The organism is Streptomyces sp. NBC_00659, assembly GCF_036226925.1.
GTDB lineage: Bacteria > Actinomycetota > Actinomycetes > Streptomycetales > Streptomycetaceae > Streptomyces.
Genome location: NZ_CP109031.1, coordinates 9,408,532 through 9,639,217 on the forward strand (window position 1 = coordinate 9,408,532; position 230,686 = coordinate 9,639,217).

The 230,686-nt window shown below is 70.6% G+C and carries 188 protein-coding genes and 13 pseudogenes (2 of these 201 running past the window's edge); 96 read left to right on the forward strand and 105 right to left on the reverse strand.

Going from position 1 to position 230,686, the window contains the following annotated elements; all coding sequences use genetic code 11:
• Nucleotides 1–549, forward strand: the 3' portion of a protein-coding gene (locus OG410_RS41400) for a LysR family transcriptional regulator (protein ID WP_329303887.1). Its footprint begins 327 nt before the window's first position; 549 of the gene's 876 nt are visible here — the last part of the coding sequence; its start codon lies off the left edge, out of view; its stop codon occupies nt 547–549.
• 132 nt (nt 550–681) lie between these two features.
• Here the strand turns inward: OG410_RS41400 and OG410_RS41405 are convergent, their stop codons facing one another.
• Together OG410_RS41405 and OG410_RS41410 are read right to left on the reverse strand one after the other, a co-directional pair.
• Nucleotides 682–840: a hypothetical protein gene (locus OG410_RS41405; protein ID WP_329303888.1), complete on the reverse strand. Its 159-nt coding sequence runs from the start codon at nt 838–840 to the stop codon at nt 682–684.
• Nucleotides 837–1,505: a hypothetical protein gene (locus OG410_RS41410; RefSeq protein ID WP_329303889.1), complete on the reverse strand. Its 669-nt coding sequence runs from the start codon at nt 1,503–1,505 to the stop codon at nt 837–839. Before OG410_RS41410 ends, OG410_RS41405 begins: the two co-directional genes overlap by 4 nt.
• Nucleotides 1,506–1,884: 379 nt before the next feature.
• On the opposite strand from OG410_RS41410, the gene OG410_RS41415 reads away from it, so the two are divergent.
• Together OG410_RS41415 and OG410_RS41420 are read left to right on the forward strand one after the other, a co-directional pair.
• A protein-coding gene (locus tag OG410_RS41415; protein ID WP_329303890.1) for an IS3 family transposase occupies nt 1,885–3,056 on the forward strand; the annotation gives its coding sequence in 2 pieces (ribosomal slippage) (nt 1,885–2,149 and nt 2,149–3,056; 1,173 coding nt in all).
• Nucleotides 3,057–3,087: 31 nt separating this feature from the next.
• Nucleotides 3,088–3,600: pseudogene (locus OG410_RS41420) on the forward strand (transposase); the annotation flags it as partial.
• 16 nt (nt 3,601–3,616) lie between these two features.
• On the opposite strand, the gene OG410_RS41425 reads toward OG410_RS41420, so the two are convergent.
• From OG410_RS41425 to OG410_RS41455, 7 genes are all read right to left on the reverse strand, one after another.
• Nucleotides 3,617–3,742, reverse strand: coding sequence for a hypothetical protein (locus tag OG410_RS41425; RefSeq protein WP_329303891.1), 126 nt, complete (start codon nt 3,740–3,742; stop codon nt 3,617–3,619).
• Between the two features lie 6 nt (nt 3,743–3,748).
• Nucleotides 3,749–4,066 (reverse strand): hypothetical protein, encoded by a 318-nt coding sequence (locus OG410_RS41430; RefSeq protein ID WP_329303892.1) that lies wholly within the window; start codon nt 4,064–4,066, stop codon nt 3,749–3,751.
• A gap of 43 nt (nt 4,067–4,109) precedes the next feature.
• The gene (locus OG410_RS41435; protein ID WP_329303893.1) at nt 4,110–5,108 is read right to left on the reverse strand and encodes an NAD(P)/FAD-dependent oxidoreductase; all 999 of its coding nucleotides are present in this window, start codon (nt 5,106–5,108) and stop codon (nt 4,110–4,112) included.
• Nucleotides 5,105–6,991, reverse strand: a complete 1,887-nt coding sequence (locus tag OG410_RS41440) for a ferritin-like domain-containing protein (RefSeq protein ID WP_329303894.1) — start codon at nt 6,989–6,991, stop codon at nt 5,105–5,107. The genes OG410_RS41435 and OG410_RS41440 overlap by 4 nt, the downstream gene beginning before the upstream one ends.
• Before the next feature lie 20 nt (nt 6,992–7,011).
• Nucleotides 7,012–8,427: a radical SAM/SPASM domain-containing protein gene (locus OG410_RS41445; RefSeq protein ID WP_329303895.1), complete on the reverse strand. Its 1,416-nt coding sequence runs from the start codon at nt 8,425–8,427 to the stop codon at nt 7,012–7,014.
• Complete coding sequence (locus OG410_RS41450) at nt 8,424–9,806, reverse strand: hypothetical protein (RefSeq protein ID WP_329303896.1); 1,383 nt, start codon at nt 9,804–9,806, stop codon at nt 8,424–8,426. The genes OG410_RS41445 and OG410_RS41450 overlap by 4 nt, the downstream gene beginning before the upstream one ends.
• A 186-nt stretch (nt 9,807–9,992) precedes the next feature.
• Nucleotides 9,993–10,133, reverse strand: a complete 141-nt coding sequence (locus tag OG410_RS41455; RefSeq protein WP_329303897.1) for a hypothetical protein — start codon at nt 10,131–10,133, stop codon at nt 9,993–9,995.
• Nucleotides 10,134–10,440: 307 nt separating this feature from the next.
• Between OG410_RS41455 and OG410_RS41460 the strand changes: the two genes are divergently transcribed.
• The 3 genes and pseudogenes from OG410_RS41460 to OG410_RS41470 all read left to right on the forward strand — a co-directional run bounded on the left by OG410_RS41460 (nt 10,441) and on the right by OG410_RS41470 (nt 12,187).
• Nucleotides 10,441–10,632 (forward strand): hypothetical protein, encoded by a 192-nt coding sequence (locus tag OG410_RS41460; RefSeq protein WP_329303898.1) that lies wholly within the window; start codon nt 10,441–10,443, stop codon nt 10,630–10,632.
• 172 nt (nt 10,633–10,804) lie between these two features.
• A pseudogene (locus OG410_RS41465) lies at nt 10,805–11,350 on the forward strand (transposase); the annotation flags it as partial.
• Nucleotides 11,351–11,758: 408 nt separating this feature from the next.
• Nucleotides 11,759–12,187 (forward strand): VOC family protein, encoded by a 429-nt coding sequence (locus OG410_RS41470; RefSeq protein WP_329303899.1) that lies wholly within the window; start codon nt 11,759–11,761, stop codon nt 12,185–12,187.
• An 829-nt stretch (nt 12,188–13,016) separates the two neighbouring features.
• On the opposite strand, the gene OG410_RS41475 is transcribed toward OG410_RS41470, so the two are convergent.
• Nucleotides 13,017–13,583 (reverse strand): snapalysin family zinc-dependent metalloprotease, encoded by a 567-nt coding sequence (locus OG410_RS41475; RefSeq protein WP_329303900.1) that lies wholly within the window; start codon nt 13,581–13,583, stop codon nt 13,017–13,019.
• A gap of 485 nt (nt 13,584–14,068) precedes the next feature.
• Between OG410_RS41475 and OG410_RS41480 the strand changes: the two are divergent.
• Nucleotides 14,069–14,859: pseudogene (locus OG410_RS41480) on the forward strand (IS5 family transposase).
• A 77-nt stretch (nt 14,860–14,936) separates the two neighbouring features.
• Here the strand turns inward: OG410_RS41480 and OG410_RS41485 are convergent.
• The gene (locus tag OG410_RS41485) at nt 14,937–15,125 is read right to left on the reverse strand and encodes a hypothetical protein (protein WP_329303901.1); all 189 of its coding nucleotides are present in this window, start codon (nt 15,123–15,125) and stop codon (nt 14,937–14,939) included.
• 1,304 nt (nt 15,126–16,429) lie between these two features.
• Between OG410_RS41485 and OG410_RS42765 the strand changes: the two genes are divergently transcribed.
• The 4 genes from OG410_RS42765 to OG410_RS41500 all read left to right on the forward strand — a co-directional run bounded on the left by OG410_RS42765 (nt 16,430) and on the right by OG410_RS41500 (nt 19,076).
• Nucleotides 16,430–16,735: a peptidoglycan-binding domain-containing protein gene (locus OG410_RS42765; RefSeq protein ID WP_442814238.1), complete on the forward strand. Its 306-nt coding sequence runs from the start codon at nt 16,430–16,432 to the stop codon at nt 16,733–16,735.
• A gap of 126 nt (nt 16,736–16,861) precedes the next feature.
• On the forward strand, nt 16,862–17,653 hold the full coding sequence (locus tag OG410_RS41490; RefSeq protein ID WP_326790531.1) for a cutinase family protein: 792 nt from the start codon (nt 16,862–16,864) through the stop codon (nt 17,651–17,653).
• 53 nt (nt 17,654–17,706) lie between these two features.
• Complete coding sequence (locus tag OG410_RS41495) at nt 17,707–18,240, forward strand: zinc ribbon domain-containing protein (RefSeq protein ID WP_329303902.1); 534 nt, start codon at nt 17,707–17,709, stop codon at nt 18,238–18,240.
• A gap of 362 nt (nt 18,241–18,602) precedes the next feature.
• Nucleotides 18,603–19,076, forward strand: a complete 474-nt coding sequence (locus tag OG410_RS41500; protein ID WP_329303903.1) for a hypothetical protein — start codon at nt 18,603–18,605, stop codon at nt 19,074–19,076.
• Nucleotides 19,077–19,110: 34 nt separating this feature from the next.
• On the opposite strand, the gene OG410_RS41505 is transcribed toward OG410_RS41500, so the two are convergent.
• From OG410_RS41505 to OG410_RS41510, 3 genes and pseudogenes are all read right to left on the reverse strand, one after another.
• Nucleotides 19,111–20,568, reverse strand: a complete 1,458-nt coding sequence (locus OG410_RS41505; RefSeq protein ID WP_329303904.1) for an NF041680 family putative transposase — start codon at nt 20,566–20,568, stop codon at nt 19,111–19,113.
• Between the two features lie 849 nt (nt 20,569–21,417).
• Nucleotides 21,418–21,882: pseudogene (locus OG410_RS42770) on the reverse strand (IS630 family transposase); the annotation flags it as partial.
• 36 nt (nt 21,883–21,918) lie between these two features.
• Nucleotides 21,919–22,470 carry a helix-turn-helix domain-containing protein gene (locus OG410_RS41510; RefSeq protein ID WP_329303905.1) on the reverse strand — a complete coding sequence of 184 codons (552 nt, stop codon included), beginning with the start codon at nt 22,468–22,470 and terminating at the stop codon, nt 21,919–21,921.
• A 78-nt stretch (nt 22,471–22,548) separates the two neighbouring features.
• Between OG410_RS41510 and OG410_RS41515 the strand changes: the two genes are divergently transcribed.
• Entirely contained in the window at nt 22,549–22,878 is a 330-nt protein-coding gene (locus OG410_RS41515; protein ID WP_329303906.1) for a hypothetical protein, read from the forward strand.
• Between the two features lie 376 nt (nt 22,879–23,254).
• Nucleotides 23,255–24,157 carry a poly(ethylene terephthalate) hydrolase family protein gene (locus OG410_RS41520; protein ID WP_329303907.1) on the forward strand — a complete coding sequence of 301 codons (903 nt, stop codon included), beginning with the start codon at nt 23,255–23,257 and terminating at the stop codon, nt 24,155–24,157.
• A gap of 124 nt (nt 24,158–24,281) precedes the next feature.
• Here OG410_RS41520 and OG410_RS41525 read toward each other — a convergent pair whose 3' ends face one another.
• Nucleotides 24,282–24,842, reverse strand: coding sequence for a hypothetical protein (locus OG410_RS41525; protein WP_329303908.1), 561 nt, complete (start codon nt 24,840–24,842; stop codon nt 24,282–24,284).
• A 55-nt stretch (nt 24,843–24,897) separates the two neighbouring features.
• Here OG410_RS41525 and OG410_RS41530 point away from each other — a divergent pair, with 55 nt between their 5' ends.
• Nucleotides 24,898–25,617: an IS6 family transposase gene (locus OG410_RS41530; protein WP_329303909.1), complete on the forward strand. Its 720-nt coding sequence runs from the start codon at nt 24,898–24,900 to the stop codon at nt 25,615–25,617.
• On the opposite strand, the gene OG410_RS41535 is transcribed toward OG410_RS41530, so the two are convergent.
• The 3 genes from OG410_RS41535 to OG410_RS41545 form a co-directional block, all read right to left on the reverse strand.
• Nucleotides 25,512–26,339 carry an ATP-binding protein gene (locus OG410_RS41535; protein WP_329303910.1) on the reverse strand — a complete coding sequence of 276 codons (828 nt, stop codon included), beginning with the start codon at nt 26,337–26,339 and terminating at the stop codon, nt 25,512–25,514. The two genes, OG410_RS41530 and OG410_RS41535, sit on opposite strands and share 106 nt — an antisense overlap.
• On the reverse strand, nt 26,287–27,528 hold the full coding sequence (istA, locus tag OG410_RS41540; protein WP_329303911.1) for an IS21 family transposase: 1,242 nt from the start codon (nt 27,526–27,528) through the stop codon (nt 26,287–26,289). Before istA ends, OG410_RS41535 begins: the two co-directional genes overlap by 53 nt.
• A 143-nt stretch (nt 27,529–27,671) precedes the next feature.
• On the reverse strand, nt 27,672–29,291 hold the full coding sequence (locus OG410_RS41545; RefSeq protein WP_329303912.1) for an ISL3 family transposase: 1,620 nt from the start codon (nt 29,289–29,291) through the stop codon (nt 27,672–27,674).
• A gap of 130 nt (nt 29,292–29,421) precedes the next feature.
• On the opposite strand from OG410_RS41545, the gene OG410_RS41550 reads away from it, so the two are divergent.
• Nucleotides 29,422–29,925: a transposase family protein gene (locus OG410_RS41550; protein ID WP_329303913.1), complete on the forward strand. Its 504-nt coding sequence runs from the start codon at nt 29,422–29,424 to the stop codon at nt 29,923–29,925.
• 406 nt (nt 29,926–30,331) lie between these two features.
• Here OG410_RS41550 and OG410_RS41555 read toward each other — a convergent pair whose 3' ends face one another.
• From OG410_RS41555 to OG410_RS41570, 4 genes are read right to left on the reverse strand one after another with little or no spacing between them, the layout of a single operon-like run.
• Nucleotides 30,332–31,024, reverse strand: a complete 693-nt coding sequence (locus OG410_RS41555; protein WP_329303914.1) for a class I SAM-dependent methyltransferase — start codon at nt 31,022–31,024, stop codon at nt 30,332–30,334.
• A gap of 26 nt (nt 31,025–31,050) precedes the next feature.
• A complete protein-coding gene (locus OG410_RS41560; protein ID WP_329303915.1) occupies nt 31,051–31,344 on the reverse strand; it encodes a hypothetical protein in 294 nt (97 codons plus the stop codon).
• Nucleotides 31,341–31,895, reverse strand: coding sequence for a transposase (locus OG410_RS41565; protein WP_329298339.1), 555 nt, complete (start codon nt 31,893–31,895; stop codon nt 31,341–31,343). Before OG410_RS41565 ends, OG410_RS41560 begins: the two co-directional genes overlap by 4 nt.
• Entirely contained in the window at nt 31,892–32,374 is a 483-nt protein-coding gene (locus OG410_RS41570) for a helix-turn-helix domain-containing protein (RefSeq protein ID WP_329303916.1), read from the reverse strand. Before OG410_RS41570 ends, OG410_RS41565 begins: the two co-directional genes overlap by 4 nt.
• Nucleotides 32,375–32,607: 233 nt before the next feature.
• On the opposite strand from OG410_RS41570, the gene OG410_RS41575 reads away from it, so the two are divergent.
• Nucleotides 32,608–33,540 (forward strand): transposase family protein, encoded by a 933-nt coding sequence (locus tag OG410_RS41575; protein WP_329303917.1) that lies wholly within the window; start codon nt 32,608–32,610, stop codon nt 33,538–33,540.
• Nucleotides 33,541–33,649: 109 nt separating this feature from the next.
• Here OG410_RS41575 and OG410_RS41580 read toward each other — a convergent pair whose 3' ends face one another.
• The 4 genes from OG410_RS41580 to OG410_RS41595 all read right to left on the reverse strand — a co-directional run bounded on the left by OG410_RS41580 (nt 33,650) and on the right by OG410_RS41595 (nt 38,340).
• A complete protein-coding gene (locus OG410_RS41580; protein ID WP_329303918.1) occupies nt 33,650–34,420 on the reverse strand; it encodes a transposase in 771 nt (256 codons plus the stop codon).
• A 43-nt stretch (nt 34,421–34,463) separates the two neighbouring features.
• Nucleotides 34,464–36,047, reverse strand: coding sequence for a tetratricopeptide repeat protein (locus OG410_RS41585; RefSeq protein WP_329303919.1), 1,584 nt, complete (start codon nt 36,045–36,047; stop codon nt 34,464–34,466).
• A gap of 54 nt (nt 36,048–36,101) precedes the next feature.
• Entirely contained in the window at nt 36,102–37,094 is a 993-nt protein-coding gene (locus OG410_RS41590; RefSeq protein WP_329303920.1) for a P-loop NTPase, read from the reverse strand.
• Between the two features lie 428 nt (nt 37,095–37,522).
• Nucleotides 37,523–38,340, reverse strand: a protein-coding gene (locus OG410_RS41595) for an IS5 family transposase (protein ID WP_329303921.1) whose coding sequence is annotated in 2 segments (ribosomal slippage) — nt 37,523–37,992 and nt 37,992–38,340 — 819 coding nt in all. Because the reading frame shifts where the segments join, the coding sequence is not laid out codon by codon here.
• 313 nt (nt 38,341–38,653) lie between these two features.
• Between OG410_RS41595 and OG410_RS41600 the strand changes: the two genes are divergently transcribed.
• The 4 genes from OG410_RS41600 to OG410_RS41615 all read left to right on the forward strand — a co-directional run bounded on the left by OG410_RS41600 (nt 38,654) and on the right by OG410_RS41615 (nt 41,998).
• Nucleotides 38,654–39,295 carry a DUF6461 domain-containing protein gene (locus OG410_RS41600; RefSeq protein WP_329303922.1) on the forward strand — a complete coding sequence of 214 codons (642 nt, stop codon included), beginning with the start codon at nt 38,654–38,656 and terminating at the stop codon, nt 39,293–39,295.
• 828 nt (nt 39,296–40,123) lie between these two features.
• On the forward strand, nt 40,124–40,369 hold the full coding sequence (locus OG410_RS41605; protein WP_329303923.1) for a hypothetical protein: 246 nt from the start codon (nt 40,124–40,126) through the stop codon (nt 40,367–40,369).
• 208 nt (nt 40,370–40,577) lie between these two features.
• On the forward strand, nt 40,578–40,946 hold the full coding sequence (locus OG410_RS41610) for a sigma-70 family RNA polymerase sigma factor (protein ID WP_329303924.1): 369 nt from the start codon (nt 40,578–40,580) through the stop codon (nt 40,944–40,946).
• A complete protein-coding gene (locus OG410_RS41615) occupies nt 40,943–41,998 on the forward strand; it encodes a hypothetical protein (protein ID WP_329303925.1) in 1,056 nt (351 codons plus the stop codon). The genes OG410_RS41610 and OG410_RS41615 overlap by 4 nt, the downstream gene beginning before the upstream one ends.
• A gap of 12 nt (nt 41,999–42,010) precedes the next feature.
• Here OG410_RS41615 and OG410_RS41620 read toward each other — a convergent pair whose 3' ends face one another.
• On the reverse strand, nt 42,011–42,565 hold the full coding sequence (locus OG410_RS41620) for a hypothetical protein (protein ID WP_329303926.1): 555 nt from the start codon (nt 42,563–42,565) through the stop codon (nt 42,011–42,013).
• Nucleotides 42,566–42,682: 117 nt separating this feature from the next.
• On the opposite strand from OG410_RS41620, the pseudogene OG410_RS41625 reads away from it, so the two are divergent.
• The 3 genes and pseudogenes from OG410_RS41625 to OG410_RS41635 all read left to right on the forward strand — a co-directional run.
• A pseudogene (locus OG410_RS41625) lies at nt 42,683–43,123 on the forward strand (IS630 family transposase); the annotation flags it as partial.
• 278 nt (nt 43,124–43,401) lie between these two features.
• Complete coding sequence (locus OG410_RS41630) at nt 43,402–43,671, forward strand: hypothetical protein (RefSeq protein WP_329303927.1); 270 nt, start codon at nt 43,402–43,404, stop codon at nt 43,669–43,671.
• The gene (locus OG410_RS41635) at nt 43,668–43,790 is read left to right on the forward strand and encodes a hypothetical protein (RefSeq protein WP_329303928.1); all 123 of its coding nucleotides are present in this window, start codon (nt 43,668–43,670) and stop codon (nt 43,788–43,790) included. Before OG410_RS41630 ends, OG410_RS41635 begins: the two co-directional genes overlap by 4 nt.
• A 470-nt stretch (nt 43,791–44,260) precedes the next feature.
• Here the strand turns inward: OG410_RS41635 and OG410_RS41640 are convergent, their stop codons facing one another.
• Nucleotides 44,261–45,202, reverse strand: a complete 942-nt coding sequence (locus tag OG410_RS41640; protein ID WP_329303929.1) for an alpha/beta fold hydrolase — start codon at nt 45,200–45,202, stop codon at nt 44,261–44,263.
• 115 nt (nt 45,203–45,317) lie between these two features.
• On the opposite strand from OG410_RS41640, the gene OG410_RS41645 reads away from it, so the two are divergent.
• Nucleotides 45,318–46,298 (forward strand): helix-turn-helix transcriptional regulator, encoded by a 981-nt coding sequence (locus OG410_RS41645; protein ID WP_329304473.1) that lies wholly within the window; start codon nt 45,318–45,320, stop codon nt 46,296–46,298.
• A 349-nt stretch (nt 46,299–46,647) separates the two neighbouring features.
• Here the strand turns inward: OG410_RS41645 and OG410_RS41650 are convergent, their stop codons facing one another.
• The 5 genes from OG410_RS41650 to OG410_RS41670 form a co-directional block, all read right to left on the reverse strand.
• The gene (locus tag OG410_RS41650) at nt 46,648–47,211 is read right to left on the reverse strand and encodes a YdeI/OmpD-associated family protein (protein WP_329303930.1); all 564 of its coding nucleotides are present in this window, start codon (nt 47,209–47,211) and stop codon (nt 46,648–46,650) included.
• 478 nt (nt 47,212–47,689) lie between these two features.
• A complete protein-coding gene (locus OG410_RS41655; RefSeq protein ID WP_329303931.1) occupies nt 47,690–47,884 on the reverse strand; it encodes a hypothetical protein in 195 nt (64 codons plus the stop codon).
• 157 nt (nt 47,885–48,041) lie between these two features.
• The gene (locus tag OG410_RS41660; protein ID WP_329303932.1) at nt 48,042–48,575 is read right to left on the reverse strand and encodes a hypothetical protein; all 534 of its coding nucleotides are present in this window, start codon (nt 48,573–48,575) and stop codon (nt 48,042–48,044) included.
• A 355-nt stretch (nt 48,576–48,930) separates the two neighbouring features.
• Nucleotides 48,931–49,332, reverse strand: coding sequence for a hypothetical protein (locus OG410_RS41665; protein ID WP_329303933.1), 402 nt, complete (start codon nt 49,330–49,332; stop codon nt 48,931–48,933).
• A 253-nt stretch (nt 49,333–49,585) separates the two neighbouring features.
• Nucleotides 49,586–49,720, reverse strand: coding sequence for a hypothetical protein (locus tag OG410_RS41670; RefSeq protein ID WP_329303934.1), 135 nt, complete (start codon nt 49,718–49,720; stop codon nt 49,586–49,588).
• A 435-nt stretch (nt 49,721–50,155) separates the two neighbouring features.
• Here OG410_RS41670 and OG410_RS41675 point away from each other — a divergent pair, with 435 nt between their 5' ends.
• Nucleotides 50,156–50,473, forward strand: coding sequence for a hypothetical protein (locus tag OG410_RS41675; protein ID WP_329303935.1), 318 nt, complete (start codon nt 50,156–50,158; stop codon nt 50,471–50,473).
• Between the two features lie 9 nt (nt 50,474–50,482).
• On the opposite strand, the gene OG410_RS41680 is transcribed toward OG410_RS41675, so the two are convergent.
• Together OG410_RS41680 and OG410_RS41685 are read right to left on the reverse strand one after the other, a co-directional pair.
• Nucleotides 50,483–50,773, reverse strand: a complete 291-nt coding sequence (locus OG410_RS41680; RefSeq protein ID WP_329303937.1) for a hypothetical protein — start codon at nt 50,771–50,773, stop codon at nt 50,483–50,485.
• Nucleotides 50,774–51,501: 728 nt separating this feature from the next.
• Nucleotides 51,502–51,834, reverse strand: coding sequence for a hypothetical protein (locus OG410_RS41685; RefSeq protein WP_329303938.1), 333 nt, complete (start codon nt 51,832–51,834; stop codon nt 51,502–51,504).
• 174 nt (nt 51,835–52,008) lie between these two features.
• Here OG410_RS41685 and OG410_RS41690 point away from each other — a divergent pair, with 174 nt between their 5' ends.
• Both OG410_RS41690 and OG410_RS41695 read left to right on the forward strand, forming a co-directional pair.
• Nucleotides 52,009–52,506 (forward strand): hypothetical protein, encoded by a 498-nt coding sequence (locus OG410_RS41690; RefSeq protein ID WP_329303939.1) that lies wholly within the window; start codon nt 52,009–52,011, stop codon nt 52,504–52,506.
• A gap of 22 nt (nt 52,507–52,528) precedes the next feature.
• Nucleotides 52,529–52,762 carry a hypothetical protein gene (locus OG410_RS41695; RefSeq protein WP_329303940.1) on the forward strand — a complete coding sequence of 78 codons (234 nt, stop codon included), beginning with the start codon at nt 52,529–52,531 and terminating at the stop codon, nt 52,760–52,762.
• 42 nt (nt 52,763–52,804) lie between these two features.
• Here the strand turns inward: OG410_RS41695 and fdx are convergent, their stop codons facing one another.
• The 3 genes from fdx to OG410_RS41710 are packed head-to-tail and all read right to left on the reverse strand — an operon-like array spanning nt 52,805 to nt 53,693.
• Entirely contained in the window at nt 52,805–53,134 is a 330-nt protein-coding gene (gene fdx, locus OG410_RS41700; RefSeq protein ID WP_329303941.1) for an ISC system 2Fe-2S type ferredoxin, read from the reverse strand.
• 31 nt (nt 53,135–53,165) lie between these two features.
• Nucleotides 53,166–53,513 (reverse strand): hypothetical protein, encoded by a 348-nt coding sequence (locus OG410_RS41705; RefSeq protein WP_329303942.1) that lies wholly within the window; start codon nt 53,511–53,513, stop codon nt 53,166–53,168.
• A gap of 48 nt (nt 53,514–53,561) precedes the next feature.
• Nucleotides 53,562–53,693 (reverse strand): hypothetical protein, encoded by a 132-nt coding sequence (locus tag OG410_RS41710; protein WP_329303943.1) that lies wholly within the window; start codon nt 53,691–53,693, stop codon nt 53,562–53,564.
• 544 nt (nt 53,694–54,237) lie between these two features.
• Here OG410_RS41710 and OG410_RS41715 point away from each other — a divergent pair.
• The 4 genes from OG410_RS41715 to OG410_RS41730 all read left to right on the forward strand — a co-directional run bounded on the left by OG410_RS41715 (nt 54,238) and on the right by OG410_RS41730 (nt 58,346).
• Nucleotides 54,238–55,440 (forward strand): transposase, encoded by a 1,203-nt coding sequence (locus tag OG410_RS41715; protein WP_329303944.1) that lies wholly within the window; start codon nt 54,238–54,240, stop codon nt 55,438–55,440.
• Between the two features lie 77 nt (nt 55,441–55,517).
• Entirely contained in the window at nt 55,518–56,090 is a 573-nt protein-coding gene (locus OG410_RS41720) for a transposase (RefSeq protein WP_329303945.1), read from the forward strand.
• A gap of 165 nt (nt 56,091–56,255) precedes the next feature.
• A complete protein-coding gene (locus OG410_RS41725; RefSeq protein WP_329303946.1) occupies nt 56,256–57,854 on the forward strand; it encodes an ISL3 family transposase in 1,599 nt (532 codons plus the stop codon).
• A 54-nt stretch (nt 57,855–57,908) separates the two neighbouring features.
• Nucleotides 57,909–58,346, forward strand: coding sequence for a DUF4259 domain-containing protein (locus tag OG410_RS41730; protein WP_329303947.1), 438 nt, complete (start codon nt 57,909–57,911; stop codon nt 58,344–58,346).
• A gap of 147 nt (nt 58,347–58,493) precedes the next feature.
• On the opposite strand, the gene OG410_RS41735 is transcribed toward OG410_RS41730, so the two are convergent.
• From OG410_RS41735 to OG410_RS41745, 3 genes are all read right to left on the reverse strand, one after another.
• The gene (locus tag OG410_RS41735) at nt 58,494–58,673 is read right to left on the reverse strand and encodes a hypothetical protein (RefSeq protein ID WP_329303948.1); all 180 of its coding nucleotides are present in this window, start codon (nt 58,671–58,673) and stop codon (nt 58,494–58,496) included.
• A gap of 75 nt (nt 58,674–58,748) precedes the next feature.
• A complete protein-coding gene (locus OG410_RS41740; protein WP_329303949.1) occupies nt 58,749–59,144 on the reverse strand; it encodes a hypothetical protein in 396 nt (131 codons plus the stop codon).
• A gap of 509 nt (nt 59,145–59,653) precedes the next feature.
• Nucleotides 59,654–60,106, reverse strand: a complete 453-nt coding sequence (locus OG410_RS41745) for a DUF1062 domain-containing protein (protein ID WP_329303950.1) — start codon at nt 60,104–60,106, stop codon at nt 59,654–59,656.
• 546 nt (nt 60,107–60,652) lie between these two features.
• Between OG410_RS41745 and OG410_RS41750 the strand changes: the two genes are divergently transcribed.
• Nucleotides 60,653–60,949, forward strand: coding sequence for a hypothetical protein (locus tag OG410_RS41750; RefSeq protein WP_328458791.1), 297 nt, complete (start codon nt 60,653–60,655; stop codon nt 60,947–60,949).
• Nucleotides 60,950–61,406: 457 nt separating this feature from the next.
• Here the strand turns inward: OG410_RS41750 and OG410_RS41755 are convergent.
• Nucleotides 61,407–61,859 (reverse strand): annotated as a pseudogene (locus OG410_RS41755) (hypothetical protein); the annotation flags it as partial.
• A gap of 256 nt (nt 61,860–62,115) precedes the next feature.
• On the opposite strand from OG410_RS41755, the gene OG410_RS41760 reads away from it, so the two are divergent.
• Entirely contained in the window at nt 62,116–62,541 is a 426-nt protein-coding gene (locus tag OG410_RS41760; RefSeq protein WP_328457703.1) for a pyridoxamine 5'-phosphate oxidase family protein, read from the forward strand.
• Nucleotides 62,542–63,213: 672 nt separating this feature from the next.
• Here OG410_RS41760 and OG410_RS41765 read toward each other — a convergent pair.
• Nucleotides 63,214–64,518: a M28 family peptidase gene (locus OG410_RS41765; protein ID WP_329303951.1), complete on the reverse strand. Its 1,305-nt coding sequence runs from the start codon at nt 64,516–64,518 to the stop codon at nt 63,214–63,216.
• 297 nt (nt 64,519–64,815) lie between these two features.
• Here OG410_RS41765 and OG410_RS41770 point away from each other — a divergent pair, with 297 nt between their 5' ends.
• On the forward strand, nt 64,816–65,295 hold the full coding sequence (locus tag OG410_RS41770; protein ID WP_329303952.1) for a hypothetical protein: 480 nt from the start codon (nt 64,816–64,818) through the stop codon (nt 65,293–65,295).
• Here OG410_RS41770 and tnpA read toward each other — a convergent pair.
• Entirely contained in the window at nt 65,265–65,693 is a 429-nt protein-coding gene (gene tnpA, locus OG410_RS41775; protein WP_329303953.1) for an IS200/IS605 family transposase, read from the reverse strand. The two genes, OG410_RS41770 and tnpA, sit on opposite strands and share 31 nt — an antisense overlap.
• A 22-nt stretch (nt 65,694–65,715) precedes the next feature.
• On the opposite strand from tnpA, the pseudogene OG410_RS41780 reads away from it, so the two are divergent.
• Nucleotides 65,716–66,940: pseudogene (locus OG410_RS41780) on the forward strand (RNA-guided endonuclease InsQ/TnpB family protein).
• A gap of 17 nt (nt 66,941–66,957) precedes the next feature.
• Nucleotides 66,958–67,068, forward strand: a pseudogene (locus tag OG410_RS41785) (IS5/IS1182 family transposase); the annotation flags it as partial.
• Here OG410_RS41785 and OG410_RS41790 read toward each other — a convergent pair.
• Nucleotides 67,057–67,551: a DUF1877 family protein gene (locus OG410_RS41790; protein WP_329303954.1), complete on the reverse strand. Its 495-nt coding sequence runs from the start codon at nt 67,549–67,551 to the stop codon at nt 67,057–67,059. The pseudogene OG410_RS41785 and the gene OG410_RS41790 overlap by 12 nt on opposite strands.
• Before the next feature lie 605 nt (nt 67,552–68,156).
• On the opposite strand from OG410_RS41790, the gene OG410_RS41795 reads away from it, so the two are divergent.
• Together OG410_RS41795 and OG410_RS41800 are read left to right on the forward strand one after the other, a co-directional pair.
• The gene (locus tag OG410_RS41795; RefSeq protein ID WP_443063865.1) at nt 68,157–68,789 is read left to right on the forward strand and encodes an RNA polymerase sigma factor; all 633 of its coding nucleotides are present in this window, start codon (nt 68,157–68,159) and stop codon (nt 68,787–68,789) included.
• 150 nt (nt 68,790–68,939) lie between these two features.
• The gene (locus OG410_RS41800; protein ID WP_329303956.1) at nt 68,940–69,638 is read left to right on the forward strand and encodes a hypothetical protein; all 699 of its coding nucleotides are present in this window, start codon (nt 68,940–68,942) and stop codon (nt 69,636–69,638) included.
• A gap of 1,117 nt (nt 69,639–70,755) precedes the next feature.
• On the opposite strand, the gene OG410_RS41805 is transcribed toward OG410_RS41800, so the two are convergent.
• Nucleotides 70,756–72,186: an NF041680 family putative transposase gene (locus OG410_RS41805; RefSeq protein WP_329304475.1), complete on the reverse strand. Its 1,431-nt coding sequence runs from the start codon at nt 72,184–72,186 to the stop codon at nt 70,756–70,758.
• Nucleotides 72,187–73,246: 1,060 nt separating this feature from the next.
• Between OG410_RS41805 and OG410_RS41810 the strand changes: the two genes are divergently transcribed.
• Nucleotides 73,247–75,412, forward strand: coding sequence for an ATP-binding SpoIIE family protein phosphatase (locus OG410_RS41810; protein WP_329303957.1), 2,166 nt, complete (start codon nt 73,247–73,249; stop codon nt 75,410–75,412).
• 160 nt (nt 75,413–75,572) lie between these two features.
• Here OG410_RS41810 and OG410_RS41815 read toward each other — a convergent pair whose 3' ends face one another.
• Complete coding sequence (locus OG410_RS41815) at nt 75,573–76,757, reverse strand: type III polyketide synthase (RefSeq protein ID WP_329303958.1); 1,185 nt, start codon at nt 76,755–76,757, stop codon at nt 75,573–75,575.
• 814 nt (nt 76,758–77,571) lie between these two features.
• Between OG410_RS41815 and OG410_RS41820 the strand changes: the two genes are divergently transcribed.
• Nucleotides 77,572–78,189, forward strand: coding sequence for an ISAs1 family transposase (locus tag OG410_RS41820; protein ID WP_329303959.1), 618 nt, complete (start codon nt 77,572–77,574; stop codon nt 78,187–78,189).
• A gap of 250 nt (nt 78,190–78,439) precedes the next feature.
• Here the strand turns inward: OG410_RS41820 and OG410_RS41825 are convergent.
• A pseudogene (locus OG410_RS41825) lies at nt 78,440–78,568 on the reverse strand (thioredoxin-disulfide reductase); the annotation flags it as partial.
• Nucleotides 78,569–79,070: 502 nt separating this feature from the next.
• Between OG410_RS41825 and OG410_RS41830 the strand changes: the two are divergent.
• Nucleotides 79,071–79,922 (forward strand): CAP domain-containing protein, encoded by an 852-nt coding sequence (locus tag OG410_RS41830; protein ID WP_329303960.1) that lies wholly within the window; start codon nt 79,071–79,073, stop codon nt 79,920–79,922.
• A gap of 222 nt (nt 79,923–80,144) precedes the next feature.
• Here OG410_RS41830 and OG410_RS41835 read toward each other — a convergent pair whose 3' ends face one another.
• From OG410_RS41835 to OG410_RS41850, 4 genes are all read right to left on the reverse strand, one after another.
• Complete coding sequence (locus OG410_RS41835; protein WP_329303961.1) at nt 80,145–81,119, reverse strand: hypothetical protein; 975 nt, start codon at nt 81,117–81,119, stop codon at nt 80,145–80,147.
• 692 nt (nt 81,120–81,811) lie between these two features.
• Nucleotides 81,812–82,435, reverse strand: coding sequence for an IS3 family transposase (locus tag OG410_RS41840; RefSeq protein WP_329303962.1), 624 nt, complete (start codon nt 82,433–82,435; stop codon nt 81,812–81,814).
• A 229-nt stretch (nt 82,436–82,664) separates the two neighbouring features.
• Nucleotides 82,665–82,973, reverse strand: a complete 309-nt coding sequence (locus OG410_RS41845) for a transposase (protein ID WP_329303963.1) — start codon at nt 82,971–82,973, stop codon at nt 82,665–82,667.
• Nucleotides 82,974–83,019: 46 nt separating this feature from the next.
• The gene (locus OG410_RS41850; RefSeq protein WP_329303964.1) at nt 83,020–84,156 is read right to left on the reverse strand and encodes an NACHT domain-containing protein; all 1,137 of its coding nucleotides are present in this window, start codon (nt 84,154–84,156) and stop codon (nt 83,020–83,022) included.
• An 828-nt stretch (nt 84,157–84,984) separates the two neighbouring features.
• Here OG410_RS41850 and OG410_RS41855 point away from each other — a divergent pair.
• Nucleotides 84,985–85,422: a nucleotidyltransferase domain-containing protein gene (locus OG410_RS41855; protein WP_329303965.1), complete on the forward strand. Its 438-nt coding sequence runs from the start codon at nt 84,985–84,987 to the stop codon at nt 85,420–85,422.
• Here the strand turns inward: OG410_RS41855 and istB are convergent.
• The 11 genes and pseudogenes from istB to OG410_RS41910 all read right to left on the reverse strand — a co-directional run bounded on the left by istB (nt 85,419) and on the right by OG410_RS41910 (nt 94,152).
• Entirely contained in the window at nt 85,419–86,183 is a 765-nt protein-coding gene (istB, locus tag OG410_RS41860) for an IS21-like element helper ATPase IstB (RefSeq protein WP_329303966.1), read from the reverse strand. The two genes, OG410_RS41855 and istB, sit on opposite strands and share 4 nt — an antisense overlap.
• Nucleotides 86,180–86,935, reverse strand: a complete 756-nt coding sequence (locus OG410_RS41865; protein WP_329303967.1) for a Mu transposase domain-containing protein — start codon at nt 86,933–86,935, stop codon at nt 86,180–86,182. The genes istB and OG410_RS41865 overlap by 4 nt, the downstream gene beginning before the upstream one ends.
• 96 nt (nt 86,936–87,031) lie before the next feature.
• Entirely contained in the window at nt 87,032–87,466 is a 435-nt protein-coding gene (locus tag OG410_RS41870; RefSeq protein WP_329304476.1) for a hypothetical protein, read from the reverse strand.
• A 174-nt stretch (nt 87,467–87,640) separates the two neighbouring features.
• A pseudogene (locus tag OG410_RS41875) lies at nt 87,641–87,811 on the reverse strand (IS5/IS1182 family transposase); the annotation flags it as partial.
• Between the two features lie 117 nt (nt 87,812–87,928).
• Nucleotides 87,929–88,135 (reverse strand): hypothetical protein, encoded by a 207-nt coding sequence (locus tag OG410_RS41880; RefSeq protein WP_329303968.1) that lies wholly within the window; start codon nt 88,133–88,135, stop codon nt 87,929–87,931.
• A 994-nt stretch (nt 88,136–89,129) separates the two neighbouring features.
• Nucleotides 89,130–90,410, reverse strand: a pseudogene (locus tag OG410_RS41885) (IS256 family transposase).
• A gap of 362 nt (nt 90,411–90,772) precedes the next feature.
• Complete coding sequence (locus OG410_RS41890; RefSeq protein WP_329303969.1) at nt 90,773–91,576, reverse strand: aminoglycoside phosphotransferase; 804 nt, start codon at nt 91,574–91,576, stop codon at nt 90,773–90,775.
• A 61-nt stretch (nt 91,577–91,637) separates the two neighbouring features.
• The gene (locus OG410_RS41895; RefSeq protein WP_329303970.1) at nt 91,638–91,778 is read right to left on the reverse strand and encodes a hypothetical protein; all 141 of its coding nucleotides are present in this window, start codon (nt 91,776–91,778) and stop codon (nt 91,638–91,640) included.
• Between the two features lie 8 nt (nt 91,779–91,786).
• Nucleotides 91,787–92,896 carry a radical SAM protein gene (locus OG410_RS41900; RefSeq protein ID WP_329303971.1) on the reverse strand — a complete coding sequence of 370 codons (1,110 nt, stop codon included), beginning with the start codon at nt 92,894–92,896 and terminating at the stop codon, nt 91,787–91,789.
• A 117-nt stretch (nt 92,897–93,013) separates the two neighbouring features.
• Complete coding sequence (locus tag OG410_RS41905; protein ID WP_329303972.1) at nt 93,014–93,598, reverse strand: hypothetical protein; 585 nt, start codon at nt 93,596–93,598, stop codon at nt 93,014–93,016.
• A complete protein-coding gene (locus tag OG410_RS41910; RefSeq protein WP_329303973.1) occupies nt 93,595–94,152 on the reverse strand; it encodes a hypothetical protein in 558 nt (185 codons plus the stop codon). Before OG410_RS41910 ends, OG410_RS41905 begins: the two co-directional genes overlap by 4 nt.
• Before the next feature lie 332 nt (nt 94,153–94,484).
• Here OG410_RS41910 and OG410_RS41915 point away from each other — a divergent pair, with 332 nt between their 5' ends.
• From OG410_RS41915 to OG410_RS41925, 3 genes are read left to right on the forward strand one after another with little or no spacing between them, the layout of a single operon-like run.
• Nucleotides 94,485–95,033 carry a hypothetical protein gene (locus tag OG410_RS41915; RefSeq protein WP_329303974.1) on the forward strand — a complete coding sequence of 183 codons (549 nt, stop codon included), beginning with the start codon at nt 94,485–94,487 and terminating at the stop codon, nt 95,031–95,033.
• Between the two features lie 2 nt (nt 95,034–95,035).
• Complete coding sequence (locus OG410_RS41920; protein WP_329303975.1) at nt 95,036–95,737, forward strand: hypothetical protein; 702 nt, start codon at nt 95,036–95,038, stop codon at nt 95,735–95,737.
• 10 nt (nt 95,738–95,747) lie between these two features.
• On the forward strand, nt 95,748–96,299 hold the full coding sequence (locus OG410_RS41925) for a GNAT family N-acetyltransferase (RefSeq protein ID WP_329303976.1): 552 nt from the start codon (nt 95,748–95,750) through the stop codon (nt 96,297–96,299).
• Nucleotides 96,300–96,371: 72 nt separating this feature from the next.
• Here OG410_RS41925 and OG410_RS41930 read toward each other — a convergent pair.
• Nucleotides 96,372–97,219 (reverse strand): annotated as a pseudogene (locus OG410_RS41930) (IS5 family transposase).
• Between the two features lie 626 nt (nt 97,220–97,845).
• On the opposite strand from OG410_RS41930, the gene OG410_RS41935 reads away from it, so the two are divergent.
• The 4 genes from OG410_RS41935 (at nt 97,846) to OG410_RS41950 (ending at nt 101,175) form a co-directional block, all read left to right on the forward strand.
• Nucleotides 97,846–98,520: a HalD/BesD family halogenase gene (locus OG410_RS41935; protein WP_329297216.1), complete on the forward strand. Its 675-nt coding sequence runs from the start codon at nt 97,846–97,848 to the stop codon at nt 98,518–98,520.
• Between the two features lie 267 nt (nt 98,521–98,787).
• Nucleotides 98,788–99,381, forward strand: a complete 594-nt coding sequence (locus OG410_RS41940; RefSeq protein WP_329297215.1) for a bestrophin-like domain — start codon at nt 98,788–98,790, stop codon at nt 99,379–99,381.
• A 561-nt stretch (nt 99,382–99,942) separates the two neighbouring features.
• Nucleotides 99,943–100,548 carry a dihydrofolate reductase family protein gene (locus tag OG410_RS41945; protein WP_329297214.1) on the forward strand — a complete coding sequence of 202 codons (606 nt, stop codon included), beginning with the start codon at nt 99,943–99,945 and terminating at the stop codon, nt 100,546–100,548.
• 333 nt (nt 100,549–100,881) lie between these two features.
• On the forward strand, nt 100,882–101,175 hold the full coding sequence (locus OG410_RS41950; RefSeq protein ID WP_329297213.1) for a hypothetical protein: 294 nt from the start codon (nt 100,882–100,884) through the stop codon (nt 101,173–101,175).
• An 800-nt stretch (nt 101,176–101,975) separates the two neighbouring features.
• Here OG410_RS41950 and OG410_RS41955 read toward each other — a convergent pair.
• Together OG410_RS41955 and OG410_RS42775 are read right to left on the reverse strand one after the other, a co-directional pair.
• A complete protein-coding gene (locus tag OG410_RS41955) occupies nt 101,976–102,647 on the reverse strand; it encodes a ScbR family autoregulator-binding transcription factor (RefSeq protein WP_329297212.1) in 672 nt (223 codons plus the stop codon).
• An 864-nt stretch (nt 102,648–103,511) separates the two neighbouring features.
• Nucleotides 103,512–104,291, reverse strand: coding sequence for a DUF2252 family protein (locus OG410_RS42775; protein ID WP_443063691.1), 780 nt, complete (start codon nt 104,289–104,291; stop codon nt 103,512–103,514).
• Between the two features lie 870 nt (nt 104,292–105,161).
• On the opposite strand from OG410_RS42775, the gene OG410_RS41960 reads away from it, so the two are divergent.
• Together OG410_RS41960 and OG410_RS41965 are read left to right on the forward strand one after the other, a co-directional pair.
• Nucleotides 105,162–106,697, forward strand: a complete 1,536-nt coding sequence (locus OG410_RS41960) for an FAD-dependent monooxygenase (protein ID WP_329297211.1) — start codon at nt 105,162–105,164, stop codon at nt 106,695–106,697.
• 224 nt (nt 106,698–106,921) lie between these two features.
• Nucleotides 106,922–107,794: an SDR family oxidoreductase gene (locus OG410_RS41965; RefSeq protein ID WP_329297210.1), complete on the forward strand. Its 873-nt coding sequence runs from the start codon at nt 106,922–106,924 to the stop codon at nt 107,792–107,794.
• 1,124 nt (nt 107,795–108,918) lie between these two features.
• Here the strand turns inward: OG410_RS41965 and OG410_RS41970 are convergent.
• The gene (locus tag OG410_RS41970) at nt 108,919–109,905 is read right to left on the reverse strand and encodes a ScbA/BarX family gamma-butyrolactone biosynthesis protein (protein WP_329297209.1); all 987 of its coding nucleotides are present in this window, start codon (nt 109,903–109,905) and stop codon (nt 108,919–108,921) included.
• Between the two features lie 697 nt (nt 109,906–110,602).
• Between OG410_RS41970 and OG410_RS41975 the strand changes: the two are divergent.
• The 8 genes and pseudogenes from OG410_RS41975 to OG410_RS42010 all read left to right on the forward strand — a co-directional run.
• Nucleotides 110,603–110,953, forward strand: a pseudogene (locus OG410_RS41975) (carboxyl transferase domain-containing protein); the annotation flags it as partial.
• A 76-nt stretch (nt 110,954–111,029) separates the two neighbouring features.
• Entirely contained in the window at nt 111,030–111,662 is a 633-nt protein-coding gene (locus OG410_RS41980) for a ScbR family autoregulator-binding transcription factor (RefSeq protein ID WP_329297208.1), read from the forward strand.
• A gap of 275 nt (nt 111,663–111,937) precedes the next feature.
• A complete protein-coding gene (locus tag OG410_RS41985; protein WP_329297207.1) occupies nt 111,938–112,768 on the forward strand; it encodes an AfsR/SARP family transcriptional regulator in 831 nt (276 codons plus the stop codon).
• A gap of 53 nt (nt 112,769–112,821) precedes the next feature.
• Complete coding sequence (locus OG410_RS41990; RefSeq protein WP_329297206.1) at nt 112,822–113,466, forward strand: ScbR family autoregulator-binding transcription factor; 645 nt, start codon at nt 112,822–112,824, stop codon at nt 113,464–113,466.
• Nucleotides 113,467–113,636: 170 nt separating this feature from the next.
• Nucleotides 113,637–114,398: an acyl carrier protein gene (locus OG410_RS41995; RefSeq protein ID WP_329297205.1), complete on the forward strand. Its 762-nt coding sequence runs from the start codon at nt 113,637–113,639 to the stop codon at nt 114,396–114,398.
• A 13-nt stretch (nt 114,399–114,411) separates the two neighbouring features.
• Nucleotides 114,412–116,286: a beta-ketoacyl synthase N-terminal-like domain-containing protein gene (locus OG410_RS42000; protein ID WP_329297204.1), complete on the forward strand. Its 1,875-nt coding sequence runs from the start codon at nt 114,412–114,414 to the stop codon at nt 116,284–116,286.
• The gene (locus OG410_RS42005; RefSeq protein WP_329297203.1) at nt 116,283–117,113 is read left to right on the forward strand and encodes a 4'-phosphopantetheinyl transferase family protein; all 831 of its coding nucleotides are present in this window, start codon (nt 116,283–116,285) and stop codon (nt 117,111–117,113) included. Before OG410_RS42000 ends, OG410_RS42005 begins: the two co-directional genes overlap by 4 nt.
• Before the next feature lie 93 nt (nt 117,114–117,206).
• Nucleotides 117,207–119,552, forward strand: coding sequence for a LuxR family transcriptional regulator (locus OG410_RS42010; protein ID WP_329297202.1), 2,346 nt, complete (start codon nt 117,207–117,209; stop codon nt 119,550–119,552).
• 8 nt (nt 119,553–119,560) lie between these two features.
• On the opposite strand, the gene OG410_RS42015 is transcribed toward OG410_RS42010, so the two are convergent.
• Together OG410_RS42015 and ccrA are read right to left on the reverse strand one after the other, a co-directional pair.
• Nucleotides 119,561–121,336, reverse strand: coding sequence for a 3-hydroxyacyl-CoA dehydrogenase NAD-binding domain-containing protein (locus OG410_RS42015; RefSeq protein ID WP_329297201.1), 1,776 nt, complete (start codon nt 121,334–121,336; stop codon nt 119,561–119,563).
• Nucleotides 121,336–122,682 (reverse strand): crotonyl-CoA carboxylase/reductase, encoded by a 1,347-nt coding sequence (gene ccrA / locus OG410_RS42020; RefSeq protein WP_329297200.1) that lies wholly within the window; start codon nt 122,680–122,682, stop codon nt 121,336–121,338. Before ccrA ends, OG410_RS42015 begins: the two co-directional genes overlap by 1 nt.
• A gap of 265 nt (nt 122,683–122,947) precedes the next feature.
• On the opposite strand from ccrA, the gene OG410_RS42025 reads away from it, so the two are divergent.
• Nucleotides 122,948–123,718 carry a thioesterase II family protein gene (locus tag OG410_RS42025; RefSeq protein ID WP_329297199.1) on the forward strand — a complete coding sequence of 257 codons (771 nt, stop codon included), beginning with the start codon at nt 122,948–122,950 and terminating at the stop codon, nt 123,716–123,718.
• A 4-nt stretch (nt 123,719–123,722) separates the two neighbouring features.
• Here the strand turns inward: OG410_RS42025 and OG410_RS42030 are convergent, their stop codons facing one another.
• The gene (locus OG410_RS42030) at nt 123,723–124,676 is read right to left on the reverse strand and encodes an aromatase/cyclase (RefSeq protein ID WP_329297198.1); all 954 of its coding nucleotides are present in this window, start codon (nt 124,674–124,676) and stop codon (nt 123,723–123,725) included.
• 79 nt (nt 124,677–124,755) lie between these two features.
• Nucleotides 124,756–125,541, reverse strand: coding sequence for a 3-oxoacyl-ACP reductase FabG (fabG, locus tag OG410_RS42035; protein WP_329297197.1), 786 nt, complete (start codon nt 125,539–125,541; stop codon nt 124,756–124,758).
• Between the two features lie 171 nt (nt 125,542–125,712).
• On the opposite strand from fabG, the gene OG410_RS42040 reads away from it, so the two are divergent.
• From OG410_RS42040 to OG410_RS42050, 3 genes are all read left to right on the forward strand, one after another.
• Entirely contained in the window at nt 125,713–126,162 is a 450-nt protein-coding gene (locus tag OG410_RS42040; protein ID WP_329297196.1) for a nuclear transport factor 2 family protein, read from the forward strand.
• A gap of 156 nt (nt 126,163–126,318) precedes the next feature.
• Complete coding sequence (locus tag OG410_RS42045; RefSeq protein ID WP_329297195.1) at nt 126,319–127,395, forward strand: serine hydrolase domain-containing protein; 1,077 nt, start codon at nt 126,319–126,321, stop codon at nt 127,393–127,395.
• Nucleotides 127,392–128,150 (forward strand): SDR family NAD(P)-dependent oxidoreductase, encoded by a 759-nt coding sequence (locus tag OG410_RS42050; protein WP_329297194.1) that lies wholly within the window; start codon nt 127,392–127,394, stop codon nt 128,148–128,150. The genes OG410_RS42045 and OG410_RS42050 overlap by 4 nt, the downstream gene beginning before the upstream one ends.
• A gap of 51 nt (nt 128,151–128,201) precedes the next feature.
• Here the strand turns inward: OG410_RS42050 and OG410_RS42055 are convergent, their stop codons facing one another.
• Nucleotides 128,202–129,074 carry a class I SAM-dependent methyltransferase gene (locus OG410_RS42055; protein WP_329297193.1) on the reverse strand — a complete coding sequence of 291 codons (873 nt, stop codon included), beginning with the start codon at nt 129,072–129,074 and terminating at the stop codon, nt 128,202–128,204.
• A gap of 133 nt (nt 129,075–129,207) precedes the next feature.
• Between OG410_RS42055 and OG410_RS42060 the strand changes: the two genes are divergently transcribed.
• From OG410_RS42060 to OG410_RS42070, 3 genes are read left to right on the forward strand one after another with little or no spacing between them, the layout of a single operon-like run.
• Nucleotides 129,208–129,642 carry an ester cyclase gene (locus tag OG410_RS42060; RefSeq protein WP_329297192.1) on the forward strand — a complete coding sequence of 145 codons (435 nt, stop codon included), beginning with the start codon at nt 129,208–129,210 and terminating at the stop codon, nt 129,640–129,642.
• Nucleotides 129,612–130,484: an SDR family oxidoreductase gene (locus tag OG410_RS42065; protein WP_329297191.1), complete on the forward strand. Its 873-nt coding sequence runs from the start codon at nt 129,612–129,614 to the stop codon at nt 130,482–130,484. Before OG410_RS42060 ends, OG410_RS42065 begins: the two co-directional genes overlap by 31 nt.
• Before the next feature lie 13 nt (nt 130,485–130,497).
• The gene (locus OG410_RS42070; protein WP_329297190.1) at nt 130,498–131,376 is read left to right on the forward strand and encodes an NmrA/HSCARG family protein; all 879 of its coding nucleotides are present in this window, start codon (nt 130,498–130,500) and stop codon (nt 131,374–131,376) included.
• 60 nt (nt 131,377–131,436) lie between these two features.
• Here the strand turns inward: OG410_RS42070 and OG410_RS42075 are convergent, their stop codons facing one another.
• The 4 genes from OG410_RS42075 to OG410_RS42090 form a co-directional block, all read right to left on the reverse strand.
• Complete coding sequence (locus tag OG410_RS42075) at nt 131,437–132,354, reverse strand: MBL fold metallo-hydrolase (protein WP_329297189.1); 918 nt, start codon at nt 132,352–132,354, stop codon at nt 131,437–131,439.
• Nucleotides 132,351–132,794, reverse strand: coding sequence for an ester cyclase (locus OG410_RS42080; RefSeq protein ID WP_329297188.1), 444 nt, complete (start codon nt 132,792–132,794; stop codon nt 132,351–132,353). Before OG410_RS42080 ends, OG410_RS42075 begins: the two co-directional genes overlap by 4 nt.
• Nucleotides 132,795–132,855: 61 nt before the next feature.
• Nucleotides 132,856–133,893: a zinc-binding dehydrogenase gene (locus OG410_RS42085; RefSeq protein ID WP_329297187.1), complete on the reverse strand. Its 1,038-nt coding sequence runs from the start codon at nt 133,891–133,893 to the stop codon at nt 132,856–132,858.
• The gene (locus OG410_RS42090; RefSeq protein WP_329297186.1) at nt 133,890–134,750 is read right to left on the reverse strand and encodes an NAD(P)H-binding protein; all 861 of its coding nucleotides are present in this window, start codon (nt 134,748–134,750) and stop codon (nt 133,890–133,892) included. Before OG410_RS42090 ends, OG410_RS42085 begins: the two co-directional genes overlap by 4 nt.
• 166 nt (nt 134,751–134,916) lie before the next feature.
• On the opposite strand from OG410_RS42090, the gene OG410_RS42095 reads away from it, so the two are divergent.
• Nucleotides 134,917–135,510 carry a hypothetical protein gene (locus OG410_RS42095; RefSeq protein WP_329297185.1) on the forward strand — a complete coding sequence of 198 codons (594 nt, stop codon included), beginning with the start codon at nt 134,917–134,919 and terminating at the stop codon, nt 135,508–135,510.
• Nucleotides 135,511–135,515: 5 nt separating this feature from the next.
• Here the strand turns inward: OG410_RS42095 and OG410_RS42100 are convergent, their stop codons facing one another.
• The 13 genes from OG410_RS42100 to OG410_RS42160 all read right to left on the reverse strand — a co-directional run bounded on the left by OG410_RS42100 (nt 135,516) and on the right by OG410_RS42160 (nt 149,209).
• Entirely contained in the window at nt 135,516–136,223 is a 708-nt protein-coding gene (locus tag OG410_RS42100; RefSeq protein WP_329297184.1) for an indole-3-glycerol-phosphate synthase, read from the reverse strand.
• Nucleotides 136,220–136,888 (reverse strand): phosphoribosylanthranilate isomerase, encoded by a 669-nt coding sequence (locus tag OG410_RS42105; RefSeq protein WP_329297183.1) that lies wholly within the window; start codon nt 136,886–136,888, stop codon nt 136,220–136,222. Before OG410_RS42105 ends, OG410_RS42100 begins: the two co-directional genes overlap by 4 nt.
• Nucleotides 136,888–137,583 carry a transglutaminase-like domain-containing protein gene (locus OG410_RS42110; protein WP_329297182.1) on the reverse strand — a complete coding sequence of 232 codons (696 nt, stop codon included), beginning with the start codon at nt 137,581–137,583 and terminating at the stop codon, nt 136,888–136,890. The genes OG410_RS42105 and OG410_RS42110 overlap by 1 nt, the downstream gene beginning before the upstream one ends.
• Nucleotides 137,584–137,621: 38 nt before the next feature.
• Nucleotides 137,622–138,761: an acyl-CoA dehydrogenase family protein gene (locus tag OG410_RS42115; RefSeq protein WP_329297181.1), complete on the reverse strand. Its 1,140-nt coding sequence runs from the start codon at nt 138,759–138,761 to the stop codon at nt 137,622–137,624.
• Nucleotides 138,761–139,135 (reverse strand): ectoine synthase, encoded by a 375-nt coding sequence (locus OG410_RS42120; RefSeq protein WP_329297180.1) that lies wholly within the window; start codon nt 139,133–139,135, stop codon nt 138,761–138,763. The genes OG410_RS42115 and OG410_RS42120 overlap by 1 nt, the downstream gene beginning before the upstream one ends.
• Nucleotides 139,132–140,217: a tryptophan synthase subunit alpha gene (gene trpA, locus OG410_RS42125; protein WP_329297179.1), complete on the reverse strand. Its 1,086-nt coding sequence runs from the start codon at nt 140,215–140,217 to the stop codon at nt 139,132–139,134. Before trpA ends, OG410_RS42120 begins: the two co-directional genes overlap by 4 nt.
• A complete protein-coding gene (locus tag OG410_RS42130; RefSeq protein ID WP_329297178.1) occupies nt 140,210–141,256 on the reverse strand; it encodes an anthranilate phosphoribosyltransferase in 1,047 nt (348 codons plus the stop codon). Before OG410_RS42130 ends, trpA begins: the two co-directional genes overlap by 8 nt.
• A gap of 2 nt (nt 141,257–141,258) precedes the next feature.
• Entirely contained in the window at nt 141,259–141,522 is a 264-nt protein-coding gene (locus tag OG410_RS42135) for a phosphopantetheine-binding protein (protein WP_329297177.1), read from the reverse strand.
• A 1-nt stretch (nt 141,523) separates the two neighbouring features.
• Nucleotides 141,524–143,041: an AMP-binding protein gene (locus tag OG410_RS42140; protein ID WP_329297176.1), complete on the reverse strand. Its 1,518-nt coding sequence runs from the start codon at nt 143,039–143,041 to the stop codon at nt 141,524–141,526.
• A gap of 152 nt (nt 143,042–143,193) precedes the next feature.
• Nucleotides 143,194–144,492 (reverse strand): SWIM zinc finger family protein, encoded by a 1,299-nt coding sequence (locus OG410_RS42145; protein ID WP_329297175.1) that lies wholly within the window; start codon nt 144,490–144,492, stop codon nt 143,194–143,196.
• Nucleotides 144,492–147,320: a DEAD/DEAH box helicase gene (locus OG410_RS42150; protein WP_329297174.1), complete on the reverse strand. Its 2,829-nt coding sequence runs from the start codon at nt 147,318–147,320 to the stop codon at nt 144,492–144,494. The genes OG410_RS42145 and OG410_RS42150 overlap by 1 nt, the downstream gene beginning before the upstream one ends.
• A gap of 51 nt (nt 147,321–147,371) precedes the next feature.
• Nucleotides 147,372–148,196, reverse strand: coding sequence for an ABC transporter permease (locus OG410_RS42155; protein WP_329297173.1), 825 nt, complete (start codon nt 148,194–148,196; stop codon nt 147,372–147,374).
• Complete coding sequence (locus OG410_RS42160; RefSeq protein WP_329297172.1) at nt 148,193–149,209, reverse strand: ATP-binding cassette domain-containing protein; 1,017 nt, start codon at nt 149,207–149,209, stop codon at nt 148,193–148,195. Before OG410_RS42160 ends, OG410_RS42155 begins: the two co-directional genes overlap by 4 nt.
• Before the next feature lie 131 nt (nt 149,210–149,340).
• Here OG410_RS42160 and OG410_RS42165 point away from each other — a divergent pair, with 131 nt between their 5' ends.
• Nucleotides 149,341–149,643, forward strand: coding sequence for an antibiotic biosynthesis monooxygenase family protein (locus tag OG410_RS42165; protein WP_329297171.1), 303 nt, complete (start codon nt 149,341–149,343; stop codon nt 149,641–149,643).
• A gap of 76 nt (nt 149,644–149,719) precedes the next feature.
• On the opposite strand, the gene OG410_RS42170 is transcribed toward OG410_RS42165, so the two are convergent.
• The 5 genes from OG410_RS42170 to OG410_RS42190 form a co-directional block, all read right to left on the reverse strand.
• On the reverse strand, nt 149,720–151,333 hold the full coding sequence (locus OG410_RS42170) for an FAD-dependent oxidoreductase (RefSeq protein ID WP_329297170.1): 1,614 nt from the start codon (nt 151,331–151,333) through the stop codon (nt 149,720–149,722).
• 11 nt (nt 151,334–151,344) lie between these two features.
• Nucleotides 151,345–151,608, reverse strand: coding sequence for an acyl carrier protein (locus OG410_RS42175; RefSeq protein ID WP_329297169.1), 264 nt, complete (start codon nt 151,606–151,608; stop codon nt 151,345–151,347).
• A gap of 65 nt (nt 151,609–151,673) precedes the next feature.
• The gene (locus OG410_RS42180; RefSeq protein ID WP_329297168.1) at nt 151,674–152,945 is read right to left on the reverse strand and encodes a ketosynthase chain-length factor; all 1,272 of its coding nucleotides are present in this window, start codon (nt 152,943–152,945) and stop codon (nt 151,674–151,676) included.
• Nucleotides 152,942–154,207 (reverse strand): beta-ketoacyl-[acyl-carrier-protein] synthase family protein, encoded by a 1,266-nt coding sequence (locus OG410_RS42185; protein WP_329297167.1) that lies wholly within the window; start codon nt 154,205–154,207, stop codon nt 152,942–152,944. Before OG410_RS42185 ends, OG410_RS42180 begins: the two co-directional genes overlap by 4 nt.
• Before the next feature lie 143 nt (nt 154,208–154,350).
• Nucleotides 154,351–155,358, reverse strand: coding sequence for an AfsR/SARP family transcriptional regulator (locus OG410_RS42190; protein ID WP_329297166.1), 1,008 nt, complete (start codon nt 155,356–155,358; stop codon nt 154,351–154,353).
• A gap of 378 nt (nt 155,359–155,736) precedes the next feature.
• Here OG410_RS42190 and OG410_RS42195 point away from each other — a divergent pair, with 378 nt between their 5' ends.
• The 14 genes from OG410_RS42195 (at nt 155,737) to ahcY (ending at nt 175,832) form a co-directional block, all read left to right on the forward strand.
• Nucleotides 155,737–156,558, forward strand: a complete 822-nt coding sequence (locus OG410_RS42195) for an AfsR/SARP family transcriptional regulator (protein ID WP_329297165.1) — start codon at nt 155,737–155,739, stop codon at nt 156,556–156,558.
• 81 nt (nt 156,559–156,639) lie between these two features.
• Entirely contained in the window at nt 156,640–157,404 is a 765-nt protein-coding gene (locus OG410_RS42200) for a thioesterase II family protein (RefSeq protein WP_329297164.1), read from the forward strand.
• Between the two features lie 248 nt (nt 157,405–157,652).
• Nucleotides 157,653–159,239, forward strand: a complete 1,587-nt coding sequence (locus OG410_RS42205; RefSeq protein WP_329297163.1) for a class I adenylate-forming enzyme family protein — start codon at nt 157,653–157,655, stop codon at nt 159,237–159,239.
• A gap of 58 nt (nt 159,240–159,297) precedes the next feature.
• The gene (locus tag OG410_RS42210; protein WP_329297162.1) at nt 159,298–159,585 is read left to right on the forward strand and encodes a hypothetical protein; all 288 of its coding nucleotides are present in this window, start codon (nt 159,298–159,300) and stop codon (nt 159,583–159,585) included.
• Nucleotides 159,585–161,306 carry an FAD-dependent oxidoreductase gene (locus OG410_RS42215; protein ID WP_329297161.1) on the forward strand — a complete coding sequence of 574 codons (1,722 nt, stop codon included), beginning with the start codon at nt 159,585–159,587 and terminating at the stop codon, nt 161,304–161,306. Before OG410_RS42210 ends, OG410_RS42215 begins: the two co-directional genes overlap by 1 nt.
• A 40-nt stretch (nt 161,307–161,346) precedes the next feature.
• Complete coding sequence (locus OG410_RS42220) at nt 161,347–162,303, forward strand: aromatase/cyclase (protein WP_329297160.1); 957 nt, start codon at nt 161,347–161,349, stop codon at nt 162,301–162,303.
• 331 nt (nt 162,304–162,634) lie between these two features.
• Nucleotides 162,635–164,395, forward strand: coding sequence for an acyl-CoA dehydrogenase (locus OG410_RS42225; protein ID WP_329297159.1), 1,761 nt, complete (start codon nt 162,635–162,637; stop codon nt 164,393–164,395).
• Between the two features lie 35 nt (nt 164,396–164,430).
• Entirely contained in the window at nt 164,431–165,318 is an 888-nt protein-coding gene (locus OG410_RS42230) for a 4'-phosphopantetheinyl transferase family protein (protein WP_329297158.1), read from the forward strand.
• 297 nt (nt 165,319–165,615) lie between these two features.
• Nucleotides 165,616–167,823, forward strand: a complete 2,208-nt coding sequence (locus OG410_RS42235; protein WP_329297157.1) for a condensation domain-containing protein — start codon at nt 165,616–165,618, stop codon at nt 167,821–167,823.
• Between the two features lie 59 nt (nt 167,824–167,882).
• On the forward strand, nt 167,883–169,091 hold the full coding sequence (gene metK, locus OG410_RS42240) for a methionine adenosyltransferase (protein ID WP_329297156.1): 1,209 nt from the start codon (nt 167,883–167,885) through the stop codon (nt 169,089–169,091).
• Between the two features lie 28 nt (nt 169,092–169,119).
• Complete coding sequence (locus OG410_RS42245) at nt 169,120–170,106, forward strand: carbohydrate kinase family protein (RefSeq protein ID WP_329297155.1); 987 nt, start codon at nt 169,120–169,122, stop codon at nt 170,104–170,106.
• Nucleotides 170,103–173,591, forward strand: coding sequence for a methionine synthase (gene metH / locus OG410_RS42250; RefSeq protein WP_329297154.1), 3,489 nt, complete (start codon nt 170,103–170,105; stop codon nt 173,589–173,591). Before OG410_RS42245 ends, metH begins: the two co-directional genes overlap by 4 nt.
• A complete protein-coding gene (gene metF, locus OG410_RS42255) occupies nt 173,588–174,445 on the forward strand; it encodes a methylenetetrahydrofolate reductase [NAD(P)H] (protein WP_329297153.1) in 858 nt (285 codons plus the stop codon). Before metH ends, metF begins: the two co-directional genes overlap by 4 nt.
• Nucleotides 174,435–175,832 (forward strand): adenosylhomocysteinase, encoded by a 1,398-nt coding sequence (gene ahcY, locus OG410_RS42260; protein ID WP_329297152.1) that lies wholly within the window; start codon nt 174,435–174,437, stop codon nt 175,830–175,832. Before metF ends, ahcY begins: the two co-directional genes overlap by 11 nt.
• A gap of 305 nt (nt 175,833–176,137) precedes the next feature.
• Here the strand turns inward: ahcY and OG410_RS42265 are convergent, their stop codons facing one another.
• On the reverse strand, nt 176,138–176,998 hold the full coding sequence (locus OG410_RS42265) for an AfsR/SARP family transcriptional regulator (protein WP_329297151.1): 861 nt from the start codon (nt 176,996–176,998) through the stop codon (nt 176,138–176,140).
• Nucleotides 176,999–177,670: 672 nt separating this feature from the next.
• Here OG410_RS42265 and OG410_RS42270 point away from each other — a divergent pair.
• From OG410_RS42270 to OG410_RS42315, 10 genes are all read left to right on the forward strand, one after another.
• Nucleotides 177,671–178,558, forward strand: coding sequence for a hypothetical protein (locus OG410_RS42270; RefSeq protein WP_329297150.1), 888 nt, complete (start codon nt 177,671–177,673; stop codon nt 178,556–178,558).
• 185 nt (nt 178,559–178,743) lie between these two features.
• Nucleotides 178,744–181,524: a helix-turn-helix transcriptional regulator gene (locus OG410_RS42275; RefSeq protein ID WP_329297149.1), complete on the forward strand. Its 2,781-nt coding sequence runs from the start codon at nt 178,744–178,746 to the stop codon at nt 181,522–181,524.
• Nucleotides 181,525–181,745: 221 nt separating this feature from the next.
• Complete coding sequence (locus OG410_RS42280) at nt 181,746–183,485, forward strand: acyltransferase domain-containing protein (RefSeq protein ID WP_329297148.1); 1,740 nt, start codon at nt 181,746–181,748, stop codon at nt 183,483–183,485.
• 118 nt (nt 183,486–183,603) lie between these two features.
• A complete protein-coding gene (locus tag OG410_RS42285) occupies nt 183,604–183,858 on the forward strand; it encodes a phosphopantetheine-binding protein (protein ID WP_329297147.1) in 255 nt (84 codons plus the stop codon).
• A 19-nt stretch (nt 183,859–183,877) separates the two neighbouring features.
• Nucleotides 183,878–184,114, forward strand: a complete 237-nt coding sequence (locus OG410_RS42290; protein WP_329297146.1) for an acyl-CoA dehydrogenase family protein — start codon at nt 183,878–183,880, stop codon at nt 184,112–184,114.
• Between the two features lie 143 nt (nt 184,115–184,257).
• On the forward strand, nt 184,258–184,881 hold the full coding sequence (locus tag OG410_RS42295) for a hypothetical protein (protein WP_329297145.1): 624 nt from the start codon (nt 184,258–184,260) through the stop codon (nt 184,879–184,881).
• A 152-nt stretch (nt 184,882–185,033) separates the two neighbouring features.
• A complete protein-coding gene (locus OG410_RS42300; protein WP_329297144.1) occupies nt 185,034–185,216 on the forward strand; it encodes a DUF5302 domain-containing protein in 183 nt (60 codons plus the stop codon).
• 13 nt (nt 185,217–185,229) lie between these two features.
• Nucleotides 185,230–185,796, forward strand: coding sequence for a TetR/AcrR family transcriptional regulator (locus tag OG410_RS42305; protein ID WP_329304478.1), 567 nt, complete (start codon nt 185,230–185,232; stop codon nt 185,794–185,796).
• A gap of 153 nt (nt 185,797–185,949) precedes the next feature.
• Nucleotides 185,950–187,488, forward strand: coding sequence for an acyl-CoA carboxylase subunit beta (locus OG410_RS42310; protein ID WP_329297143.1), 1,539 nt, complete (start codon nt 185,950–185,952; stop codon nt 187,486–187,488).
• A gap of 10 nt (nt 187,489–187,498) precedes the next feature.
• On the forward strand, nt 187,499–187,714 hold the full coding sequence (locus tag OG410_RS42315; protein ID WP_329303980.1) for an acyl-CoA carboxylase epsilon subunit: 216 nt from the start codon (nt 187,499–187,501) through the stop codon (nt 187,712–187,714).
• 69 nt (nt 187,715–187,783) lie between these two features.
• On the opposite strand, the gene dpgD is transcribed toward OG410_RS42315, so the two are convergent.
• From dpgD to dpgA, 6 genes are read right to left on the reverse strand one after another with little or no spacing between them, the layout of a single operon-like run.
• Complete coding sequence (dpgD, locus tag OG410_RS42320; protein WP_329297142.1) at nt 187,784–188,596, reverse strand: enoyl-CoA-hydratase DpgD; 813 nt, start codon at nt 188,594–188,596, stop codon at nt 187,784–187,786.
• A gap of 24 nt (nt 188,597–188,620) precedes the next feature.
• On the reverse strand, nt 188,621–190,081 hold the full coding sequence (locus OG410_RS42325; protein ID WP_329297141.1) for a benzaldehyde dehydrogenase: 1,461 nt from the start codon (nt 190,079–190,081) through the stop codon (nt 188,621–188,623).
• A gap of 31 nt (nt 190,082–190,112) precedes the next feature.
• On the reverse strand, nt 190,113–191,750 hold the full coding sequence (locus OG410_RS42330; RefSeq protein WP_329297140.1) for a thiamine pyrophosphate-binding protein: 1,638 nt from the start codon (nt 191,748–191,750) through the stop codon (nt 190,113–190,115).
• The gene (dpgC, locus tag OG410_RS42335; protein ID WP_443063867.1) at nt 191,747–193,060 is read right to left on the reverse strand and encodes a (3,5-dihydroxyphenyl)acetyl-CoA 1,2-dioxygenase DpgC; all 1,314 of its coding nucleotides are present in this window, start codon (nt 193,058–193,060) and stop codon (nt 191,747–191,749) included. The genes OG410_RS42330 and dpgC overlap by 4 nt, the downstream gene beginning before the upstream one ends.
• 8 nt (nt 193,061–193,068) lie before the next feature.
• Entirely contained in the window at nt 193,069–193,794 is a 726-nt protein-coding gene (gene dpgB, locus OG410_RS42340; RefSeq protein ID WP_329297138.1) for an enoyl-CoA-hydratase DpgB, read from the reverse strand.
• A 29-nt stretch (nt 193,795–193,823) separates the two neighbouring features.
• Nucleotides 193,824–194,897, reverse strand: a complete 1,074-nt coding sequence (gene dpgA / locus OG410_RS42345; protein ID WP_329297137.1) for a 3,5-dihydroxyphenylacetyl-CoA synthase DpgA — start codon at nt 194,895–194,897, stop codon at nt 193,824–193,826.
• A 399-nt stretch (nt 194,898–195,296) separates the two neighbouring features.
• On the opposite strand from dpgA, the gene OG410_RS42350 reads away from it, so the two are divergent.
• From OG410_RS42350 to OG410_RS42365, 4 genes are all read left to right on the forward strand, one after another.
• Nucleotides 195,297–195,875 (forward strand): TetR/AcrR family transcriptional regulator, encoded by a 579-nt coding sequence (locus OG410_RS42350; RefSeq protein ID WP_329303977.1) that lies wholly within the window; start codon nt 195,297–195,299, stop codon nt 195,873–195,875.
• 225 nt (nt 195,876–196,100) lie between these two features.
• Nucleotides 196,101–197,051 (forward strand): quinone oxidoreductase family protein, encoded by a 951-nt coding sequence (locus OG410_RS42355; RefSeq protein WP_329297135.1) that lies wholly within the window; start codon nt 196,101–196,103, stop codon nt 197,049–197,051.
• Between the two features lie 156 nt (nt 197,052–197,207).
• Entirely contained in the window at nt 197,208–198,158 is a 951-nt protein-coding gene (locus OG410_RS42360) for an ATP-binding cassette domain-containing protein (protein WP_329297134.1), read from the forward strand.
• A 19-nt stretch (nt 198,159–198,177) separates the two neighbouring features.
• Entirely contained in the window at nt 198,178–199,008 is an 831-nt protein-coding gene (locus OG410_RS42365; RefSeq protein ID WP_329297133.1) for an ABC transporter permease, read from the forward strand.
• A 105-nt stretch (nt 199,009–199,113) separates the two neighbouring features.
• On the opposite strand, the gene OG410_RS42370 is transcribed toward OG410_RS42365, so the two are convergent.
• The 4 genes in view from OG410_RS42370 to OG410_RS42385 are tightly spaced (at most 16 nt apart) and all read right to left on the reverse strand, a layout consistent with a single transcriptional unit that may run on beyond the window.
• Nucleotides 199,114–200,322, reverse strand: a complete 1,209-nt coding sequence (locus OG410_RS42370) for an FAD-dependent monooxygenase (protein WP_329297132.1) — start codon at nt 200,320–200,322, stop codon at nt 199,114–199,116.
• Nucleotides 200,319–207,257, reverse strand: a complete 6,939-nt coding sequence (locus OG410_RS42375; protein ID WP_329297131.1) for a type I polyketide synthase — start codon at nt 207,255–207,257, stop codon at nt 200,319–200,321. The genes OG410_RS42370 and OG410_RS42375 overlap by 4 nt, the downstream gene beginning before the upstream one ends.
• Before the next feature lie 16 nt (nt 207,258–207,273).
• Nucleotides 207,274–219,054 (reverse strand): SDR family NAD(P)-dependent oxidoreductase, encoded by an 11,781-nt coding sequence (locus OG410_RS42380; RefSeq protein WP_443063941.1) that lies wholly within the window; start codon nt 219,052–219,054, stop codon nt 207,274–207,276.
• Nucleotides 219,055–219,064: 10 nt separating this feature from the next.
• Nucleotides 219,065–230,686 carry the 3' portion of a type I polyketide synthase gene (locus tag OG410_RS42385; RefSeq protein WP_329303978.1) on the reverse strand. The gene runs 4,728 nt beyond the window's last position, so 11,622 of the gene's 16,350 nt are visible here — the last part of the coding sequence; its start codon lies off the right edge, out of view; the stop codon is at nt 219,065–219,067.

Genomic DNA, 230,686 nt, shown 5'->3' on the forward strand with positions numbered 1-230,686 from the left:
GCCGCCGTACGGGAACTGCGCAGCCGTTACCCGGACGCCGAGATCGCCACCCGGCATCTGAGCTGCCGCGACGTCGGGGCGCTGTCCGACAAGCGCGTCGACGCTCTGATCGCGCGGGCCCCGCTGCCGCTCGTCGCCGACGACGTGTTCACCACGCCGCTGTATGAGGAGCCCCGGATGCTCGTTGTCCCGCGCGGCCATCCCCTGGCCGACCGCGCGTCGGTGACCGCGGAAGAACTGGTCGGTGAGGAGGCGGCGCCGTGCGCGTTCGCGACCGCGGACTGGACTTCTTACCGGATCCTCGGGGCCGGTGTGCCGCCGATCGAGAGCTACGAGGACAAGCTCGAACTCGTCGCGAGTGGCAGGGCGATCGCCGTGCTACCGGTCGGCGATCGACGTAGCTCACTGCGTCCCAACCTCGTCACCGTCCCGATCGAGGGCGCTCCCCCCAGCCAGGTCGTCCTGGTCAGCCGCAAGGGCGACCCTAATCCGATGATCAGGAATCTCCGGCTAGCGGCCAAGGCCGTCCTGACCGCCCTGGCAGCCTGACCGGGACCAGCCGAACCCTTTGGCGCTGAACTGCACCAAGCGGTGCTCCGCGGGCCGTGTCCGTCGCGCATCTGCCGGTATCGCTCGGGGTCAGGTGGTGCTGGCTCAGCGGCCGACCCCGTGGAACTGCGATCAAGCACGTCGTATCGGCCAGGAACCGTCGCTGTATCGCGTGCGGGTGCGGGGGAGTTCCGCCGCGTCGTCGGCGCTGGGGGTGCAGAGCTGTTCAGCGGGGCGGGGGGTTCCGTCGTCGGCTTCGCTGGTTTCGATCTTGTACAGAGCCGTGGTCACGCCGACACCTCCCGGGCGATAGCGACCACCAGGAGCACGGCGGCGTCGGTGGCGTCCGGGTCGTCGTAGCTCTCGTGGTCGCTGACGTCGAACGGCGCGGCTTTCGCGGTGACCGTGAAGCCGGGGACGACAGTGGCCGCCTTGCCCGCCAGCTCGGTGTTGAGGCGGTCGGCGTCGTGGTCGGCGAGCCAGGTCTGGTTGTAGGGGCCGAGGCGGAGCAGCGTGTATCCGGTGCCATCGCTGCGGCGCGCTTCGACGTGGACGCCGTAGTTCGCCGGGGCCATGCCGACGTCGGCGGGGAGGCCCAGGCCCGCCGCGGCGTGGGTGAGGGGCTCGTAGGCCGGATTCCACGCACCGAGGATGTCGGCCGTCTCGCAGCGCGGCCAGCCCAGCCGCCGATAGTGGGCGCCGTAGGGCGTGTACCAGCCGTCGGGGTGTTGCAGGGCGACGGCGATCACGTCGGGCCCGTGGTCGTCACCTGGGCGCGGGTGGGCGCGCTCAACGAACGGGCCGACCCGGACGGCGATGTCCTGGCAGTGGCCGGGGGTCCAGGGCTCCGGATCGGGCAGGGCGGCGAGCATCGCGCGGAACTGGTCGACGGCGGCCTGGTCCTCGGGGGTGAGGGCGCCGGGCGCGTGGCCACAGCAGCGGAAGAGACGCTTCATCGGGTGGGCTCCTGTTCTCGGGTTGGGCGGTCCCAGGGGAGGGCGAGGGTGCCGTCGGCGGTGGGGGAGCGAGGTGGCCGTGAGGGTGAGTCAGCGGGTGGCGAGGGCCACGCAGCCCTGGTGGTACTTGGCAGCCGCGGGGCTCGGGCGTCAGCGACGGGCCACTGGTGTCGGCAGGCGGGTGAGGGGCAGACGTGTACGCGCTGCCCGGTCTCGGGGTGGTGGTCCAGGCCGTGGCTGGGGCGCGAACAAGCCGGGCAGCGTTGGAGGGGGCCGAGGTCCTGGGTGTGGCCGTCCTGGGCGTACATCCAGGTGGGCCTTCCACCTTGATCGTGGACACCTCGACACTGGATCTTGAATTCAGGGAGAGGAGTCCCGAGTGGGGACCTACAAGTACTCGGCGGAGTTCCGGGCCGACGCGGTGGCGCTGGCTCGTTCGTCGGGCCGGCCCGTCTCACGCATCGCCGCCGAGCTCGGCGTGAATCACGAGACTCTGCGACAGTGGATCAAGGCCGCGGAGAAGGCAGAGAGGCCCGAGGCGGTCGCGGAGTCCGCGAAGAACGCGGAGATCGTGGCCTTGCGCAAGCAGGTCCGCGAGCTGGAGATGGAACGCGACATCCTGCGCCGGGCGGCCAAGTATTTTGCGGGCGAGACGAACTGGTGAGCCGCTTCGAGTTCGTTGCCGACCATCGCGACGCCTTCGGCGTGAAGCGGCTGTGCACCGTGCTGAATCTGTCCCGGTCCGGGTTCTGCCGATGGCTGAAGACCGCGTCGGCGCGGGCAGCGAAGAAGGCCGCCGCCGCAGCGCTCACCCGGCGGATACGCAAGGTCCACGCAGAGTCCGGGAGGACGTACGGAGCCAAGCGGATCACCGCCGAGCTCCGCGCAGGCGGTGTGATGGTGAACCGCAAGCGCGTCGAGCGGCTCATGCGCCAACACGCGATCCAGGGGCGGAGGTTGAAGCGGCGGCACCGCACCACGATCCCGGACCCCGCCACCCAGGCGGTGCCCGATCTGCTGCGGCGCGACTTCACCGCGTCCGCCGCCGACCGGGCATGGGTCGGTGACATCACCTATCTGCCCATCGCCGGCGGGAAATTCCTGTATCTGGCCACCGTCATCGACGTGTTCTCCCGTCGCCTGCTGGGCTGGTCGATGGCCGATCACATGCGGGCCGAGCTCGTCACCGACGCGCTCATCGCGGCCATCCGCACTCGCGGCAGACAGGTGGACGGCGTCATTTTCCACAGCGATCACGGGGCTCAGTACGGTTCGAAGGCATTCGCCGACGCCTGCCACCAGGCCGGGATTCTCCGATCCATGGGAGCGGTCGGTACCTCCGCGGACAACGCCGCCGCAGAGTCGTTCTTCGCCTCGCTCAAGCGGGAGATCCTTCCCAGCCGGCGCGGCTGGCCGACAGAACGAGCCGCCCGGCTCGCGGTCTTCCGCTGGCTCGGCTTCTACAACCACCGGCGCAGGCACTCCACGATCGGCTACCTCGCGCCAGTCGCCTTCGAACAGAGATCAACTACGCTGGCCATCGCTGCATGACAACCGGTGTCCACGATCAAGGTGGAAGCCCCAGAAACTGACCGCCAAGATGGTGCACACGCTCGCGCGGGAAGTGATGGCCCTCAACCAGCAGGTCGCCGAACTCGACAAGGCGATCGAGGCCCGGTTTCGCGACCATCGGGACTTCGACGTGATCACCAGCATGCCGGGCCTGGGCGTGATCCTCGGTGCCGAGTTCCTGGCCGCGACCGGCGGCGACATGAATCTCTTCGGCACTCCTGACCGCCTCGCCGGCTTCGGCGGCGTTGCTCCCGTGCCCCGCGACTCCGGCAAGATCAGCGGCAACCTCCGCCGCCCGCGACGCTACAACCGCCGACTCCAACGCATCTTCTACATCTCCGCGTTGTTCAGCATCCGAAGCTGTGAGGATTCCCGCCGGTTTTACGAACGCAAGCGAGCCGAAGGCAAACGCCACATCCAGGCCGTCCTCGCCCTGGCCCGCCGCCGCGTCAACGTCCTCTGGGCCCTCCTCCGCGACGGACGGACCTACGAACCCGCGCCACCAAGCACACTCGCGGCTTGACAGACCGCATTAGGAATCACTGGTAGTCGAGCGTCGTGTGTGCCCAGTAGGCGCTGCGCTGAGTCCGCAGGAGGAAGCCATTCTGGTCCGCGCCGACGTCGTGTGCGTAGCTGAGGAGGGACTCCCGGACAGTGGCCGGCATGGGGACCTAGCGGAAGTCGCTGGCCCTGCGGTGCTTGAGCGGGGAACGCTGGCGGGTCTTCCCCTCGATCTGCTCGGTGATGCGGTACACGTCGTCCGCGACCATCCCTTCGAGGTTGGCTGCGAACGCCTCTCCGTTTCGGTGCCCACACCCGGACATCAGGTCGATGATGACGACGAGAGCCTTGGACCTGACCTCTTTGAGCGCGTGGATCTCCTCCAGCGTGGGGATGGTGATCCGGTTGGGGATGTACTCCGGTGGGATGACGCCCTGGAAGGAGTCGTCGGCATCCCCGAACAGCAGTGGCGGGACCTCCTGCCACACCTGACCTGGCGCCCCTCGTGCGACCCGTAGGCTGTCGAGGGAGTCAGCCGACCGCGACGGCGTTCCGGGCGCCGTCGAGTTCGTCGGACCAGGCGGGTCCGGCGAAGGCGCTCCCGTACAACCGGGCGCAGCTGCGCTGGTGTTCGACGTAGGCCGCGCGCAGCCGGGCGGCGTAGTGGGCGCACAGCGCACGGGGCGCCGCGGTCCCCCGCACAGCCGCGTCGATGACGGCGGCGGCGAGGATGCCCGTACGCAGGGCCTGCGCGGTTCCGGTGCCGCTGAGGGGGTCGTAGCGGATGGCTCCGGCCCCCACCAGCAGCCGGCCCGGGGCGTCCCCGGCGGGTGCCGTCGCGGGGGCCGGGTGCAGCAGCGGGGCGGCCGGGACGGCGGCGGCGGACCGGGGCGGGTGGCGCAGGAGCGCCCCGAGACCGGTCTCGGCGGCCAGCCGGGCGAGCAGGGCGATGGGGTCCCCGGCCGGACCGGGCACCATGGCCTGTACGAGGGCGGCGCCGCGCCCCAGCGGGGTGAGCTGCGCCCAGCCCGCTTCGGCGGTGCCGAGGACGGCGGTGCGCTCGTCGGCACCGGGGCGCAGCGGGGCCGTCCCGGCCAGCAACCGCCGCCGCCCGGCGGCCCGTTCGGGCACCGCACGGGCGGTCACCACCCAGCCGGGCGGTCCCTCCGGCGGATCCGTGCGCCCCTCGTCCATGCCGTGCTCCGCCAGCCGCTCCCGCATGCGGACGGCCACCTCGGCTCCGTCCACCACCCGGCTGGCCTGCGCGAACCGGGTCGGCGGCCCGTCTCCCCAGCGTACCTGACGGTGCGCCACCTCCCAGGTCCTGTCGAGGAGCCCCGGACCCCACAGGGAGTCCAGCAGCTCCAGGGCCGGCCCGGCGAGCAGCAGCGGCCGAGCCCCCGTGGCGGCCGCCCCCGCCGTGCCCGGCCCGGGCGGCGGCAGCCGGACCCGGTGCCCGCGCCCGGCCAGTAGCCGGGCGCAGGTCAGTTCCGCCAGTCCGGCCCCGCCGATCTCGACGGGGCGGCTCATCCCTGAAGGTCCAGCACGTCCAGCAGAGCCGCGGTTTCGAACTGCTGACTAATCGTCATGTCCCTCAGGTCCCCGTCGAGTTCCCGAATGGCGGCCAGGGTCTCGATCGCCGCGATGGCCGCTTCCCTGGTGGCCTGACCGTCGGCGAGCTCGGGCGGCAGCTCGCCCGCGCCCGGCGCGAAGGCCGAGGGCAGGGTGAAGCGGGGCGCGATGCCGCGGGTGGCGAGGAGGTGGTTGATCTCGTGGAGGTTCTCCATCGTGACCCGGGCCTGGTCGATCAGCAGACCACCGGCCTGGTCGCCGAGTGCGAAGGTGGCTTGCAGGGTGCCGAGCAGTGCCGCGTAGTACCGGTCGCTGAGGTCGAGCAGCGTTTGGCCCAGCTCGTCCTGCGCGCCCGGCTGCCGTAGGGGTCGCAGGTACACGAGGGGATCGAGGCCCACCAAGTGCTCCTTCACCGCGGTGAACCGACGGAAGTGCTCCTCGCCCTCGTCGATGACGAGCTTGATCAGGTGGGCCAGCCTGTCGGCCTCGGGGAACACGTCCGGCTGCTTGATGATGCTCCGGTGCAGCTGGACGTACATGCCGTCGAGGCCGGTGCCCACCTGCTGGCTGGGGGCCTCCACGTCGATGAACCACTGCAGTTGCGCGGGTGTCAGCGGGCGGAGCTCGAAGGGGTGGACCGTGTCGCGCACGATCTCCGCCGCCCGCCCGACGACGGGCTTCTCGCCCAGGGTGCCGAGGGCCTCGTTCACCCAGCGCAGGTGCCGCATCTCGTCGACCGCGACCTCGAACACCTCGAAGGCCGCGGCGTGGATCCGCCGCATCAGCCGACTCGCCGAATCCGGCAGCTCCCTGGGCGCGTTGAGCGAGTAGTGCGCGTACAGGTACTCCACGCTCAGTGCGTGCTCGACGGTGGCCAGTGACTTGAGCCTGCTGATCACGGTCGCCCGGTCGAGGAGCGGGATGTCGGGCGGCACCGGGTTGCCGATGCTGTCGTCCTCGCGGTCGTTGAGCACCACGGGCAGCACCTGCCAGTCGGAGATCAGCCGGGGGTAGCCGAGCTCCAGCCGCCTGCGCGGGCTGCCGAGGTCCAGTGCGTCCGTGTCGAGGTCCGGGACCGGTGTGCGGTCCGCGCGCAGGAAGTTCATCTGCGGGATGCTCTCGTCGGCGTTGCCGGCGACGTCGGGTTTCGAGGCGGCCCAGTAGAAGCAGCCGCAGTCACGGAAGTCGTACTGCCAGGGGGCGCACAGGCTGCGGGTGAGGTCTCCCGGCCGGTACACCTCCGGGTCGATAACCCCGTTCTCGTCCAGGTACCGGGCCCGGTCCGAGACCAGCACGGCCAGCTGGAACCGGCCGTCGGGGGCACGGCGGACGAAGCTCTCACCGCTCATGCGCAGGGCGTTGAGGTTGCCGACCGCGGCGGCTCCGAGCGTGGCGACGGTTGTCTGGCGCCCCAGCAGGAGTACGGCGATCCGGCCCGGCAGCAGATCGTGCACCTGCCGCCAGACATCCAGGCCGTCGCGTTCACGGCAGTCGACCGGCTCGACCTGGGCGTCGGTCTGGTCCACCCGGGTCCGGCCGCACACGGCCCCGATGAAGACCTGGTTGTCGCCCGTCAGGTCCGCCGTGGTCAGCCTGTGGGCGGCGGCCACCCCGCCGGTCACCTCCAGCGCCCGGGAACCGTTGTAGCGGTGGAAGTCGAAGAGCATCCCGGGGAAGAAGGCCTTGTCGAGGTTGCGCTGGTCGAACTCGAGCCCCGGGAAGCAGTTGTCGACCCCGCTCTCCGGGCGGGTGTTGGAGGGGTTGCCGCGTACGACGTGGTCGGCCCGCGCGGTGAGGTTGCGCGGGAGGATCTTCCCAGTGGGAGTCGGCAGGTCGGGCATGGACGGGCTCCTTCGGGCCTTCAGACGGTGCTGGCACTGCTCGTGAGCGGGGCCGCCGCGGACCGCTGCTCGAAGAACTCGGGCGCGGCCTGGCCGAGTTCGACGTAGGCGCGCAGGCAGAAGGACAGCCAGCCGCGGATGTAGTCGCAGCCGGGCCGGCCCCGTCGGCTGACCTCGTGGTAGCAGCCGCCGCCGCACAGGTAGCGGGCCCAGCAGGACCGGCAGGGCTCCTGCCGGTCCACGTGGCGTTCGGCCAGGTGCCGTTGCCGGGCGGCGGTGTCGGGTCCGGCGGCCAGTGAGCCCATGGCGAAGGCGGGGTCGTCGACCAGCCGGTGGCAGGCGTAGAGGCCCCCTTCCGCGGAGGCGCTGAGGTAGCCCGCGCCGGCCCCGCAGGGGTAGGGGCGGTGGGCGCCCCGGTGCAGCTGCTCCATGGCGGTCTGGAAGTTGCCGAACGGGTAGGCGCGGCCGGCCGACAGCTCCGCAAGGGCCCGTTCGCCGCAGGCGGTCATCTGCTCGAGGAAGCCCGCGAAGGCCTCGGTGGTGATCTCGTACGCGGGGTCCGGGGCGCTGACCACCGCACCGAACCCGACCTCGTCGAAGCCGAGCGCGATGCCGTGCTCCAGGATGTCCAGGAGGCGGCCGGTGTACGGGGTGACGCTGACGCGCGCGGAGAGGTGGCGGGGGCGGCCGTGGCGGGCGAGCGTGTCGAGCCCGGCCCGCAGCCGGTCGTATGCGCTGGCTCCGCCGGGCGCCCTGCGCAGGGCGTCGTGGCCGGTCCGGTCGCCGTCCAGGCTGACCGTGACGGTGAACGGGTGCTCCGCGAACAGTGCCGCGTCGTCGTGCCGTACGGTCGTCAGGTTGGTGGTGAGTGCGAAGCGGACCCGGTGCCCGGTGGTGGCCCCCGCCCGGACGGCGTACCGGACCACCTCGTGCACCAGGTCGCGGGCGAGTAGCGGTTCGCCGCCCATGAAGCCCACGACGACGTCCGAGCCGGGCGCCGCCTCGGCCAGCAGCCGGTCCACCGCCGCGTACGCGGTGGCCCGAGGCATCGCCCGGGCGCTTCCCCCGAACCGGCCCTCGTCGGCGTAACAGTGACCGCAGCTCAGATTGCAGGCCTGCATCACGTTGAGGGAGATCGAGGACAGCGGAGGCGGTGCGAGGGGAGTGCCGTCGATCCGCGGTGCCCCCCAGAGCGGGAGGTCCAGCGTGCGCCCCAGCTCGTCGAGGGAGCCCTCCGAGGCGGAGAGCCACTCCTCCAGCCGGACCGCCGTCGCCTCGGGCAGGTCGTACAGACGGCTGCCGTCGGCGACGAAGAGATGGGCCCCGTGCGCACTCCGGAAGGCCCGCACCTGCGCTCCGGGCCCGGCCGGCAGCGGGCTCGTGGCTTGTGCCGGGACGTCCGGGGGCCGCCGCCCGATCTGCAGGAGTACGGTCACGTGCCCGGCTCCGTCCTGTCACGCAGGCCCTGGGCCCAGGCGGTCAGCAGGTCGTACTGCCGTCGGGTCAGGTGCAGCGGTCCAGCGTCGGCACCGCGCATCCCGATAGGCATGCGGCGGTCGGTGTAGCTGGGCGGCAGGTCCTCGGCCGGTGGCCGTACCACGCGGTCGAGCAGATCGGGCTGCTCACGCACCATGTCTTCCAGAGCCTCGAGGGCGACGAAGCGGCGGTGGCGCCGACGACCGCGGTCGGTGAGCGCGAGGAGAACGCCTGTCAGCGGTTCGGGAACCGTCCACGCGACCCCTTCGTAGGTGTCGAGGACGCGCTGGTTCTGCACGTCCACGTTCATGTTGCCCATCGTTTCGAGGACCCGTTCGAAGAGATCACGGATCTCCAGCGCGGTCTGTCCCTCATCGGCGATGTAGGAGGGGTCGCTCACCTCGGCGCGCTTGACCCGGTCGGCGAGTCCGTCCGCGAGGGAGACGAAGGGCCTGCGGTCCGGTGCGAAGTCGGGCGGGCTGACCACGATGCGGGCGGTGGCGGTGAGACCTCCCGGCAGGGTCACGGCGACCGTGCCGTCGCAGACGTCGTCGACCATGCCCAGGCTGGCCTGGATCTGCCGCTCCGCGCCCGCGAACAGGCCGGGGGGCGAGGTCCGTTCATCGTCGCTGATGTCACTGAGCCTCAACCGGCACCACTGCGCGGCCGGATTGAGGATGAGCCGCTCCTGCGGGAGCTGGTACCCGGTGTTCGCGGCGAGCTCGGCCAGGTTCGTCGGCCCGTACACGAACCCTTTCCCCGGGGTGAACCGCAGCCGGAGCTCGGGGAGTTCGGCGTTCGGCGCGGGCACCTGGACCGAGCCGAGCGGGAGGGACTTGCCGGCCGGGACGAGCGGGTTGGCGGTGCCCTGCGGAGAGTGCCCGGCGAGCGGGTGCCGCTGGTGGTCGTCGCCACGGACCTCGGCCCGGGCCTCGACGCGGTCGTCCTGCTGCTGGGTGATGTGGTGGGCCTTGAGGTTGGCGACGGAGACCTGCCAGCGCACGTCGCCGAGGCCCAGCCCGAAGTCGGCGAGCACGTCGGCGGTGAGGACCGCCGTGCGCTGCTCGCCGTCGGCGGTGGTCCAGCTGCCGTGCACCTCGAAGAACGGGCACACCGGCCGCCAGCCGTCCGCGTCCTTGAACCGGACCTTCTGCGGCATCCGCGTGGTCAGGGTGCCGTCGGCGGCGAGGTCGAGGCTCTCCACCGGCTCCACGGTGGTCTTGCCCGTACCGCGCGGGGTCAGGTCGCTGGGTCCGTAGCGGTAGTTGTCGCACGGCATCGGCGAGGAACCCAACCGGGCGATGGCGAGGGGTGGTTGAAGCCAGATACGGTCGATCACCGGCACCTCCTGGCGGGCGTGCCGCCAGCGGGGCGGCGGCGTACGGCCGACCCGGAGCACGGTCCACCCCGTGCGGTAGAGTTACGGGACGTAATCAAATATACGAGTCTCGTCACCCTGTGTCACGCACGACACGGCGGGCCGCGGCCGGTCTCCGTCACCGGCGGGACGCGACCGCGCGTGCCGTCAGTCCGCCTCCGTGACGGTGCCGGACCAGGGGCCGGACGGGTGGCCGTCCGGCCCCATGCCCCAGGGCTCGCACCGCTCCCACGGGTACGCGCCGCTGGCGGCGTACTGCCGCGCCAGTTCGAGGAAAGCAGGCTCCACCCAGCCCCGGGCGGGGCCTGCTGGTTAACGCCTGCAGGGTTCCACCAGCAACCACGAGCGCGAGTTCCCTGCGGCGTTCCTCCCTTGTTGGCCCGCTGGCCCCGCCAGCCTCAGAAGTTCGCGAAAGCGCAGGTCAATTGCTCCTTGACGAGCTAATCCCTGTGCCGAATGAACGTCGCCTCGGTCCGGAAGCCCCGCCAGCATCTGCGGGGCTTTTTCGTTGCCGCGTGCGTCACCCTGTCGAGGGATCACCGGCGCCGGATCTGCACCGTCAACCAAGTGAACGCCCATCTCTTGAGGAGTGATCATGACTGCCCCCATCCCGATCCGGTCCGAGCAGAGCCAGCCGGCCGGGACAGCCCTTCAGGCCCCTGAAGCCGAGCCCTTCTTCGAGCTGCGGTTCGCTGAACTGCGCGTCACGTTGCAGCGGCCGCCGTACCGGCTCTTTGGCGCCCTCGTTACTGGAGCCAGCCTTATCTCAGTCTGGCTCGCCCGCTGAGAGCCCTTCCTGCCGCACGTGTGCGGGCTTCAGCCAGGCCTGCAAGCGGAGCCCGTACGAAGCTCCCGGGAGTAACTGGACACCGTTGGCGAATTCGGGGGCTGGACGTGACGTCGGCCTTCGCGACCCGTTGTGGTCGTGAAGGCCGACGTTGTGTTTGGGGAGGGTGTCGGTGTCGTTGCACGCCAAAAAGGTCGACGGGGTTCCGGAGGAGACGGCCCGGGTGGCACGGGCTGCGTTCCCGAAGGGCAGCTTGGCGATGCGGATCCGTGACGAGTTGGGCGAGTTGTTCTCAGACGCGGACTTCGCCGAGCTGTACCCGCGCAGGGGAAAGCTGGCATGGTCGCCGGGCAGGCTGGCGCTGGTGTCGGTCATGCAGTTCGCCGAGGGCCTGTCGGACCGGCAGGCCGCGGACGCGGTGCGCGGGCGGCTGGACTGGAAGTACTTGTTGGGGCTGGAGCTGGCCGATCCGGGTTTCGACCACTCGGTGCTCACCGAGTTCAGGGACCGGCTGATCGCGGGAGATGCTGGGATGCAGCTTCTGGACCGGGTTCTTGAGGCCGCTGTGCAGCACGACTTGCTCAAGGCCGGTGGCCGTGCGCGCACGGACTCCATGATCGTGCTGGCCGCCACACGGCAGGTCAATGGGCTGGTGCGGCTCGGTGAAACCCTGCGGGCTGCGTTGAACAGCGTGGAAGGAACAGTATGCGCACCGGGCCGGTGTCGAAGGCACGATCTCCCAGGGCGTCCGAGCCTTCGGCCTGCGGGATGCCGGTATTCCGGCCTGGCAAAGGCCAGGCTGCAGCACCAGCTCACCGCCACCGCGATGAACTTTCACCGCCTCAACGCCTGGTGGACCGGCATCCCACGGGCGGGCACTCGGACGTCCCACCTGGCAGCCCTCCGGCCCTGACAGTGGGAGACAAGCGTTGCCGTGGTGCGTGATGGGGCATTAAGGTCGGTCAGGTGACTGCCGGGTCGGCCATAGGCCATACACGAGCGAGGCGCCCGGCCTCGGCGTGAGTGCGAGGCGGGCAAGAGCCCCGCCGATGCCTCCCTGTCTTTCCTCCCAGCGCCCACACGCGGCGCTCAACAGCGGACCCAAGACTCGGAGACACGTCCACACATGCCACATGATGAGCAGCGCCAGCATGAAGCTGAGCTGCCGGCCAACGCCATCCAGCTGAACCACACTGCCATCTACGCCACGGACCGGCACCTGTCAGCCGAGTTCATCGCCGCGATCCTGGGTTTGAGGGTCGGCGCACCCTTCGGGCCGTTCTTGCCAGTCGCCTTGGGCAACGGCGTGACACTCGACTACTACGAGAAGCGTGACGAGCCGATCCAGCCGCAGCACTACGCGTTTCTCGTGCCTGACGAGCACTTCGACGCCATGATCGCCCGCCTGGAGGCGGTTGGGGTCACCTACTACGCCGACCCCAACCACACCGAACCCGGCCAGATCAACCGCCTCTTCGGCGGACGCGGCGCGTATTTCGACGACCCGGGCGGCCACAACATGGAGATCATGACTCGGCCATACGCCCGGACCTAGCAAGCTGCTGAGCGGCGATCCCGTCAGGTCCTCACACCGGGCGGCTCCCCAGCTTCCCGCCCCGAGCCAACACCCGGGGCGACGAGGTGCCGGGGAGCCGCTTGCCAGGCGGATTCGCCAACAGCGTCGCAACTGAACCGGGGGTTTGCGCATGCCTCCAGCACGGCACGCGGCCTCCCCGGCGAGTGCTCGGGAGGGGTGCGTCAGTTGGCGACGGGCCGTGTCACGGGCGCCGTGGGCGTCGGACACTCTCCAGCCACCTGCGCAGCTTGGTCCGCCGGTCGTCGGCGTCCGGGATGGACGGCGGGAAGGGTGGTAGGGGAGGCAATGCGGCTGGGGGAACGGTTGGGGGAGCGTGCGCCGGACCTGGTGGGGCCGGCGAGACGGGCAGGGCCGGTATCTGCGGCACACCCGTGCGATGCTCGGCTGGCGCATCGGGCTCCAGCTCCAGCTCCGCCTCGGCGGATGCAACGTCCGGCTGGGGAAGCGGACCGCTGGCACAAAACGCCTTGTCCAAGGCCGGGAGAGTGCCGGCGGCACAGCCTTTGCCGGGGGAGGGGTGCGGCGTTCGGGCGCGGGCATGGTCCGGGGCTCGGGGAGGTCGATGGTGGTGCCGTCGGTATCCCAACGGGTCACCTGCCAGGGCTGCTTCACCCAGAGCTGGAGCTCGATCCATCCCTCCGATTTCCGGGCTGAGCGCAGTCGGCTGGGGGCGTGCGTGTGGCGCACCCAGGCCTGAGGCTTCGCCCAGGTAGGGTGCCCGCCGGGAGGACCGGCGGGCACCCTACCTGACGCGCGTTCAGGCGTCGTCGTGCCGCCGCGCCGTGTGTCAGTCCACGATCACGACGCCACTGGGCGTGGTCGCGGCCGGTCCCGCGAGGGCGCCGCCGAAGTCCGCCTCGACCTCGGCCTTCTCTGCCGCGTTCGGGTACGGGTTCGTGCAGGCGACGCCCGCGCTGGAACCGGACATCAGACTGGAGCAGGGCCCGGGCTTGCGGTCCGGGAGGCCCAGGATGTGGCCGAGTTCATGGGCGGAGATGCGGACCGTGTTGTAGCCCTGGTCCACCGCCTGCCGGCCGATGTAGACGGTTCCGTTGCCGAGCGACCCGGGCAGGGCCCGGGGCCAGCCGTTGTCGGCCAGGACCCTTATGTTGGCGCGCTGCCCGGCGGTGACCGGCCGTAGTTCGACCGCGTCGACGCTCTCGTTCCAGATCGCCGCGCCGCGGTCGACCGCGGACTTGAACTCCGCGGCACCGCTCGCGTCGTAGGTGACGACGCGTGCGGCCAGGGTGTGGTCCGCGACCGCCGACGGGGCGGCCACGGCCTGGCCGCCCAGCAGGGGGAAGGTCACCGCGAGAACCGTGGCGACGGTGGTGGTCAAGGTACGGACGTGCATGGTCGACCTCCTTGTGGGGGAAGGTAGTCGTGCGCATGACATTCGCAAGCTCCCTTCCCACCGGGGCCGGACCCCAATCCGTCATTCCGGCCGTGCCCGCGCCGGGCGCTCCCCGCCGGTTGGGAGGCGACGATTCAGAAGCGACGCCGCTGAATGCCATGGCGGACATCGGTTGGACTTCGCGATCGGGCGGAGGCAGCGTGGACGGGCGGATCCCCACGATCCCCTTGGGGCACCCCCGTACCGCACGACCGGAGACCACCCGATGAACCGCGTCATGAATCCCGAGCGCTACGACGGCACCATGCGCTACCGGCGCACCGGTCGTTCGGGCCTCGACCTGCCCGTCCTGTCCCTGGGCTAGTGTCCTGCGCCCGAAATCGCGGGCTTACAACGGCTGACACAAAGAGGTGGATCGGTCCTGGCTGCCGTGACTGGCGTGGGAGTTGAGCGTTCGGTCCGGTGTGGGGACGTCGCCGTGGATCGTGTCGGATGAGTTGTGGGACCGCCTGGAGCCGCTGCTGCCGCAGCGTGAGCGCAGATTCCGGTATCCCGGCCGCAGGCCGTTGCCGGACCGGGAAGTGCTGTGCGGGATCTTGTACGTGCTGCATACCGGGATCCAGTGGGAGTACCTGCCACAGGAGATGGGGTTCGGCTCGGGCATGACGTGCTGGCGCCGTCTGCGGGACTGGAACGAGGCCGGCGTGTGGCAGCGGCTGCACGAGGTCCTGCTGGCCGAGTTGAACGCGGCATCGCGGCTGGACTGGTCAAGGTGCGTGGTCGATTCCTCCCACGTCAGGGCGCTAAAAGGGGGATCCATACGGGCCCCTCGCCGGTCGACCGGGGCCGGGCCGGCTCGAAGCACCATCTGATCACCGACGGGCATGGCACCCCGCTCGCGGTGCTGCTGACCGGGGGTAACCGCAACGACGTCACTCAACTGCTGCCGCTGCTCGATGCGATCCCGCCGGTCCGCGGCCGGGTCGGCCGTCCCCGCCGCAAGCCGGACTCGCTGTTCGCCGACAGGGGCTACGCCCATGACATCTACCGCGACCAGGTCCGCGCCCGGGGCATCGTGCCCGCGATTGCCAGACGCGGCACCCGGCACGGCACGGGACTGGGCACCTACCGGTGGGTGGTGGAGAGGAGTTTCGCGTGGCTGCACGGCTTCCGGCGTCTGCGGATCCGGTGGGAACGGCGAGCCGACATGCACGAAGCATTCCTCAAACTCGCCTGCTGCCTCATCACCCACCGACAACTCGGCTCATTGTGTTAGCCGTTGTAAGGCAGGCGGGCTCGTCCACTGACGGGGTGCCCCGAGGCATCCAGCCTCGGGGCCACAGCACGTCAAGATCAGCCAGTAGCTGGGGCGTTGTTAGTGTTGATCTCCGCCTCGACACCCTGGGCAACGAGAAGCTGCTCAGGCCGGCACACCTTCGTGTCGTAGGTGACGCGGGACTTCACGGCCGACGTGAAGGACTTCTCCGGGTTGTACGCAGCCATCTCGGCGAACGGCACGACGACGGAGTTAGCGGAGGTCAAGCCCATGAAAAGGTCGCCGCTCGTGAACTTTTCGTTGCCCTTCTTGATGACGGCGAGTTGGGTCGGGTGTGGTTACTCAGAGCGTTCGCGACCACGATCGGTAGGCCGAGAATTGAGCCGATCTGGTCGGAGGCCACGACCGAACAGCCGCAGTGCTGCGACGCGTCGATGAACTTCTCGTCCCGCAGAAGCAGGGAGCGCATGCGCGGGGAGACGGAACAGGTACCGGTCCTGCGGGGTAGATCGGGTGTCCAGTACCTCAAGCATCTTGACCACATAGTCGTAGACGGACAGCTTGTCTGCCGCAGGGGCGTTGACGTCGGTTTCCTGAACCTTGGAGATGGCTCCCAGCTCCAGCGCGGGGAGGCCGGACACTGTGGCGGTGCGTTCTCCGCGCCGCTCAGGTCCTTGCCCTGGAGAGCTGCGAACATGGTGAGAGTAACCAGCTCGTCAATGGCAAGCGCGGTCTGACGCGCACACTGCGAGACCAGGTTGGACATCAGGTCGATGCCGCCCTTGGTCTGGAGCTGGTGAAGAGCGTCGATCTCTAGGCGGAAGCTGGAGCCCTTCGCGACGGTCATCTTCATGTACTCAAGGACCGAGTGGTCGACAGCGCCGATCTCGCCGTAAGCCTTCACCAGGCCCTTGTCAGTGATTCCTAATGCGGCTTGACAGACCGCATTAGGAATCACTGATCGCCCTCTTCTCCCTCGGCAAGCCGGCAGGCTCGCTAGCCCGAACAAGCACTGGCCCCAAACGGGAACGGCCAAGTGCTGTGACCACAAAGGTGTACGACGGCAATGGCAGCGCCCAACTGGCAGACCAGTCGAGTGGAACGTCGGTCGTCGTATCAGGCCGGTGGACTGCTCTCGTGAACGGGTCTTGCGGCTGAAGGGTGTTGTCCACCCGTCAAGAGAGCGAGCGCTCCAGAGTGTTCAACACGCCGTCATAATTGTGGTGTTCAGGCACGGGCAGCGGGTCTATCGGCGACTTCACGAGCCTGTCGATACGCCGCACCGGCACCAGTAAGATCGAAAATTTTGTAATACACCAGATTGCGACCTGAGCGAGTAGAGCTGCATCCGAGTCTGGTGCATGCACGGCGGCGCCGACGGCCTCCCCGAGATGCAGCCTGGATGGGGGAAGCGCACGATGAGAAAAGGGCACCATCCTTCGAGGTGATCAGGATGCGACGCGTACTTACCGCCCTAGCGGCCCTGGCTCTTCCGATTTCCCTTGTAGCAGCGCCGGCTGTAGCGGCGTCACAGAGCCCTGCAACCACCGCAGTGGCCAGCGCTCAAGGCATGCACAATTTGAAGCGTCCAACAAACTTCGTCGATCAAGGCCCGGTTGACGTCTGTAACTACACCGATAGCCGACCGAGCCTTCGTCTCGGGGCATCCGGGCAAGCAGTCCAACAGGCTCAGTGTTACCTGAATCAGGCTGTAAGCGCAGGCCTGGACGAGGATGGAGACTTTGGCCCGGTCACTCGTTCCGCAACAGAGGACTTCCAACGATGTGCCGATATTGTCGTTGACGGGCGCATCGGAGCTCAGACTTGGTCGTTCCTTTCCTTCTGGGCCAACGCGCCAGATGCTCCCTTCTGCTGATGGACCCCGGGTGACTCTGTACCAGGGCATGGTGCCGCGCCATGAGTGATCGGTGCACCTCGCTGGCCGAGGCAACTCCTGGGTACCAACAGCTAAGTGGGAACTCCTGCCGAAGGGAGATTCTAGATGCTCGGGAAACTAGCTCCGTTCTTCGGGACAGCAGTTCTCTTCTTTGGCATAGGAGTACCTCACGAAACTGTCAGTGCCAGGCAGATGGCCCCCGAATATTGTCGAGATCTCTACTTCTTTGGCGGGCATGGCCTTGCTGAAGGGGGAGAGGACGACTGGGGTCCTACAGTCAAAAATGTGTACGACAATTACGAAAAAGGCATACATGATGCCGACCCTGATGTTTCGGTGGATGGCGAAGCTATTGCATACCCAAGGGTAGAGTTCCCAGATTGGGTACGACTCGTGCGGGCGAGGTTCAGTAGACAGCAAGAGGAAGAGGTGATTGATGGGTCCATAGCGCTGAACAACCAGCTCACGGAGAGATACAAGGCTTGCCCGGGTGAGCGCTTTATTCTCGTCGGATATTCAGAGGGGGCATGGGTGATTCACGACTATCTCAAAAATCTTGGCGCCGGAGCCCTCGATAGAATTGCTGGTGTCGCGCTGCTTGGTGATCCCCAATATGTCAGAACTGGAATTATTCCGAAATTGTATCCCAATCACGCAATCGCCCCCTACTTCCCTCCAGCCCTCCAGGAGAGGGCCGCCAGCTGGTGTGTTTCCTACAATCTTCCAGCCGCAAAGCGCACTGTATTTGATCCCATCTGCCATTTCTCAGGACCCGACGTAACGAACTGCCTAAAAGCTACTCAAGGCGATATTGGTGAAAGCTGGTGTCCACATCTTCGCTACGTCGAGACGGGCGGAACCAAGCGGGCTGCCGACTTTCTCATCGGTGTGAGCTGAAAGCCGAAACTTGCTGTGACGTCGCTCGGGCCCCGGCGCAAGGAGCGTGATGGATGATGACAGAGATGGTTAACTGTCCGCATTGCGGTGCGGTGGCCACCCAAGAAGATTCCTTCTGTGCCATTTGCGGGCGACGGATCAGGCCGGAAGGTGTCATTAACGCGCATGAACCGATACCTGTATCAAGTCCGGAGCCTGCACCCCTTGCTACTCCGGGGCAAGTGCATGCCAACCAAGCAGAGATCGCTCCTCACGCTCTTTACGCGGAATATGATTCCCGAAAGCTCACTGTACTGACAGGGTATGTGGCGGGTGTCATTGGTTTTCCTGTCGGCTTGCATAGACTGTACGCCGGGAAACCGCTATGGTGGATCTATTTGATTCTTTTCATCCTGGGGGCCATCGGAAGCTTCATTCTCGTCGGCTTCGTCTTCTTTGGAGTCATGTTCATCTGGTGGATTGTTGACATGGCGCTGATGAAAGAATGGGTGGAGTCGCACAATCAGACTCTTCGCCACCAGATCTTCAACTGGGCGCGGGAAGTCGAAAGGAATCCCCACTCGGACTGGGGGACGCGAGTTGGCTGACACCCTATTGCGGCGAAACCCGATTCTGGTATCGGATGACGCGGCTTGAAATCAGAAAGACTCAGATCATTCGGGAGTCATCGGTGGCAGGCCAAGCGGGACTCCATTGCGTGAACGGACATACTCCGCCACCAGAAAAGGAGGCATCTAAGTTCTGCACGATTTGCGGCACCCCTATAGTGATCACTTGCCCCAATGGGCACGAGGTCAAGCCAGCTCCCTACTGCAGCGTGTGCGGTGCGTCCTGGCCTTCCAGCGATCTACCTGGCAGTGATGAGCCCCTCGAACCATCACTGCCGCCGACCAGTCCGCAGAACCCTCGACGCGCGCCACCAGTTTTCCTGATCGTCGGAGCAGTGCTAATGGCCGTACTCGTCGGTGCTGGGGTCTATTTCGGCATGTCCCGGCAGGACAACTCAGGCTCTGGACCTGAGCTGAGCACACCCGTACAGACAGCGCAGACACCCTCGGCGCAGGCTGCCAGCGAGGTTCCGCAGGAATACCTCGGCACCTGGGACAGCACCATCGACAATGCCACAGGGCACCACACCCGCCGTCTCGTCATCCAGCAAGGCGGGGTCGGCGATCCGGTGCTCTTGCTTACAGCGGACGGTCCCACCAAAAACGGTGGAACGTACCACTGCGGATTCACGGCCGAGCTGGCCTCAGTACCCACGAGTAACGGGCCCCTCCGCATTGAGTCCTCCGCGGTGACCGTTGCTGAACCGGTGTCAGCCTGCAGGCCGGGCGGCGCCAGCACCATCACTCTGCTGTCCGACGGCAGACTCCGGCGCGCAGACGGCAGTGAGCAGTTGATTTACACAAAGGCAGACTGAACGCTGGGCGACTGCCTCTTTCCTAACTTGATCTTTAACTTGTGCGGCGTGGTCGTGGGGTAGTTGGCTTCGTCTTTTGCCGCTTCGCTGAGTGTCTTCTGGCGGATGTGTGCACGTCGTAGCGTGGTGTGGGCCAGGTGTTCTTCTGGCCTGGTGGCCGCCCGGTGCCAGGGCGGGAGGGTTTCGGTGCCTGGGCTGGGCAGGCGGCTTGTGGGCGGATGTGCCGAAAGTCGCGGCGGACGCGGGCCGGGGTGAGCCTGTCCGGGGAACTCGGTTTCTCCCAGGGGTGGCGGCGGTCGGCGGCCAGGGTGCGGGCCAGTCGCAGTTGGGTGTAGACAGCCAGGACGAGCCAGGTCCAGCGGTCGGCCGCTTCCGGAGTACGGATCTTGGGGCAGGTCCAGCCGAGGGTTTGTTTGAACAGGCGGAAGGTGTGCTCGATGTCGAAGCGTCGCAGGTAGGCCTGCCAGAGTCGGTCGGTGTCCGCAGGAGTGGCGTCGGTGCCCGACCACCACAGCCAGACCGGCTTTGGAGTGGCTCCACTGGGCAGGTGGCTGATGTCCAGACGGATCACTGTGCCTTCGACGATCGGCAGGGTTGCGTCGGCTGCCGCCCAGGACGAGCGATGGGTGAGTTTCGGGTGCAACCGGTCCCAGGAGCGGGCGAGTGCGGTGCTGTAGAGGCGCGTGTGGTTGAGAGTTTCGACGTCCGGTGTGCCCCAGGTGTCGGGCCGGCCGAAGACGAACTCGGCGCCGTGTCGGGGTGGCCGGCCTGTGGTGTGCGGCTGCCGGGTTGGGATGGACCTGCGCATGACCCGGTCGGACCGCACCCGGGCCAGGACCTGGACGGGCAGGTCCTTGAGCAGGAAGGCCAGACGGGGTGCGTCGTAGCCTGCATCGGCGACGATGAGAATGTCCGGGTCGCCCAACTGCCACTGGTCCGCGGCGATGAGCCGTTCGACCAGATCCCGCAGTTGCCCGGCGGTGACGGTGGCGGTGTCGTCGCCGGGCGCCAGACGCCGCGCGTCCAGGGGTGCGGTCCAGGAGCTGCGGCCCGGCTCGAGCGCGCAAACGATGGAGTAGGGCCAACCCGGGACAGGAATGTGCTGGTCCTTGCCCCGCCCGTAGGTGTGACACAGAACCCGCTCCGGTGAGGTGTGAGCAGCGGGCCGCAGCCAGCAGGTGACATCCACGGCCAGGACCAGCCGGCCGTCGACGGCTCGCGGCAGCGGGACCGAAGCCAGTGCTTCCCGCAGGCGACCAGTGTCGATACGGCCTCGGGCAACAGCGGCATAGAGGCCACCGTGCCCGCGGCGATGCTCACCCACCAACGACAACCCGACCAGCGACTTCACCGGTCCGTCACCACACAGCACAGCATCGGCCAGCTCGAACAGCACATCCGAACGGGCTGTGAGACTGGCGTAGAACTCCTCCCGGAAGGATGACAGTTGAACCAACGGATCCCGCCGGGCATCACGATGCAGCAGACTCATCCTCACGGCCTTCGTACTGAAGATGTGTGTTCCTTGGTCGGATCACAGATTCAGACGAAGGCCGCCTTGCTGTCCGTCACTTCCCTGACCGAGCGATCAAGTTCGACGCAGCATTCGAGACACCGAGTTAAAGATCAAGTTAGGCCAGGCCAACGAGGCAGCCACGCACAAACCTCGCCATCCGATGGCCTCTGAAGAGACGCCATGCCATTGGAATACCGCACAGAGCCAGCCAGATACGTGCGCTGGCGAGGACGTACCTCTCCGGTGTCAGGCGGTGCCACGCGGGGATAGCGCCTGCCGGTAATCGCTGTCAGGCGGAGACAGCCGAGCAGAGGTAGGGAATTTCGCTCACATCGACCCTTCAGTCGCTCACTGTTCCTGCGCCTCCTGGGACTTGCTCTTCCCCGGAGAGGTACCAGTGGTCGACAGCGGCAACAGGGCACCCTTGGTCAGTCCGTCGTATGCGAGCGTGCTCGCCCACTGCATCCTCCTCTTCTAGGAGAGCCAAAAACTGATGGACCGCCTGTTGTTCCACCGTCACCGTGTCCAGGTCCGCCGGCTCAAGGGTCACATCGGACACGACCTCAACGAGACCGCCGACGTTCTTGCCGGCCTCGCTCTCCGTCGCGCCAACGGCCGGATCCCTTCCTCCGCCGCGCGGAAGGAGGAGGCACGGATCCTACGCTCGCTCGGCTCCGGAGCCGGCCCCTTCTCGGTCGCTGTCTGAGCCCGTGGTCCGATGCGGACATGGGAAGGGACTCTCGGATGAAGGCAAAGGTCGCCGCGTCGAAAGAGGCGGCGTCGAAGGCGTCGCCTAGTGCTGCTCCGCGCAAGTTCGTGGAGGGGTCAGGTCGCCTCTTTGCGCGGGGTGCCCGCGTAGGTCCAGCAGAACGGGCGGGTGTGTTCGTTCCGCTTGATCACCCAGGCGTCCATCTTGTCGATCAGGTCGTCGCGGCTGGTGAAGTCGCCGTGGCGGAGGACGGCGCGGGTCAGGGCGGAGAAGACGAGTTCGACCTGGTTGAGCCAGGAGGCGTGGGGCGGGGTCCAGTGGACGTGCCAGCGCGGGTGGGCGGCGAGCCAGGCCCGGGTGTGTCTGGCGGTGTGCGAGGAGCCGTTGTCGAGGACCAGGTGGATGTCCTTGTCGTGGGGCAGGAGGCGGTCGAGCCGGTCCAGGAAGGCGGTGAAGGTGGCGGCGTCGTTGCGCTGGATGGTCTCGGTCAGGGTCTGCCCGCTGGTGACGTCGAGGGCGGCGATGATCGAGGCGGTGCTGTGGCGGCGGTACTCGAACTCGTATCGGGCTGCCCGGCCTGGCCGCGGCGGCTGGGAGGGGTGGCGGCGTTCGCGGGCCTAAATCGCGGTCTTCTCGTCGATGGACAGCACGATCGCCCCGGTCGGCGGGTTGCGGTAGAGGCCGCAGATGTCCCTGGCGCGGTCCCAGAAGTCGGGGGTGTCGCGGCGGGTGAGCCAGCTGGTGACTTTGTGCGGCTTGAGGTCCAGGCCGGCCAGGATGCGGCCGGCCTGGGAGGCGGAGATCGGCGCGAGGACGGTGCTCGCGACCCGGGTGGCGATCGCCGCGTGGGTCCAGGTGGCGGCGGGTCCCGGCGGCGTGCTGGTGGCCGCGGCGACCACGGCGACGCGGACGAGGTCGTCGTAGCGGCGCGGTCGGCCCGAGCGGGCGGCGTCCTTGAGCCCCTTCAGTCCGAGCTTGGCGAACCGACCTCGCCACTTGCGGACGGTGTTCACGCTTACCGCCAGTTGGCCGGCGATCGCCGCGTTGCCCGCCCCGTCGGCCGCGGTCAGCGCGATCTTGGCCGGGAGTACCTGCCGGACCTGCGCTTTCGCTGAGGACGCGACCCGCAGCAGCATCTCGCGCGTCTCATCGTCCAGCTCTACGGCCACCGCCGAACCCCGCCCCGATCCCGCCCTCACAGCCATTGATCATGGCGGAGCGGCGGCCGGGTTCGACAGGATGGGTCCGTGCCGAAGAACCCGCCCGAGTCCATGCAGCACCACCTGAGCCAGCGGCTGAACACCCGTGCTGCCGAGCACTGGCCGCAGCTGGCCCGGGTCCACGTGCGCTTCCGGACGGGCTTCGCCTACGTGGACGGCGAGTTGAACGACGGCGAACGGCTGCCTCTGGCCCGGTTGCGCTTCGTCGGCGTCCTGCACACGTGGGGTTTCGCCCTCTACCTCGCCAGCCGAGACGGCTACCAGGACAACTTCCTCCCCAACGGACTCCCATCCGGCAGCCCCGAAGAATGCCTGGACTGCGCCTGCGGCCTCTACCTCGACGGCATAGCAACCTGACCCCTCCACGAACTTGCGCGGAGCAGCACTAGCGTGACCTGATCACCCATGACCATGGAGGGATATGGCGCGTTATCAGGTCGTTCGCGCCTGTCCGGCGCACGCGGCCGTCCACCGGACACCGGTGATTTCGCCGATGCCCGCCGGTCCGCCCAGTCCCACAATGACGTCACGGCGAAGGCAGGTGCCACACCTGCCCCACGCACCTCCCGACATACCGTCATCCCACCCGCCGACCACCCCGTCACCGAACCGCGACGACGACAGTGACGGGACACGGCAGCGCGCGAACAGTCCCAGCAGTCACCGGAAGTACCGGCAAGCACCGTCGCCAGACTCCGGATCCCCCACACCCCCACCAAGGACGTGACGAGCTGTGAATCGGCAGACCTCCCCCACACCCCCCGCCCCGCGCGCGCTCGCCCGGGCCGGGCGTTCACGCCTGATGCGCGCACTGACGACGCTGACGCTGTCGCTCGGCCTCGCGACAGGTCTGATGTTCGGCTCCTCCGGAACGGCGATGGCCGACGAGATCGGCCAGGCTCCCACCAGTTCCAACATCACCGGCAACGGCAGCTTCACCGTGACCAGCGCCGCCGTCACCGGCCAGAGCGGCTTCGGCGGGGGCCAGGTCTACTACCCCTCCACGGCCGGCACCTACCCGGTCGTCGCCGTCTCCCCCGGCTTCACCGCCTCCTGGTCCAGCATCAGCTGGCTCGGCCCCCGACTGGCGTCCTGGGGATTCGTGGTCGTCGGCATCGACACCAACTCCGTCTACGACCAGCCCGCCAGCCGGGGAACCCAGTTACTGGCCGCGCTGAACTGGGCGGTGAACTCCGCGCCGACCGCGGTCCGGTCACGGGCGGACGGTACCCGGCGCGGGGTGATGGGTCACTCGATGGGTGGCGGCGGCAGCCTGGAGGCGCTGGCGGCGGACACCACCGGCCTGGTCAAGGCCGCTGTACCGCTGGCCCCCTGGGACAGTGACAAGACCTGGAACAACGTCAGTGAGCCGGTGGCCATCGTCGGCGGCCAGTCGGACACCGTCGCATCGCCGAGCAGCCACGCGATCCCCTTCTACAACACGCTCGCCGGGCAGAAGGAGTACGTCGAGATGTCCGGGGCCTCGCACGGCGCGCCCGCGGCGTCCAACACCACCACCTCCCGGGTGATGGTGTCCTGGTTCAAGCGCTACCTGAACAACGACACCCGCTTCACCCCGTTCACCTGCGGATATTCCGGCAGCGCCATCTCTTCCTTCCTGACCAACGCCTGCTGAGCAGCCTGCGGGCGTCGCACGGTGCCCCCGTCCTCCGGGCGGGGGCACCGGTCTGCCGCGGGACCGCGCGTACCGCTGCGGCACGGCTCCACCGGCCGGCCGTCACCCCGGGTGGCCCGGCGGCTCAGCGCGCGGCCGGCACGGGCGCGGGAGTCCCGTTCACGTCGAGGCGCCAGTCGCGCAGGGCGGCCAGCAGACCCGCCAGCATGAGCCCTTCACCGAGGTTGCCCAGCGGCGGCACCCTGAACGCGAGCGCGGAAGCGACGAAGACGGCGAGGGCGCCCAGGGCGACCCACGGCACCCCGTGACGTCTCCACACCACCACGCCGATCGCCAGCAGCGCCAGGATGGCGACGACCGCGGCGACGGGAGCCCCCGCGTCGGTGTAACGCAGGGTGTCCGCCCAGGTGCGGGGCTCCAGTTCGAGGCCGGGCAGGGTGGTGAGAACCCCGAGCACCGAGAGCGCTCCGGCGACCGCCCAGGCCCACCGTGCCGTACGCCGGCCCGGGCCGAGCAGCAGCGCCCCGCACACGACGGCCAGCGGGGTCAGGACCGCGTGTGCCGTGAACCGGCCCGTGTTGAGTGCCTCCAGAAGCGCGCCCTCTCCCGCCGCCGCACCCACGGCCACGACCAGTGAGTCGTACGCCAGGGCGAGGCCGAGGACGGCGATCCAGGGCGCTGTCACGTTGGCTGACCGGGTGGGATGATCTTCTGGTTGATCACGCTGGGAGGGGTCGTCCGTGGGGAGTGCGTCGCCGTCGTACAGGGGGCACCGGTACCCGGTCGAGGTGATCTCCCACTGCGTGTGGCTGTACTTCCGCTTCCCGCTCAGCTTCCGCGAGGTCGAGGAGTTGATGCTCCAGCGAGGCGTCATCGTCTCCTGCGAGACAGTGCGCCGCTGGTGCGCCAAGTTCGGCCAGGCCTACGCGAACGGACTGCGCCGCCGCCGGCCCCGGCCTGGGGACAAGTGGCACCTGGACGAGGTGTTCGTCAGGATCAACGGGGAGCTGAAGTACCTGTGGCGGGCCGTCGACCAGGACGGCAACGTCCTCGACATCCTCGTCCAGAACCGCCGCAACAAAGCCGCGGCCCGACGCTTCTTCCGCCGCCTGATGAAGAAGACCCGGGCAGTGCCGAGGGTGATCATCACGGACAAGCTGCGTTCCTACGGCGCCGCTCACCGCGAAGTCATGCCCTCCGTCGAGCACCGCTCCCACAAGGGACTGAATAACCGGGCCGAGAACAGCCACCAGCCCACCAGGCAGCGTAAACGTGCCATGAAAGGCTTCCGCTCCGTCGGCGCGGCCCAGCGGTTCCTGTCCGCATTCAGCGGCATCTCACCCCACTTCCGACCCTACCGCCACCTGATGACCGCATCCCAACACCGAGCCGAGACGACCATCCGCCTCGCCATCTGGGACCACGTCACCGGCGCTGCCAGCCGGCCCACCACGGCCTGACCACAGGCCCGGACCGCGGACCCCACCACGCCCCGACACGCCATCAGACACCCAACAACGTGACAACGCCGGTTCGCGGTCTCGGCTTCGAAGGGGATGTAGCCGACCTCGTCCACCACGATCAGCGGGTAGCGGCTCAGCTTGGTGAGCTCGGCCTGGAGCCGTCCGGAGTGGTGGGCGGCGGCCAGGCGGTCGACCCACTCGGCCGCGGTGGCGAAGGCGACGCGGTGTCCGGTCTGACAGGCGCGGACGGCGAGGCCGATCGCCAGGTGTGTCTTCCCGGTGCCCGGCGGGCCCAGAAAGGCGGCGTTCTCCTTGCCGACGATGAAGTCGAACGTGCCCAGATGTGCGAGCTGTTGTCGCGTCATGCCGCGCAGATGGGTGACGTCGAGCTCCTCGATCGTCTTGACCGCGGGGAAACGGGCGGCACGTACTCTCGCCTCACCGCCGTGTGATTCGCAGGCGGAGACCTCGCGTTGGAGGCAGGCGACTAGGTACTCGGCGTGGGTCCAGGACTCCTTGCGGGCGCGTTCGGCGAGCCGGTCGGCGGCGTCCAGCAGGGCCGGGGCCTTCATCACGCGGGTGAGGAAAGCGAGGTCGGCGGCGGTCTGGGACCCGGTCCTGCGGCCCGCTGCGGTGCTTTCGGCCGGGGCACCGGTGGTGCGGGCATCAGCCGACCTCCCTGTCGCCGCTGCCTTCGATGACGGTGAACAGCCGGTCATAGGAGCCGAGTTCGCGTTGCTCGACCTCGACGAGCGGGCCGGCCCCGGCCTGGGTGGCCTGCTGATGGCGGGCCTGCCCGCGCATCGTCTGGCCCGCAGCGGCGTGATCGGGATCGGTGATGGTCTGGTGGCGGGCCCAGCAGCGGGGGTGGCGGGCGACGATCACGCCGCCGGGCGCCAGCGCGATGACTTCGTCGTTGTCGGTGAGCACGGTGACGTTGCGTCCGATCGCTTCGGGTTGCACGGAGTAGTCGTTGGTATCGACGCGGACGTAGTGGTCACGCCCGATGCGGGTCTGCATCCGCCACCAGGCGGGCGGGTCGACGGGCGGCAGGGTGAGCATCCCGGCCCGGTCGGTCTCCCAGCGGTCGGCGGGACGGGCCTGCAGGGTGCGGTGGATGCGCCGGTTGGCGACCGCCAGCCAGGCGGTCAGCTGGGTGTTGAAGTCGCCGGGGCCGCTGAACGTGCGGCCGGGCAGGAACGAGGTCTCGAGATAACCGTTCGCGCGTTCGACCAGCCCTTTCGCCTCGGGGCCACGGGGTCTGCAGAGGTAGATCCTGGTGGTGAGCAGGCCCGCGAACGCGGCGAACTCTGCGGTGAGTTTGCCGCGGCCGACCCCGGCCTCGTTGTCCCAGACCAGCGTTTTGGGCACGGCGCCCCACCCGTTCAGCAGCCGCCAGTGCCCGTCGATCAGGTCGCCGGTGGTGCGGGAGGGCAGCATCCGCGCGGCGATCACCCGCGAGTAGCCGGACACCATCACCAGGACCGGCGGTCGCCCCGTCTGCCCGTAGCCGAGCGGGATGTCCGCGTCGGGAAACCACAGGTCGCACTGGGCCAGCTCGCCCGGCTGATAGGTCGTGCGGGAGACCGGGTCGACGGGAACATAGACGGGCCGCAGTTCCCGCACCCGCTCCTTGAGGACCGTCATCCCACGCTCCCATCCGATCCGCTCGGCGATCACGGTGGCAGGCATCGTCGGGGTCTCCCTGAGCAGCTCACGGATCTGCACCTCGACCGCGTCGACCACCGAGCCTTTGGCCGGCCGCTCGTACTTCGGCGGCCGATCACTCGCCAGTGCACGCTTCACCGTGTTCTTCGAGATGCCCAGATGCCGGGCGATCGCCCGGATCGGCATCTGCTCGGCCCGGTGCAGCCTGCGGATCTCTGCCCAGTCCTCCACGCGGATCACCCTTCCCTCCTGACCTTCCGATCAAGATCAGGTTCAGGCGAAGACCACCGAGAGGGTCACTTTTGATCCGCCGTCAGAGGGTCAGAATTCAGGTTCTGGATCACTTTCAGTGCCGGGACCACGGAGGGTCACCGAAACCGCGATCATGAACGGCATCGCGCGGTGAGGAGGACCCGTTTGCGGAGCAGGTCGAAGTTGGCTCGGCCGAACATCTGCCGCTTCAACATCTTGATCTTGTTGTTCTGACCCTCGACCGCGCCGGAACTGTAGCAAAGGCTGAGGCCGGCGACGACGGCATCGAGGTCCTGGCCGAGACCGGTGACGAAGGTATGAAGGGCGGGCAGGTCGTCGGCCTGGACACTCGGGATCCACTGGTTCAGGTCCCGGCCCTGACGGTTGTTCATGAGCTCGGCAAATGTGCGGACGTGGTGGGCGGTGCGGTCGAGCGCGGGGCAGCGAGCCAGGATCGCTTTGAGCTGCTGGGTCTGGCCCTCGGTGAGGCGGTCTGGATGGCGGGTGAGCCAGCTGGTCACGTTCCGCACGGACGGCGCCTTGCGGGGCGGGTCATGCGGGAAGTTCTCGCGGAGTTTGGCCACGTAGACCTTCACCACGTTCTCGCCGCCGGGGTAGCCACGTTCGCGTACTTCCTCGAACAGGCGGCGGGCGATGGTGCAGCCCTCCGTCCACCGCTGGTGCAGGTAAGGCTTGTAGGGGTCGAGGATGCTGGCTCGGCCGGTCCACCGGCCGACCAGGAGTTCGTCCGCGCTTGCCGCATTGGCGAAGCGGCGGACGGTATTACGGGCCAGCCCCTGTTGGCGGGCGATCGCGCGCAGTCCGATGCCCTGCTCGAGGAGAGCGTGGACAGCCGCGTGCTGTTGCCGGACACGGTCGGAGAGTCGGCCGGTTGTCCGCGGTCCTCTGGGAGAGGGCAGATCAAGGTTCGTGTTCTCCGTGTCCGCGACGGCCTGGGCCGTGGCGGCGTCGTGCGGCTCACATAGCAGAGCTCGATGTTGGACGACTGTCTTCTCGACGGCCTCGGCGAGGTTCGACCAGATCTGCCACCGGTCCGCGACGTGGATGGCGTTCGGGGCGCCGAGCCGTCCGGCCTCGGCATAGGCGGTGGAGCGGTCCCGACAGATCACCTCGATCCCGGGATGGTCGGCGATCCACCGGGCGACCGTCGACGTCGTCCGGTCCGGAAGCAGGTCGATGGGCTGGCGGGTTTCGATGTCGATCAGGATCGTGCCGTACTTGTGGCCCTTGCGCAGCGCGAAGTCATCCACCCCGAGCACCCGCGGTGTCGAGGTCTCGGGCTCCGGCAGGCGACGGATCAACCGCAGCAGAGTCGACCTGCTCACCCCGACTGCCAGAGTCTGGGACAGGCGGGCACCGGCACGGCCGGCCAGCATCACCGCCACACGCTCCAGCACCGTCTGCAGCCCGGCGCTGCGTCGGCCATGCCGGACGGTCAGTCCGTCGACCTGCTCGGCGAACGTCGCCTGCCTGCATAAACGTTGGCCGCAGCGGAACCGCCGCACCTGTAACTCGATCAGCACAGGGCGGCCGCCGACCGAACTGTCGGCGAGCCGCCGTACGTACCGGCTGTGCACCCGAGACGACAGCGTCCCGCACGCTGGACGTACGGCCCGCTCCGCAACCGCCCGGGCCCGCACGGCCACCAACTCGCCGTCAGGCACAACGTTTTCAATCACGACACTTTGGACTTGGTGGAACCACAAGTTCTGGAGGAGGACATCACCCACGACCGTTCATGATCGCGGTTTCGGTGACCCTCCGTGGTCCCGGCACTGAAAGTGATCCAGAACCAGAATTCAGGCGTCGCCGAGACCGCGTCTGGACCGCGCCCTGAAGAAGATCGCGAAGCGGGGCGGAGTGGTCGTCCTGCTGGACGGCACCCTGATCCGCACCCGACACCGCACCGGAACGGACAACCGTAAGAACTACTCAGGCAAGCACAAGTCCCATGGCCTGCTGTTCCTCGCGCTGACCGACGAGAAGGGCAACCTGATCTGGATCTCCTCGGCCCGGCCCGGCCGGTCCAGCGAGATCACCACCGCCCGCCACGACAAGATCACCGCACACCTCCGCGAGGCCGGCCTTGGCGCCTTGGCCGACCTCGGCTTCGTAGGCCTGGACAACCAGCCCGACGACGACCCGGTGATCATCACCGGCCGCAAGGCCACCAAGAACCGCAGACTCACCGCCGCGGAGAAGGAAGCGAACCGCCTGCTGAACCGCGAACGCGCCGCCGTCGAGCACGGCTTCGCCAACCTCAAGTCCTGGCGCGTCCTCACCAAGGTCCGCATGAGCACCTGCCACGCGACCACCCTCCTGCGGGCCCTCCTCGTCCTTGCGAACGCCGAAGTCCAGAGGTGACAGACGATCTCCCCGGAACGATCAAGTTCCTGACCCGCACGAGTCCGCCACTCCCACCCCACACCAGCCCCGTGACCTGCGAGATCAGGATGAAACGATCTCAATGATGGAGCTGCGTCCCTGCCTGGTCGACCGGAAGGGCCGGGCAACGACCTCGTCAGCTGTCAGATATGGTCCGGCCCCGCTCCTCCTGGGGGAGCGGGGCCGGCGATGTCCATGGTGCTCAGCGGTCTTGGGCGGGGGTATAGAGCTCGCTCAGCAGGCTTCTCTTGGTCGCGACGAGATCAGCGGGAGACTATGCACGCCCACGGGTGGGCCCTCGCCGCGCAGCCCGCCCGGCCACCTGTGCCTCGTGCCGCGTGGGCAAGGCTGAGTCGAGTGGGGACACGGCACGGGACCCGGGAAGTCACCTCGAGCGGACGCACCGACGGACTCGGAAGAGCCGACATGAGACCGGGTTGCTGTCCTCAGGCGCGTCGAGGACGTCGATCTTGTCCACCAGGAATCCGTGTTCGACGAGGAGGTCCTCCCATAGCGTTGGGCCGAGGATCCACATCTGCACGTTCAGGGGCTCCCAGCCGGCGAGTGGAAGGATCTCAGGGTGGGCGGTGACCCTTTGGAAGGGGCCGCGGCCCGCTGCGTTGGTGTGCAGAACGGAGAAGAACAAGCGGCCGTCCGGCTTCAGTGCGGTGGCGATGGCAGGCAGGAGCCGGTGCGGGTCGATGTAGCCGAAGCCGTGGATCGAGTAGATCACGTCGTAAGGCTCGGCCTTCTTCAGGTACTCGACGGCGTCGGCGTGGATCAGGTTGAGTCCAGGCACATTGGCGTAGCGGGTAACAGCGCGTTCGTGCTGGGTGGTGGAGACTTCGACGGCGTGGACCACGGCGCCGTGCTCGCGCACCAGGTGGGCGGCGTACTTGCCGACTCCTGAGCCGATGCCGAGGACCCTCTTGCCGGACAGGTCGCCCATTACCTCGGCACCGGGGCCGCCCGGCCAGAAGCCCCAGTTGATGCGGTCGGCATCGGGGATGTCGGTGCCGCGGTCGATGTGGTGTCTGCCGTACGCGGTCCAGGCAGCCAGGTTCTGCTCGCTGCTCACGATGGTGTTCTCCGATCGAAAGGGGGCTATGGGCGCAGGGCGAAGCAGGCCAACCGGTCGAGATCGAGGGCGGTCACGGTGGACCAGCGGGAGGTGAGGAGTTCGACGTCGGGGGCGGTAATGCCCAGGCTCTTGAGGGGATCGTCCTCGGCCCGCCGGTTGGCGAGCTCGGTGACCACCCAGAAGGTCCCGCCGGGGGCAAGGAGTTGACGGACCCTGTTCATGAAGGCGCCCTTGTCGGTGATGAACCGGAAGACGAGCCGGCAGGTGATGACCGCGTACGCCAGATCGGGAAGCTCGCTTAGTGCTGGATTCCTCAAACGGTGTACACGTATCGGCGTCGTAGGGAGCGGGTTGGCGGTGCTGTTCTGCCCCAGATCCATGGGCCGGCATGGGAGTTGAGCTGGTTGGTTGCGAGGGTTGTGGCTTGGGCGATGTCGTCGGGGTTGGCGAAGGAGCGGCCGGCGAGGGCGGCTTTGCGGAAGATGCGCCACCAGCCTTCTTGGAGGTTGAGCCAGCACGCGCCGACGGGGATGAAGGCGTGGTGGATGCGGGGATGGTCCTCGAGCCAGGTCCGGGTGGACAGGCTGTTGTGGCTGGACAGGTTGTCGGTGACGATCCAGATCTCCCCGTCCGGGTTGGCATTTTCGACCTGTTGCAGGAACTGCTGGTAGAAGACGCTGTTGCGGGAGGACGCTGTCATGGTCAGGGCCTGGCCGTCGGCCGGCCGTAGACCGCCGTAGACCCAGGTTTTCTCCGGTCCGCGGCTGTAGTCGAGCTCCGCCTTGATCCGATGCCCGTTGGGTGACCAGGCGGGTGCGGGCGGGAAGGTCCGGGGGATCACCGGCCCCAGCTCGTCGGCGCAGATCACCGTCGCACCGTCGGGCGGGTGGGTGTAGAGGCCGATGATCCTTGTCCTTTTGGGACGAAGTCCGGGTCCTTCGATCGCATCCAGGACCGGGTACGGCGCCAGCGCACGCCCTCGGCGAGCAGGATGCGTCTGACCTGTGAGCGGCCCACCTCGATTCCTTCGGCCTGTGCTGCTGTGGCCAGGGAATCTAGCGTCCACTCGGGCGGTCCTGACTCATCGAAGGCCCACAGTTCCCCGACGGGCTCCCACCGCAGTCGTCCCGGCGGGATGGTCTTGACCAGGGAGATGATCTGGGATCGTTCCTGTTCGGTGATGCGTCGCTTGCGGCCCTGCCCGCCCAGATCATCCAGTCCCTGCAGGCCCAGGCGGTTGAAGCGGTGCAGCCAGCAGCGGACCGTTTTCTGGCTGCAGTCCAGCTCCACGGCGATCGCAGGGACCCGCAGCCCCGACCAGCTCAGCTCGATCATCCGGGCCCGCATCACCACATCCCGAGGAGCCTTCCGTGCCCGCGACAACCTGCGAACGAGAGCCCGCTCGTCCTCGTCACGCCCCGGTCGCGCCCATAAAACCATCGCCCAGCACCCGCCCCCGAGCACCCGCAACTACCCCGCCACCAGCACATATACCCAGTCAAAGAGGAATCCAGCACTAACGAGCTCGTGCACGGTAGGCGGTGAGACGTCGAGCCTGGATGGTTGATCATGGTCGGGTGGTGGGGAACTCGACGCGCGCGGTGATCATCAGCAATCGGCGGATCACGGGGCTGACTGCCGGAGTGATTGCTGAACTCGTCGAGGAGATCGGACCGTTGTGGCATGAGCGTCATCAGGCGAGGCTTGCCGCTCGCCCGCGGCAGAGAGCTGTGGGCGCCGGCGCGAAGTACCGGCTGGTGTTCGTCGACCGACTGCTGGCCACGCTGGTCCATCTTCGTCACGGGGTCACCCATGATGTGCTGGCCTGCTGGTTTGGAGCGGACCGCTCCACTATCACCCGGGCCATCGGTGAGGTGCGGCCCCTGCTCGCCGAGCGGGGCTGCACCGTCAGCCCCGACGTGCGGCTGCGGTCTCTGGCTGAGGTTGTCGACCATCTCGGCGCGAGCGGGACGACCGGCATCGTCGACGGCACCGAGATCCGGGTCCGTCGGCCCGCCGCCGGACGCAAGGACCGCGACAAGTTCATTTCCGGCAAGAACAAGCAGAACGCCGTCAAGTCCATGGTGGTCACGGACGGCGGAGGCCGCGTGCTGTGGTGCAGCCCGGCCCGTCCCGCAAGCTGCGCGGACATCACCCACGCCCGCCAGTTAGGGCTGGTAAAACTCCTGGCCGACGGGCCTGCAGTCGAGATCCTGGCTGATGCCGGCTACCAGGGACTGGGCGCCCAGCCCGGTGGCCGGGTGGTGACACCACCGCACCGCAAGTTCAAGAAGAACGCCCCGGACTGGTACGAGGAGATGCACGAGCGCCAGCGCAAGGCGCACTCATCACGACGTATCCGTGTCGAGCACGGCATCGCCCATCTGAAGAACTGGCGGGCCCTGGCCCGCCACCTCGGTCGCCGCGAGCACATCAGCGACACCGTCCAAGCCATCGCCAGCCTGCTGTCCCACCAGCAGACCGCGGACCTGAACCCGACACGGCAGATGTGAAGCCGGGCCGCACCGAAGTTCGCGACGTCTCACCGCCTACCGTGCACGAGCTCGTAAGCGTTGTCCCGTAAATGATCTTTGACGTGCTGGGTGACCTGCCGTTTCTCCGTCACCCGGCAAGGGTGAAGTTGTGCAGGCGGGCGATGCCGAGCATGGCGTGGTGGACGCCGTCGCCTTTGAGGCGGCAGTCGCGGAGGATCTTCCAGGTCTTCATGCGGGCGAAGGTGTGCTCGACGCGGGCGCGGACTTTGCGGTGAGAGGCGTTGTGTTCCTCTTTCCAGGCAGGGAGTTCGGCCTGGCCGGGTTCGCGGCGGTGCGGGATGATCAGGCCGGTGCCGCGGTAGCCGCCGTCCGCGATGACGGTGGTGTGGCCGACGGCGTCTTTCGCGCCGGACAGCTCCCATGCCTTGCAGTCGTTGCGGTTGCCGGGCAGTGGCCGGCCGACAGCGACGACGAGCCGGGTGTCGGCGTCGATGACGACCTGGTGGTTGGTGGAGTAGCGGTAGTTCTTCGACTGCTCGGCAACCTGGTGGTCGCGGGTGGGCACCAGAGTGCCGTCCACGATCAGCACGGTGTCCTTGCGGAACCGTCTGCGCTGCTGGAGGGCGAGCGCGGGGCCGAGGTGGTCGATGATGCGGTCGGCCGCGGACTTGGACACCCCGAACAGCGGCGCCAGTTGGCGCAGTGTGAGGTTGGTCCGCCAGTACGCGGCGACCAGCAGCACGCGGTCCTCCAGGGGCAGGCTCCACGGCCTGCCCCTGCGGACCGGATCCGCACCCTCGCGCCGCAACGCTGTGATCAGCTTGCCGAACTGGCGCGGACTCAGCCCGGTGAACGGGGCTATCCAGGACGGCTCCGACGCCGTGATCACACCAGCCACACCAAGATCATCTCACCCGTGACCAGCAGTTACGGGACAAGTCTTAGGCTCCGCTTGCCATATTCAGGCTGTCCCTCAAATGGCGGGAGGCAGCCAGCGCATCGACGTATGCTTCAGGCAAGTCGGCGTAGAGCCGTGTATAGAGCTCCACGGCTTCCTCTGCTACCGGAAATGCCTCCTGATGCCGGCCCACCTCAGATAGGTAGATTCCGAGGTTCTGGAGTGCTCTGGCGAGGTGGGGCGTGTGGACGTCGGGATCGCTCGCCACCAGTTGCCGAAAGAGTTCTATCCCTTCCTTACAGGCTGCGAGTGCTTCTCGTCGCTGCCCCACGCTACTCAGTTGGATCCCGAGGTTCAGGACCGCGCCGGCGAGGTCGGGCGTGTGGACTTCAGGATCGCTCGCCACCAGTTGGCGGAAGAGTCCGACGGCTTCTCGGGAAGCTGCGAGTGCTTCTTGACGCTGCCCCACCTCCCCCGACTGGGTCCCAAGGTCCTGGAGCGCCATGGCGAGGAGTGATGTGTAGACGTCGGAATCGTTCGTCACCAGTTGGCGGAAGAGTTTCACAGCCTCTTGGAACGCTCCTAGTGCGTCTCGTCGAATTCCCGCTATACCCAGTTGGATGCCGAGGTTGTGGACCGCACTGGCGAGGTGGGGTGTGTGGACTTCGGGATCGCTTACCACCAGTTGGCGGAAGAGTCCGACGGCTTCTCGGGAAGCTGCGAGCGACTCTCGTCGCTGCCCCACCTTCCTTAGATGGGTCGCAAGGCTTTGGACCGCACTGGCGAGGAAGGGTGTGTAGGCGTCGGGATCGCTCACCACCAGTTGGCGGACCAGTTCCACGGCTTCCTGGGAAACGGCGAGTGCTTCTTGTCGCTGCCCCAGCCGGAGTCCAAGGTTATAGACCGCGCCGGCGAGGTCGGGCGTGTGGACTTCGGGATCGTTCTCCACCAGTTGGCGGAAGAGTCCGACGGCTTTTTTCAGGGCTATGCATGCTTTTCGTCGCTGCCCCACCTCTCCCAGATGGGTCCCAAAGTTCTGGAGCGCCATGGCGAGGTCGGGCGTGTGGGTGTCTGGATCCTCCGCTACGAGTTGCTGGAAGAGCCCTACGGATTGCTCGGCTGCCGCGAGCGCCTCCCGATGCCGTCCTAGAGGGCCCAGATAAGTGCCCATGTTTTGTAGCGCCCTGGCGAGGTCGGGCGTGTGGGTGTCTGGATCCTCCGCTACGAGTTGCTGGAAGAGCCCTACGGATTGCTCGGCTGCCGCGAGCGCCTCCCGATGCCGTCCCACTTGCCCCAGCCGAGACCCAAGCCTGCGCTGTGCCAGGGCCAGTTGCACGTTGCTCTCAGCCCGCAGGCAGCACTGTTCGGCAGCGGCGAGCGCGGCGCAGGGAAGGATGCCGGTGTTCTTTGGACTCACCTCGTCCAGCTTTCTCAACTCCTCGTAGTTGAGATTTAGGGTGCTAATCACTGCGGCCAGGGCAGTGTCGAGTGGGCCGGCCCCGTAGCGCGCGATGCTGAAGATGAGAGGGAGGAACGTTTTCGGGTCGGCGCGTATGACAGCGACGAGCCCGGTGACTGTCTCTGGGGCAGTGTGGGCGGCACGGGCGAGGTGCTTGATCAGCCGCATAGGGGCATCGGCGTCTGTGGCGGATGGTGTAGCCATTGTGGCTGACCCTTCCTGTCAGATAGTGAGAGCTGCATTGGCTAGGGCGGCAGGTAATCCGGGGTGTGCTGCTACGCATAGTGCGGCGTATCGATCGGCCAGGTAGGAAGGCAGATGCAGATCGAGCCATTGGCCTCCGCGCTGGGCGTAGAGCTGGTGGAGCCAGAGGGCCAGCTCAGTGCGGCGCTTGTCGCTGCTGCTAGTCAAGCCCGGCAGGTGGGCCAGGCGTCGCACGGCCTGTTCCAGGTTGTCAGCGCCTATTAGGGTTGCGGTGGCAATGGCGCTCTGTAGAATCGGCAGGGGCATAGTTATGGCGGAGTGTTCCGCAGCGTTCGTGCGCCACCACGCCTCCTCAGTGGTGAAAAGCTGGCGCAACGCAGTGGTGAGCTCAACCGGGCCGGTGAGTCCGTTGTAGGCGGTAATAGCAGCGGCGGCTTGCAACTCACCAACGGAGATGGCAGTTGTGACGCCGATCAGGGAGGCACTCGGCACTGGGCGGTCGAAGTAACGGGCATACTGCCTGACCGCGCCCTGAAACTGCTGGAACTGGTCAGTTGCGTCCGCGAGAGCGGAAGGAATCTGGGTGCGGCCGGCCGGACTGAGGACAGCCTGGTCAGCGGGGTCCATGGCGGCGCGGATCCGCGCCCACCAGGATGCAAACTCCCGTCCGCACAGTACAACTTTGACCTGGTCCGACGACGCGCGCGCCAGTGTGCTCAGCATGCCGGCCAGGTCGTCCTGCTGCCGCGGCGAGGCATCCACATCGTCCACCAACAGCAGCACCCGGCCCTGGCGCAAGAGTGCGGCCTCGGCCGCGGCAACGGCCTGGCCATGTTGGACCCAGCCGCATTCGACATGCTCTCCAGCGAGCTGTTCGACAGCCTCGATCAGCAGGCGGGTTTTCCCGCCTCCCGCGCCGCCCATAACCTGCCACATTCGCTTCCCGCCCGGCGTCCGGCACCAGTCCACCAGGCTCAGCAGCTCGCGGCGGCGCAGTGGGGAGAATGGCACGACGCGCTCGTCCGGGTTGAGTGCATAAAGGACACTGCCCGCATGTGTGCTAAGCCGAGACTCCGCCAAGGCAGCCGGGCCAGGCAACACCGCACACTCCCAGGCACTATCGGTACCCTCCCGCTCCTGGCGTCGCTGCCACCACGCGTCGCCGTACAACGCGAGAGCGCTCGCACCTCCGCCCAACCCTGCGGCGATGGGCGGCGAAACGAAATTCGCCAACGCCGCTACCGCCCCGGCTGTCGCTCCCAGGCCACCGACAACCGTTGCTGAAATAACGCGTGACCAGCGCACCGCCTACCCCCCCGCTAATTTCCCCGCCCACGGAACCTCGCGCCCTTACTCTGACTCCTGAAGAGTGAAGATGGGACTACTGAACCCACATACTTCACTAACTGCGCTGACTTTGTCGCCCCTTAGATCGTGTCCTATGTGGCGAGGCGGACGAGTCGTTTGCAGCAACAGAGGACTGCGGCGAGGCCGAGAAACGCCAGGTAGTTGCGGGGGTGGCGTTCGTAGCGGTGATTGAGCCGGCGGTATCCGGTCAGCCAGGACATGGTCCGTTCGATGACCCACCTTCGGCGTCCCAGTCGTTCGTCGGACTCGATGCCCTTGCGGGCGATACGAACGCCAATGCGCCTGCCGCGTAACCATTTCCGCAGGTGGGGGATGTCGTAGGCCTTGTCGGCGTGGAGACGCTGAGGCTTGAAGTAGCGGCCCCTGTAGGGGTCGTGTCTCGTTTGGTGCCCGGTGATCATGGGCTTGAGCGCGAGACTGTCGTGGGTGTTGGCGGCCGAGACGCCGACGAGGAGGGGCAGTCCGTTCGCGTCCGACAAGACGTGCATTTTGGAACCCGGCTTGCCTCGGTCCACGGGACTCGGGCCTGTGAGGTCGCCCCTTTTTTCGCCCTCACGTGGGCGGAATCGAGGACTGCTCGGGAGAGGTCGAGCAGGTCGGCGTCGTCCAGGCGGTGCAGGATCTCCTCGTGCAGCCGCCCCCATACTCCCGCCCGGGACCAGATCAGGAACCGGCGATGCGCAGTCGACTTCGATATGCCAAAGCACGGCGGCAAAGCCCGCCAGGCGCACCCGCTGACCAGCACGTAGATGATGGCCGCGAACAGCGTCTCATCAGGTGTGTCCTGTGTTCCGCCACCCTGAGGCCGCACCTTCGACGACGGGATCAGCGGCTCCGCGATCTCCCGCAGCCCGTCCGGAACAATCCAACTCCACGTACCCCGCCCCATAACCAAGTCCAACGACCCAGCCACACATAGGACACGGTCTTACTCCGAGACCTCGACGCCGTGACAGTCGGACTCACCCTGGAATGGAGTTCCGGCAGCGTCGAGGGTGCCGTAAACCGCATCAAGAAGATAAAGAGGCAGCTCTACGGACGGGCCGGATTCGAACTGCTTCGCAAGATGATCCTGCTGCAATAGCCTCCGCGGCCATCAGGCAGCATGAGCCTGGCCCCCCGTCGCGTCACGCGCATGGCCGGGAACACGGCGGCCCGGCAGGGACGGCGAGCGGTACCGAAGTGAACGACGGAGGTAAGACATGAGGACAGACGCGGACATGGATTCGCTCCGCTGGGCGGTGGCCTGGATGTGCGTCACCTTTACCCGCGACCTGAGCCCCGAGGAGGTCTTCACCCGGTACGGGGCCGACCCGGACCAGGCACGCCTGCTCGACTGGGACACGGCCTCGGCCCTGGTCTTGGGCGACTCCGACGACGAGATGGTCTCGCTGCTGCGGTCCGGGGGGATCGGTGAATGGGCCTTTTGCGTCGAGGAGGAAGGTGGCATCGGCTTTGGGGAAAAATCGCTCGCGGAGTTGTCTCGCGGGACTGAGACGTACAGCCTGGCGACGACCGACGGAATCGATGTCTTCCAGTACTGGCGTGACGGCGAGTGCGTCGAGTACTTCGAGCCCGGCATGGAGCACACCCGGTCCGAACCGCTCGGGCTCTGGTGGGATCGGGTGGAAACGGCGCTCGCCGCGCACGAGCGCGAGGATGCCGGCATGGCACCTGCGGTGGCCCTCGTGCTGGACCACCTCGGCATCACCCTGGACGATGCCACCCTCGCCGGGCCCTGGCCCAGCCTGACGCTCGCCGAGGACGATGCGCCATCGGTGCCACTGGGCGACACCTACGCGGGCGAGGGACCGGTTCCGCCCGGGACTGTCGAGATCTGGTAGGATCCCACAACCCTCCGATCACGGCGCTTGAGTTTTAAGATCGACGATCTTAAAACTCAAGCGTCAGTGGTCACCCTCCGCGTTCGCTCCCCAAGATCTGTGCCAGAACCTTGTTTTGACGTCAGCAGGGGTCGCTCCGGGTCGGCGTTCGGGTCCTCGACCACCCGCCGCATCTCCTCCGGGTGCGGTAGCGGGCCCGGGCCCGCTACCGCACCCGGCCTCGGCGTAGAAGCCGTCCTGCGCCTCCTCGCCCCCACCGCCTGCGGCACGGGCGTGGACCACCAGTCGCTGGGCGGGCGAGCGGTCCGTGGCCCACATCAGTGCCTCCCGCACCGCCGACCACGGCGGCTCCGGCACCACCAACTCCCCAGGCCCAGAAGGAAATCCGGCCTCGGCGTACCAGGCGATCACCATCCATCGCAGATCCCGGTCCTGCCGCGCATGCCGCCCCGGCCACCGCCGCGTGCGTCCGGGCAACAACCCCGCCGCCTGCCACCGCTCCAGCTGCGCCCCCGGCACCACCACCCCGAGCGACTTACCACCGCCCTCGCCCTCCGAGCCGGCTACGCCCCGCGCCCCGCACCACCACCTGCCACACCCTCCACCTCCTGCTGTGCCTCGCCCCGTGGTACCCGACCACCCATAACTCGTCGTGAACTCCTTGCCCCGCGGACTTTGAGCCGCGCACAGAGTCCGCCTGCCTCGAACACCCGAAGACCGCAGTAACGGCTATCCGCTGCCGAGTTCACGATCATGAGCTCCTCGCCCCCTTAACTCTTGCCCGGCCTCAAGGACGGGTCCGCCGTATGAGCAAGGGGGGACACCCTGATGGACCCGACCGTCACCGTCATCGTCTCGATCGTCATCGCCAAGGCTTGCGCGCTGCTGACCTTTTGGATCCGCCTGCGCTGGCGATCGCGCCGCGAAGAGCAGCGGCAGCGATACCTTCTTCAAGTCACCAAGACGGTGAGCCCGGGCGACCAGGTGGAACTCGATGACCGGGACGGCGACGGCCACCGCCTGCACGTGAAGATCACCCGCACTCCGGTTCCAGGAGAGGACCAGGCAGCGTGAGCAACCACGACCTGGGAGACAGCACAGACCCCCCTGCGGCCCCCGGTTCGACGGCTCTTTCCGGCCCGCCGGCCAACGCCACGGCGCCCGGCAGCGGACGGATGAGAAGTTTTCCGCCTTCTACCGCGAGAACATCCGCCCCCTGACCGGCTTCCTGATTAACCACGGCGCCAGCGTCCAAGTGGCCGCAGACATCGCCCAGGAGGTCATGACCGATGCCTACCGCAACTGGGAGAACATCGCCCATCCGAAAGCCTGGGTCCACAAAGCCGCCTCCCGCACACTGGCCCGCAAGGTCGCCTCCGTCGAGGAACCCGTCGACGACATCCCCGAACCCTCCGCGCTGGTGCCCCGCCCCGACGCCATCGCGGAATGGGAGGCCCGGCACGACGCGCTCCCCCTGCTGCGCAGTCTGCCGATGAAGCAACGCCAGGTCATGGCCTGGACACTGGCCAGCTTCACCCCTACCGACATCGCCGACCACCTCGGCCTTCCGGCCGAGAACGTGCGCGCCAACCTGAAGAAGGCCCGTCGCACCGCAGCTGCCTACCTCAAGGCACGTGAGGAGGAACAGTGACCCGCCACCTTGAACCCGATGGCCAGGCTGCGCACCACTGGCTCACCCAGCACCAGCACGGCCTGTCCCATGCCCTCGACGAGTTCCTCGACACCGAGGCTGGCCTGCGCGAAATCCTCCTTCACTCCGGCCACGACACCGCGACAGACAATCTCGACACCGTTCTTGACACAGAAGCAGGGCTTGCCGACATCCTCCCGATCCCCACCTCCGCAACGGACGGCACACGCGGCATGCCGCATCATCACACTGAACCGACGGAACTCCTGCGCACGCTCAGCTCCGCAGACCGCATGGCCCTGCGCAACGAACCCGATGTCAAAACAGCCAGTCTCGCACTCGCCCAGGACCTCGACATCGCCCATGCCGGCATTCCCCGGGACCTCGACGTTGCTCGCATCCTCGCCATCGATCTCGCAAATGCCATCGTCCGCGACCTCGACCTCGTTCTCGTCCGCGACCTCGTTCTCGACCCCTCCTTCAAACCTGCCATGACCCGCGCCCGGGCCATTGCGATCGACCGCGCCCGCGTCCTCTCTATCGACCTTGCAAGGGACACAGACCGCGCCCGTGCCCTCGACCTCGCTGGCGCTATCAACCGTGCCCGCGAGCTCGATCGCCACCGCGTCTATCACCTTGATCTTGAACGAGCCTTCGGCCGAGCCTGCGACCTCGACCGCGCCTTCGAGCGTGCCCGCGACCTTGAACTCGACCGCTACCTCGACCTCAATCTCGACCTTGGCATCATCGTCGACATTCGAACCACCGAGGTTGGCCGTGCCATCGGCCTGGTACGCCGCTGCGGGCCCGTCATGCTCGACAAGGATTCGCTGTACGCGCTCTTGGATGACTTCACTACCACTGACCTCAGCACCGTCGACCTAACCGGGGTCGACCTCAGCGGTGTCCACTGGTCCGAACACACCACGCAGTGGCCGCCTGCCATCGACGTAGAAGACCTCAAGGTCAGGTCGGACGAATCCCCACCCGGCAGTGGTACCTGGATCGTCCGGTCCGGCACCGCCACCATCCGAGACCTCGCCGAACGGTGAGGCTGCTTCGTGTTATGCGGTACAGCCCGAGTAGCCTCGGCCCGCACTGGACGGCGTTCGGAGTGCGGCTGCCCCGCGAGGTTTTTCCCGTACGGGCGCGGGCGGTGTGGCGAGATAGAGGGCGCCGGGCGTTCTCAGGACCAGCATGGACGGGCGGCCGGTTCCGCAGTGGTGGAGGAGTATGCGCGTGAGCAGAATGCGTACGTCCGGGCCGCAGAGCGGCCCCCGGGTTCCCGTGCCGCTGCTGGCGGCGATCGCGCGGGGGCTGACCGCAGTGCCGTTGCGGTGCGCCTCGGCCCGGGCCAGCTTCTGCAGCACCGGCAAGAGGATCTGAACGACCTGATCGTCAAAGAGCTCTCGGCCGGGCGTGGCTGCCGCGCCGGTCAGTGCGTAGCGATCGCGGCGTCCCTCGACGGGCAGGGGGAACAAGCGGGTGCGGCTGGCCGGCCGGCGCCGTGCGGGTGGAGGTGCGGTTCGCGCGCCGCGGGCCGCGCTGATGCGGTTGTAGACCTCGGAGTACGGGCGCTGTTCGGCCGGAAGGATGTCGCAGGCGGTCAGGAACGTCACCAGATGGTCGATGCTGGCCGGGAGGCGTTTGCGCTTGACGATCCGCCAGGCAGCGGTTTGCGGCCGGGGGTGAGGCGGCCGTCGCTCAGCGAGGGCGCCCCGGCCCGCTGGTAGGCGGCGGCACTCGAGGTCACCACCGGCACAGTGATCGGCTCACTGCATCGCCGACACTGAACGGAGGAGTTCAAGAAGTTCCTGGTCAAGCTCGAGCGCGAGATCCCGCCGAACCTTGATGCCCATCTGGTGCTCGACAACTACGCCACCCACAAGACCCAGGCCATCAAGACCTGGCTGGTGGCCCACCCCCGCTTCCACCTGTACTTCACACCCACCGGATCGTCCTGGCTCAACCTGGTGGAACGCTGGTTCGCGGAACTGACGAACAAACGGATACGGCGAGGCGTTCACAAGAGCGTCCAGGCCCTGGAGAAGGACATCCGGACCTGGATCGCCGACTGGAACACCAACCCCAGGCCATACGTCTGGACGAAGACCGCAGACGAAATCCTTGAACGCCTCGCCGGTTATCTGAAACGGATTCCTGACTTAGAAGACTAGTTTGTGAGGAGTTGGTGGGTGGTCACCTCGCTGAGCGGCCGGTCCTTCACTTCGGGCGGAAGGTGGTCGTAGGGGGGCGTCCACGCTCAATGCGCGGCCGGTGTCAGCCGCCAGGGTCAGCTTCAGCTGCCCTCACTCGTTGCCGGACTGCCCGAGGAGCGCCTGCGGGACATCCTCCTGGTGTCGCTGAACGCGTTCTTTGAAGGCGAGTCGACCGGGGAGACCCTCAACGGCAAGGGAAGACCGACATCCTCCTGCGTATCGGCGACCGCAACGTGATGGTCGGCGAGTGCAAAATCTGGGGCGGATCCGCAGCGTTCGCTCAGGCCATCGACCAGCTCCTGGACTACCTCGGTGCGTACGACAGCCAGACGGTCATCCCGCTGTTCATCCGCGCGGCGGACCCGAGCAGCGCGACGGACAAGGCTGTCGAAACCGTGAAAAGGCATCCAGCCTACACCTCAGCCGGCTCGGGGGACGCGGTGAATCGGCAGTACGAGTTCGTCCTGGTTCACAGCGGCAGGGAGGTGACGCTCGCTGCCCCATGAGCAGCAGCACGGTGGTGGCCATCGCGACGAGCAGCCCGATCGCGGTCGGTCAGCGCTTCAAGGGCCTCGAACATGTCGTTCATGCTGCCGCTTCGGACCGCTCGATCAAGACGCCGTGACGTGGTACGCGGACAGCCCGCGTCGGGCCTACCGGCGAGGGGCAGGGCATCGTCAGGGCTGCTGAGCGTCGCTCCGTGGCGGCTCTCCCGTACTGGGAAGGGGGCCAAGAGCCTCGGCCATCCAGGATGGCGCAGACGTCAACGGGTCCTGGACCGCAGCTGTCGCATCCAGAGGTCCGGGTCGGATTCAAGTGCGGCCCCAATCGCGTCGGCGTCGATGTTCTCCCTTCACTAGGCAAGTGGGTTGTCGGGATGACACTTGTCAGGGCTTGGGTCAGTCGCTCGGGCTCGACGAGCTGCGGTGGGGAGGTTGGGTTGGTTCCACCCCAGGGTGAGCCTGAAACCCGCTACCAGATGACCTTGAAGCCCTGACGAGGAGGCCGCGCGACCTGGCCCGCCCCCACGTCCGGCTGTCATCGGTGTGATGCGAGAACTCGGCCTTCAGGTGATACGAACCGGATCACGAGACACTAGCCCTGCCGGTCCAGCCATTCTGAAATCACGCGGTTGGTTTCTTCGGGCATTTCCCCCTGGATCCAGTGACCGCAGTCCAGGCCGACCACTTCCACGTTGGGCACAAACTCTGCCAGTTTTTCGAACCTCGGGCCGAAGGGGTCCCGGTCGCCGTAGATCATGAGGGTGGGCTGCTTGATGATCGGGTCCGCGTCCGCCAGCTGGTGCCAGTTGCGGTCGAGGTTTCTGTACCAGTTGATGCCGCCGGTGAATCCCGACGTCTCGAACGCGGAGATGATGACGGCCAGGTCGCCCTCGGTCATGGCGGGCTCACCGAGCGGTGTTTCCGCCTTGGCGAGATTGATGAATGCCATGCCCGGCTCAGGGGGTGCGGGGGGCACGTTCTTCCGGTAGAGGTTGCGGATGAACTGGGAGGTGTTGGCATCGAACACGGCGTCCGCGACGCCCGGCTGCCGGTTGAAGTGGACGAAGTAGAAGTCGCCGCCGAGGAAGGTTTCCATGACCTCGATCCACGGCGTTTCTCCGCGTTCCATGTAAGGCAGGCTCAGGTTGATCAGCTTGTTCACCCGGTCGGGGTGCAACAGGGCCAGGCTCCAGACGGCGAACGCACCCCAGTCGTGGCCGACGAAGGTGGCGTCCTCGTAGCCATAGTGGTCCAGCAACGCGACGAGGTCGCCTGTCAGGTGTTCGATGTCGTAGTCGGTCACCTCGGTCGGGCGGGATGAGTTGCCGTAACCCCGCTGGTTCGGTGCGATGACGTGGTAGCCGGCTGCGGCGAGGACGGGCATCTGGCGACGCCAGGTGATGGCGTGCTCCGGCCAACCGTGGCAGAGCACGATGGGCTTGCCCTTGTTTTCTCGGCCTGCTTCGAAGACTTCCAGCTCCACACCGTTGACCTGGATGAGGGTGAGCTCGGGAAATTCTGCTTGATTGATCACTGCATTTCCTCTCTGGGGCGTTCGCTGGCGGTCGACCTCCTCGATGAGGTCATGTCGCCAGCTTGCTGCCCAAACCGGTCACCTCATGGCCGGTTTTTATGAGAGTTTTGTCTGTATGCGATCCGATCGGCTGGTGGCCATACTCCTCTTGCTCCAACGGCGCGAGCAGGTGACAGCCGCGGAGGTCTCCCGAGAGCTGGACGTCTCCGAGCGCACCGCCCGCCGTGACCTCGACGCCCTGGCCATGGCCGGGGTGCCCGTGTACTCCGTGCAGGGCCGAGGCGGCGGCTGGCGCCTGGTGGGCGGCGCTCGTACCGACCTGTCCGGGTTGACCGCCAGTGAGGCACGCGCCCTGTTCCTGGCTGTCGGTCCGGCCTCTGATGCGACGCCGGCGATGAAAGCAGCTCTGCGCAAGCTCGTCCATGCTCTACCGAAGCCCTTCCAGGTGCAGGCCGAGGCAGCAGCGTCGTCGCTGGTCGTAGACCCGCAGCGATGGGGGGCGAGCCGGATCGAGCACCGGCCGCCTCGCTTCCTCGACGAACTCCAGGACGCGGTGATCCGCGGCGTCCAGGTATCGCTCGGCTACGTCGACAGCAAAGGCGTCGAAACCCGGAGAACCGTCCACCCGCTGGGCATCGTCGCCAAAGGTCCTGTGTGGTACCTCGTCTCCAACACCGAGACCGGCCGACGGGTCTTCCGGATCGACCGCGTGTCGTCCGCCGACCCGACCGGCGACCCTGTGCACCGCCCCGGGGACTTTGACCTTGCCGAGAGCTGGAATGAGATCGCCAAAGAGGTCGATCGCAAACGAACGCCGCTGGAGGTCCAGGCGGTATGCACACCCGACGGGATAGGCATACTCCGGATGGCGCTCGGCGAACGGCTCGACGTGGGAGGTTCCACGAGCGATGGCCGCATCGAGGTCGTGATCCGCGGCCCCAACGAGTACATCCTCGCCGGCGAGCTCTCCGGGCTGGTCGAATGGGTCGAGGTGACCGGCCCTCCGGGTGTCCGAGACCGCCTGGCCTCGATCGGCAACGCCCTCGTCGAGCGATACGGCCGGCCGCGCACCAGCGGAGACCTTCACCCGTCTTGAAGCGGACGAGGCAGGGCTTCGAGGACAGTTCCGCTCAATAGCGTGGGTTTGTTCGTTCCGGCAGTCGCCTGGTCACGAGTCGGCGGGTCTGCCGGCCTGGCTTGCTGTGGGTGGACCGTCTCGTGCCGGGCCAGCATCGCCACGCACTCGGCGAGCTTCCGGGGTCGAGGTCGCGACGGGCGGTGCAGGCTGTGGTGGCGGCTGGCGCCTCGTGGGCGGCGGTGTCGATCACGGGCCGTGGGCCATGGGCGGCTAAGGCCAGCCGAGGGGTTCCCGGAGCGGCAGGTCCCGCGCTGGACGGCCGAGCTGGAGGGCTACGCGATCGCGCTCGGCCTGTTGCAGCGGGCCCTCAGGTTCCAGGTCGCCGGAACGGCTTGAGCCGCACCCCCTCCAGGCTGTCGGCGATCAGCTGGTCCAACCGCCGCTCTCGAGTCTCGTCCCGCTTGGCACTGATCACATGGTGGATGGCCGACTTGCGGTAGGACGGCGCCTGCCCGCTGAACCACTCCCACGCCCGCGGTTCTGCCTGGAAGCGAGCCAGCTGCGCCGCCTCGAACTCCCAGACCGGCTTCTCCTCGCGGTCCCGGTCACGGGCTTCGAACACCGCGATGCCGGCCGGCCGCATGAGCCCCTGCGCGGTCAGCTCCTCGATCTTGCGGAGGTTGACCAGGCTCCAGTTGCTGCGCGGCCTGCGCGGGGTGAACCGGATCGTCCAGGAGAAGTCGTCGATCGGGCTCTGCCGGCCGTCGATCCAGCCGTAGCACAGGGCCTGGTCGACCGCCTCCGACCAGCTCAGCGTGGGCTTGCCCGTTCCCTTCTTCCACATGCCCACCCGGCATTCGGAGGCAGTCGCGTGGTGCTCCTCCAGCCAGTCCCGGAACTCCTCAGGACTTGAGAAGAAGGTTGGCTCCATGCGCGGTGCTCCCGTCGGTCGTCTCGTCGGTTCCATTGAACCTGTCGGGTACGACAATCCGAGAGTTTCACCGCGTCGCCCGGGATCTGCGCCGGGGTGTCATCACCATGACGGGCAGGCAGCCACAGGAGCCGAGCGGGGACGGATCGGCCGCAGGCCCCTCGTTCGAGGGAGCGGAAGAGGCGCGGGCCTCGCCAACGCGAGTGGACAGCTCAGCTCAAAGTGCGCTGACGATATCTTCCTCGTCCTCCGGGATCGGCGCGTTCGGATCGCGAGACGGGCTGTTGATCAACTTCGCCGAATTGTTCTTCGACGCCGCCTCGACACGCATCGTCTCCTAGGCCAGAGCCCGGGCCGCTGGAGCGGACCTGGTACCGCTCACGCACCCACGACCGGTACTGCTCGACCGTCCGACCCGACGCGTACGCCGACATCGCGCCCCCCGGCAGCTCCACCGCCGCCATAGCCCTAGCTCTCGTCAGCTGTCGGATCTGGCCCGGCCAGGCAGCCGTGTAACCTGCTGGGCCGCGGCGAGTTCCTCGCGCGCCTGCTCCAGTTCTAGCGACAGCTCTGCAGCGGCCCGTACCAGGGCACGGACTCGTTCCCGCTCCGTGGCGAGGTCCGTCTTGGTCTTCGCCAGGGCTTCTCGGAGCCCGGCATTGTCCTCGGCCATGTTCTGCACGACCTGCGGAGTGAATTTCCGGGCCCGGGCCCGCGCTCGGAAGTCATCTACGAGGTCCTTGTGATCTCCATAGACGACGTCTCGCCGCAGCCCGCTACCGGCGGGCAGACGACGTAGAGACTGTGGCGCGACCGCAGGGGTGGTGTGATCAGAAGTCCGAGATCCCCGGGTCGTCCGCACTCGGAGCCGGCCACTGTGGACCGGGCCAGGCGGGTGGGGCCGGCCTCGGGCGCTGTGTGCGGATGCGGCGCGCGTGCTCCACCGTCACCGCCACCGGGACACCGGCCAGGAGGAGGGAGAGCCCCACCGGGAGCACCCCCGTCCACAGCGTCGGTGAGACGTACGCGGTGCCGGACGTGCCGTCCACCAACCACGCACGGACCGGTTGCGAGCGGATGTCGCCCTCGACGGTGACGTCAAACGACGAGTTGCCGTCGTCTGAGGTGAAAGTGCCCGAGCAGGACGTCGACGTTCCCGCGTTGGCGACGGTGTTGTCGTACGTCCGGCAGCGGGCTTCGGTCACGGTCCCGGGCTCGCCCCACAGCGCTGCCCGCAGCTCCCCGGTGAAGTTCGTCAGCACGACGTAGGCCAGAAGCAGCCCGACCAGGCAGGCCAGCGCCAGCCACCACACGGGTCCGTCCTGCTCCGGTTGCCCGTCCAGAACGTCCCCACCCTCGCTCATCCCCCACCCCCCGGGTCGCCGACGGACCTCCATGGTGACCGCTCCGGAGCACCCGCGGAAGCCCATGCTGGTGGGGAGGTGAGGAAGTGCGAGGCCGTGGAGCGGTTCTCGTGCGGCCAGTACCAGGCGAAGGCGGCACCGGGAGGGCGGTCCCATCGGCCACAAGGGCCCCGGCCGAAGCACCGGGCCGGATCGGCGTCCGGACGGCTCCCCAGCGGAGGCCATCGTCCTTACCCGGCGGTCATCAGCCGGGAGTGGGCCGGGTATCTGGCCGAGTACCTGCACGCGCCGGTGGGTGACGTCCTTCACCATCTGGGGCGGGGTTTCCAGGGGTGAGGGGCCGGATGCCGGTCAACTATTCGTCTCCGTCCTCGTCTGATGCTCTCTGGCTCGGAGTGACAATGAGAGAGCGCGTGATCGTTCCGTTGCCGTTGTCGCGGTGGGGCTTCTCCTCCTGAACTTTGAAGCTGCCCCGGATCGCGCCCTTTACCTGAAGCGTGTCGGCGCTGGTGCCGCCCAGGAATACCCGCACCGTTCCCGTGCCAGGGGGCCGCAGGTGCACGGATGCGGTGAACACGTGGGGGCTGACTTGGAGGACCCATTTCCAGTCGTCGGGAAGCCCTTGAGCGGCCCGCGCGCCAGGCCACGGCGGCATGTACGCCATGAACGGGTCGAGTGCCTTGATGACCGCGCGGAAAGCCTCCTCGCTGCCGTCGAGAAGCTGCACAGCGACGAGACGGGGGTTGGCTGTTTCCATGAGGCGGCGCTCCGATCGTGAGGTGGCTCCGCTCTCACAGTGGACGCAGCCGGGACGGGGCGCGCGGCGGGTTGATCTCTTCGCGTGCAGTCCGGTTATGCGGTGTACCCGGGGCGGAGGCCGAGGCGAACGCGCCTGCGGCGGTTCGTGGGCGGCCACCAGAAGGGTTCGAGGGTCAGGCGACCAGCATTGTCGCGCCACTCGTACTCGCGGCCGAACAGAACGGTGACGCGGCCGTGGTCACGGCCGGGCGTCACCGCTCGCCCCATGGGCGAACCGAGCGCATGCCCTTGGTGGCCGCGAGGATGCGGCAGTGCGGGTCCTGGTGGCGGGTCGGCAGGACCCGCATCCGGTGCACGCTTGGCGCGAGGCGGGTCGCGATGGCCACCAGGACTTCGAGGTAGGTGGGCCGTGCGTCGCGGCGCAGCGCCCGCCCCAGGTAGAAGCCCTCTTCGTACGCGGCCGTAGTGGGGTAGGCGTAGCGGCGGGGGCTGCCTCACGCTCCGCGAGTTCCTCGGTGGTGTCCGAGCGCCGGCTGTCGGTGTGCACCCGGTCGTAGCCCCACGGGGCGCAGCAGTCCACGCCGTGCAGGCGGCAGCCGTCGAGCGGCGGGACGGCGACGTACAGGGTCACGGACGGCCTCCCAGCTCTGACAGTTACGGGTGGAGGAGCGCGCCCGCCGGGACCCGGTGCCCTGACCTCCGCTAGGCAGATTTCAGCCCGGCGGCGCGCTCCGTCACCACATAGACGAGGTGGGAGGCGCAGGCGTTACAGGTTGCGCGCCCCCTACTCTTCGCAGCACAGCAACGAGCCAGGGGGCGGCGTGAGTAGTACGGGGAAGCAGACGCTCGGCACGATCGCGGTGGCGGTCATCAGCGGTGTTCTGACCAATGCGGTGTGGGAGATGCCGTGGACGGACTGGTCGCGCAGCACGTCCGGCAAGTGGGTCAGCGGTGTTGCCTTCGGTGCTGCCGCGTTCGTGCTGCTCTTCTACCTCAGTGACGTGCTGGGTTCTTGGGCTGACGACCTTCAGGAACGCAACAGGCCGGTCTACAGAATGGTGTGGGGTCTCTACTGTCTGAACGGCCTGGTCTTCGCGATCTGCGGATACACGGTACTGCGGTGGATCTTCCACCGCTGACGAGTGTGGCTACGCCTGCTCGCCGCGGACCTTGCGGCGCACGGGGTCCAGGTCGGCGACGGGGATCTGTCCTTGCAGGGGCAGGCCTGCCTCGCGCCATGCCTGCCGTGCACGGGCCTCGTCGCCCTGGGCGTCGCCGACGAGGAGCTGTCGGGCGACGTTGTTGGGCAGGGTGCCCTCCCCCAGGTCGACGAGACGCACGACCATGCGCACGTTGTCGAACTTGGTGTCCGCCTTGGGCTCGTTGACGCGGTAGACGAGTACCCAGCGGCCTTGAAGGGCCTGTGCGCGCTCGATCATCTGGCGGCCGGGGAATGGTGGTGTCCTGGTCGGTGCGGATCGTCTCGGGGATCCCGGAGGAGGGGAGCAGCGTGAGCAGGCCGCGGCGGCTGGACTCCTCGATCTCGACCTTCTCCAGGAACGCGGGGAAGGGGTGGGAGGCGTCGAGGGTCTGCATCCGCGGCTAACCTCGCGGGCGGTGAAGGCGAGTTCCACGGCGAGGTTCTGCACGTTGGCGAGCCAGCGACTCGGGGCGGCACCGTGGGCGGGGTCGGGCTGGCTGCCTGTGCTGCGGCGGCGACCAGCGCGGTGTAGTCGGTCGCGGGAAACATCATGGCCTGTTCGGGAGCGGTGAGTTCACGGGCGTGGATGTCGAGGATGCCGTCGGCGACTTTGGCGGCCCGGGTGCTCAGGCTGTCGGTCGAGTTCCCGGCGATGAGGCCGATGATCTGCTCGCGGGCGCAGCGGGGGCTGTGGTCGCTCCCGCGGGCACCTTGGGGTCGCGGCGGTAGCGCCACAGGGGGTGCCGTAGAAGTCGACGGGTTCGGGGTCGCGGTAGTAGACGACCACGCGGTAGGCAGTGAGCAGCGCTTTCATGGTCTCTTCCGCTTGATCATGTCGGCGGTGAGCAGCGTGGAGGGGCGGCCGCGGACGGGCAGAGGCTTCGGCGTCTCAGTCATGGCGCGGACCGTAGGAACCCGGCGAGCCTTGCGTCGCGCGCTGCCGCGCCGTTCAGCGGATGCCAGGGGCTACCAAGCGCGTTCGATCGCGTCAGCCAGCGCGCGGACCTGTTCTTCGTCCAGGTCGATGGCCAGGGCGTAGAGCGGGTCATGTAGGCGTTGTGCGGGCGGGAGCAGCCTGTCGACGGCATCGGTTCCGATACCGAGGATGCTGGCCAGCTCGACTTCTCCATCCAGCATCAGCCGCAGGACGGTGCGGCCGGTGTCCAAGTCGGTGTCCGTGCTGCTCGCAATGTCGAAGGTGTGGAGGTTCGCGGCAAGGCGCGCGGGCTCCGAGTCGGGCCTAGAAGAGAGCAGCCGCCGGAACTCATCCGCCGCGGCCCTCCTGTCCTGAGCGCTCATCAGGGCAGCGTACGGAGCACGGTACGGCCGGGTGCCCGTTCCGCCGGAAGTGGCGCGCGGGCGGACCCGAGGCGGCCTGTTCCTGCCGCGTGACGTAAGCACCGGCGGGCCCTCATGGTGCGTGGCAGTCCGGGGCGCAGCGGTGCGCTCCGCAGCCGGCCCGGCGGCCCACCCATGCTCTCTCCGTCCCTCAAGCACGCCGCGACCGCACTGCACATCCCCCTCCTGCTGCTCGTGGGCGGCTTCGCGTGGCTCACGCCGGGGTGGCTGATCACCCTCGGCCGCACCGAGTACGCCCACCCGGCGGCCGTGGTGCTCGTCGCGGCTGGCACCGCGGCGATCTGCGGCCCCCGCGTAGCCGCATACGTCGGGTACGTCTCGGCGTCCTTCCTGGCCGGGCTCGACTGGTGGCCCGCGTTTCTGCCCGCCGAGCTCGTGGTGGCGTACCGGGTCGCGGATACGGTCGTCGTCCTGGTCGCCATGCGCAGGAAGGGGGGAGCGCATACCGCGGCTCGGGTTCTGGCGGACGCTGCAAGCCACGGTGGGGTGGCGCTACTAGTGAAGCGGGCGTGGGCGCACCTGCACCTGCTGCGGCTCCGGTCCGGGGCCGCGGACGTGATCAGCCTGAAAGTGCCGGGCGAGCGGATCCGCTCGCCCGGTACGTCGGCATGACCCGGCGCCGAGTTCAAGGTGCATGAGCCCGGGCCGCCAACGCTGCGTACGGGAAGGCGTGCGCAACGTCCACGCCTGGGTCGTGGGCGTGCCCGCCGTGGTGTGGGAAGGCGGCACCCCGATCGTCACCCCGGACTGGAAGCGGGCGGTGTCCGACCCGTGGAAGGGGCCCGCGTTCGTCGACGCCGCCACTCTGGAGCCACTCCAGCGCGCGGACACGGCCGTACTGATTGGCAAGGCCGTCTACTACCGGTGAGCGCCGCACCTTCAGGTTGCGATCGAACGACTAGTGCGGGGCCTAGCCGGCATGGTTGAGCGAGTACCTGGGGATCTCAACGATCAGATCCTCAGTGCCCACCCGAGCCTGGCACGACAGCCGCGACTGAGGCTCCAGTCCCCACGCCCTATCCAGGTAGTCCTCTTCGAGCTCGTCTGCTTCATTCAGGGAGTCGAAGCCTTCCCGGATGATGACGTGACAGGTGCCGCCGGCAGTCGCCCCGCCACACGCAGTCTCGATCGGAATGCGGACGCCGTGCGCGACGTCGAGGATGCTCTGACCTGCTTCGGCTGTCGTCACGAGTCCGTCCGGGCAGAACTTTTCATGAGGCAAAAAGATGATTTGGGTCATAAGCAGGGGCCATAACACGCCCCGAGGCCGGTCAAGTGGCCTTCCCTGCCGTCTTAGCCTGGCTGGAGCACGTGAACGGGCCGCACCGGTTGATGAGGCCCGGCTGGAGCGCGTCCTGGTCGCACCCGCACGTGAACGGGCCACACCGGTCGGTGAGCCACGTGCGGTCGGCAAGCGGCAGATCTGCCCGCTGGTCGTCCATCACCTGACCGGACGCGTCCACGCGCCTGAACGGCTCCTCGTACGGGGCGTTGCACACCGTGCACCGGGCGTTGAACCAGTAGGAGAGCTCGCCGTGTTCTTCGGCGGGGATCACGGGGTACCTGTCGCCGCCGTCGTGGAGTTGAACGCTCAGAGCAGCATTGCAGTCACAGGCCATGAGCGCATCGTGCCAGGCCCGTGCCCACCTCAATACCGTCGCGAGCTGTCAGGCGGCCGCGGCGCGCTTGAGGGCCTGCCGCGCATCAACCTGAGCAGCGCCCGTGAAACCCTCGTCCCCGGAGCGCTCCCACCACTTGTGACAGTGGACGAACGCGGCCTTCCCTCGCATCTCCCCCATCAACCGGTCGTACTCAACCGTGTCGGTTGCCTTCCAGCCGTCCGTCTTTTCACGCCCGGCCCGCTCCCGGCCGCTCCTCCTCCGCCTCCCACCCGGGGTGCGCCTCCCGGACCCACGGGAGCGTCGCCTGGGTGGGCACGGAGAGCGGCGTACAGGCCGTCGAGCTCGCGCTGGGCGTCGATCAGCTCGGCGGGAAAGGCGTGCGGGTCGAACGGTTTGGCCGGAGTGCCGGCTGTCGGGGCGGGGGAGCAGCGGTGGTCATGGTCCGGAGCCTAGTTCGAGCGACTGACAACGCCCGGTCCCCGCGGTGAGGAGCGGGGCCGGGCGCAGCGAGGCGGGTGAAGTGACGTGACGCGGCCCGTCAGGTGACCGCGTCACGGCACTTCACTTCACCGCCGCCTGCCTGGCAATTCATCCCACAGCGGCAGTAGCTGTGATCGCAACAGGCGCCGCTGTGTTCGTGTGCCATCTCACGTTGGCTCTGTTCGCGAGTTCGGGTTCTGGCTCAGCTTCTGGATGCTGTTGGTGATCTTCACTCGGTGGGGTGACTTCTGCTGACCATGGCTGTGTTCATGTCCTTGAGATGCTGGGCTGGTGGGAGCGGGGCGGTTTCGGCGGTCGGAGGGGTGACCGCAGTGGCAATGGGTTCGGTTTCGGGGCGGGTGATTCGCCGTTGACGGTGCGGATGGCCCGGGCGAGCAGTCCACGGGGCACGGCCGCGATGTGGGTGCGTGATCGGCTGGACGGCATGTTCACGGAGGCCGATTTCGCCGACTGGTATCCGGCTGACGGACGGCCTGGGTTGTCGCCGGCTCAGCTGGCTCTCGTGTCGGTGCTGCAGTACGCGGAGAACCTCACCGACCGGCAGGCGGCGGACGCAGTCCGCTGCCGCCTGGACTGGAAGTACTGTCTGGGCCTTGAGCTGGACGATCCGGGGTTCGACTTCACGGTCCTGAGCGAATTTCGTGGCCGGGTGGCCGAGGGCGACCGCGCGGACCGGCTCCTGGCGCTGGTCGTGGACCGGCTTGCAGAAGCCGGGCTGGTCAAAAGGCGGGGACGGATCCGAACGGATTCCACCCACGTGCTGGCGGCGGTCCGCCGTCTGAACCGGGGTGAACTGGTCGCCGAGACGCTGCGCTGTGCTCTGGAGGAACTCACGCTGCAGGGTGAGGAATGGTTGGCCGCTCTCGTGACTCCTGACTGGGCGGACCGCTATGGCCGCCCGGTCCGCTATGAGCGGCTTCCCCGTGGTGGTGACGCATTGATCGCCTGGGTGCTGCAGGTGGGTGAGGACGGGCTGCACATCCTGCGCGCCGTTTATCGTGACGATGCCCCGCCTGGCTTGCGGGAGTTGAGGCCGGTGCAGGTCCTGCGGCAGGTCTGGGTCCAGCAGTACTGGCACGACGAGACGGGCCAACTCCGGTGGCGGGCAGCGAAGTCGACGCGTGACCGGGCCAGCCGGAGGGCGACGGATCAAAGGAATACGGGCAAGTCTTCAGCGGCCGGGCGGCCAGATCCTGGTTCAGCACGAGTGCCGTGGTCGACGATGGAGATCGTCACCCCGCACGATCCCGAGGCCCGTTACAGCCAGAAGGTCACCGCGGCCGGCCGGAACGACTGGATCGGTTATCGCGATCATCAGACCGAGACCTGCGACGAGATGAGCCCAACGTCATCGTCCAGGTCCTCACCCGCCCGGCGCCGCAACAGGACATCGACGCCCTCGACGACATCCACCGACAGCTGATCCGGCAGGGCTTTCAGCCCATCGAGCACGTCGTCGACGGCGGCTATGTCACCCCGGACAGCGTCCACCAGGCAGCCATGGCCTGGGACATCTCCTTGCTCGGCCCAGTCCGCGAGGACCCACACGCCGCCCAGCGGCCGGGCTTCACGAAGGAGGACTTCCACATCGACTGGGACAACCGCACCCTCACCTGCCCGAACGGCATCACCAGCCCGCCCTGGAAACCCACCCTCGGCGACGGACACCCCCAACTGTCCGTCCTCTTCCCCCGCAAGGCATGCCGGGAATGCGAAGACCGCCTGAAGTGCACCGGCAACGTCGATGGCAAAGGACGCCACATCCTCTTGCTGCCTGAGCCCCAACAGAAGATCCAGTCCAAGGCCAGGAAAGACCAGAAGACCAGCAGCTGGCGGCGGCGCTATGCCATCCGCGCAGGCTGCGAGGCCACCGTCTCGGAAACCGTTCACGCTCACGGCCTGCGCCACTGCCGCTACCGAGGCCTGGCAAAGACGCACGTCCAACACGTGCTCACAGCCGCCGGAACCAACATCGTCCGACTCAGTGAATGCTTCCCACCCGGCACCACCCCGGCTTCTCCACCACGACCACCCAGCCACTTCCGGCAGCTCTGCGGAAGGCTGACGGCCTAGAGATCACCAACAGCATCCGGAAGTTGAGCCAGAACCCGAGAACGGGGCTCTGGTCCACTTGGTGTGGTCGCGTACGCAGCGTGACTGTTGATCTTCTCGTGATGGTGGCTGAGATAGCCCGAAAATCGCCCGGCTGGTGTGCAGCGTGGCTGACAGTGCTGCGCCGTGAACGAAGTACAGCCGCAACTCGAAGAGTTGCTGTTCTCCTCGCTGGAGAACGTGTTGGTGGAGTCGGTCGAGGTGACCGACACGGCTGTCCGGATCGAGGCCCTGAGCACTGCCCGGCAGGCGACTTGCCCGGACTGCGGATGCCCGTCGAGGCGAATACACGGCTCCTATCTGCGGTTTCCCCATGACCTGCCGACGGCGGGCAAGTCCGCCGTGGTGGCGTTGAGGGTGCGCCGGTTTGTCTGCGCGGAGGGCACCTGTCCGCGCAAGACCTTCGCCGAACAGGTGCCGGGGCTCACTCGCCGGTTCAGCCGACGGACGGAACGGCTGCGATCAACACTCATCTCGGTCGGCCTCGCGCTCGCGGGCCGGGCCGGGGCTCGCATGACCGGCGCCTTCGGGGCCCCGGTCAGCCGGAACACCTTGCTCAGGCTGATCGCCTCGATCCCGGATCCACCCGCTGTCACGCCCCGCGTGGTCGGCATGGACGAATACGCCCAGCGCAAGGGACGGATCTACGGAACGGTGCTCGTCGACGTCGAATCACGTCGTCCGATCGACCTCCTGCCCGACCGGGAGGCGGACACGCTCGCAGCCTGGCTCGCCGAGCGGCCGGGCATCGAGATCGTCTGCCGTGACCGTGCATCCTTCTTCGCAGACGGAGCCACCCGCGGTGCCCCGCAGGCCATCCAAGTCGCTGACCGGTGGCACCTTTGGCACAACCTGGGCGAAGCCGCAGAGAAATGTGTCTACCGGCACCGCGGCTGCTTGCGTCCCCCGCCGGAACAGCCGGAGGAACCCCGGGATGAGCCGGAGTCGGCCGCGTCATCGCCCTGGCCGACAGGGCACCGGTTCGCCGAACGCACCCGCGCCAAGCACGCCACCATCCACGCGCTCCTCGCCGCCGGTCACAGCAAGCGGTCCGTCGCCCGACAGCTCGGGATGACGCTCAACACGATCTTGCGCTTCTCCCGCGCCACCACCCCGGAGGAGATGTTCACCGGGCAGTGGCAAGACCGTGCGACCAGGCTCGACGCCTACAAGCCCTACCTCGATCAGTGCTGGCAGGAAGGCTGCACCAACGCCTGGACACTATGGGAGGAGATCAAGGAACAGGGCTATCCCCGTGGCTACGCCAGCGTCCGCGACTACGTCAGCAGGAACCTTCGCGGCAAACCCCAACCAGTCGGCCCTCGCCCGCCCTCGGCCCGCGCCGTCACGCGCTGGATCCTCACCCACCCCGACGCTCTGCCCGAAGGCGACCGGATCCGGCTCAAGGCTGTCCTGGCCAACTGCCCCGAACTGACCGCTCCTGTCGAGTACGTGCGCTCGTTCGCCCACATGGTCACCGAGCTGCAAGGCGACCAACTGCCGGAGTGGATTGCATCCGCCCGAACCACCACCGACCTGCCAAGCCTCAGCCGATTTGCCCAGCACCTCGAACGCGACCTCGACTCGGTCATCGCCGGCCTGACCCTGCCATGGAGCTCAGGCGTCGTTGAAGGACACGTCAACAGGATCAAGATGCTCAAGCGGCAGATGTACGGTCGCGCTGGCTTCAAGCTCCTGCGCAAGCGGGTACTGCTTGCCTCCTGACCTCACTGTCAGTGGCCAATGCGACGATCCCCAGACGGCCAAGCGAGGAGAGAAATGGGCACCTGGGACATCGGCCCCTTCGATAACGACACCGCCGCCGACTTCGGAGGTGACCTGGACGAGGCAGCACTGGAAGAACGCGAAGCCATGATCCGCAGCGCGCTCCAACGCGCCGCTGCCTCTGCGGACTTCCTGGATACCTCCGACGGTGAGCGAGCAGTGGCCGCAGCCGCCCTGATCGTTGCTCAGCACCCTGACGGCGAACGGACATGCTCGAACTACGGTCCGTCAGAACCCCTGCCAGAGTTGCCCGCAGACCTTCGAACGCTCGCCGTCGACGCTCTGGACCAAGTGGTCTCCGAGCGGTCTGAACTCGCCGAACTCTGGGACGACGCTGCCAACGGCTCGAAGTGGCGCCACGACATCACCCGCCTTCGCGACGTCCTTGACCCTCCGGCCCCTCCACAAGAGGACGCCCTCTTCGACATCTAAGCGATCACCCACAGTCACGGGTCACAGGAATTGGACCAGAGCCCGAGAACGGACAGCAGATGTCCACGAGATTGGGAGGCAGTGGGTTGCGTTGCTGTTCGAATCCCACGGATAGGCCAGCCCTTTCGGAGCGCGGTACCGAGGTGCCTAGCTCGGCAACATCTGGCCCAGAGGCCAATGAACGGGGTGCCAGTGCTCCAGCGCATCGTCCAGCAGAGGCGCCTCGGGGTCGTCCCAGAGCAGGCAGCCCCACACCAGGCCGGGCACATCTGGGCCCATGGCATCGGCCGGCCCATCGGTGAGCGTGCGGTGCACGGCATCGGCCACCGGCCTGCCCCACACCATCCGAAACCGAAACGGGTCACCAGCGAGGAGCTGGTGACCCGTCACGAAAGATCGTGGCTAGCAGTGGCTGCTGCTCTGCGAAGTGATCTTCGCCAGCTCGTTGTTGCTGACCTTCTTCCACAGGTCGCCCTTGCCGACCTGGTCGTAGGTACTCCACCAGTAAGGGATGTACTGCAGGTTCTGGTTCAGGGTGTACCAGGTGACTTTGTAGCACCATCCTGCATCGACCCGGAAGGTGTCCCAATCCCCCCTTCCAGCCGTCGACTCGTTCGGCGACAGCCATTCCGTCGCCGAACCGGAGCATGGGCCGTTGTTCCCGTCGCACCAGTCGTGGGCGGCGGTAGCGCCATAGCTTGATGCGTTCCAGGTGGTTGAGCAGATCGGATAGCTGCACGAAGGCCCGGCGCTGGCCGAGCTTGGCGCGATGATCGCCCCCGCTACGAGAGCGGACATCACTAGCGCGAACCGTGCCAGAAACCTTCCACGCTTCCCCACAGTGCCCCCTTGAATGCGGGCCACCCAATGCGGCCGAGCGGAACGTACCAGGGCATGTGGTTCCCGACTAGAACTGGGACGTGACCGGCTCGCCATCGCCCTGCGAATCCCCCAAGGCCCCGGTCCCTATGCGCCCGTCTGCCGCGGTCACCCGAACCCCAGCTCAGCCTGTCCCTCCAACGGAGCCACACCCGTCGTAGGAGGGCTGCTCCCCAACCGTGTGAGCCTGAGCACGATAGGTGTCGTGTTTGCAGGACACCTATCGGTGCCCTGACTCCAGCGTGTCGGTTGGGCCTGTCCGGCGGATCGGATCCTGCCGGACAGGCTCCGGGCCTGAAGGGCTCAGCGCTTGAGCATGAAGGTGAAGTCGCCCGAGAGCTTGCCGCTCAGGCGGGCTGTCGACACGAGGTTTCCCTCGGCAGGCAGCCTCTCGGCCTAGGCTCGCGAGGAGCCGAAACCTTCGGCGCTCAGACGCACCGGTCGCACAGATTTCCGCGCCGGAAAGCGGACCGAGACCAAGCCACCCCCGGCACAGGCGCCCACCGGCCGCGGTGCCCCCGGTGCGGCGGCGGACCGTACGGCGATTGCCAGGCCGGCCGCTCGGTTCGACCCGAGCCGCCCACATCGCGGCGCCGTACGACCGGGTCCTGGAGCAGTTCGGCTGCCAGGCCGGGGTCGTTGCCGTGCAGCATGTGCAGGAGCTCGGGTCGTACGGAACGCACGTTCATCCGCTCCAGGACAGCGAGCTTGGTGGTGTCCCCGCACTCGGTGCACAGTGCGAGGAGCCAGGCGTGGAGGAACTTGTGGTTCGCGTTGACGCGGAATTTGCCGTTCGCCCGGAAGCGCCCGGAGGCGCACCTGTGGCAACGGCGGAGAACGATCGACAGGCAGGTGGGCACGACCACCCAGTTCTTGGACACAGAAATACACCGGTTCCAGTGAGAAGACCGCAGCGAAAAGGAGCGCGGCGCACATGTGCGACGCGCGACGGATCAGCGCTCGGGGGGTCTCACTTGGTGTACAACGGCACGTCCTTGACCGGGTGATTGTGGGCGGGAGAACGGTAACGGCACACGAGGGTGCGGTTCCACGGATTTTCGGGCGGTTGGCGATCCCTCGTGGCGGGGGCCCACATCACCCTCGACCCACCGGACATGCCTTATTGGCTCTGGCCCGCCGTAGGAACCACGAAGGTCGACTCGCCCTCCAGGCCGCGAAGAACTGCGGCAGCGCCGACCCGGTCTCACAGCGGATCAACCTCGATGACGTCCGCAGGGCCCGTCTGGAGGCCGAAGCTGTCGGCACGCACGCGCGGCCACCTCGGAGTACCTATCAAGACCGCAAAACGGCTTCCTGCCCGCACCCAGCCCGCTTCGCGTCGAACTGGCCCGCCACACCTCGGACTTGAAGTGATCAAATAGGAGAAGTCGGCTCTGTGGCAGGAGGCCGGCGGCCATAATCCGGGGGTGGCAGGACTCGGGGGCCGACGCCAGCGGCGCAACTGGCAGATGATCGGCGCCTTGTGCGTCCTGGCGATCGTGGTGAGCATCGTGTACGCGGTGCGGCAGCTCATCCGCGGCGGTCTCGAGCCGGCCGATACCGCGGGCCTGCTCGGTCTTCCCCTGGGCATGACCGGGCTCGTGGCGACGGTCGTGGCGCTGCGCAAGCCCGTCGAGGGCAACGACGCCGAACTCGCCCGTGGCTGGGCCGCAATACTGGCCAGCCAGGTCCAGGCTGGGGAGAGCCGAGTGCGGGTGGGGTAGAGGAGTGGCCTCCGCTTGTGCTCCGCGACGGCGTCTTCGGCCCGCTGAAGCGCTTGGGCTTCGAGCTCCTTCGGGTCGCGGAAAGTGTCACCGCAGGACACCGTCACTGCCGGACCCAGGCGCCAGAGCGTGGCGTTGACCGCGCACAGGCTACGGCCACGGATTGCCCGGCCACGGGCCGCCCGGGCGCCGACCGGCCTGTCGGCCACCGGCCGGCTGCCCGCCGGGGCGCCGCCCGCCGACCGATGGCCGGACGCCGGGCGGCGGCGCTCGGGGCGGGGGCCGCCGCCCGGGCGGGGGTGCGTTCCTCGGCGGGAAGGCTCCCGGTGGTGCCGCATGTGTCGAGGGCCGTCACGGGGAACAGCCCGGAGACGGGCCCGGGAAGGCATGCGGGAACCCTCCCGGAGAGGGGTGCGCGGACCGGTCCGCGGGCCGAGACGACCCGGTCCGCGTCCCGCGTCGCGGTCCCGTCCCGGTCGGCCGCGAAGACGAACAGCCGCAGCACCAGGAAGCGGCCGGTCCCGGCGAGCCCGGCCGCGCCCAGATAGACGGCCTGCTCCGTGACCGCCCCGGGCGACGACCGCACCAGGTGCAGGACGAACATCGCCAACGACGTCACCGCGTAGGCGGCGGTGGCCGATCCTGCGGACTGCCAGTGGCGCCGCCACCCGGCCCGGCGCCCGGTCCCGAAGGTGAAGAGCGCGTGCAGCTCCGTGCACAGGGCGGTCGACGCGACGGTGACCACGGCGTTCGCCGCGGACCACGGCATCAGCGCGGCCAGCAGCGCAACGGCACCGCTGGAGAGGACCCCGACACCTCCGCCGCACACCACGAACCGGACGAACGAGGCGAGCGGCCCGGGAACGGCCGCGCCGACCGTCTCCGGTCCCGGCTCGGGCTGCGGCGTCATGGTGAATTCCCTTCCGGCGGGCGGGTCCTGGACCGCGGTGGTCGACCCGGTTCCACCCTGCCGTCGCCCGCGCGCGGCCACGAGACGGTCCGCACCCGGATCCATGGTGGAGCTGGCCCCACCCCGGGCCGAGGGCTCCGCCCACCAGGGGACCGGCGGAGCCGCGCCGGAGAGCCTGAATAGGAGCGGGGACAGAGCGTGCTGACATCAGGGCAGCGACACCGCCCGCACCCGTCCGCACCCCGGAGGAGTCCGCATGGCCCTGTCCCGTGAAGAGCGTCAGAAGTTCCTGGCAGAACCGCACGTCGCCGCCTTCGCGGTGGACGGCGGGGCGGGACGCGCCCCGCTGACCGTGCCGATCTGGTACCAGTACGAACCCGACGGCACCGTGTGGATCATGACCGGGTCGGAGTCCCGCAAGAACCGGCTGATCGAGGCGGCGGGGCGGTTCTCCCTGATGATCGACCGGCTCGAACCCACCATCCGGTACGTGTCCGTGGAAGGTCCGGTCCTGGACACGACTCCCGCCACCCGCGAGAAGTTGCGGGAGATCTCGGCGCGCTATCTGCCGGCCGAGAAGGTCGACGCGTACGTCGACTTCGCGTGGAAGGAGCACGGCACGCAGGTCGTCGTGCGCATGCGCCCCGAGCACTGGTTCTCGTCCGACCTCGGTTCGGTCTGAGCCGTCGCCCCGGTCCGGTCCGAGGCGGAGTCGGGCCGGGCGCGCGGGGCGTCCGCCGCGACCCCGTGCGACGCCGCGTGAAGCAGGTCGATGTCGGACAGCTCGCCCCCGGCCGGTCCGCGGCTGCTGGCGGCCGCCCTGTGCGTGGGCGCGGCTGGAGCGTTCTGCCGGCTTCGTGCGGCACACGGCCGCCCCTATGCCCGTCGGCTGTCCGAGTCCGAGGAGGCGAGGGGGCGGCCGCTGGAGGTCGAGGACCACGACGAGGCTTTGGCCAGCGCCCGTCATCTGCGCGCGGGGATCATCCTGACCTGCCTGTGCACGGCCCTGCTCGTCACCGCGGTCGGCGTTACGCTGGTACGCCCCGCCGAAGAACCTTCCGCAATTGATGATCCGGCAGGGCACGACCACACTGTGCGGGGAGGTCGTCGCGGTCCGACCTGGCACGGCCGTGCTCAAGACCGACGGCGTCGCTGTGACAGTCCGCCTGTCCCGAGCCGACTCCGTCACCCCGGTCGCGGCGTGTCCCGTCGCCCCTTCCTGCACCGGGTAGGCCGACGGGCCACGATCCTCCGTGGGTCTACGGGGGACTGAGAAGCCGACGAGCAGCCCTCATGCTGAGGGCCGAAGGAGTGCCATGTCGGGTCGGGGCGCGTGGTTGTGCTCGGGTGGCAGTCAGGGGAAGGTCAACTTGAAGCTGTTGATGTACCCGGTGTCGTACGTGGCCCTGTCCTGGACGCGCAGGCTCCAGGACCCGTTGGCGACCTCTGCTGAGGCATTGACCGTGTAGGTGGTCTGGACGTTGTCCGCAGAGTCGGAGGACGAGTAGGGCTTGAGATTGTAGACCGTGCCGTCGGGGGCAATGAGGTCGACGACCAGGTCGCCGCGCCAGGTGTGGATGATGTCCACGCCGACGGCGAGGTCGCTGGGTGCGTTGCCCGTGATTCCGGTGACGTTGACGGACGAGGTCACCACGGCGCCGTTGTCCGGGATGGACACATCGGAGGTGTTCTCGAAGACGGTGCCCGCCGGCGGGGTCGTTGTGCCGGACGAGAGGTTCCAGATCGCGTGGGCGATGGCGTCGCTATTGCGGTCCAGAGCCGTGTCGTTGATGTTGGTGGTCGTGTCGCAGGACGAGTGGTAGCAGCGGTCGAAGGCGGTGGCGGTGCCGCCCCACTTCTGCACCTGCGCGGAGGTCTTGGTGCGGCTGGCGCCGGTGAACAGGCCGCCGACGGGTATGCCGACGTTCTTGAAGGAGGCATGGTCGGAGCGGCCGTCGCCCTCGGTCTCGATCTCGGTGGGGACACCGATTCCGGCGAAGTAGTCCTTGAAGTTCTTCTCGATCGTCGGGTCGTCGTCGTAGACGAAGTAGCCGGGATTGGGGGAGCCGATCATGTCGAAGTTCAGGTAGCCGCTGATCTTCGCGCGTTCAGTGGACGGCAAGTTGTTGACGTAGTACTTGGAGCCGACGAGTCCGAGTTCTTCGGCGCCCCACCAAGCGAACCGGAGGTGTTTGGTGGGCTGGTACCCGGTCCGTGCGACGGCCAGCGCGGTCTCCAGGATGGCCGCCGAGCCGGAGCCGTTGTCGTTGATGCCGGGGCCGGAGGTCACCGAGTCGAGGTGCGAGCCGGCCATGAGGACCTGGTTGGTGTCGCCGCCGGGCCAGTCGGCGATCAGGTTGTAGCCGGTGGAACCGCTGGAGGTGAACTGCTCGATTCTCGTGGTGTATCCGGCGGCGTCCAGTTTCGCCTTGACGAAGTCGATGGACGCCTTGTAGCCGGCTCGGCCGTGGGCGCGGTTGCCGCCGTTGGCGCTGGCGATCGACTGGAGATCGGCGAGGTGCTGCTTGACGTTGGCGACTGGGATGTCGGGTGCGGCGGCGACGCTTTGGGCAGTGGCTGCCGGGACGGCCCCGGCGAGCAGCCCGGCGAGGGTGATACCGGCCACTGCGAGGACACGCTGACGTGCAGAGAGGCTCATGTGGGGGCTCCGTGATTCCGAACTGAAGGTGGGTTGCGGAACGTGTAAAACGTCCCGCTGCGTGGTGACGCGGGACGTTGGAGCTGTGTAAAGCCTGTGCCTGGTGCGGCGATGCGAAGTGAATAGTCGATGAGTGTTGACGTTGCGTCAAGAGTGCCTGTCGTGAGCTGGGTTGATGCACACAGCTGTAGGCGCCGTGCGGACAGTCGCAGCCCGTTTCGGACAGGCCTCTCCGCCATGAGAAGCCGTATTTCAACCGATCTTGGAACGTGCGGATCAAACGGAGTTCCTGGTCGGGTGATCTCCCCGTTGTACGAGCATGAAGACAGGGCCTCCTGGTACTTCGGGGTGCGACCCCATTCCGAGCGGTTCCCGGAGGCCCTGCTGTTGTACGCGCCCGAGCCCGCCCGCTTCAACTCGTTCGCCGTGTCGTGCGATTGCATCGCGCACCTGTACGACAATGCGGCCGACCATCCCGATCGGGTGCGCCGATATCCGTCGGACATGACGGACGCGGAGTGGGCCGAGATCCGGCTTTTGCTGCCGGTGCCGGCCTGGCTTCAAGGGCGGGGCGGACACCCCGAGGGCTACTGCCACCGCCAGCTGCTGGACGCGATCGCCTCTACTCTGATCTTGCGAGAGTGCCCCGGCTTTCAGGCCGGGGGTGAATCGCGTCTCTGGGCTGCTCTGGCCTCGGCCGTGGGCATGGGTCAGCGCTGTCTGCCCGCGCCCACGGCTGCCCGCGCTCAGTCCGGGCGCTTGTGCTGTGCGATGTAGTCCTTGACTGCTTGGAGTGGCGCGCCGCCGCACGAGCCGGCGAAGTAGGAGGGCGACCAGAACCGGCCGGGCGTGATCGCCTGGTTGACCCGGCCGGTGAACTCCGCGTGCAGGCGGCGGGAGGAGACGCCCTTGAGGCTGTTGACCAGGCTGGCGAGTGCGACCTTGGGCGGGTGGTGCACGAGCAGGTGGACATGGTCGGTTTCGCCGTTGAACTCCTTCAGCTTGGCGTCGAAGTCCTCGCACACCTTGCGCATGATCTCTTCGCAGCGCGTCAGCATCTCGTCGTCCAGGGCGCCGTGCCGGTACTTGGTGACGAACACCAAATGCGCGTGCAGGTTGTAGACGACTGTTCGACCCCTGCGGATATCCGGGTTTGGTTCCCATCGTGGCGACATAGGCCAATGCCAAAGTGCTCTGATGCAGCTTCGGTACAGCTTCCGCCTGTATCCGAGCACTGGTCAGCGTGCTGCGTTGGCGAGGGCGTTCGGGTGCGCGCGGGTGGTCTTCAGCGACGCGTTGCGCGTCCGCGAGGAGGCCCGTGCGGCGGGGCTGGGGTTCGTCGCCTCGGCGGAGCTGTCCAAGCGCCTCACCGCTGCGAAGAAGACACCGCAACGGGCCTGGCTCGGCGAGGTCTCGGCGGTGGTCCTCCAGCAGTCCCTCCGCGACCTGGACACCGCCTACCGGAACTTCTTCGACGGCCTCAAGGGCAAACGCCCGAAGACGGGCGCGCCGCGGTTCAAGTCGAAGCGGGACAACCGGCAGTCGGTCCGTTTCACCGCGAACGCCTCGTGGCGGATCACGCCGGGCAAAAAGCTGCGTCTGCCGAAGATCGGCGACGTGAAGGTGAAGTGGTCGCGTGTCCTGCCCTCCACTCCGTCAACGGTGACGGTGGTCAAGGATGCGGCCGGCCGGTACTTCGCGAGCTTCGTCATCGAGACGGACGCCTCGGAGGTACTGCCCCAGGCGACGCCGGAGGTCGGCATCGATCTGACACTTCGCCGTCCTCTCCGACGGCCGCAAGATCGGCTCCCCGCGCTTCCTGCGCCGGGCCGAGAAGAAGCTCAAGCGGGAGCAGCAGCGGCTGTCCCGTAAGACCAAGGGCTCCAGCAACCGGACCAAAGCCAGGCTGAAGGTCGCCCGCGCTCACGCCCGGGTGGCGGACGCGCGCCGCGAGTTCCACCACCAGCTCTCCACCCAGCTGATCCGCGAGAACCAAGCGATCGCCGTGGAAGACCTGGCGGTGAAGGGACTCGCCCGCACACGCCTGGCCAAATCCGTCCACGACGCCGGCTGGTCGGCGTTCGTGACCATGCTGGAGTACAAAGCCGCCCGGTACGGGCGCGCCTTCCACCGGATTGGCCGCTTCGAGCCCACCAGTCAGGTGTGCTCACGCTGCGGCGTCAAGGACGGCCCCAAGCCCCTCGACGTCCGTATGTGGACGTGTGGAGCATGCGGGGCGGTCCTGGACCGGGATGTGAACGCGGCAGTCAACGTCGCCAAGGCCGCCGGACTGGCGGTGCCGGCCTGTGGAGCGCAGGTAAGACAGGCACCCGTGCCCGCACCGCGCAGCGAAACAGGAACCCACCAAGAGCTACCCACCGCGTCGCCGCAGTGGGAGCAGATCGGAATCCCGAGCCTTTAGGCCCGGGAGGATGTCAACAGCAGTACAACCGCGACCATGCCCGCCTGCGCGCACTCGGCGAACGCGCCTTCGCCCAGCTCAAGTCCTGGCGCCTGTCGCGGAAACCTTCGCGCGCCTCAGGTCGGCAGCCACTTCACCACCGCGTCCCCACACTCGGCCGTCTGTGCGTAGAACGCCCTCAGCTCCTGGTGCGCCGCCGCGAACGCCTGCCACGTCTCGGGCTCCGCGGTCACGCCGCCGTAGTGCGGCAGCAGTTCGGCGCGGGCGAAATCCCACAGTGCGTCGAAGTCGGCCATCGCCAGGAACCTGGCCACCCGGCGGGCCTGAGCCGCCGTCAGCACCAGGAGCGGCGGCTTGTGCCGGTCGGCGCGGAACACCGGCCGACCACCGAGCACCACCTGGGCCTGGGGCCGGTCTTCGACACGATGCGGGGGAGCGGCGGCGTAGATGCGTTGCTGGTCCAGATAGCGCTTGTCCAGTGCCTCTTCACGGTGCCGGCCGACCCGGTGCCGGACGGTCTCCGAGTCGTCCTCGAAGAGTCGTTCAAGCCAGGTCGTGCTGTTGCGTAGTGCGGGGGGCGGCACCGCTCGCAGACGGAGGTACGTACTCATGCCAGAGGGAGCGCACGGGGGCGCCGAAGCATTACGCGGCCGACGGACCCCGTTTGAGGGAAGACACTCGACCGTGGTGCGCGCGGGGATGGGGCGGTACCGCTCCGGTTGTCGGAAAGGGCGGACGGCGACCACTGGATCCCTCTCCGTGCCACTCACGGAGAGAGGAAGAGCGGCACGACGAGCGGTCCGGGGGCGTGGCGCTGGCGTCCGGTGGGCGGGCGCCTCGGCCTGCGCGGTACAGGAGCGGTACAGGACCGGGCGCTCACCCAGCGAATGGCCGGCGCGAAACGTGACCTGACCGGGACTGTGCCGGTTGCGCTGCGTCCTATGCACCGGATCCGCAGGGTGCCGAGAAGCCGTCAGGCGGCCCCGGACGCCGCGGCGCGGGCACGTGTCCCCGGCGCGGCGCGGCTATCCGGAGCTCCTCGCGTGGGGCTGCGCGTCCTCGTTGGCTGGGTGGCGGGCACCGGCGACGACGTGGGGGGCGGAGCGTTGTGACACTTCTGCAAGGACGGACGCTGGTAGCCATGGGGCCGTCGATGCGACCGGAGCACGGCGGACGGCATGCACTCGCCATGAACCCGGTACGAACGAGGACAGTCTTGGGCCAGGTACGGCAACCCCGGCGTGTACATGAGTGCAATGGGGAATTGGGCGCGGCGGTCGCGCGGGCGCAGGAGGGCGACGAGGCTGCTTTCGCGGTCGCGTACCGGATCGTGCAGCCGGGCCTGCTCGGCTATCTGCGTGGCCTGGTCGGTGGCGACGCGGAGGACGTGGCCTCCGACGCCTGGCTGGAGATCGCCCGTGACCTCGGCCGTTTCAAGGGGGACGGGTCCGGGTTCCGCGGCTGGACCTCGACCATCGCCCGGCACCGGGCGCTGGACCATCTGCGCCGACAGCGGGTACGGCCCCGGGCAGGAGGAAGCGAACGGGACGTACTGGACCTGCCCAGCCGGAACAGCACCCACGACGAAGCCCTGGAGTCCTTGTCCACCGAGCGGGCGCTGGAACTGGTCCGCCGACTGCCGCGGGACCAGGCCGAGGCCGTACTTCTGCGGGTCGTCGTCGGCCTGGACGGTCCCGCCGCCGCACGCGTCCTCGGCAAGCGTCCGGGAGCGGTGCGAACTGCTGCCCACCGGGGCCTGAAACGCCTCGCCCGTCAGCTGGGCGTCGACGGTGAAGCGGACAAGGGTGTGACGAATGAGGCTTCCTCGGCGCTGGGTGAGTCGAAATGAACAACGTCGGCAACAGTTACCGACGGACAGGCATCAGACCCGGAACGCCGAACGAATTGAACCGGTCGAACAGGAACGGAAGCGGACATGGGTGAACGGTTGGGCGGTGACGGAGTTCCGGGCCGTCGACGTGCGCACCCTGGCGGCGCCGTGTCCGACCCGTGGGAGGTGCGTGACGCTGCCACGCTGGAAATGGAGTTGGGTGCCGTTCTACGCGCAGGCCATCTCGACCCCGAGGCCGAGCAGCGGGCCCTGACCGCCTTCCGGGCTGCCCATGAAGAAGGCGCGCAGCAAGCGCGCCCCCGGCGCAGGGACGACTGGCGGTTGCCCGCGGAGCGGCGTGCCAGGCGTCCCGTGAAGATGACGCTCGGCGTGGTGTTCGCCAGCCTCACGCTGGGTGGAGTCGCGGTCGCGGCCATCGGGTCCGTCGGCTCGTCCACGGACGGTGACGGCGCCGCGCGGGGGACCGCGCACCCGTCGGCCGCCGCCCCGGACGAGCCGGGCGGTGAGGCCCCTTCGGCGTCCTCCGACGTCCCCGGACCGACGGACGGCCCGGCCACCGCCCAGGACACCGAAGCCCATTGCCGCGCCTACGAGCAGGTCAAGGATCGCGGCAAAGCGCTCGAGGGAACGGCTTGGCAGCGACTCGTGACGGCCTCCGGCGGGACGGACAAGGTCGCCGCATACTGTTCCGAGCAGTTGGCGCGGGCGACCGCCGCGCCGAGCAGGCCCGCCGGCAACGGCAAGGCGGGAAGCGCTGGCGACTCCGGCAACGACGTCGGCGGCACGGGCAACGCGGCCGGAAACGGCCAGGCAAGCGTCCCGGCGGGCAGCGGCAAGCAGAAGTAGCCCCCGCCGTGCCTAATCCATGCCCGTGAAGAACGGACAACCACGGTCGACAGCGGTGCGATCAGACCCGTGCAACAGGGGCGGCGCAATGAATCAACACAGGTCAGCGACCATCTGGGCGCCCAGCTCCGTCGCTTCCCAAGCTGAGAGAGCGCGAGTTCGATTCTCGTCACCCGTTCCATGCCCGCCAGGTCGTCGACGGGCGGGTGTTTGTTGTGCGGAGTCAGCATCGAGGTCGTAGCGCAGGAAGCCGGGCCCGTGTTCCTGACCCGAGGCGACCGCGGGTGTCAGGGCAAGCCCCGGCCGCTAGGGTCGCAGCATCCGATCAACCCAAGGCCACGGCGACCAACAGGTCGAACGAGGCCACCACCAGGGGGAGTTCAGTGCGACGAGCCATTGTGCTGGGCGGGAGCTGGGCCGGACTGCTCGCAGCACGCGTCCTGTGCGACCAGGCGGACGAAGTTGTCATCCTCGAGCCCGACAGCGCCAGCAGCCCAGGCAACGGCGCCCCCGCCGCCGCCAACTGCACGCCCTGCTCTCCTTCTTGGGGCACACCAACTGGAACGCTGGTTCCCCGGAATCGTCGACGCCCTCGTCCAAGACGGCGCGCAGCTGGGAACAGGGACAGCGTTGCAGTACTACGTCGATGGGACACGCAAACCAGCCGTTCCCGACAACGTGATGATCGGCGCAACGCGCCCCTTCCTCGAAGAGCACATACGTCGTCGGGTGCATGCCCTCGCCAACGTCACGGTGCGATCTGCACGAGCTCACGGACTCCTCTTCCGCGGCAGCCAGGTGCGCGGAGCACGCTTCTCGGCCCCCGGAACATCTGAGAGGTCGTTTTCATCGGCAGAGTCTGTTTGATCCCAACATGCCGCTGTAACGAAACTCGGCTCTTGAGGCGCTGGTGTTCCTTGCGGTCGGTGCGGCGGAGTGAACGACCGTATCGCCTGTCTCATCCCGGCAAGCCTGTCTCATTCCAAAAAATAGCTATATCAGCGGTTCCCCTCGTCGTGCCGCATGCGGAACCGACACGTAAGAGGCGCGAGTGCAGTTCCGAGGTGCATGTGGTGGCGCAAATTAGATGAAAACGACCTCTGAGCTTGTTCTTTATCTACCAGGACCTGCCAGGCTTGCCGATGGCCTTGAGGGTCTCGGGGCGTTTGACGGTCTTGCCGACGTCGTAGCGGGGTGCCCGGTGTTTGTTCTTCGCGCCGGATGGCCGTCCGGGGCCGGTGCCGGTGGGTTTGGGAACACGGGTCGGACAGGCCAGGTGAGCGCGGATGTTCCTGAACCCCCGGCGGACCCGGGCCGGAGTGAGCCGGTCGGAGTTGGCGGGTTTCTCCCAGGGCCGGCGGAGGTCCGCGGCAAGCGGCCGGGCGAGCCGGAGTTGGGTGTGGGCGACGATCAGGATCCAGGTCCAGCGGTCCGCCGCCTCCGGGGTGCGGAGTTTCGGGGTGGTCCAGCCGAGGGTCTGCTTCGCGAAGCGGAAGGTGTGTTCCAGATCGAAGCGACGGAGAAATGCCTGCCAGCAACGGTCCACATCGTCCGGGGTGGCGCCGGTCTTCGAGGACCACAACCACACCGGCGGAGCGTCCCTTTCCTTCGACAGGTGCTCGACCTTCAGCCGGATCAACGTGCCCTCGACCAGAGGAAGTTCACCCTCGTGATCAAGCCATGAGGAGCGGTGGGTGAGCCGGAGGTGGACCCGGTCCCATGCCTGGGTCTCGGCCTTGCCGTAATTGGTGGTGTCCGTGACCGTGGTGATCGCGGGCTCAGGCCAGGTCTCCGGCTTCTTGAAGCGGAATTCCGGGCCGTGCTTGGGCGGACGGCCATTGACGCCGTGCATCCTGGGCGGTTTCGGCAGACGCATGACGCGGTCGGAGCGGACCCGGCCGACCAACTCGACCGGAAGGTCGCGCAGGACCCAGGCCAGGTGGGTGACGTCGTAGCCGGCATCACTGACGATCACGATATGCGGGTCCCCGGCCTGCCACTGGCCCGCAGTGATGAGCCGTTCAACGACTCCCCGGAGCTGGTCAGCGGTGGCTGCTGTCGCGTCGTCGACCGGACCGAGCCGGACCGCGTCCAGGATCGCGGTCCAGGACGTGGCGCCGGGCTCCAGCACAGCGACGAAGGAGTAGGGCCAGCCCGGGATGAACTGCGAGGCTGTTTTCGCACGGCCGTAGACGTGGCAGAACAGGCGCTCCGCCGAGCACGGTGCGTCCGATCGAAGCCACGGCGACACATCGACCGCCAGGACCAGGCGCCCGCCGTCGAAACGCGGCAGTCGCAGCCCGGCCAGCACCGTCCGTAGCCGTTCGGTGTCGATCCGGCCGTGGTTCAGGCCGCCGTACATCGCTCCGTGCCCACGACGATGCTCGGGCAACAACGTCAAGTCCACCGGCGACTTCACCGCACCGTCCGCACACAGCACCGCGTCCACCAACTCGAACAACTCATCGCGCCGAGCGGTCAGACACTCGTAGAACTCGCCCCGGAAGCGTGACGCTTCCGCGAACGCCTCCCTCTGGACAGCATCCAGCCAGCAGACTCACCCTCACGGCCTTCGTCGTGGTCACGTGCACCTTGGTCGGAGCACATGATCAAACGGAGGCCGCCCCTACGTCCGGTGAATCCCCATGCGAGCGAATCCGTTCGAGACGCCATTCGAGACCGTGGCACCATGTACCGCATGACGACGAACCGAAAGGTCCATGCCGCGTAGACGGCCAGGACAGATCCGCGCCGGTGCCTTCGACAGCCACCGGACAACGGGTACAAGGCCAGTCATCGACGGCCTGTCTTCGCATGCACTGTCCGAGATCATCCGTCTCGAGCACACCCGCAACTATCTGCAGCCAGGCGACGTCAGCGCGGCTGTGAGCCTGTGGAAGGACTACGTCCACCAGCCCGAGCATGATCTGTGGCACGACTACGAGTGGGGCAACGTGCACTGGTACTGCTGCGGCAACCCTCTCGAAGCACGAGCTCTCCTCGACACCGTGATGCAGGCCGTATCACCACGAAGCGCCCGCGAACTACGAAGGATCGTCAGCCGGTCAGACGCCGTCTGGAACCTTCCGACCCCGCCCTACGACGCTGACGGCAGATAAAGAACAAGCTGAGGCGCGCGAGGTGGTCAGCGGGTCGAGATTTGGTAGTCGTCGACGGGTGGTGCTGCCCCGATGCCCCAGCCCTGGACGATTTGCGCTGCGGTGAGATTGGACATTCTGACCTGTGCTGCAACGTTCTCGATCAAGTATGGCGGGGTCGATCGGCGGCGCGAGGCGCGAGTCCGTTGAGCTTGCCTGAATGCACGTTCTCGATTGGGACGGCGGTAGGTCATGACGCCAGGATCGCAGGCGTTTAGACCTCGTCTAAGGCGGTCGTCGCATACTGGTGGCCGACGCCCCCGGCAAGGTGAGCACGGTCCCGCCGGCCGCGGTATTCCCTCATGGTCAGCGTTCACCGCGCGATCCGCTGGTGTGGGCGAAGCGACCCCCGGTGTTATTCAATGAGGTGTGCGGTCAGGGATCTCGGTGCCCCGACGCACGGGTCCGAGTACAGCCCCGGCGCTGCGCCGGGGATTGCGAGAGAGCCGCATGGACTCCACACCCTCCCCCTCGTCCTCTTCGCCGTTTGACCTGGTCAGCAGCGCCCTGGGGCGCTACGTCCCGCGCGGCGGAGCGGCAGCGGCGGCCGGTCCTGCGAACGCGCAGGGCGACCGCACCACCCGCCAACGCGTACCCGACAATCCGGCAGCCGACCGTCAGGATCGGATTCTCGGCGTGGTCAACCTGGACAGGGATCTGAGAATCACCGGCTGCAATCTGGACGCCCCCGTATTCGCGGGTCTGGACGTCGAGGCCGGGAGTCCGTTCGCCGATCTCCTGCCCGCCGGGGACGTACCGACGGTCACACGGCGGTTGCGGCAGGTCCTGGAGATCGGTGAGGCGCACGTCGCCCGGATCCAGCGCCTGCGGCGCGGCGACGGGTCGGAGCTGGTGGTCTCGCTGAGCATTCTGCCCGCCGCGGCGCCTCAGGAGGGCTTGACCGTCTCCGTGATCGCCATGGCCAGGAGGCTGCACCTGTACGCCGCCGAGACCGCGATCGGCACCTCGCTGGACATCGGCGAGACCGCGCAGTCGCTGGCGGAGTCCCTGCTGGCTTGGGGAGACGTGGCCGCCGTCGATCTCGACTTCGCCGTGTGGACGGGCGAGGGAGTCACCGAGCACGCGCAGGGGCGCATCCGGCTACGGCGGGCAGCCCTGGTGCCGGACCGGGCGTGGCCCGAGGGTTACGTGACTCCGGGCGGGGATCTTCCGAGCGACGCGAGTCGCCTGCTGGCACAGGCGGTACGGCGGGACGATGCCCCGCAACCCCTCGTCATACCCGACCGGGAGGCGGTCGAGCGGCTGCTCGGCAGTCAGCGAGTGATCCGTGCCCTGGTGCCCGGTGACCGGTCGGCGAGTGTGGCGTGCGTACCGCTGGTCCTGGACGGCGCGCCACCCGTCGTGCTGGGCCTGGCGGAGGTCTGGCGGCGGGCGGACCGCCCCTTCCGCGACAGCGAGTTGTTCGACCTGCAGGAACTGGTGGCCAGGACCGCACATCACGTCGACCTGGCCCGTCAACACCAGCGCGAGCACACCCAGGTGCTGGCGTTGCAGCGCCGGCTGCTGCCCCGGACCGGCGGCCATACCATTGAGATCGCCAGCGTCTACCAGCCCGCCACCCCCGACAGCGCGGGCGTCGGCGGCGACTGGGTGAACAGCTTTCCTCTCCCGGACGGCCGTACCGCGCTGGTGGTCGGTGACGTCGTCGGGCACGGCCTGGGAGCCGCGGCAACCATGGGCCAGCTGAGCATGGAGGCCCGCGCGCTGTTGTCCGCGGGGTTGGCACCCGACGAGGTGCTGGAGCACCTGGACGAGACCGTGACGCTGCTGGACGACGCGGAGTCCGGGCTGGCGGCCGGCTACAGCGCCCTCGGATCCACCTGCTGCATCGCCCTCTACGACCCGGTCAGCCACCACGTGGTCCTCTCCAGCGCGGGCCACCTCCCTCCGGTCCTGGTGCTTCCGAACGGGCAAGCAGGCCCGCTCGCGGTCCGCCCTCACCCGGGCCTGGGCGCAGAGTTCGCGCTGCGGGAGCCGTTCGACGTGCACACGTTCGGCGCACCGCCGGGTTCCCTGCTCGCCCTCTACACCGACGGTCTGGTGGAGGATCCGGCCCTGTCGATCGACGAGGGCATCAGCAGGCTGGCGGAAACCGTGTCCTCGGTGCACCCCTGGGATGCCCTGCAGCAGGCCGCACGGCACGTCGTCTCCGCGCTGGCGCCCGTGCGCCAGCGCGACGACGTGACCCTGCTGCTCGCGCGCATGATCGGCTACCGCAAGGGGGACACCGCGACCTGGCGGCTGCCCGCTCGCGACGACGCGCCCGCCCGTGCCCGCGCGCACGTCTCCGCACTGCTGCGGCAGTGGCACACCAGGAGCGACACCCAGGACGACGTGGCGCTGCTGGTCAGCGAGCTGGTGACGAACGCGGTGCGCTTTGCCGCCGGTCCCATCACGATACGACTGATCAGGGCCGGTGGTCACGGCCTGCTGTGCGAGGTGGGCGACACCGGCAACGGCAGGCCGCGTCTGAGTCGGGGCGGCCTCATCGACGACGGCGGGCGTGGCCTGCACATCGTGCACCGGCTCACCACCCGCTGGGGGGTGCGGTGGACGGAGACCGGCAAGGTGGTCTGGGCGGAAGTCGCAAGATGACGCGGCTGCGGGGCGGGGCGCGGCCGGGCGTACGCGAGGGCAGGGGCGGCGTGCGCGTCAGCCGGCGCCACCGACGGTACGAACGGCGCCCTCGGTGGTATCGGTGGCGTGACCGGTGATGCGGGCGGCCCGTTCGCTGTTGGGGTGGCGCGGGCTCTCACTACAGCCACTCCCCTTCCAGGGCGGTGGCGGTGAGGCCCGGTGCCGCCGCGTACAGGACGGCGCGACTGCCCGACTTCTGTCCGGCGTCGTGCGCCCGCCTCAGGATGTCGAACACGGCGGCGCCTCCGCGGTTGCCGCTGGTGTAGCTGTCCCGGCTGTAGTCCAGCAACCCGGACGGCCATGCGTCGGGCATCGTCTGCTCCATGTACTCCAGCACCCGGGTCCCGCCGGGGTGCGCGAGCAGCACGTCGGGGTGCCAGGAGTCGGGGTCGTCCTGGTAACGGACGCGCAGCCACTCCCACATCGCGGTGACCGTCTCCTGTACGGCGCGCGGCCCGCGCCGGTCCATCACGAAGTGGGTGCCGTCCGCCCGTGTTTCCAGGCAGTGCAGGTCTTGGGTGTCGGGCACGGTGTGGTGCCAGGCCGCGTCCAGCCGCAGCACCGACTCGCGCCTCGGGCGGCCCGTGACCACCGCGGCGACAGCGGTGTCCGCGAACAGCAACCGGACGATCAGGGACTCGAGGGTGTCGTCCGCGGGCTGGTAGGTCGTGCTCAGCGCTTCCGCGATCACGACCAGGACCACCCGATCGGGGTCCGCGGCCACGAGATCAGCCGCCAGGGCCAGGGAGCGGGTCCCCGCGACACAGGCCCACTGCGTGGCTGGCAGCAGCATCACGTCGTTGCGGAGCGCAAGCTTGTTGGCCAGGGCGATGTCCAGACCGGGCAGCGCCGGGGTGGTGGAGTGACTGGTGATCAGGCAGTCGATGTCTGCGGCGTCCAGCCCGGCGATCTGCAGGGCCCCGCGCGCCGCACGCTCCCCGTAGGACTGCACGGCCTCCCAGGCCGGAGCGGTGCGCTCCTGGACGGTCTGCGGCGCGGGTATCGACTCGAGCGCGGCGATCACGCGGTCCACGTCCTGCTGGGTGAACCCGTCGCGTGCCAGCGCCTCTTGGGCGGTCCCGATGCCGACAGCCTGCAGGCCGCTGCCGTCGCCGGGCGCGACGGCGGTCTCCAACGGCAGCATCCACCCGCGGGTCTCGATGCCCGTACTGGCCGCGATGCCGTCGATCCGCGGCGCCCACGCCGCATGCGGGTGCCGGGCGCGCACCTCCGCCACGATCTGGCGGGTCTCCACGGTGTGCTCGCCGTGTATCACGGCAGGAGGACAGAGGTATGCGGCCATGATGGGCACCTTTCCAAGGGAACAAGGAGGAACGTCACGAGGGCTGCGTCATGGGCCGCTTCGGAACTTCGCGCCCATGCAGACGGGCTCCACTTCGGGAGTCGCTGTCCAGGTCGAGCATGGACACGAAAGGGACATTTGCGCTGTGACTAAGACAACTTAGGTGATCCTCGGGGGCGTGATGCGGCACACACCGCCGAAACAGAGGGGCCCTCGGGGCGGTTCCGTAGGCCTTACCTGACTCACCGTCAGCAAGGGGGCTTGTCAGGTCCGGGCGCGCACCGTCGGCGGGCTGGTGTTGGCGCCCGCCGTGACGGTCCCGCGGAGGCGGCCCTGCCGGAGGCCACCCGGCTGATGACGCGACACGGCATCGAATGACTCCCGCTGGTCGACGAAAAGGACCGGCTCGTCGATATCGTCAGCTGCCGTGACCTGTTCCAGGTCTTCCTGCGCTCTGCTGAATCGAGCCAGGGCGGCAGGGGGCCGGCGTCGCGATTGTCGAGCATGGCGGCGAACCGGCGGCCTGGTGTCACCCACCGAAGTCCCACTCCTCGACCTCAGTACCGTCGTCACCGCAGTTCAGCGGGTAGTAGGGCACTTCCCCAAGGCGCGTACCGCACAGACTTCCGGCAGTTCTCTCCCATCCGTCCTCCGTGAACTCGGGCAACCGCATCGCACCATTGCCGTAACCCTCCATCCACCCGATGCCGAACGGAGCCAGCGCCGTCTCCCCGGTATTGAGCAGCCGATCATCCCTTCAAAGGATCCGCACCCAATTTCGACGGTCGCCGACCTGCGGAGATATCTGGTCGCGGTGCCTGATCCACGGGCTCGTCGCGGCATCCGTCATCCGTGGACAGCCCTGCTGACCGCCGCAGCCGCTGCCGTACTGTCCGGCGCCGCTTCGATCACGGCGATCGGCGAGTGGGTCGCGGACGCGCCGCAGCGCGTCCTGTCCCGGATCGGGTTCCGCCCCGACCCGCTGACCGGTCTCCTCCGCGTACCGCACCCCACGACCCTCCGCCTCGTCCTGGCCGCAGCGGACGGCGACGCCCTGGACCGGGCTGTCGGCCTCTTCCTCGCCGAACGCCAGAAGCCGGGGCCCGGCCGGCGGGTCATCGCCGTCGACGGCAAAACACTTCGGGGCTCCCGCACCGCGAAGCGGCCAGCCGTCGCACTGATCGCGGCGATGCCCCACACCGGCCAGGTCCTCGCCCAACGGCAGATCGACGACAAGAGCAACGAGACCCCGGCCTTCGCCCCGCTCCTGGACGGCATCGACCTGACCGGCGCGGTGATCACCGCCGACGCTCTCCACAGCCAGCACGATCACGCCTCCTACCTGCGCGAACGCGGCGCCCACCACCTGGCCGTCGTCAAAGGGAACCACCCCGCGCTGTACGAGAGGGTCCGCGGGCCCGCAGTTCGGTGACCAGCCCGCCGGCGGGCAGGCCGTGCTGCTGCCCAGCCGCCGGCACACCATCGAGGGCGGGCGGCGTCCGGCCTGTGTGGTCACCCTGCGCGACGGAGACCAGCGTCCGGAACCCGTCCCACTTCGGCTCCGCAGCGCAGCCCGGTCGTCGATCGGGCTCGGGCACGGGGGGCGCTCGGCATCGGTTCTGGCAGCATCCACGTCGCAGTGGATGCCTTCCACCAGATGTCCCGGTGCTGTCCTCTTGCCTTTACGCGGGGACCGAGGCGAGGGCGTGTTCGTCGCCCGGCGCCGCGAGGTGGCGTCCGGCGTCCGGGGCGGCCTGGCAGCCGCTGGCGGCGGCGGTGATGGCCTGGCGGTAGGTGTGGTCGACGACGTCACGGCATATACGCCGGCGGCCTCGACGTGCTCCTGCGCACGGTCACCGCCGCCTGACTGCACCCCCCGCACGCCGGGCACCGAAAGGGTTGTGGGGAAAGTCAGTGACATCCCTCACGTGCCCGGTCCCATCAACGTGCCGCGATAGTACGTGGCGTGTGGCTGATATAAGCGGATCTGGCATACGGAAGCAGGCATACGCGGCATCTCGGCCGAGGTCACCGGCCCGGGTCACCGGCCTCGAGCCGCCGGACCGCCTCTGCCGCCCTTCTGACGGAGTGTGAGGCGCCGTCGGCGTCCGGAGCGGCGGCCCGGCATAATCCCGGGCCGGATTCAAGGGTGCCCTCGCCTACTAGGCGAGGTAGTGGAAGCCCCCGTTGTCGTGCCCTCCTGCGGCTTTTAACAATGGCGGCCCCGCAAGGCGTCCCCGCAGGTCAAGCGCAGTATCTGTGCGAAACCGAGCCCGCCGGAGGCGCAAGGAGAGTCGACCGAACGAGGTCCGCATGAGGAACCACCGGAAGCACGGCAGGAAGACGCGCCGCCGGCCCATAGTCGTCGCCGTCCTGGCGATGGGCGCGGTGGCGGTGCCGTCGGCCGCCATGGCGTGCATGGGCGACGAAGGAGCCGAGGCCGTCACCGCCACGGCCAGCGGTCCCTGGACGGACGGGAGGAAAGCGTCCTGGGACGGACACCGGACGGACGGGAGGAAGGAGTCCTGGGACGGGCACCGGGGGCGGGACGTCCGGACCGCGAAGCCCACGGCGACGGCTTCGCCCCCGGCCTCGCCGACGACCTCTCCCAGGACTGAGGCGCCCGCCCCGGAGAAGTCCAAGGCACCCGTCTCGAAGGCGATTACCCCGCCCGCCCCGACGAGGACCGCCGCCGCGCCGAAGCCGACCGCCGTGCCCCCCTCGACGACCGCCGCACCGAAGCCGCCCACCATCACGGCTCCCGCCGCAGGCACGGCGGCCCCCGCGTCCGCCGCCGTCGCCCGCGTGGTCGCCCTGGTCAACAGCGAGCGCGCCAAGGTCGGTTGCTCCCCGGTCGCCCTGAACGCGAAGCTCTCGCAGGCCGCCCAGGCCCACAGCGCGGACATGGCGAGCCACAACACCATGTCGCACACCGGTTCCGACGGGTCCGACCCGGGACAGCGGATCACGCGCGCGGGCTACCTCTGGAGCACCTACGGCGAGAACGTTGCGTACGGGTACTCCACGCCCGAGCAGGTCATGGCGGGCTGGATGGCCAGCGCCGGCCACAAGCGCAACATCCTGGACTGCGGCTTCAAGGAGATCGGTGTGGGGGTGGCGCAGCCCGGCAACTACTGGACGCAGGACTTCGGCACGGCCCGCTGACGCTCACGGGACCCACGCCCGTCATGGCCCGCCGACCATCACGCCAGCCGCGGCCGCTCCGCTCGCTCCGGAGCGGCCGCGGCCGGCGTGGGTGCCGTTCTGCCCAGGGCGCAGGTACTGCGCGAGTCCGCCTCACCAGCGAGAACACCATCTCCTGGCGCGACCCGACACCAGCACACCAAAGCCGCATTCGAGGATGAAACAACAGGATGAAACGACCTCTTACACAAGATCACTGACACGCCCACTCGAGATAGTGTCGGCGAGGTGCTCTTGCAGTCGGGCGTGGCGGAACTCGTAGGTGGCTCCGGCTTGTCGCAGTACTCCTCGCTTGTGGGCTTGGTCGAGGAAGTCCATCAGGCGCCACGGGAGGCGTCCGGTGGTGCTCAGCCACAGCCGGGTGACAAGGAACCAGTTCCAGGCACTGAGGCAGATGGTTAGCGGGCCGATGAACAGCCATGTCAGAAGCGAGAGCTCGGCGTAGTCCGAGTTGTCTTTCGGGACGGGGAGGAAGGGGAGCAAGGAGAGCCCGGTTGTGATCAGAGAGCCGAGTACGGTGAGCGCGACGCCTCGGGTGATGGCGGTCGCCCTGTCGGTGCGCAGTCCGGCCTGCGGGCTGACGGCGCGCGCGGTATCGGCGGGTGAGACCAGCCAAGCGTGGATGCCGGAGGCCAGGCCACTGACCAGACCCAGTGCCACACTGACAGTCAGCGCAAAGCTCATCATGGTGCGGAAGAGTGTGCTCGGTGCCATTGCGAGCAGCCAGGCACGTGAGCGCGGGGGCGGCAGTGCGTCCACAAGGTCGTAGTCATCAACGTATCGGCCGTTGGGGAGTTTGACCTCGGGCTCCTGGTAGGACTTGGTGAGACGGATTTCGACGTAGCCGTGGAAGGGCACGCAGCGCTTTTCTAAACAGTGCCAGTGTGTGGCTTTGTCGCGAGATGACGCGGCGTGTGCGTCGCGGTAACCGTACTGGTCCTCCTGGACCACTCCGTCAACCGGCCGGGGGGTGCGTAGGTTTCGGTCGCCGTTGGGGTGCAGGCTGTGGCGCCATCCGTCCGAGGTGATGACGTAGAGGGTCCCGTCGGACATCTGGTGCTGTGTGCCGTGGGGGAAGTTCCAGTCCTGGGTGCTGCGGATGCGCAGTGTTGTGGCGGCGGCGATACCGAAGGCGGACCCGAGGCACAGGCTGGCCAACAGGCCAGCTGTGACCCCGCGGACGAGGGCACGCCGGAAGCGCTGGCGCCGTCTGCGCCGGGCGGCTGGTGGCTGGTGGCGTGGCTGTCCTGGCAGCGCCGGTCTGCCGGTTGTAGAGTCCCGCCGCGGCAAGGACTGCTGCGAGTGCCGCGAACACCGCACCCCAGACAGGGGCATGGGGGAGGTAGAGGGCCGATGGGATGAGGTATGCCAGCAGTGCCGTGAACAGGACGATTACTACGGAGCTGGTGAGGTGGTGCCTGGCGAGTTGCGTGTACAGGGGCAGCGGATCACTGACCATGCCCAGCACCGCAAGGGCGATGGCCGTGGCCAGGCCCCAGACGGCGCCCATGGTAAGCGATCCCGTGTCGCTGAATGTGACAGGCAGGAACGACGGCACCGACCAGGGAACGAGGACGGTATGCGCGGCGGCACCCGCCGCCAGGCCCGCCACTACCGCGGCGGCTATGATCCGCAGGACTCCGTGTGCCAGCTGCCTCCCCTCGTGAACGCCGTCTCGGCCCGCTGCGGGCCGCCTGCTCGACAGCGCCAGGTAGCCCAGACACAGTCCACCGAAGAACCCACCCGTCACGAACGGCAAGTTGCGTGTCGGCACCCACAACCCATCCGTGAACAAGCCGCGTGCCAGGGACAGCACCAGGGTCTGCTGCAGCGTTGGGTGACAGGTTCGGTCACGCGGCCTTGAGGGCCGGTGTGGTCATGACGGTTTCGTATTCGACGGGGGTCAGCCGGCCGAGTGAGGCTTGTCTGCGGCGTCGGTGGTAGGTCCGCTCGATCCAGGTCACGATCGCGATCCGGAGTTCCTGGCGGGTGGCCCACTTTCGTCGGTCGAGGACGTTCTTCTGCAGCAGGCTGAAGAAGGACTCCATGGCCGCGTTGTCGCCTGCGGCCCCGACTCTCCCTATCGAGCCAGCGATCTGGTGCCGGCTGAGCGCCCGGACGAACTTCCGTGACCGGAACTGCGACCCGCGATCGCTGTGCAGAACACAACCGGCGACTTGTCCGCGCCGGGCAACGGCGTTGTTCAGGGCTGTGACGGCCAGACGGGACTTCATCCGCGTGTCGATGGAGTAGCCCACGATCCGCTTGCTGAAGACGTCCTTGACCGCGCAGAGATACAACTTCCCTTCTCCCGTGGCGTGTTCGGTGATGTCGGTGAGCCACAGCCGGTTCGGGCCGTCGCGGTGAAGTCCCGGCGGACGAGGTCGTCGTGCACCGGCGGGCCGGCCTTCTTGCCCCTGCCGCGCTTCTTGCCGAACACGCTCCACCAGCGGTTGTCCCGACAGATCCGCCACGCGGTCCGGTCCGCCATGCCGGCTCCCATGCTGCGGGCCTCGTCGGCCAGGAAGCGGTAGCCGAACTCCGGGTCCTCACGGTGGGCGTCGAACAACGCGTTCGCGCGAGCGGCCTGCTCGAACTCGGCATCGGTCACCGGCCGCTCCAGCCAGCGGTAGTAGGGCTGGCGGGCGAGCTTGAGGACCCGGCACGTGACCGTGACGGGAATCCCGCCCGTGGCCAGCTCCTTCACGAGCGGGTAGATCCTTTTCCCGGCAGGTTCGCCTGGGACAGGTAGGCCGCGGCCCGGCGCAGGACCTCGTTCTCCTGCTCCAGCAGCTTGATCCGCCGACGTGCTTCCCGTAGCTCCGCGTTGTCCTGGCTGGTCATTCCGGGCTTTGTCCCGTCGTCGATGTCCGCCCGGCGCATCCACTTCCACAGCGTCATCGCGTGCACTCCGAAGTCGGCGGCCACCTGCTCCACCGTCACGCCCGGGCCGCGGTTCCTCGCGACCCGTACGACATCCTCACGGAACTCTTCCGGATAAGGCTTGGGCACAGCGACATCCTTCCCACCCGCCCCACAAGGCAAGCCAGATCAGATGTCACCCGATCGTGCGGCAGACCCCCAGGCTGAAGGCCACGGCTGTGCAGCCCAGGGCCAGGATCGGTCCCAGCCTGCGCAGAAGCCAGGGCAGTTCCAGGCGCAGCTGCCACCAGGCAAACCGCCGGGTGCCGCGCCGCTGCATAGTGCTGGCCAGGTACCGGAGCCATTCGGGAGCGCGTTCGGCATACGGGCTGTCGGCGAAGGCGGCCGGCACGAACGCCTCCAGCAGGTGCTGCTCGAGCACCGTCGGATCGGCGAAGCGCTCCTCGAGAAGGCCAGCCGGGTCCCTGCCCGAGTTGCTGTAGACGGCACGTGCCATCGCCACCATCAAGGGCGTACCCAGGACCAGGCTCAGGGACCGGCCGAGGGGAGCGTCCGCGTGCGCGCGCAGATACGCAAAGACGGGGTCCCACCGCGTAGTCCGCTGCCCGCCCGCACCGCGCACCGGCCGGGCGGTACGTACCAGGTAGGCGCTGGCGGAGGCGAAGGACAGCGGCTGCAGTTCGACGACGGCAGCCTGCGCGAACACGTTTCCGCTCTCCACGGCCTTCGTGTACGTCTGCGTGCGGCAGGTCAGCAGCACGCTCTGCCCCGGATCAAGTTCGGCGTTCAGCCGCTGCAGCGCCGCACCGCACAACGACTCCGCCATCTCGTCCAGGCCGTCCAGGACCGGCAGGACGAGCCCAGCCTCCAACAGGTCCCGGCTCCAGTGGGCTCCCGGGTAGGTGGCGCGCAGATGGGCGGCCATCCAGTCCCGCAGCTGCTCCCGGTCGGGCTGCCAGCCGGCCAGCGGGAAGACCACCGGAACGGGATCACCGGAAGTACGTTGTGCGAGCTTGTCCAGGGTGAAGCGGACCGCGAGAACCGTCTTGCCGCTGCCCGGACCGCCCAGCACCACCATCCGCCCCGAGGGCACGGTATCGACAACAGCCGCGACACCCTCAAGCTCGCCCTCCGGCCCCGCGTCCCGGCCCGCACCGTCCCACTCATCGGCAAGCCACGCCTCGGCAGGCGCCCACAGCACCTGGAGCGGGGACGGGTCCTGGAGCCTGCGCAGCCGCCACTCCGCCTGCCACTGCTCCTGCACCGCCGAGGCCAGCCGATTGGCCAGATGCTGCAGCCGCTCCTGCGACAAGGTCTCTTCGGCGCGTTCTTTGGCAACGCTTTCCCGCCAGAGGTTGACAGCCAGGCCGACGACGGACACTCCAAAGCCAAGAACGGCTGTGAGCGAAGCGGGTTTATCAAGTTTTCCCCACGTCAGGACCAGTACGATACCTGCGGCCGCCGCTACCCCCAGCCAGATACCATGACGCCGCCATCGCTTCAGTGACGCACTGACCCGCCCATTACTATGCACGCAACGCATAGTAATCGTAACTCTCGGTGACAATCGCGGATGGGCTCCGCGTGTGCGTGTCCATCACCGTGAGGCGCCCGATCAGCAGCTGGGTCCTCCTGCCGCACAGCTCCTTCTACTGTTCCACCTCGCATCGGCCGACCCTGGTGTGAGGTTCCCCCGCTGTGAGGGAATGGCTGACTAGTGCTGGATTCCTCTTTGGCTGGGTATATGTCCTGATAGCGGGGTAGTTGCGGGTGCTCGGGGGCGGGTGCTGGACGATGGTTTTATGGGCGCGACCGGAGTGTGACGAGGGCGAGCGGGCTGTCGTTCGCAGGTTGCCGCGGGCACGGAAGGCTCCTCGGGATGTGGTGATGCGGGCCCGGATGATCGAGCTGAGCTGGGTTGTCGGCGGTCACGTAATTCCCCACAGCTGTGGTCACGTAATTCCCCAGGTAGTGGGCCGTTGCATTGCATGATGTGGAGCGAGTCCGCTTGCTTGTGGCTGTGCCATCGTGGTCCCTGCTGTCGCCGGTGGTGGCTGTCGTGGCACCGGCCTGAGAAGCTGTCCGATGCTGGCATCGGATTGAGCGAGGGGCATTCGAGGTGCATCGCGACGGTCAACCAGTGAATCTTCCAACCGCGCTGTCGCCGGAGCGGGTCGCTGAGATCAACGAGGTCATCAACCAGATCACACGCTGGGCGAGGAGCCGTGAAGACATCGTCGGCCTGCTCTTGGTGGGGTCTTGCGCCCGCAACGCCGCGCGACCGGACTCCGACATCGACGTCGTCCTGCTGACCACGGATGAGTCCCGGTATCTCCTTGATGATGCCTGGGCCGTGGAACTCGGGCTGGGCGAACCGATCCGCACCCAATCGTGGGGACCGATCACAGAACGACGCTATTCCACGGCCTCCGGCCTGGAAGTCGAGCTGGGCATCGGCTCTCCGACCTGGGCAAAGACAGATCCAGTCGATCATGGAACGCATCGTGTCGTCACCGACGGCGCCCGGGTTTTGCACGACCCGGCAGGCATCCTTGCCGACCTTCTCGCCGCCTGCTAGTTGACCGGTGGCTTGTCGGCGGGGCCCTTTGGCCGCTTGTTGGGCCGGTAGCTGGGGCCGTTCATGATGACCTGGTGGCTGGCATTGATCAGCCGGTCCAGCAGCGACTCGGCGACGACCGGGTTGGGGAAGAGGGGATACCAGTCGCTGGGCGCCCTGTTGCTGGTGATGATCAGGGACCGGCCCTGCCGTTCGGAGACGAGTTCGTAGAGGTCGTCGGCCTGGGGTGCGGTCAGCTGGCGCATGGCGAAGTCGTCGAGGATGAGCAGGTCGGGGTGGACGATCTCGCGCATGCGCTTGTCCCAGGTGCGGTCCGCGTGGCCCCCGGCGAGCTCGGCCAGGATGCGGCTGGTCTTGGTGAAGCGGACGTTGGCGCCTTGGCGGACAGCCTGATGGCCGAGGGTCTGGGCAACGTGTGTCTTCCCGACGCCGACGGGTCCGAACAGAATGACGGACTCGCCGGAGTGGAGCCAGCGCAGGGCCGCCAGGTCGCGGATCTGGGCGGCCGGCAGCTTCGGGGAAGCGTTGAAGTCGAAGCCTTCCAAGGTGGCCTGCTGCTCGAACTTCGCCTTGCGCAGGCGGCGTTCGAGAGCAACGGTCTCGCGGCGGCTGATCTCGTCCTGGCAGAGGACCTGGAGGAAGTCGAGGTGTCCGAGCTCGCCGCCCTGAGCCTGGGTGAGGCGGGCGTCGAGCGTTTCGAGCATCCCGGACAGCCGCAGGGTCTTGAGCGAGTCGCGCAGGGCGGTGGTCATCACGCTCATCGGGCGGCCTCCTCGGCGTCACCGCGGTCCTGGTCGTCGTGGACATCGCCCGGGGTCTGGACCGGGATGGCGGCGGCGAACAGGCCCTCGGGCCCGTGCAGGAAGGCCGCGGCCCCGGCGTCGCCGGTCTCGGGTTCCGGGTCGGTCTCGGTGCCGGCGACCAGGATGCCCTTGACCGTGTGGTAGGACGGATCACCGACCGCGACCGCCTTCCTGCAGGCGGCTTCCAGCCGCGTGTCTCCGTACTTCTTCCGCAGTCCGAGGACCCCTTGGGCTGCGCGGAGCCAGTAGAGGGCGTTGACCTCCAACAGTTGGCCGATCACTTCCCGGCAGGCGTCCCCGACCTGGGATGCCTGGCCACGGCACCAGATCGGCGTCCGTATCTGGAAGGCGATCTTCTCGGGCGGGTAGTCGTTCTTGTCAGTGCGCTTGCCCTGCTCAACTGCCGAGTGGGTCTTGACCAATTCACCCGCGTCGAAGATCTGCACCATGGTGGCTGTGGAGCGGACATCGACACGGCGTCCGATCAGCTTCCAGGGCACCGAGTAGAGAGTGCGGCCGACCTTGACGTGGATGTCCGGGCCGACCATTGCCTTCGACCATCTGGCCAGCGCAAACGGCTCGGGCGGCAGGGGCAGGAGGGCCGTGGCCTCCACCGCCTCGAACACGGACAAAGGCTTCGCGCCGTCCAGGGGGCGGAACTGGCGCCGACCTGCGACGTTCCTAGCCCAGAGCAGGGCCTCGGCCTGCATGTGCTCCAGCGAGGTGAACGTCCGCCCGCCAGGACGGATCCAATAACGGTCACGGAGCGCGTACGGCAGCCGTGGGGCTGACGCGCTCGTGGTGCGTCACCGGTGTTCGTACACACCCTCGGCGATGAGGGAGACGCCGATGCCCAGCATCCAGACGTCCTTGGCCAGCGCGGTTCCCTGCTCGGTCGGGCGCAGGCTGCCTTCCTGTCGCATCCCCGGCGTACGCAGGTAGAGCCCGAGGGTGCCAACGGAGAATGCGGTGAGCGCAACCCCGGCGACAGCGGCAGGGACGACTGGCAGGAGCAGTGTCGTGGCAATGGCGAGCTCACCGGCGGCGAGCAGCCGTACGAACTTGTGGGAGTCGTGCCTGCCCAGGAACGGGTAGGTCGTGGCGGCGAACTGCTGCAGCCTCTCGGCGGTGGCCTCGTCCGCACCGAGTTTCGAGAGCCCCGAGTTCAGGAAGAACGCGCCGCTCGTGAGCCTGAGCGGAAGTTGCCGAGCTGCGGAAGATCGTGCCCAACCGAATGCCATGCCGAGCCTCCCAACATTGGCCCCGGATACAACCCTGCCATCCGTTCGAAGCATGTCAAACGGGGGCCGATTTGATTCGGCCCCACCGGCTGGGCCCCGGAGGACCAGGTCAGTGCAGGTGAAGCTGCCAGTCCGCCGGGGCATTGCCCCACGGCCCCGGGATCGGCTGCGAGGTCGGGCGTACGTGTCGCCGCATCGCAGGTGGGCCAGGGCGAGCAGGGCCTGACAGCCGACGGGCAGGCGCCGCCATCGCGTGGCGATCTCCCGCCGGTGATTGGCCGGTTGCCTGGCCAGGTGCCGCAGCGTCCGGCTGGACAGATCGATCGACGACGGGTGGACCAGCACGCCAGCTGACCTCCCACGCAGCTCAAAGCGCAATCGGTCGGTACTTCAGAGCCTCATCGACAATCTGCTCCGCAGATGCGGCCCGAAGGTTGTCCAAACGGTGGAAGACCAGGTCACTCACCCGGGATGCGACACGTTCGCCTCCAGGAGCCGCAGATAGTAGTCACTCTCCGGGTCGGCTTTCAGGAGTCTGCGAACGATCTCCACGAGCTCGTCCCGGGCGATGTCCGCAACCATGGGGCGAGCCGGCCGGGCCGCCTCCCTGCCGAACTCCTCCAGGCTCCTGCTGCCGTAGTACTCGGCGGCGGAGCGGGAGGCGCTCACCGCGCGAAGCACCGAGTTGAGTCGCTCGCGCGTTCAACTACCCTGTGCTGTGGGAACATTGACCGCATGAGTGACCTTGGCGCAAGGTCTTGGCGGTCGGTGGCGTGGCGAGTGGCGCTCCCGGTCCTGGTCTTCGCGGGCAGCACGACGGTTGTGATGACGCTCAGGTTCTCCTGGACCCCGCGAGCCGACAGTGACCGGTGGGCCGTGGCGATGGTCGTTGCCGTGTTCCTCAGCGGCTTGGCAGTCAGCGCCTTCGAGTGGGTCCGCGGCAGCAGCAGCACGCCCGGGACCGACCCGACCTCGGCCGACCGGCAGGAGGTCACCGCGGGCCGAGACAGCGAAAACATCGTGGCCCGCGGGGACATCGGCGCCGCCGGGACCGGCAGTGCGAAACAGGCCGGCGGCGCCGCTCGATCAGCGTGTGAAGTCCGGCCGCCGCAGCCGGAACATCGTGGCCGGCGGAAACGTCGCGCTCCCGCCGGAGGAGAGGGAGTAGCAGCCGGTGGGTGACGGGGACCGCCAAGAGGTGCGGCCTCGGAGGCTATGACCGCTGGGAGGTGAAGATCCAGCGCATCACTCACGGAGTCGTGCCCCGCCTCGGCGAGGTGACCGCCGTGCTGTTTCTCTGCAGCCCGCAGCCGAGCAACTTCGCCGTCCAGGAGTTGCGCGTGTACCGCACGACCGACGGACAAGAAGTCGGCCGCACACCAACGTTCCATGTGGACGGACTTCCCCCGCAGTACCAGCCGGACACCGTGAGGTTCAGCGGCGGACGCCTCCGCGCGGACGTCAAGTTCTACGGTCCCAAGGACAACCACGCCAGCGGTCCGTCGGAACTCCGGCGCGTCACCTGGCACTGGGACGGCAGCAGGTTCGTGAAGGAGTCCGAGACCGATGCCCACAAGCCCCATCGGATCGATCTGAGCACCCAGCGCGTCACCGTCAACGGAGGGTCTGTAAAGTTAACGGTGGTTCTGGAGTTGTTAGTGGGTCAGCGGCGGGCGGCGGAGAGCCGACCGTCGAAGGTGATCTCGAAGGCGTTCAGGGCCGCCTTCCAGCGCTGGGTCCAGCGTTTACGTCCCTGGCCGGTGGGGTCCAGGCTCATGATGGCCATGTAGACGCACTTGATGGCGGCCTGCTAGTTCGGGAAGTGGCCGCGAGCTCGGACGGCTTTGCGGATCCGCGCGTTCACGGACTCAATCGCGTTCGTCGTGCAGACGATCCGCCGAATCTCGGCATCGAACTGCAGGAACGGCACGAACTCCGTCCACGCGTTCTCCCACAACCGGACGATCGCCGGGTACTTCCTGCCCCATTGCTCCTGGAATTCCAGGAACCGTTCCGTGGCGGCGTCCTCGGTCGGTGCGGTGTAGACCGGCTTGAGGGCCTTCGATATCTTGTCCCAGTCCTGCCGGGCCGCGTAACGGAACGAGGCCCGCAGCAGGTGAACGACACAGGTCTGCGTGATCGCCTGCGGCCAGACCGCCCCGATCGCGTCGGGCAGAGCCTTGAGTCCGTCGCAGACGACCATGCAGACGTCCTCCGCGCCGCGGTTTTTGATCTCGGTGAGGACCTGGAGCCAGTACTTGGCACCCTCCCCGCCATCGCCGGCCCACAGCCCCAGGATCTCGCGAGTGCCCTCGACGGTGACCGCCAGGACCACATAGACCGGCCTGTTCGCGACCTTCCCGTCCTGCAGCTTCACGTGGACACAGTCAATGAACAAAACCGGATAGACCGAGTCGAGGGGCCGGTTCTGCCATTCGTTCATGCCCTCGATCACCTTGTCGGTGATCGTGGAAATCGTCTGCCTGGAGACCTCGGCGCCGTAGACCTCCGCGAGGTGGGCGGAGATCTCACCGTGCGTCAGGCCGCGGGCGGACAACGAGAGCACCATCTCATCGACACCGGTCAGCCGACGCTGCCGCTTCTTGACGATCTGCGGCTCGAACGAGCCCTCCCGGTCCCGGGGGACTTCGAGGACGACCGGACCGACCTCGGTCACCACGGTCTTGGACCGGGTGCCGTTGCGGGTGTTGCCCGAGCCGGCCTTCTCATGCTTCTCGTGCCCGAGATGGTCGGTGATCTCACCTTCCAGGGCCGACTCGAGGATCCGCTTCGTCAGCTGCTGCAGCAGACCGTCCTGGCCCGTCAGCTTGATCCCGTCGGCCTTGGCCCGGTCCACCAGCTGACTGATCAGCTGGTCATCCAGAACATCCGGCGCCAACCCGGACGGCTGCACTTCCGCCACGGCCTCCGCCGACACGGTCACATCTGTCATCAGGCGTCACTTCCTCTTCGAAGATCCACCGTTGACCGTACAGACCCACTGGCCAGGACGCTGTGACTGCCGTTGCCCAAGGGGCAGGCAAGGCGGGCCTGCTTGACGCCACACACGTCGGCGTGGCCGATTCCGCCTCCCAGGACATGAAGCAGGACTTTGCCCTGCGGGGTCACGCACCACCGCTGTGGTCACGAACGATCCTCCGGTATCGCCATGGCCCCCCAGCGTCAACGTCGCGATGCCATATGGACGTAGTGACGGGCCTGTGCGTTACACCCGGGCTGTTCAGGTCAGCGGAAAACCCCGCGCGTCCGTCTCGGGGGGAGCGGACGAGCGGGGCCGTATCGGGGTCAGCGCTGGTGTTGCCGGTGCATGTTCCAGACCCGTGCCGCGTCCTGCATCGGCTGCGCCCATTCGTCCGGGCTCTGTTCGGCGATGGAGTCCCACAGGCGCTGTTGGACGAGGGCGAGAGTATCGAGTCCAGCGGGCGGGGCGAGCTTCCACGCCGGATGCGCGGCGGTCACGCTCTCGGCCTGCTCCGCGGTGTGGCCGTGGGCGATCAGCCACAGTAGCCACAGCGCGGGGTCGATCCACGCGGCGCCGGTCGACGCCCACCCCCAGTCGACGAGCAGGGCGCCGGCATCGGTGATGAGGACGTTGTGCGGGTTCCACTCCGTGTGAAGGAGGCTGTCCCCCTCGAACCACGTCAGGTCGGCGGGGTCGTCGACGTAGGTCCTGTAGCGGTGCGTCATGGTCTTCAGGTCGAGGCCGGGGGCCCGGAGCTCGGCGAGTTGTGCCATGGCCGCGGAGACTGCGGGCAGGTCGGAGGAGGCGGGCGTGTAGTCGGCGTGCCCTCCCTCGACGTACTGGAAGCCAAGCAGGCTCCAGCCGTCGGCTTCCACAAGCCAGCGCAGTTCGGGGGCGATGCTGCGCACGTACGGGCTGATCTCCGCTTCGCGCTTCTGCGTCCAGACGCGGGGGTGATCGAGGGGCAGGCCCTTGACGAACAGGGTCCGCGTGCTGGTCCGCACGCACACGGCGATGGAGCTGTTGAGACCTGTGCGCACGGTCCCTACATCGGTGATGCGGCCGCTGGCCTTCTCGATCAGTGACAACGCTGCGTCCGGCAACTCGGTCATACGCGGGGTGGGCATGAAATCTCCAGAGGTACGGGGGTCGGGGCCGCACGTGAGGCGCGGCCCCGACCGAGGTGAGCTACTGGTACGGGTTGTCGTCGTTGCAGCCGGGCGTGGTGCCTGCGGTCAGCATGTCGACGTCGCCGATCAGGACGACCTCGTCCGGATCGGCGACGACGGGCGCGGGCCGGGGCGTGATCTCGATCGCTACAGCAGTCATGACTACCTCTACCTCGTTCCGTGTTGGCAGTAGTTCTTGAGTGGCGCCTTCGCAGCCTGGAAGACCCGTGCCATCGGTCGGCACACGCGGCAGGTGGCTGAGAGCTTGCAGCCGCTGCACCCTCCGGTGCGAAGCATCAGGGACTCGGCGATGCCGCCCAGTCGGGCAAGGCCTGGCACGCCTTCGGCGGTCAGGTCGATGTTCGGCTCCCGGCCCACCTTGCAGATCGAGGCGCGGCCGAACGGGTCGGCGTGGAAGAAGGTCGCGCCCGCCGGGCAGCCGGTGAACGGCTCCCGGTCGGTGAGGTACTCGGGGGACTGGGACGGCAGGGTTTCCGCGCCGCCCTGAACCGTGGGCGAGATGTTGGCGTACTCCCGGTACCGCACCCCGAGGTCCCGGGCCCAGGCGCGCATGGCGTCGGCCTCGTGCGCATTGGTCCGCACGATGATCAGGCTCAGATCGAGGTTCAGCCCGACGGCGAGCGACTTGTCCAGCCCTTCACGGAATCGGTCGAAGCCACCGCGCCGGCGAGTCACTGCGTCGTAGGTGTCCGCGGTCGCGCCGTACACGCTCAGCGTCAGCCTGGTCGGCGGGTAGGCGCGCAGCACGTCCAGTACGCGGTCCCTGCGTAACTGGGAGCCGTTGGAAAGCACTTCGAGCTGCATCCCCAGTTCGTTCGCGAGCCTGTAGGACTCGGGGAAGTCCGGGTCGATCAGCGGCTCACCGCCGGTGATCTGGAGCCAGATCACCCCGGCGTCCCGCATCACCGTCAACAGGGTGCGCTTGCCCGCCATGTCGAGGCCCTCGAACCGTTTCTCGCCGAGGTAGCACATCTCGCAGTCGTAGTCACAGCCGAGATTGATCTCCCACGTCGCCCGGCTGAACTCGTACGGTCCCGGCTCGCGCAGCAGGAGGACGTCGTCAAGGGCGCGGCCGGAGACGTCCATCCGCCACTGGGCGGCCACGGCGGCGGCGAGCCATCCGGGCACGCCGCTGGGGACGGTGCTCAGGGTGCGCAGCTCCTCGAACTTGGCGTGGGGGAGCTGTACGGCTTTCGGGCTGCCCCGCCGCAGGACGAGGCGGCGGTCTCCGAACGGTGTGGCTACGAGCTCGCGCATGTCGTTCCCCCTCGCGGTTGAGCCCTGCCGCCGGGTGCCAGGTCAGTTGTCCGACGGCAGGAGGTTGGCCGCGTGCGGCGGCGGGTTCAGGGCGTACGCCGCCACCGCACGCGGAGATCAGGAGATGGTGCCGAGGAAAGAGTCGAGGAGGTCGTCGCGCGGGATCGGGCCCGGCTGGAACCGGTCGAGGAGATCCGCCAGGGGCCAGCGCGGCACGAGCCGGTCCCCGCGGCACGGGCGCAGCCAGTACGAGCCCGGCGGCCCTGTCCGCTGCATGGGGGGCAGGACGAGTTCGTGTGGGGCGCCCCGGCATATGCCGTAGTCGCTCTCCCAGACCGCGTGGGTGTCCGGCGGTACGAGCCAGATGAGCCAGTCCCGCTCCGGGTCCTCGATGACCGGGCCGCAGGCGGGGGCGTCAGAGCGTGCGCCTCGCAGACGTTGGACTTCGTCCATGAGGTCCACGACGGCGTGGGCCTCGGGGCCGGAGGCGGTCACGACGGCGTCGAAGAACCGGCCGCCTAACGGTAACCGGATGGGCTTCCCGTGCTGGAGATCCATCAGGTTCCGTACGCGCGCGGCCAGGTCGCCCATGTCCTGTGCGACGTCCTCGGGCGCGGCGTCCAGGGTGGGCTTGAAGTCGATGCTGCCCGGTACTCCGCGGAGGGGCTTCGCTGCACGCTGGGGAAGGGGTGAGCGCGTCATGCGGAACCGTCCCAGGTCGCGGGAAGAAGGGCTTGCACGGTCTTGCCGACGACCGCGTCGGCGTCGGTCTTCCGGAGATCCCATGAGAGCGTGGCGCGGTAGTGGGCTGGCCACCACAGCCCGGGGGCCGCGGGCCGCTGATCGGGACTCTGGTTCGCGACCTGGTCGAAGCCCGGGAAGGCGGGGAACGCGTCGTCGACCTCGATGAACAGTTCGTCCGTGTCGGGGTGGGCGAGCAGTCGCAGGACGACCTTCCCGTCGGGGAACGGCTTCCCGTGCCGGACGGCGTTGTCCACCAGGTGTGCGGCGATGCGGGCGGCGGCGTCGACATTGCCGGACCAGGAACAGACTGTGAGCCGGGGGCGGATACGCAGCCGGGAGTTCGCGGCTGCTCCGCTGTCGGCGACCAGGCGGGTGCTCCATCGGAACGGGGGTTGTTCTGCGGGCAGCGGCAGGAAAGTGGTCGCAGCGCCGGCCGGGCGCAGCACGGTGACGGACGCTCCCCCGGGCGGGGGTGCCGCGGAGGCTGCGGGTTCGATTGCGCGCGGATTCACGGCGGGGACTCCCAGGTTCACGATTGTGCTCGGTCAGGCACTCTCTGCGAGGACTGACACCACCGTGACAACCGTGCGGGGACGGATCTACCCCCATACCGGCCTCGGCTTCGGGGAGAGAAGTTGACGCCTTCCCTCGGACGTTCCTCGGACTTCCCTCGGAACCGGTAAGTACCGTCTGTATAGGGCACCTTGATTGAGACAACGTTCTACCGTCGGATCAGTGACGTGCCAGTCGGATGATCGGGGAGGAAGTCGTGTTGCTCTTCCGGAAGATCCTGGAGTTACGCGGCATACGCACCCCTGACGATTTCCTCCCGGAGTACCGGAAGGTGGCCGAACGGCTCGGGTCCAGGGACGCGGAACCGGCCCTGAAGACCGTCGAAGGATGGATCTACGAGGGGCGCAAGCCACAGCGGGTGTTCCGGCCGGTCATCGCTGAGTTGCTGGGCCACAGCATCGATCAACTGTGGTCGGAGGCCCAGGAGGGCGCCGTGCCGCACTTCGTCCAGCGAGCAGACACGTCACCGACTGCACACCACGCCGACCTCGGCGTGGACCTTCACGAGATGCAAAGGACGGGCGCGATGGCAGTGCGACGCGCAAAAGACTTCCTCCTCGGGGCAGACCGCGACCGGGTGGGCGAGGACACTCTCGGAGTGCTCGATGACGAGGTGCGGCGCCTGGTCGCCGAGTACCCCCGTGTCCCCCTGCCCGAGTTGTGGCCTGACCTGCTGGAAACCCAGGAACAGGTGTTCCGGCTCCTGGAAGGCGGCCGGGTTCGGCCGTCGCAACTGCGTGACCTGAACGTGGCGGGCGCCATCCTCTCCTTCCTGGTGGCCAAGGGCTTCAACGACATGCAGAACCCCACGAGGCCCTGACGATGACCCGGGTCGCCGCGGCCTGTGCCAGGGACGCCGAACACCCCGGGCTCATCGCCCTCAGCGACGGCCTGAAGTCCCTCATCGCCTACTGGGCGGGGCGGCCCGAGGACGCCTACCACTATGCGGGCCAGGGCGCCGAGAACGCCGTCACCTTGCAGGGAACTGCGGGCCTGTGGCTGCTCGGCCTCAAGGCGCGCGCCGCCGCGGTCCTTGGCGACGACGAGACCGTACGCGAGACGAACCGGCAGGCGAGCGACCGCAGAGAGCACGTCGTCCCGGACGACTTGGACGAGCTCGGCGGCCTGTTCACCTACAGCCGCGCGAAGCAGCTCTACTACTCGGTGGAGGCCGAAGCCCTCCTCGGCCACGGCGGTGAGCAGCTCGCCGCGCAGGCCGAGGAAGCAGTCGAGGCGTTCGGTGACCCCAACGCCCCCCACTGGGCGTTCGGCGACCTGGCCGGCGCGCAGTGCGACCTCGCGCTTGTCCGGCTGTACAGCAGCGACGTGGACGGCGCAGCGGACGCCATCCGCCCTGTGCTGAACTTGCCAGCCTCCCACCGCAACAACGGGATCATCGTCTCCGCCGGGCGCGTCCGGACTGCTCTGGGCGCCGGGCCTGTGCGGACGGCTGTCGCCGCGCGCGATCTACGGGCCGAGATCGAGGCATTCCCGGCCAGCCGGCCCGCGCTGCCTCGCGGGTAAAGTCCGGGGCATGTACCCGGTCACTCGTTCCAGCGCACGTCTTGGCCTGCGGGAACTCGCTCCCACGGACGTGGATGCGGTGTTCGCCATCTACGGCAGTCCCGCAGCCACGGCGCACCTGTCGTTCGAGCCCCGCGACCGCGAACAGGTCGAGCAGATCGTGGCCCGGTCCATCACTGCCGCCGCGGCGACGCCTCGCACGGAGTACGCGCTCGCCGTCACTGAGCAGGAGACAGGCGCACTGATCGGGTTCGGTCGTCTGGCCCTCGATCCCCACCAGCAGCGCGGAGCCACCCTCGGCTTCGCGCTGCGCCCGGAGGTATGGGGACGGGGCTACGGCGTAGAGACGGTGCGGCTCCTGCTCGCTGCGGGGTTCGACGACCTGGACCTGCACCGCATTTGGGGCGCCCGGTCGCCGCTCAATGAGGCCTCGGCCAAGACGATGGGCGCGGCGGGGATGGTCGAGGAAGGCACCATCCGCGAGCACGTGTGGAAGGCGGGGGCGTGGCGGGACTCCGTCGTGCACGCGATTCTCGACCACGAGTTCCCACCCAGTTCCTGAACCGCCCCGCCGTTGTCCGAACGGCTGGCGCATCGGACGCTGAGTTGGGCTAAGAGGGCATCTGATCAACGTTCACGCTGTTGTGGGCTGGATATCCGTTTCGAATCGCCAGGTTGGTGTGGATTCTCCGGTCAGCTCGCGGGACATTTTGTTAGCCATCGCCCAGTGGATCATGGTCCGGGACCTTTGCGGCAGGGCTTCGTAGTCCCGCGCCAGGCGGCGGTGCTGCATAAGCCAGCCGAAGGTTCGCTCGATCACCCACCGCTTCGGCAGTGGCTCGAACCCCCTCGCCCGTGGTCGCTGCACCACCTCGACATCGATGCCCAGTTGGGCGCCGTGGTTGAAGATGCTGTTCTGGTATCCGCCGTCGGCCCAGACCTTGGTCACGCTGGGATGCGCCGCGGCGAGGTCGTCGAGCAGGAGCTTGCCGCCGGTCGTGTCGTGCACGTTCGCGGCGGTGACGAGGACGGCCAGCACCAGACCGAGCGTGTCCGTGATCAGGTGCCGCTTGCGCCCTTTGATCTTCTTGCCGGCGTCGATGCCCTGGCTGGTCTCGGCGACGTTCGCCGAGGTCTTCACGCTCTGCGCGTCGACGACGGCCGCGGTGGGGTCCGCGCTGCGGCCGTGAGCTCGACGGGTCTTGTCCCGTAACAGGTCGTGGACTTGCTGGGGGGTGCCGTCGGCTTCCCACTTCGCGTAGTAGTCGTAGACAGTCTTGTAGGGCGGGAAGTCGTGCAGCAGATACTCCCAGGGCCGGTTCGGTTGACGTAGAGGATCGCGTTGACGATCTCGCGCAGGTCGTGCACGCGGGCAGCCGTGCCGGGTCCGGTCCGTCTCGCTCGCCAGGCGGTGAAGACCGGTTCGATCAAGACCCAGCGGGCGTCGGAGACATCACTGCGATACGGGCGACGAACACTCACGCCTCGCCCAACGACCACCGACGCCAGCAGTCACAAAAACATCCCGAACTACCAACTACCTAGATCAGATGCCCTCTTAGGGCGCAGGCAGGAGCGGAAGAGAGGGTAGAGGGTTGTCGAGACGCGTGGGCGGGGCTGGTCAAGGGGCCTGAACTGCATAAACCCTGATCAGGTTGTCGGGTCTGCCGGTAGGGAGGGCGGTAGGGGGATCCGTGGCTCGCTCGGTGACCGCTGGCAGGAGCCAAGCGCGGGCCGAATGCCGGATCAGCCGATGGTGAACACGTAACGTGCCGGATCTATCACGTGTAGTGAGGGTGCGGTCGTCGATACGCAGGAGGATGTCGGTCTTCCCGTTGAGGGTCTCCCCGGTCGACTCGGCCTCGAAGAACGCGTTCAGCGACACCAGGAGGATGTCCCGCAGGCGCTCCTCGGGCAGACCGGCGACGAGTGCGGGCAGACTTCCATCTGGTTGCGGGCGCCGACCGGGAGCCTGGCGGCCAGCCGGTACGACTCGGCGTCCGATGTCGCATGCTCCGGCCGCCAGCCTTCAGCCTGATCCTGTCTTCCGCTGCGGGCAGACGCAGGCGGCGGGTTTGGCCTGTGCGGGCACGAGGGATGCATCGGCCGTGTTCTCGTTGCCTGCGCCCTCGCGCTCGGAGTCCCTGCGCCGGCAGTTCTCTGCCGACAGCTATGTCGCCCTGCCCGGGCTTATCAGTCCCGCAGGACTCGTGACGCTCAAAGGGGAGGCATACAGGCTGGAGGCCGACGCGGTGAGGCGGGACTTCCGCATGCCGTGCATGGCGGACAGCCCCCGGCACATGACCACGCTCGGCGGACACAAGATCGCCCACGCCTCACCGCTCATCACGGCCCTGTACGAGGACCGGGACCTGGTGCGGCTGCTCTCCCTGTTCCTGGGTGAGAAGGTCGTCGCCGTCCACGACCCCGTCGAACGGCACGTCCTGAACGTCATGCACCGCCCCGGCGACACCCACGGCGCACACACTGACGACTACCCGCTCGCCCTGGTCCTCTTCCTGGAAGCCCCCTCGCACCCCGCCGACGGCGGACTGCTGGAATTCCACCCCGGCCGCCGGGACCTTCACGCCCTCGACGCACCCGGCGCCCGGCGCGCGCACCACCTGCCCGGCGACGGCTACCTCCTGCGCAGCGACCTCACCGCCCACCGCGTGACCCCGCTCAGGCGCCTGGGACCGCGGCGGACCGTGCTCAACTTCGCGTACACCACGCCCGGCCGCCAAGGCGCGACCACCTCGTCCGCCTCCCTCCTCTACAGCTGAGGCCCCGTCCGGCCACGAACCGACACAGCACAGCAGAACCCGCCGGGTACAGCTGGCAGGCATCCTGCAGGAAGCGGTCGCGACGGGCACCGGGCCGGGGCTGGTTGCCGGCGACGGTTTCGGGCACGGGGCTCTCCGGCCCAACGTGAGTCGCTCGTTCGAGCGCGAGGAGACGTTTCCGCTGGTCCGGGCGGTGCATGACGCGGGACATGATCCCGGTGCCCCGCAGACGGGGTCTCTGCTCATCCCACCCGGAGGTGTCCGTCCGTGGTCCTTGTCATCGCGGTCGCCGTAGTGGTCCTGCTCGCCGGCCTCGCCGCGAACCGCTTCCTGCGTCCCCGGCTCCTCGGCGAGGACGACGACACAGGTATGGCGGTGAAGGACCTGGTCGGCCCCCTGCTCACGCTGACTGTGCTGCTGGCCTTCGTCCTTGTCACCGCCAACGGTTCCTACGGCAAGGCCGAGGTCGCCTCTCGCGGCGAGGCCCGGGCCGTCGACCAGCTCGTCGAGGCCGCCGAATACGCGCCCGAGGCGCAGTGGGCCGAAATCCAGGCGGACGCGGTCTGCTACGCCCGTGCCGTGCGCGACCAGGAGTGGCCCGCCATGGCCGACGGCCACGGTTCGCCTGCCCCCAGCGTCTGGTCCACCGACTTCCGCCGCGTCTTTCGCGAGGTGGAGGGTAGGCCGGTCTTCGGCATGCTGGTGGCCGCAGACAACAAGCGCTCCGAGGAGCGCGAGGAGCGCCTCACCCAGGCCACCGCCATCGCCGAAGCCGAACGCCAGGCCACCCGCGACTTCCTCACCCACCACACAGCCGCCGACCTGCCGTGCGACGACCAAGGCAACCGCCGGAGCGCCTGACGCGGCCCCCTGTCGACCGTCAGGAAAGTGCGGGGCCAGCCGAGTTCCTCATCCTGGCCCGAGCGGCGCTGCACGGCCTGGGGGTGGGGCCGAGCCGGTTCGGCTCGGGCAGCTCACGCCCCAATTGAGGCCTGGGCTGCAGATTTCCGCAATGCACAGTGCCTCGAAAGGCGGCCCCCGGCCAAGCCAGGCACTCGGAGCGGGGCCGTACTCACGGAAGTGCTCCGCCGCCGTCGCAGGTGAGTGGATGAAGCACCCGCTGTCGACGTCGGGCAGCGAGGTCTCACCGATCACCCAGTAGAGCGGGGTGGGCCGTTCACGGGTGGGGCTGAGCTGGGGCTTTGGCAGAACTCAAACCGCCGTTCCCAGTCGCGTGGAGATCATTACCAAACTGTATGCATAGTGCAATCATATAGGTCTCGGGCTCTATGAAGCAGTGCCGCTCCGCCGATCTGTTCGGCTGCAGCGTCATGGGTTTTCTCGTTACTCCACAGCGTGGCCGATGAGTTTGTGGCTCCCGGCCGGTCCAAGCTCGTGACACCCCCAGGAAAGGGCACCGCCATGTCGGAGCTTCTCGTCGACTTCATCACCTCCCTCGACGGCCACGCATCGGGAGAGGGATGGCCCGGGTTCTGGGGCCTCGAGGGCCCGGAGTACCTCGCATGGCTCGGCGAGCAGCCCAAGGCCACCTACCTGATGGGAGCGAACACCTACCGCCTGATGTCGGGCTTCGCCGCAGGCGAGGTCCCGAATGGCCAAGACGAGTTCAGGCCCGAAGAAGAGGCGTCCGTCGACGAGCTCACGCAAGCGTCCAAGGTGGTGTTCTCCTCCTCACTCGAGGAGCCACTGACGTGGGCCAACTCCACGCTTGTCCGCGACGACGCCGTCGAGGCGGTCCGCTCCATGAAGTCGAGTGGCTCAGGGCTCCTCAGCACGATCGGCAGCCTCAGTCTGTGCCGGTCCCTGCTACGAGCCGGACTCGTCGACCGCTTCCGGGTCGTGATGTTCCCGGTGATCACCGGGGCCACGGGCGAAGAACGTATCTACGACGGCTATCCGGACGTTGCCCTCGAGATGATCGAGCACCGTACCTTCGACGGCCGCATCCAACTGGTCGAGTACAAGCCCCGCGTGCTCGAGCACCCGCCGCTCGGCGTCCCTGCGTGACGTCGCCCCGTCCGCCGGTCTGGACGGCCGCCAGGCCGGCGTCGGCTTCGGTCGCTGGGCCCTCACACGCGCTCTTCACTCCCCATATTCCCCACACGCTTCAAGACGCAACGAAGTGGAGGGAAGAGCGTCCCTGGCCGATTTCAGGGCTTTGACCGCGATTGCGTGATGGTCGGAAGCGTGGGCGAAAGTGGATATGCCAGAGTGGGAATCATGCCCCGTTCCGAGTTTGATGACGAGTTGACCCCATTCCTTCAGGGGTCTGCTTCGGCGTCATGGTCTGTTAGAGCAGCATCGGGCCGGCGTCTGGCAGCCGCCGCAGAGGTTCCCGAAGTGTCCGAGGTCCTGCACCGGCTGTTGCTGGATGGTCGCGACACTTTCGTCACTCAAGAGACGGCGGAGGCTCTGCTCGGACGCTGGGACGTGCTTGGACTGCGCATGGTCCTGGCCGCGCTCGCCAGCGCGGATGACGACACTGGCGATCACCTTGATGCTGCGATCCTCAATGTCTGCGGTCAGTCCGAGGAGGACGGGGAACGGCTCACGGCACTGTGCTCAGCGTTGACATCGGATGAGGACGACGCCGTGAGCGGGGAAGCGCGCAGGATTCTCGGACCGCTGCGATGACCTGACTCACCCTGCGTGAGGATTCAAGTCCGAAGCAGCGTGAAGGAAGCTCGGCCGTACATTGCTCTCTTGAGTGTTTTCACGCGGCTGACGTGACCTTCGACGACGCCTGAGCTCCAGTGCAGGGTTGGTCCGGCAGTGACGGCGTCGAGGTCGCCACGGAGGAAGCCGGCGAATCCGCTGATGGGCGGGTCAAGATGTCACCCGATCGTGCGGCAGACCTGGGTGTCGGTGTCGGTGTGGTGTTTGCTGTCCGGCCGCGTGTGGTCGGCCGGGTTGGGGCTGTTTTTGGGCGCTGTCGGGCGGCTCGCATGTGGGAGGGGTCGGTCACTGCCTGTGGCCGGTCCGGCTGTTTCGTGGCCTGCGACTTCCTGAGCAGTACCGGGTGCAGTTGATCCCATACGTCGGCTTCGTTCCGTGCGGCCGGGCGCGGCTGGCAGGTCATGTCCGAGCCGAAGTCCAGGTCCTGGGGCGGGTATTCCCGTTGGATGCCGGTATGCGGTGCGGACAGGATCCTGCAGAAGGGCTGCGGGTCCGGGACCGCGGTCTGTCCTCGATCTGCTTCGGTGCCGGTTCGGGCGGCAACGGCTCGATGTGTGAGCACGGTTCAGGGGGTGTGGGGCATCGATGGCTCGGTGTTGCCGCTCTCGCGCGATCATCGTGTCGCGGCTTCGGCGCCGCGCGGCCCGATGTCGGGTGGCTGGTGTCCTCCCGGCGTTCTGGTGCCTTGCCGGGGCCGGGGCCGGGGCCGGGGTGTGGGGGGTGTGGGGGGTGTGGTTGTGGTGGGGGTTGGTTGGTGGTTAGGGGGTGGGGTGGAGGGTTTGGAGTTCGGGGTGGAGGGTTTGGAGTTCGGTGTGGACGGTGGCGCCTCTGGTTTCGGTGAGGTCGACGGAGGCGAGGACGGAGGGGATGACGAGGCTGGGGAGGATGTGGCGTAGCAGGGCGCTGACTCTGGTGGGCAGGTCCTGGTAGTTGCATTGGGCTTGGGACATGGCCTGGATGCCGGCGAAGGATCCGACGAGGACGTCGGCGGTCTGGTGGGGGATGACGTGGGGGAGGAGTTCGCCCTGGGCTTTGGCTTTTTCCAGGAGTTCGGTTCCGACCTGGCTCCAGCGCAGGAAGGGTCCGCTGCGGTCGAGGCCTTGTGCTTGCTGGTCGAGGGAGAGGCGGACGCCTGCGCGGACCATGGGGTCGGTCTGGAGGCGGTGGGCGTGGGTGACGACGATGTCGATGAGTTCCTGGATTTTGCAGGCGCGGTCGGGGATGGGGAGTTTGAGGTCTTGTTCGTGCAGGACGCCTTCGGCGAGGCTTTCCTTGGAGGGGAAGTGGAAGTAGAGGGCTCCCTTGGTCACGCCGGCGCTGGTGAGGATCTCGCTGATGGTTGCGGCCTGGTAGCCGCGTTCCTCGAAGACGCTGGCTGCTGCTGCGAGGATCACCTGCCGGGTCCGGACCGCCCGTTCCTGCTTGACCATGTCGGCCTTTCCCCTTTTGTCGTTGAGCCCGGAGACCGGAGACCCAATAAAAAACCGCCCAGTTTGTATATTACAGGCGGTTGGCTTCGTGTGCACGCCGTCCGGCTGTACGACATTCAATGAATCGAGAAAATCATCGCAGCCCGGGGGCGGGAGCGGCGGACGTGCCCGCCTGCCGGACGGGCCCGGAGCCGTCAGCACCGTCAGTGCCGTCAGCGCGGTCGCGCGGACGGAACGGCCCGGCCGGCGGCCCGGCATCCTGCCGCGCTTCGGGGGCCTTGGAGGAGGCGTGCGCCGTGCCGGCGGGCCGCTGTCCGTGCCGGCGGGTGCGGCGGGGGTACTCGGGTGTTTCGGGGAGGGTGACAGGGCGGCGGGTTGCACCGGGACGGGCGGGTCCGGACCGTCCGCCGGGCCGGTGTGCGGCCCGGGGGTCCCGGGCCGCCGGTCGGGTTGGTGTGGGGTCTGGGGTGTCCTGGGGGGGTGGGGTCGGGCTGGGTGGTCGGGGGTGGCGGGTGCTGTTCCTTTGTGTGGGGTGTGTCCGCTGGTGTGCGGGTCGTTCGCGGAGGGTGCGGCAGTGTGCGGGTTGAGGGTGCGGCCGTCGGGTGCGGTGCCCGCTGCGGGCGGTTGACCGTGAGCGGTGCGGCGGGCCTGTCGGTCGTTTTGGGCCTGTCCGCCGGGACGGGGTGGGGCCGGGGTGCCCCGTTCGCGCACGGTGAAGGCGGCACGGCCGGCACGGCCGGCGTGGCCGGCAGGGCCGGTGTGGCGGTCGGCCCGGTCGGTGGCCTGCGTGTCCTGGCCGCCGGGATCTCGCTGGATGGGGTCTTCGCCCCGGTGGCGGTCGACGCGCCCGCCGCGCTGCTGCTGTTACTGCTGCTGATGTACCGGCTGGCCGCGGGGAGCAGGGTGTCCAGGCCGGTCGGTCGACGGGCCTTTCCGGGGCCGGCACCGGCCCGCTTCCCGAGCCGGGTCGGGGCCGGTATCGGCCTGCTTTTCGAACCGGGTCGGGGCCGGTATCGGCCTGCTTTTCGAGCGGGTGGCGGTCCTGTTCGTTTGGGGTGCGCCGGTCCGGGGTGTGGCCGGGGTGTCCGTCGGCGGTCTCGGTGGGTTTGCCGAGGGTCTGGGGGCTGGTGTGGTGGCGGGTCCGGGTGAGGGTGGCCTCCGCGTGCGGGCGCCGGCGTCCCGGGCGCCGGTGTCCCGGGCGGGCCGGGGGCAGCGGCGGTCGGCGTCGATGTGCTGGTGCCGGACGGTCGGTTCGTCCTGCGGGGCCGGCCGTCGTGCGGCCTTGCGGTACTGCCCGGTGGCGGCTCGTGCCGCGCCGAAGACGTGCTCCTCCTGTTCCTCCTTGTGTCCGTTCTCCCGGGCCGTGACCGCGATGCCGGCCGCGAGGCGTTCGGCGTCCCGCTCGAAGGGGCCGGGGAGGGTCCCGGGTGCGGGCGCGCGCCAGTCGTCGTTCCACGCCGTCCGCCGTCCGCCGTCCGCCGTCCGCCGTCCGCCGTCCGCCGTCCGCCGTGCGGGTGCGGGCGTGGTGGGCGGGTGCGGTCGTGGCGGGCTCCTGGCCCGGTGCTCTGTGACGGTCCCTGTGTGCCTGCCCTCTCGCGGGAGGACGGTGCTTTGGTCGCGGGCATTTTGGAGCCGGCGTTTCATCTGGCCGTGAGGAAGGTTCTCGGCGGGCGGTTGCTGGGCGGGTCGTGGGGGAGGTCGTGGGCCGGGCGGTCGCTGGGCGGGCCGCTCTCGTGGGTGATGTGTGAGCCGGGATCGGGCTGTGGCTGCAGGGGCTGTTCTGTGGTTTCGGGTGGATCGGCGGGCGGCGTCGGATGCTGGGGCCTCTCCCGCGCGTCCCTCCGATGCTTTTCGGGCTGGGGGGCATCGCAAGGCGGAGGGCCGTCCTCGTGCCGGGCGTATCCGGGCCTATCCGGGTGTATTCGGGTGTATTCGGGTGGTCCGGCAGCGCGGCGTGGGGTCCCCCCGTGTTCGGAGGGCTCGGGGGTGCCGTGGTTGTCGTCGTGGGTCCGCCGGGGATTACGGGCGGTCCTTAAGGCAACCGGAAGCACGTGGGAAGCGGTCTTCACGGGCGGGGGGTTTTGGCCGAAGCGGGATGTGTCCGCCTGTTCTCCGGGGCGGCGCCGGGGTTCTCCGGGATGGTGCCGGGGTTCTCCGGGATGGCGCCGGGGTTCTCCGGGATGGTGCCGGGGTTCTCCGGGGCGGTGCCGGGTTCTCCGGGGCGGTGCCGGGTTCTTCGGGATGGTGCCGGGGTTCCGGGGTGTGGAGGTGGCGTTGCCGGGGTCGGTGATCGGGCAGTGGGCGCCGGCCGCGGACATGTCGTCGCGCGGGGTGCTGCGGCCCTTGGAGCCGATGCCCGCCGCGCCGGTCGCGGTGAGGCAGGAGGAGAGGCAGGAGTCGTACTCGGGGCCGGCACACCCCTTGAAAAGAACCGCCCAGCCGGTATATTTTTCTTGGGGTAGGGGTGGCCGACTGTCTGGGGACTAAAGGGGAGGTCCTGGGGTGGCGAGTCGTATGCATGCGCAGGTCGTGATCGTCGGGGGAGGGCCGGTCGGCATGCTTGTCGCTGCCGAGCTGGGCGCGTACGGGGTGCGTACTCTCGTGCTGGAGGAGCGGGCGGGGATTTCCGGGAGGCCGCGGGCGAGTACGTTGCACGCGCGGGCGTTGCAGTGTCTGGTCAGGCGGGGTTATCTGCCCGAGCTGGTGCCGGGTGCGGGTGGTGCGGGTGGTGTGGGGGTCGAGGCCACGGCGCCGTTCCACTTCGCGGGGCTGTCGGGGCTGGCGATCACCGCTCCGGCGGCCGAGCCGGGGCCGATCCTGAAGCGGCCGCAGGCCGAGCTCGAGCGTGTTTTCGAGCAGCGGGCGCGGTCTGTGGGGGCCCGGGTGCTGCGGGGGTACCGGGTGGCCGGGGTGGCCCAGGACCAAGGCGGTGTGCAGGTGGTCGCCGAGGGGCCGTCGGGGGTGGTGTTGTGCACGGCCGAGTATCTGGTGGGTGCGGACGGGGCCAGGAGCACGGTGCGTGAACAGGGGGGTGTTGCCTGTGCGGTGTATCCGGCGACGGTGTCCGCGCTGGCGGGGCTGGTGCGGCTGTCCGATCCCGATGCGCTGCCGCCGGGGTGGCACCAGACCCCGCGGGGCTGGATCGTTGCCAGGAACGATCCGGGGCAGGGCACCCATATCCGTACCCTGAACTGTGCGGGAGAGGATCCCCGGCGTCATCTCCCGCTCACCTTGGAGGAGTTGCGGCAGGAGGTCTCGCGGATCGCGGGACGCGGCATTGCGATGGAGGACCCGCGCTGGCTCAGCCGGTTCAGTGACTTCTCGCGGCTGGCCCGTACCTACCGCTCGGGCCGGATCCTGCTGGCCGGGGATGCTGCTCATGTGCACTTCCCCATCGGGGGGCAGGGGCTGAGCACCGGGGTGCAGGATGCTCTCGACCTGGGCTGGAAACTGGCGTTCACCGTGCGCGGTCTTGCGGGGGAGGGGCTGTTGGACACCTACGACCAGGAGCGGCGGCCGGCCGCCCGGCGGGTCATCGACAACACGCGGGCCCAGCTGTCCCTGATGCGGCCGGATCCCGGACTGGACGCGCTGCGCTCGCTGTTCAACACCCTTCTGGGACCGGGCCAGGAGGGCGGGCGCCTGGGCGACATGATCAGTGCCCAGGACACGGTTCTGCCGCGGCACACCCGGTGTCCGTCCGCGTGGGAGGGAAGGTTCCTGCAGAATGTGGGCCTTGCCTCGCGGGAGGGCCCGACCGATGTGATCGAGCTGTTGCGTGCCGGGGAGGGGCGTTTTTTGCTGCTGCTCTTCGGGGAGTGCGGGAGCCGGTATCTGCGCGAGGCGCAGGCCTGGGCGGACGGGCTGTGCCCGGTGTGGGCGGAGCCGACTCCGGCGGTGCCGTTCGATGCCCTGCTGGTGCGGCCTGACGGCTACGTCGCCTGGGCGCCTGGGGGTGGCAGTCTGGATGCCGCGCTGGCGCTGTATCTGCGCGGCATCCCGGCGGCCCGGCGGGAGCCGGTCATGCCGGGCGTGCAGGCGCTCGGCTGACGGCGGCAGGCCCTGCTGCCTGCGCGGCAGGCCTGCCGTTTCCTGCAAAGCGCCCGGCCCCGGCTCGGGGAGGCGCGGTGGGCAGGGGGGCCTGGACGGGCTGCCGGCACGGGCCGCCGCCTGGTGTGCGCCGTGAGGCAGGGGCGAGGACGTCGGTCTCCACCGATTCGAGGACATGCCCGGGCCGGCGGGAGAGCCGGCGGGCGCAGGGGGGAAAAACGCCGATGATGCTCGTGACGGGCGCCACCGGAACCGTCGGACGGGAAGTGCTGCGCCTGCTTCCCGCGGGCCAGGCGGTACGCGTCATGGCCAGGGATCCCGCACGGGTCGGCGATGTGGCCGGCCGGGCCGAGGTGGTCGGGGGGGACTATGGCGACCCGCTGTCGCTGGAGCGCGCGCTGAGAGGTGTTCGCAGGGCGTTTTTGGTCACCAACCGGGTCCCGGGTGACGATGACGCCCGTTTTGTGCGGGCTGCGCGTTCGGCGGGTGTACGGCATGTGGTGAAGCTTTCGGCTGCCGCCGTCGCGGACGCGAAGGCGGATGACCTGATCACGCGGTGGCAGCGCGTGAACGAGGGCCTGCTGCGGGACTCGGGGATGGAGTGGACCCTGCTGCGGCCGCGTGCGTTCATGTCCAACTGTCTGTCCTGGGCGGCGTCGATCCGCTCGGAGCAGGTCGTACGGTCCCTGTACGGGACGTCGGCCTGTGCGTGCGTGGATCCGCGTGACATCGCCGAGGTGGCCGTGCGTGCCCTGACCGGGGACGGGCATGCGGGGCGGGTCCACACCCTGACCGGGCCCGAGGCGATCAGCGCGGTCGAGCAGACGGCCGAGCTCGGCGCTCTGCTCGGGCGTCCGCTGCGTTTTGAGGAGCTGCCTTTGGAGTCGGTGCGTGCCCTGTTGCGCCGGCGTCATCCGCCGGCGGTCGCCGAGGCGTTGCTGGCCGGTGCGCAGCGGCGGCGGGACGGGGCCAAGGCCGATGTCGGGAGCACGGTCCGCGAGGTGACGGGCCGTGAGGCCCGTTCCTTCCGCGACTGGGCTGCGGACCATCTCGCGGCATTCGGTCCGGCGGCTGCCGCGGCCCGGCCGGGGGTGTGACGCCGGCCCGGCCGGGGGTGTGACGCCGGCCCGGTCCCGCGGCCGCACGGCGGTGCGGCCCGCGCGGCGCAGCCGCCCGCCCTTTTGGCGGAGCCCGCGCCGCGTGCGGTTCAGGGTCGGGGCCGGCGGCGTGCTCCTTGTTCCACCCGGTCGTCGCGGCCCGGTGCCTGTGCGGCAGCCGGGCCTTGACGTCCTTCCGTGACGGCGCCCCGGCGCGACCGGCGAAGCCGGACCGCAGGCCGGCCGGCGGCGAGATCGCGCATCTCCTGGAGGCCGCCCGCCGGTCGGCCGGAGGACGCCGGATCGTCCCCGGTGGCCGATCCGGTGTTCGGCCCCGCTTTGCAGGGGGTCCGGCCCCTGCCCCTTTTCCTGCCCGAAGAGCCGGGGCATCCGCGAGGAAACCCGGTGACGGGCGGGCGGCCGCAGGCGGTACAGGTGCCGGTCCGCTGCCGGTCCGCCACCCCGAGGGTCCTGGAGGGTGCCGAGGACCCGGGAGGGTGCCGAGGGCCCGGGGAGGGCCCAGGCCGGCGTGGGGGCTTTGGAGCCGGGCGGCATGAGAGGGATCGGGCCGGGCTGCATGAGAGCGGGGCAGGCCCGGGCGGCGGTGACAAGGGCGACAAGGGCGACAAGGGTGACGTGGTGGTCGCCGGCCGGGCCGGGCGCGGCCTTCGAAGAGGTCCGCGCCCGGCGCCGTGCCCGCGTCCGCGGTGGCCGTGATCGATGGGCCGGCGCGTCCTCGCCGCCGCGGCGGCGGACCGGACGCGCCGGCGGCGGACTTCGCCGGCTCGCCCCGAAGCCGCTTCTCCCGGACTTCCCCCTCCAAGACGCCCGCCACCGGGCGGGATCATCCACCGCGGCGAAGCGCTGCCGGGACCTGTCCGCCCGGTCACGGCCGGGCGGAGCGGGGGCGCCCGGCGGATGCCGGCGAGCGGCGTGCGGCGAGCGGGGTGCGGTGTGTGCGGCTGCACGGCGCAGGAGGCGGGCGAGGCGGTGGGGCACCTCCCGGCCGAAGGCCGGGGGACGTCGTGGAGCGAGGGCGACGCCGCCGGGGGTCCCCTGCACGCAGAGCCCGGGGGAGCGCGTGCCGCACCCCGCGTCCGCGCCGTGACCGGCCGGACAGGTTCCTAGCCGTCGTGCCGGGGGGAGGCGGTCACGGTGGACCGGAACACGACGTTTTCGTCCTGGTGCCCGGTCACCAGGACGCGGTCGTCACCCGATTCGGTCCTTGGCAGGCGGCGGGCCTCGATCAGACAGGGCTCGTCCAGTTCGACGTAGCGCTTGAATTCGCTGGCCATGGCGAGGGGGACGAAGCGGGAGCATTCCAGCGTCGCGGCGGTGGCCTGGCGGGCGGCCTCCATCAGGAGCATGCCCGGCACATGGTCGACCGGGTGGTCGAAGAGCACGGGGTGGCGGGTGTCCACCCGCAGCTGCCAGCGGTCCGCCGCTCCCAGGGGCGCCAGGACGACGTCGGTGGGCGACATGCGGCCGACGAGCTGCGGTGCCACGGGCGCCATGAGCGCGAGCCGGTGTCCGGCACGGCCCGCAGGCCGGGACCGCAGCCGCCGGTAGACCGACGGCGTGATGCAGGTCAGGGATCCGCCGCCCGTCGCGGCGACGTGTCCGTCACGGCGTATCTCCACCGCCACGCGCATTCCCGCGAGGCTGTTGCCGCGGAGCTTGATGTCCGGGCACGTGACGGTGATGTCCAGGGACGCCGGGGCGTCACCGACCCTGAAGTGCGGGAGCCGTACCGCGACGTCGAGGTCGGAGACGAGGAAGTGGTGGCCCAGGGGAATCCCGAACTCGGCATGGGCCAGAAGGATACCGGCCTGGCGGATTGTTTCAGCCGCGATGAGCGGGTCGTGATAACCCTCGCCGACCGGAGTGAAGAAGCTGTGCCCCCGGGGCCACTGCCCGGCCATGACGAAGCGGGTGTCGTTCTCGCGGCGCCAGTCGGTGAGCAGCACCTCGGCGACCGCGGCCCGGTGGACGAACTCCTTGGGAACCGTCGTGGTGAAGGACGGGAAGCGTGATGTGCCTGGCCCGGTGGGCGCCTCGTGGGCGCCTTCGGCCGGTGCTCCGTTGATCGTTGTACGTTCAAGTTGGAACATGCTCACAGACATTGATCCCCCTGGACGGCGTTTGTCGAAGGTGGACCGGAAAGGCCCCAGGGCGAACGAAGATACATACCACCCGGTTTTATTTCTAGCGGTACGGGGTACTCCGGTAATCCGGAACCGGCGCGCGCGGGGGCGCCATGTCTCTGTCACATGCCCTCCTCCTTCCCCGCAGGTCGGGGCGGCGGGAGGGCTGCGGGACCTTTCCGGCGGCCTCAAGCGGAACCGGAGATCTTTTCGAGGCGCAGGCCCCACCGTGTCGGGAGGCGGAGGTGGAGGCGCCGGGGACCCGGAGGTGCGGAAGCCGCACGGCGCGGGAGGGGCGCGGCCGGGCGGCCCAAGGGGAACGCGCCGTTCCCGCCCGGGTGCCGCCCCGCGCCGTGCCGCTCCCCGCGTCCGCGCGGGGAGCGGGTGGACGGCGGTTTCGGCCGGTGGGCGCGGCGTGAAGGGTGCGGGGCCCCTTCGCGCCGGCGGTGACGGGAGGAGGTGCGCGATCTCCGCAACAGTTGAAAACCGCGTAAGCGGTTTGTTAATCTCGTGTTCCGAGGTCGGACCCTCGGGTGGCCTCAGAAGGGACCCGGCATGACGGCCGTGATCGCATCCGCGCCAACCGATCCAGGGCTCACAGGGGTCCGGGGGGGGGTGTGGCGGAACTGCACGCCGTCCGTGCGGAGGCGCTGCGTGGTCCGAGCGGGAAGGCGACGGCGGTGCCTGCATCGTCATGGACAGCCAGTCCATCGGCGCGGACCTCACCTATGCCTGGCCGGCGAACGAGATCGCGGTGATGGGCGCCGAGGGCGCCGCCGACGTCATCTTCCGCCGCCGGATCGCCGACGCCGCCGATCCCGAGGCCATGCGCGCGCGCATGGTCAAGGAGTACCAGGCCGAGCTGATGCACCCCTGCTGCGCGGCCGAGCGCGGCCTGGTCGACGACGTCATCGACCCCGCCGAGACCCGCGAGATCCTCATCCGCTCACTGGCGATGCTGCACACCAGGCACGCGGACCTGCCCTCCCGCGAACACGGCAACCCCCCGCAGTGAACCGACGAACGACGGGACACGGCAGGCACCCCCGCCCGGGAGCGCCGAGACCGCGGTCCGAGCCAGGAGACGACTGATGGTCAAGCAGGAGCGTGCGGCCCGTACCCGCCAGGCTCTGATCCGTTCCGGTGCCGAAGTGTTCACGGAGGAGGGCCTGGCTCACACTTCGCTCTCGACCATCAGCCGACGGGCCGGGGTCAGCAACGGTGCGCTGCATTTCCACTTCGAGAGCAAGAAGGCGCTGCTGCGGGCCATCGAGTCACAGGCGCTGGAGAGCGTGCGGCGGATCGCGCACGACACCCTGGCGCGCAGCGAGGGCCCTCTTCAGGCGCTGGTGGACGCCACGTACCGGCTGATGAGCGCGATCGCCGGCGATGTCGTCGTCCGGGCGGGGTTCGAGCTGTCCGACGATCCCGGCCGTGGTGAGGGGCCGACGGCGCGGCAGGAATGGCAGCGCTGGGTCGAGGAGGTGCTGCTGCGGGCCGATGAGGACGGCTGGCTCGTCGAGGGGGTGTCGGCGGACGGCGCCGCGGCCGCCGTGGTGGCCGCGACGGTCGGGTTCGAGGTGCTCGGCGGCGAGGACAAGGCGTGGCTGTCGGAGGAGAAGGTCACGGGGTTCTGGGATCTGCTGCTGCCCCGGCTGACCGAGCGCCACGCCCTGGTGTGCGCGAGTGTCGCGGGGAGCGGGGCGGATCCGGCGGGACCCTGAACAGACTGCACGGTCTTTTTTGTTGGATCGTCAACCATCGCCGCCGGGCCGGATTGCCCTGAACCGGCCTTCCGGGAGGACCGGGGCCGGGTGCGAGCGCGTGTTGAGTGTCGCTGGAGCGGTCCGGATAGAATAAAAAAACAGCACGGACGGTTTGATATTGACAAACCGTCCGTCCTGTTTTTAACTTGGGGTGTGCCGGAAGCGGCTTCGTCAAGGCCGGACGTCGGGCGACTCACGCACTCAACTCATGCACGGGGATCAGGGGAGACGGCATGGATATCGCAGTACTGGGCGCACTGGACGTCAGGGAGAACGGGATCTCGGTGACCCCGACGGCACCGAAACCGCGCCAGGTCCTGGCGCTGCTCGCCCTGCACGCCGATCAGGTGGTGCCGGTCGCCGCGCTGATCGAGGAACTCTGGGGCGAGCGGCCGCCGCGCAGCGCGCGTACCACGCTCCAGACGTACGTACTGCAGCTGCGGGAACTCATCTCGGCGGCCGTCGGGCGCGACCCGCAGGCCGCCCCGGCGCGCACCGCCAAGGACGTGCTCGTCACGTTACCGGGCGGCTACCTGCTCAACACCTCGGGCGGCGCCAGCGACGTCCGCGAGTTCGAACGGCTGGCCGGTACCGGCTACCGGGCCGTGGACGCCGGCGACTTCGCGGGCGCGGCCCGCCAGCTGCGGGACGCCCTCGCGCTGTGGACCGGCTCCGCCCTGGCCGACGTACAGAGCGGCGTGCAGCTGGAGATGGAGACCAGGCGGCTGGAGGAGACCCGGCTGTGCGCGCTCGACCAGCGCATCGAGGCCGATCTGCGGCTGGGGCGCCACCGCGAACTGCTGGGCGAGCTCACCGTCCTGGTCAGCCGCTACCGCACCCACGAGAACCTGCACGGTCAGTTCATGCTGGCGCTGCACCGCTCCGGCCGGCGCAGCGAGGCCCTGGACGTCTACCAGCGGCTGCGCAACGCCCTCGTGCGCGAACTGGGCCTGGAGCCCTCCGCCGGGCTGCGCCGGATGCAGCGGTCGATCCTGATGGCGGGGCCCGAGCAGGCGTCGGGGGCCGCGGCCGCAGGCAACGAACGCTTCAGCCCCGTCGGTTGAGCACCCGCCGGTTCGCCACAAGAACGCTCCGTACGCAAGGAGGAGGGGCCGCAATGCAGGCCAGGTCGGAAAGGACGCGGCGCAGGCTGGTCAGGGCAGGCGCGCAGATGTTCAACCGCAACGGCTACGCCAGCGCGACACTGGGACAGATCGCGCAGGCGGCGGGTCTGACGAAGGGGGCGCTGTACTTCCATTTCGCCTCCAAGGACGGGCTCGCCGACGCCGTGCAGGAACAGGGGCACGCCGTGCTGGCCGACTTCGTGCACTCCCAGCGGGAGGCGGGCGTGGCGCCGGTGCAGGCGCTGATCGACATGACGCACTGGCTGGCCTGGATGCTCCACGAGGACGCGGTGATCCGGGCCAGCTTCCGGATCACCGGCGAATGCGCGGGACGGCAGCCGCCGGTCACCGACTTCCACCAGGCCTGGATCACCGAGGTGCTGCGGCTGATCGGCCGTGCCCGCGAGGCCGGCCAGCTGCGGGGCCACACCTTCGCGGACGGGCCGGAGACGCTGCTGTCCGCGGCGGTGTGCGGGATCGGAGTGCTCTCCGGCACCGGGATGCCCTATCCCGAACTCCGGCGCAGAGCAGGGGCGTTGTGGGACTCGCTGCTGGCGTGCCTGGTGCCGGCCGAGCATGCGGGGCGTTACGACGTGCACGCCTCGGCACTCACGGCCAATCTCCTCGAGGCGGGCTGAGAGGCGGGCGAGGCCCCACGCCGGCCGGCGCGGGAGAGCGGCGCGCCCGGCTTTTCCCGCGGACCGGCCGCGGCCGTGCAGTTTCCCTCCGCCCGGCGATGACCGGGCCCCACACACATCTTCGGTACTTCCGTCGTCGGTCGGCCGGGACGGATCTTTGGAGTCACGCCATGCCCCAAGACAGCCAGACATCCCCGAGCGCGGCGTTTGCCGGCCTCATGGGCGAACTCGTGGACATGCTCGCCGCCGTGCTGCGCCTCAAGGCCGAGAAGATCGACGCGGAGCAGACGTTCCAGTCGCTCGGGCTCGACTCGCTGCTGAGCGTCGAGCTGGTCGCCACCGTCAACGCCCGTTACGGCACGGCGGTCAAGCCCGACGCGTTGTTCGACCACCCCACGCTTCTCGAACTGGCCCGGCACGTGGCGCGCGAGCGGGGGATGCCGGGTGCGGCCCCCGCCGGCCGGCCCGGCTCCCGTGCGCCGGAGCGCGATCCGGGTCCTGCCCCCGCGCCGGCCCCCCAGCCCTCCCTGTCCTCCCCGTCCTCCCCGTCCTTCGGGGGTGCGGTCCTTGACGTGCTGCGCGAGGAACTCGCCCGCATCCTGTGCTGCGATCCCTGGGACATCGACACCACGGCCGCCTTCAACGTGCTGGGCGTGGATTCCATCCTGGGGGCGGAGTTCGTGGCGACGGTCAACCACATCTACCGATTGCGGGAGCGCGCCGTCACGCTCTACGACCATCCGAACCTGGCGGCCCTGGCCGCCCACGTCACCTCCCTGGCACCGGCCGGTGCTGCGGCCGGCGAGTCCGCGGCGCTCACCGATGCGGTTCCGGCCCTGGGGGTGATGAGCCTCGACGCTCTCCTCGACGCGGTGCGCGAGGAGAGGATCTCCGTCGACCAGGCCCTCGGCCTGCTGCCCCGGCGCTCCTGAACGGGCGGAAACCATGGACGAACGCGAGATACTCACACGGTTCAAGGCGGGGACGCTGGGCCGCGAGGAGGCCGGGCGGCTGCTGACCGGGCAGACACCGACCGGGCAGACACCGAACGGGCAGGCACCGACCGGGCAGGCGCCGAACGGGCCGGTGCCCCCGCCGCAGGCGGCCTCGCACACCGTGCCGCCGCAGGCCGAGGGCCACCCCGCTGCTGACGGCGGGTACGCCGTCGTCGGTCTTGCCGGGCGCTATCCCAAGGCGCCCGACCTGCACGCCTTCTGGGAGAACCTGCGCGAGGGCCGTGACACGTCCTGCGGCACGCCCCCCGGGCGTCCCGGCGGATCCGTCCTTGGACCGGGACAGCGCGGGCACCTCCTGGACAAGGTCGCGGAGTTCGACCCCGAATTCTTCGGACTCACGCCCCGTGAAGGTGCCCTGATGGACCCTCAGGAGCGCCTCTTCCTGGAGAGCGCCTGGGAGGCGCTGGAGGACGCGGGCTGCACCGGGGCCGGGCTGGACGCTCTCACCGGCCCCGGCGGCGCGCCGCGCGCGGTCGGGGTCTTCGCCGGCGTGGGCTCCGCGGACTATGCGCTGCTGGCCGCCGAGTCATGGGCCCGCGGACAGCGCGAGATGCCCGCCGGCGGCCATGGGGGCCTGCCCGGCAGGCTGGCCGCGCTGCTCGGGCTGAGCGGGCCCGGACAGGTGCTCGACACCGGCGCCTGCTCGGCCCTGACCGCCGTCCATCTGGCCGTCGGGTCGCTTGAGCGCGGCGAATGCGCCGCGGCTGTCGCCGGCGGTGTCGAACTGCTGCTGCACGCCTCGCGGGCCGGTGACGGGGCGGGGGAGGGAGTGGGCGCGGTGGTGCTCAAACGGCTCGACCGGGCGCTCGCCGACGGGAACCGGGTGTATGCGGTGATACGGGCCACATCGAGCGGATTTCGGCCCGGGAGCCCGGCGCCGGCCGCACTCGACGCGGCAAAGAACCGGCGCCGCGACGACGACACCCCGGTGGCCGGCGACGCCGTGGCGAGACAGACGCGGGACACGATCGCACGGCGGGTCGGGCAGGCCGGGGCGGCTCTGGGGATTGCCGGGATCACCGCTGCCGTGCTGCAGGTGGGGCAGGGGGTGCTCGCGCCGGTGCGGGACGGGCAGCAGGCCGTGCCGTGGAAGCGGGAGCGCGACGAGCGGGGGCGGGAGCTGCCCCGCAGCGCCACGGTCGAGGTGGACGGCGGGGGAGGGCTCGTCGCCCGCGCGGTCGTCGAGGAGTTCCTGCCCGTGCGCGGCGTACCGGGGGCGGACGGTGCAGGCGGCCCCGAGCTCGTCCTGCTTTCCGCACCGACACCCGCCCATCTCGCCGCCACCGCCGCCCGGCTGGCCGACTGGCTGGCGAAGTCCGAGCAGGGGGAGAACGGGGCGGAACTCGCCGATGTGGCGCGGTCTTTGCGGGCCGGGAGAGCCGCCATGCCGTGCCGGATCGCGCTCCTGGCCAAGGACGTGCCTCACCTGGTCGCCGGGCTGCGGCGGTTCGCCCGGACACGGACCGGCGACGGAGAGCTGAGCGATGCCGGTCTGCGGGACGGCGGCGGAGAGCTGAGCGATGCCGGTCTGCGGGACGGCGGCGGAGAGCTGAGCCATGCCGATCTGCGGGACGGCGGGGCCGATCCGCTCAGGCTGGGCCAGGCTCCGGAGACGCGTGACTACCTGGCCGCGCTGTGGCGCAGCGGACGCCTCGAACAGCTCATGGGGCTGTGGCTGTCCGGGATCGATGTCGGCCGGGCCGCCGTGCAGGACCTGCCCCGGGCGGCGGGAGCATCACCGCCGCCGTCCGCGTTCTTGCGGCGCACGCTGTGGCTGGAACCGCCCAGGGAGCGGACCGGATGAACGGGACGGCCCCGGCACCGCGGCCCATGACCTCCCAGGGACGAGACGAGGCGGTGAAGCTGTGGTTCTGCCCCAACGACGAGCTCGCCCCGGGCCTCGCCGCCACCCTGGCCGCGCACTGGCTGGACGAGCACGAGCAGGAGATCGCGGGAAGATTCCTCTTCGAACGTGACCGGCGCCAGTACCTCGTCGCCCACGCCCTGGTACGGCGCGTGCTGGCCCTGGAGAGCGGGATACCGGAGGCCGAGGCGGTGATCTGGCGTTCCTCCCGCGGGCGGCCCTTCCTGCACAAGCCGCCGCAGGGACTGCCGCGCGGCGGGCGCGAACTGGACTTCAACCTCTCCCACGCCCACGGTCACAACCTGCTCGGCGTGGTGCGCCGGCACCGGATCGGGGTGGACGTGGAGCGGCTGGACCGCGGTGAGCAGGGTTTCGACACCATCGTGGAGACCTTCGCCGAACAGGAACGCGACTGGGTGGCGCAGGCGGCGCCGGGCCGGCCCCGCGACCGGCGGGTGCTGCGGCTGTGGACGCTGAAGGAGGCCTATTCCAAGGCGCGGGGACTGGGCCTTGGACTGCCCTTCGACGCCTTCTCCTTCACCCTGGCCGAGGACCGCGGAGTGCTCGCCTTTCACCCGCCCGACAACGACCGCGAACGGTGGTGGCGCTTCGTGGAACTGGAGCCGGTGCCCGATGTGGTGGCCGCCGTGGCCGTGCTGGCCGGTCCCGAGGCGCCGCCCGTCCTGCAGCTGCATCACGGCTTCCCCTGGGGGCGGGCCGTACCGCGGCTGCTGACCCTGCCCGGGCCTGCGCGCGTGCCGGTGTAGGGACATCCCCCTCGGCGAACGCCCCCGGGCAAGGCGCCGACCGGCGCTTCGAGCGGCGCTCAGGTCCGGTACCAGCGAACCTGCCGTGCGCCTGTGCAGACTCTCCAGAAGAAGGAGCCGGCCAAGCGCGCGGCCCGACGCTCTGGGGGGTTGTTGATGGAGCTGGTGCGGCGAGGCGCTGAACTGGATCTGCTGGACGAGCTGTTCGCGTCCGCCGGGCGGACGCAGGGCGCCGCCGTGCTCGTCACGGGCAGTTCGGGGACCGGCAAGAGCGCCCTGCTGCGTGCCTTCGCACGACGCGCCGCACAGCAGGGAGCGCGGGTGCTGAGCGCCTGCGCGTCCCCGGCCGAGGCGTTTCTGCCGTTCGGCGTGGTGGGCCAGTTGCTCAGCGGCACCGGCCGGGCCGCCCGAGGGGACCCCTACGAGCCCGGCGGCGGGCCCGGCGCACTGCACGACGCGCTGCGCGCGCTGGAGGGGAGCGGCCCCGTGGTCGTCGTGGTGGACGACGTCCAGCACACGGACGAGCCGTCGGCACGGTGCCTGCTGTATCTGTGCGGCCGGCTGGCGGCCACCGGTGTCCTGCTGGTGATGAGCGGACGCCCGCACCCGCAACTGCCGCTGCCACTGGCCGAGTTGTTCCGCCACGCCCGCTGTGTGCCCCTGCCTTTGACGACGCTCTCCCCGGCGGGGGTCGCCGACTTCCTGCAGGCCCCCGGAAGGGGGGAGATGGACTGCGCGACGGCCCGGCGGCTGGCTCCCGACTGGCACCGGTTCAGCGGGGGCAACCCACGGCTGCTGTGCGGCCTCCTCGCCGACCACCGGGCCTGCGAACCCCTGCGTCCCTCCCGGCCCGTCGCCGGCATTGCCTTTCGCCGGGCCGTCGCGGACTGCCTGCGCGGCGCGGGAACCTCCGCGCTGCACACGGCACGAGCCCTGGCCGTACTCGCCGACCAGGCGACCCTCACCCTGCTCGCCCGGTTCCTGCGGGTTCCCGAACGGGCCGCCGCCGCCGCGCTGGAGGGGCTCGATGCGACCGGGCTGCTCGCCGGGGGGCGGCTGCGCCACGAAGGGGTGCGGGCCGCGGTGCTCGAGGACCTGTCCGCCAAGGAGAGCGGCCTGCTGCACGCGCGAGCGGCCAAGGTGCTCTACGACGACGGAGCCGAACCTCCGGCCGTGGCCGTGCACCTCGTCGCCGCCGAGGCCGACGGGGCCGCGGGCACCTCACCGGCGTGGGCGGCGCCGCTGCTCGCCGAGGCGGCACAGCACGCGATGCGCTCCGGCGGGATGCACCGGGCCGCCCAGTTCCTGCGCACCGCGTACCGCGCGGGAGGGGACGAGCAGAGCCAGGGCGGCCTGCTCGAAACCCTCGCCCGGGCCGAGTGGGAGAACGACCCGGCCGCCGTCCTGCGCCACCTGCCCGCGCTGGAGCGCGACCTCGCGGCCCGGCGGCTCGATACCGCGCAGACGGTGGGGGCAGCGGGCCTGCTGCTGTGGCACGGGCGGGTGGAGCCGGTGACGCGGGCCTGCGGTTCACTCGCCGGCGGCAAGAGCGGCGCGGCCGAACGGGAGCTGAGGACCGCGCTGGGACACCTCTGCCCCGGTGCGGTGAGCCAGGGCGGCGGGGCGCAGGCGGACATGGCCGCGGAGCAGGTGCTGGAGTCGATCGTGCACGGGCACGCCCCGGCCCCTTCCGTCGCCGCGGTGCTGAGCGTGCTGCTGCACGCGGGGCAGACCGGGCGGCTCGGGCAGTGGTGCGCGCTGTCGGCCGGCGCCGACCTCGCGCAGAGCCCGCCGGCCCGGCGGGCGGTGGCTGCCGCGGTGGCCGCGGTGGTGCATGTCCGGGCGGGGGCCTACGACGTCGGGGCCGGGCACGCCGAGCGGGCGCTGGGGCTGTTGTCGCCAGGAGCGTGGGGCGTGGCGGTCGGGATGCCGCTCGCGGCGGCCGTGCGGGCGGCCACCGAGCGGGAGGCCTACCAGGAGGCGGGGCGGCTGGTGCGTATTCCGGTGCCGGAGGGGATGTTCCGGTCGCGGGCCGGGCTGCACTACCTGCTGGCCCGGGGCGGGTTCTTGCTGGCCTGCGGACGGGCTCGGGCCGCGCTCGGGGACTTTCACCTGTGCCGGGATCTGCTGGCGGAGTGGGGCACCGAGGCGGGGGAGGCGGTCGACTGGCGGGGGCCTGCCGCGCAGGCCGCGCGGTGCTTGAGCGCGGGCGGGCCGGACAGCGATCCGGCCGCCGTGCTGACGCGGGCCGAGCGCAGGGTCGCGGTGCTCGCGGCGGACGGCTGCACCAACCGGGCCATCGCCGCGCGGCTGTATGTCACGCCGAGCACGGTCGAGCAGCATCTCACCAGCGTGTACCGCAAGCTGCGGGTGCGCTCCAGGGAGGATCTGGCGAAGCTGGTCGGGGACGGTGCCCAGCGGCTCGTCCGAGCCCGGTGAGGGCATGCTCAGCGGGACGTTGCCGCGGTGCGCAGCCCCCTGCCGTTCTTGCGGCCCAAAAAGCCCGCGGCCAGGAGTTCGGCGAGGGCGTTCGACGGCTTGTGCTCCGGGGTCTTGAAACGGTCGTACAGGCGCCGCTGGATGGCCAGGGAGACGTCCAGGCCGATGGTGTCAAGGAGGGCGAAGGGACCCATGGGGTAGTTGAAGCCGTGCTGGACCGCCGCGTCGGTGCGTTCGATGAGGGTGTCGTCCGCGCCCGGGCGGTCCAGCAGGGCCAGGGCCGCGCCCAGGTAGGGGAACAGCAGGCTGTTGACGATGAAGCCGGTGCGGTCGGTGCACTCCACCGCCGTCTTGCCCAGGCCCAGGCAGAAGGCGCGGGCCAGGGCCAGGGTGCGTGGCGCGGCCGTGTCCGTGCGGACCAGTTCCACCAGGCGCATCACCGGAGCCGGGTTGAAGAAGTGGATGCCGACGACGTCCAGGGGGCGGCCGGAAGCCTCGGCGCAGGCGGTGACGGACAGGCTCGAGGTGGTGGTGGCCAGTACCGCGCCCGGCGCGCACACCCGGCCCAGCGTCCGAAACAGCGTGCGCTTCACCTCGGGTTCCTCGGCCACGGCCTCCATGACCAGGTCGCACTCGGCCAGGGCCGCGAGGTCGTCGGTGGCGTGCAGACGGGCCAGGGCCTGCGACCTGGCCCTGGCGGTGGTCTTTCCCCGGCGCACCGCGCGGGCCAGCGAGTTCGCCACGGCTGCCAGGGCCGCGTCGGCCTTCTCGGCGCTCCGCGCCACCAGCACCGTCGGGTGCCCCGCCGCGGCCGCCACCTCGGCGATGCCCCGGGCCATGGCACCGGAGCCGAGCACACCGACGCGGTGCACGCCCGCGGCGTCCGCTTCAGGGCCCGGGCCGGCCTGGGCCGGGAGCTGGGCGCCCGTCTCGCCGTACGCGTAGAAGCCGCCGCCGCTCTTGCGGCCCAGGAGCCCGGCCGCGACCATCCGGCTCAGCAGCGGCGCGGGCTCGAAGGCGCTGTCGCCGGTGCGCCGCCACAGGTCCATCAGGGCGGCGTGGGCCGTGTCGAGGCCGATGCGGTCCAGGGTCTCCAGCGGTCCGGCCGGCAGACCGCAGCCCAGACGCATCGCGGTGTCGATGTCGTGGTGCGTGGCGTAGCCCTCGTCGAGCAGGACGACCGAGCGGTTCAGCAGCCCCAGGACCAGGGCGGTGGCGTCGGCGGCAGGACCCGAGCCGACCTCGACGGGGGTGAGCCCGGCTGCGGCGACCAGGGCGTTCAGCGCGGCCGCGGTCTCCTTCGCGGCGAGAGGCGTCAGGACCGGCTCGGCCGGGCCGCCGGGGGCGGGCGGGGTGAACAACCGCAGCCCGACGAGGTCGGCGGGGCGCCCCGCGCCGATGGCCAGGCGGACCACGGACAGCGTCGCCGTGGTGGTCACCAGGGTGGTGCCGGGCGGGCAGGCGGCGGTGATCCGGCTCAGGGCCAGGGCCTTGGCGGCCGCGGTGTCCGCTACGGCTTCGACGACCACGGACGACCCGCGCAGCAGCGCGTGGTCGCAGGTGAAGGTCACGGCCTGCTGCTCGGGGCCGTCACCGTGGACGGCCTTGACCCGCCGGGCCACCCGCGCCAGGACGTCGAAGTCCGTGTCGACGGCGACGACGTGATGGCCGGCGCCGAGCAGCAGGTGCAGGAGCGCCTCGCCCACCGGGCCCAGACCCACGATGCCGGTCACGGGCGCGGTCACGGGCGCGGGCGTGGGGGAGTGCGGGGTCTGCTCGGTCATCAGTGCGCCTGCCCTTCACGGAAGCGGTTGATGGCGTCGGCGTGCCGGGCGCGCAGCTCCTGGTCGCGCACGCCGAGGCCTTCCTCGGGGGCCAGGCACAGGACGCCGACCTTGCCCTGGTGGAGGTTGCGGTGCACGTCGTAGGCGGCCTGCCCGGTGTCCTGCAGGGAGTAGACCTTCGACAGGGTGGGGTGGATCCTGCCCTTGGCGACGAGCCGGTTGGCCTCCCAGGCCTCGCGGTAGTTCGCGAAGTGCGAGCCGACGATCCGCTTCAGCGACATCCACAGGTAGCGGTTGTCGTACTCGTGGTGGTGGCCGGAGGTGGAGGCGCAGGTGACGATGGTGCCGCCCTTGCGGGTGACGTACACCGAGGCGCCGAAGGTCTCACGGCCCGGGTGCTCGAAGACGATGTCCACGTCCTCGCCGCCGGTGAGCTCGCGGATGCGCTTGCCGAAGCGCTTCCACTCCTTGGGGTCCTGGGTGTGCCCGTCCTTCCAGAACCTGTAGTCCTCGGCGCTGCGGTCGATGATCGCCTCGGCGCCCATCGTCCGGCAGATCTCCGCCTTGCGGTCACTGGAGACCACGCAGACGGGGTTGGCGCCGCCGGCCAGGGCCAGCTGGGTGGCGTAACTGCCCAGTCCGCCGCTGGCGCCCCAGATCAGGACGTTGTCGCCCTGCTTCATCCCGGCGCCGTTGCGCGAGACCAGCTGCCGGTAGGCGGTGGAGTTCACCAGCCCCGGCGCCGCTGCCTCCTCCCAGCTCAGGTGCTCCGCCTTGGGCATCAGCTGGTTGGACTTGACGAGCGCGACCTGGGCCAGGCCGCCGAAGTTGGTCTCGAAGCCCCAGATGCGCTGCTCGGGGTCGAGCATCGTGTCCCCGTGCCCGTCGGCCGACTCCAGCTCCACCGACAGACAGTGGGCCACCACCCGGTCGCCGGGCTGCCACCGGCTCACGCCGGGTCCGGTGCGCAGCACCACCCCGGCCAGGTCCGAACCGATCACGTGGTACGGCAGGTCGTGGCGGGCCGATGCCGGTGACAGGCGGCCGTACCGCTTCAGGAACGAGAACGTGGGCAGCGGTTCGAAGATGGCCGACCAGACGGTGTTGTAGTTCACCGACGAGGCCATCACCGCCACCAGCGCCTCACCCGCCGCGGGCTGCGGCACCGGCACGTCCCGCACCTGCAGCGACTTGCGCGGGTCCTTGTCCGCCGAGGCCATGCCCTCGAACATCGAGACGTCTTCCTCGCGCAGCACCGCACCGAGGTAGGACTCCGGAAGCCGCAGCCCCGCGAAGTCCTGCGGCGAGGCGTCCTCGGAGAGAACAGCGCTGACGATCTCATGCATGTGAGTTCCCTGATTCCCTTGGCACGCGAGCACGGCGAGGAGCGCAAGTACGTCCGGTTCAGCGTGTATCAGGGCGGTCCGCGGGCAGTACCCCTGCTCTCCCCTGCTCACCCCCTGAGTCAAGGCGGCCCGAACCCAGGGGCAGGGCAGGGGAAGCCAGGGGCTCGCGCGGGCGCTCATCCTGGGACACACGCCCGAACGGATCCGGGGCCGGGCGCACACCCGCCCAGGCCACCCCGGCCGACAGCCTCCAGGAGAACTCCTCATGACGGGAACCCCCGGCGACAGCCCCTGGTTCAGGAACTTTCGCCCCGCCCCCGACGCGCCCGCACGCCTGGTCTGCCTGCCGCACGCCGGCGGATCGGCCAGCTTCTTCTTCCCCGTGGCCCAGGCGCTGTCCCCGCGGCTGGAGGTGCTGGCCGTGCAGTACCCGGGCCGCCAGGACCGTCTCAGGGAACCGGCCCTGCCCGGCATCGAGGTGCTCGCCGAGCGGATCGTCGAGGAACTCGGGCCGTGGACCGACCGGCCCTACGCCCTGTTCGGGCACAGCATGGGCTCGATCGTCGCCTTCGAGGCCGCGCGCCGTCTGCAGGACGCGGGCCGCGGTCCCGTCGAGCTCTTCGTCTCCGGGCGCCGCGCCCCAGCGCTGGACCGCGACGGGGACCGGCAGCCGCGCACCGACAGCGAAGTCCTCGCGGAGATACGGTCGTTGAACGGCACCGGTGCCGGGCTCCTCGACGACGAGGAGACGCTGCGCATGATCCTGCCCGCACTGCGCGCCGATTACGCGGCGGTGCGCAACTACCGCTACCACCACGGTCCCGCGCTGGAGTGCCCCATCACCGCCTTCACCGGCGACCGCGACCCGAAGGCCGAGGTCGCCGAGGTGCGGGCCTGGCACCAGCACACCCGCTCCGCGTTCGAGCTGAACGTGCTGCCGGGCGGCCACTTCTTCCTCGTCGACCGGGCCGCCGAGGTGCTGGCCAGGATCGAGGACCGCCTGGCCGAGGTCACCGCCCCGCACCGGGCGGCCTGACCCGTCAGCGGGGTGCGAGTGCCGATTCCGCGTACTGCTTGGCGAGGTTGAGGGTGGCGGTGGAGTTGCGGCCCAGAGCCTCACGGACGTAGCGGCGGGCCTGTTCGACGGAGGCGTCCTCGCCCAGGACCGGCCTGATCGCCTCCTCGCGCAGCACCACGCTGTGCCGGGAGGTGACAATCACACCGCTCTCGTCGGGCACGACGGACCACGCACCGGTGTGGGCGTCCATCAGGGCCGGGGTCGCCGTCTGCTTGTAGACGATGCGCAACGTGTCGGGAAAGCAGACGCGGACGGACTTCGTGGTGTGCACCGAACCGTCGGCGGTGCGCGTGTCCATCGCCATGACCTGCACCCCGGGAATGTCCTCGGCCAGGTCCAGACGGTCGACGTGCGGGACGAGCCGGGGCCAGTCCGCGACCCGGTGGAGGAAGTCGTAGACCGGCCGGCCCGGGCCCTTGACCCGCACACTGTCCTCGAAGGAGAGCACCAGCGCGTCGAGCCGGGTCCAGCGCTCGGCGAGGTCCCTGACCCGGCCCAGCTCCGCACGGCTGTTGGTGTCCGTGGCCCGCTCGACCCACTCGACGTCCTCGGGACGGTCCTGGTCCACCGTGAAGTCGTGCAGCAGGACCAGCCGGGACGAGCCGCCCCGCTCCTCGACGATCCAGCTGCCGCCCATCGCGGTGAGCGGGGAGGCCGGCACCTCCTGGCGAAAGTCGATACGCCGCCCGGCCGGGTCCAGCCGCCGGCGCGACGTCCACGACTTGACCGTGTCGTTGGCGGTCGCCCACATCCGCAGCCGCTCGTCCGTGCCGTCGGACTCCAGCCGCTGCACGTGCACGTTCGGGGGGAAGAACAGCGGCCACTGCACCGCGTCCGAGACCAGCCCGTACACGACCGCCGCGGGCGCGGCGATCTCCACGTCGTGCGACGTGCGGTGCACACGCTCGGTTGCCATCACGAACACCCATCCTTCATGCGGATTGCTGAGAATTGCTGCGGATTGCCATGGACTGCCGCGGATGCCGGCAACGGGATCAGAAGTTGCCCAGTCCGCCGCAGACGTTGAGTGCCTGGGCGGTGACGGAGGCGGCGGTCTCGGAGGCCAGGTAGCCCACGAGCCCGGCGACCTCCTCGGGCGTCGAGTAGCGGCCGAGCGGGATCTTCGCCTCGAACTGCTCCTGCACGTAGTCCTCCGTGGTGTCCCAGGCGGCCGCGTACCCCTGCCGCACCCGCTGGGCCATGGGGGTCTCCACATAGCCGGGGCACACCGCGTTGACGGTGATCCGGGCCGGGGCGAGCTCCCGGCCCAGCGCCTTGGTGAAGCCGACGACGCCGTGCTTGGAGGCGCTGTAGGGGGCGCCGAGCAGGACACCCTGCTTGCCTGCCGTGGAAGCGATGTTGATGATCCGGCCGTGGGCCGCGCCGGACAGGCCGCCGTTCTTGAGCACCTCGCGGGTGACCAGGAAGACGCTGTTGAGGTTGGTGTCGATGACGTCGTACCAGAGGTCGTCGGCGAGGTCGGCGGTGACGCCGCCGCCGCTGCGCCCGGCATTGTTGACCAGGATGCCGACCGGCCCGTGGGCCTCGACGGCGGCGGCGACCAGGCGGGCCACCGATTCCCGGTCGCGGACGTCGGCGGCGACGCCGTCGGCGGTCAGGCCCTCACCGCGCAGGTCCTCGACCGTCTGCTTGACCTTCTGCTCGTCCCGGGCGCACAAAAAGACGGGGTGGCCACTGCCGCCCAGCTCCCGTGCCACTGCCAGCCCGATACCACTCGTACCACCCGTGATCAGCGCGGAGGGCTTCGTCGTTGTCGTCATCGGTGTCCTTCCACAAACGCCGTAGTGACCCCGACCGTGTCCCGTGCTCCTCGAGGTAGGGCGGAACATCCCTCGACCAGCCGTCCCCGGGCGGGCTTGAGGGATGTTCCAACCGGGTGCGACCGGGCCCGGGCAGGCTGGCGCGGCCGAACCGACCGAACGGAGACACCCATGACGACTGCACCCGAACGCGCGCAGGCCCCCGCATGGTCCGCCGAACTGCACGCACAGGCACAGCAGTTCTACGCGCACCAGATGCAGCTGCTCGACCTCGGCGAGGCCGAGCGGTGGGCGGGGACCTTCACCGAGGACGCGACGTTCGCCGTGCCCACACTGCCCGAGCCGGTACGCGGCCGCGCCGGCCTCGTCGCGGCGACCCGGCGGACCGCGGCCGGGCTCGCCGCCGCCGGACAGCGCCACCGTCACTTCATCGGCATGCTCGACGTCCGCCCGCGGCCCGACGGCGCCGTGGACGTCCGCTCCTACGCGATCGTCTACGCCTCGCAGATCGGCGGCGAGTCCCAGGTGCACCGCGTGTGCGTCTGCGAGGACGTGCTGGTGCGCCAGGACGGCGAACTGCGGGTGTCCGCCCGCACGGTGACCCGCGACGACCTGGCCTGAGCGAGGCTCCAGCCGCACCCCGCCGCCTCTCCACCCCGGCGGGCCAGCCTCGGCACAGCCGTACGACCCGGGCACAGCCCAAGACCGGTGCGAGACCGCCGCAAGAGCCGCGCACCGCCGTAAGAACCGACTGCCACCCGATGGGGGTTTGCCGACATGACGCAGACGACGATCGCCCGGCCGCAGGCCTCGGCCCTGGAACGGGCCGTCCAGGGCGCCGCCGACCGGCTCGTCGAAGCAGGAGCCGCGAGCGTGCAGTTCCGGGTCGCCCGGGGGGAGGAGTCCTTCGTGGTGACCTCCGGGATCGCGGAGCTGGGCACCAGCCGCCCCGTCCCCGCGGACGGCCGCTTTCGCATCTCCTGCATCACCAAGCCGTTCGTGGCTGTCGTGGTGCTGCAGCTGGTCGCCGAGGGCAGGATCGACCTCGACCGCAGTGTCGAGAGCTATCTGCCGGGTCTGCTGCCCTACGGTGAGAAGATCACCATCCGCCATCTGATGCAGCACACCAGCGGCCTGTACAACTACATGGACTCGTTCCAGAAACCGGGCGACCGCTTCCTGCGCGACCGCTACAAGCACTACGAGCCCCAGGACCTGATCGCCGTCGCGGCCGCCAAGCCGCTGGAGTTCGAGCCCGGCACCAGGTTCGCGTACTGCAACACGAACTACTTCGTCATCGGCCTGCTCATCGACCAGGTCACCGGCCGCTCGTACCGTCAGGAGATCACCGAGCGCGTCCTTCAGCCGCTGCAGCTGACGCAGACCGTGCTGCCGGGCGACGACCCGAACATCCCCGAGCCGCACGCCCGTGGCTACATGCAGATCGGCGGCGAGCCCGTCGACGTGACGCTCATGAACCCCTCCGAGGCCGGCTGCGCGGGCGAGATCATCTCCACCACCGCCGACCTGGACCGGTTCTTCACCGCACTGTTCAGCGGAAAGCTGCTGAACGAGCCGGAGTTCACCGAGATGACCACCCCGCTGCCTCCCGAGATGATCGAGAACCTGCCGATGGGCATCGGCTACGGCCTTGGCATCATGAAGCTCGAGAACGACGACGACCTCGACCTGTGGGGCCACGGTGCCGGCATCCCCGGCTACGCCACCTTCGCGGCCACCACCCGAGACCTGGACGCCCGGGTGCAGCTGTCGTTCACGATCGGCGACAAGGACTTCGGCCCGGAGGCGGAGCAGGCCGTCATCCGCGGTGTCAACATCGCGCTGTGCTCATGAGCACAGGCACGCGGAAAGCCGTCGTCGTCACGGGCGGCGGCACGGGAATAGGCGCGGCGACGGCGCACGCATTCGCCGAGGACGGGGCGAACGTACTCGTCGTCGGCCGCAGCGAATCGACACTGAAAGAATCGGCGGCGGGGTACGAGGACAGAATTCACATCCTTTCCAAGGACATTCACGACGCGGACGCCCCGGAAATCATCGTCGAAACGGCTGTCGAGAAATTCGGCCGCATCGACGTCCTGGTGAACAATGCCGCCGTCACCGGATTCGCGGCCCTGGACGGCCTGGACCGCGAATCGGTGCGCGCCCAGCTGGGCACGAACCTCCTCGCCCCGGTGTTCTTGACCCAGCGGGCGCTGGACGCGCTCGAGGCGACCAGGGGCGTCGTCGTGAACGTCAGCTCCGCGGGCTCGCTGGGCCGGCGGGCGTGGCCGGAGAACTCCGTGTACGGCATGGCCAAGGTCGCCCTCGACTTCCTCACCCGCACCTGGGCGGTGGAGCTCGCCCCGCGCGGCATACGGTCGGTCGGCATCGCCCCGGGAGTCGTCGACACCGGCGTCGGGGTGCGGGCCGGCATGCCCGCCGAGGCCTACGAGGCGTTCCTGGGCGAGATGGCGCAGCGGATTCCGGCGGGCCGGGTGGGCCGGCCCGAGGACATCGCCTGGTGGATCGTGCAGCTGACCCGGCCGCAGGCCGCCTACGCCAACGGCACGGTCCTCGCGGTGGACGGCGCGCTGTCCGTGACGTGAGCCGCACACGGATGAGGCCCCCGTCGCCGGGGGCCTCATCCGTGTGCGCGCTCAGATGGCCACGGTGGCCGTGACGTAGCGGACCGGGACGTCGATGTGGACCAGGCCGTCCGCGCCGCGCAGCGCGTCGAGCGCCGTGACGAGCCGGGCACGCAGGACGGCGGCCTCGTCGGCCGGGAGATGCTGCCACAGCAGCCGCATGCCCTGTGTGTGGGACCAGTCGGCCCAGGCCTCGCCGGAGCGGGCCGTCATGTCCACCGTCTCGTCGGTGATCTCCACCGCGCCGAAGCCGGCCCTGTGCAGCGCGGCCCTCAGGTCCGCGGGGTCCTCCAGCCAGGAGTGCAGCTGCTCGTGCAGCTGCTCCGGGTGCCAGGCGGGCGGCAGGTGGCGCAGCAGGGACATCGGGATCAGGTCGGTGAACAGCGGCGGGAGGAAGGGGAAGGTGTCCCGGGTGAACACCGGGCTGGTGAAGGCGATCCGGCCCCCCTCGCGCAGCAGGCCGGCATAGCGGGCCAGTGCGGCCCGCGCGTCCGGCAGGAAGATCACGCTGTAGCTGCCGAGCACCAGGTCGAACGAGCGGGCGGGCAGATCGGGGTGCTCCCCGTCCATCACCCGCAGCTCGACGTTGCCGATGCCCTGCCGTGCCGCCTCACGGCCGGCCTCCTCGATCATCGCCTCGGCGATGTCGATGCCGAGCGCACCGCCCTGCGGACCGGCCAGCCGCGCGGCGGGCAGCAGCGTGGCGCCCAGGCCGCAGCCGACGTCGAGGAGCCGCTGGCCCGGCCGCGGCCCGGCGATCTCCACCAGCCGCGCGCCCATGGGCGTGAAGAATTCCACGCCCAGCCGGTCATAGGTCGCCGCGGCCCCGTTGAAGGCGGCGGTGACTTTTGTTTTGTACGTTGCCGTGTCCGTGTCCGTGACCATGTCCCCATGCTGGGGTCGCCACCCCGTGCGCAGCTGGAGGACGCCTCGAAAGCGAGAGGAGCCCGGAAATCTTCCCTTGCCCCCACCGGGAGATCGCACAGACAATACGGAAAATGCCCGCGGAGGGAATTCGATGAGCAGTCAGACAGCCGCTGTACGCCGCATGATCGATGCCTACAACACCGGTGAGACCGAGGACGTCGCGGAATACATACACCCGGAATACCTCAACCCCGCGACGATGGAACACATGGACCTGCGCGGTCCCGACTCCTTCGCGATGGCCGTCAAGTGGCTGCGCATGACGTTCTCCGAGGAAGCGCACCTGGAGGAGGTGCTGATCGAGGAGCGCGGCGACTGGGTGCGCGCCAGCCTCGTTCTGTACGGCCGCCACGTCGGCGAGCTGGTGGGCATGGCGCCGACCGGCCGCAGGTTCTCCGGTGAGCAGATCCACCTCATCCGCTTCGTCGACGGCAAGATCCGTGACCACCGTGACTGGCCGGACTACCAGGGCACCTACCGTCAGCTCGGCTCGCCGTGGCCCGAGCCGCAGGGCTGGAGGGCCTGACCATGATCCTGGTCACCGGAGCGACCGGCAAGGTCGGCCGCGAGGCCGTTGGCCGGCTCACCGAGACGGGCCGCAAGGTACGGGCCCTGAGCCGCACGCCCGAGGAGGCCGGCCTGCCCGAGGGCGTGGACGTCGTCGCCGGCAGCCCCGCCGACCCCGACTCGCTGGCCGCCGCCTTCACCGGCGTCACCACGGCGCTGATCGTGCTCTCCGGCGACGTCGCGGGCCAGGCCCGCAACATCGCCGTGGCCGCGACGGCCGCGCAGGTCGAGCACATCGTGTTCCTGTCGTCGGCGAGCGTGCTGCACCCGCTGGCGCACGGCATCGCGGACGAACACCGCGCCGCGGAGCGGGAGATCACCGCGTCCGGCGCCGCCACCACGTTTTTGCGCCCCGGCCCCTTCCACGCCAACACCTCGTGGTGGGTCAAGAGCGTCCGCGACAGCGGTTCGGTGCGCTGCTGGATCGGCAACAACCCCGGTGCGCCCATCGACGAGTACGACCTCGCCTCGGCCGCCGTCGCCGCGCTCACCCAGGACGGCCACCGCGGCAAGGCGTACGTCCTGACCGGCGACGAGATCCTCACCTCCGAGGAGCAGGCCCGCATCCTGGGCCAGACCCTGGGCCGCAGGCTGAGCTTTTCCGTCGCCCCCCAGGAGGAGGTCGTCGAGGTCTTCGCGGGCATCACCGGCGACCGGGCGGCCGCAGTGACCAACGTGGCCGCGCTGCACAGCCCCGAGGTGCCGTGGGCCACGCCCACGACGGCCGTGCGGGACCTGACCGGCCGTGACCCCCGTCCCTACCGTGACTGGGCGGCCGCCAACGCCGCGCTGTTTCGCTGAGAGAGGCTGCGACATGACGACGAGCGAGGCGAACGGCACGGTCCTGGTGACCGGCGCGACCGGCCTGCAGGGCGGCGCCACCGCACGTGAACTGGTGCGACGCGGCTGGGACACGGCCGCGCTGGTGCGCAACCCGAAGTCCGACGCGGCCCGCGCGCTCGCCGGGCTCGGAGTGCGGCTGGTCACCGGCGACCTGGACGACGGGGCGTCGCTGCGCGCGGCCATGGAGGGCGTGCACGGAGTCTTCTCCGTGCAGACCTTCATGACGCCCGGGGGCCTGGGCGGCGAGGTCCGCCAGGGCCGGGCGGTGGCCCGGGCGGCGAAGGCCGCCGGGGTCGCGCACGTGGTGTACAGCTCGGTGGGAGGGGCCGAACGGCACAGCGGTGTCCCGCACTTCGACTCCAAGCGGCACATCGAGCGGTACCTGGAGGAGCTGGGCGTGCCGACGACGGTGCTGCGTCCGTCGTTCTTCATGGACAACTTCGCCGCGCACGGCCCGCAGAACGTCGACGGGACCCTGGTGGTGCAACTGGCGCTGAAGCCGGACACGCGGGTGCAGTTCATCGCCGTGGACGACATCGGACACTTCGCCGCACAGGCGTTCGACCACCCGCGGGAGTACCTGGGCCGGGCCGTCGAGCTGGCCGGCGACGAGCTGACGGCCACCGAGGTCGCCGAGGCGTTCGCCGCCCGCAGCGGGCTGCCGGCCCGCTTCGAGGAAGTGCCGCTCGACGCGGTGGCGGCCAGCCCGTACATCCCCAACGGCCCCGAGATCGCCCTCATGTTCGAGTGGTTCCAGGAGCACGGGTACCGTGCGGACATCGCCGCGCTGCGCGCGGAGCACCCGGGACTGCAGAGCTTCGCGGCGTATCTGAAGAGCATCGACGTGTGACCGCGCAGGGGTGAGGGGCGCAACCGCACCCGGCGGTTGCGCCCCTCACCCCTGCGCGGGTCATGCCCGGCAGGTCGGCAGCCTGCCGTGATACTGCGCCATCTCCGCGAACAGGGCCGGGATGTCCAGCCGCTCCCCGGGAGCCGCCCCGCGTTCCTCCGCGTAGGCCCGGTGCAGGTTCGGCACCAGCCGTTCCGCGTCCAACAGCCCGGCGAAGGGGCCGGGGCCGGTGGCACGGGCCAGCTCCAGCGGGCTCGATCCGTCCGCGACGCCCCTGCGCGCGAGGTCCCGCAGCCATCGCAAGTACGCCTCGTCGGCGTCGAACACCTCCGCGCCGCCGACCGGCCCGTGGCCGGGCACCACCACCAGCGGGTCCAGGCGGCGCAGACGGTCCAGGGCGGCCAGGGAACCGCTGACCGATCCCATCACGCAAAACGGCGTGACGCCGGACATCACCAGGTCACCGGCGAACAGCACACGCTGCTCGGGCAGCCACACCGCGGTGTCGTTGGTGGTGTGCGCGGCCGGGCCCAGATGCAGCAGCTCCACCCGCACCCCGCCGGCGTGCACGGTGAGCGCGTCGCGGTAGGTGATCTCGGGCAGCGCGATGTCGATGTCGCCCCAGCACACGTCCGGCCACAGGGACGTCAGATGCACTCCCGCGGCAGCCATGTCGCAGCGCGTCTGCTCGTGCGCGACGACCACGGCCTCCGGGAACAGATGGTTGCCGAAGGTGTGGTCGCCGTGGAAGTGCGTGTTGACCAGGGTGCGCGGCGGTGTGCCCGTACGGTGCAGCACCTGCTCGCGCAGCCGCCGCGCCCGGGCCTCGGTCGCCGCGGTGTCGACGAGCACATGCCTGCCCCCGTCGCCGACGACGAGGCCCGCGTTGTTCAGGCACCAGCCGCCGTCGGGCTGCACGAAGGCGTACACACCGTCGGCGACCTCGCTCAGCGCGGCCTGGAGAACGCCGGCGCTCACATCATGTCCGCGGGGACCAAGCCCAGTTCCTTGAGCATCGGCAGGTAGTTGAAGACGTCGTAGTGCTCGATGATCAGGCCCTCGTCGTCGAAGCGCAGCTCCTCGAGCATGAACCAGGTGACCTTCCTGCCGGTCGCGGCCCTGCCCATGAACTCGCCCAGGTGGGTTGCCGTCACGGTGATCCGCAGGATGACCCGGTCGCCCTCGGCGACGGCGCTCTTGACGTCCAGGTGGAGGTCGGGGAAGGCGGCGAGGCCGCCCTGCATCGCACCGGTCATCTGCCGGGTGTCGACGAGGCGGTCCTCGGAGAAGTGCCGGATGTCGGGGGACCAGTGCTTGATGATGCCGTCCAGCTCCCAGCGGTTCCAGGCGGCGGCACAGTCCAGCGCGATCTGCTTGTTGCGCTGCTGGACGGACTTCTCGGTCAGCGTCGTGGACATGCTGAATTCCTTTGCATGGTAAGGAAACTGAGGCTGAGGCTGAGGCGGAGGCTGAGGGTGGTCAGGGGGTCAGGACGTGCTTGCCGACGGAGCGCCCCTCCAGCAGCTGCCGCAGTGCGCCGCCCGCCCCGTCCAGCGGGTGGCGGCCCGCGATCGGGGGCTTCAGCACGCCCTCGGCGAGCAGCTCGTACAGAGCCTGCAGGGCGGCGTTGAAGTCGGCGCCCGGCTTGACGTAGTACATCGTCATCCGGCGGCCGCCGGTCAGCCCCAGCAGCCGGGCGAAAAAGCGCCGGCCGGTGCGCAGCAGTGCCGGGACGTGCGGGCGGAACCACTGCCCCGGCCGGTACCCGGCGACGGAGGAGTCGAAGGACACCAGCGTGCCGCCCTTGGCGAGCATCGCCCAGCTGTCGTCCAGTCCCCGGCCGCCGATGTGGTCGAAGACCGCCTCGACGCCCCCGGGCGCCAGGTCGCGCACCGCCGACGCCAGGTCGGGGGTGCGGTAGTCGAGGGGCTCGGCGCCCAGCGCCCGTACGGCCTCGTGCTTGGCCGGGGACGCGGTGCCGATGACGCGCAGTCCGCGGTGGACGGCGAGCCGGGCGAGCACCGTGCCCACCCCGCCACTGGCTCCGTGCACCAGGACGGTGTCGCCGGGAGCCAGTGCGGCCAGCCGGTCCAGCATCTGGTAGGCGGTCACGCCGTTGGTGACCAGCGCGACGGCCTCGGCGGCGTCCAGGCCCCCGGGCACCGGGGCGAGGTGCTTGGCGGGCGTCTCCACGTACTCCTGCCAGGCGCCGTACCGGGGCATGGCGGCGACGCGGTCGCCCACCCGCCACCCGGTGACGTCCTCGCCGACCTGGGTGATCCGCCCGACCAGGTCGTAGCCGGGAACGAAGGGAAAGCGCGGCGGGAAGGGGTGCAGGTGCCGGAGCATCTGCACCTCGGCGAACGACACGCCCGCCGCCTCGACACGGACCACGACCTTGCCGCGCCCCGCGGCGGGAACCGGCTCGTGCCCGGTGACGAGCTGCTTCTCGGGCTCGCCGCTGCCCGTCATGGTCACCCTCGCGCCCCTGAGCGCGGTCGTGGCGTCGATGCTCACGCGGCCACTTCCTCGGACACGGGGGCGAAATCGCCGGCGTGGTCGGCCGCCCACCGGGCGAAGGTCCGGGCGGGCACACCGGTGACACGCTCGACGGTGTCCACGGCCACGGGCGGGTTGACCGCGGCGTCGGCCAGATAACCGAGGACCATCTCCACCACCGGCGCGGGCATGGCCTGTCCCATCAGCTCGCGTGCCTGGTCGGGCGTGATCTCCACGAAGCGGATCTCCCGCCTCAGCGCCCCGGCGATCGCCCGCACCTGGTCGGCCTGGGTGATCGCCTCGGGCCCCGTGAGCACATACGCCCGGCCCGTGTGCCCGTCCTGAAGGAGCGCGGTCACCGCGACGGCGGCGACGTCCGCCTCGTGGACCAGGACGCGCGGGGCATCGCCGTACGGGGCGCGCACCACGCCCTCGGCGCGGATCGAAGGACCCCACTTCCACAGGACGTTGGCGGCGAACTCGTCGGGGCGTACGAAGGTCCAGTCGATGCCGGACTCCTCGACCGCACGCTCCACGACACGGTGGTACTCACCGCTGTGGTTGTCGCCCGACTCGTCCAGGACGGAGGAGGACGACAGCACGACGATCCGGCCCACCCCGGCGTCCTTGGCGGCGGCGACGACCTCGCGGGCCGTCTCGGGGACCGGGAAGAGATAGAGGCGCTCCACCCCGCGCAGGGCCGCGCGCACCGTGTCGGGACGGGTGAGGTCGCCCTCGAAGACGTCGACTCCCGCCGGCAGGCCCGCGGTGGCCGGGTTCCTCGTCAGCGCTCGCACCGGGACGCCCGCGGCCACGAGCCGCTCGACCACATGACGGCCGACCGATCCTGTTGCACCTGTCACCAGAACTGTCACGCCTGCTCCACGAGTTCGTTGGCCAGTGAGTCGTGCCCAGCCTCGGACGCACCGCTGGAGGATGCCCGGAGAGCCGGTCGACCGGTCTCCAGCGGGCCTCGAGCAGCGGACGGAACGATCGGATCCGCTGCCGACACCCCCCCCAGGACGAAAGAGAGGCCGCGTTTTGTCCGCTCCCTCCAGCGCTGTCAGGAACAAGAACACCGCCAGGAACGGCACCGGGAAGAAGAAGAGGAAATTCGAACTCGGCCGCAGGGGACGCAAGCTGACGCTGGCGATCCACGTCGTCACGTCCGTCGGCTGGGTCGGGCTGTCGCTGTCCATGGCCGTCCTTGCCGTCATGGGGCTGACCACCAAGGACGCGGCCGTCGCCAAGGGCGTCTATTACGCGATGTACGTGTTCGACGACACCAGCGTCACGGTGTTCAGCGTCACCGCGGCCGTCTCCGGCATCCTGCTGTCCTGCGGCACGGCCTGGGGCCTGCTGCTGCACTGGTGGATCATCGCCAAGTGGGCCATCACCCTGTTCATGACGGTCTTCGCCTGGTTCGTCATCCACCCGGTCGTCGTCAAGGCCACCGAGAACACCGCCGAGGCGGGCGGCGCCGCGCCGCGCCCCGGCCGGCCCGCCGACTTCCTGGTGTGGAGTGTGCCGCTGCTGTTCGCCCTGCTCACCGCCGCGGCGGTGATCTCCGTGTACAAGCCGTGGGGCCGCACGGCACGCGGCATCCGTGCCACCGGCCGGGCCCGTCGCGCCTGACCCCTTCAGGGCCGTCCGGCCTGTCGCCGGCCGGCCCGTGCCCTGTCCACGGCCGCGCACCACCGCTTCGGGTGCGACACGCGCAGCAGCCCCGTACCGACGAGCAGGCCCTCGAAGCCCGTGTCGAGCAGGCGTGCCGCGTCGAGGGGGTCGGTGATGCCGCTCGCGCTGACCGCGCAGCGGGCGCCGGTGCCCCGTACGACGGGCAGCAGGGCGGCGCTGCGCTCGAGGTCGCCGGGCAGCCGCTCACGGGTGGCGATGTCCTTGTTGTTGACGGCGACCACGCACGCGTCCGCCCGGGGCACCGCAGCCGCCTCGGCCGCGTCGGCGACCTCCACGAACGGGGTCAGCCCCAGCTCGAGCGCATGGTCCACCAGCCTCGCCAGGACGTCGGCGGGCAGCACCTTGACCGTCAACAGCACCGCCGAGGCGCCGAGTTCGCGGGTGCGCGCCAGCTGGCGCCGCGAGGTGACGAAGTCCTTGCGCAGCAGCGGCAGGCCGGTGCGCGCGGCGACCTGGCGCAGCAGATCCTCGCTGCCGCCGAACCAGCGGCCGGTGACCACCGAGATGCACGGCGCCCCGGCCTCCTCGTACGCGGCGACGACCTCGGCGACCGTTCGCGCCCCCATGAGGTCGGTGCCGCTCGCGTCCCGCCGCTTGACCTCCATGATCACGGGGCGGGCGGCCGCCGTCAGCGCCCGGGTGAACGTCACGGCGTCCTCCAGCCCTCGGCCACCGCCGCCGCGTTGCCCGCCGACAGCAGCCCGTCGGGGCCGCGCGCGGCGGAGTCCACGTCGATGCCCAGGAACCGGGGGTGGGCGACGGAGCCGGCGAACCGGTCGCGGTTGTCCGCCCGCAGCCCGCCCGCCAGCAGGAAAGGGCGTGTCATCCGGCCGGCCAGGCGCGTCACCGCGGCGTCGTCCAGACTCACCGCCGTACTGCCGGTCCGCCCGTCCGCGGTGACCGCGTCCAGCAGGAAGCAGTCCGTGCCGGCGCGTTCGTACGCGCCGATCAGCGTCGCCTCCACACAGGACTCGCCCCGCACGTGCAGGACCTTGACGATGCGTACCCCCTCGGGGACCAGTGCGCGCAGGGCGCGCACCGTCGCGGGCGGCTGGTAGCCGTGCAGCTGCACCCACGACGGTCCGCCGTCGGCGGTCAGCCGGGCCAGCGCCTTGGCGTCGGAGCCGAAGGTGACCAGCACCGCCTCCAGCCGGCCCGTCGCCCGTGCCTGGGCCGCCAGCTCGGCCAGCCGGGGCACGGACAGGTCGGCGGCCCCTCCCGCAACGCCGTGCCACAGCCCGACCAGATCCGCCCCCGCGTCGGCGACACCCCGCACCTCGGCGGCGGTCGTGGCACCGCAGAACTTGACCAGCACTATGCGGCCGCCTCCCGTACCAAAGACCCTTTCGCCAACCGCTCCCCGCCGGCGTCGAACAGCCGCGGGTGGGCGGCCCGCAGCTCGCCGATCACCCGCTCGTAGGGAAGGTCGTCGAACTCGCCGTGCTCGCGCAGGAACTCCATCTGACGCCGGCCCTGCAGGTCGAAGGGGTGATGGAGGCTGTCGGCCATGCCGTCGAAGTCCAGCGGTGCCATCCGGTACAGGCGGCACAGGGTTTTATTGAACACCGGGGTCGCCTTCGTCCAGCGTCCGTTCAGACGCAGCGCGGTCAGCCCGTGGTGGTGGAACACGTCCCCGCCCAGCAGCTGCTTGAGCCGCTCGGACGCCAGATGATTGCGGACGTCGGTCAGGACCAGGCGGGCCGGGATGCCGAGCGAGCGCAGAGCGGCCGCGTAGAGCACCGACTTGTGCAGGCACATGCCCGAGCCGGTGCGCACGACCCGGCTCGCGCGCAGCCCCGCACGGGAGAGATCCGCGCCGTACACCTCGTAGCGGATGCCGTCCCGCACGGCGTAGTACAGGGCCACCGCCCGCTCGGTGGGCGTGCGGGCGCCCGCCGGCAGCGCCTGGCGGACGAACGCGTGCACCTCGGGGCTGTCGTGGTCGATGAACTCGGTTGCCGCCAGGGCGGCTCGGGCACCGGATCCGGGGCTGGGCTGCAGGGGCGTCATGATGGCGGGTTCCGCTTCCGTCGGGTGTCGAGGGTGTCTCACAGGCCGAGCATCGAGGCGATGCGGTTGCGCTGGATCTCGGACGTACCGGAGTAGATGGTCCCGGCGACCGAGTTGCGCAGCTCCTTCTCGATGCCGTACTCGGCCATGTAGCCGTTGCCTCCGAAGATCTGCACGGCGGCGAGCGCCGAGGCCACGTTGGCCTCGCTGGTGAGGAGTTTGGCGATCGCGATGTCACGGGTGACGTTCTCGCCCGCGGCCAGCTTGCGGGCGGCCGAGTACAGCCAGTGCCGGGCTGTCTCCACCCCGATCTCCATGTCCACGATCCGGTGGGAGACGGCCTGGTAGGAGCCGATCGGCTGCCCGAACTGGGTACGGGTGCGGGCGTATTGCGCGCAGCGCTCGACCCGGTCGCGCATCTCCCCGGCGTTGACGACGAAGGAGCACAGGATCTCCCAGCGCATCACGTGGTCCAGGACGAGGAAGCCGCCGCCGGTGCGGCCCACGACCTGCGTGGCCGGGATGCGGCACCCGTCGAAGAACAGCTCGCACAGCGGGGAGGTGCGCAGGCCCATCTTCGCCACCGGCGGCCCGACGCTCAGGCCGGGCGTGTCACGGTCGACGAGGAACGCGGTCACGCTCAGCGGGCCGGGGCGGTCGCTGGTGCGGGCGTACACGGTGATGACATCGGCGACCGGGCCGTTGCTGACGAACGCCTTGCTGCCGGTCAGGACGAAGCCGTCGCCGTCCCGCTGGGCCCGGGTGCGCATCGCCAGCGCGTCCGAACCGCTGTCGGGCTCGCTGATCGCATGGGCGCCGATCAGGTCGCCGGAGCACAGCCCGGGCAGATAACGGTCCTTGAGCAGCTGTGAGCCGAACCGGTGCAGGGGGACGCCGGTGCTGACCAGATGGCTGCACACGGAGAAGTTCAGCCCCGCGTCGCGGCAGCCCAGGCCCAGCCCCTCCAGGACGTACATCGTGGTCAGCAGGTCCTGGCCGAGCCCGCCCCACCGCTCGTCGAAGGGCAGGCCCAGGATCCCCGTCGCGCGCAGCAGGTCCCACTGCGCGCGGGGGAAGGCGGCCTGGGCGTCACGCTCGAGATGTCCGCAGCTGAGCTTCTCCAGCAGGGGCGCCAGCCCCTCGCGCAGCCGCTGCTGGTCCTCGGTCCAGGTGATCATCAGTACTGGGAGAACCCGGACGAGTCGAGATCGTGGCGCTCGTCGCCGCGCAGCGCCGGGGTGAACATGCACACCAGGCGCAGGTCCTCCTGCGGAGAGGCGATCAGCCAGTGCGCGTCGTGCTGGTCCAGGGCGTACAGGGTGCCCGGCGTGATGGGGTGGGAGTCGCCGTTCATGTCGATGATCTCGCCGTTGCCCGCGATGCAGTAGCAGGCCTCCAGGTGACGGCGGTACTCCAGCCGTGACTTGGTCCCGGCCCGTACGATCGTGTCGGTGACGGTGTAGCCGAGGCCGTCGGACTCGGTGAGGAAGCGGCGGCTGAGGCCGTTGCCCCAGTCGACGCAGCGGACACTGTCGATGTTTCGCACGATCATGTGTGGCTTCCTCCAGTCGTACGGTGATGACGGTGGTGGGCGGCCGGGCCGCGCAGCCCGGCCACGAAGGAGGCGAACTCCCGCACGGGGTCGCGCCGTTCGGCCAGGGCCTGTTCGATACGGGCGACACCGGCGCTGCCCACGACGGCGGCGTCCGCGCCCAGCTTCTCCAGAGCGGCGATGTCGGCCCGGGTGCGGACACCGAAACCGACGGCGACCGGCACGCGGGTGGCGGCGCGCACCTCGGCGAGTGCCGCGGCGAGCCGGTCGTGGTCCGGGGCGGCGGTGGTGCCGCTGCGGCCGTAGTGGGCGACCAGGTAGAGGTAGGCGGAGGCGTGCTGTGCGGCCTCGGCCACCGTTGCCCGGCCGGAGACGGCGTAACAGGTGGTGACCAGCGGCAGGCCGGCCAGCTGTGCGGCCTCGTAGTGGGCGGCCCGCAGCCGGGGCGGCAGGCCGTGCAGCAGCAGCCCGTCGCAGCCCGCGTCGGCCAGGGCGCGGGCGAAGCCGCCCGGGTCGCGGCCCCTGACGGTGTGACTCCAGTCGGCGAGCAGGGCGATGCGCAGACGGCGCAGGGTGGGACGTATGGCTGTCACCGCGTCGAGCACGGCGTCGAGGGTGACACCGCTCGCCAGTGCGCGGTCCGCGCTGCGGCGGACGACCGGGCCGTCGGTGACGGAGCCGGGGAAGGGGACGGCCAGTTCGAGGCAGTCGACGTCACTGTCGTCGAGCATCGCGGCGAGGTCCGCCAGGATGTCGAGCGGCGGGTCGCCCGCGTTGACGAACACGGCGAGTCCCGGGCGGCCCGGACGGCGGCGCGCGAAGAACTCGCCCGTGTCGGCCGGTGCGTGGGGGTGTGCGTCCCCGGGAACTCTGCCCCGGGCTCCCCGGCCCTCACCCGCCGGCCGGCCGTCTCCGTCCGGCCCGCAAGCCGGGCGACGCTCCCCAGGCCTTTCGGGCGAAGGCCCCACCGGCGCGGCGGACCCGGCGCTCCGGCAGGACGCCAGGGACAAGGACGCCACTCCGGGCACAGCGTCCGGAGCCAGGCCCGACACCGGGACCGTGGGCAGGAGTCGCTCAGGCATGAGCCGCCTCCCGCGTGCGCAGCCGGTCGACCAACGACAGCGCCGCGCCGTCGTGCAGCGTGGAGCGGGCGGCGCGCAGTGCCTCGTGCCAGTCGCCGGTGAGCCGGCCCGCCACCGCCAGGGCGGCCGCGTTGAGGCAGACGGTTTCGGTGGCGGCGGGGGTGCCGCGTCCGGCGAGGACCTCCAGGAAGAGATCCACGGCGTCCTGCACACCGCCTCCCCCGGGACGGCTCAGATCCGCCAGCCGGCCCGGCCCCAGGCCCAGCGCGGCGGGCCGCAGGGTGAACTCGTCCTCGGCGCCGTCCTCGTAGCACCGCACCCGGTTGGCGGTGAACGCCAGCAGCTCGTCGGCGCCGGCGTCGTTGTCGGCCAGCCACACCGTCCGGCCCGTGGCACGCGAGACGTGCGCGGCCGCCTGCCGCAGCCCCTCGAGCGCCTCCGGGCGGGACACCCCGCTCACCTGGGCGCGCACCGCCACGTCGGCGAGCAGGGGGCCGAGCGTGTTGACGATCGACCCCAGCCGCCGCATGTCCAGCGGCACGACGGCCCGGGCGAGCAACGCGATCTCCGCGGGGTACACGAAGTACCCGGCGAAGGCGACGCCGCAGCGCTCCAGGGTGTCCTGGGTCTGCTCGTACGACGTCGTCGCCGCGATGCCGAGCCGCTCGAGCAGGTCCAGGGAGCCGCAGCTGCCGGTGTAGGCGCGAGAGCCGGTCTTGACGACCCGGACGCCCATCGCCGCCGCCACGAAGGCGGCCGCCGTGGAGATGTTGAAGGTACGCGGCCCGCCCCCGGTGCCGACGATGTTCACGGCATCCGCGAACGCGTCCGCCGGGCGCAGGGGCCTGCGCTCGGCCAGCGAGTCCAGCAACGCGCACAGCGTGACCGGGTCCGGCATCCGGGTCGACAGCGAGGCGAGCAGGGCCGTGGCCTCACCCCGGCGCAGGTCACCGGCGTGCAGCTGGTCCCAGAACGACCGCCACACCGGCAGCTGAACGGGACGGTCCCGGCCGATGAGCGCGACGACGGCCTCGTGCATGACTACTCGGCCCCCACGTGCTCGCGCGGCGCGTCGGTGAGGAACGCGGCGATCGCCGCGACGGAGGTGAAGGACTCGGGGTCGAGGTCCACGGCATCGGTGTCGACGCCGTAGCGGTCCTCCAGCCAGGCGATCACCTTGAGCAGCCCGAGGCTGTCGATGACGCCGTTCGCCATCAGGTCGAGGTCGTCGGCGAGGTCGTCCGCGGGCACGTCCGGCAGGAACTCCCTGAGGACGAACTCCTTGACGGCCTGGGCGTAGTCCATGTCAGTTCTCCTTGGTGAAGTGGGCCGAAGCGACCAGGTCGCGGTCGACCTTGCCGGTGGAAGTCCTGGGCAGCGGGTCGTCGACGATCCGCAGGCCCGACGGAACCGCCGCCCGGGGGAGCCGGCGGGCCAGATGCCCGCGCAGCGTCAGGCTGGTGAGGCCGGAGCCCGGTGCACGCCGTACCAGCGCGTGCAGCAGCCGTCCGGCGACCGGGTCGGGCAGGGCCAGGACGGCCGCCTCGGTGACCTCGTGGTGGCCGAGCAGGACGTGCTCCACCTCCTGGGCGTTGACCCGCACCCCGCGCACCTTGACCTGCGCGTCGGTGCGGCCCTCGAGGGTGAGGGAGCCGTCCGTGTGCCGGCGCACCAGGTCGCCGCTGCGGAAGTAGCGCCGGCCGTCGTCGCGTGCCGGATGCGGTACGAACGCCTGCGCGGCGGCCGCCGGGCCCAGGTAGCCGCGGGTCTGGAAGGCGGTGGAGACGAGCAGTTCGCCGGCGCCGGGCCCGGCCAGTACCGTGCCCTCGTCCGTGACGACGAGCGCACCGGCGCCGGGCAGCGGCCGGCCCAGCGGCAGCGGGCCGCCGCCCGCCGCGTCTTTCGCGCTCACCTCGTACACGAAGCTGTCATTGGTCTCGGTGCACCCGTAGATGCTGTGCAGCCGGGCGCCGGGCAGCAGGCCCGGCAGCCGGGCGAGCAGCGGCCCGGGCATGGCGTCACCGGTGAACATGGCGTGCCGTACGGCGGGCAGGACCACCCCGGCGGTGTCCGCTGCGTCGGCGAGCAGCCGGAAGAACATGGGTACGGCCTGGACGACCCGGACCTGATGCCGGGTCAGCAGATTCAGCAGGCGGGGACCGTCCAGGGCGTGGTCGGCCTCGACGAGGACGGCCCGGCCGCCGTGCGCGAGGGTGGCCCACACGTCGAGCAGACACAGGTCGAAGTTGAGCGGCGCGTAGTTGAGGACCGTGGTGCCCGGGCCGATGCCGAAGGCGTCGGCGGCCCAGCCGGTGAAGGCGTCCAGTGCCGCCACGTCCAGCGGGACGATCTTCGGGGTTCCGGTGGAGCCGGAGGTGGTGAGCAGCAGGGCGGGCCGGCCGGTGGGCGGCGCGGGAGGCCGCGGGGTGCTCGCCCCGCGCGCAGGGGGACCGTCGTCGGGCCGCAGCGCCTTTTGTACGCCGGCCTGCTCGTGCAGCAGGCCGACGGCGTCCCGGCCGAGCGTGGCGGCCGCCAGCAGCACCGGCCGGCGCTCCAGCAGACAGGCCAGGACCAGGGCGATGGTGGCGGGCGACTTCACGGCGGGCACGGCGATGGGTGCGTCGCCCGGCAGGTGCGCCAGGCGGGCCCGCTCGTGCTCCGCGCTGCGCAGCAGCGCTCCGTAGCCGATCTCCTCGTCCCGCCACACCAGTGCGGTCGCGTGCGGGGTTCGCCGCGCCTGTTCCAGGACACCGCCGAGGAGGGTGCGACGGTGTGCCGCGACGTGTCCGGGCGCGACCTGCGTCCTGCCTGCGCTGCCGTTCAAGTTCCCTCCCCCTGATCCCGTTTCGCACCGTGCGGTGGTCTTCGGTCCCGATCGTGCGGGGGTGGTCTGGAGGATTGATCGAGTCACGGTGCACCTGCAGCACCAGGGCCCCGTCACCGGTGGCGGTGACGGGGCCCTGGTCCCTGTGCCGTTCAGTCGTCGGTGAGGTCCACGAGGGCGTCCGAGGGGTCGCCGTGCGGCGCTCCGGCCGGCCACCACGCGTCCGCCCGGCGGCGATAGGGGTACCAGCGGCCGTCGCGGCCCAGGCGCAGCTGGATGTCCTGGCCGGCCGGTGTCCAGTGGTTGCCCTGGACCTGAAGCTCCGGCAGTTCGTCCGCCTCCCAGCCCGCCGAGAGCGCCGCGCGTGCCCGGGCGGTCTCCTGGGCGGACGGCGACCAGGCGCGCTCCAGCACCTCCAGCCCCGCCGCCCCGCCGGTGCGCCAGGCCTCGGCCGCGCGGTCCAGCTCCTCGGACGGTCTGCCGCAGGCCTGCCGCAGCCGCGCCGCAACCCTTGGATCCGGATGGGTGGCCGCGATGCGTACGGTGTCCTGCCACAGGCCGAGCTCGGGCGCGGGCGCGTCGGTCAGGCCCCGGGCGTACGCGAGCAGCGACCTGGCGCGTACGGCCGCGTCGGCGACCAGCTGCTCCAGCGGGTCGGCCTCGATGCCGGTGACCGGCTCACCGGCACCGGCCGGGGCGGGAGGCAGCGACGGCAGTCCGGGCAGCGGCGACGCCTCCCGCGACCAGGCGGACAGCGGGTCCACGCCGGGCAACGGGCCCTTCTGCAGGGTGACTTCCGCGTCCGTCCCGTCCGCGTCCTCGCCGTCCTCGCCATCCTCTTCGTCCTCTTCGTCCCCGCCCGTCATGGCCCGCAGCAGCAGCTCCGACTTCAGCTCCTCCACGGCCTCTCCGGCGCCCCTGCCCCGCACCAGCAGCAGCAGCCACGGGTCCGTGTCCAGGTGCCACGACAGCTGGTAGCACAGGGCCGTGGCATGCGGGCACGGATGGTCCAGGGCGTCGCAGTCGCAGTCGGCGTCCAGGTCCCCGTACCCGGGCAGCAGCCGCAGCCGGGCGTCCTCCACCGCCTCCAGGAGGTCCTCGGGCAGCTCACCGGCCAGCAGCGACTCCGTCACGGCGGGCCGGTCCGCGGTCTTGTCCCACAGCAGTTCCCACTCCTGGTCGTCCAGCTCCCGCAGGGTGATCACGGTCGTGTACGCCTCGTCGCCGCCGTAGACCTGCGCCGTGATCCGTCCCGGGCCGACCGCGATCGGCCCGATCCGTCCGGTGCGGGAGAAGGCCCGGCCCTGCTTCAGCGGCTCCTCCTCCGGCCAGGTGTCCTCGACGGCCTGCGTGAAGGATCCGGCCCAGAACGACTGGCCGCGGGCACGGCCGCCCTTGCGGGCGGGGAAGGCGGGAAAGCCCCGGGCGCCGCTGTCCTTGCTCGCGGCCATCACTCGCTCCTCAGCTCGACCAGGCCGGCCAGTTCGTCGTTGGTCAGTTCCGTCAGTGCCTGCTCGCCCGCCCCGAGCACCGAGTCCGCGAGCTCCTTCTTCGACTCCAGCAGGGCGGCGATGCGGTCCTCGACGGTGCCTTCGGCGATCAGCCGGTGCACCTGGACGGGCCTGGTCTGGCCGATCCGGTACGCGCGGTCCGTGGCCTGCGCCTCCACCGCCGGGTTCCACCAGCGGTCGTAGTGCACGACGTGTTCGGCCCGGGTCAGGTTCAGGCCTGTACCGGCCGCCTTCAGCGACAACAGGAAGACCGGCACCTCCCCGTCCTGGAAGCGCTGGACGAGCTCCTCGCGCTTGGGCACGGGCGTGCCGCCGTGCAGCAGCTGGGCGGGCACCCCGCGTTCGCGCAGGTGCCGCTCCAGCAGCCGGGCCATGACGACGTACTGCGTGAACACGAGCACGGCGCCGTCCTCGGCGATGATCGTGCCGAGGAGTTCGTCGAGCAGCTCCAGCTTCCCGGAGCGCCCCGTGAGCACCGTGCCCTCCTCCTTGAGGAACTGGGCGGGGTGGTTGCAGATCTGCTTCAGGCCGGTGAGCAGTTTCAGGACCAGGCCGCTGCGGGCGATGCCCTCGCTGCCGCGGATCTGCGCCATCACCTGCCGCACCTGCCCGTGGTACAGCGCCGACTGCTCGGCGGTCAGCGCGACCGGCCGGTCCGTCTCGGTCTTGGGCGGCAGTTCCGGCGCGATGCCCGGGTCGGACTTGCGGCGGCGCAGCAGGAACGGGCGCACGAGAGTGGCCAGGCGCTGTGCCGTGGGCCGTTCCCCAGCGCCCTCGGTGCGCTCCGCCTCGATCGGCGCCATCCAGCGCCGGCGGAACTCGCCGTATCCGCCGAGCAGTCCGGGCGTCGTCCAGTCCAGGACCGCCCACAGCTCGGAGAGGCTGTTCTCGACGGGCGTGCCGGTGAGCGCGATCTTCGCGTCGGCGGGGATCAGCCGCAGCGCCCTGGCGGTGCTGGAGTGCGGGTTCTTGACGTGCTGGGCCTCGTCGGCGACGACCATGCCCCAGCGGTGCCCGGCGAGCCGGTCGGCGTCGAGGCGCATCGTGCCGTACGTCGTCAGGACGAATCCCTCCCCGGCGCCGTCCAGGGTGCGGCCCGTGCCGTGGTAGCGGCGTACGGCCGTGCCGGGCGCGAACCGGCCCACCTCGCGCTGCCAGTTGCCCAGCAGGGAGGCCGGGCAGACGACCAGGGTCGGCCCGCTGCTGTCCTCGTGTTCCTGGCGCAGCAGATGCAGCGCGATCAGCTGGACGGTCTTGCCCAGGCCCATGTCGTCGGCGAGGCAGCCGCCCAGCCCCAGCGAGGTCATCCGGTCCAGCCAGCGCAGGCCGCGCAGCTGGTAGTCGCGCAGGGTGGCGGCGAGCGCGGCGGGCCGGCGCAGGGGTTCGGCGCCGCCGTCCGGATCGGCGAGGTGGGCACGCAGCGCCAGCAGCCAGGGGGTGGGCTCCACCGGCACCTGTTCCTTGCCGGCCCGCGCGTATCCGGTCAGGGCGACGGCGAGCGCCTCGATCGCGGTGAGCGTGCCCACCTCCGGCTCGCGGGCCTTGCGGGCCAGGTCGGCACCGGCCAGGATCCAGCCGCCCCGCAGCCGTACGGCGGGACGGCCCGCGGCGGCCTCGGCCCTCTCCTGGTCCGTCAACGGGTCGCCGTCCAGGCAGAGCTGCCAGCGCAGGTCCACGGTGCCGTCGCCGCCGAAGAACGAACGCAGGTCGGCCGGCGGCGCGAGGCCGGCGCCGACGACGGCCCGGGCGGTCAGCGAGCGGCCGGCGTCCCCGGGCCACAGCACGTCGATGCCGTGAGCGCGCAGCCGGCCGGCCGCGCCGCCCAGCAGATCGGTCACGTCCTGGTCGGACAACTCCATGGCGTGCGGCACGGGCAACAGCCGCTGAAGCGGCTTCCACACGTCCGCGGCCCGGCGCACGGCCAGCACGGTGTCGGCCTGGGCCCGCGGACCCAGCGCGTGATCGGCGCTCGCGAACAGCTCGTCCGCGTCGAGCGCGAGGGTGGGGTCGGCCAGGCTGTGGGCGCGGGGGACCAGGCGCAGGCAGGGGGCGATGCCGCCGTCCTCGCTCCCGCCGGTGAGCTCCACCCGCAGGCTGACGCGGACTCCCGAGTCCAGGCCCGCCGAGATCTCCTCGGCCCAGGCCCGCAGCTGGGGCACGAGCTGGGGCTCCGCCGCCGCGAACGCCGCCCGGCCGGTGGCCGCCGGGGCCGCCGGGGTGCGCGGCAGGGTGTCGGCGACGGCGTCCAGGAACGCCCGTACCAGGCCCTCCGGTTCGGCCATCCGCACCGCCGTGTCAGCCGTGCCCGGCAGGACGCCGGCGTACGCCTCGGGCGGCGCGGCAGCGGCGAGCGCGCGCACCCGTTGCACGTCGTCCAGGTCCAGTGGGCCGATCCGCCAGGCGTCGTAGCCGCCCGGCGTGACACCCGGCAGCAGCCGCTCCCGGGCCGCCAGGTGCAGGGCGATCGCGGCCGCGCCTGCCCAGAACGCGGCGGCCCGATGGACCCCCGCCCCCGGCCGGGCCGCGCGGGCCAGCACCGGCAGCGCGTCGCCGACCGACAGCCGCACGGCCGCGACGGTGCGCAGGACCGGGGCACCGCCCTCGACGGTGACCACGTCCACGGCGTCCCCCGCCCCGGCCACCGGATCGGGCGGACCGCCCGGCGGGTCCCAGAACACCACCGTGCCGGAGCGGGGCGGGTCGGCCGCCTCGAAGAGCACCGCACACCGCGTGAGGTCGTCGGCCCGAACGCCCGTCGTCACTGCCATGTCCCTCTGGATTCCCCTTCGTACATCCGGTCCCGTCCGATGTGGTCGCTCTCAGCTGCCGAGCCGCTGGTAGCGTCGCACGGACAGAGGGAAGAAAACGGCAAAAATGATCACCGGCCACACCACACCCATGACAATGGCCTGATCCGTCGCCCATGTCCCGGTGTCCCAGCCCGGGTTGCCGAACAGCCGCCGCGCGGCCGTCACCGTCGCCGACAGCGGATTCCACTCGGAGACCGCGGCGAGCCAGCCCGGCATCGTGTCCGGCGACACGAAGGCGTTCGACAGGAACCCCAGCGGCCACACCAGGGTCTGCACGGCGGTGACGGCGGCCGGGTCCGTGAAGACCAGCCCCAGGTAGATGCCCACCCACAGCAGGGCGAAGCGCAGCAGCAGGAGCAGGCCGACGGCTGCCAGCGCCCGGCCGAACCCCTCGTTCGCGCGCCAGCCGACGGCCAGGCCGCACAGGATCATCACGGCAAGCCCGAGGACCGAGTTGAGCATGTCGGCGATGCTGCGTCCGCTCACCACCGCCGCCGCGGACGTGGGCATCGCCCGGAACCGGTCGGTGACCCCCTTGGCGGCGTCGCTGATCACGGCCAGCATCGTCACCTCGATGCCGAAGACCATCGTCATGGCGAACATGCCCGGTACCAGGAACTCGCGATAGCTGCCCCCGCCGGGAACCTGCATCGCCCCGCCGAACAGATATCCGAACATCAGCACCATCATGATCGGGAAGAGCAGGCCGATGACGACGGGGGCGGGATTGCGGGCCCAGTGGGCCAGCGAACGCCCGGTCAGCACCCAGGAGTCGGACAGGGCCCAGCGGGCACCGCCCGTGCCGGTTTCGGACTGCGGGACTGCGGTGCTCACACCGTCACCTCTTCGTTCTCGGTCCCGCTCGGGCTCTGGTTCCTGTCCGTGCCGGTCAGGTGCAGGAAGACCTCGTCCAGCGTGGGGCGGCGCAGCGCGATGTCCTCGGCCACGACACCCGCCTCGCCCAGTGCCCGCACGATCTCGGACAGGGCGGCGACCCGGTCCGAGACCGGGGCACCCACCCGCCGGTTCTCCACGTCGGTGTCGGGGTCCCGGCCCGTGATGCGGGCCAGCACCCCGGCCGCGGCGGCGATCTCACCGGCGCCGCGGACCGTGACGTCGATCCGGTCGCCGCCGATCGCCGACTTCAGCTCGTCGGGCGTGCCCTCGGCGATCACCCGCCCGCCCGCACCGCCCGGCGAGGCGATCACCGAGATCCTGTCCGCGAGCTGGTCCGCCTCGTCCAGGTACTGCGTGGTCAGCAGGACCGTCGTGCCGTCCTGGACCAGGGAACGCACCGCCGCCCACACCTCGTTGCGGCTGCGCGGGTCCAGGCCCGTCGTCGGCTCGTCGAGGAAGAGCACCCGCGGCGCGAGAATGAGACTGGCCGCCAGGTCGAGGCGCCGGCGCATACCGCCCGAGTAGTCCTTGACCTGCTTGGCACCCGTGCCGGCGAGCCCGAACTGCTCCAGCAGCGTGTCCGCGCGCGCACCGGCCGCGCGCTTTCCCAGGTGGTACAGCCGCCCGAACATCACCAGGTTCTGGCGGCCGCTGAGGACCTCGTCGACCGCGGCGTACTGGCCGAGCAGCCCGATCCGCGCCCGCACCTTCGCGCTGTCGCGGACCACGTCGAAGCCGGCCACCTCCGCCCGGCCCTCATCCAGCCTGGCCAGCGTGGACAGGATGCGTACCGCGGTCGTCTTGCCGGCGCCGTTGGGCCCGAGCAGACCGTGCACCGTGCCCTCGGGCACCCGCAGACCGAACCCCCTCAGGGCCGGGGCGTCGCCGTACCGTTTGCACAGGTTCTCGGCGAGGATCGCGTACCCGGATCCCACGGATGGCCTCGTCATGGATGTCCCTTTCCCCGGTGTGCGACAGGTCCGAGCAGTCTTCGGCCGGCCGCTCGGTCCGCCTTCGAGCCCGGCTCGAGCCGGGCAGGCAAGCGTTCGGTGCGTCAACGCCCACCGGCCCGGAGGAGCACGTGGTCACCTTCATCAACCGGTTCACGGTCACCGGCCCGGCCGAGGAGTTCGAGCGGCTCTTCGACGACACCTCGGCCTTCTTCCGCGACCGCCCCGGATTCCTGCGCCACCGGCTGCTGCGCCACACCGAGCGGCCCGGCTCCTACGTCAACATCGCCGAGTGGACGGACGACGAGTCCTTCCGCGCGGCCGTCACCCACCCCGGTTTCGCCCCGCACGCCGCCGCGCTGCGCACGGTGAGCACCAGCGAACCGAACCTGTACACGGCTGTGCTGGAACGCGAGGCGGCCACCGGAGGCTGAGCGGCTCCACGCAAGCCGAGAGCGGGCGGCCCCGGGACACCGGGGCCGCCCGCTCTCGGCGTACGGGAGAAGGGCCCTACCGGGCCGCTCGCACGGACAGCGGGTGGTGGAACACCTCGCGCGGGTCCCACTTCGCCTTGACCGCCTGCAGGCGGTGGTAGTTGTCCCCGAAGTACAGCCGGTGCCAGGGCACACCGGAGGTGTTCCACTTCGGATCGGCCATGTCGATGTCGGGGAAGTTGATGAAGCAGCCCTCGTTGCGGTCGTTCGGCGCCGGAACCCCGCCCGTGTCCTGGTAGACACCCGCGTACAGCCGGCGCAGCCAGTCCACGTTCGCCGCGTCCCGCTCCGGGCTCTGCCAGGTGTTCATGAACAGCGCCTTCATCACCGAGCCGCGCTGCCAGGACGCCGTCGACCGCGGGCCGACCGTGTTGACGAGGCCGCCGTACGACTGGATGGACACCGAACTGGAGTCGTTGGTGTGCTCCGTGCTGCCCAGGAAGCCGTACAGCACGTCGATCTGCTCGTCGGTGAACGCCCGCCGCAGATAGGACGACTTGATCTTCTGCCGGCCGCTCTCCGCGTCCTGGGAGGCGGCCAGCGACTCGACCGACGCCAGCCACGGCAGCGTCTCGGGCGGCGCGGCGTACGCCTGGACGCCCACCCCGGCCGAGACCGCGTCGATGTGGTCCTGCAGCAGCCTGCCGGCGTCGGGCAGGGTCGCGTCCAGGTGGGTGAAGGCCACGGCGCTCAGCCCCTGGTCACTCTCCCCCTGGTGGCCCAGCAGCACCAGACCGCTGAACAGGCCGGTGTACGGCGACCGGGGGCCGCTGTTGCGCTCGTGCCAGCGCCCGTGGTTGCCCACCAGCGTGCGGAACGCGTTCCTGGTCATGCCCTCGCGCGGGAACATCACGGCGGAGGTCAGCACGCTGCCGTGCGGCCGCGGCAAAGCGGTGGCGGGGTCGCTGCCCCGGGCCGCGGGCGAGCGGAACCAGTAGCGGGTGACGACGCCGAAGTTGCCGCCGCCCGCACCGGTGTGGGCCCACCACAGTTCACGGTTCGGATCGTTCGCGTCCCGCGTGGCGACCACCGCGCGGGCCCGCCCGCGGGCGTCGACGACGACCACTTCGACGGCCAGCAGATGGTCGCTGGAGATCCCGTGGCGGCGGGACAGAGCCCCGTAGCCACCGCCCTGCACATGGCCGCCGAAGGCGACGGTCGCGCTGGCGCCGCCCGGGACGGTCACGCCCCAGCCGTAGTAGAGCGCCCGGTAGACGTCCACGAGCCGGGCACCCGCGCCGATCTCGAAGGCGCCGCGCGCCGCGTCCCAGCGGACGGTGTCCATCCCGGCGAGATCGACGACCCGGCGGACCGAGGTGTCACCCACGAAGTTCTCGTAGCAGTGGCCGCCGCTGCGCACCGCGATGCGCTTGCCGTCGCGTACGGCCTCACGCACCGCCACCACCACCTGCTCGGTGGTGGTGGCCAGCACGAAGGCCTCGGGCCGGGCGGTGAACCTCTTGTTGCTGCCGCGCACGGCGAGGTCCGCGTAGCGCGGGTCCGCCGGTTCCACCACCAGCGGATGGGAGGAGGGGCTCGCGGCGGCGGTTGCGGTGGCGAGGCCGGAACCCGCGGCCGCCGCCGCGGCGATCGTGCCCGTGACGAAGCGTCTGCGGTTCGGAGCAGTCATCGTGTCCCCGCTCACACGCCGGCGCGCTCGGACAGCGCCCGGTTGATCAGTTCCAGGTACACGCGCGGGGTCTCGGCCTCGTCCACGGCCTCCTCGTCCAGGAGCACTTCGAAGTCCCGCTCGATGCGCCCGGTCGTCTGCAGCACGGCCAGCGAGTCGTAGCCCAGTTCGGCGAACGGCACGTCCAGGATGTCGCCGTCCAGGTCCACGCCCTCCTCCTCGCCGGCGCACTCACGCAGCAGGGTGATCAGGTCAGTGAGTTCGAGCCGTTTCACGGCATACCTCATTCCTCGGTGTTCCCGGGTGTTCTTCGGTACAGGTGCTGCGGGTGCCGGCGGGGTCAGGCGCGGACCACGGCGGCGGCGTTGAAACCGCCGCGCCCGCGCGCCAGCACGAGCGCCGTCCGCAGCTGCGCACCCCGGCGCGGGGCACCGGTCACGAGATCCAGGGGGCAGTCCTCGGCCGGGCGCCGGGTGCCGGTGGTGGGCGGGATCACCTGGTCCCGCAGCGAGAACAGGGCGGCCGCCAGGTCCAGCGCGCCACCGCCGGCGGCGAGCCGGCCGGTCATGCTCTTCGGCGCGGTCACCGGGACGCCGTACTCCCCGAACACATCGGAGATCGCCCGCGCCTCGGCGCGGTCGGCCACCCGTTCCCCGGCGCCGTCGGCGAAGACCACGTCGACCTGGTCGGGCCGTACCCCGGCGTCGTCCAGGGCGAGTTCGGCCGCCGCGCCCAGCCGCGAGCCCCCGCCCGCCCCGGGGGCCGGGTCGAAGGTGGCCGCGTATCCGGCGACCGTCCCGTACACCCGGGCGCCCCGGTCGCGGGCCGCGGTCGCGGACTCCAGGACCAGCAGCGCGCCGCCCTCGCCGGGGACATAGCCGCAGGCGTCCGCCGAGAACGGCAGGAAGGCGCGGCCGGGGTCGTCGCTGACGCTGATGCGTCCCTCGGCCAGGTGCGCGGCCCACCCCCACGGGCACAGCGCGGAGTCGACCGCGCCCGTGACGACGAGCGAGGATCCCCTGCGCAGCTGGCGGCGGGCCTGCCCCACCGCGTCCAGACCGCCGGCCTGCTCGGACACCAGCACTCCGCTGGCACCGCGCAGCCCGTGGCGGATGGATATCTGACCGGTGTTCACCGCGTAGAACCAGGCGAACGACTGGTACGCGCTGACGTGCTGGCTGCCCTTGCTCCACAGGGCCTGAAGCTCGCGCTGGCCGAACTCGAAGCCGCCCGCGGACGACGCGGTGACCGCGCCCGCCGCGTACTCGGGCAGCTCGGCCGCCTCGACACCGGCGTCCTTGAGCGCCTCCTCGGCGGTCACCAGCGACAGCCGGGTCACCTGGTCGGTCTGCGACATCAGCCGGCTGGGCACATGGTCCTCGGCGACGAAGCCGGGCACCTCGCCCGCGAGCCGGGCCGGATACCCGGAGGCGTCGAAGCGGGTCAGCGGACGGATGCCGCTCTCGCCGCGCAGGACCGCCGCCCACCAGGCCGCGGCTCCCAGCCCGTTGGGGGCGACGACACCGATGCCGGTGACCACGGCGGGGGTGGTGCGGGCTTGGGCGCCGCGACCGGTGACGCCGGGGCGTTCGAGGAGGGACGTGCCGGTCATACGCTCACTCCCAGGTGCGGGCGGGTCAGGATCATGGCGCTCTGGAAGCCGCCGAAGCCGCTGCCCACGGTCAGTACCGTGTCGGTCACCTGCTCGCGGGCCACGAGCGGGGTGTAGTCCAGGTCGCAGGCGGGGTCGGGTTCGTGCAGATTGGCCGTGGGCGGCACGGTGCCGTGCTCGATGGCCAGGGCGCTGGCGGCCACCTCGAGGGCGCCGATCGCGCCGAGCGAGTGGCCGATCATCGACTTGATGGAGCTGATGGGCACCTCGTACGCCCGGGAGCCGAGACCGCGCTTGAACGCGGTCGTCTCGTGCCGGTCGTTCTGCTTGGTGCCCGAGCCGTGGGCGTTGATGTAGTCGACGTCGCCGGGGGCGAGCCGGGCCTCGTCCAGGGCGGCGGTGATGGCCTCCGCCATCTCCCTGCCGTCCGAGCGCAGGCCGGTCATGTGGTAGGCGTTGCTGCGGCTGGCGAAGCCCGCGATCTCGGCGTACACATGCGCGCCGCGGCGGCGGGCGTGCTGAAGCTCCTCGACGACCAGGACGGCCGAACCCTCGCCGAGCACGAACCCGTTGCGGGTGCGGTCGAAGGGCCGCGAGGCGGTCTGCGGCTCGTCGTTGCGGGACGTGGTGGCCTTGATCGCGTCGAAGCAGGCCAGGGTGATCGGGGAGATCGGCGCCTCGGTCGCGCCCGTGACCATGACGTCGGTGCTGCCCTCGCGGATCAGCTCGACCGCGTGCCCGACGGAGTCCAGGCCCGAGGTGCAGCCCGTGGACACCAGCGACACCGGGCCCTGGGCGCCGACGCTGCGGGCGACCTCGGCGGCCAGCGAGCTGGGCACGAAGTAGTCGAACAGATGCGGAACGGCGCGTGTGTGGTCGACCAGCCAGTGGGCGCCGCCCTCGCTGACCTTCGCGTACTCGACGTCGAGGCCGGTGGTGCAGCCGACGGCGCTGCCGAGCGTGACCCCGGTGCGCAGCGGGTCGAGCTGCCCGTCCAGTCCGCTGTCGGCCACCGCCTCGCGGGCACTGACCAGCGCGAACTGCGCCGCACGGTCGAGCCGTTGGGCCTCGGCCGCGGTGAACCCGTGCGCGTCGGCGTCGAAGTCCACCTCCGCGGCGATGCGCGAACGGAACTGGGCAGGGTCGAACAGGGTGATGCCACGGGTGGCGGTGCGGCCCGCGGTGAGCACCGACCAGAACTCCTTGGTGCCCACTCCACCCGGGGCGACCACTCCGATTCCGGTGATCACAACCCGTCTCATCGGCTGTCCCTCACAGTTGTCCTCCAGGTGTCACGACGGCGGCGCGGATCGTCGCCCGGCGACAGTACGAGCCCCCCGTCGACCGTCCGAGCGTCGCCGACGTACCTGGAGGACGGCTCGAACACGACGCGGGCCGAGAGCGCTCACCCCGTCTCCGGGAGGCGGGCCGTCAACGCGTCGAAACGGCGTACCAACGCCTCCTGCCGGCGGCACAGTTCGTCGATGTGCTGCTGCAGGCGGACGATCTCACTGCCGAGTTCCAGCGTGTCGGCCGGCGTCGTCGGCCCGGCCGGAAAGCCCGGGCCCGTGGGGGCGGACAGGTCGGGGGAGTGGTTGAGGATCGCCTCCAGACGGCCGCGCAGGACGGGACCCGGTTCGATGCCGAGGGACTCCACCAGACGGCGGCGGGCACGCTCGTAGACGCCCAGGGCCTCGGCCTGGCGGCCGCCGCGGTACAGGGCGATCATCAGCAGGTCGTAGAACCGCTCGCGCAGCGGATGGTCGGACGTCAGTTTCTCCAGCTCGCCGGTGATCTCGCCGTGCTGGGCGCAGCGCAGGCTGGCGTCGTACAGGGTCTCCAGCACCGTCAGCCGGTTCTCCTCCAGCCGGTCCGCCTCGCTCGTGCAGATCGGGCCGTAGCGGCTGTCCTGAAGTGCCGGACCGCGCCACAGCGAAAGGGAACGGCGCAGCAGCTGGGCAGCGTAGCCGGGGTCGGTGGCGATCGCCGCCCGGCCCCTGGCGGACAGCCGGTGGAAGCGCTCGACGTCGGTGCCGGCCTGGCCCAGGCTCAGCAGATAGCCGGTCGGCAGGGTGGTGATCCACTCGTGGCCGGGGGCCGGCGCGGGCTCCTCCGGCAGCAGGCGGCGCAGCCGGGCCACGTGTGCCTGCAGCGCGTTCGCCGCGTTCGAGGGGGGACTGTCGCCCCACAGCTCCTCGGTGAGCTGGTCCACGGACAGCAGCCGGCCCGCATGCAGCACGAGCGCCGACAGCAGCACCCGCTGCTTGGGCCCCGGCGGCACGATGTCGGTGCCCGCCCCGCCGTGCCGTATCTCCACCGGCCCCAGCAGCCGGAACTCCGTCTCCTCACCGGCGGACGAGGGCACCGTCCCGGGCCGGGCGGCCGCCCTGACGCCCCCGCGCGTCATGCTCATCGCGGCACTGCTCGGTCCGGCACGGGCTGACGCTCTTCCATGGTGCCTCCGTCGCTGGTCGGGTGTGCGGCGGCCGCGGGTGTCGTGGTGTGGTCCGTTCCGGGTCGGCCAATTGCGGCCGCGGGGTGAGGCGGCCGGTCCTTCGGACGATAGCCATCCAGGGCAGGGGGGCGGCCGCCCGTGCGAGCCCGGTTCCAGCATTCGTACAAGCGTTCTTGAGCGGGCTGGTCCCAGGTGGAAAGCCCGCATGTGGAAGGTCGCTTGAACGCGGCTGGAGATTGCGAGGGGTGTCACGCGAACCGGGCTAGCGTGCTGCACGGCCGACGGCTTTGAGCCATCGAGTGGAACCAACCACTCAACCGGTACGGGGAGGAAACTGTGGAGATACAGGTTCTGGGTCCGTTGAGCGCCGACGTCAACGGGGTCTCAATCGTTCCGACAGCGGGCAAGCCGAGGCAGATCCTCGCTCTGCTCGCCTTCTACCCGGGCAGGGTCATGCCTGTGCCCACCCTCATGGAAGAGATCTGGGGCACCAACATGCCCCAGAGCGCCATGACCACCATGCAGACCTACATCCTGCAGCTGCGTCGCCGCCTCGGCACCGCCATGGGGCCCGACGCCCCCGGCACCGCCAAGGAGGTGCTGGCCACCCGGCACGGCGGCTATCTGCTGCAGGTCCCGCCCCAGAGCGTGGACGTGCACCGCTACGAGCAGCTGGTGACGGCCGGTCAGTCCGCGTTCGACGAGGGCGAGGACGCGCAGGCGGCCGGTCTGTTCCGGGACGCGCTGGCCATGTGGCAGGGGCCCGCACTCGTCGACGTACGGGTCGGCCCGATCCTGGAGATCGAGGTCATGCGGCTGGAGGAGAGCCGTCTGGTCATCGTCGAGCGCCGCATCGACTCCGATCTCAGGCTCGGCCGGCACACCGAGCTCATCGCCGAGCTCACCGACCTGGTCGCCCGTCATCCGCAGCACGAGGGCCTGCACTCGCAGGCCATGGTGGCGCTCTACCGCTCCGGCCGGCAGGCCACCGCGCTGGACGTCTACCGCCGGCTGCGCAAGCGGCTGATCGAAGATCTGGGCGTGGAGCCCTCGCCGCAGCTGCAGCGGCTGCACCAGGCGATGCTCACCGTCGACCCGGCGCTGGACGTGGCGTGCGGGCCGCGCCGCACCTCCACCTTCAATCTGTACGCGGCCTGAGCCCGAATGCGGCGAGGACCCGGCGTGACCTCCGTGAGGCGCGGGAGAGCCGATTGGGCGCGACGAGAAGAGGGACAGCCGATGCCCGACGAACAGCCGGTGGGGCTGCACTGTTTCGCGCACGCCGGAGCCGGCATCTCCTCGTTCCACGGCTGGCGCGCCGGCCTCGGCCCCGGCGTCTCGCCCGTGCCGCACCTGCTTCCGGGCCGCGACAGCCGGCGCCGCGAAGCCCGTGTGACGGGACGCGGGGCACTGCTGGCCGACCTGATGGACGGCTTGCGGACCGCGCCGCACACGCCGTACGTGCTGTACGGGCACAGCCTCGGCGCGCTGGTCGCCTACACGCTCACCCGGGCACTGCACGAGGCCGGGCTCCCCGGCCCGGCCCTGCTCGCCGTGGGGGCCTGCCCGCCGCCCGACACCCCGTCCGAACTCGCGGACGCCTGCCGGGAGTCCGACGAACGGCTGCTGCGGCTGCTCGACACGATGGGCGCCGTGCCCGAGGGCGCCGACCCCGGCGGCTTCTGGTACCGGTCCGTGATGCCGGTACTGCGCGACGACCTGGCCCTCGCCGACAGCCTGCGCCGCGCCGCCCGCACCCCGGTGCGGGGCGGCCCGCTGACCGTGCCGGTCCTGGCCGTCGCCGGCGCGGACGATCCGCTGGTGCGGCCCGCCGAGCTGGCGGACTGGCGGCGCTGGACCTCGGGACCGCTGGTGGCCCGCACGCTGCCCGGCGACCACTTCTTCGTCCGCGGACCCGAACTGCCCCGCCTGCTCGGACGGGCCTGCCGTGTCGTACGGCGTCTGACCCGGGCTCCCCGGGCGACGGCCGGTGCGCGCGGCTGAGGCCCGTCCCTCGGACCGGCCTGCACAGGAGGACGGCCATGACGGAATCCTCCCCTCCCCGAAAGGGAGGGGAGTCCTGGCCCAGGCTGCACGGCCGGGAGCAGCGCTCCCGGCCGTGCAGCGTGTGCGCCCCGCTCTCGCAGCACAGATCGAGCGCTCTTCGAACATTCCTCGAGCGGTCCGGCGGAAGGTGAGATCCGCCGGGCGGCGCACGCGCCGCCCCACCGAGACCCGGAGGAGAACGAGCCGTGCCGGACTTCACCTACCCCGATCTCCCGGTGGACGGACTGCTGCGCACCGCAGCCGGGCGCGACCCGCACGGCATCGCCGTGCGCACCGCGCACGCGGCCGTGTCCTTCGGCGCACTGGCCGCCCGGGCCGACCGCATCGCCGCGTATCTGCAGCAGGAGACCGCCGGCCGACCGGGCGTGCGGGTCGGTGTCGCAAGCGTCCTCGACCCGGCCTTCGCCGCCGCCTACTACGGCGTCATGGGCAGTGGCGGCACGGTCGTCCTGGTCAATCCGCTGATCGGCGAGGACGGGCTGCGGCATGTCTTCGCCGCGTCCGGGGCCGAGATCGCGCTGGTGCCCTCGGCGACGGCCGCGCTGCTGGCCAAGATGCGCGGCGCGCTGCCCGCGCTGCGCACCGTCGTGGTGACGGACGCGCCCGACGCGGTGGTGCCCCCCGGCTGCATACCGCTGCACACCGTCCTGGACACGGCGCCGGACACCCCCGGCGAGCGGCGCGCGGACCCGGACGCCGTGGCCTGCGTGCAGTTCACCACCGGCACCACCGGCCGCCCCAAGGGCGTGCTGCTCACCCACCGCAACGTGGTCGCCAACGCCCGGCAGGTCGCACTCGCCCACCGCCTGGACCGTGACGCGGTCACCGTCAACCACCTGCCGCTGTACCACGTCATGCACCTCAACTCGGCGCTGTACGCCGGTGCCTGCCAGGTGCTGTGCCAGGACCCCGACCCGCTTGTCTCGCTGGCCGTGGCCGCCGGCACCGGCGCCACCCACTACTACGGGCTGCCCGCCCGGCTGCACCGCCTCGCCGCCGACGAGCGCCTGCCCAGGACCGCGCGCGGGGCACGGGGCGGGCCCCGGCTCACGGCCGTGCTGTCCGGCGGCTCGGGACTGCGCCGCGAGGCCGCCCGCACCCTGCGCGATCTGCTCGGCGTCCCCGTCGTCCAGGGCTACGGCATGGCCGAGCTGTCCCCGCTCACCCACTGCCAGCAGCCCGGCCGCTACCGGCCCGGCGCGGTCGGCACCCCGGTGCCCGGTACCGAGTGCCGGCTTGTCGACCTCACCACCGGCCGCCCGGTGGACGTCTGGTCCACCGGCGAGGTGCAGGTCAAGGGCCCCCAGCTGATGGCCGGTTACCTCGGCGAGGACAGCTGCGCGCGCATCGACGCGGACGGCTGGTTCTCCACCGGGGACGTCGGATACGTCGACAACGAGGAAGCCCTGTGGCTGGTGGACCGGATCGACGACATCTTCAAGTACGACAACGAGATCGTCTCGCCCAGCCGCGTCGAACGGATCCTCGCCACCGACCCGCGCGTCGCCGACTGCCTGGTCGCCGACTGGCCCGACCAGGAGCACGGCGGCCTCGTCTGGGCGGGCGTCGTCCTGCACGACGACCACGACACCGCCGGCGCCCACCAGGTCCTCGACGTCCTCGACTCGGTCACGGCCCGGGCCAACGAACACCTCGCGCACTTCGAACGGATCCGCCTGGCCGAAGCCCTGGACGCTGTGCCGCGTACCCCCACCGGGAAGCCGGCGCGGCGCCTGGTCCGGCAGCAGCTCAAGGAGCGGGCCGCTTGCTGACCCCGCCCCCACCGCCCGCACCCGGACACCCGACCCCTCAGATCCTCAGGAGCAGAACATGGTGACCTTCGTCGACAAGCCGACCGTGCACGGCGGCACCGACGCCTTCCTCGCCGTCAAGGGCAGGCTCACCGCCTCCACGGCCGCTCAGCCCGGATACGTGCGTCACCAGACCCTCCGCCACGCGGGCGCGCCCGACGTCTTCCCCGAGCTCGCCGTGTGCCAGGACGCCGCCGCCCACCGCAAGGCTGTGCGCAGCGAGGAGTTCCCGTCCCTGGCCCAGGGCCTGGGCCCGCCGGCCACGCCCGGCCCGGGGCTGTACGAGACCATCGAGGGGAGCGCGTGATGCACGACCTCGACCGGCCACGGGCGATCGTCGTCGGCGCGGGCCCCGTGGGCCTGACCGCCGCCCACGAACTCGCCCGCAGGGGAATGTGGGTGCGGCTGGTCGACGCCGCGCCCGGGCCCGCGCGCACCAGCCGCGCCGTGGCCGTGCACCCGCGCAGCCTGGAGACGTTCGCGCAGATGGGCGTCGTCGACGACCTGCTCGCACGGGGACGGCGGAACCGGGCCTTCACCATGTACTCCGGCGGGCACCGGCTGGTGCGGCTGGAGGCCGACTACACGACGATGCCGACCTCCTACCCGTACACGCTGATCGTCCCGCAGACCGAGACCGAGGCCGTGCTGCGCGAGGCCGTGGCCCGGCTCGGCGTCGACATCGAGTGGGGCGTGAAGCTGACCGGGTTCGAGCAGGCCGCGGACGGCGTGTGCGTCCGCCTGCGCGGCGTCGACGGCGTCGAGGAGAGCGTCGAGACCTCGTGGCTGGTCGGCTGCGACGGCGGGCACAGCACCGTGCGCAAGCTGCTCGGCCTGGAACTGATCGGCGAGTCCAGCGAGACGTGGATGCTCGCCGACGCGCCCGTCGACACCGACCTGCCGCCCGACACCATCTACTGGACCCACACCGGCGGGCACGCCCTGATGATGGTGCCCTACGCCCGCGACGGGCAGTGGCGGCTCCTGGACACCGCGCCCGCCGCGGACGGCGGCACGGAACGGCTCGGGGCCAGGCTGTCGGCCGGGCTCGGCCGTGACGTCAAGGTCGGCGAGGCCGAGTGGACGTCCGTGTTCACCTTCCAGCAGCGCATGGTCGAACGGATGCAGCAGGGCCGCGTCTTCGTGGCGGGAGACGCCGCCCATGTGCACAGCCCCGCCTCCGGACAGGGCATGAACACCGGCGTCCAGGAGGCGTACAACCTCGCCTGGAAAATCGCCCAGGTCGACCGGGGCGACGCGGGACCGGCCCTGCTCGACACCTACAGCGAGGAGCGGGTGCCGATCGGCGAGGCCCTGCTCGGCTCCACCCGCACCGCCACCTTCCTCGTCCAGCTCAAGAGCCTGCTGGCCGCGGCGGCGCTGCCGGCCGTCTTCGCCGTCGTACGCGCCGTGCCGCCGCTGCGGCGGGCCATCCAGCGCAAGGTTCTCGGCGGCATGTCCGGCCTGCGCATCGGGTACGGCGCGTCCTCCCTGACCACCGTCGAGGCCTACGAGTACGTCGTCGGCGCCGGACCCGTGGTGATGTCCGTGTCCGTGCCGACCCCCGAACCGGGCCCCGGCCGGCGCATCACGGAGGCGCAGGTCCACCACCCCTCCTCACCCGGCTGCCGCTCCCTGCACGACGAACTGCGCGACCCCCGCTGGACGTTGCTGCTCTCCGAGGGCGGCACCGGGCCCGGTGACACACCCGTCGGCGTCGCCGTGACGGCCGCCGTCCAGTACGGCGAGTGGCTGTCCGTGCGCACGGTGGGCGGCCGGTGCGCCGACGGTCCCGCCCCGCTCGCCGACCCCGACGCCCGGCTGCGCATCGCGCTCGGCCTGGCCCCCGGCTGCTGGGTTCTGGTGCGCCCGGACGGCTATGTCGCCGCGCGCGGTGCCCAGCTGACCCGCACCGCGCTGGACCGGGCCCTCGCCCCGCTGCGCCTGGCCGGCCCGCTCGCCGGGGAGGCCCTGCGCGAACCGGGTCCCGGCCTGCCCACTCCCGTCCACCGCCCGAAGGAGCACTGACCGTGACCGACAACCGGCCCTCCGCGAAGAGGTGCTTGTGATGACGGGTGAGCGCGTGCACCGTACGTCGCACTCGGTCGAGGTGGACGCCCCCGCCGGCGCCGTGTTCGGGCTGATCTCGGACGCGACGCGGTGGCCGCTGTTCTTCCCGGAGAACGTGCACGTGGAACGGCTGGAGTTCGACGGCACGAACGAGCGCCTGCGGATGTGGGCGACGGCCGGCGGCCGGCTCAGGTCGTGGATCTCGCAGCGGGTCCACGATCCCGGGACCCGCTGCGTCGAGTTCCGCCAGACCCACACCCAGCTGCCCGTGACGATGATGCGCGGGACGTGGATCACCGAGGAGCGGGCGGACGGGACGAGCCTGCTGACGCTGCTGCACGACTTCGCGGTGCACGGCGACGCCGCGGGTGACGTGGCGTGGGTGGAGCAGGTCCTCGACCTCAACTCCCGGGCCGAACTGGCGAGTCTGCGGTCCCTCGCGGAGCGGTGGACGCGTTTCGACGACCTCGTGCTGTCCTTCGAGGACACGGTCCGCATCAACGCGCCTGCCGAGCGCGTGTACGACTTCCTGTACCGGGCCGGCGACTGGCCCGAGCTGATTCCGCATGTGGCGCGGCTGGAGCTGACGGAGGACACCCCCGGGGTGCAGGTCATCGCGATGGACACGCTCACGGCGGACGGGGCGGGGCATACGACCGAGTCCGTGCGGATCTGTTTCCCGCACGCGGGGCGGATCGTCTACAAGCAGACCACCACTCCCGCGCTGATGGAGGCGCACACCGGGGAGTGGAACGTCGTGTCCGACGAGAACGGCCTGGCCGTGGTCGCGCAGCACAGCGTGGTGCTGCGCGAGGACGCCGTGGAGCAGGTGCTGGGGGCCGGTGCGGACCTCGCCCGGGCCCGCCGCCATGTGAGGGAGGCCCTCGGACGCAACTCCACCGCGACGCTGCACACGGTCCGCCGGTACGCGGAGTGCGTCACCCGGGCGCGGTGAGGGCTCCCGCCCGCGCCGCCGGCCGGGCCTGAGCCGAGGCTGCCGTGACTCCCCGAAGGGACGCGGCAGCCTTTTTTCACGGGTGGAGCCGGAGTCGGGAAACGGTCGCGGAACCGCGGTGTCCCGCATGAGCCACGCTCGGGAAACCGTCAAGAAAAAACCGACTGCGCGGTCTGTTCGGCGGGTTTTCGTGAACACCCCGCACCGCCGCCCCGGATTCCTGGACCGCATCTCGAGCGCTGCTCCAGTGCGCCGCGAGCAGCCGCCGTCAGCGTCGAGCGTAGGTACGCGACAGACAGGTACCGCGACGAAGGAGCTGACCACCGCCGCCATGACCACCACCGCCGAGACCGTATACGCAGCCGGCGCCGGACCCGGCCGCTGGGAGACGGACGCGCTCGCGCGCGCCGCGCGGCTCGAGGCCCTGCTCGGCGATCCGCACGACCCCGCCAACCCGCACGGTCTGCGCGCCCTGTTCGCCGCCGACGACCGGCGCACCCCGCCCGCCGCGACCGAGGCCCTGCTCGCCGAGTCCGGCCTGGGCGCGGAGTTCGTACCCGCCGAGTACGGCGGGCGGCTCACCCGGGCCGATCTGCTCGCCCGCACCCTGCGCCCCGTCTTCCGGCGCGATGTCGCACTCGGCTTCGGGTACGGCATCACCTCGCTGTTCGCGACCGGCGCGGTCTGGGCCGCCGGCAGCACACGCCAGCGCCGTGACCTCGCGGACCTGCTGCTCGACGGCGGCCGTGGCACGATCCTCCATCATGAACTCGCCCACGCGAACGCCATCCTGAGGGACGAGTTCACCGCCCGGCCGACGCCGGAGGGCGGACGCCGGCTGTACGGCCGCAAGGATCTGATCATCAACGCGGCGCGCGCCGACGCCCAGGTCGTCTACGCCCGCACCGACGCCGCGCGCGGACCCAACAGCCACTCCGTCTTCCTCCTCGACCCGGCGCGGGCACAGACCGGAACGATGCGGCACCTGCCGCGGATCGAGACCCCGGGCATGCGCGGAGCGCTCTTCTCCGGGCTGGAGTTCGACGGCCGCTCACTGCCCGAGGACGCGCTCGTCGGCCGCGTGGGCGAAGGCGTCGCGCTCGCCCTGCGCACCTTCCAGGTCAACCGCAGCGTGATCTGCGGGGTCGTCACCGCGGCCGCCGACACCGTCCTGCACTCCGCGGTCCGGGCCGCGACCACCGGGCGCACCGGCCCCGTCGCCCGCCGCTGGCACAAGCCGCTCACCGGGGTCTTCGCCGATCTGCTGGCCTGCGACAGCATGGCCACCGTCGCCCTGCGCGCGCTGGGCCTGCTGCCCGACCGGGCCCATGTGACGGCCGCCGCCGTCAAATACGTGGTGCCCGGCCTGCTCCGGGAGAACCTGGAGGAACTCGCCACCGTGCTGGGTGCCCGCGGCTACGAACACGGCAGCCCGCAGTACGGCGCCCTCGACAAGCTCGTACGGGACCTGCCGGTCGCCGGGCTCGGCCACGCGGGCACCGCCGCCTGCCAGGCGGTGATCGTGCCGCAGCTGCGCCACCTCGCCGAGAGCGCCTGGTTCGCCGAGGACGAGCCGCCGCCGGAGCTGTTCCGCAAGGGCGCCGAACTGCCCCCGCTCGACTACCGGCTGCTGGGCATCGCGGGCGGCGGCGACTTCATGGCCGCCTCCCTCATCGGGTCGGCCGGCCGGCTCGCCCCCTCCCGCGGCGTCGGCGGCCAGATCACCGCGCTCGCGGAACTCGCCGAGGCGTTCGTCGCCGAACTGCGAGCACTGCGCGCGACCTGCCGGCTGCTCCCGCCGTCCGGGGCCTCGGCGTTCGGCGATCCCGCGATGTGCGTGCTCAGCGACCGCTACAGCCTGATCACCGCCGCCGCGGCGGTCCTGGGCATCTGGGAGGGCCAGGACGGCACGGATCCCTTCCTCGCCGACGCGGCGTGGGCGGTGCTCGCCCTGTCCCGGATCGGCGAGCGGCTCGGCATCCCGGTGCCCGACCTGCCCGACGGCTGCACGGCACACCTGCTGGACGAACTGATCCGCCGATACCGGGCCGGCCTCAGCTGCGACCTGGACGCCACACCGCTCGCGCAGTGAGAGCACGGACAGGCACCAGACAGGGAGGGCACACGGTGAACCCGTCGACACCGGCCAAACCGGCCATGACGTCCGTACCGCACGACACCGACCGCATCAGCGAGCCGATCCACGTCAGCGGCCCCGACGGGCCCTGGCACAAGGTGCGTGAGGGCATGCGGCTGCGCGGCAACGCCGTGGTGTACACCACCTGGGGCGAATGGCTCGCCACCGCCGTCACTGACCCCTTGCTGCGGCCGCTGCTCGGCCGCGACTGGACGCGCTACCGGCGCACCGCCGACCCGGTCGTGCGCTTCCGGTTCGCGGCGTCGCGGATGGCCACCAAGTTCACCGCCGCGGCCGCGCTGGACACCGAGGCCGCCGCACTCGATCTGGCCTACAAGATCGGGGGCCGGCCCTATCTGCGCGGGCTCGACCAGATCGACGTCAGCCTCACCCACACCGACGACCTGATCGCCGTCGGCGTCAGCCGCAACGGACGGATCGGCGTCGACGCCGAACCCGCCACACGGACCATGTCGTTCGACCTGATGCAGGAACATGTGTGCACGCCCGCCGAACGGGCGGAGCTTCAGCGGCTCCCGGACGCCGACCGCTCGGCCGGACTGCTGCGGCTGTGGACGTTCAAAGAGGCGTACACCAAGGCCCTGGGGCAGGGACTGCGGCTCGGTTTCTCCGAGTTCGGCCTCGGTGTCGAAAGCCCGGGACTGCTGGGGCCCGACGGCACGCCCGCCGCCCGCGGCGACTGGGCCTTCACCACCCATCAGGTGCTCGGCCGCTACCTCCTCAGCGTGGCCTGCCACGACGCCGGCCTGGACACCTCCCGCGACACGGCACCGCGCACCATGCTCGACGAGGGCTTCGTGGGCGCCGTCACCGGCCTCCTGGCCGTCCCGGCGGACGACGGCACTCCACGCGGGTGACGCGCGGGCCCGCACGGTGTTCTCGAGGCCGGATCCAGGAGCGGTCGAGGATCCGGGGCACGGGCCCCGACCGGCAATAGGGTGCCGGGCGACTGTCGCGGCCCATCCCTTCGAAACGATTCCTGCGCGCCCGGCCGAGCCGGGCACCGCCCACCGCGGGCCGCCCGGACCAGCACGGTGTCAGCGCCGTATCAGGACCGTATGGGCGGGCCTGCACATACTCGTTCCGCGCTCGAGAGAAGGGAGGGAGGGGGTTCTCCACAGCCGTACGCGGAGGCCGTGCACACAGTCGTACGCGTGGACAGCACGCCGTACGCGCGGCCACCCGGACGTGCACGCCCCGGACAGCCGATGACCACCGACCACACCGCGCCCCCACCGCCCGAGGAAGCGACGACCGTCTTCGTCGACCTGGGCCGGCCCCCCTACGACACGCCCGTCCTGGAGCTGCGCGGCCCACTGGACCCGGACCGGCTCAGGGCCGCCCTCGACCACCTCGCCGTCCACCACCCCGGCGCCCCGGCCTGGCGGCACCGCGTCGAGGGACTCGGCCCCGGCCACCACGCGCTCCGGCTCGCCGTCGACGACACCGGCACACCGCACGACGCCTTCCCCTACGGACGGCTCGCCGACCTGCTCACCCACCCGCTGCCCGGCGCCCGCCCCACCCGCAGCCTCACCGCGACCCCGCTCCAGCGCGAACTCCTCGCCGACTCCGAGACCCACCCCGGCCGCCACATCGAGCAGCTCACCGCCCTCTGGCACGGCCCCCTCGACATCGAACGCCTGCGCGCCGCCTGGCAGTCCGTCACCGACCACGAGAGCGTGCTGCGCGCCGCGTTCGACGACGGGCCCGAACCGCTGATCGTCCTGCACGAGCACGTCGACGCCGCCGTGCTGTGGGTGCCGCACGGCGGCGCCCGCTGGACCGACCTCGTCGAACACGACCGCAGGCGCGGCATCGACCCGCGCCTGCCCGGTCCGCTGCGCGTCACCGTCCTCGGCTCCGCCCCCTCGGCGGACGACCAGCCCGTGCCCGCCCGGATGCTGCTCACCTACCATCACGCCCTGCTCGACGACTGGAGCGCACGCCTGCTTCTGCGCGAGTTCTACCGGGCCTACCTGGCGGGCGGCCAGCTGCCGGGCGGCGAACGCCGGCCCGACCTGCGCGACTACGCCCGCTGGCTCGGCCGTCAGGACACCGGCCCCGCCCGCGACTTCTGGTCGCGGGCCCTGCCCTCGCCCACCGACACCGCCTGGCCCCTCCCGCCCGCCGAAACCACCGACGCGGCCCGCCCCGCGGCCACCCAGCCGCCCGACGCCGTCAGCCGCACCCGGCTGCGCCTCACCGCCGCCCAGACCGAGCGCCTCGGCGCCTGGGCCGCGCGCTGCGGCAGCACCGAGAGCGGCGTCCTGCAGGCCGTCTGGGCCCTGCTGCTGTACCGGGCCTGCGGAGCCGGGGGAGCGGCACGGGTCCGCTTCGGCGTCACCGCCTCCGGGCGCGGCATCCTCTTCGAGGGCGCCGAACGCATGCCCGCCGCCCTGCGCACCGTGCTGCCGCTGTCCGTCGAGGTCGACCCCCGTTCCACCATGACAACGCTGCTCGCCGAACTCCGCGACCGGGCCCTGGACATGTCGGCCTACGAATGGATCTCCCCGGGCCAGATCCGCTCCTGGGCCGCCTCGGGGGCCGAGGAGGCCACCGAAGAGGACGGCACCCTGATCGTCTTCGAGAGCAGGCCCCGCGACACCGACGACCTGGCCGACGTCCTGGCCGCCCAGGGCGTCCGCGTCGAGCAGCCCGAGACCCAGGGCGCCCGCACGGCCTTCCCGCTCACGATCGTCGCCCACCACGACGGCGACGGCAGACTCGTCCTGACCGCGTCCTACGACCGGGCCCGGCTCGACGACGCCGCCGGTGCCGGCGTCCTCACCCACAGTGCCCTGCTGCTGGGCGAACTGCCCTACGTGGCGGGTGACTCCACGACCGTGGCCGACATCCTGGACCTGCTGTCCGTCCTCATGGACAGCGCCTGCACCGTCCCGCCGTCCGGCCACGAGGACACCACGCCGGCCCGCGACCCGGCAGAGCCCCTGCCCGCCGCCGAAGCGGAACCCCCGCTCGTCCCGCTGCGTGCCGCCGACACCGCCGGCGCGGGCACCGTCTGCCTCCTGCAGACCCACGGCACCCCCCGCTCCCGCTACGACCGGCTCGCCCGCGCCTACCGGGGCCCCGAGTCGATCGTCCTGCTGCGCTCCCTGCCCGGCGGGACAGACGCCCGGTACACCGCGCTGCGCTCCCTTGCCGACGCGGAGGAACTCCTCGTCCTGGGCGGGTTCTGCGGCGGCGGAAGCGCCGCCTACGAGATCGCCCGGCGCATCGCGGCCCACGGCGGACGGCCTCCGCTCGTGGTGCTCACCGGTGCCGCGGCCGACGCCGACGGCCACGCCCGGATGCTCGAAACCGCCGCCGAACGGGCCGGACACCCCGGACACCCCGGATGACCGGCCCGCCCGGCGGCGCTCGTCACAGACGTCACATCACCGGACACCACTGGAGAGTCATGTCCCGTCGCCTGTTCACCTCGGAATCCGTGACCGAGGGACACCCCGACAAGATCGCCGACCAGATCAGCGACGCCGTCCTCGACGCGCTGCTGCGCGAGGACCCGGCCTCACGCGTCGCCGTCGAGACGCTGATCACCACCGGCCAGGTGCACATAGCCGGCGAGGTCACCACCACGGCATACGCGCCGATCGCCCAGATCGTCCGCGACACGGTCCTGTCCATCGGATACGACTCCTCCGCCAAGGGCTTCGACGGCGCCTCCTGCGGCGTCTCCATCTCCCTGGGCGCCCAGTCGCCCGACATCGCGCAGGGCGTCGACACCGCCTACGAGTCCCGGGTCGACGGCGCCGACGACGAACTGGACCGGCAGGGCGCCGGCGACCAGGGCCTGATGTTCGGCTACGCCAGCAACGAGACCCCGGCCCTGATGCCCCTGCCCATCGACCTCGCCCACCGGCTGTCCGCCCGCCTGACCGAGGTCCGCAAGAACGGCACCGTCCCCTACCTGCGGCCCGACGGAAAGACCCAGGTCACCATCGAGTACCAGGGCAACCGTCCGGTCCGCCTCGACACCGTCGTCGTCTCCTCGCAGCACGCCTCCGACATCGACCTGGACACCCTCCTGGCCCCCGACATCCGCCGCCACGTCGTCGAACACGTGCTGGCCCAGCTGGCCGACGACGGCATCAAGCTGGACACCGAGAAGTTCCGCCTGCTGGTCAATCCGACCGGCCGCTTCGAGATCGGCGGCCCGATGGGCGACGCCGGCCTCACCGGCCGCAAGATCATCATCGACACGTACGGCGGCATGGCCCGCCACGGCGGCGGCGCCTTCTCCGGCAAGGACCCCTCGAAGGTGGACCGCAGCGCCGCGTACGCGATGCGCTGGGTCGCCAAGAACGTCGTCGCCGCGGGCCTCGCCGAGCGCTGCGAGGTCCAGGTCGCCTACGCGATCGGCAAGGCCGAGCCGGTCAGCGTGTTCGTGGAGACCTTCGGCACCGGCCGGGTCCCGCAGCACCGCATCGAGGACGCCATCGCCCAGGTCTTCGACCTGCGCCCGGCCGCCATCGTCCGCGACCTCGACCTGCTCCGCCCGATCTACGCCCAGACCGCCGCCTACGGCCACTTCGGCCGCGAACTGCCCGACTTCACCTGGGAGCGGACCGACCGCGCCCAACGGCTCAAGGACGCCGCCGGCCTCTGAACGGTCCGCGCCTCACGAGGAGATCGACGTGCGCATCGCTGTCACCGGTTCCATCGCCACCGACCACCTGATGGTCTTCCCCGGCCGGTTCGCGGATCAGCTGATCCCCGACCAGCTCGCCCATGTCTCGCTCTCCTTCCTCGTCGACGCCCTCGAGGTGCGCCGTGGCGGAGTCGCGGCCAACATCGCCTTCGGCCTCGGCAGCATGGGCCTCGCACCGCTGCTCGTCGGCGCCGTGGGCAGCGACTTCGCCGAGTACGAGACCTGGCTCAAGGAGCACGGGGTCGACACCGGCGCGGTCCTTGTCTCCGGCGACCGGCAGACCGCCCGCTTCCTGTGCATCACCGACCAGGACGCCAACCAGATCGCGGCGTTCTACGCGGGCGCGATGCAGCAGGCGCGGGACATCGACCTGCGGCGGCTGGACACCCTGCTGAACCCGCGCACCGATCTGGTCCTCGTCTGCCCCGACGACCCGGCCGCGATGCTGCGGCACACCGCCGGCTGCCGTGAACTCGGCCTCCCCTTCGCCGCCGACCCCTCCCAGCAACTCGCCCGGCTGGAGCCGGAGGAGACCCGGGACCTGGTCGACGGCGCGCGCTGGCTGTTCACCAACGAGTACGAGGCCGCGCTGCTGCGCGAACGCACCGGCTGGGAGCACACCGAGATCCTCGCCCGCGTCGGCATCTGGGTCACCACGCTCGGTGGCGCCGGCGTACGCATCGACCGCCGGGGCGAACCGACGCTGACCGTACCGGCCGTCCCCGACGCCCCCGTGGCCGACCCGACCGGCGTCGGCGACGCCTTCCGGGCCGGCTTCCTGGCCGGTCTCGGGCGAGACCTGCCCCTCGACGCCGCAGCCCGCCTCGGCTGCGTGGTGGCCGCCCAGGCCCTCGCGGCGGTCGGCTCCCAGACCTACCGCATCGACCCCTCGCACCTGCTGCGCACGGCGGAGCACGCGTACGGCATCGAGGCTGCTGAGCAACTCGCGCCGGCTCTGGAGGAGTTGTTGTGACCGGGCGGACAAGGGCAGACGCCCTGCGCGAGGCGCTCGCCACCCGTGTGGTGGTGGCCGACGGCGCGATGGGCACGATGCTCCAGGAGCAGGACCCCACCCTGGAGGACTTCCAGCAGCTGGAAGGCTGCAACGAGATCCTGAACGTCACCCGCCCGGACATCGTGCGGTCGGTGCACGAGGCGTACTTCGAGGTCGGCGTCGACTGCGTCGAGACGAACACCTTCGGTGCGAACTTCGCGGCGCTGGCCGAGTACGAGATCGCCGACCGGATCCACGAACTGTCCCGGGAAGGGGCCCGGATCGCCCGAGAGGTGGCCGACGAGTTCACGGCGTCCACCGGTCGGCAGCGCTGGGTGCTCGGCTCGATGGGCCCCGGCACCAAGCTGCCCACCCTGGGCCACGCCCCGTACACCGTGCTGCGCGACGCCTACCGGCAGAACGCGGAAGGCATGATCACCGGTGGCGCGGACGCGCTCCTGGTGGAGACGACCCAGGACCTCCTCCAGACCAAGGCGGCACTTTTGGGCGCCCGCCGGGCCCTGGACTCCCTCGGCGTGAACCTGCCGCTCATCTGCTCGGTGACGGTGGAGGCGACCGGCACCATGCTGCTCGGCTCCGAGATCGGTGCAGCGCTGACCGCGCTGGAGCCGCTCGGCATCGACATGATCGGCCTGAACTGCGCCACCGGCCCCGCCGAGATGAGCGAGCACCTGCGCTACCTGGCCCGGCACTCGCGGGTACCGCTGTCCTGCATGCCGAACGCGGGTCTGCCGGTCCTGACGAAGAACGGCGCCCACTACCCCCTGACGCCGGCGGAACTGGCCGACGCCCAGGAGAACTTCGTACGGGACTACGGCCTGTCCCTGATCGGCGGCTGCTGCGGCACGACCCCGGAGCATCTGCGCCAGGTGGTGGAGCGGGTGAGCGGTCTGACGCCCCCCGGGCGTGATCCGCGGCCCGAGCCCGGTGCGGCCTCGCTCTACCAGACGGTCTCGTTCCGTCAGGACACCGCGTACATGGCGATCGGTGAGCGCACCAACGCCAACGGCTCGAAGAAGTTCCGCGAGGCGATGCTGGAGGCCCGCTGGGACGACTGTGTGGAGATGGCCCGCGACCAGATCCGCGAGGGCGCGCACATGCTCGACCTGTGCGTCGACTACGTCGGCCGGGACGGGGTCGCGGACATGGACGAGCTGGCCGGCCGGTTCGCCACCGCCTCCACGCTGCCGATCGTGCTCGACTCCACCGAGGTTCCGGTGCTGCGTGCGGGCCTGGAGCGCCTGGGCGGACGTGCGGTCCTCAACTCCGTCAACTACGAGGACGGCGACGGACCCGAGTCCCGGTTCGCGAAGGTCACCCAGCTCGCGCGGGAACACGGCGCCGCGCTGATCGCGCTGACCATCGACGAACAGGGCCAGGCCCGTACCGTCGAGACCAAGGTCGCCATCGCCGAACGGCTCATCGAGGACCTCACCACGAACTGGGGCATCCACGAGTCCGACATCCTCATCGACACCCTGACCTTCACGATCTGTACCGGTCAGGAGGAGTCCCGCAAGGACGGCATCGCGACGATCGAGGCGATCCGCGAGCTCAAGCGCCGCCGCCCCGACGTGCAGACCACGCTCGGCCTGTCCAACATCTCCTTCGGTCTGAACCCGGCCGCCCGCATCCTGCTCAACTCCGTCTTCCTCGACGAGTGTGTCAGGGCGGGCCTGGACTCGGCGATCGTGCACGCCTCCAAGATCCTGCCGATCGCCCGGTTCACCGAGGAGGAGGTCACCACCGCCCTCGACCTCATTCATGACCGCAGGGCCGAGGGATATGACCCGCTGCAGAAGCTGATGGCGCTGTTCGAGGGCGCCACCACCAAGTCGCTGAAGGCGGGCAAGGCCGAGGAGCTGGCCGCGCTGCCGCTGGACGAACGCCTCAAGCGGCGGATCATCGACGGGGAGAAGAACGGCCTGGAGGCCGACCTGGCCGAGGCGCTGCAGGACCGTCCCGCCCTCGACATCGTCAACGAGACGCTGCTGGACGGCATGAAGGTGGTCGGTGAACTGTTCGGCTCCGGCCAGATGCAGCTGCCGTTCGTGCTGCAGTCCGCCGAGGTGATGAAGACGGCCGTCGCCTACCTCGAGCCCCACATGGAGAAGTCGGACTCCGAAGGCAAGGGCACCATCGTGCTGGCCACCGTGCGCGGCGACGTCCACGACATCGGCAAGAACCTCGTCGACATCATCCTGTCCAACAACGGCTACAACGTCGTCAACCTCGGCATCAAGCAGCCCGTCTCCGCGATCCTGGACGCCGCCCGGGAGCACAGGGCCGACGTCATCGGCATGTCCGGGCTCCTGGTCAAGTCCACGGTGATCATGAAGGAGAACCTGGAGGAGCTCAACCAGCGGGGCATGTCCGCCGACTACCCCGTCATCCTCGGCGGCGCCGCCCTGACCCGCGCCTACGTCGAACAGGACCTCCACGAGATCTACCAGGGCGAGGTCCGCTACGCCCGCGACGCCTTCGAGGGCCTGCGCCTGATGGACGCCCTGATCGGCGTCAAACGCGGAGTGCCCGGCGCGGTCCTGCCCGAACTCAAGCAGCGCCGCGTCCCGAAGAGGGAGTCGAAGCCCGACGAGCTGTCGCAGCCCGGTTCTTCCGACGTGGCCACCGACACCCCGCTGCCGGAGCCGCCGTTCTGGGGCACCCGCGTGATCAAGGGCATCCAGCTCAAGGAGTACGCCTCCTGGCTGGACGAGAGCGCCCTCTTCAAGGGCCAGTGGGGCCTCAAGCAGGCCCGCGCCGGCGACGGGCCGACCTACGAGGAACTCGTCGAGAGCGAGGGCCGGCCGCGGCTGCGGATGTGGCTGGATCGGCTGCGCACCGAGAACCTGCTCGAAGCGGCCGTCGTCCACGGCTACTTCCCCTGCGTCTCCAAGGGCGACGACCTGATCATCCTGGACGACAGCGGCTCGGAGCGGACCCGGTTCACCTTCCCGCGCCAGCAGCGCGGCCGGCACCTGTGCCTGGCGGACTTCTTCCGCCCCGAGGGGTCCGGCGAGACCGACGTGGTCGGCCTCCAGGTCGTCACCGTGGGCTCGCGGATCGGTGAGGAGACCGCCAAGCTCTTCGAGGCCAACGCCTACCGCGACTACCTCGAGCTGCACGGGCTGTCCGTGCAGCTCGCCGAAGCCCTCGCCGAGTACTGGCACGCGCGGGTCCGTGACCAACTCGGCATCTGCGCCGCCGACCCGCAGTCCATGGACGGCATGTTCCGCACCGAGTACCAGGGCTGCCGCTACTCGCTGGGCTACCCGGCCTGCCCCGACCTGGCGGACCGCGCCAAGATCGCCGACCTGCTCCGGCCTGAGCGTATCGGGGTGCACCTGTCCGAGGAGTTCCAGCTGCACCCCGAGCAGTCCACCGACGCGATCGTCGTGCACCACCCGGCGGCCGGCTACTTCAACGCGGGAGGACGAGCATGACGACCTTCTCCTTCGAGTTCTTCCCCCCGAAGACCGAGAAGGGCGAGCGCGCCCTCTGGGACGCGATCCGCCGGGTGGAGTCGCTGCGTCCGGACTTCGTGTCCGTCACCTACGGCGCGGGCGGATCCTCCCGCGACCGGACCATAGCCGTCACCCGTCGCATCGCCGCCGAGACCACGCTGCGCCCCGTCGCCCACCTCACCGCCGTCGGCCACTCGGCGGCCGAACTGCGCCACATCATCGGCCAGTACGCCGACGCCGGCATCCGGGACGTCCTGGCCCTGCGAGGCGACCCGCCCGGCGACCCCAACGGCCCCTGGACACCTCATCCGCAGGGATTCACCTACGCCCGGGAGCTCGTCGAACTCCTGCGGTCCCTGGGCGACTTCACCATCGCAGTGGCGGCCTTCCCCGAGCGGCACCCGCGCTCACCGGACTGGGAGAGCGACATCCGGCACTTCGTCGCCAAGTGCCGGACGGGCGCCGACTACGCCATCACCCAGATGTTCTTCCACGTGGAGGACTATCTGCGGCTGCGTGACCGGGTGGCCGCAGCGGGCTGCGACATCCCGATCATCCCGGAGATCATGCCCGCCACCGACGTACGCCAGATCCGCCGCTTCGCCGAACTGTCCGGCGCGGCCTTCCCCGAAGAGCTCGCCCACCAGCTGGAGCGGGCCCGCGGCAATGCCGCCGCCGGGCATCGGATCGGTGTCGACCACGCCACCGCCATGGCCGACCGGCTGCTTGCCGAAGGGGCGCCCGGTCTGCACTACATCACGCTCAACCGGTCCACGGCCGCGCTCGACATCCACCGCAACCTCCAGATCGCGAGGAGCTTCAGTGTCCGCTGATTTCACGGACTTCAAGGTCGCCGACCTGTCCCTGGCCGCCTTCGGCCGCAAGGAGATCACCCTCGCCGAGCACGAGATGCCCGGCCTGATGTCGATCCGCGCGGAGTACGCCGAGGCGCAGCCGCTGGCGGGCGCCCGGATCACCGGCTCCCTGCACATGACCGTGCAGACGGCCGTCCTCATCGAGACCCTGGTCGCCCTGGGCGCCGAGGTCCGCTGGGTGTCCTGCAACATCTTCTCCACCCAGGACCACGCCGCCGCCGCGATCGCCGCAGCCGGCATCCCGGTGTTCGCCTGGAAGGGCGAGACCCTGCAGGAGTACTGGTGGTGCACCGAGCAGGCCCTGACATGGCCCGGGCACACGGGCCCGAACATGATCCTGGACGACGGCGGTGACGCCACCCTCCTCGTCCACAACGGCGTCGAATACCACAAGACCCGCAGCCTCCCCGCCGCCGACAACGAGGAACTGGCGGTCGTCCGCGCCCTGCTGGAGCGCAGCACCCTCGACTGGACCGCCATCGCCTCGGGGATCCGCGGCGTGACCGAGGAGACCACGACCGGCGTCCACCGCCTGTACGAGATGTACCGCGACGGCACCCTGCTGTTCCCGGCGATCAACGTGAACGACGCCGTCACCAAGTCGAAGTTCGACAACAAGTACGGCTGCCGCCACTCGCTGATCGACGGCATCAACCGCGCCACCGACACGCTGATCGGCGGCAAGACCGTCGTCGTCTGCGGCTACGGCGACGTGGGCAAGGGCTGCGCGGAGTCCCTGCGCGGCCAGGGTGCCCGCGTGATCATCACCGAGATCGACCCGATCTGCGCGCTGCAGGCGGCGATGGACGGCTACCAGGTCACGACGCTCGACGAGGTCGTCGACAAGGCCGACATCTTCGTCACCACGACGGGCAACAAGGACATCATCATGGCCGCGGACATGGCCAGGATGAAGCACCAGGCGATCGTCGGGAACATCGGTCACTTCGACAACGAGATCGACATGGCCGGCCTCGCGAAGATCCCCGGCATCGTCAAGGACGAGGTCAAGCCGCAGGTCCACACCTGGAAGTTCCCCGACGGCAAGGTCATCATCGTGCTGTCCGAGGGCCGCCTGCTGAACCTGGGCAACGCGACCGGCCACCCGTCGTTCGTGATGTCCAACTCGTTCGCGGACCAGACCCTGGCCCAGATCGAGCTGTTCACCAAGCCCGAGGAGTACCCGACCGACGTCTACGTGCTGCCCAAGCACCTGGACGAGAAGGTCGCCCGTCTCCACCTCGACGCGCTCGGCGTGAAGCTCACGACGCTCCGCCCCGAGCAGGCCTCGTACATCGGTGTCGAGGTCGACGGCCCGTACAAGCCGGACCACTACCGCTACTGAGGGCCCGGAGAACGTCGAGGAACAGGGCGGGACGACGGTCCCGTCCGGCGAGTGATTCCCGGAATGCGGCGAGGATTTCAAGAAGTGGTGGGTGAAGGGCGTGCTTGCCGGCGCCGCGCAGAGTGGGTCCTCGCCGCCTTCCGCGCGAATCTCCTCAGAAACGGCAGCAATTCATTGGAGATTCGCTTGAGGGGCTGGAGAACGACTCGAATTCCGCTCCAGGGGCCGTGGGGCGGAATTCGGGGGCCGTGGGGCGGAATTCGGGGAGCGGGGCGTGGCGGCGCGGGCGGGTCGGAGAGCGGGCGTCACTGAGCCGGCGGGCTGAGGGGCTCGAAGGCTCCCATCAGCAGGGGGTCGAGGGCGTTCGCGGGTGCCTGCCGGATGGAGCCGGAGCCGCGCCGCGGCCGAGGCGGCTCAGGGGTGCGCAGCAGCTCCAGGTACGCCGCCTGGGACTCGGCCGCCGGGTCGACGCCGAGCTCGTCGGCGAGCACCTCGCGCAGCCGGTGATAGGCGCGCAGCGCCTCCGCCCGGTTGCCCGCGCCGACGTACGCCGTCATCCGGCAGCGGTGCGCGCTCTCGCGCAGCGGCGCCTGCCGTACCGCCTCGTCGGCGTATCGCGCCGCCTGGTGGCCGTCGCCCAGCACCGAGGCCGACAGGCTCGCCAGCTCCAGTGCGCTCAGGCGCAGTTCGTCCACCCACTCGCCCACTCCGACGGCCCACGCGCTGTCGTGCCCGGGCAGGAACGAGCCCCGCAGATTGGACACGGCGGCGGCGGCGAGTCCGTGCGCCACGGCGTGCGCGCCCTCGGCGAACGCGGACCTCGCCTCGGTGACCGCCATCTCGGACGCCTCCAGATCCACGGCGACGTCCTCGGGCAGCCGCAGCGCGTACCGGCCGCTCTGCGCGATCAGCGGGGTCTCGCCGGGCCGCGCGACCGGTCCGGTGAGATAGCCCCGCACCTTGCTGACGACGCTGCGCAGGGCCGATGCCCAGGTGTCGGGCAGCCCGTCCGGCCAGATGGTGGCCGCGAGCTGGTCGCGGCTGGTGCCCGAGGCGCGCTCCAGGATCAGCCGGGAAAAGGCGATCTGGGCCTGCGTGCTCGACACGTGCAGCGGCGGCGCGCCGTCGTGCTCGATCGTGACGAGGCCAACGAGTCTGATCAGCAAGGCTGTCTCCCGTTGTCCGTCTCCTCATTCCAGTGAAAATGACCGTACCGGTGGCCGGTGTTCGCATTCAACCGCCGTCGTGCGCATACCCGTGATAATTGACGGAACCGTGCCTTCCGACTTGCCGTCCAACCTCGATTGATATTTAAAGACTTGGTAATTAGGCCACGTCGTGACCGTGTCGTGCACGCCGTGCCGGTCTGGAAAAAGGGAAGACGGCGCCTGGAGGCCGTCTGGAGAAACGGACGGGAATATGGGCCCGCGTGAGCCGCCGATGTCCGGATCCGTTCGTTCCGGTCCGCCGTGAACAGCGCGACGCCCGCCGTGAACACCCTGCGGCGGCCCAGGGCGTCCCCGTCCCCGGCCCGGCCGCCGAGCGGCAGCAGCCCGCCGAACACGAGCGGACAGGCGTTGATCATCCATGACGCGCCCACGGCGGACAGCCCCAGTCCCTCGCGCAGACCGGGCGGCGCGATGTTCACGATCGGGTCGCCGAGCCGGATCATCGGGACGGGCGGACGACGATCGCCGCACACGTCTCCCGAGGACCGCCGCAGAACCGGTTCGGCCTCACTCGAAGACGCCCGTCGCCGTCCACAGCCGCTACAGAACGGCCGGAGGCGAGCTGGAGGGCCCTGGCCGGTGCGGACGCGGTCCGGTTCACTGACGGGCATGGCCAGCCACGCGCCCCGTCCACCGCGCCCGGATCCGTTGGAACTCCGGATACGAGCCGTGCGCGGGCTCCTGCACGCCGGGCACCCGGACCGGGCGGCCGACCGCTGTGCGGCCCTGCGGGACCGGGCCGCCCGTTCCGGGGCACGCCGCTGGCAGACCGCGTTCGGTGCGCTGCGCGCCGAGGCCCTGCTGTGCCTGGGCGGACTCGCCGCGGCCGAACGGGAGGCCGCGACCGCCGTACGGGCCGCCGGCTCCGACACCCCCCTGAGACTGTGGCCCGTGGCGGTGCTGGCCCAGGCGCTGACGGAACTGGGCCGGACCGACGAGGCGGACGAGCAGTTGCGCCGTGCCGCGCCCGGACCGCTCCCGCTCACCGAGGACGTCCTGCCGTACCTCAGAGCCCGGGGCCGCCGTCTTCTGGCCGTACGGTGCCCGGAAGAAGCCCTCGCCGACTTCCTGCGCGTCGGAGAGCTGGCGGAGCGTCAGGACAGCGGCCTCTTCGCGCAGTTGCCCTGGCGCACCGACGCGGCGGAGGCGCTGGTGCACCTCGGCCGGTACGACCGGGCCACGAAGCTGATCGACGCACAGCTCACCGCGGCCGCAGAGCCGGGACCACGGCACCGCGGCCTCGCGCTGCGGCTGCGCGCCGCCACCCAGGAACCCGCCCTGCGGCCCGCCACGCTCTGCCTGGCCGCCGCCGAACTGCGCACCGCCGGTGACCGTCCGGCGCAGGCCCAAGTCCTGGCCGACCTCTCGGACGCCTTGAGCGACCTGGGCGACGACTCCGCGGCCGGGGTGTTCCTGCGCCGCGCCTGGCACCTCGCGGCGGACTGCGGCGCGGTTCCCCTGTGCGAGCGGCTCCGCCCGGAACTCGTCGCCACCTGACCGGCCCAAAGCTGCGCCCCCACCGAAGCGCCCTTGCTCCCTTGCGCCGCCCTTGCGCCCCCCCGACTACGGTGCCAACGCATCCGCGCCCTTCTCACACATCATCACCGGTGCGCTGTGGCACCGGTTCCCGGGGTCGGCTTTTTCTTACGGGGGCGATCTTGCTCGGCTATTCGGAAAACGCTGTGGAGACGAACACGCTCAGGCAGGCCCTTGAGCGCGCCAAGGAAGGACAAGGCTCCGTCGTGGTCGTGGGCGGACCCCCGGGCTGCGGGGACCCCTCACTGATGAAGGCATGTGTGCACGGCGCCGACGAGGCCGGCGCCGTCCTGCTCGACGCCATCGCCTCCCCGGCGGAGACGGGCATCCCGCTGGGTGTGGCCGGCCAGCTCTTCCAGAGCGCCGAACTCGCCGGCGCCGTGGACGATCCGCAGACCCTGATCCGCGAGGAAGGCGCCCGGCTGGCCGGCGCCACCGGCGCGGCCGACGTGGAGTTCGAGGTCCTGCACCGCCTGCACGAGGCGGTCCTGGCCCTGGGCGAGCGCGCTGCGGTGATGGTCTTCGTCGACGAGGCACGGTACGCCGACGACACCTCCCTGCGCTTCCTGCTCTTCCTCGCCCGCAGGATCCGGGAGTCCCGCGTGGTCGTCGTGGTCGGCGAGTCCGCCCGCGCGACCCCCGCCGCGTCCGCGGCCGCCGAGTTCCACGCCGAACTGCTGCGGCTCCCGCACTGCCGGCAACTGCGCCTGGCCCCCCTGCCCCCGGACGCGGTCGCCGCGTCCCTCGTGGGACTCGTCGGACGGCAGGAGGCGGACGCCTTGGCGGCGGAGGTCCACGAGGCGTCCGGCGGCAACCCCCTGCTGGTGCGCGCGCTGGTCCAGGACTACGCGGAGGCGCGGGCCGCGGCGAAGGACACACCGCTCCAGGTCTGCCCCGGCGACAGGTTCCGCCAGGCCGTCTCGGGCCTGCTGCGCCGCGGCGAACTCGCGGTGCTGCAGATGGCGCAGGCTTTCGCCGTCGCCGGCGAGGACGCCCCGGTCACGGTGCTGAGCGGGGCGGTCGGCCTGGCCGGCGACATGGTGCCGCGCGTGATCCAGGCACTGCAGGGCGCCGGACTCATGCACGAGGGCCGCTTCCGCAACCCCGCCGTCCGCCGGGCGGTCCGCGAGGACCTGTCCCCGGACGAGGCCACCGCCCTCAACCGCTCCCTCGCCCACCTGCTGTACGAGGAAGGAGCCCCGGCCTCGACGGTCGCCCGCCATCTGCTCGCCGGCGGCGGAGGCGACGCCCGGTGGGCGGTGGGCGTCCTGGAGGAGGCCGCCGACGAGGCACGTGCCGGGCAGCGCTTCGACCTGGCGCTCAGATACCTGGAGTTCGCCCACGAACTGTGCCGGGACACCGCCCGGCGCGCCGGGATCAGGACCAGGATCGCCGGGCTCGCCTGGCATGTGCGTCCGGCCGGCGTGGTGCGCCATCTGCCCCGCCTCATCGACGCCGCCCGCGCCGGCCACCTCTGCGGCGCAGACACCATCGCCCTGGTCTGGCACCTGCTCTGGTACGGCAGGTTCGACGAAGCCGTCGACGCTCTGGAACGGCTGGGCGACATCCCGGGCGGCCCGGACCGGCGCACCGCCGGCGAACTCGGTGTCCTGCGGCGGGCGATCTCCGCGAGCAGCCCGGAGCTGCTCACCCACGGCAGCCGCACCGCCCCGCCCCCGGCCGGCCAGGACCCCGCCTCCGCCCATGTCGTGGTGGAACCGCGGCTCCAGGGCGTGGCCGTCCTCGACACCGTCCTGCGGCGCGGAGCCGACCCCTCCACCGTGGTCCACGCCGAACAGGCCCTGCGCCGCATCCAGCTCGGCGACAAGGGTCCGGAGACGGCCGAGCCCGTCACCTCGGCCCTGCTCGCCCTCGTCTACGCCGACCGGCTGGACGTCGCGGAACCCTGGTTCGCCCGGCTGCTCGGCGAGGACGCCCTGCGGGGCAGCCCGTCGTGGCAGGCCCGCATCCACGCCGTACAGGCGGAGGCCGCGCTGCGCCGGGGCGCCCTGCCCGCGGCCCTGGGGGCCGCCGAGACGGCGCTGGCACAGCTGCCGCCGGCGGCCTGGGGCGTCGGACTCGGCCTTCCCCTCGGTACGGCCGTGCTCGCGGCCACCGGCATGGGCCGCTACGACAAGGCCGCCGCCCTGCTTGCCCAGCCGGTGCCGGAGGCGATGTTCCAGACCCGCTACGGCCTGCAGTACCTCCACGCCCGGGGCTGCCACCACCTGGCGACCGGCGGCCACTACGCCGCACTCGCCGACTTCGCCTCCTGCGGCGAGCTCATGCGCGCCTGGGAGATGGACCTGCCCGGCCTGGTGCCCTGGCGCACGGCCGCGGCCCAGGCATGGCTGCACCTCGACGACCGCGACCAGGCCCGCCGCCTCATCGACGAACAGCTGCAGCGGCTGAGCCCCGGCCCCTCCCGCACCCGTGCCACGACGCTGCGGGTCCTCGCCGCGACCGGCGAACCGCACCGGCGCGCCGCCCTGCTCACCGAGGCCGTGGACATGCTCGAGGCCTGCGGCGACCATCTGGAACTCGCCCGCGCGCTCGCCGACCTCGGCCACGCGCTCCACCACGACGGCCACCGCAGCCGCGCCCGGATGATCGCGCGCCGGGCGTACCGGTCGGCCATGGAGTGCAAGGCCGGATCACTGACCGAGGAACTCCAGGCCGGCAAGGACGGCCTGTGCTCCGCCGACTCCGCTGCCGCGGCGAGCGATCTCGCCCAACTGAGCGACGCGGAACTGCGCGTGGCGGCACTCGCGGCCCAGGGCATGACCAACCGGAAGATCGCCGGACGGCTCTTCATCACCGTCAGCACGGTGGAACAGCACCTCACGCAGGTGTACCGCAAGCTCAATGTGAAGCACCGCAAGGAACTGCCGTACGGGCTGCACAGCGCGATGCGCGAGTCCGCCTGACAACCCGCACCGAACGGCGCCGGTCCCGGACCCTCACGGTCCGGGACCGGCGCCGTTTCGTCGCGGGTCCGGCGTGATCCGCGGCGGCGTGTGTCGACCGCAGCTCCGGCCCCGCTCGAGGCAGCGCCTCGACAGTTGGCTGACGACGGACACCTCGAAGGGGCACGGGGCAGCAGTGAGCGCTCGACCCTTTCCGGACGGCCGACACCTCAAGGAGAGGCATGAGCCCCAAGACCACCGCTGAGACGAACGACGAGGCGGCACTTGCGCCGTCCGAGCCGGTCCTGTGGCATCTGGCCCTGCTCAGCGGGGCCGACGGCACGACTCTCCATACCGGACTCGCCGGACTCAAGGCCCGTTTCGCCCAGTTCCCGGTCCTGGAGGACGTCCCGGTGCGCATCCGTACCGTCGGCAGCGAGGGCGGTCACCGCGGCGCCGTGCTCACCGGCGAGGGCGTCGCCACGGACCTCGGCGTCCGGGAGGCCGGGCACGCCGCTCCCGTCGCCTTCATGTTCCCCGGACTCGGTGACCACTACGGGGACATGGGCCGCGACCTGTACCGCGACTTCCCCGTCTTCCGCGCCGCCGTCGACGAGTGCGCCAAGACGCTCACGCCCGAACTCGGCCTGGACATCCGCGAGATCGTCTTCCCCGACCCGGAACCGGGCGCCACCGTCACGGCCGCCCCGGCCGTCGACCTGCGCCGCATGCTCGGCCGCGGGGACGGCCCGCGCAGCGAGAACGAGCGCCGGCTGAACGCCACCCGGCTCGCCCAGCCCGCACTGTTCGTCATCGAGTACGCGCTGGCCCGGCTCTGGGAGTCCTGGGGCGCCCGCCCCTCCGTCATGATCGGCTACAGCCTCGGCGAGTACGTCGCCGCCACCCTCGCCGGTGTGCTCGCCCTCCCGGACGCCCTGACCCTCGTCGCCCGCCGGGCCGCACTCATCGACAGCCTGCCCGAGGGCGCCCTGCTCGCCGTCATGCTTCCCGAACAGGAGGCCGGCGCCCTGCTCGGGGACGACGTGTCGCTGTCCGCCGTCAACGGACCGGAGTTCTGCGTCGCGGCCGGCCCCGTCGCCGCGATCGAGGAGCTGGAGCGCACCCTGCGCGAACGCGGCACCGTCTGCCGCCGGGTGCAGTCCACCCACGCCTTCCACTCCTCGATGATGGAGCCCATCGCCGGCCAGGTGACCGACCTCGCGCGGACCCTCACCCTCAACCCGCCGAGCATCCCCTACATCTCCAACGTCACCGGCGAGCCCATCACCGACGCACAGGCCACCGACCCCGCCTACTGGGCCCTCCACCTGGTCAGCCCCGTGCGCTTCGCCGAGGGCCTGCGCCACCTCGCGGCCGTTCCGCTGCTGCTGGAGACCGGCCCCGGCCAGACCCTCAGCAGCATGGCCACCGTGATCCGCGGCCCCGAGGCCGGCACCGTCGTCGCCTCCATGCGTCATCCACTGGAGCGCCGGTCCGACTCCGCCGTCGCCCTCAAGGCGCTCGGGCGGCTGTGGCTGGCCGGCGCCGGCATCGACCGGGCCGGCTTCCCGGCCGACGAGCTGGACCTCGTGGCCGACGCCGTCACCACCGTCTCGGGCGACACCGCGTCCGGCAACGCGCCGAGCAGCGTGGAGCGGGAGGTCGCGGGCGTCTGGGCCAAGGTGCTCAGGAACGAGCAGCTGCCCCACGACGTCAGCTTCTTCGAGGTCGGCGGCAACTCCCTGCTCGCCACCCGGCTCGCCCTGCGCATCAAGCGCGTCTTCGGCGTCGAGGTGTCGCTGCGCCAGATCTACGAGTGGTCGACCGTCTCCCGGATGGCCGCCGCCGTGGAGACACTGCGCGCCGGCCGGGAGCCGGACACCGCCGCGGAGGGCTCCTCGCACACCGGCACCTCGCCGGCCCGCTTCCAGCTGCCCGACGGCCCGGGCTTCGTCTCCCACCGCGTGCTGATGCGCTGCTGAAGAAGATGGCCGCCTGCTCGGGCGAAAGAGCTGCGAGGGCTTCCACAAGTACCGCTGACGCCCGCCCCCTTCCTCTCCGCGACCGCCACGACACCATGACAACAGGACGGATGACGAGATGAGCACGGACAACAGGGCCAGGGCCGCGGAGTACCTCTCCCGCTTCTTCCCGGTGCAGGACCTCAAGGACGACGACGACATCTTCGAACTCGGCTTCGTCAGCTCGATGTTCGCGATGCAGCTGGTGTCCTTCGTCGAGCACGAATTCGGCATCACGGTCGAGAACGAGGACCTGGAGCTGGAGTACTTCCGGTCCATCAGCGCGCTCGACGCCTTCGTCACACGCAAGCTCTCCGCCCCGGCAGCGCTGTAGGCGAGAGCGGACCGAGACGATGACCGGAGCGCTCACCGCGCAGCAGGAGCAGGCCCGCAAGGAGTTCAGGGCCTTCCGCGACCGCCACATGGCCCCCTGCGCCGGCACCTGGCACCGCGCCCGGCGCACCCCGCCCGAGATCATCCGGCTGCTCGCGGACGAAGGCCTGCTCGGGCTGTACGTGCCGCGAGTACGGCGGCGGTGGCTGCAGCCGGGAGCTGAAGCAGGCCTGGCTGCCCCGGCCGGCCCGCGGTGAGCGCATCGCGGCGCCGGCCGTCTCGGAGCCGGCAGTGACGCGGCCGGCGTGACCACTACCGCGTCGGCTTCCGGACGCCGCGTGCCCTGCCCGAGCAGGAGACACCGGCGGACGGAACGTGGGTCCTCGGTGACAGCGCCGGGGTGTCCGAGAGCCTGGAGGCCGACCATGTGGCTGATGTGGATGTACTGCCTGCCCGCCTGGACAACGGGTGGCAGGCGCCCGCTCGACTGGCCGTCGACGCGACCACGCCGGTGGCGCCGACAGCCGGTCGTGGCGACATCGCCGACGCTGCGCAGGAGCTGACCGCTTCCGCGCTGCGTACTCTGCAACGTCTGCCGGGCGAACCCCGGCTGAACGGTGCCGAGTTGGTGTGGATCACACGTTCGGCGGCGGGCGCGGACAACGACGTCCGCGACCCGCTGCGGGCACCGCTGCGGGGCTTGGTCCGCGCGGCGCGCGGCGAGTACGCCGAACGTGTGATCCGCCTGGTCGACCTGGGCGACGGCATCGCCGACGAAGCGCTGCTGCCCCGCGCAGCCGCCCTGACGGGCGAGCCGGAGATCGACCTGCCCCCCGAGGACGCGGGCGCGGGGTCCGGCGTCGTCAACACCGCGACGCAGTTCGGCTCGGCGACCGGTACCGCGGCCGTCGGAGCGGTCCTCCTCGGACTCGTCGGCGCCGGGGCGAGAGCGCGGCCGCCGCGGCCGACTTCACCTCTGCGGTCTGCCTCACCCCGTGGTGCAACGTCGCCGCCTTCCTGCTGACCGCCGCCCTCACCCCGCTGCTCCCGCGCAGCGAGCCGACGAACGCCGGCGCCGCGGCGAACGCCAAGGACGACTCCGCCGCCGGCGGTCCCGTCCCCGACCCGGCCCAGGCCGAATTCCCTTCCCTCACACATCTCCCACAGGAGGCTCGTATGGCAGAAACCCCGGAGAACAATTCCACGGAGGACGAGAACCGGCGCAAATTCCGTGAGGTCCTCGCGCGCAAGCGGAACACGAACAGGGACCGCCAGGCGCACGAGGACGGCCGGCTGAAGGTGAAGGGCATGAGCGGTCCGGCCGGGCAGAAGCGCCAATTCCGGCGCAAGGCCGGCTGAGCAGCGGATCCACATCGACAGCACAAGAGAATCGCCGGCCCCGAGGACTTTCCGGGACCGGCGATTCTCCTTCACCGAGTGGAGTGGGCCGCGGTTCACCGCCGCGCGCCGGGCTTGGGAAGCGGACGGGGGCGGGGCACGGAGCGCGGCTTGGGCCGGCGGACACCGAAACCGCACCGCCCTCCTCGACGCGGCCATCGACGTTCTCGCCCGCGAAGGCTCGCGCGGCCTCACCCTGCGCGCGGTCGACGCCCGGGCGGGCGTGCCGGTCGGCACGTCCTCCAACTACTTCCGCAACCGGGACGAGCTGCTGCTGCAGCTCATGCGGCGTACCGACGAACGCATCGCGCCCGACCCGGAGCAGGTCGCCGACGTCATGCGCGCCGAGCCCTCGACCGGCCTCGTGGCGCTCCTGCTGCGCCAGGTCCACGAGCGCATGGAGGCCGACCGCGCCGGCTGCCTCGCCATGCTGGAGCTGCGCCTCGACGACCTCACCGTCCCCGAGGTGCTCGCCCCGTACGCCGGCGACGACCTGATCGGCGAACTCGCCCGTCGGCTGCTGCCGAAGGGCGTCACCTGAAGTCCCCCTGCCGGCCCGTATCCGTCGCCCCGCGAACCCCTATTTCCGAATTCTCTTGAGTTCGGGGGCCCCTATTTACCGGAAAAAGATCATTGAAATGGCCTTTCCGGCGGTACGTTTCACAGAAACCGTCTCGTATTCGGAGTCTATGGAATGTCGATTCTTGAGCTGCGGGAGATCCGTGCGGAGGCGTTGCGTGGCCCGAGCGAGAAGGCGACGGCGGCGCAGCACGCCAAGGGCAAGCTGACCGCCCGGGAGCGCATCGGGCTGCTGCTGGACGCGGGTTCGTTCCGGGAGGTCGAGCAGCTGCGCCGGCACCGGGCGACCGGTTTCGGCCTGGAGGCCAAGAGGCCGTACACCGACGGTGTCATCACCGGCTGGGGCACGGTCGAGGGCCGTACGGTCTTCGTGTACGCCCACGACTTCCGGATCTTCGGCGGGGCGCTGGGCGAGGCCCACGCCACGAAGATCCACAAGATCATGGACATGGCCATCGCGGCGGGTGCGCCGCTGGTGTCTTTGAACGACGGTGCCGGCGCCCGTATCCAGGAGGGCGTCTCGGCGCTCGCCGGCTACGGCGGCATCTTCCAGCGCAACACGAAGGCCTCCGGGGTCATCCCGCAGATCTCTGTGATGCTCGGCCCGTGCGCCGGCGGCGCGGCCTACTCGCCGGCGCTGACGGACTTCGTGTTCATGGTCCGCGAGACCTCGCAGATGTTCATCACCGGCCCGGACGTGGTCAAGGCGGTGACGGGCGAGGAGATCACCCAGAACGGCCTGGGCGGCGCCGACGTCCACGCGGAGACCTCCGGCGTCTGCCACTTCGCCTACGACGACGAGGAGACCTGCATCGCCGAGGTGCGCTACCTCCTGTCGATGCTGCCGCAGAACAACCGCGAGAACCCGCCGCGGGCGCAGTCCTCCGACCCGGCCGACCGCCGCAGCGAGGTGCTGCTGGACCTGGTCCCGGCCGACGGCAACCGCCCGTACGACATGACCAAGGTCATCGAGGAACTCGTCGACGACGGCGACTACCTGGAGATCCACGAGCGCTGGGCCCGCAACATCATCTGCGCGCTGGCCCGCCTCGACGGCATGGTCGTCGGCATCGTCGCCAACCAGCCGCAGAGCCTGGCCGGTGTCCTCGACATCGAGGCCTCCGAAAAAGCGGCCCGTTTCGTGCAGTTGTGTGACGCCTTCAGCATTCCTCTGGTGACCCTGCTGGACGTGCCCGGGTTCCTGCCGGGTGTCGACCAGGAGCACGGCGGGATCATCCGGCACGGCGCGAAGCTGCTCTACGCGTACTGCAACGCGACGGTGCCGCGGATCTCCCTCATCCTGCGCAAGGCGTACGGCGGCGCCTACATCGTCATGGACAGCCAGTCCATCGGCGCGGACCTCACCTACGCCTGGCCGACGAACGAGATCGCCGTGATGGGCGCCGAGGGCGCCGCCAACGTCATCTTCCGCCGCCAGATCGCCGACGCCGCCGATCCCGAGGCCATGCGCGCGCGCATGGTCAAGGAGTACAAGGCCGAGCTGATGCACCCCTACTACGCGGCCGAACGCGGCCTGGTCGACGACGTCATCGACCCCGCCGAGACCCGCGAGATCCTCATCAAGTCACTCGCGATGCTGCACACCAAGCACGCGGACCTGCCCTCCCGCAAACACGGCAACCCCCCGCAATGAACGGAGACTCATCGTGAGCGACGACGACCGAATCCTGCGTGTCGAGAAAGGCCATGCCGGACCCGAGGAGCTGGCCGCCCTGACCGCGGTCCTGCTGGCCCGGGCAGCGGCGGCCGGCGGGATGGAAGCGGACCCGGACGAGGACCGGCCCTCGGCGGCCCCCTGGCGACGCCTGGAACGCCGTACGTACTTCGGCGCCCCGCACAGCTGGCAGGGCGCGGCCTGACGCGCAGAGCATCGCCCCCGGCCGGTCGAGGCCGGGGGCGATCGCGTCGAGGCGCGTCGCAAAGACGGATCAGGTCCCCGTCCACTTCGGGGGGCGCTTCTCCACGAAGGCCCGCGGGCCTTCCTCCGCGTCCCGGCTGTGCATCCGGCGCTCCTCCCAGACGTACCGCGTGGCGAAGGCCTGTTCCAGGGGCATCGTGGCCGACGTGGCCGCGGCTTCCTTGATGGCACGCAAGGACAGGGGCGCGCAGCGCAGCATGTCCTCCAGCCAGCCGTCGACGCAGTCGTCCAACTCGTCGTACGGCACGGCCTCGTTGACCAGCCCCAGTTCGTACGCGCGGGCCGCCGACATGCGGCGGCCGGTCAGCAGGTGGCCCATCGCCGCCCGGTACGGCGCCTGCCGGGTCAGCCGGAACACACCGCCGGCGCCGGCCATCAGGCCGAGCCGGGCCTCGGTCAGGGCGAACTCGGCGTGTTCGGCGGCGACGACGATGTCGCAGGCGAGGGCGAGTTCGAAGCCGCCGCCGAGCGCGTAGCCGTTGACGCGGGCGATCAGCGGTTTGGACAGGGAGAAGCGCTCGGACAGCCGGGGCCAGCCGGGCTTGCCGCGGCTGCCGAAGGTGGAGACCGCGGCGCCCGCGGTGTCCTCGTCGAACCGGCGGACCAGTTCCTTGAGATCCTGGCCGACGGAGAAGGCGCGCTCACCGGCTCCGGTGAGGACACCCACCCAGATGTCGTCGTCGGCCTCGAAGTCGTCCCAGATCCTGGCGAGTTCGGCGTGCGTGGCGAGGTCCATCGCGTTCAGCACGTGCGGCCGGTCCAGGGTGATACGGGCGACGTGGCCGCGTTTGTCGTAGCGCACGCGGCGCGGCTCGTCGGACACGCTGCGGCTCCTCTCGTCGAGGCGTCAGAAGGGATACGGCAGTGCCGTGCCGCGTACGGTCAGCCACTGCCACTGGGTGTACTCGTCCCAGCTGTTCTCCGAGCCGTGGCGGCTGCCGTTGCCGGAGGCGCCGCGCCCGCCGAACGGTATATGCGCCTCGTCGTTGACCGTCTGGTCGTTGACGTGGACCAGCCCCGTCCTCAAGCGTTCCGCGAGCGCCAGACCGCGTTCGGCGGATCCGCTCTGGACGGCCGCGGACAGCCCGTACTCCGTGTCGTTGGCCACCGCGACGGCCTCGTCGTCGTCGGCCACCACGATCACCGGGGCCACCGGGCCGAAGATCTCCTCGCGGAACGCCGGCATCGCCGCCGTCACGCCGGCCAGCACCGTGGGCCGGTAGAACGGACCGGTGTGGGTGCCGCCGGTCAGCACGCGGGCTCCGGCGGCCACGGTCTCGGCCACGAGCCGTTTCACCCGGGCCAGTTGGCCGTCGCTGATCAGCGGTCCGAGGTCGACGTCCGCCGTCCACGGGTCGCCCACGGTCAGCTGCTCGGCCCGCTTGGCCAGCCGCTCCGTATACGCCTCGGCGACCGACTCCAGCACGATGTGCCGGCCGGCGGCCATGCACACCTGCCCGGAGTGGAAGAAGGAGGCCCAGGCGCCGGCCGAGGCGGCGACGTCGAGGTCCGCGTCGTCCAGCACGATCAGCGCGTTGTTGCCGCCCAGTTCCAGCGAAGCCCGCTTCAGCAGGCGGCCCGTGGTGCGGCCGACCTCACGGCCGACCGCGGTGGAACCGGTGAACGCGATCATCGCCACGTCCGGGTCGGAGGTCAGCGCCGCACCTGGCCCGGCGTCGCCGGGCAGCACGTGGAGGACACCCTCGGGCAGTCCGGCCTCCTCGAACAGCCGGGCTGTCACCCAGCCGCCGGAGACCGGGGTCTGCTCGTCCGGTTTGAGGACGACGGCGTTGCCCAGGGCCAGGGCGGGGGCGACCGCGCGCATGCCGAGGAGCAGGGGCACGTTCCACGGGCTGATCACCCCGACCACGCCCAGCGGGATGCGCCGGCCCACGCTGTGCCGGCCGGGCTGCGAGGGCAGCAGATGGCCGTGCGGGCGGCCGGGCAGTGCGGCGGCGGCCCACAGCTCGTCGGCCACGGCACCGACTTCGTACTCCGCCTTGCCGCGTACGCCGCCGCCCTCGCGGATGAGCCACGACACGACCTCGGGGGCGTGCGCCTCCAGCAGTTGCGCGGCCCGGCGCAGCACCGCGGCCCGCTCGGCCGCAGGCGTCGCGGCCCACGCGGGCTGGGCGAGGGCGGCGCCGCGGGCCGCCGCGCGGATGTCCGAGGCGTCGGCCGTACCCACCGTGGCGAGGGCGCGGCCTGTCGCGGGCTCCGTCGTGGCGGCGGCGCCGCCCGCGGGGGCCCGCCAGCCCTGGCTGAACACCTTCCCGTGCAGTGCGGTGGGGTCCACCAATCGGGGCATCTTCCAGCTCTCCCTCAGTCGTGGCGGGTGATCAGCCGTGGCCGTTGACCGGTACGTCGATGAGCAACGGGGCATCGGAGCAGGCGGACTTGGCCACGGTCTCCGCGAGGTGGTCGGCGCCGGTCGCGCGTACCGCCTCGATGCCGAAGAACTCCGCCGCCCTGGTGAAGTCGAGGCGGTCCGGGGACAGGTCGAGGCCGACGTAGCGGCCGCGGCGGGTGGAGCGGCTGTCCCAGGAGTCGAGGGTCTCCTTGAGCGTGCGGTACTCGCCGTTGTTCATCACCACGAAGGTGACCGGCACCTCGTACCGGGCTGCCGACCACAGGCCCTGCAGCCCGAACATCGTGCAGCCGTCGCCGAGCACGGCCACCACGGGCCGGTCCGGGCCGCCGAGCCTTCTGCCGACAGCCGCCCCGATGCCCCACCCGAGGCCGCCGCCCACCGTGTGGACGTACGAACCCGGGCGGTCCAGGGACAGCACCTGGCGCAGCCGGATCCCGGTGGTGATCGCCTCCTCGACGACCACGGCGTCCTCCGGCAGCCCGGCCGCGACCGCGTGCGCGGCCGTCAGCGGGTCCAGCGGGGCCTCGCCGTAGCCCGCCCGCGCCTGCGCCTCGGTACGCGAGCGGCGTGCCGCGTGCGCACGGCCCGCGCGTTCGATGCGTTCCGCCGCCCGCGGCACCCGGCCTCGCAGCAGCGGCGCCAGCGCGGCCAGCGTCGCTCCGATACCGCCGTGCAGTCCCAGCGCCACCGGGAAGTTGCGGCCCAGCTCGGCCGGGTCGGAGTCCAGCTGGACGACGCGGGTGTTGTCCGGGACGGGGGAGCCGGGCGTGTAGTGGTGGGCCATGAAGGCGTGCGTGCCGATGACGAACACCACGTCGTGGCCGGTGAGCTGCTCCCGGATACCGGCGTGGGTGGCCGGCAGCATCCCGGCGTGCAACGGGTGCGAGCCGGGGAAGTCGACGCCGTCGTGCATCGGCTGGTGGTGCACGAGTGCACCCAACGCCTCGGCCACCGCCACCAGTTGGGGTACGGCGCCCTCGCGGCCAATACCGTCGCCCGCCACGATCGCGGGGTTGTCGGCGGCCGCCAGGAGGTCGGCCGCCCGCTGGAGCCGGGTGGCGGCGCCCAGCGGGGCCCGCACCGACCGGCCGGGTACCTCGACCGGGCCGGTCTCCTGCAACAGATCCATCGGCAGCGACAGGAACACCGGTCCGGCGGGCGGCTGCTGGGCCAGCGCGAAGGCGCGCCGCAGCATGAACGGCAGGTCGTGGGCGTGCTGGACGTCGAAGGTGTGCTTGACCGCGGCCTTCGCCAGGCCCACCAGGTCTCCGGAGAGCATCGGGTCGGTGGCCAGATGGCGGCGGTCCTGCTGACCCGCCGTCACCACCAGCGGCGTACGCGAACGGGACGCGTTCAGCAGGCCGACGAGGCCGTTGGCGAGCCCGGCGGCGATGTGCAGGCTGACGAACGCGGGCCGGCCCGTGGCCCGGGCGTACCCGTCGGCCATGGCCACCACCGAGCCCTCGTGCACCCCGAGGACGTACTCGATGTCCGGCGCGTCGGCGAGCGCGTCGGTGAAGGGCAGTTCGCTGGTGCCGGGATTGCCGAAGACCCGGTCGACGCCCTCGTCCCGCAGGATCTCGAGCATCGCGTCCACGGGCTTCACGCGGCCACCGTCCCGCGTACGGACCGGGACTTCCCGGCGAACCGGTGCACCTTGCCGAGCACGTCGTCCGCGTACAGCCGTACGGCCTGCTGGAGGGCGAACTCCGCCATGTACAGCCGGAACTGCTCGGGCGGCTCCTCCGCCAGGTTCAGCATCCGCTTGTTGGCGAGCACCGCCGGACTCGCCAGCCGGGCCACCGCACGCTCGGCCGCGTCGCCGACCTCCTTGGGGTCGACGACCTCGTCGAACAGCAGCCGCCCGTCCGGCTCGTGGGCCCAGATCTTGCGGCCCCACAGGATCACCTGGCGCGACACCCGCCCGTTCGTGATGCGCCCGAGCCGCAGATTGCCGGCGCCGGGCACGATGCCCTCCTGGGCGGCGGGCAGGCTGAAGTAGCTGTCCGCGGCACCGATGACGTGGTCGAAGGCCAGCAGCAGCTGGGCGCCCCCGCCGATGGCGAAGGTGTCCACCGCGGCCACCCACGGCTTGTCCGGCAGCGGCGCCGGCCAGGCCGAGCTCTGGTCGGGACAGTGGCCGCGCAGCAGCTTGGCGATGTAGCCGAGCTCGCGGCGCAGCAGGAAGTCGACGTAACTGATCCGCCCCTCGTGCAGATGGGCCAGGTTGATGCCGGCGCTGAAGACACGGCGGCCCTGGTAGCGGGGGTGGTCCATCACCCCGCCGCGCAGCACGCCGACCTTCACCCCGGGGTCGAGCAGGGTGAGGTCGACGGCGGTCTCCATGTCCTCGACATGCCGGTTGTCCTCGGCGTTGAGGCAGTGGTTGTTGACGACGGTGAGCCGGGCGCCGCCGTCCCCGCCCCGCTCGATGTCGACCGCGCCCAGCCGCAGACGGCCGGTGCGGCGGAACTCCGGCAGCAGGTCCAGCGCGCGCCGGGTGGGCTTGCGCATGCTGTCCAGGAGGTGGCGGCCGGCCTGCGGCGAGCGCAGCACCTCATGGAAGAAGATGCCCTGGTCGATCTCCCGCCCTTCCTTCTCGGCCTGCGGCAGCTCCTGTTCCGCGGCGAGCTGCCCGCGGGTGGGGACCAGGCCGGGGAAGGCCTCGGCGGCGGACTCGACGAGTTCGTCGATGCGCGGGCGCGGACCGCCGCCGGTCAGCTCGTCGTAGACGGCCTCGGTGTGGTGACGCAGGAACGCGGCGCGCAGCGCCCGGCCGCTCGTGTGCACCTGGTCGGCCCGCCCCTGCTGCTCGGCGTCGCGGGCCGGTTTGGGCGGCAGGGCCGCGAGGACGGCCTCGCCGGCGGACGTGACCTCGGTCAGGACGGCGCTGTCCTGGTTGAGGTCTCCGGTCAGGGGGAAGGTCACGCGGCGCTCCCTTCGGCTGCCGAGGTACGGGTGCGGGCGCGGCGCAGGGCGCGGTCGCACGCGGACAGATGGGCGCCCAGCGACTCCTCGAAGGCGGTGGTCGACGCGTCCAGCACGAGCCGGCGGCGGATGGCCAGCTCGCTGCCGGCCAGGCCGGTGGCCAGCTTGGCGGCGGCCGCGACCGGGGCCGCCAGGTCGTCGGCGGGCGCGAGTTCGTCCAGGATCCCGGTGTGCAGGGCGCGTTCGGCGGATATCTCGCTGCCGAACAGCGTGATACGGCGGGCCGCGGCCACCCCGGTCTGCTGGGACAGCCGGTGCAGCAGCATGCCCGGCCACGGGTCACGGCCCAGGAAGGGCGGGCGGACGACGACGTCCGGGGTGCCGATCCGGTAGTCCATGGCCAGCAGCAGTTCCAGGGCGGGGCCGCCGACGGCGCCCTGGACGACGGCGATGGTGGCGGCGGGCAGCCGCTCCAGCCTGCGCAGCACCCGCTCCCACTTGTTCACGGCGTGCACGCCCGTGTCACCGGGCCAGGCCGTCTCGGGCGTGCCGGGCAGCGAGCGGTCGGCGAGCCGGAGGATCACGACGGCTTCGGCGCTGTCCTCCGCCCCGTCGCACACCTCGGCGACCGACCGGATCAGGGAATCCGTGAGCGGCGTGGAGGCGTCGATGTCGAGGATGATGTCGGCCCGGTCTCCGAGCCCGATGAGGTCGGTGGTCACTCCGAATCCCGCTTTCCTGTGAGTGGAGTTCAGTACTGGACGAGCGCCGTCTCGATCTGCGATCCGGGACCCATGGTCATGAAGATTCCGTGCTCGCCCTTTTGGACGACGCCTTCCTCCAGCAGCCGTTGATAGGAGAAGAGGAAGGAACCGCTGGAGAGATTTCCGTAGTCGCGCAGCACACTCGTCGTGTGGCGAAGGTCGTGCCGGGTGAGTCCGAGATTGACGTCCACCGAGTCGATGACCTTCTTTCCACCGGAATGCACGATCCAGTGGGCGATGTCGCTGCGCCGCAGCCCGGTGCCGTCGAGCAGCTCACCGATGACGATCTCGGCGTGGGCGCCGACCGCGTAGGGAACCTCGCGGTCGAGGAAGAAGCTGAACTTCCCGGCCTCGTCGTCCCAGTCGTAGCGCATCGCGTCGATCGCCTCGGTGATCATGTAGCTCGCGAACTTGAGCACCGTGGCCCCGGGACGGGTGCCGCCTCCCTCGCCGTCGGCCATGACGGCGACGGCCGCGGCGCCGTCCCCGAACAGGCTGTTGACGACGGCGGTCCGCATGGTGCCGTCGAAGACGTACGCGGCCGAGCAGGACTCGGAGCACACCATCAGGGCGAGTCGGCCGGGGTTGGCCGAGGCCCAGGCGGTCGTGGCGGTCAGCCCGTTGAGACCCGCGTTGCAGCCCATGCCGACCACGTCGAGCCGACGGGTGTGCGGGGACAGCGGCAGCTCCTTGATCAGTTTCGCGCTGAGGCCGGGGGTGAGGAAACCCGTGGTGGTGACGCAGGCGAGGTAGCCGATGTCGTCCGGCTCGGCGCCGATGTCCTTGAGGCAGGACCGCAGCGCCCGGGCGCCCATGTCGACGCCCCACCTGGCGTGCTTGGCGAGCAGTTCGCCCTGGCTCTCCATGCGGCGCCGGCCGTCCTCCCCCACCGGGGGAAGGTTCAGATAGCGGCGCTCGATCGCGCTGTTCTGAAAGACCGAGACTATTTTCTCGTTCTCGATGCCGAAGGCGTCCAGAACTTCCTGCTGCGAGTAGCTGTGCGGCGGAGTCGCCGTCCCGACACCGAGTATTCGTGGAAGCGGCGAAACTACCGGCATCATGTGGTGATCCCTTTCTGCACCGCAGAATTTCATTGGCATGAAGGTCGCACCGTTGAACATACAGGCGCCGGGCGGTAATTCGCCACAATGGATTATCGGGCGATTTTCCGACGGAAAGCAGGGGGTGATAGGGGTTCGATAGGGGTGGTTGTCCGAGAGGGCTTTCGAGGTATGGAATTCGCGTGGCGGGCGGCCCGCGGGGCCGGTGCCCGCGGTCGGGGTCCGGCCCAGGTGCGGCCGGGGTCCGGCCGGGGCTCGGTCGAAGCCGCTTGACGCCGCCCCCGAAAGTGATAGAGTCTCTCGATATGAGAGAGGCTCTCGAAGTGAGATGGCCTCTCGAAGTGAGATGGCCTCTCGAAGTGATAGGTTCTCTCTGGATGCAGGGACGGGGTGATGGACATGGGGCTGCGTGAGGCCAACCGGCAGCGCGTGATGGGTGAGGCACGCCGTGAGGCGCTGGCTCTCTTCGTGAAGCAGGGCTTCGAGGCGACCACCGTCGAGCAGATCGCGAGCGCCGCGGGCATCTCGTCGGCCACCTTCTACCGTCACTTCCGCGCCAAGGAGGACGTGCTCTTCAACGAGGGCTACGACCCCTTCCTGGAGCGCGCGTTCGCCGGCCGTCCGGCCGGCGAACCGCTCGCGGAGGTCGTCCGCACCGTCTACCAGGAGTTCGCCGCCCGTCTGCTGGAGGCCGACCACCAAGCCCTGTTGCTCAGGCACCGTCTGATGAGCAGCGTCCCCGCCCTGCGGGACCGGCTGATGAGGGAGGAGCGCACCAACCTCGACCAGCTGGTCAACCTCCTGGCCGACCGGGTCGGCCGCAGCCCCGACGACTTCGAGGTGCGCCTCGCGGCGGCGGCCGTCAACGCGGCCTTCGCGCAGGCGGCCCAGTACTGGCTGGACCGGGACTGTGCCCCCCAGCTACCCGATCTCATGGAACTCGCCATGGACCGCATCAAGGGCGTCCTCGCCTTCTGACCAGCACTGATCCGCGCTACGTCCGTTCCGGTCCGCCGGATCGGAACGGACGGCTCCAGTCACGCTCGAGTCATACGAGAGTGCCGTACGGGATGACCAAGGCATGCGCCTCGCCGGTACGAGCACCTCGCGCGTCACACGTACGCCCGTTTCCCGCACTGGCACCAGCACATCTACCGGTAAGCAATGCGAAATCCCTTATGGCCACATTCTGGAGGCATCCCCATGCGCGCAGCTGTAGTTCACACCGTCGGCCAGGCCCCCCGTTACGCCGAGTTCGAGGAGCCGACCGCCGGCCAGGGTGAGGTCCTGATCGATGTCAAGGCCGCCGCCCTGACCAACCTGACCCGCCTGGTCACCCGCGACCCCGACTACTCGGAGGGACGCACCCCGCCGTTCGTCGCCGGCGTCGAGGGCGTCGGCACACTGCCCGACGGCCGCCGGGTCGGATTCGGCGCCCGCCGCGCCCCGTTCGGCTCGCTGGCCGAGAAGAGCGTGTCCCCCGGCATCCTGCTCTTCGACGTCCCGGACGGCGTCGACGACATCACCGCGGCCGGGCTCATCAACCCCTCCCTGTCGTCCTGGCTGCCGCTGGCCTCCCACATCCAGCTCCAGCAGGGCGAGTCCGTGCTCGTCCTCGGCGCCACCGGTGTCGCCGGCCAGCTCGCCGTCCAGATCGCCAAGATCCTGGGCGCCGGCCGCGTCGTCGCCGCCGGCCGCAACGAGGAGGTCCTCAAGCAGCTCCTGAACCGCGGGGCGGACGCGATCGTCCCGCTCGGCGGAAGCGACGAGGAGGTCGCCGCCGCGTACGCGGACGCCATCGGCGACGGATTCAACGTCGTGCTCGACTACGTGTGGGGCCACCCGGCCGAACAGTTCCTCGAGGCCCTGCCCCGCGAACTCGTCGTCAAGTCCGGCGTCCGCTACCTGCAGATCGGCAACAGCGCCGGCCGGCTCGCCGCCATCGACGGCAACGCGCTGCGCCGCAGCGGTGTGACCATCATCGGCTCCGGCTCCCTGCCCGACCTCGACGAGGTCAAGGCGATCTGGGGCCGCGTCATGACGGAGACGGCCGCCGGCAACCTGAAGATCGACGTGGTGACCGCCCCGCTCTCGGAGATCGAGACCCGCTGGGAGGCGGACGTTCCCGGCAAGCGGACCGTCATCACCATCTGACCCGCCGAAAATCCCCCGCGGCGGGGCGAGAGGGGCGGGCGGCAGCACGCCGCCCGCCCCGATCTCGCCGCACCGCACAAGGACCGCACCACCAGACAGGACCGCACCACCAGCACACCGACCCGTGCGGCACGCACCGGAGGGAGGGAGACACCCATGAACGATTCCGTGATCGAGGCCGTGGGCCTCACCAAGACATACGGAACCGCCACCGTCCTGGAGGACGTGAGCCTGGCGGTGCCCCGCGGCACCGTCCTCGCACTGCTCGGACACAACGGCGCGGGCAAGACCACCCTGGTCGACATCCTGACCACCACGCTGCCCCCGACCGCGGGCACCGCCAGGATCGCCGGGTACGACGTGACACGGCGGCCCGACGAGGTACGCCGCAGGATCGGCGTCACCGGCCAGTTCGCCTCCGTCGACGACGGGCTGTCCGCCGTCGACAACCTGGTGCTCCTGGCGCGACTGCTCGGCGCGGGCCGCCGCCAGGCCGCCGCGCGCGCGGACGAACTCATCACCCTGTTCGACCTGACCGGCGCCGCCCGCAAACCCGTCCGCACCTACTCGGGCGGCATGCGCAGGCGCCTCGACCTCGCCGCCGGACTCATCGGCAACCCCGAGGTCATCTTCCTCGACGAGCCGACCACCGGCCTCGACCCGGCCGCCCGGCTCGCCCTGTGGGAGGTCGTCGAACAGCAGGTCCGCGCGGGCGCCACCGTCCTGCTGACCACCCAGTACCTGGAGGAGGCCGACCGGCTCGCCGACTCCATCATCCTGCTCGCCTCGGGCCGCGTCGTGGCCTCCGGCACCCCCGCCGAGCTCAAGGCACGGGCCGGACAGCACTCCGTCACCGTCACCTTCGACAACGCGAGCCTCGTGCCGCAGGCGACCGAGGCACTGCTGCGCGCCGGCCTCGCACCCGCCCACGACGAGGGCGGCACCACCGTCACCACCCCGCTGACGGCGGCCCGCGACGTCGCCACCGTCGTCCGTGCCCTGGACGAGCACGGCATCGACTTCACCGGGCTGTCCATGGCGGAACCCACTCTCGACGACGTGTACCTCACCTACGCCCACCGCCCCGCGGCGGTCGCAACAGCCTGATCACGAAAGGAGACCGGCCATGACCAGCACCGTTCCCAAGGCGACCGCCACCGCATTACGCACCGACACCTGGCGCGGCACCGGCGTCGCCACCCAGATCCTCGTCCTCAGCGAGAAGTCGCTCAGGCGGCTCGTCACCGACCCCAAACTCCTGCTGTTCAGCGTGCTCCAGCCGCTGATCCTCCTGCTGCTGTTCGGGCAGATCTTCAACAGCATCTCCAAGACACCGGACTTCCCCGCGGGCGTCAGCTACATCGACTTCCTCGTCCCGGCGATCATGGTCAACACGGCCATGCAGTCGGCACTGCTGTCCGGCACCGGCCTCAACGAAGAGATCAAGAACGGCATGGTGGCCCGCTTCCGCACCCTGCCGATCTGGCTGGGCTCGGTCCTGGTCGCCCGCAGCGTCTTCGACCTGGCCCGCGGCGCCATCCGGCTCGCCCTCATGGTGCTCCTGGCCGTCGCACTGTTCGGCTTCTCACCGGCCGGCGGCGTCCTGGGCATCCTCGGCGCCTTCGGGCTCGCCCTGGCCATCGGCTGGGGGCTGGGCTGGGTGTTCCTCGCCCTCGCGGTCTGGCTGCGCAACGGCGAGTCCATGCAGGCGGTCGGCTTCCTGGCCATGTTCCCGCTGATGTTCGCCTCCAACGCCTTCGTCCCCGTCGACGGCCTGCCCGGCTGGCTCGGCGCGGTCGCCACGGTCAACCCGATGACGTACGGCGTCGAGGCCGCCCGCGACCTCACTCTCGCCCACCCCGTCGGCTGGGGCGCCCTCATCGCGGTCGCCCTCTCCGCGGCGATCGGCGCGATCGCCATCCCCGTCGCCGTCCGCGGCTTCCGCCGCCCGGCCTGACCGACCCCCTGAAAGGGCCCGTCCCCCGCGGGCCCACCCCGAAGAGGTTCGGCCCCCTCTCCCACGAGAGGGGGCCGAACCGTCACCGGCAGCAGCGGGAACGGATCACGCCACCCGCAGCGACCGCGCCGGCAGCGGCGGAGCGTCGTCGTTCAAGTAGTTGCTCAGACTGCGCAGCTGGGACCGCTGGTACGAGGTCATCGGCAGCAGGCCGCCCACCACACGCAGCAGCCCGGGCGGCAGCGGCAGATTGCGGCGGCCCATCATCGTGGCGATCGAGTGCATCTTCCGCATCCGGGGCCAGCGCAGCGCCTCGTACCGGCGCAACGCCTCCCGAGGAGTCGCCCCCGGCTGGGACAGCACCCGGTTCAGCACCCACGCGTCCTCCAGCGCCTGGCACAGACCCATGCCCAGCCGCGGCGGCACCGCGTGCGCCGCGTCGCCCAGCAGGGTCACCGGCCCGGCGGACCAGTTCTCCCGCACGCTGTGCAGGATGTGCGGAAAGACACCGACATCCGCGTCGGTGATCGTCTCCAGCAGCGTCGGCATCGGCGTGGACGTCCAGTGCCCGAACCGCTCCCGCAGGTTACGCACCGCGGAGGCACCCGGCGCGGCCGGCCTGCCGTCCACCCCGGGCGGGGCCGTGTCGCCGTCCCTGAAGGGCAGTTCGAACGCCCAGTACACCTCGCCACCGCCGACGGGGTGCACCACACAGATGCCCTCCTTGCCGTACAGCGAGTGGATCCGCGAACCATGGGCGAACTCGTGCGGCAGCTTGGTGATGCCGTGCCAGGTCGCATCGCCCAGATAGACGGCCGGCTGCTCGTCCACCAGCAGCCGCCGCACCTGCGACCGGTGCCCGTCCGCACCCAGCACCACATCACCCACGGCCCGCGTGCCGTCCTCGAAGGCCACGGTCGCCTTCCCGCCGGCCTCCTCGACGGCCACCGCCCGCTTGCCGAACCGCACCACGCCGTCCGGCAGCCGCCCGGCCAGCTTCGCCAGCACATGACCGCGCTTGGTCACCAGGATCTCGGCACCGAAGTGCCGCGCCAGCCGCGACAGATCCAGCCGCATCAGCCGGGTGTCCCCGTCCGCGACCAGGTCCAGCGCCTCCATACGCGCCCCGTCGACGCTCTCGGCCGGGACCCCCAACTCGTCGAGGATTCCCGTGGCGTTGGGGTACAGCAGCACGCCGTTGCCGTCCGTACGCAGCTGGTCGGCGGCCTCATACACCTCCACCTCGTGGCGCTGCGACAGCGCGACCGCAGCGGCCACGCCGCCCACACCGGCGCCCACAATGATGATCTTCATCGGTTTTCTCCCTGGTTGCCGTCGTCCGTGAGCGCCTCCAGCCAGCCGTGTGCCGCCCCGGCGGTGGAGTGTGAAAGGTCCTCGAGGATCGTGAAGTGGTTTCCGGGCACGTCCAGCCGGTCGTCCGCGAACTCCCAGTCCGCCCGCCAGCCGTCCCCGTCCGGCGCCTCCTGCGCGAAGTGCTCGGAGGCACGGATCAGCAGCGTCCGGGTGGCCAGGCCCCGCGGCTCCCAGCCCTCGAAGACCCGGATGTAGCCGCCCATCGCCGACAACCGCTCGTCGCTGAGCAGGTCGAAGGTGTTCTCGCGGTCGAGCATCGCCTTCGCCATCTCCGTGGCGGCGGGCGAGTTCTGCATCGCCGACGGCGAGGAGCTGTCGAGCAGCACCATCGCCGCGGCCGGCGAGCCCAGTTCCTCCAGCCGCTGGGCCACCGCGTGCGCGACCCAGCCGCCCGCCGAACGTCCCACCAGCACGAACGGCCGCCCGGCCGCGCACCGCAGGGCCGCCTCGGCATGCGCCCCGGCCAGCGCGGTCACATCCGCCGGCAGGCTCTCCCCGCCGACGAACCCCGGCTCCGGCAGCGCCCACACATCCCGTACGTCCCTGAAATACGCGGCGAAACGGGCGTACTCGTGCGGACCCGCCACCGGGCTGAACGACGGGAAGCAGACCAGCACCGGCCCGTCACCGTCCGCCGGACCGGTCGCCAGCCGCACCGGCTCCGGAAGAACCCCCTCAGCCGGCGTACGGAACTGCTCCTGCAGCAGCGACGCGGCCTTGAGCACCTCCTGCGCCTCGTCGAACTTGCCCAGCTCACAGGCCCGCCAGTACAGCGACCCGATCGGCCCCGGCCCCTCTCCGGCCGCCTCGTCCGCCACCTCGCGCGCGCCGAGCTGCTCGGCCAGATACGCGGCCAGCCGCTCGGGCGTCGGATGGTCGAACATCAGCGTCGCGCCGAGCCGCAGCCCGGTCAGCGCCTTGAGCCGGTTGCGCAGCTCCACTGCGGTCAGCGAGTCGAACCCGGACTCCAGGAACGACCGCTGCGCCACCACCCCACCGGCGTCCGCATACCCGAGCACTGCCGCGGACTGCTCCCGCACATGCGCCAGCAGCGCATCCACCCGCTCGCCCTCCGGCAACCCCGCCAGCCGCGCGGCCTCCCCAGCGTCGGCCACCGGAACGGCCGCACTTTCCCCGAGCGTCGAAACCACGCTCTGCAGCGAGCTCTCGAGCCAGTAGTGGGTGTGCTGGAAGGGGTAGGTGGGCAGGTCGACGGTTTTGGCGCCGGTGTCTGCGAGGTAGGCGGTCCAGTCGACGGGGGTGCCGTGGACGTGGAGCTGGGCGAGGGCCTCGACGAGTGCGGTGGGCCCGGTGTGCTTGCGGGTCTGGGTGGCGATGGACGTGGTGTCTTCGAGGGTGTCTGCGGCGAGGGCGGTGAGGATGCCGTCGGGTCCGATTTCGAGGAGGCGGGTGGTGTTCTGGTCGGCGAGGGTGCGCAGGCTGTCGTGGAAGCGGACGGCTTCGCGGATGTGGCGGACCCAGTAGGCGGGGGTGGTGAGCTGGTCGGGGTCGGCGGGTTGTCCGGTGAGGTTGGAGATGATCGGCAGGGTGGGGGAGTGGAACTCGACCGACTCCAGGACCTGTTGGAAGTCGTCGAGCATGGGTTCCATGAGGGGCGAGTGGAAGGCGTGGCTGACGGTCAGCCGTTTGACCTTCCGTCCCTGGGCCGAGAGTTCGGCGAGGACCGCTTCCACGGATTCTTCGTCGCCGGAGATGACGGTGGAGGTGGGTCCGTTGACGGCGGCGATGACGGCCTGTCCGCGGAGCAGTGGGGTGATTTCCTGTTCGGTTGCTTCGATGGCGGCCATGGCGCCGCCGGCGGGGAGGGCTTGCATGAGGCGTCCGCGTGCGGTGACCACGCGGGCGGCGTCGTCCAGGGTCCACAGTCCGGCGAGGTGGGCGGCGGTGAGTTCGCCGATGGAGTGTCCGGCCAGGGTGTCGGGGGTGATGCCCCAGCTGGTGACGAGCCGGTGGAGGGCAATCTCGAAGGCGAAGAGGGCGGCCTGGGTGTACTGGGTCTGGTCGAGGAGATTGTTGTCGGCCGCGAACATCACGTCCTTCAGCGGCCGGTCCAGATGGGTGTCGAGTGCGGCGCATGCGGCGTCCAGCGCGTCGGCGAAGACGGGGAAGGCGTCATACAACTCACGCCCCATACCGGCCTGTTGGGCGCCCTGACCGGTGAACAGGAACGCCGTCCGCCCGGCCTGGGCACTCCCGGTGAGGGCGCCGGGACTCCCCTCGGCCACGGCCGCGAGACCGGCGAGGAGTTCCTCCAGGTTGCTGCCGATGACCACGGCCCGTTGGTCGAGGCGGGCGCGGGTGGTGGCCAGCGACAGGGCGATCTCGGCGGGAGTGTGGTCGCGCCCGGAGAGGTGGGCGGCGAGCCGTGCGGCCTGGTCCCGCAGTGCTCCCTGGCTCTTGGCCGACAACAGCCAGGGGGTGACCGGCAGTTCGCGCACCGGTTCTGCCTCGGGCTGCTCCTTTGGCGGTGCCTGCTCGACGATGATGTGCGCGTTGGTGCCACTGATACCGAAGGAGGACACACCCGCCCGGCGCGGCCGGTCCGCCTCGGGCCAGTCCCGGGCTTCGGCCAGCAGCTCCACCGCGCCCGCCGACCAGTCCACATGCGGAGTCGGCTCATCCACGTGCAGGGTCTTGGGCAGCACCCCATGCCGCATCGCCTGCACCATCTTGATCACACCGCCGACACCGGCGGCGGCCAGTGTGTGCCCGATGTTGGACTTCAACGAGCCCAGCCACAAAGGCTGTTCGCGGTCCTTGCCATAGGTGGCGAGGAGGGCTTGTGCCTCGATCGGGTCGCCGAGTTTGGTGCCGGTGCCGTGTGCCTCCACCGTGTCCACATCGGCGGCCGTGATACGGGCGTTGGCGAGGGCCTGCCGGATCACCCGCTGCTGGGAGGGGCCGTTGGGGGCGGAGAGGCCGTTCGAGGCACCGTCCTGGTTGACGGCCGAACCACGGATGACACCGAGCACCTGGTGGCCACGGCGACGGGCGTCGGACAGCCGCTCGAGGAGCAGGACACCGATGCCCTCGGACCAGATCGTCCCGTCGGCCTCCGCCGCGAACGACTTGCACCGCCCGTCGGGCGCGAGCCCGCGCTGGCGGCTGAAGTCCAGGAAGGCGCCCGGCGTCGCCATGACGGTCACACCGCCGGCCAGCGCCATCGAGCACTCACCCGTCCGCAGGGACTGCGCGGCCAGATGGATCGCGACCAGCGAGGACGAGCATGCCGTGTCGACGGTCACCGCCGGCCCTTCGAGACCGAAGGTGTAGGAGACCCGGCCCGAGACCACACTGGCGGCGCCTCCGCTGGAGAGGTAGCCCTCCAGCTCCTCCGGCACCTTCTCCAGCCGGGTCCCGTAGTCGTGGGCGACGACACCCGCGTACACACCGGTCTGGCTGCCGCGCAACGACGCCGGATCGATCCCGGCCCGCTCGAACGCCTCCCAGGACGCCTCCAGCAGCAGCCGCTGCTGCGGGTCCATCGCGAGCGCCTCACGCGGACTGATCCCGAAGAACTCCGCGTCGAACTCCGCCGCGTCGTGCAGGAAGCCCGCCTCACGGACGTACGTACGGCCGGAGACGCCCGGGTCGGGATCGTAGAGGCTGTCGATGTCCCAGCCACGGTCGGAGGGGAACGGACCGATGGCGTCCGTGCCCTCCACCACCAGCCGCCACAGCTCCTCGGGCGAGCCGACCCCGCCGGGGTAACGGCAGCTCATCGACACGATGGCGACCGGCTCGTCGAGCGCGGCCGCCGTGACCCGCGCGGCGGCCTGCGGCTCGCCGTTGCCGAGCAGTTCCGCCCACAAGTGGTCCGCGAGCCGCTGCGGGGCCGGGTGGTCGAAGACGAGGGACGCGGGCAGCTCGACCCCGATCGCCGCACGCAGCCGGTTTCGGAACTCCACGGAGGTCAGCGAGTCGAACCCCAGATCCTTGAAGGCACTCTCCGGCTCGACCTCGTTGACATCCGCATGCCCGAGCACGCCCGCGGCCTCGGCCCGTACGAGGTCCAGGAGCGCGCGCTCCTGCTCGGCGCGGGGGAGCGCAGCCAGCTGCTGTACCAGAGTCGGGCCGTCAAGGGCCGCATCGGCGTCCTCGGGGACGGCCTGTGCAAGGACCGTCTTCTTGGGGGTGTTCGGTTCGAGCCAGTAGTGGGTGTGCTGGAAGGGGTAGGTGGGCAGGTCGACGGTTTCGGCGCCGGTGTCTGCGAGGTAGGCGCTCCAGTCGACGGTCGTGCCGTGGACGTGCAGGCGGGCGACGGCGTCGAGCAGGGCTTTGGGTCCGGTGTGCTTTCTGGTCTGGGTGGCGGCGGCGGTGGTGTCGTCCAGGTTCTGTTGGGCGAGGGCGGTGAGGACGCCGTCGGGTCCGATTTCGAGGAAGCGGGTGGTGCCCTGGTCGGCGAGGGTGTGCAGGCTGTCGTGGAAGCGGACGGCCTGGCGGATGTGGCGGACCCAGTAGGTCGGGGTCTGGAGGTCGGTGGGGTCGGCGGGTTGTCCGGTGAGGTTGGAGATGATCGGCAGGGTGGGGGAGTGGAACTCGACCGACTCCAGGACTTGTTGGAAGTCGTGGAGCATGGGTTCCATGAGGGGTGAGTGGAAGGCGTGGCTGACGGTGAGCCGTTTGACCTTCCGTCCCTGGGCGGAGAGTTCGGCAAGGACCGCTTCGACGGAGACTTTGTCGCCGGAGATGACGGTGGAGGTGGGTCCGTTGACGGCGGCGATGACGGCCTGTCCGCGCAGCAGGGGGGTTATTTCCTGTTCGGTTGCTTCGATGGCGGCCATGGCGCCGCCGGCCGGGAGGGCTTGCATGAGGCGTCCGCGTGCGGCGACCACCCGTGCGGCGTCGTCCAGGGTCCACAGTCCGGCCAGGTGGGCGGCGGTGAGTTCGCCGATGGAGTGTCCGGCCAGGGTGTCGGGGGTGATGCCCCAGCTGGTGACGAGCCGGTAAAGGGCAATCTCGAAGGCGAACAGGGCGGCCTGCGTGTACTGGGTCTGGTCCAGTGCCGCGTCCTCGGCCGCGAACATCACGTCCTTCAGCGGCCGGTCCAGATGAGCGTCGAGTGCGGCGCATGCGGTGTCCAGCGCGTCGGCGAAGACGGGGAAGGCGTTATACAACTCGCGCCCCATACCGGCCTGTTGGGCGCCCTGTCCGGTGAACAGGAACGCGGTGCGCCCGGCTTTGGCGGTCCCGGAGATGATCCCGGGGCGTCCCTCGGCCACGGTCGTGAGCCCCGCGATCAGTTCCTGCCGGTTCGCGCCGACGACGACGGCCCGCTGGTCGAAGCCGGTCCGTGACACGGCCAGCGACAGCGCCACATCCAGCGGCGACGCGTCCTGGTCACTGGTGACGTGCGCGGCGAGCCGTGCGGCCTGCTCCCGCAGCGCGGGCCGGCTCTTGGCCGACAACACCCAGGGCACAACGGGCAGTTCACGTCCCGGCTGGACCTCAGCCTGCTCGGCGGGCTCCTCGGCCGGTGCCTGCTCCAGGATCACATGCGCGTTGGTGCCGCTGATCCCGAAGGAGGACACACCGGCCCGCCGCGGCCGGTCGGCCTCGGGCCAGTCCCGGGCCTGGGCCAGCAGCTCCACCGCACCCGCCGACCAGTCGACGTGCGGGGTCGGCTCGTCGGCGTGCAGGGTTTTGGGCAGCACCCCGTGCCGCATCGCCTGCACCATCTTGATCACACCGGCCACGCCCGCGGCGGCCTGCGCATGCCCGATGTTCGACTTCAACGAGCCCAGCCACAGAGGCTGTTCGCGGTCGTCCTTGCCGTAGGTGGCCAGCAGAGCCTGTGCCTCGATCGGGTCACCCAGCTTGGTGCCGGTGCCGTGCGCCTCCACCGTGTCCACATCGGCGGCCGTGATACGGGCGTTGGCGAGAGCCTGCCGGATGACCCGCTGCTGCGACGGACCGTTCGGCGCGGTGAGGCCGTTGCTCGCACCGTCCTGGTTGACGGCCGAACCACGGATGACGCCCAGGACCTTGTGGCCCTTCTTCTGCGCGTCGGACAGCCGCTCCAGGAGCAGCACACCCACGCCCTCGGCGTAACCGAAGCCGTCGGCCGCCGCGGAGAAGGCCTTGCAGCGGCCGTCGCGGGCCAGCCCCCGCTGGCGGCTGAAGGCCACCAGCCCCTCGGGCGTCGAGACGACCGCGACGCCGCCCGCGAGGGCGAGTTCGCACTCGCCGAGCCGCAGGGACTGGGCCGCCAGGTGGATCGCGACCAGCGAGGACGAGCAGGCCGTGTCGACCGTGACCGCCGGGCCCTCCAGGCCCAGCGTGTAGGAGATGCGGCCGGAGACGACGCTCGCCGCGTTGCCGATGGCGAGATAGCCGTCGTCGCCGGCGGCGCCCGCGGCCAGCATCGCGTAGTCCTGGCCGCTGGTGCCGGCGAAGACGCCGACCCGGCCGCCGCGCACCGAGTGCGGGTCGATGCCCGCCCGCTCGAACGCCTCCCAGGAGGTCTCCAGGAGCAGCCGCTGCTGCGGGTCCATGGCGAGCGCCTCACGCGGGCTGATCCCGAAGAAGCCGGCGTCGAAGCCGCCCGCGTCGTCGAGGAAGCCACCGCCCTCGGCGTAGATCCTGCCCGGGGCGTCCGGGTCGGGGTCGTACAGGTTCTCCACGTCCCAGCCGCGGTCGGCCGGGAAAGTGCCGACCGCGTCCGTGCCCGCTTCGACGAGCCGCCACAGATCCTCGGGCGAACGCACCCCGCCCGGCAGCCGGCAGCTCATCGACACGACGGCGATGGGCTCGTACTTCTCCTCCTCGACCTCGCGCAGCCTGCGGTGGGCCTGACGGGCGTCGGTGATGGCCCGCTTGAGGTACTCGCGGAGCTTGTCTTCGTTGGTCGTCATGCGAGTTCTCTCCGTCTCAGCCTTCGAAGGTGCTGTCGACGAGGTCGAAGAGCTCGTCGTCGGTCGCCGAGTCCAGGTCGTCCGTGTCCTGCGTGGTGGCGTCGGACAGGCCGTGCCACACGGCCAGCAGCGCCTGGAGCCGCTGGCCGACGGTCGTGCGTTCGCCGTCGTCCGCGGTGACCGCGGCCAGCGCGGTCTCCAACTGGTCGAGGCCGGCCAGCAGCGAGGCGACAGCCGATGCCTCCGGCTCGTCGGGCAGTAGCTGTTCGCGCAGGTAGGCGGCGAGCGCCAGCGGGGTCGGGTAGTCGAAGACGAGCGTCGCCGGGAGCCGGGTCCCGGCCGCCGCCGTCAGCCGGTTGCGCAGCTCCACCGCGGTCAGCGAGTCGAAACCGAGCTCCTTGAAGGCGCGTTCCGGCTGGACGGAGTCCGCCGTGGCATGCCCGAGGACGGTCGCCGCGTGGGCACGGACCAGGTCCACCAGCACCGTGTCGCGGTCGGCAGGCGCGAGGCCCGCAAGCCGCTGTGCCAGCGAGGTGCCGCCGTCGGCCCGGTCGGCCGCGCCGGCCCGCTCCCGCCTGGCCGTGACCCGCACCAGGCCCTTGAGCAGCGGCGGTACGGAGCCGGAGGGGCCGGACAGCTTCGACGTGTCCAGGCGCGCCGGCACCAGGACCGCGTCGGCGTGCCCGCGGCCGGCATCGAACAGGGCCAGTCCGTCGCGGGTCGACAGCGGGGCCATGCCGCCCCGGGTCAGCCGCGCGATGTCGGCCTCCTCCAGGGTGCTGGTCAGCTCGCTGCGCTCGGCCCAGAATCCCCAGGCCAGCGACGAGGCCGTGAGTCCAGCGGCCCGGCGCCGCTGGGCGAGGGCGTCCAGGAAGGCGTTCGCGGCGGCGTAGTTGCCCTGGCCGGGACCACCGAAGGTGGCCGCCGACGACGAGAACAGCACGAACGCCGACAGGTCCAGATCGCTCGTCAACTCGTGCAGATGCAGGGCCGCGTCCACCTTCGGACGCATCACCCGGTCGACCCGCTCGGGGGACAGCGCCGCGATCACACCGTCGTCGACGTCACCGGCCGAGTGCACGACGGCGGTCAGCGGATGCTCGGCCGGCACCGAAGCCAGCAGCCCGGCGACCGCCGTCCGGTCCGTGACGTCGCAGGCCGCGACCCTCACCTCGGCGCCCAGCCCGGCCAGTTCGGCCGCCAGCTCCTGTGCTCCGGCGGCGGCAGGGCCGCGCCGGCTGGTCAGCAGCAGATGCCGTACGCCGTGTTCGGCCACCAGGTGCCGGGCGACCAGGCCGCCCAGGGTGCCGGTGCCGCCCGTGACCAGGACGGTGCCCTCAGGTTCGGGACGGCGCGGCAGGGTCAGCACCATCTTGCCGACGTGCCGGGCCTGGCTCAGATAGCGGAAGGCGTCCTTGGCGTGCCGGACGTCCCAGGCCCGCAGCGGCAGCGGCGTCAGCACGCCACGCTCGAACAGGTCGAGCACCTCGTGCAGCATCTCCCGGATGCGCTCCGGGCCGGCCTCCACCAGGTCGTACGCCCGATAGGCCACGCCCTCGTACGCCTCGGCCACCCGCGCCGCGTCCCGTACGTCGGTCTTGCCCATCTCGACGAACCGGCCGCCGCGCGGCAGCAGCCGCAGGGAGGCGTCGATGAACTCGCCCGCGAGGGAGTTCAGGACGACGTCCACGCCCTCGCCGCCGGTCCGGGCGGTGAACGCGGCCTCGAATTCCGTGTCGCGGGAGGAGGCCAAGTGGGCTTCGTCGAAGCCGAGTTCGCGCAGCACCTGCCACTTGCCGGGGCTGGCCGTGCCGTACACCTCGGCGCCCAGGTGGCGGGCGATCTGCGTGGCGGCCATGCCCACCCCGCCCGCGGCGGCGTGCACCAGCACCTTCTCGCCGCGCCGCAGACCGGCCAGGTCGACCAGGCCGTAGTACGCGGTCAGGAAGACCACGGGCACGGTCGCCGCCTGCGCGAACGTCCAGCCCCGCGGCATCCGCACCACCGTACGGAAGTCCGACACGGCGACCGTGCCGATGGCGCCCGGGAACAGGCCCATCACCTTGTCGCCCGGAGCGAGCCCGGTCACCGCCGACCCCGTCTGAAGGATCACGCCCGCACCTTCGCTGCCCACGATCGCGCCGCTGCCCGGGTACATGCCCAGGGCGATCAGTGCGTCGCGGAAGTTGAGACCGGCCGCCCGCACGGAGATGCGGACCTCGTGCGGCTGGAGCTCCTGCGTGGCGAGCTCGGGCCGGTCGACCAGGGCCAGCGTGTCGATCGTGCCCTCGGCCGTGCTCTCCAGCCGCCATTCGCCCAACCCGGCCGGCTCCGCCAGCGCGGGGCCGGCGGCGGCCCGGCCGAGCCGGAACGCCCGCGCCTTGCCGCCGCGCAGCGCCAGCTGCGGCTCCTCGCCCGCCAGCGCGGCGGGCAGCCGGTCCACGGACGCCGCGTCGACGTCCACCAGCGTGATCCGGCCCGGGTTCTCCGACTGCGCGGAGCGCAGCAGGCCCCAGACCGGGGCGAGCACCTCGTCGGGCAGCTCCTCGCCGTCGCGCACCGCGACCGCGCCGCGGGTCACGACGACCAGCCTGCTGTCCGCGAACCGCTCGTCGCCCAGCCAGCCCTGCACCAGCCCCAGCACCCGGCAGGTGACCTCGCGCACCGCCGCCGGAACGTCCGTGCGGGACCCGGCGGTCACGGGCAGCAGCACCACCTCGGGTACGTCGCCACCCACGCCCTTCAGGGCATCGAGCCCGTCGTACGAGGTCAGCGAAACACCCGCGATGTCCAGGGGCTCGCTGCCGAGCAACGCCCACGCACCGGCGACGGGCGCAGGCTCCGGCAGCGGTACCTCGGCCCAGTCGATGCGGAACAGCGCGTCGTGCGCGGCCTGCCGACCCGCGCCGAGCAGCTCCGCGGACGCCGGACGCAGCACCAGGGACTCCACGGTCGCGACCGGCGCACCCGTGGGATCGGCCACCGCGACCCGCACCCCGCCCGCGCCGTCCGGGGCGAGCCGGACCCGCAGCGCGGTCGCGGCGGCCGCGTGCACGGCCACCCCGCTCCAGGTGAAGGGCAGCAGATTCCTGCCCTCACCGGCGCCCGGCACCAGCGGAGCGATGCCCAGGGCGTGCAGCGCGGCGTCCAGGAGCGCCGGGTGCAAGGCGTACTGCGCCGCCTCGCTGTGGCTGTCCTCGGGCAGCCGGACCTCGGCGAACACCTCGTCGCCGCGCCGCCAGGCGGCCCGCAGGCCCCGGAACACCGGCCCGTACTGGATGCCGCCCGCGGTGAACCGGTCGTACAGGTCGGACACGTCGACCGGCTCGGCGTCCTTCGGCGGCCACAGCGTCAGCCCGCCGTCGCCCGGCGCGGCCGGGAGGGTGGTGAGGGTGCCGGTGGCGTGCCGGGTCCAGGGGGCGTCCGGTTCGGCGTCGTCGGGCCGCGAGTGCACGGTGAAGCCGCGCGCGCCGTCCACATCCGGTGCGGTGAGGGCCAGTTGGACACTGACCCCGCCCTTGTCCGGGAGTACCAGGGGCAGTTCCAGAGTGAGTTCGTCGAGGTTGCCGCATCCGGTGAGGTCACCGGCGTGGGTGGCGAGTTCGACGAAGCCGGTGCCGGGGAAGAGGACGGTGTTGTCGATGGCGTGGTCGGCGAGCCAGGGCTGGGCCGTGGTGGAGAGCCGTCCGGTGAGGAGCAGGCCCTCGCCGTCCGGAAGGGTGAGGATCGCGCCGAGCAGCGGGTGTCCGGCGGGCTTCAGCCCGGCGGCGGTGACGTCGCCGGCCTGTCCCGCGGATCCCTGGAGCCAGTAGCGGCGCCGCTGGAAGGCGTAGGTGGGCAGGTCGACGTGGGTGCCGGTGCGCTGGGGGAGGAGGGCGTCCCAGTCCAGTTCCACGCCCCGGGCGTGCGCCTCGGCCAGCGAAAGGAGGAAGCGGTCCCAGCCGCCTTGGTCGCGGCGCAGGGAGGCGAGTACGGCGGGGTCGGTGACGCCTGCTGCTTCTGCGGTGTCCTGGAGCGCGTGGGCGAGGACGGGATGGGGGCTCATTTCGATGAAGGTGCGGAAGCCGTCGGTGAGGAGGGTTTTGACGGTGGTGTGGAAGTCGACGGTCTCGCGGACGTTGCGGTACCAGTACTCCTGGTCGAGGTTGTGGGGGTCGAGGGGGCCGCCGGTGACGGTGGAGTAGAAGGCGATGTCGCTCTGGGCGGGGGTGATGGTTCCTATGGCTTTGAGGAGGCGGTCGCGGAGCTGGTCGACCTGGGGGGAGTGTCCTGCGGTGTCGACGCCGGGGATCTGTTTGGCGCGTGTGCCGTCGGCTTGTGCGGTGGTGATGATTTCGGTGATGGCTTGGGGGTCGCCGGAGACGGTGACGGTGGTGGGGCTGTTGACGGCGGCGATGCCGAGGCGTCCGGGCCAGCGCTGCAGCAGTTCGGTGGCTTTGTCCAGGGGCAGGGAGAGGGAGGCCATGGCGCCGTGGCCGGAGAGGGTGGCCCAGGCGCGGGAGCGTTCGACGATGATGCGGGCGCCGTCTTCCAGGGTGAGGGCTCCGGACAGGACGGCGGCGCAGACTTCGCCCTGGGAGTGGCCGATGACGGCGTCGGGGGTGACGCCGTGGGCCTGCCAGAGGGCGGCGAGGGAGAGCATGACGGTGAACAGCACGGGCTGGATGACGTCGATGCGTTCGAGTGAGGGTGCGTCGGGGCTCTGGCGCAGGACGTCCTTGACGGACCAGTCGAGCAGGGGGTCGAGGACGGCGGTGATGTCCTCGACGGAGCGGGCGAACACCTCGCTGGAGTCCAGGAGTCCGGCGGCCATCCCGGCCCACTGCGAACCCTGACCCGGGAACACGAACACCACACCACCCTCGGCGGCGACCGTGCCGCGCACCACGCCGAGCGACTCCCGCTCCTCCGCGACCGCGCCCAGCGCCTCCACCAGGGCGTCCCGGTCACTGCCGAGCACCACAGCCCGGTGGTCGAACCGGGCGCGCCCGGTCGCCAGCGCGTACGCCGTGTCCCCGAGGCCGGTCTCCGGCCGTTCGGCGAGGAACTCCGCGAGCCGCGCGGCCTGCTCACGCAGCCCCGCCTCCGACTTGGCGGACAGCGCGAGGGGCACCAGACCCGGCTCGGGCACGGCGGCGGGCGTCGCCTCGAGGGCCGGCGCCTCCTCCACGATCACATGCGCGTTGGTACCACTGATACCGAACGACGAGATGCCCGCCCGGCGCGGCCGGTCCAGCTCGGGCCACTCCCGGGCCTCGGTGAGCAGCTCGACCCGGCCCTCGGACCAGTCCACCTGGGACGTGGGCTCATCCACGTGCAGCGTCCTGGGCAGCACCCCGTGCCGCATCGCCTGCACCATCTTGATGATCCCGGCCACACCCGCGGCAGCCTGCGCATGCCCGATGTTCGACTTCAACGAGCCCAGCCACAAAGGCTGTTCACGATCCTGGCCATAGGTGGCGAGCAGCGCCTGCGCCTCGATCGGGTCACCCAGCCTCGTGCCCGTCCCATGGGCCTCGACCACATCCACGTCCGAGGTGCCGAGCCCGGCGCCCGCGAGTGCGGCCCGGATCACCCGCTGCTGCGAGGGCCCGTTGGGAGCCGTAAGACCGTTCGACGCCCCGTCCTGGTTCACGGCCGAACCACGCACCACCGCCAGCACACGGTGCCCCTTGCGCCGGGCGTCCGACAGCCGCTCCAGCAGCAGCAGCCCCACGCCCTCGGAGAACGCCGTACCGTCCGCACCGTCGGCGAACGCCTTCACGCGGTTGTCCGGCGACAGCGCCCGCTGCTTGCTGTACTCGGCGAACAGGTCGGCCGTGGACATCACCGCGACACCGCCGGCCAGCGCCAGGTCGCACTCCCCGCCCCGCAGCGCCTGCGCCGCCAGGTGCAACGCCACCAGCGACGACGAGCAGGCCGTGTCGACGGACACCGCCGGGCCCTCCAGACCGAACGTGTACGCGATCCGGCCCGACACCACACTCCCGGCGCTGCCCGTGCCGACGTACCCCTCGACCTCCTCCGGCACCGAGTGCAGGCGCAGCAGGTAGTCCTGGTACATCGAGCCGACGAACACACCCGTGCTGGTGCCGCGCACCGACTCCGGGTCGATCCCCGCCTGTTCGAACGCCTCCCAGGACGTCTCCAGCAGCAGCCGCTGCTGCGGGTCCATGGCGAGCGCCTCACGCGGGCTGATCCCGAAGAACTCCGCGTCGAAGTCCGCCGCGTCGTACAGGAACCCGCCCTCACGGGCGTAGCTCGTGCCGGGCGCGTCCGCGCCGAACAGAGCCTCGAGGTCCCAGCCGCGGTCCTCGGGGAACGCCGCCAGGGCGTCACTCTCCTCGGCCACCAGCCGCCACAGCTCCTCCGGGCTGCTCGCCCCGCCGGGGTAGCGGCAGCTCATGCCGACGATCACCACCGGGTCGTCCCCCGCCACCTCGGCGACCCGCACGGCCGCGGAGGTGTCCGTCGCCGCCCCCGAGCCCAGCAGCAGCTCGCCCAGGTGGACGGCGAGGACGGCGGGGGTCGGGTAGTCGAAGACGAGCGTGGCGGGCAGCCGCAGACCGGTGGCCGTGCTCAGCCGGTTGCGGAACTCCACCGCGGTCAGCGACTCGAAACCCAGCTCCTTGAACGGCCGTTTGGTGCCGATGCCCTGGGCGTCGTCGTAGCCGAGCACCGTCGCCGCGTGCGCCCGCACCAGGTCGGTCAGCGCCGTCGTCCGGTCCGCCTCCGGCAGCGCCGACAGCCGCCGCACCAGCTCCGAACCGGCCCCGCCGGGGGCCTCGTCGGCCGCGGCGGCAGCACTGCGCCGTACCGGGGCCGTCCGCACCAGGCCGCGCAGCAGCGCGTGCACCGACTCGGGACGGTCCCGCAGCGACGCCCGGTCCACCGGGCTGGGCACCAGCAGCGCGTCACCCAGCGCGCGGGCGGCGTCGAACAGCGCCAGCCCCCGCTCGCCGGTCAGCGCGCCCGCACCGGACCGCGCCATGCGCGCCACGTCCGCGGCATCCAGGTGCCCGGACATCTCCGAACGCTGCTCCCAAAAACCCCAGGCCAGCGACTGCGCGGGCAGGCCGTGCGCCCGCCGGTGCAGCGCCAGGGCATCGAGGAAGGCGTTCGCGGCGGCGTAGTTGCCCTGGCCGGGGCCGCCGAAGGTGGCCGCGGAGGAGGAGAACAGCACGAACGCGGACAGGTCCAGCTCACGGGTGAGTTCGTGCAGATGCAGCGCCGCGTCGACCTTCGGCGCCAGGACGCGCTCCAGATGCCCGGGCGTGAGTGAGGTGATGGTCCCGTCGTCCAGCGCACCCGCGGTGTGCACCACCGCGGTGAGCGGGTGCGCCGGGTCGACACCCCCGATCAGCCCGGCCAGCGCCGCTTTGTCGGTGACATCGCAGGCCGCGAAGATCACCTCGGCGCCGAACCCGGCCAGTTCGGCGGTGAGTTCCGCCGCCCCGGCGGCATCGGGGCCGCGCCGGCTGGTCAGCAGCAGATGCCGTGCGCCGTGCTCGGCCACCAGGTGCCGGGCGAGCAGCCCGCCCAGCGTCCCGGCGCCGGTGATCAGCACGGTGCCCTCGGGGTCCAGGGCGGCCGGGGACGACCGGTCCGCACGTTGCGGCCTGGCCAGCCGCGGCGCGAACAAATCCCCGTCACGTAGCGCGAGTTGAGGCTCCCCGCTCGCGAGTGCGGCGGCGAGCAGCGCGGCCGACGGTGCCCCGTCCGTCGACGGGTCGAGGTCGAGCAGCGCGAACCGGTCCGGGTTCTCGGACTGCGCCGAGCGCACCAGGCCCCAGACGGGGGCGAGCGCCAGGTCCGTCACGTCCTCGCCGTCCCGCACCGCGACCCCGCCACGCGTCACGATCACCAGCTGCCGGTCCGCGAACCGCTCGTCGCCCAGCCAGTCCTGAAGAACCCTCAGAACATCCGCGGTGGCCGACCGGACGGCCTCGGCGAGCCCGGCCGCGTCCGTGAAGGCGGGCGGCTGCGGGGTGTGGAACACCGACCGGGGCTCGCCCGACGCCTCCGGCAGCCCGAACCGGTCGGCGCCCAGCACCGTCCAGCCCTCGCCCGTCCCCTCGGCGGACACGGGCGTCCACTCGATCCGGAACAGCGCGTCGGCCACCGGGTCGGCGGCGGCCCGCAAATGGTCGCGCGGCACCGGCCGCAGCACGAGCGAGTCCACGCTCGCCACCGGGCCGCCCGAGGCGTCGGCCGCCTCCAGGGCGATGCCCTCGCCCGCCGTACGGGACAGCCGCACGCGCAGCGCGGACGCCCCGGCCGCATGCAGGCTGACACCGCTCCACAGGAACGGCACCAGCCCGTCCCCGGTGTCGGTCAGCGACCCCAGGCCCAGGGCGTGCAGGGCGGAGTCGAGAAGCGCGGGGTGCAAGGCGTACTGTGCCGCCTCGCTGTGGCTGTCCTCGGGCAGCCGGACCTCGGCGAACACCTCGTCGCCGCGCCGCCAGGCGGCCCGCAGGCCCTGGAACACCGGCCCGTACTGGATGCCGGTCGCGGCGATCCGGTCGTACAGGCCGTCGATGTCGACCGGTTCGGCGCCCTGCGGCGGCCAGGCGTGGAAGTCGTACGCCGTCTGCCGGGCCGCCGGCGCCGAGACGCCCAGGGTGCCGGTGGCGTGCCGGGTCCAGGGGGTGTCCGGTTCGGCGTCGTCGGGCCGCGAGTGCACGGTGAAGCGCCGACTGCCGTCCTCGTCCGGGCCGTCGACCCGGAGCTGCACCTGGACCGCGTCCCGCGCCGGCAGCACCAGCGGGTGCTCCAGGGTGAGTTCGTCGAGGTTGCCGCATCCGGTGAGGTCACCGGCACGCGTGGCCAGTTCGACGAAGCCGGTGCCGGGGAAGAGGACGGTGTTGTCGATGGCGTGGTCGGCGAGCCAGGGCTGGGCCGTGGTGGAGAGCCGTCCGGTGAGGAGCAGGCCCTCGCCGTCGGGGAGGGTGAGGATCGCGCCGAGCAGGGGGTGCCCGGCGGGCTTGAGGCCGGCGGCGGTGACGTCGCCGGCCTGTCCCGCGGATCCCTGGAGCCAGTAGCGGCGGCGTTGGAAGGCATAGGTGGGCAGGTCGACGTGGGTGCCGGTGCGCTGGGGGAGGAGGGCGTCCCAGTCCAGTTCCACGCCCCGGGCGTGCGCCTCGGCGAGGGAGCGGGCGAAGCGGTCCCAGCCGCCTTGGTCGCGGCGTAGTGAGGCGAGTACGGCGGGGTCGGTGATGCCTGCTGCTTCTGCGGTGTCCTGGAGTGCGTGGGCGAGGACGGGATGGGGGCTCATTTCGATGAAGGTGCGGAAGCCGTCGGTGAGGAGGGTTTTGACGGTGGTGTGGAAGTCGACGGTCTCGCGGACGTTGCGGTACCAGTAGTTCTGGTCGAGTTCGAGTGGGTCGAGGGCTTTGCCGGTGACGGTGGAGTAGAAGGCGATGTCGGTCCGGCGGGGGGTGATGGTTCCCAGGTTGTCGAGGAGGCGGTCGCGGAGTTGGTCGACCTGGGGGGAGTGTCCTGCGGTGTCGACGCCGGGGATCTGTTTGGCGCGTGTGCCGTCGGCTTGTGCGGTGGTGATGATTTCGGTGATGGCTTGGGGGTCGCCGGAGACGGTGACGGTGGTGGGGCTGTTGACGGCGGCGATGCCGAGGCGTGCGGGCCAGCGCTGCAGGAGTTCGGTGGCTTTGTCCAGGGGCAGGGAGAGGGAGGCCATGGCGCCGTGGCCGGAGAGGGTGGCCCAGGCGCGGGAGCGTTCGACGATGATGCGGGCGCCGTCCTCGAGGGTGAGGGCTCCGGACAGGACGGCGGCGCAGACTTCGCCCTGGGAGTGGCCGATGACGGCGTCGGGGGTGACGCCGTGGGCCTGCCAGAGGGCGGCGAGGGAGAGCATGACGGTGAACAGCACGGGCTGGATGACGTCGATGCGTTCGAGTGAGGGTGCGTCGGGGCTCTGGTGCAGGACGTCCTTGACGGACCAGTCGAGCAGGGGGTCGAGGACGGCGGTGATGTCCTCGACGGAGCGGGCGAACACCTCGCTGGAGTCCAGGAGTTCGGCGGCCATCCCGGCCCACTGCGAACCCTGACCCGGGAACACGAACACCACACCACCGGACGGAGCGGTCGTCGACCGCACCACGTTCGCCCGCGGCTCGTCGTCGGCCAACGCCGCGAGTCCCGCCGCCAGTTCCGCGCGCTCCGTACCGAGCACCACACCCCGGTGCGCGAAGTGCGTGCGCGTCGTCGCGAGCGCGTGACCCGCGTCGGCGGGGGCCACTTCCGGATGCTCGGCGAGGAACTCCGCGAGCCGCGCGGCCTGCTCACGCAGCCCCGCCTCCGACTTGGCGGACAGCGCGAGGGGCACCAGATTCGGCTCGGGTACGGCGGCGGGCGCCGCCTCGAGGGCCGGCGCCTCCTCCACGATCACATGCGCGTTGGTACCGCTGATACCGAACGACGAGATGCCCGCCCGGCGCGCCCGCTCTCCGGCCGGCCAGTCCACCGCCTCCGTCAGCAGCCGCACCGACCCGGACGACCAGTCGACGTACGACGACGGCTCGTCCGCATGGAGCGTGCGCGGCAGAACCCCGTGGGCCATGCCCAGCACCATCTTCATCACGCTGGCCACCCCGGCGGCGGCCTGCGTGTGCCCGATGTTCGACTTCACCGAGCCCAGCCACAGCGGCCGTTCGCGGTCCTTGCCGTAGGTGGCGAACAGGGCCTGCGCCTCGATCGGGTCACCGAGCCTGGTGCCCGTGCCGTGCGCGTCCACGGCGTCCACGTCGGCGGCCTTCAGCCGGGCGGCTGCCAGAGCCTGACGGATCACGCGCTGCTGTGCCGGCCCGTTGGGCGCGGTCAGACCGCTGCTGGCACCGTCCTGGTTGACCGCCGAGCCGCGGATCACACCCAAGACCCGGTGGCCATGGCGACGGGCGTCCGAGAGCCGCTCCAGGAGCAGGATGCCCACGCCCTCGGCCCACCCGGCCCCGTCCGCGTCCGCCGAGAACGCCTTGCAGCGGCCGTCCGGCGACAACGCGCCCTGCCGGGACAGCTCCACGAACGGCGCCGTGTTCGGCAGCAGCGTGACACCGCCGGCCAGCGCCAGCTCACACTCCCCGCCCCGCAGCGCCTGCGCCGCCAGGTGGATCGCGACCAGCGACGACGAGCAGGCCGTGTCGACGGTCAGCGCCGGGCCCTCCAGCCCGAGCGTGTACGCGATCCGGCCCGAGGCGATGCTCGCCGCGCTGCCCGTGCCCAGATGGCCCTCCAGGCCCTCCGGCGGATTGTCCCCGGCCAGCGAGGCGTACTCCTGCGTGTTGCTGCCGATGAACACACCGGCCTTCTGCTCGCACCGCGCGGGCACGATCCCGGCCCGCTCGAAGGCCTCCCAGGACGTCTCCAGCAGCAGCCGCTGCTGCGGGTCCATGGCGAGCGCCTCACGCGGGCTGATCCCGAAGAACTCCGCGTCGAAGTCCCCCGCGTCGTACAGGAACCCGCCCTGCTTCACATAGCTCTTGCCGGTCTTGTCCGGGTCCGGGTCATAGAGGGCCTCGACGTCCCAGCCGCGGTCGGCCGGCATGTCCCCGACGGCGTCCCGGCCCTCGGCCAGCAGCCGCCAGAAGTCCTCCGGAGAGTGCACCCCGCCGGGGAAACGGCAGCTCATGGAGACGATCGCGATCGGCTCGTGTGCGGCGGAGGCCAGCTGCTGGTTCTGCTGCCGCAGCCGGCCGATCTCCTTGAGGGAGTCCCGCAGAGCCTCAACGACGGCCTCGGGAGAGGTGTTCGGCTTGTTCGTCATTCGCTGTCCAGCTCCCGCGATGAAGAGGGTTTCACAGGCTCTTGCGTGTCAGTTGGATCAGTGCGTCCACATCGAGCGCGTCCAGGTCGGTCTCCAGCAGCGCGCCGTCCGGTACGACCTCCGGCACCGGCTCGGGGTCCTCCTCCGGGGCGGCGAACAGCTCCGCCAGCAGGTGCGCGGCCAGCGCCGCCGGGGTCGGGTGGTCGTAGATCACCGTGTGCGGCAGCCGCAGACCCGTCTCCGCGCCCAGCCGGTTGCGCAGCCGGACCGCGAGCAGCGAGTCGAAGCCGAGCTCCACGAAGCCCCGTTCCGGATCGACCGCGTCGGGCGAACCGAAGCCGAGCACCTCGGCCGCCCCGCGCCGCACCAGCCCGCCGAGCACCCGGACCCGCTCGGGCCCCGACGCGTCCGCGAGCCGCGCGAGCAGTGCCTCGGCCGGCTCCGCCTCCCGCCGTTCGGCCGTGCCGTCCGGCTGGGCCGCCCGTACCTCGGGCAGGGCAGTGAACAGCGGGTTCGGCCGGCCGGAGCCCGACTCCCGGGTGAACAGGTCCCACGCGATGTCCGCGACGACGAACCCGCCCGTACGGCCGTCCGCGGCGTGCCGCAGCTTCGCCACCGCGTCCTGCGGCGCCATCGGCCGCACCCCGCTCAGCTCCAGCCGCCTGGCCGCCGCTCCGCCGGTCGCCATGCCGCCCTCGGCCCAGGCGCCCCAGGCGATGGAGGTGGCGGGCAGTCCGAGGGAGCGGCGGTGCTCCGCGAGGCCGTCCAGGTAGGCGTTGGCCGCCGCGTAGTTCCCCTGTCCGGCGGCCCCGAACGCCCCCGCCACGGACGAGAAGAGGATGAAGGCGTCGAGGTCGTGTCCGGTGGTGAGTTCGTGGAGGTGGTGGGCGGTGGTGGCTTTGGCGGTCAGGACGGTGTGGAGGCGGTGGGGGGTGAGGGTGTCCAGGACGCCGTCGTCGAGGACGCCGGCGGTGTGGACGACGGCGTTGAGCGGGTGTTGGTCGAGGAGTGCGGCGAGGGCGTGGCGGTCGGAGGTGTCGCAGGCGGTGATGGTGACGTGGGTGCCGAGGTTTTCGAGTTCGGTCTGGAGTTGTGCTGCTCCTGGTGCGTGGGGTCCGCGTCGGCTGGTGAGGATGAGGTGCTGGGCTCCGTGGGTGGCGAGCCAGCGGGCGACGTGGGTGCCGAGGGCGCCGGTGCCGCCGGTGACGAGGACGGTGCCGTGGGGTTGCCAGTGCTGGTCGGGGGTGGTGTGGGTGGTGTGGGTGAGGCGGCGGGCGTGGGCGCCGGAAGGGCGCAGGGCGAGCTGGTTCTCGTCCTGCGGGTCGGCGAGTACGGCGGCCAGTTGCTCCAGCGTGCGGGTGTCGGGCACGGCGGGCAGATCGATCAGCCCGCCCCACCGGTCCGGAGATTCCGCCCCCAACGTCTGCCCCAGACCCCAGAGCTGGGTCTGGGTCGGCCGGGTGACGGCGTCGCCGGCGCCGACGGCGACGGCACCGCTGGTGGCCAGCCACAGCGGGCAGGCCAGACCGATGTCACCGAGGGCCTGGCTGAGCGCGAGAGTGCCGGCGAGCCCGGCGGACACGGACGGGAACTCCTCCAGAGGCTCTTCGTCCAGCCCGAGCAGGGACAGCACGCCACCGATCTCGTCCGGCCCCGCCGGCGCGGCGGCACGCAGAGCCTCCGCCACCGCAGCCCGGCCAGCCCCCTTCGGCAGCCGCAGCGGGACGGGCACGACACCCTTCCCCTCCAGACCGCTCAGATCCGAGTACGGCGAGTCCGCCGCCGACTCCTCCGGCAGCACGACCAGCCAACGGCGTGCCTGCCCACCCGGGCCCGAACCCCGCCCGGACACCAGCCGCTGCCAGCCGACCCGGTACCGCCAGGCCGTCGTCGCGTCCTCGTGCCGTACCGCCCGGCGGTACGACGAGAGCAGCGGCAGCAGCGCCTCCAGCCGTTCGTCCACGTCCGTCCCCAGCACCTCGGCCAGCGACTGGAGATCGTCGCCCTCGACGGCCTCCCACAACTGGGCATCAGTGCCTGCCGGTTCCTCGGCGGCCGTGGGCTCCAGCCAGTAGTGGGTGTGCTGGAAGGGGTAGGTGGGCAGGTCGACGGTCCCGTCGCCGGAGCCCGCGAGGTAGGCGCTCCAGTCGACCAACGCGCCGTGCACGTGGAGCTGGGCGACGGCATCGAGCAGAGCCGAGGGCCCGGAGTGCTTTCGGGTCTGGGTGGCGATGGACGTGGTGTCTTCGAGGGTGTCTGCGGCGAGGGCGGTGAGGATTCCGTCGGGTCCGATTTCGAGGAGGCGGGTGGTGTTCTGGTCGGCGAGGGTGTGGAGGCTGTCGTGGAAGCGGACGGTCTGGCGGACGTGGCGGACCCAGTAGGTCGGGGTCTGGAGGTCGGTGGGGTCGGCGGGTTGTCCGGTGAGGTTGGAGATGATCGGCAGGGTGGGGGAGTGGAACTCGACCGACTCCAGGACTTGTTGGAAGTCGTGGAGCATGGGTTCCATGAGGGGTGAGTGGAAGGCGTGGCTGACGGTGAGCCGTTTGACCTTCCGTCCCTGGGTGGAGAGTTCGGCGAGGACCGCTTCCACGGATTCTTCGTCGCCGGAGATGACGGTGGAGGTGGGTCCGTTGACGGCGGCGATGACGGCCTGTCCGCGCAGCAGCGGGGTTATTTCCTGTTCGGTTGCTTCGATGGCGGCCATGGCGCCGCCGGCGGGGAGGGCTTGCATGAGGCGTCCGCGTGCGGTGACCACGCGGGCGGCGTCGTCCAGGGTCCACAGTCCGGCGAGGTGGGCGGCGGTGAGTTCGCCGATGGAGTGTCCGGCCAGGGTGTCGGGGGTGATGCCCCAGCTGGTGACGAGCCGGTGGAGGGCGGTCTCGAAGGCGAAGAGGGCGGCCTGGGTGTACTGGGTCTGGTCGAGGAGATCGTCCTCGGCCGCGAACATCACGTCCTTCAGCGGCCGGTCCAAGTAGGTGTCGAGTGCGGCGCATGCGGTGTCCAGCGCGTCGGCGAAGACGGGGAAGACGTCATACAACTCCCTTCCCATACCAGCGCGTTGGGCGCCCTGACCGGTGAACAGGAACGCGGTGCGCCCGGTCCGGGCAGTCCCCGTGACGATCCCGGGGCGTCCCTCGGCCACGGCCGCGAGCCCCGCGATCAGCTCCTCCCGGTTGCTGCCGATGACCACGGCCCGCTGGTCGAGGCGGGCGCGGGTGGTGGCCAGCGACAGGGCGACCTCGGCAGGAGTGTGATCGCGCCCGGAGAGATGGGCGGCGAGCCGTGCGGCCTGATCCCGCAAAGCGGGCCGGCTCTTGGCCGACAACACCCAAGGCACAAAGGGCAGTTCACGCGCGGGCTCGACTTCGGCCCGCTCCTCCGTCGCCTGCTCCAGGATCACGTGCGCATTGGTGCCGCTGATCCCGAACGAGGACACACCCGCCCGGCGCGGCCGGTCCACCTCGGGCCACTCCCGGGCCTGGGCCAGCAGCTCCACCGCACCCGCCGACCAGTCCACGTGCGGCGTCGGCTCATCCACGTGCAGGGTCTTGGGCAGCACCCCGTGCCGCATCGCCTGCACCATCTTGATCACACCGGCCACGCCCGCGGCAGCCTGGGTGTGCCCGATGTTGGACTTGACGGACCCGAGCCACAGGGGTTGTTCGCGGTTCTTGCCGTAGGTGGCGAGCAGAGCCTGGGCCTCGATCGGGTCACCCAGCTTGGTCCCCGTGCCGTGTGCCTCCACCGCGTCCACATCGGCGGGGGACAGCCCCGCACCGGCGAGCGCCTGCCGGATCACCCGCTGCTGCGACGGACCGTTCGGCGCTGTCAGCCCGTTGCTCGCACCGTCCTGGTTGACGGCCGAGCCACTGACCACGGCCAGCACCTCGTGCCCGTTGCGCCGTGCGTCGGACAGCCGCTCCAGGAGCAGCACACCCACGCCCTCGCCCCAGCCCGTGCCGTCCGCGGCTGCCGCGAAGGCCTTGACCCGGCCGTCCTGGGCCAGGCCGCGCTGGCGACTGAACTCCACAAAGGCGTTGGGGCTGGACATGATGGTCACGCCCGCGGCCAGCGCCATCGAGCACTCGCCGCCCCGCAGAGCCTGCGCGGCCAGGTGGATCGCGACCAGTGAGGACGAGCAGGCCGTGTCGACGGTGAAGGCCGGGCCCTCCAGCCCGAGAACGTACGAGACACGACCCGAGACCACGCTCGCCGAGTTGCCGAGGCCGAGGTGGCCCTCCAGCTCCTCCGGTACCTCGCGCACCGCCTTGGTGTAGTCGAGGTTGCTGGTGCCGGCGAAGACGCCGACCCGGCCGCCGCGCACCGAGTGCGGGTCGATGCCGGCCCGTTCGAAGGCCTCCCAGGACGTCTCCAGCAGGAGCCGTTGCTGCGGGTCCATGGCGAGTGCCTCGCGCGGGCTGATCCCGAAGAACTCGGCGTCGAAGCCGCCCGCGTCGTACAGGAAGCCGCCCTCGCGGACGTACGTACGTCCGGAGGCGTCCGGGTCGGGGTCGTACAGGTTCTCCACGTCCCAGCCGCGGTCGGCCGGCAGGTCGCCCATCGCGTCGACCCCGTCGGCGACCAGGCGCCACAGGTCCTCGGGCGAGCCGACCCCGCCGGGGTAGCGGCAGCTCATCGACACGATCGCGATCGGGTCGTCGTCCACCGGGGGCACCGGGACCGTCGCGTCCACGGCCGACTCCGGATCCCCGCCGACGAGTTCGGCCCGCAGGTGGGCGGCGAGCACGGCCGGGGTCGGGTAGTCGTAGACCGCCGTCGCGGGCAGCCGCAGCCCCGTGGCGGCGGTGAGACGGTTGCGCAGCTCGACGGCGGTCAGCGAGTCGAGACCGAGCAGCTTGAACTCGCGCTCCGGGTCGACCGCGTCCGCCGACGCGTGACCGAGCACCCCGGCCACCTCGGCTCGCACCGACGCGAGGACCAGCTGCCCGTGCTCACCGCTCGCCGCGGCACGCAGCCGCTGCACGAGCCCGGCGGGGGAGTCCTCCACGGCCGTGCTCACGGCCTCGCCGGACCGCGGGACGGCGACCAACTCGTCGTAGAACCGGTCGCGCCGCACCAGGTTCCCCGTGAACCGCTTCCAGTCGACGTCCGCCACCGAGAAGCAGCCGCCCGAGGAGGTTCGCCCGAGCTCCGCGACCGCGCGCCCGGGCGCCATCGCGGCCAGCCCGATCCGGCGCATCCGCTCCTCCAGCTCCGGCCCGGTCGCCATGCCGCCCTCGGCCCAGGCGCCCCAGGCGATGGAGGTGGCGGGCAGTCCGAGGGAGCGGCGGTGCTCCGCGAGGCCGTCCAGGTAGGCGTTGGCCGCCGCGTAGTTCCCCTGGCCGGGAGAGCCGGTCAGGCTCGCGAACGATGAGAAGAGGATGAAGGCGTCGAGGTCGTGTCCGGTGGTGAGTTCGTGGAGGTGGTGGGCGGTGGTGGCTTTGGCGGTCAGGACGGTGTGGAGGCGGTGGGGGGTGAGGGTGTCGAGGACGCCGTCGTCGAGGACGCCGGCGGTGTGGACGACGGCGTTGAGCGGGTGTTGGTCGAGGAGTGTGGCGAGGGCGTGGCGGTCGGAGGTGTCGCAGGCGGTGATGGTGACGTGGGTGCCGAGGTTTTCGAGTTCGGTTTGTAGTTGTGCTGCTCCTGGTGCGTGGGGTCCGCGTCGGCTGGTGAGGATGAGGTGCTGGGCTCCGTGGGTGGCGAGCCAGCGGGCGACGTGGGTGCCGAGGGCGCCGGTGCCGCCGGTGACGAGGACGGTGCCGTGGGGTTGCCAGTGCTGGTCGGGGGTGGTGTGGGTGGTGTGGGTGAGGCGGCGGGCGTGGGTGCCGGAGGGGCGCAGGGCGAGTTGGTTCTCGTCCTGTGGGTCGGCGAGTACGGCGGCCAGTTGTTCCAGCGTGCGGGTGTCGGGCACGGCGGGCAGATCGACCAGCCCGCCCCACCGGTCCGGGTGCTCCAGGGCGACGACACGGCCGAGGCCCCAGAGCTGGGTCTGGGTCGGCCGGGTGACGGCGTCGCCGGCGCCGACGGCGACGGCACCGCTGGTGGCCAGCCACAGCGGGCAGGTCAGGCCGATGTCGCCGACGGCCTGGGTGAGGGTGAGGGTGCCGGCGAGGCCGGCGGACACGGACGGGAACTCCTCCAGAGGCTCTTCGTCCAGCCCGAGCAGGGACAGCACGCCGCCGATCTCGTCCGGCCCCGCCGGCGCGGCGGCACGCAGAGCCTCCGCCACCGCAGCCCGGCCGGCCCGCTCGGGAAGGAGCACGGTCGCGACATCGGTGCCCCGCCCGGCCAGTGCCCGGGTCACCCCGGTGACGAGCGCGTGCTCGGCGTTCCCCGCCGAGGCGATCAGCAGCCAGCGGCCGGCCGGGGCCTGCGCCGCCGTCCCGCCCGTGCGCCGAGGCCGCCACGCCACGCGGTAGTGCCAAGCCTCCGCCGCGGACTGCTCACGCACCTCACGCCGCCAGCTCGACAGCGCGGGCAGCACCTCGCTGAACGGAGTCTCCGGAGCGATCGCCAGCGACGTCGCCAACGCGTCCAGATCCTCGCGCTCCACCGTCTCCCAGAAGCGGGCGTCGGTGGTGTCGGCCTCGATCGGCTCTGCGAGGGGCGTGGGCTCGAGCCAGTAGTGGGTGTGCTGGAAGGGGTAGGTGGGCAGGTCGACGGTTTTGGCGCCGGTGTCTGCGAGGTAGGCGCTCCAGTCGACCGACGCGCCGTGCACGTGGAGCTGGGCGACGGCCTCGAGCAGGGCTTTGGGCCCGGTGTGCTTCCTGGTCTGGGTGGCGGCCGCGGTGGTGTCGTCCAGGCTCTGCTGGGCCAGGGCGGTGAGGACGCCGTCGGGTCCGATCTCGAGGAAGCGGGTGGTGCCCTGGTCGGCGAGGGTGCGCAGGCTGTCGTGGAAGCGGACGGCCTGGCGGACGTGGCGGACCCAGTAGGCGGGGGTGGTGAGCTGGTCGGGGTCGGCGGGTTGTCCGGTGAGGTTGGAGATGATCGGCAGGGTGGGGGAGTGGAACTCGACCGACTCCAGGATGTGTTGGAAGTCGTGGAGCATGGGTTCCATGAGGGGTGAGTGGAAGGCGTGGCTGACGGTGAGCCGTTTGACCTTCCGTCCCTGGGCGGAGAGTTCGTCGGTGATGGCGGTGACCGACTGTTCGTCGCCGGAGATGACGGTGGAGGTGGGTCCGTTGACGGCGGCGATGACGGCCTGTCCGCGCAGCAGCGGGGTGATGTCGTCTTCGGTTGCTTCGATGGCGGCCATGGCGCCGCCGGCGGGCAGGGCCTGCATGAGGCGTCCGCGTGCGGCGACCACGCGGGCGGCGTCGTCCAGGGTCCACAGTCCGGCCAGGTGGGCGGCGGTGAGTTCGCCGATGGAGTGTCCGGCGAGGGTGTCGGGGGTGACGCCCCAGCTGGTGACAAGGCGGTAGAGGGCGGTCTCGTGGGCGAAGAGGGCGGCCTGGGTGTACTGGGTCTGGTCGAGGAGGTCGTTGTCGGCCGCGAACATCACGTCCTTCAGCGGCCGGTCCAAGTAGGTGTCGAGTGCGGCGCATGCGGTGTCCAGCGCGTCGGCGAAGACGGGGAAGGCGTCGTACAACTCACGCCCCATACCAGCGCGTTGGGCGCCCTGACCGGTGAACAGGAACGCGGTGCGCCCGGCTTTGGCGGTCCCGGAGATGATGCCGGGGCGTCCCTCGGCCACGGCCGTGAGCCCCGCGATCAGTTCCTGCCGGTTCGCGCCGACGACGACGGCCCGCTGGTCGAAGCCGGTCCGTGACACGGCCAGCGACAGCGCCACATCCAGCGGTGATGTGTCCTGGTCACCGGTGACGTGCGCGGCGAGCCGTGCGGCCTGCTCCCGCAGCGCGGGCCGGCTCTTGGCCGACAACACCCAGGGCACAACGGGCAGTTCACGCCCCGGCTGGACCTCAGCCTGCTCGGCGGGCTCCTCGGCCGGTGCCTGCTCCAGGATCACGTGCGCGTTGGTGCCGCTGATCCCGAAGGAGGACACGCCGGCCCGGCGCGGCCGGTCGGCCTCGGGCCACTGCCGGGCCTGGGCCAGCAGCTCCACCGCACCCGCCGACCAGTCGACGTGCGGGGTCGGCTCATCCACGTGCAGGGTTTTGGGCAGCACCCCGTGCCGCATCGCCTGCACCATCTTGATCACACCGGCGACGCCGGCGGCGGCCTGGGTGTGCCCGATGTTGGACTTGATGGACCCGAGCCACAGAGGCTGTTCGCGGTCGTCCTTGCCGTAGGTGGCGAGCAGAGCCTGGGCCTCGATCGGGTCACCCAGTTTGGTGCCGGTGCCGTGTGCCTCCACCGCGTCCACATCGGACGTGCTCAGCCCGGCACCGGCGAGCGCCTGGCGGATGACCCGCTCCTGCGCGGGCCCGTTGGGAGCCGTAAGACCATTCGACGCCCCGTCCTGGTTGACGGCGGACCCGCGCACTACGGCCAGCACCTCGTGCCCGTTGCGCCGTGCGTCGGACAGCCGCTCCAGGAGCAGTACGCCCACGCCCTCGGCGAAGCCGAAGCCGTCGGCCGCCGCGGAGAAGGCCTTGCAGCGGCCGTCGCGGGCCAGCCCCCGCTGGCGGCTGAAAGACACCAGCCCCTCGGAGGTGGCGATGACCGCGACCGCGCCCGCGAGCGCCAGGTCGCACTCGCCGGCCCGCAGCGCCTGCGCCGCCAGGTGCAGGGCGACCAGCGAGGACGAGCAGGCCGTGTCGACGGTCACGGCCGGGCCCTCCAGGCCCAGCGCGTACGAGATCCGGCCGGAGACGACGCTCGCCGCACCGGCGGTCACCCGGTACCCCTCCAGTTCCTGGGGGGCGTCGGGCAGGAGCGTGGCGTAGTCCTGGCCGTGCGTACCGGCGAAGACGCCGACCCGGCCGCCGCGCACCCGCTCCGGGTCGATGCCGGCCCGTTCGAAGGCCTCCCAGGACGTCTCCAGGAGCAGCCGTTGCTGCGGGTCCATGGCGAGTGCCTCGCGCGGGCTGATCCCGAAGAACTCGGCGTCGAAGCCGCCCGCGTCGTACAGGAAGCCGCCCTCGCGGACGTACGTACGTCCGGAGGCGTCCGGGTCGGGGTCGTACAGGTTCTCCACGTCCCAGCCGCGGTCGGCGGGGAAGGCGCCGATCGCGTCGCCGCCCGAGGCCAGGAGCTGCCACAGGTCCTCGGGGGAGCGCACGCCGCCCGGCAGCCGGCAGCTCATGGACACGATCGCGATCGGGTCGTCGTCCGCCCGGGCATCCACCCGGGCGGCCGCGGCAGCCGGCTCGACGGCCGGCTGCGTGCCCACCAGCTCGGTGTGCAGATGCTCCGCCAGAGCCGCCGGTGTCGGATAGTTGAAGATCAGCGTCGCGGGCAGCCGCAGCGCGGTCGCCGCGGTGAGCCGGTTGCGCAGCTCGACGGCGGTCAGCGAGTCGAAGCCGAGTTCCTTGAACGTGCGGTTCGCGGCGAGCGAGCCCCCCGAGCCGTGGCCGAGCACCGTGGCCGCGTGGCCGCGTACCAGGTCGAGGAGAGCCTCGTGCCGCTCCTTCGCGCCGAGCCCGGAGAGCCGTTCGGCCAGCGGTGAACCGCCGCCCGGGAGTGCGGCGGCCGCGGTCGTGCGGCGGCGCGGGGCGCGCACCAGTCCGCGCAGCAGCGGGGCCAGTTCACCGTCGGCGGCTTGGGCCCGCAGCGCGGGCAGTTCCAGGCGCATCGGCACCAGCGCCGGTGGTGCCGATGCGGCCGCGGAGACGGCCGTGTCGAACAGGGCCAGGCCCTGCTGCGCGGTCATCGCGGCCGCGCCCGCGCGGGCGAGCCGCTTGAGGTCGCCCTCGTCGAGGCGTCCCGCCATGCCGCCGCTCTCGGCCCACACGCCCCACGCCAGCGATACGGCGGGCAGGCCCTGGGCGCGCCGCTGGTGGGCGAGGGCGTCCAGGAAGGCGTTGGCGGCGGCGTAGTTGGCCTGTCCGGGGCTGCCGAAGACGGTGGCCGCGGAGGAGAACAGCACGAACGCCGTCAGGTCCAGATCGCGGGTCAGCTCGTGCAGGTGCAGGGCGCCGTCGGCCTTGGGGCGGAACACCTCGTCCAGGTGGTTCGGGGTGAGCGAGCCGACGACACCGTCGGCGACCGTGCCGGCGGTGTGCACGACGGCCCGCAGCGGGTGCTCGCCCGGCACGGCGGCCAGCAGTGCGGCGACCGCGTCACGATCCGCGGCGTCGCAGGCCGCGACCCTCACCTCGGCGCCCAGGCCGGTCAGTTCGGCCGCGAGTTCCGCCGCCCCGGCGGCCTCGGGTCCGCGCCGGCTGGTCAGCAGCAGGTGCCGTACGCCGTGCTCGGCCACCAGGTGGCGGGCCACGAGCGCGCCCAGACCTCCGGTGCCGCCGGTGACCAGCACGGTCCCGTCCGGGTCCCAGACCGCCCCGTCCCGCTCCGTCGCCGCCAGGGCGGTCAGCCGCGGTACGAGGATCCGCCCGCCCCGCAGCGCCAGCTGGGGCTCACCGGTGGCCACCGCCTCGGCGACCGCGTCTTGTCCTTCGAAACCCTCGACGTCGACGAGCACGAACCGTCCCGGGTTCTCCGACTCGGCCGACCGCACCAGCCCCCACACGGCGGCCGCCGCCGGATCGGGCACCTGCTCCCCGGCCGCCACCGCCCCCCGGGTCACCAGCACCAGCCGTGCCCCGGCGAACCGCTCCCCGGCCAGCCACCGCTGCACCAGCTCCAGCACCGAGCCCGTCACGCCCCGTACGGAATCGGCGAGTTCACCCTCGGACGCACCCGGCACGTTCACCGCGACCACCTGGGGCACCTCGACAAGCGCCTCCAGGTCGTCCCCGGCCACCGCCCACGCGAAGGACGGCACCGGCGAGACAGCACCCTTCGGCGCCGGCACCCAGTCCACGTGCAGCAGCGGCGCCTCGCGCGAGGCGGACAGCCGGTCCCGGGACACGGGCCGGGTCACCAGCGACTGCGCGCCCACCACCGGCACCCCGGCGCTGTCCGCCGCGTCCAGCGAGATCGCGTCCTGCCCGGCCGAGGCGAGCCGCACCCGCAGGGTGGAGGCACCCGCCGCGTACAGGGTGACCCCGCTCCAGGAGAACGCCAGCCTGCCCTCGCTCGGATCACGGTCGACAGCGCCCAGGTCCATCGCGTGCAGGGCCGCGTCGAGCAGCGCCGGGTGCAGGCCGAACTCGCCCGCCTGCGAGGTGAGTTCCTCGTCCAGGCCGACCTCGGCGAACACCTCGTCGCCGCGCCGCCAGGCCCTGCGCAGCCCCTGGAACGCGGGCCCGTAACCGAGCCCGCCGACCGCCAGAGTGTCGTAGAAGCCGTCGATGCCGACGGGCTCGGCGCCCTGCGGCGGCCAGAGGGTGAAGTCGTACGCCGTCTGCCGCGCCGTCGGCGGCGCCGTGTCCAGGGTGCCGCTGACGTGCCGGGTCCAGGGGCCGTCCGGGTCGTCCTCGGGACGCGAGTGCACCGTGAAGGGGCGGCGGCCGGAGTCGTCCGGCGCGCCGACAAAGGTCTGCAGCTGGACCGCGCCCTGCCCGGGCAGCACCAGCGGCGCCTCCATGATCAGTTCCTCGACGTGGTCGCAGCCCACCCGGTCGGCGGCCTGCACCGCGAGTTCCACGAACGCCGCCCCCGGCATCAGCACCGCGTCCATGATCAGGTGGTC

Coding starts and splice junctions, on each gene's coding strand:
- OG410_RS41870 (WP_329304476.1), bottom strand. CDS start 87,466: ATGGCATTCGGTTGGGCACGATCTTCCGCAGCTCGGCAACTTCCGCTC.
- trpA (WP_329297179.1), bottom strand. CDS start 140,217: ATGCCTGAGCGACTCCTGCCCACGGTCCCGGTGTCGGGCCTGGCTCCG.
- OG410_RS41635 (WP_329303928.1), top strand. CDS start 43,668: ATGAGCAGCAGCACGGTGGTGGCCATCGCGACGAGCAGCCCGATCGCG.
- OG410_RS41610 (WP_329303924.1), top strand. CDS start 40,578: ATGACCGATGCCTACCGCAACTGGGAGAACATCGCCCATCCGAAAGCC.
- OG410_RS42775 (WP_443063691.1), bottom strand. CDS start 104,291: ATGAAACGCCGGCTCCAAAATGCCCGCGACCAAAGCACCGTCCTCCCG.
- OG410_RS42130 (WP_329297178.1), bottom strand. CDS start 141,256: ATGCACGAGGCCGTCGTCGCGCTCATCGGCCGGGACCGTCCCGTTCAG.
- OG410_RS41435 (WP_329303893.1), bottom strand. CDS start 5,108: ATGAGCCGCCCCGTCGAGATCGGCGGGGCCGGACTGGCGGAACTGACC.
- OG410_RS41645 (WP_329304473.1), top strand. CDS start 45,318: ATGCGATCCGATCGGCTGGTGGCCATACTCCTCTTGCTCCAACGGCGC.
- OG410_RS42070 (WP_329297190.1), top strand. CDS start 130,498: ATGACGACGAGCGAGGCGAACGGCACGGTCCTGGTGACCGGCGCGACC.
- tnpA (WP_329303953.1), bottom strand. CDS start 65,693: ATGTCGCCACGATGGGAACCAAACCCGGATATCCGCAGGGGTCGAACA.
- OG410_RS42765 (WP_442814238.1), top strand. CDS start 16,430: ATGCACAATTTGAAGCGTCCAACAAACTTCGTCGATCAAGGCCCGGTT.
- OG410_RS42135 (WP_329297177.1), bottom strand. CDS start 141,522: ATGGACTACGCCCAGGCCGTCAAGGAGTTCGTCCTCAGGGAGTTCCTG.
- istB (WP_329303966.1), bottom strand. CDS start 86,183: ATGAGCGTGATGACCACCGCCCTGCGCGACTCGCTCAAGACCCTGCGG.
- OG410_RS42310 (WP_329297143.1), top strand. CDS start 185,950: ATGTCGATTCTTGAGCTGCGGGAGATCCGTGCGGAGGCGTTGCGTGGC.
- OG410_RS42080 (WP_329297188.1), bottom strand. CDS start 132,794: ATGTCCACGACGCTGACCGAGAAGTCCGTCCAGCAGCGCAACAAGCAG.
- OG410_RS42210 (WP_329297162.1), top strand. CDS start 159,298: ATGGTGACCTTCGTCGACAAGCCGACCGTGCACGGCGGCACCGACGCC.
- OG410_RS41690 (WP_329303939.1), top strand. CDS start 52,009: ATGCTCTCTCCGTCCCTCAAGCACGCCGCGACCGCACTGCACATCCCC.
- OG410_RS42350 (WP_329303977.1), top strand. CDS start 195,297: ATGGGGCTGCGTGAGGCCAACCGGCAGCGCGTGATGGGTGAGGCACGC.
- OG410_RS41495 (WP_329303902.1), top strand. CDS start 17,707: ATGATGACAGAGATGGTTAACTGTCCGCATTGCGGTGCGGTGGCCACC.
- OG410_RS41765 (WP_329303951.1), bottom strand. CDS start 64,518: ATGAGCCTCTCTGCACGTCAGCGTGTCCTCGCAGTGGCCGGTATCACC.
- OG410_RS41995 (WP_329297205.1), top strand. CDS start 113,637: ATGCCCCAAGACAGCCAGACATCCCCGAGCGCGGCGTTTGCCGGCCTC.
- OG410_RS42270 (WP_329297150.1), top strand. CDS start 177,671: ATGGCCAGCCACGCGCCCCGTCCACCGCGCCCGGATCCGTTGGAACTC.
- metK (WP_329297156.1), top strand. CDS start 167,883: ATGTCCCGTCGCCTGTTCACCTCGGAATCCGTGACCGAGGGACACCCC.
- OG410_RS42115 (WP_329297181.1), bottom strand. CDS start 138,761: ATGATCACCTGGACCGAGGACCAGCAGCGGCTGCGCGAGGGGCTGGCG.
- OG410_RS41425 (WP_329303891.1), bottom strand. CDS start 3,742: ATGCCGGCCACTGTCCGGGAGTCCCTCCTCAGCTACGCACACGACGTC.
- OG410_RS41535 (WP_329303910.1), bottom strand. CDS start 26,339: ATGACCGGCTGTTCACCGTCATCGAAGGCAGCGGCGACAGGGAGGTCG.
- ccrA (WP_329297200.1), bottom strand. CDS start 122,682: ATGCATGAGATCGTCAGCGCTGTTCTCTCCGAGGACGCCTCGCCGCAG.
- OG410_RS42325 (WP_329297141.1), bottom strand. CDS start 190,081: ATGCCCCGATTGGTGGACCCCACCGCACTGCACGGGAAGGTGTTCAGC.
- OG410_RS41655 (WP_329303931.1), bottom strand. CDS start 47,884: ATGGCCGAGGACAATGCCGGGCTCCGAGAAGCCCTGGCGAAGACCAAG.
- OG410_RS42365 (WP_329297133.1), top strand. CDS start 198,178: ATGACCAGCACCGTTCCCAAGGCGACCGCCACCGCATTACGCACCGAC.
- OG410_RS41470 (WP_329303899.1), top strand. CDS start 11,759: ATGCCACATGATGAGCAGCGCCAGCATGAAGCTGAGCTGCCGGCCAAC.
- OG410_RS41970 (WP_329297209.1), bottom strand. CDS start 109,905: ATGTTCCAACTTGAACGTACAACGATCAACGGAGCACCGGCCGAAGGC.
- OG410_RS41600 (WP_329303922.1), top strand. CDS start 38,654: ATGAGGACAGACGCGGACATGGATTCGCTCCGCTGGGCGGTGGCCTGG.
- OG410_RS42185 (WP_329297167.1), bottom strand. CDS start 154,207: ATGAGACGGGTTGTGATCACCGGAATCGGAGTGGTCGCCCCGGGTGGA.
- fdx (WP_329303941.1), bottom strand. CDS start 53,134: ATGACCCAAATCATCTTTTTGCCTCATGAAAAGTTCTGCCCGGACGGA.
- OG410_RS41680 (WP_329303937.1), bottom strand. CDS start 50,773: ATGATCGAGCGCGCACAGGCCCTTCAAGGCCGCTGGGTACTCGTCTAC.
- OG410_RS41865 (WP_329303967.1), bottom strand. CDS start 86,935: ATGCAGGCCGAGGCCCTGCTCTGGGCTAGGAACGTCGCAGGTCGGCGC.
- OG410_RS42040 (WP_329297196.1), top strand. CDS start 125,713: ATGACGACTGCACCCGAACGCGCGCAGGCCCCCGCATGGTCCGCCGAA.
- OG410_RS42000 (WP_329297204.1), top strand. CDS start 114,412: ATGGACGAACGCGAGATACTCACACGGTTCAAGGCGGGGACGCTGGGC.
- OG410_RS41650 (WP_329303930.1), bottom strand. CDS start 47,211: ATGGAGCCAACCTTCTTCTCAAGTCCTGAGGAGTTCCGGGACTGGCTG.
- metF (WP_329297153.1), top strand. CDS start 173,588: ATGACGACCTTCTCCTTCGAGTTCTTCCCCCCGAAGACCGAGAAGGGC.
- OG410_RS41905 (WP_329303972.1), bottom strand. CDS start 93,598: ATGACGCGCTCACCCCTTCCCCAGCGTGCAGCGAAGCCCCTCCGCGGA.
- OG410_RS42145 (WP_329297175.1), bottom strand. CDS start 144,492: ATGGCCGCGAGCAAGGACAGCGGCGCCCGGGGCTTTCCCGCCTTCCCC.
- OG410_RS41630 (WP_329303927.1), top strand. CDS start 43,402: ATGGTCGGCGAGTGCAAAATCTGGGGCGGATCCGCAGCGTTCGCTCAG.
- OG410_RS41985 (WP_329297207.1), top strand. CDS start 111,938: ATGGATATCGCAGTACTGGGCGCACTGGACGTCAGGGAGAACGGGATC.
- OG410_RS41945 (WP_329297214.1), top strand. CDS start 99,943: ATGTCGGAGCTTCTCGTCGACTTCATCACCTCCCTCGACGGCCACGCA.
- OG410_RS42160 (WP_329297172.1), bottom strand. CDS start 149,209: ATGACGAGGCCATCCGTGGGATCCGGGTACGCGATCCTCGCCGAGAAC.
- OG410_RS41920 (WP_329303975.1), top strand. CDS start 95,036: ATGACCCGGGTCGCCGCGGCCTGTGCCAGGGACGCCGAACACCCCGGG.
- OG410_RS41730 (WP_329303947.1), top strand. CDS start 57,909: ATGGGCACCTGGGACATCGGCCCCTTCGATAACGACACCGCCGCCGAC.
- OG410_RS42045 (WP_329297195.1), top strand. CDS start 126,319: ATGACGCAGACGACGATCGCCCGGCCGCAGGCCTCGGCCCTGGAACGG.
- OG410_RS42355 (WP_329297135.1), top strand. CDS start 196,101: ATGCGCGCAGCTGTAGTTCACACCGTCGGCCAGGCCCCCCGTTACGCC.
- OG410_RS41815 (WP_329303958.1), bottom strand. CDS start 76,757: ATGGCCGCATACCTCTGTCCTCCTGCCGTGATACACGGCGAGCACACC.
- OG410_RS41410 (WP_329303889.1), bottom strand. CDS start 1,505: ATGAAGCGTCTCTTCCGCTGCTGTGGCCACGCGCCCGGCGCCCTCACC.
- OG410_RS41955 (WP_329297212.1), bottom strand. CDS start 102,647: ATGGTCAAGCAGGAACGGGCGGTCCGGACCCGGCAGGTGATCCTCGCA.
- OG410_RS42110 (WP_329297182.1), bottom strand. CDS start 137,583: ATGACGCCCCTGCAGCCCAGCCCCGGATCCGGTGCCCGAGCCGCCCTG.
- OG410_RS41685 (WP_329303938.1), bottom strand. CDS start 51,834: ATGAGCGCTCAGGACAGGAGGGCCGCGGCGGATGAGTTCCGGCGGCTG.
- OG410_RS41605 (WP_329303923.1), top strand. CDS start 40,124: ATGGACCCGACCGTCACCGTCATCGTCTCGATCGTCATCGCCAAGGCT.
- OG410_RS42060 (WP_329297192.1), top strand. CDS start 129,208: ATGAGCAGTCAGACAGCCGCTGTACGCCGCATGATCGATGCCTACAAC.
- OG410_RS42290 (WP_329297146.1), top strand. CDS start 183,878: ATGACCGGAGCGCTCACCGCGCAGCAGGAGCAGGCCCGCAAGGAGTTC.
- OG410_RS41705 (WP_329303942.1), bottom strand. CDS start 53,513: ATGGCCTGTGACTGCAATGCTGCTCTGAGCGTTCAACTCCACGACGGC.
- OG410_RS42215 (WP_329297161.1), top strand. CDS start 159,585: ATGCACGACCTCGACCGGCCACGGGCGATCGTCGTCGGCGCGGGCCCC.
- OG410_RS41790 (WP_329303954.1), bottom strand. CDS start 67,551: ATGAGTACGTACCTCCGTCTGCGAGCGGTGCCGCCCCCCGCACTACGC.
- OG410_RS42055 (WP_329297193.1), bottom strand. CDS start 129,074: ATGGTCACGGACACGGACACGGCAACGTACAAAACAAAAGTCACCGCC.
- OG410_RS41720 (WP_329303945.1), top strand. CDS start 55,518: ATGGCCTGGGACATCTCCTTGCTCGGCCCAGTCCGCGAGGACCCACAC.
- OG410_RS41505 (WP_329303904.1), bottom strand. CDS start 20,568: ATGAGTCTGCTGCATCGTGATGCCCGGCGGGATCCGTTGGTTCAACTG.
- OG410_RS41710 (WP_329303943.1), bottom strand. CDS start 53,693: ATGGGGGAGATGCGAGGGAAGGCCGCGTTCGTCCACTGTCACAAGTGG.
- OG410_RS41760 (WP_328457703.1), top strand. CDS start 62,116: ATGGCCCTGTCCCGTGAAGAGCGTCAGAAGTTCCTGGCAGAACCGCAC.
- OG410_RS41965 (WP_329297210.1), top strand. CDS start 106,922: ATGATGCTCGTGACGGGCGCCACCGGAACCGTCGGACGGGAAGTGCTG.
- OG410_RS41830 (WP_329303960.1), top strand. CDS start 79,071: ATGAGGAACCACCGGAAGCACGGCAGGAAGACGCGCCGCCGGCCCATA.
- OG410_RS41900 (WP_329303971.1), bottom strand. CDS start 92,896: ATGCGCGAGCTCGTAGCCACACCGTTCGGAGACCGCCGCCTCGTCCTG.
- OG410_RS42190 (WP_329297166.1), bottom strand. CDS start 155,358: ATGAGCATGACGCGCGGGGGCGTCAGGGCGGCCGCCCGGCCCGGGACG.
- OG410_RS41740 (WP_329303949.1), bottom strand. CDS start 59,144: ATGTCCGCTCTCGTAGCGGGGGCGATCATCGCGCCAAGCTCGGCCAGC.
- OG410_RS42300 (WP_329297144.1), top strand. CDS start 185,034: ATGGCAGAAACCCCGGAGAACAATTCCACGGAGGACGAGAACCGGCGC.
- OG410_RS42120 (WP_329297180.1), bottom strand. CDS start 139,135: ATGATCGTGCGAAACATCGACAGTGTCCGCTGCGTCGACTGGGGCAAC.
- dpgA (WP_329297137.1), bottom strand. CDS start 194,897: ATGATGCCGGTAGTTTCGCCGCTTCCACGAATACTCGGTGTCGGGACG.
- OG410_RS41585 (WP_329303919.1), bottom strand. CDS start 36,047: ATGCGGCTGATCAAGCACCTCGCCCGTGCCGCCCACACTGCCCCAGAG.
- OG410_RS42375 (WP_329297131.1), bottom strand. CDS start 207,257: ATGACGACCAACGAAGACAAGCTCCGCGAGTACCTCAAGCGGGCCATC.
- OG410_RS42225 (WP_329297159.1), top strand. CDS start 162,635: ATGACCACCACCGCCGAGACCGTATACGCAGCCGGCGCCGGACCCGGC.
- OG410_RS42370 (WP_329297132.1), bottom strand. CDS start 200,322: ATGAAGATCATCATTGTGGGCGCCGGTGTGGGCGGCGTGGCCGCTGCG.
- OG410_RS41695 (WP_329303940.1), top strand. CDS start 52,529: ATGAGCCCGGGCCGCCAACGCTGCGTACGGGAAGGCGTGCGCAACGTC.
- OG410_RS42050 (WP_329297194.1), top strand. CDS start 127,392: ATGAGCACAGGCACGCGGAAAGCCGTCGTCGTCACGGGCGGCGGCACG.
- OG410_RS41460 (WP_329303898.1), top strand. CDS start 10,441: ATGACTGCCCCCATCCCGATCCGGTCCGAGCAGAGCCAGCCGGCCGGG.
- OG410_RS41960 (WP_329297211.1), top strand. CDS start 105,162: ATGCATGCGCAGGTCGTGATCGTCGGGGGAGGGCCGGTCGGCATGCTT.
- OG410_RS41990 (WP_329297206.1), top strand. CDS start 112,822: ATGCAGGCCAGGTCGGAAAGGACGCGGCGCAGGCTGGTCAGGGCAGGC.
- OG410_RS41570 (WP_329303916.1), bottom strand. CDS start 32,374: ATGCGGGCCCGGATGATCGAGCTGAGCTGGTCGGGGCTGCGGGTCCCT.
- OG410_RS41665 (WP_329303933.1), bottom strand. CDS start 49,332: ATGGAAACAGCCAACCCCCGTCTCGTCGCTGTGCAGCTTCTCGACGGC.
- OG410_RS41660 (WP_329303932.1), bottom strand. CDS start 48,575: ATGAGCGAGGGTGGGGACGTTCTGGACGGGCAACCGGAGCAGGACGGA.
- OG410_RS42150 (WP_329297174.1), bottom strand. CDS start 147,320: ATGGCAGTGACGACGGGCGTTCGGGCCGACGACCTCACGCGGTGTGCG.
- OG410_RS42015 (WP_329297201.1), bottom strand. CDS start 121,336: ATGACCGAGCAGACCCCGCACTCCCCCACGCCCGCGCCCGTGACCGCG.
- OG410_RS41475 (WP_329303900.1), bottom strand. CDS start 13,583: ATGCACGTCCGTACCTTGACCACCACCGTCGCCACGGTTCTCGCGGTG.
- OG410_RS41500 (WP_329303903.1), top strand. CDS start 18,603: ATGGCCGTACTCGTCGGTGCTGGGGTCTATTTCGGCATGTCCCGGCAG.
- OG410_RS41925 (WP_329303976.1), top strand. CDS start 95,748: ATGTACCCGGTCACTCGTTCCAGCGCACGTCTTGGCCTGCGGGAACTC.
- OG410_RS41890 (WP_329303969.1), bottom strand. CDS start 91,576: ATGCCCACCCCGCGTATGACCGAGTTGCCGGACGCAGCGTTGTCACTG.
- OG410_RS41810 (WP_329303957.1), top strand. CDS start 73,247: ATGGACTCCACACCCTCCCCCTCGTCCTCTTCGCCGTTTGACCTGGTC.
- OG410_RS42030 (WP_329297198.1), bottom strand. CDS start 124,676: ATGGCAACCGAGCGTGTGCACCGCACGTCGCACGACGTGGAGATCGCC.
- OG410_RS42360 (WP_329297134.1), top strand. CDS start 197,208: ATGAACGATTCCGTGATCGAGGCCGTGGGCCTCACCAAGACATACGGA.
- OG410_RS42280 (WP_329297148.1), top strand. CDS start 181,746: ATGAGCCCCAAGACCACCGCTGAGACGAACGACGAGGCGGCACTTGCG.
- OG410_RS42025 (WP_329297199.1), top strand. CDS start 122,948: ATGACGGGAACCCCCGGCGACAGCCCCTGGTTCAGGAACTTTCGCCCC.
- OG410_RS42170 (WP_329297170.1), bottom strand. CDS start 151,333: ATGACTGCTCCGAACCGCAGACGCTTCGTCACGGGCACGATCGCCGCG.
- OG410_RS41490 (WP_326790531.1), top strand. CDS start 16,862: ATGCTCGGGAAACTAGCTCCGTTCTTCGGGACAGCAGTTCTCTTCTTT.
- fabG (WP_329297197.1), bottom strand. CDS start 125,541: ATGACGACAACGACGAAGCCCTCCGCGCTGATCACGGGTGGTACGAGT.
- OG410_RS41895 (WP_329303970.1), bottom strand. CDS start 91,778: ATGACTGCTGTAGCGATCGAGATCACGCCCCGGCCCGCGCCCGTCGTC.
- OG410_RS42180 (WP_329297168.1), bottom strand. CDS start 152,945: ATGACCGGCACGTCCCTCCTCGAACGCCCCGGCGTCACCGGTCGCGGC.
- OG410_RS41980 (WP_329297208.1), top strand. CDS start 111,030: ATGGTCAAGCAGGAGCGTGCGGCCCGTACCCGCCAGGCTCTGATCCGT.
- OG410_RS42200 (WP_329297164.1), top strand. CDS start 156,640: ATGCCCGACGAACAGCCGGTGGGGCTGCACTGTTTCGCGCACGCCGGA.
- OG410_RS42285 (WP_329297147.1), top strand. CDS start 183,604: ATGAGCACGGACAACAGGGCCAGGGCCGCGGAGTACCTCTCCCGCTTC.
- OG410_RS41440 (WP_329303894.1), bottom strand. CDS start 6,991: ATGCCCGACCTGCCGACTCCCACTGGGAAGATCCTCCCGCGCAACCTC.
- OG410_RS42005 (WP_329297203.1), top strand. CDS start 116,283: ATGAACGGGACGGCCCCGGCACCGCGGCCCATGACCTCCCAGGGACGA.
- OG410_RS42220 (WP_329297160.1), top strand. CDS start 161,347: ATGACGGGTGAGCGCGTGCACCGTACGTCGCACTCGGTCGAGGTGGAC.